Source organism: Aquimarina latercula DSM 2041 (assembly GCF_000430645.1).
Lineage (GTDB): Bacteria > Bacteroidota > Bacteroidia > Flavobacteriales > Flavobacteriaceae > Aquimarina > Aquimarina latercula.
The window spans coordinates 403700-634385 of sequence record NZ_AUMK01000003.1; the positions used below are offsets into that span (position 1 = coordinate 403700).

At 30.7% G+C, this 230686-nt stretch carries 205 protein-coding genes and 1 pseudogene (1 of these 206 only partly in view); 92 read left to right on the top strand and 114 right to left on the bottom strand.

What is annotated here, in order from left to right; translation table 11 throughout:
* Positions 1-58: 58 nt before the first annotated feature.
* Both H526_RS0101970 and H526_RS28080 read right to left on the bottom strand, forming a co-directional pair.
* A complete protein-coding gene (locus H526_RS0101970) occupies positions 59-754 on the bottom strand; it encodes a LytR/AlgR family response regulator transcription factor (RefSeq protein ID WP_027391435.1) in 696 nt (231 codons plus the stop codon).
* Position 755: 1 nt separating this feature from the next.
* Positions 756-1751: a sensor histidine kinase gene (locus tag H526_RS28080; protein ID WP_035084110.1), complete on the bottom strand. Its 996-nt coding sequence runs from the start codon at positions 1749-1751 to the stop codon at positions 756-758.
* 176 nt (positions 1752-1927) lie between these two features.
* On the opposite strand from H526_RS28080, the gene H526_RS0101980 reads away from it, so the two are divergent.
* The 4 genes from H526_RS0101980 (at position 1928) to H526_RS0101995 (ending at position 8345) form a co-directional block, all read left to right on the top strand.
* Positions 1928-3169, top strand: a complete 1242-nt coding sequence (locus tag H526_RS0101980; RefSeq protein WP_027391436.1) for a serine hydrolase domain-containing protein — start codon at positions 1928-1930, stop codon at positions 3167-3169.
* A 63-nt stretch (positions 3170-3232) separates the two neighbouring features.
* Complete coding sequence (locus H526_RS0101985) at positions 3233-5218, top strand: serine hydrolase (protein ID WP_027391437.1); 1986 nt, start codon at positions 3233-3235, stop codon at positions 5216-5218.
* Positions 5219-5325: 107 nt separating this feature from the next.
* Positions 5326-7629: a S41 family peptidase gene (locus H526_RS0101990; protein ID WP_027391438.1), complete on the top strand. Its 2304-nt coding sequence runs from the start codon at positions 5326-5328 to the stop codon at positions 7627-7629.
* A gap of 116 nt (positions 7630-7745) precedes the next feature.
* Positions 7746-8345, top strand: coding sequence for a DUF6642 family protein (locus tag H526_RS0101995; protein WP_027391439.1), 600 nt, complete (start codon positions 7746-7748; stop codon positions 8343-8345).
* A gap of 70 nt (positions 8346-8415) precedes the next feature.
* On the opposite strand, the gene H526_RS0102000 is transcribed toward H526_RS0101995, so the two are convergent.
* Both H526_RS0102000 and H526_RS0102005 read right to left on the bottom strand, forming a co-directional pair.
* Entirely contained in the window at positions 8416-9327 is a 912-nt protein-coding gene (locus H526_RS0102000) for an NAD(P)/FAD-dependent oxidoreductase (protein ID WP_027391440.1), read from the bottom strand.
* A 210-nt stretch (positions 9328-9537) separates the two neighbouring features.
* Positions 9538-10095 (bottom strand): TetR/AcrR family transcriptional regulator, encoded by a 558-nt coding sequence (locus tag H526_RS0102005; protein ID WP_027391441.1) that lies wholly within the window; start codon positions 10093-10095, stop codon positions 9538-9540.
* A gap of 328 nt (positions 10096-10423) precedes the next feature.
* On the opposite strand from H526_RS0102005, the gene H526_RS32270 reads away from it, so the two are divergent.
* The 22 genes and pseudogenes from H526_RS32270 (at position 10424) to H526_RS0102115 (ending at position 30630) form a co-directional block, all read left to right on the top strand.
* Positions 10424-11356, top strand: coding sequence for a nuclear transport factor 2 family protein (locus H526_RS32270; protein WP_027391442.1), 933 nt, complete (start codon positions 10424-10426; stop codon positions 11354-11356).
* 491 nt (positions 11357-11847) lie between these two features.
* The gene (locus tag H526_RS28085) at positions 11848-12105 is read left to right on the top strand and encodes a type II toxin-antitoxin system ParD family antitoxin (RefSeq protein WP_035084112.1); all 258 of its coding nucleotides are present in this window, start codon (positions 11848-11850) and stop codon (positions 12103-12105) included.
* Positions 12092-12382: a type II toxin-antitoxin system RelE/ParE family toxin gene (locus tag H526_RS0102020; protein ID WP_027391443.1), complete on the top strand. Its 291-nt coding sequence runs from the start codon at positions 12092-12094 to the stop codon at positions 12380-12382. The genes H526_RS28085 and H526_RS0102020 overlap by 14 nt, the downstream gene beginning before the upstream one ends.
* Before the next feature lie 346 nt (positions 12383-12728).
* Positions 12729-13637 carry a helix-turn-helix domain-containing protein gene (locus H526_RS0102025; RefSeq protein ID WP_027391444.1) on the top strand — a complete coding sequence of 303 codons (909 nt, stop codon included), beginning with the start codon at positions 12729-12731 and terminating at the stop codon, positions 13635-13637.
* Positions 13638-13935: 298 nt separating this feature from the next.
* A complete protein-coding gene (locus H526_RS0102030; protein WP_027391445.1) occupies positions 13936-14862 on the top strand; it encodes a helix-turn-helix domain-containing protein in 927 nt (308 codons plus the stop codon).
* Between the two features lie 151 nt (positions 14863-15013).
* Positions 15014-15973: an SDR family NAD(P)-dependent oxidoreductase gene (locus tag H526_RS0102035; RefSeq protein ID WP_211237818.1), complete on the top strand. Its 960-nt coding sequence runs from the start codon at positions 15014-15016 to the stop codon at positions 15971-15973.
* A 24-nt stretch (positions 15974-15997) separates the two neighbouring features.
* The gene (locus H526_RS0102040; protein WP_027391447.1) at positions 15998-16822 is read left to right on the top strand and encodes an SDR family oxidoreductase; all 825 of its coding nucleotides are present in this window, start codon (positions 15998-16000) and stop codon (positions 16820-16822) included.
* Positions 16823-16834: 12 nt separating this feature from the next.
* Positions 16835-17743, top strand: coding sequence for an oxidoreductase (locus H526_RS0102045; protein ID WP_081415526.1), 909 nt, complete (start codon positions 16835-16837; stop codon positions 17741-17743).
* 110 nt (positions 17744-17853) lie between these two features.
* Positions 17854-18747, top strand: a complete 894-nt coding sequence (locus H526_RS0102050; protein ID WP_155839599.1) for a DUF6268 family outer membrane beta-barrel protein — start codon at positions 17854-17856, stop codon at positions 18745-18747.
* A 37-nt stretch (positions 18748-18784) separates the two neighbouring features.
* The gene (locus H526_RS0102055) at positions 18785-19933 is read left to right on the top strand and encodes an MBL fold metallo-hydrolase (protein ID WP_027391450.1); all 1149 of its coding nucleotides are present in this window, start codon (positions 18785-18787) and stop codon (positions 19931-19933) included.
* Between the two features lie 279 nt (positions 19934-20212).
* Complete coding sequence (locus tag H526_RS0102060) at positions 20213-21808, top strand: aldehyde dehydrogenase family protein (RefSeq protein WP_027391451.1); 1596 nt, start codon at positions 20213-20215, stop codon at positions 21806-21808.
* Between the two features lie 10 nt (positions 21809-21818).
* A complete protein-coding gene (locus tag H526_RS0102065; RefSeq protein WP_081415527.1) occupies positions 21819-22781 on the top strand; it encodes an SDR family NAD(P)-dependent oxidoreductase in 963 nt (320 codons plus the stop codon).
* A 9-nt stretch (positions 22782-22790) separates the two neighbouring features.
* Entirely contained in the window at positions 22791-23198 is a 408-nt protein-coding gene (locus tag H526_RS0102070; RefSeq protein ID WP_027391453.1) for a DUF4345 family protein, read from the top strand.
* Between the two features lie 11 nt (positions 23199-23209).
* On the top strand, positions 23210-23347 hold the full coding sequence (locus H526_RS31400) for an SDR family NAD(P)-dependent oxidoreductase (protein WP_211237819.1): 138 nt from the start codon (positions 23210-23212) through the stop codon (positions 23345-23347).
* Positions 23348-23558: 211 nt separating this feature from the next.
* Entirely contained in the window at positions 23559-23906 is a 348-nt protein-coding gene (locus H526_RS0102080) for a hypothetical protein (protein WP_027391454.1), read from the top strand.
* 12 nt (positions 23907-23918) lie between these two features.
* Positions 23919-24953: a bestrophin family protein gene (locus H526_RS0102085; protein ID WP_027391455.1), complete on the top strand. Its 1035-nt coding sequence runs from the start codon at positions 23919-23921 to the stop codon at positions 24951-24953.
* 1423 nt (positions 24954-26376) lie between these two features.
* Positions 26377-26808 (top strand): RrF2 family transcriptional regulator, encoded by a 432-nt coding sequence (locus H526_RS0102090; RefSeq protein ID WP_027391456.1) that lies wholly within the window; start codon positions 26377-26379, stop codon positions 26806-26808.
* Positions 26809-26850: 42 nt separating this feature from the next.
* On the top strand, positions 26851-27294 hold the full coding sequence (locus H526_RS0102095; protein WP_027391457.1) for a hypothetical protein: 444 nt from the start codon (positions 26851-26853) through the stop codon (positions 27292-27294).
* 3 nt (positions 27295-27297) lie between these two features.
* Entirely contained in the window at positions 27298-27618 is a 321-nt protein-coding gene (locus H526_RS0102100; RefSeq protein WP_027391458.1) for a hypothetical protein, read from the top strand.
* 4 nt (positions 27619-27622) lie between these two features.
* Positions 27623-27958 carry a cupin domain-containing protein gene (locus H526_RS0102105; RefSeq protein WP_027391459.1) on the top strand — a complete coding sequence of 112 codons (336 nt, stop codon included), beginning with the start codon at positions 27623-27625 and terminating at the stop codon, positions 27956-27958.
* A gap of 20 nt (positions 27959-27978) precedes the next feature.
* Positions 27979-30181 (top strand): annotated as a pseudogene (locus tag H526_RS28090) (nitric-oxide reductase large subunit).
* A 53-nt stretch (positions 30182-30234) separates the two neighbouring features.
* Complete coding sequence (locus tag H526_RS0102115) at positions 30235-30630, top strand: group III truncated hemoglobin (protein ID WP_027391460.1); 396 nt, start codon at positions 30235-30237, stop codon at positions 30628-30630.
* A 398-nt stretch (positions 30631-31028) separates the two neighbouring features.
* Here the strand turns inward: H526_RS0102115 and H526_RS0102125 are convergent, their stop codons facing one another.
* From H526_RS0102125 to H526_RS0102140, 4 genes are all read right to left on the bottom strand, one after another.
* Positions 31029-31262, bottom strand: coding sequence for a hexameric tyrosine-coordinated heme protein (locus tag H526_RS0102125; protein ID WP_035084115.1), 234 nt, complete (start codon positions 31260-31262; stop codon positions 31029-31031).
* 11 nt (positions 31263-31273) lie between these two features.
* Complete coding sequence (locus H526_RS0102130) at positions 31274-32272, bottom strand: catalase (protein WP_051335929.1); 999 nt, start codon at positions 32270-32272, stop codon at positions 31274-31276.
* An 81-nt stretch (positions 32273-32353) separates the two neighbouring features.
* Positions 32354-33202: a helix-turn-helix domain-containing protein gene (locus H526_RS0102135; protein ID WP_027391464.1), complete on the bottom strand. Its 849-nt coding sequence runs from the start codon at positions 33200-33202 to the stop codon at positions 32354-32356.
* Positions 33203-33769: 567 nt separating this feature from the next.
* Positions 33770-34066, bottom strand: coding sequence for a hypothetical protein (locus H526_RS0102140; protein WP_027391465.1), 297 nt, complete (start codon positions 34064-34066; stop codon positions 33770-33772).
* Positions 34067-34252: 186 nt separating this feature from the next.
* On the opposite strand from H526_RS0102140, the gene H526_RS0102145 reads away from it, so the two are divergent.
* The 6 genes from H526_RS0102145 (at position 34253) to H526_RS0102175 (ending at position 41716) form a co-directional block, all read left to right on the top strand.
* Entirely contained in the window at positions 34253-34468 is a 216-nt protein-coding gene (locus tag H526_RS0102145) for a helix-turn-helix domain-containing protein (RefSeq protein WP_027391466.1), read from the top strand.
* 289 nt (positions 34469-34757) lie between these two features.
* Positions 34758-36233: a coiled-coil domain-containing protein gene (locus H526_RS0102150; protein ID WP_027391467.1), complete on the top strand. Its 1476-nt coding sequence runs from the start codon at positions 34758-34760 to the stop codon at positions 36231-36233.
* A 179-nt stretch (positions 36234-36412) separates the two neighbouring features.
* Positions 36413-37642, top strand: a complete 1230-nt coding sequence (locus tag H526_RS0102160) for an ApeA N-terminal domain 1-containing protein (RefSeq protein WP_027391469.1) — start codon at positions 36413-36415, stop codon at positions 37640-37642.
* The gene (locus tag H526_RS32435; protein ID WP_281171928.1) at positions 37635-37760 is read left to right on the top strand and encodes a hypothetical protein; all 126 of its coding nucleotides are present in this window, start codon (positions 37635-37637) and stop codon (positions 37758-37760) included. The genes H526_RS0102160 and H526_RS32435 overlap by 8 nt, the downstream gene beginning before the upstream one ends.
* On the top strand, positions 37757-38356 hold the full coding sequence (locus tag H526_RS0102170; RefSeq protein ID WP_027391470.1) for a hypothetical protein: 600 nt from the start codon (positions 37757-37759) through the stop codon (positions 38354-38356). The genes H526_RS32435 and H526_RS0102170 overlap by 4 nt, the downstream gene beginning before the upstream one ends.
* A 1083-nt stretch (positions 38357-39439) precedes the next feature.
* Positions 39440-41716: a lytic polysaccharide monooxygenase gene (locus tag H526_RS0102175; RefSeq protein WP_051335930.1), complete on the top strand. Its 2277-nt coding sequence runs from the start codon at positions 39440-39442 to the stop codon at positions 41714-41716.
* Between the two features lie 144 nt (positions 41717-41860).
* Here the strand turns inward: H526_RS0102175 and H526_RS0102180 are convergent, their stop codons facing one another.
* The 3 genes from H526_RS0102180 to H526_RS0102190 all read right to left on the bottom strand — a co-directional run bounded on the left by H526_RS0102180 (position 41861) and on the right by H526_RS0102190 (position 45760).
* The gene (locus tag H526_RS0102180) at positions 41861-42430 is read right to left on the bottom strand and encodes a DUF427 domain-containing protein (protein WP_081415528.1); all 570 of its coding nucleotides are present in this window, start codon (positions 42428-42430) and stop codon (positions 41861-41863) included.
* Positions 42431-42530: 100 nt separating this feature from the next.
* Positions 42531-45023 carry an ABC transporter permease gene (locus H526_RS0102185; RefSeq protein ID WP_027391473.1) on the bottom strand — a complete coding sequence of 831 codons (2493 nt, stop codon included), beginning with the start codon at positions 45021-45023 and terminating at the stop codon, positions 42531-42533.
* A gap of 47 nt (positions 45024-45070) precedes the next feature.
* Entirely contained in the window at positions 45071-45760 is a 690-nt protein-coding gene (locus H526_RS0102190; protein WP_027391474.1) for an ABC transporter ATP-binding protein, read from the bottom strand.
* A 28-nt stretch (positions 45761-45788) separates the two neighbouring features.
* Here H526_RS0102190 and H526_RS0102195 point away from each other — a divergent pair, with 28 nt between their 5' ends.
* On the top strand, positions 45789-46532 hold the full coding sequence (locus H526_RS0102195; RefSeq protein ID WP_027391475.1) for an arylesterase: 744 nt from the start codon (positions 45789-45791) through the stop codon (positions 46530-46532).
* An 11-nt stretch (positions 46533-46543) separates the two neighbouring features.
* On the opposite strand, the gene H526_RS0102200 is transcribed toward H526_RS0102195, so the two are convergent.
* A complete protein-coding gene (locus H526_RS0102200; RefSeq protein ID WP_027391476.1) occupies positions 46544-47653 on the bottom strand; it encodes a serine hydrolase domain-containing protein in 1110 nt (369 codons plus the stop codon).
* Positions 47654-47748: 95 nt separating this feature from the next.
* Positions 47749-49614: a S41 family peptidase gene (locus H526_RS0102205; protein ID WP_035084121.1), complete on the bottom strand. Its 1866-nt coding sequence runs from the start codon at positions 49612-49614 to the stop codon at positions 47749-47751.
* 164 nt (positions 49615-49778) lie between these two features.
* Here H526_RS0102205 and H526_RS0102210 point away from each other — a divergent pair, with 164 nt between their 5' ends.
* Both H526_RS0102210 and H526_RS0102215 read left to right on the top strand, forming a co-directional pair.
* Positions 49779-50786 carry a sensor histidine kinase gene (locus tag H526_RS0102210; RefSeq protein WP_027391478.1) on the top strand — a complete coding sequence of 336 codons (1008 nt, stop codon included), beginning with the start codon at positions 49779-49781 and terminating at the stop codon, positions 50784-50786.
* Complete coding sequence (locus tag H526_RS0102215) at positions 50786-51493, top strand: LytR/AlgR family response regulator transcription factor (RefSeq protein WP_035084124.1); 708 nt, start codon at positions 50786-50788, stop codon at positions 51491-51493. The genes H526_RS0102210 and H526_RS0102215 overlap by 1 nt, the downstream gene beginning before the upstream one ends.
* A gap of 71 nt (positions 51494-51564) precedes the next feature.
* Here the strand turns inward: H526_RS0102215 and H526_RS0102220 are convergent, their stop codons facing one another.
* Positions 51565-52419, bottom strand: coding sequence for a LamG domain-containing protein (locus H526_RS0102220; RefSeq protein ID WP_027391480.1), 855 nt, complete (start codon positions 52417-52419; stop codon positions 51565-51567).
* Between the two features lie 56 nt (positions 52420-52475).
* Positions 52476-53192 carry an aspartate/glutamate racemase family protein gene (locus H526_RS0102225; protein ID WP_027391481.1) on the bottom strand — a complete coding sequence of 239 codons (717 nt, stop codon included), beginning with the start codon at positions 53190-53192 and terminating at the stop codon, positions 52476-52478.
* A 145-nt stretch (positions 53193-53337) separates the two neighbouring features.
* Between H526_RS0102225 and H526_RS0102230 the strand changes: the two genes are divergently transcribed.
* A complete protein-coding gene (locus tag H526_RS0102230) occupies positions 53338-54228 on the top strand; it encodes a LysR family transcriptional regulator (RefSeq protein ID WP_027391482.1) in 891 nt (296 codons plus the stop codon).
* Between the two features lie 57 nt (positions 54229-54285).
* Here H526_RS0102230 and dsrP read toward each other — a convergent pair whose 3' ends face one another.
* From dsrP to H526_RS0102275, 9 genes are all read right to left on the bottom strand, one after another.
* Positions 54286-55503, bottom strand: coding sequence for a sulfate reduction electron transfer complex DsrMKJOP subunit DsrP (dsrP, locus tag H526_RS0102235; protein ID WP_027391483.1), 1218 nt, complete (start codon positions 55501-55503; stop codon positions 54286-54288).
* Positions 55504-55581: 78 nt separating this feature from the next.
* Positions 55582-56700 (bottom strand): 4Fe-4S dicluster domain-containing protein, encoded by a 1119-nt coding sequence (locus H526_RS0102240; protein WP_027391484.1) that lies wholly within the window; start codon positions 56698-56700, stop codon positions 55582-55584.
* Positions 56701-56743: 43 nt separating this feature from the next.
* Positions 56744-57364: a cytochrome c3 family protein gene (locus H526_RS0102245; protein WP_027391485.1), complete on the bottom strand. Its 621-nt coding sequence runs from the start codon at positions 57362-57364 to the stop codon at positions 56744-56746.
* Entirely contained in the window at positions 57357-58058 is a 702-nt protein-coding gene (locus H526_RS0102250) for a multiheme c-type cytochrome (RefSeq protein WP_035084127.1), read from the bottom strand. Before H526_RS0102250 ends, H526_RS0102245 begins: the two co-directional genes overlap by 8 nt.
* Before the next feature lie 3 nt (positions 58059-58061).
* A complete protein-coding gene (locus tag H526_RS0102255; protein ID WP_027391487.1) occupies positions 58062-60392 on the bottom strand; it encodes a molybdopterin-dependent oxidoreductase in 2331 nt (776 codons plus the stop codon).
* A gap of 5 nt (positions 60393-60397) precedes the next feature.
* Positions 60398-60631, bottom strand: coding sequence for a hypothetical protein (locus H526_RS0102260; protein WP_027391488.1), 234 nt, complete (start codon positions 60629-60631; stop codon positions 60398-60400).
* Between the two features lie 392 nt (positions 60632-61023).
* Positions 61024-61785, bottom strand: a complete 762-nt coding sequence (locus H526_RS0102265; protein WP_027391489.1) for a LytR/AlgR family response regulator transcription factor — start codon at positions 61783-61785, stop codon at positions 61024-61026.
* Positions 61782-62897 (bottom strand): sensor histidine kinase, encoded by a 1116-nt coding sequence (locus H526_RS0102270; RefSeq protein ID WP_027391490.1) that lies wholly within the window; start codon positions 62895-62897, stop codon positions 61782-61784. Before H526_RS0102270 ends, H526_RS0102265 begins: the two co-directional genes overlap by 4 nt.
* A gap of 6 nt (positions 62898-62903) precedes the next feature.
* Positions 62904-63179: a hypothetical protein gene (locus tag H526_RS0102275; RefSeq protein WP_027391491.1), complete on the bottom strand. Its 276-nt coding sequence runs from the start codon at positions 63177-63179 to the stop codon at positions 62904-62906.
* Positions 63180-63367: 188 nt separating this feature from the next.
* On the opposite strand from H526_RS0102275, the gene H526_RS0102280 reads away from it, so the two are divergent.
* A complete protein-coding gene (locus H526_RS0102280) occupies positions 63368-64363 on the top strand; it encodes a DUF6588 family protein (RefSeq protein WP_027391492.1) in 996 nt (331 codons plus the stop codon).
* Positions 64364-64423: 60 nt separating this feature from the next.
* Here H526_RS0102280 and H526_RS0102285 read toward each other — a convergent pair whose 3' ends face one another.
* The 13 genes from H526_RS0102285 to H526_RS0102345 form a co-directional block, all read right to left on the bottom strand.
* A complete protein-coding gene (locus H526_RS0102285; protein ID WP_027391493.1) occupies positions 64424-65077 on the bottom strand; it encodes a hypothetical protein in 654 nt (217 codons plus the stop codon).
* A gap of 159 nt (positions 65078-65236) precedes the next feature.
* The gene (locus tag H526_RS0102290) at positions 65237-65425 is read right to left on the bottom strand and encodes a hypothetical protein (protein WP_027391494.1); all 189 of its coding nucleotides are present in this window, start codon (positions 65423-65425) and stop codon (positions 65237-65239) included.
* Between the two features lie 269 nt (positions 65426-65694).
* Complete coding sequence (locus tag H526_RS0102295) at positions 65695-66435, bottom strand: hypothetical protein (RefSeq protein ID WP_027391495.1); 741 nt, start codon at positions 66433-66435, stop codon at positions 65695-65697.
* Positions 66436-66449: 14 nt separating this feature from the next.
* On the bottom strand, positions 66450-67097 hold the full coding sequence (locus H526_RS0102300) for a DUF6515 family protein (RefSeq protein ID WP_027391496.1): 648 nt from the start codon (positions 67095-67097) through the stop codon (positions 66450-66452).
* Positions 67098-67248: 151 nt separating this feature from the next.
* Positions 67249-68310, bottom strand: coding sequence for a S1C family serine protease (locus H526_RS0102305; RefSeq protein ID WP_051335931.1), 1062 nt, complete (start codon positions 68308-68310; stop codon positions 67249-67251).
* 96 nt (positions 68311-68406) lie between these two features.
* Positions 68407-69084 (bottom strand): ion channel, encoded by a 678-nt coding sequence (locus H526_RS0102310; protein ID WP_027391498.1) that lies wholly within the window; start codon positions 69082-69084, stop codon positions 68407-68409.
* A gap of 2 nt (positions 69085-69086) precedes the next feature.
* The gene (locus H526_RS0102315) at positions 69087-70316 is read right to left on the bottom strand and encodes a phospholipase effector Tle1 domain-containing protein (protein ID WP_027391499.1); all 1230 of its coding nucleotides are present in this window, start codon (positions 70314-70316) and stop codon (positions 69087-69089) included.
* Positions 70316-70963 (bottom strand): hypothetical protein, encoded by a 648-nt coding sequence (locus H526_RS0102320; RefSeq protein WP_027391500.1) that lies wholly within the window; start codon positions 70961-70963, stop codon positions 70316-70318. The genes H526_RS0102315 and H526_RS0102320 overlap by 1 nt, the downstream gene beginning before the upstream one ends.
* Before the next feature lie 21 nt (positions 70964-70984).
* Positions 70985-74095 carry an efflux RND transporter permease subunit gene (locus tag H526_RS0102325; RefSeq protein ID WP_027391501.1) on the bottom strand — a complete coding sequence of 1037 codons (3111 nt, stop codon included), beginning with the start codon at positions 74093-74095 and terminating at the stop codon, positions 70985-70987.
* Between the two features lie 21 nt (positions 74096-74116).
* Entirely contained in the window at positions 74117-75208 is a 1092-nt protein-coding gene (locus H526_RS0102330) for an efflux RND transporter periplasmic adaptor subunit (protein WP_245591174.1), read from the bottom strand.
* A 9-nt stretch (positions 75209-75217) separates the two neighbouring features.
* Positions 75218-77560, bottom strand: coding sequence for a TolC family protein (locus tag H526_RS0102335; protein ID WP_027391503.1), 2343 nt, complete (start codon positions 77558-77560; stop codon positions 75218-75220).
* Positions 77561-77590: 30 nt separating this feature from the next.
* Positions 77591-78004, bottom strand: coding sequence for a hypothetical protein (locus H526_RS0102340; protein WP_155839600.1), 414 nt, complete (start codon positions 78002-78004; stop codon positions 77591-77593).
* A 4-nt stretch (positions 78005-78008) separates the two neighbouring features.
* Positions 78009-78425: a hypothetical protein gene (locus H526_RS0102345; RefSeq protein ID WP_027391505.1), complete on the bottom strand. Its 417-nt coding sequence runs from the start codon at positions 78423-78425 to the stop codon at positions 78009-78011.
* Positions 78426-78592: 167 nt separating this feature from the next.
* On the opposite strand from H526_RS0102345, the gene H526_RS0102350 reads away from it, so the two are divergent.
* From H526_RS0102350 to H526_RS0102360, 3 genes are all read left to right on the top strand, one after another.
* Entirely contained in the window at positions 78593-79246 is a 654-nt protein-coding gene (locus H526_RS0102350) for a DUF4386 family protein (protein WP_027391506.1), read from the top strand.
* Positions 79247-79372: 126 nt separating this feature from the next.
* Positions 79373-79885, top strand: coding sequence for a hypothetical protein (locus H526_RS0102355; protein WP_027391507.1), 513 nt, complete (start codon positions 79373-79375; stop codon positions 79883-79885).
* 91 nt (positions 79886-79976) lie between these two features.
* Entirely contained in the window at positions 79977-80870 is an 894-nt protein-coding gene (locus H526_RS0102360; RefSeq protein WP_027391508.1) for an alpha/beta hydrolase fold domain-containing protein, read from the top strand.
* Between the two features lie 142 nt (positions 80871-81012).
* On the opposite strand, the gene H526_RS30555 is transcribed toward H526_RS0102360, so the two are convergent.
* Genes H526_RS30555 through H526_RS0102385 form a run of 4 tightly spaced genes read right to left on the bottom strand, consistent with a single transcriptional unit; the run spans position 81013 to position 89301 of the window.
* Positions 81013-83754, bottom strand: coding sequence for a ThuA domain-containing protein (locus tag H526_RS30555; RefSeq protein WP_051335932.1), 2742 nt, complete (start codon positions 83752-83754; stop codon positions 81013-81015).
* An 18-nt stretch (positions 83755-83772) separates the two neighbouring features.
* Positions 83773-86298 carry a T9SS type A sorting domain-containing protein gene (locus tag H526_RS0102375; protein WP_035084141.1) on the bottom strand — a complete coding sequence of 842 codons (2526 nt, stop codon included), beginning with the start codon at positions 86296-86298 and terminating at the stop codon, positions 83773-83775.
* A gap of 29 nt (positions 86299-86327) precedes the next feature.
* Positions 86328-88835 (bottom strand): RICIN domain-containing protein, encoded by a 2508-nt coding sequence (locus H526_RS0102380; protein WP_027391510.1) that lies wholly within the window; start codon positions 88833-88835, stop codon positions 86328-86330.
* Between the two features lie 58 nt (positions 88836-88893).
* Positions 88894-89301: a hypothetical protein gene (locus tag H526_RS0102385; protein WP_027391511.1), complete on the bottom strand. Its 408-nt coding sequence runs from the start codon at positions 89299-89301 to the stop codon at positions 88894-88896.
* Positions 89302-89791: 490 nt separating this feature from the next.
* Here H526_RS0102385 and H526_RS0102390 point away from each other — a divergent pair, with 490 nt between their 5' ends.
* The 5 genes from H526_RS0102390 (at position 89792) to H526_RS0102410 (ending at position 96585) form a co-directional block, all read left to right on the top strand.
* Positions 89792-90928, top strand: coding sequence for a cytochrome-c peroxidase (locus H526_RS0102390; protein ID WP_027391512.1), 1137 nt, complete (start codon positions 89792-89794; stop codon positions 90926-90928).
* 94 nt (positions 90929-91022) lie between these two features.
* Positions 91023-91544: an RNA polymerase sigma factor gene (locus H526_RS0102395; protein ID WP_035084339.1), complete on the top strand. Its 522-nt coding sequence runs from the start codon at positions 91023-91025 to the stop codon at positions 91542-91544.
* A 63-nt stretch (positions 91545-91607) separates the two neighbouring features.
* Positions 91608-92531 carry a FecR family protein gene (locus tag H526_RS28105; protein ID WP_051335933.1) on the top strand — a complete coding sequence of 308 codons (924 nt, stop codon included), beginning with the start codon at positions 91608-91610 and terminating at the stop codon, positions 92529-92531.
* 120 nt (positions 92532-92651) lie between these two features.
* Positions 92652-94997 carry a TonB-dependent receptor plug domain-containing protein gene (locus tag H526_RS0102405; RefSeq protein WP_027391514.1) on the top strand — a complete coding sequence of 782 codons (2346 nt, stop codon included), beginning with the start codon at positions 92652-92654 and terminating at the stop codon, positions 94995-94997.
* Between the two features lie 190 nt (positions 94998-95187).
* Entirely contained in the window at positions 95188-96585 is a 1398-nt protein-coding gene (locus H526_RS0102410) for a vanadium-dependent haloperoxidase (RefSeq protein WP_027391515.1), read from the top strand.
* Positions 96586-96661: 76 nt separating this feature from the next.
* Here the strand turns inward: H526_RS0102410 and H526_RS0102415 are convergent, their stop codons facing one another.
* Positions 96662-97351, bottom strand: coding sequence for a LytR/AlgR family response regulator transcription factor (locus H526_RS0102415; RefSeq protein WP_027391516.1), 690 nt, complete (start codon positions 97349-97351; stop codon positions 96662-96664).
* Positions 97348-98364: a sensor histidine kinase gene (locus H526_RS0102420; protein WP_245591175.1), complete on the bottom strand. Its 1017-nt coding sequence runs from the start codon at positions 98362-98364 to the stop codon at positions 97348-97350. The genes H526_RS0102415 and H526_RS0102420 overlap by 4 nt, the downstream gene beginning before the upstream one ends.
* 217 nt (positions 98365-98581) lie before the next feature.
* On the opposite strand from H526_RS0102420, the gene H526_RS0102425 reads away from it, so the two are divergent.
* The 3 genes from H526_RS0102425 (at position 98582) to H526_RS0102435 (ending at position 102890) form a co-directional block, all read left to right on the top strand.
* A complete protein-coding gene (locus H526_RS0102425) occupies positions 98582-100945 on the top strand; it encodes a TonB-dependent receptor (protein ID WP_027391518.1) in 2364 nt (787 codons plus the stop codon).
* Positions 100946-101128: 183 nt separating this feature from the next.
* Entirely contained in the window at positions 101129-101632 is a 504-nt protein-coding gene (locus H526_RS0102430; protein WP_027391519.1) for a hypothetical protein, read from the top strand.
* A gap of 142 nt (positions 101633-101774) precedes the next feature.
* Complete coding sequence (locus H526_RS0102435; protein WP_035084149.1) at positions 101775-102890, top strand: acyltransferase family protein; 1116 nt, start codon at positions 101775-101777, stop codon at positions 102888-102890.
* 109 nt (positions 102891-102999) lie between these two features.
* Here H526_RS0102435 and H526_RS0102440 read toward each other — a convergent pair whose 3' ends face one another.
* From H526_RS0102440 to H526_RS0102490, 10 genes are all read right to left on the bottom strand, one after another.
* Entirely contained in the window at positions 103000-104343 is a 1344-nt protein-coding gene (locus H526_RS0102440) for an amidohydrolase family protein (RefSeq protein ID WP_027391521.1), read from the bottom strand.
* Positions 104343-105452, bottom strand: coding sequence for a serine hydrolase domain-containing protein (locus tag H526_RS0102445; RefSeq protein ID WP_035084152.1), 1110 nt, complete (start codon positions 105450-105452; stop codon positions 104343-104345). The genes H526_RS0102440 and H526_RS0102445 overlap by 1 nt, the downstream gene beginning before the upstream one ends.
* Before the next feature lie 14 nt (positions 105453-105466).
* A complete protein-coding gene (locus tag H526_RS0102450) occupies positions 105467-106990 on the bottom strand; it encodes an amidohydrolase family protein (protein WP_027391523.1) in 1524 nt (507 codons plus the stop codon).
* A gap of 99 nt (positions 106991-107089) precedes the next feature.
* Complete coding sequence (locus H526_RS0102455; RefSeq protein WP_035084155.1) at positions 107090-108217, bottom strand: helix-turn-helix domain-containing protein; 1128 nt, start codon at positions 108215-108217, stop codon at positions 107090-107092.
* Between the two features lie 89 nt (positions 108218-108306).
* On the bottom strand, positions 108307-109350 hold the full coding sequence (locus H526_RS0102460; RefSeq protein WP_035084158.1) for a helix-turn-helix domain-containing protein: 1044 nt from the start codon (positions 109348-109350) through the stop codon (positions 108307-108309).
* Positions 109351-109438: 88 nt separating this feature from the next.
* Positions 109439-110545: a type 1 glutamine amidotransferase domain-containing protein gene (locus H526_RS0102465; protein WP_035084161.1), complete on the bottom strand. Its 1107-nt coding sequence runs from the start codon at positions 110543-110545 to the stop codon at positions 109439-109441.
* A gap of 281 nt (positions 110546-110826) precedes the next feature.
* Positions 110827-111753, bottom strand: a complete 927-nt coding sequence (locus H526_RS28110) for a YHYH protein (RefSeq protein WP_081415530.1) — start codon at positions 111751-111753, stop codon at positions 110827-110829.
* Positions 111754-111798: 45 nt separating this feature from the next.
* Positions 111799-112590, bottom strand: coding sequence for a hypothetical protein (locus H526_RS0102475; protein ID WP_035084163.1), 792 nt, complete (start codon positions 112588-112590; stop codon positions 111799-111801).
* Positions 112591-112737: 147 nt separating this feature from the next.
* A complete protein-coding gene (locus tag H526_RS31635) occupies positions 112738-112923 on the bottom strand; it encodes a hypothetical protein (RefSeq protein WP_027391528.1) in 186 nt (61 codons plus the stop codon).
* 240 nt (positions 112924-113163) lie between these two features.
* Entirely contained in the window at positions 113164-114366 is a 1203-nt protein-coding gene (locus H526_RS0102490) for a sensor histidine kinase (RefSeq protein WP_027391529.1), read from the bottom strand.
* Positions 114367-114560: 194 nt separating this feature from the next.
* Between H526_RS0102490 and H526_RS0102495 the strand changes: the two genes are divergently transcribed.
* Positions 114561-115721 (top strand): iron-containing alcohol dehydrogenase, encoded by a 1161-nt coding sequence (locus H526_RS0102495; protein ID WP_027391530.1) that lies wholly within the window; start codon positions 114561-114563, stop codon positions 115719-115721.
* A 76-nt stretch (positions 115722-115797) separates the two neighbouring features.
* Here H526_RS0102495 and H526_RS0102500 read toward each other — a convergent pair whose 3' ends face one another.
* From H526_RS0102500 to H526_RS0102515, 4 genes are read right to left on the bottom strand one after another with little or no spacing between them, the layout of a single operon-like run.
* On the bottom strand, positions 115798-116130 hold the full coding sequence (locus H526_RS0102500) for a hypothetical protein (protein WP_027391531.1): 333 nt from the start codon (positions 116128-116130) through the stop codon (positions 115798-115800).
* Complete coding sequence (locus H526_RS0102505) at positions 116127-116699, bottom strand: RNA polymerase sigma factor (protein WP_027391532.1); 573 nt, start codon at positions 116697-116699, stop codon at positions 116127-116129. The genes H526_RS0102500 and H526_RS0102505 overlap by 4 nt, the downstream gene beginning before the upstream one ends.
* Positions 116689-117018 carry a DUF6249 domain-containing protein gene (locus H526_RS0102510; RefSeq protein WP_027391533.1) on the bottom strand — a complete coding sequence of 110 codons (330 nt, stop codon included), beginning with the start codon at positions 117016-117018 and terminating at the stop codon, positions 116689-116691. Before H526_RS0102510 ends, H526_RS0102505 begins: the two co-directional genes overlap by 11 nt.
* Positions 117019-117028: 10 nt before the next feature.
* Positions 117029-118141, bottom strand: coding sequence for a serine hydrolase domain-containing protein (locus H526_RS0102515; protein ID WP_051335934.1), 1113 nt, complete (start codon positions 118139-118141; stop codon positions 117029-117031).
* A 314-nt stretch (positions 118142-118455) separates the two neighbouring features.
* Between H526_RS0102515 and H526_RS0102520 the strand changes: the two genes are divergently transcribed.
* The gene (locus tag H526_RS0102520; RefSeq protein ID WP_081415531.1) at positions 118456-121464 is read left to right on the top strand and encodes a GEVED domain-containing protein; all 3009 of its coding nucleotides are present in this window, start codon (positions 118456-118458) and stop codon (positions 121462-121464) included.
* An 82-nt stretch (positions 121465-121546) separates the two neighbouring features.
* On the opposite strand, the gene H526_RS28115 is transcribed toward H526_RS0102520, so the two are convergent.
* The gene (locus H526_RS28115) at positions 121547-122455 is read right to left on the bottom strand and encodes a phospholipase A (protein ID WP_162144473.1); all 909 of its coding nucleotides are present in this window, start codon (positions 122453-122455) and stop codon (positions 121547-121549) included.
* An 85-nt stretch (positions 122456-122540) separates the two neighbouring features.
* The gene (locus H526_RS0102530; protein WP_027391536.1) at positions 122541-124727 is read right to left on the bottom strand and encodes a S9 family peptidase; all 2187 of its coding nucleotides are present in this window, start codon (positions 124725-124727) and stop codon (positions 122541-122543) included.
* A gap of 378 nt (positions 124728-125105) precedes the next feature.
* Here H526_RS0102530 and H526_RS0102535 point away from each other — a divergent pair, with 378 nt between their 5' ends.
* Positions 125106-128108 carry a carbohydrate-binding protein gene (locus H526_RS0102535; RefSeq protein ID WP_027391537.1) on the top strand — a complete coding sequence of 1001 codons (3003 nt, stop codon included), beginning with the start codon at positions 125106-125108 and terminating at the stop codon, positions 128106-128108.
* Positions 128109-128219: 111 nt separating this feature from the next.
* Here H526_RS0102535 and H526_RS0102540 read toward each other — a convergent pair whose 3' ends face one another.
* Positions 128220-131492 carry an ABC transporter permease/M1 family aminopeptidase gene (locus H526_RS0102540; RefSeq protein WP_035084165.1) on the bottom strand — a complete coding sequence of 1091 codons (3273 nt, stop codon included), beginning with the start codon at positions 131490-131492 and terminating at the stop codon, positions 128220-128222.
* A 10-nt stretch (positions 131493-131502) separates the two neighbouring features.
* Positions 131503-132369 (bottom strand): ABC transporter ATP-binding protein, encoded by an 867-nt coding sequence (locus tag H526_RS0102545; protein ID WP_027391539.1) that lies wholly within the window; start codon positions 132367-132369, stop codon positions 131503-131505.
* Positions 132370-132584: 215 nt separating this feature from the next.
* On the opposite strand from H526_RS0102545, the gene H526_RS0102550 reads away from it, so the two are divergent.
* On the top strand, positions 132585-133355 hold the full coding sequence (locus H526_RS0102550; protein WP_035084167.1) for a sensor histidine kinase: 771 nt from the start codon (positions 132585-132587) through the stop codon (positions 133353-133355).
* Positions 133352-134050, top strand: a complete 699-nt coding sequence (locus H526_RS0102555) for a LytR/AlgR family response regulator transcription factor (protein WP_027391541.1) — start codon at positions 133352-133354, stop codon at positions 134048-134050. Before H526_RS0102550 ends, H526_RS0102555 begins: the two co-directional genes overlap by 4 nt.
* Positions 134051-134078: 28 nt before the next feature.
* Here H526_RS0102555 and H526_RS0102560 read toward each other — a convergent pair whose 3' ends face one another.
* Both H526_RS0102560 and H526_RS0102565 read right to left on the bottom strand, forming a co-directional pair.
* Complete coding sequence (locus H526_RS0102560) at positions 134079-134786, bottom strand: LytR/AlgR family response regulator transcription factor (RefSeq protein ID WP_027391542.1); 708 nt, start codon at positions 134784-134786, stop codon at positions 134079-134081.
* Positions 134787-135761 (bottom strand): sensor histidine kinase, encoded by a 975-nt coding sequence (locus tag H526_RS0102565; RefSeq protein ID WP_027391543.1) that lies wholly within the window; start codon positions 135759-135761, stop codon positions 134787-134789.
* A 320-nt stretch (positions 135762-136081) separates the two neighbouring features.
* Here H526_RS0102565 and H526_RS0102570 point away from each other — a divergent pair, with 320 nt between their 5' ends.
* The 4 genes from H526_RS0102570 (at position 136082) to H526_RS0102585 (ending at position 141904) form a co-directional block, all read left to right on the top strand.
* Positions 136082-136945 (top strand): ABC transporter ATP-binding protein, encoded by an 864-nt coding sequence (locus H526_RS0102570; protein WP_027391544.1) that lies wholly within the window; start codon positions 136082-136084, stop codon positions 136943-136945.
* A 136-nt stretch (positions 136946-137081) separates the two neighbouring features.
* Positions 137082-138629 carry an ABC transporter permease gene (locus H526_RS0102575; RefSeq protein ID WP_027391545.1) on the top strand — a complete coding sequence of 516 codons (1548 nt, stop codon included), beginning with the start codon at positions 137082-137084 and terminating at the stop codon, positions 138627-138629.
* Positions 138630-138748: 119 nt separating this feature from the next.
* Positions 138749-139675 (top strand): LamG-like jellyroll fold domain-containing protein, encoded by a 927-nt coding sequence (locus H526_RS28120; protein WP_051335936.1) that lies wholly within the window; start codon positions 138749-138751, stop codon positions 139673-139675.
* Positions 139676-139711: 36 nt separating this feature from the next.
* Positions 139712-141904 carry an acylase gene (locus H526_RS0102585; RefSeq protein ID WP_035084169.1) on the top strand — a complete coding sequence of 731 codons (2193 nt, stop codon included), beginning with the start codon at positions 139712-139714 and terminating at the stop codon, positions 141902-141904.
* 70 nt (positions 141905-141974) lie between these two features.
* Here the strand turns inward: H526_RS0102585 and H526_RS0102590 are convergent, their stop codons facing one another.
* From H526_RS0102590 to H526_RS0102600, 3 genes are read right to left on the bottom strand one after another with little or no spacing between them, the layout of a single operon-like run.
* The gene (locus H526_RS0102590) at positions 141975-142220 is read right to left on the bottom strand and encodes a hypothetical protein (protein WP_027391547.1); all 246 of its coding nucleotides are present in this window, start codon (positions 142218-142220) and stop codon (positions 141975-141977) included.
* A 21-nt stretch (positions 142221-142241) separates the two neighbouring features.
* Complete coding sequence (locus H526_RS0102595; RefSeq protein ID WP_027391548.1) at positions 142242-143804, bottom strand: protein adenylyltransferase SelO; 1563 nt, start codon at positions 143802-143804, stop codon at positions 142242-142244.
* Positions 143805-143860: 56 nt separating this feature from the next.
* Complete coding sequence (locus H526_RS0102600) at positions 143861-144910, bottom strand: DUF3667 domain-containing protein (protein WP_027391549.1); 1050 nt, start codon at positions 144908-144910, stop codon at positions 143861-143863.
* A gap of 201 nt (positions 144911-145111) precedes the next feature.
* Here H526_RS0102600 and H526_RS0102605 point away from each other — a divergent pair, with 201 nt between their 5' ends.
* Positions 145112-146674 carry a M28 family metallopeptidase gene (locus H526_RS0102605; protein WP_027391550.1) on the top strand — a complete coding sequence of 521 codons (1563 nt, stop codon included), beginning with the start codon at positions 145112-145114 and terminating at the stop codon, positions 146672-146674.
* A gap of 75 nt (positions 146675-146749) precedes the next feature.
* Here H526_RS0102605 and H526_RS0102610 read toward each other — a convergent pair whose 3' ends face one another.
* From H526_RS0102610 to H526_RS0102620, 3 genes are read right to left on the bottom strand one after another with little or no spacing between them, the layout of a single operon-like run.
* Positions 146750-147664, bottom strand: a complete 915-nt coding sequence (locus H526_RS0102610) for a DUF5777 family beta-barrel protein (RefSeq protein ID WP_027391551.1) — start codon at positions 147662-147664, stop codon at positions 146750-146752.
* A complete protein-coding gene (locus tag H526_RS0102615) occupies positions 147654-148202 on the bottom strand; it encodes a YceI family protein (RefSeq protein WP_027391552.1) in 549 nt (182 codons plus the stop codon). The genes H526_RS0102610 and H526_RS0102615 overlap by 11 nt, the downstream gene beginning before the upstream one ends.
* A gap of 4 nt (positions 148203-148206) precedes the next feature.
* Positions 148207-148632: an OB-fold protein gene (locus H526_RS0102620; protein WP_027391553.1), complete on the bottom strand. Its 426-nt coding sequence runs from the start codon at positions 148630-148632 to the stop codon at positions 148207-148209.
* 252 nt (positions 148633-148884) lie between these two features.
* On the opposite strand from H526_RS0102620, the gene H526_RS0102625 reads away from it, so the two are divergent.
* The 7 genes from H526_RS0102625 (at position 148885) to H526_RS0102655 (ending at position 153998) form a co-directional block, all read left to right on the top strand.
* A complete protein-coding gene (locus H526_RS0102625; RefSeq protein WP_027391554.1) occupies positions 148885-150015 on the top strand; it encodes a LytTR family DNA-binding domain-containing protein in 1131 nt (376 codons plus the stop codon).
* Between the two features lie 346 nt (positions 150016-150361).
* Complete coding sequence (locus H526_RS0102630; protein ID WP_027391555.1) at positions 150362-151210, top strand: hypothetical protein; 849 nt, start codon at positions 150362-150364, stop codon at positions 151208-151210.
* 105 nt (positions 151211-151315) lie between these two features.
* Positions 151316-151663 (top strand): cytochrome c, encoded by a 348-nt coding sequence (locus H526_RS0102635; protein WP_027391556.1) that lies wholly within the window; start codon positions 151316-151318, stop codon positions 151661-151663.
* 10 nt (positions 151664-151673) lie between these two features.
* Complete coding sequence (locus H526_RS0102640; RefSeq protein ID WP_027391557.1) at positions 151674-152102, top strand: OB-fold protein; 429 nt, start codon at positions 151674-151676, stop codon at positions 152100-152102.
* 19 nt (positions 152103-152121) lie between these two features.
* The gene (locus tag H526_RS0102645; RefSeq protein ID WP_027391558.1) at positions 152122-152667 is read left to right on the top strand and encodes a YceI family protein; all 546 of its coding nucleotides are present in this window, start codon (positions 152122-152124) and stop codon (positions 152665-152667) included.
* Position 152668: 1 nt separating this feature from the next.
* A complete protein-coding gene (locus tag H526_RS28125; RefSeq protein ID WP_035084173.1) occupies positions 152669-153583 on the top strand; it encodes a DUF5777 family beta-barrel protein in 915 nt (304 codons plus the stop codon).
* A 16-nt stretch (positions 153584-153599) separates the two neighbouring features.
* Positions 153600-153998: an acyl-CoA thioesterase family protein gene (locus H526_RS0102655; protein WP_027391559.1), complete on the top strand. Its 399-nt coding sequence runs from the start codon at positions 153600-153602 to the stop codon at positions 153996-153998.
* 281 nt (positions 153999-154279) lie between these two features.
* On the opposite strand, the gene H526_RS0102660 is transcribed toward H526_RS0102655, so the two are convergent.
* Genes H526_RS0102660 through H526_RS0102675 form a run of 4 tightly spaced genes read right to left on the bottom strand, consistent with a single transcriptional unit; the run spans position 154280 to position 156634 of the window.
* Entirely contained in the window at positions 154280-154945 is a 666-nt protein-coding gene (locus H526_RS0102660) for an SCO family protein (protein ID WP_027391560.1), read from the bottom strand.
* Complete coding sequence (locus H526_RS0102665; protein WP_051335938.1) at positions 154917-155480, bottom strand: toxin-antitoxin system YwqK family antitoxin; 564 nt, start codon at positions 155478-155480, stop codon at positions 154917-154919. Before H526_RS0102665 ends, H526_RS0102660 begins: the two co-directional genes overlap by 29 nt.
* Positions 155481-155517: 37 nt before the next feature.
* Complete coding sequence (locus H526_RS0102670) at positions 155518-156294, bottom strand: YHYH protein (RefSeq protein ID WP_081415532.1); 777 nt, start codon at positions 156292-156294, stop codon at positions 155518-155520.
* A 37-nt stretch (positions 156295-156331) separates the two neighbouring features.
* The gene (locus tag H526_RS0102675) at positions 156332-156634 is read right to left on the bottom strand and encodes an EF-hand domain-containing protein (protein WP_027391563.1); all 303 of its coding nucleotides are present in this window, start codon (positions 156632-156634) and stop codon (positions 156332-156334) included.
* A gap of 190 nt (positions 156635-156824) precedes the next feature.
* On the opposite strand from H526_RS0102675, the gene H526_RS0102680 reads away from it, so the two are divergent.
* The 4 genes from H526_RS0102680 to H526_RS0102695 all read left to right on the top strand — a co-directional run bounded on the left by H526_RS0102680 (position 156825) and on the right by H526_RS0102695 (position 160861).
* Complete coding sequence (locus H526_RS0102680; protein ID WP_027391564.1) at positions 156825-157877, top strand: sensor histidine kinase; 1053 nt, start codon at positions 156825-156827, stop codon at positions 157875-157877.
* Complete coding sequence (locus tag H526_RS0102685; RefSeq protein WP_051335939.1) at positions 157870-158538, top strand: LytR/AlgR family response regulator transcription factor; 669 nt, start codon at positions 157870-157872, stop codon at positions 158536-158538. Before H526_RS0102680 ends, H526_RS0102685 begins: the two co-directional genes overlap by 8 nt.
* Positions 158539-158654: 116 nt before the next feature.
* A complete protein-coding gene (locus tag H526_RS0102690; RefSeq protein ID WP_027391566.1) occupies positions 158655-159764 on the top strand; it encodes a hypothetical protein in 1110 nt (369 codons plus the stop codon).
* Positions 159765-159802: 38 nt separating this feature from the next.
* Positions 159803-160861, top strand: a complete 1059-nt coding sequence (locus tag H526_RS0102695; RefSeq protein ID WP_027391567.1) for an Ig-like domain-containing domain — start codon at positions 159803-159805, stop codon at positions 160859-160861.
* A gap of 83 nt (positions 160862-160944) precedes the next feature.
* Here the strand turns inward: H526_RS0102695 and H526_RS0102700 are convergent, their stop codons facing one another.
* On the bottom strand, positions 160945-161292 hold the full coding sequence (locus H526_RS0102700) for a hypothetical protein (protein ID WP_035084176.1): 348 nt from the start codon (positions 161290-161292) through the stop codon (positions 160945-160947).
* Between the two features lie 124 nt (positions 161293-161416).
* On the opposite strand from H526_RS0102700, the gene H526_RS0102705 reads away from it, so the two are divergent.
* Complete coding sequence (locus tag H526_RS0102705) at positions 161417-161608, top strand: hypothetical protein (protein ID WP_147404321.1); 192 nt, start codon at positions 161417-161419, stop codon at positions 161606-161608.
* 193 nt (positions 161609-161801) lie between these two features.
* Positions 161802-162224: a DUF2147 domain-containing protein gene (locus H526_RS28130; RefSeq protein WP_051335940.1), complete on the top strand. Its 423-nt coding sequence runs from the start codon at positions 161802-161804 to the stop codon at positions 162222-162224.
* A 421-nt stretch (positions 162225-162645) separates the two neighbouring features.
* On the opposite strand, the gene H526_RS0102715 is transcribed toward H526_RS28130, so the two are convergent.
* Positions 162646-163260: a matrixin family metalloprotease gene (locus H526_RS0102715; protein WP_027391570.1), complete on the bottom strand. Its 615-nt coding sequence runs from the start codon at positions 163258-163260 to the stop codon at positions 162646-162648.
* A gap of 696 nt (positions 163261-163956) precedes the next feature.
* Here H526_RS0102715 and rlmF point away from each other — a divergent pair.
* On the top strand, positions 163957-164835 hold the full coding sequence (gene rlmF, locus H526_RS0102720; protein ID WP_027391571.1) for a 23S rRNA (adenine(1618)-N(6))-methyltransferase RlmF: 879 nt from the start codon (positions 163957-163959) through the stop codon (positions 164833-164835).
* A 10-nt stretch (positions 164836-164845) separates the two neighbouring features.
* Here rlmF and H526_RS0102725 read toward each other — a convergent pair whose 3' ends face one another.
* Both H526_RS0102725 and H526_RS0102730 read right to left on the bottom strand, forming a co-directional pair.
* On the bottom strand, positions 164846-166396 hold the full coding sequence (locus H526_RS0102725; RefSeq protein ID WP_027391572.1) for a DEAD/DEAH box helicase: 1551 nt from the start codon (positions 166394-166396) through the stop codon (positions 164846-164848).
* Between the two features lie 128 nt (positions 166397-166524).
* Positions 166525-167517: a YceI family protein gene (locus H526_RS0102730; protein WP_027391573.1), complete on the bottom strand. Its 993-nt coding sequence runs from the start codon at positions 167515-167517 to the stop codon at positions 166525-166527.
* A 126-nt stretch (positions 167518-167643) separates the two neighbouring features.
* Here H526_RS0102730 and H526_RS0102735 point away from each other — a divergent pair, with 126 nt between their 5' ends.
* From H526_RS0102735 to H526_RS0102745, 3 genes are all read left to right on the top strand, one after another.
* On the top strand, positions 167644-168528 hold the full coding sequence (locus H526_RS0102735) for a winged helix-turn-helix domain-containing protein (RefSeq protein WP_027391574.1): 885 nt from the start codon (positions 167644-167646) through the stop codon (positions 168526-168528).
* Positions 168529-168545: 17 nt separating this feature from the next.
* Complete coding sequence (locus H526_RS0102740; protein WP_155839602.1) at positions 168546-169682, top strand: helix-turn-helix domain-containing protein; 1137 nt, start codon at positions 168546-168548, stop codon at positions 169680-169682.
* A gap of 63 nt (positions 169683-169745) precedes the next feature.
* Complete coding sequence (locus H526_RS0102745; protein WP_027391576.1) at positions 169746-170591, top strand: CPBP family intramembrane glutamic endopeptidase; 846 nt, start codon at positions 169746-169748, stop codon at positions 170589-170591.
* Between the two features lie 57 nt (positions 170592-170648).
* Here the strand turns inward: H526_RS0102745 and H526_RS0102750 are convergent, their stop codons facing one another.
* The gene (locus H526_RS0102750; protein WP_027391577.1) at positions 170649-172826 is read right to left on the bottom strand and encodes a TonB-dependent receptor; all 2178 of its coding nucleotides are present in this window, start codon (positions 172824-172826) and stop codon (positions 170649-170651) included.
* A 72-nt stretch (positions 172827-172898) separates the two neighbouring features.
* Positions 172899-173216: a DUF6660 family protein gene (locus H526_RS0102755; RefSeq protein ID WP_027391578.1), complete on the bottom strand. Its 318-nt coding sequence runs from the start codon at positions 173214-173216 to the stop codon at positions 172899-172901.
* 195 nt (positions 173217-173411) lie between these two features.
* Between H526_RS0102755 and H526_RS30560 the strand changes: the two genes are divergently transcribed.
* Complete coding sequence (locus H526_RS30560) at positions 173412-174785, top strand: glycoside hydrolase family 113 (protein WP_051335942.1); 1374 nt, start codon at positions 173412-173414, stop codon at positions 174783-174785.
* On the opposite strand, the gene H526_RS0102765 is transcribed toward H526_RS30560, so the two are convergent.
* From H526_RS0102765 to H526_RS0102780, 4 genes are read right to left on the bottom strand one after another with little or no spacing between them, the layout of a single operon-like run.
* Entirely contained in the window at positions 174782-176527 is a 1746-nt protein-coding gene (locus tag H526_RS0102765; RefSeq protein WP_027391579.1) for an amidohydrolase family protein, read from the bottom strand. The two genes, H526_RS30560 and H526_RS0102765, sit on opposite strands and share 4 nt — an antisense overlap.
* A gap of 40 nt (positions 176528-176567) precedes the next feature.
* Positions 176568-177701, bottom strand: coding sequence for a ComEC/Rec2 family competence protein (locus tag H526_RS0102770; RefSeq protein ID WP_147404341.1), 1134 nt, complete (start codon positions 177699-177701; stop codon positions 176568-176570).
* Positions 177652-179142: a hypothetical protein gene (locus H526_RS0102775; RefSeq protein ID WP_027391581.1), complete on the bottom strand. Its 1491-nt coding sequence runs from the start codon at positions 179140-179142 to the stop codon at positions 177652-177654. The genes H526_RS0102770 and H526_RS0102775 overlap by 50 nt, the downstream gene beginning before the upstream one ends.
* Entirely contained in the window at positions 179135-180286 is a 1152-nt protein-coding gene (locus tag H526_RS0102780) for a caspase family protein (protein ID WP_027391582.1), read from the bottom strand. The genes H526_RS0102775 and H526_RS0102780 overlap by 8 nt, the downstream gene beginning before the upstream one ends.
* 426 nt (positions 180287-180712) lie before the next feature.
* Here H526_RS0102780 and H526_RS0102785 point away from each other — a divergent pair, with 426 nt between their 5' ends.
* Both H526_RS0102785 and H526_RS0102790 read left to right on the top strand, forming a co-directional pair.
* Positions 180713-181141 (top strand): SRPBCC family protein, encoded by a 429-nt coding sequence (locus H526_RS0102785; protein WP_027391583.1) that lies wholly within the window; start codon positions 180713-180715, stop codon positions 181139-181141.
* Positions 181131-181454 (top strand): ArsR/SmtB family transcription factor, encoded by a 324-nt coding sequence (locus H526_RS0102790; RefSeq protein WP_027391584.1) that lies wholly within the window; start codon positions 181131-181133, stop codon positions 181452-181454. The genes H526_RS0102785 and H526_RS0102790 overlap by 11 nt, the downstream gene beginning before the upstream one ends.
* A gap of 22 nt (positions 181455-181476) precedes the next feature.
* Here H526_RS0102790 and H526_RS0102795 read toward each other — a convergent pair whose 3' ends face one another.
* Positions 181477-181899: a Dabb family protein gene (locus H526_RS0102795; RefSeq protein WP_245591176.1), complete on the bottom strand. Its 423-nt coding sequence runs from the start codon at positions 181897-181899 to the stop codon at positions 181477-181479.
* 166 nt (positions 181900-182065) lie between these two features.
* Between H526_RS0102795 and H526_RS0102800 the strand changes: the two genes are divergently transcribed.
* Entirely contained in the window at positions 182066-182494 is a 429-nt protein-coding gene (locus H526_RS0102800; RefSeq protein WP_027391586.1) for a hypothetical protein, read from the top strand.
* Between the two features lie 79 nt (positions 182495-182573).
* Here H526_RS0102800 and H526_RS0102805 read toward each other — a convergent pair whose 3' ends face one another.
* The 3 genes from H526_RS0102805 to H526_RS0102815 form a co-directional block, all read right to left on the bottom strand.
* Positions 182574-183185, bottom strand: a complete 612-nt coding sequence (locus H526_RS0102805; RefSeq protein WP_027391587.1) for a hypothetical protein — start codon at positions 183183-183185, stop codon at positions 182574-182576.
* A 3-nt stretch (positions 183186-183188) separates the two neighbouring features.
* Complete coding sequence (locus H526_RS0102810) at positions 183189-183680, bottom strand: RNA polymerase sigma factor (protein WP_027391588.1); 492 nt, start codon at positions 183678-183680, stop codon at positions 183189-183191.
* 219 nt (positions 183681-183899) lie between these two features.
* The gene (locus tag H526_RS0102815) at positions 183900-184550 is read right to left on the bottom strand and encodes a hypothetical protein (protein WP_027391589.1); all 651 of its coding nucleotides are present in this window, start codon (positions 184548-184550) and stop codon (positions 183900-183902) included.
* A 196-nt stretch (positions 184551-184746) separates the two neighbouring features.
* Here H526_RS0102815 and H526_RS28140 point away from each other — a divergent pair, with 196 nt between their 5' ends.
* On the top strand, positions 184747-185976 hold the full coding sequence (locus H526_RS28140; protein ID WP_051335943.1) for a response regulator: 1230 nt from the start codon (positions 184747-184749) through the stop codon (positions 185974-185976).
* A 3-nt stretch (positions 185977-185979) separates the two neighbouring features.
* Here H526_RS28140 and H526_RS31640 read toward each other — a convergent pair whose 3' ends face one another.
* On the bottom strand, positions 185980-186906 hold the full coding sequence (locus tag H526_RS31640; protein WP_158594427.1) for a peptidoglycan DD-metalloendopeptidase family protein: 927 nt from the start codon (positions 186904-186906) through the stop codon (positions 185980-185982).
* 385 nt (positions 186907-187291) lie between these two features.
* On the opposite strand from H526_RS31640, the gene H526_RS0102830 reads away from it, so the two are divergent.
* Positions 187292-188125 (top strand): OmpA/MotB family protein, encoded by an 834-nt coding sequence (locus H526_RS0102830; RefSeq protein ID WP_027391590.1) that lies wholly within the window; start codon positions 187292-187294, stop codon positions 188123-188125.
* A gap of 143 nt (positions 188126-188268) precedes the next feature.
* Here H526_RS0102830 and H526_RS0102835 read toward each other — a convergent pair whose 3' ends face one another.
* On the bottom strand, positions 188269-188457 hold the full coding sequence (locus tag H526_RS0102835) for a hypothetical protein (protein ID WP_027391591.1): 189 nt from the start codon (positions 188455-188457) through the stop codon (positions 188269-188271).
* 240 nt (positions 188458-188697) lie between these two features.
* On the opposite strand from H526_RS0102835, the gene H526_RS0102840 reads away from it, so the two are divergent.
* The 3 genes from H526_RS0102840 to H526_RS28150 all read left to right on the top strand — a co-directional run bounded on the left by H526_RS0102840 (position 188698) and on the right by H526_RS28150 (position 190781).
* Entirely contained in the window at positions 188698-189147 is a 450-nt protein-coding gene (locus H526_RS0102840) for a hypothetical protein (protein ID WP_027391592.1), read from the top strand.
* Between the two features lie 260 nt (positions 189148-189407).
* Positions 189408-190244 (top strand): M57 family metalloprotease, encoded by an 837-nt coding sequence (locus H526_RS0102845; RefSeq protein ID WP_027391593.1) that lies wholly within the window; start codon positions 189408-189410, stop codon positions 190242-190244.
* 129 nt (positions 190245-190373) lie between these two features.
* Complete coding sequence (locus tag H526_RS28150) at positions 190374-190781, top strand: DUF2541 family protein (protein WP_051335944.1); 408 nt, start codon at positions 190374-190376, stop codon at positions 190779-190781.
* A gap of 92 nt (positions 190782-190873) precedes the next feature.
* Here H526_RS28150 and H526_RS0102855 read toward each other — a convergent pair whose 3' ends face one another.
* On the bottom strand, positions 190874-192091 hold the full coding sequence (locus H526_RS0102855; protein WP_342667678.1) for a class I SAM-dependent rRNA methyltransferase: 1218 nt from the start codon (positions 192089-192091) through the stop codon (positions 190874-190876).
* Positions 192092-192797: 706 nt separating this feature from the next.
* Positions 192798-195248 (bottom strand): endopeptidase La, encoded by a 2451-nt coding sequence (gene lon / locus H526_RS0102860; RefSeq protein ID WP_027391595.1) that lies wholly within the window; start codon positions 195246-195248, stop codon positions 192798-192800.
* Positions 195249-195467: 219 nt separating this feature from the next.
* Here lon and H526_RS0102865 point away from each other — a divergent pair, with 219 nt between their 5' ends.
* From H526_RS0102865 to H526_RS28155, 5 genes are all read left to right on the top strand, one after another.
* Entirely contained in the window at positions 195468-196019 is a 552-nt protein-coding gene (locus tag H526_RS0102865; protein WP_027391596.1) for an RNA polymerase sigma factor, read from the top strand.
* Entirely contained in the window at positions 196016-196579 is a 564-nt protein-coding gene (locus H526_RS0102870) for a hypothetical protein (RefSeq protein ID WP_027391597.1), read from the top strand. The genes H526_RS0102865 and H526_RS0102870 overlap by 4 nt, the downstream gene beginning before the upstream one ends.
* A complete protein-coding gene (locus tag H526_RS0102875; RefSeq protein WP_035084370.1) occupies positions 196560-197660 on the top strand; it encodes a DUF4097 family beta strand repeat-containing protein in 1101 nt (366 codons plus the stop codon). The genes H526_RS0102870 and H526_RS0102875 overlap by 20 nt, the downstream gene beginning before the upstream one ends.
* A 19-nt stretch (positions 197661-197679) precedes the next feature.
* Positions 197680-198414 (top strand): head GIN domain-containing protein, encoded by a 735-nt coding sequence (locus tag H526_RS0102880; protein ID WP_027391599.1) that lies wholly within the window; start codon positions 197680-197682, stop codon positions 198412-198414.
* 175 nt (positions 198415-198589) lie between these two features.
* Positions 198590-199324, top strand: coding sequence for a tyrosine-protein phosphatase (locus H526_RS28155; protein ID WP_035084180.1), 735 nt, complete (start codon positions 198590-198592; stop codon positions 199322-199324).
* Here H526_RS28155 and H526_RS0102890 read toward each other — a convergent pair.
* The 4 genes from H526_RS0102890 to H526_RS0102905 form a co-directional block, all read right to left on the bottom strand.
* Positions 199321-201684, bottom strand: coding sequence for a GumC family protein (locus H526_RS0102890; protein WP_081415533.1), 2364 nt, complete (start codon positions 201682-201684; stop codon positions 199321-199323). The genes H526_RS28155 and H526_RS0102890 overlap by 4 nt on opposite strands.
* 7 nt (positions 201685-201691) lie before the next feature.
* A complete protein-coding gene (locus H526_RS0102895; protein ID WP_027391601.1) occupies positions 201692-202483 on the bottom strand; it encodes a polysaccharide biosynthesis/export family protein in 792 nt (263 codons plus the stop codon).
* A gap of 83 nt (positions 202484-202566) precedes the next feature.
* Positions 202567-204495, bottom strand: coding sequence for a polysaccharide biosynthesis protein (locus tag H526_RS0102900; protein ID WP_027391602.1), 1929 nt, complete (start codon positions 204493-204495; stop codon positions 202567-202569).
* The gene (locus tag H526_RS0102905; RefSeq protein WP_027391603.1) at positions 204492-205628 is read right to left on the bottom strand and encodes a DegT/DnrJ/EryC1/StrS family aminotransferase; all 1137 of its coding nucleotides are present in this window, start codon (positions 205626-205628) and stop codon (positions 204492-204494) included. Before H526_RS0102905 ends, H526_RS0102900 begins: the two co-directional genes overlap by 4 nt.
* Positions 205629-206416: 788 nt before the next feature.
* On the opposite strand from H526_RS0102905, the gene H526_RS0102910 reads away from it, so the two are divergent.
* Together H526_RS0102910 and H526_RS0102915 are read left to right on the top strand one after the other, a co-directional pair.
* On the top strand, positions 206417-207763 hold the full coding sequence (locus H526_RS0102910; RefSeq protein WP_342667679.1) for an MBOAT family O-acyltransferase: 1347 nt from the start codon (positions 206417-206419) through the stop codon (positions 207761-207763).
* Between the two features lie 23 nt (positions 207764-207786).
* A complete protein-coding gene (locus H526_RS0102915) occupies positions 207787-208749 on the top strand; it encodes a hypothetical protein (RefSeq protein WP_027391605.1) in 963 nt (320 codons plus the stop codon).
* Positions 208750-208754: 5 nt separating this feature from the next.
* Here H526_RS0102915 and H526_RS0102920 read toward each other — a convergent pair whose 3' ends face one another.
* From H526_RS0102920 to H526_RS0102970, 11 genes are all read right to left on the bottom strand, one after another.
* Complete coding sequence (locus H526_RS0102920) at positions 208755-209906, bottom strand: GNAT family N-acetyltransferase (RefSeq protein WP_027391606.1); 1152 nt, start codon at positions 209904-209906, stop codon at positions 208755-208757.
* Positions 209903-210994: a GNAT family N-acetyltransferase gene (locus H526_RS0102925; RefSeq protein WP_027391607.1), complete on the bottom strand. Its 1092-nt coding sequence runs from the start codon at positions 210992-210994 to the stop codon at positions 209903-209905. Before H526_RS0102925 ends, H526_RS0102920 begins: the two co-directional genes overlap by 4 nt.
* A gap of 46 nt (positions 210995-211040) precedes the next feature.
* Positions 211041-212615, bottom strand: a complete 1575-nt coding sequence (locus tag H526_RS0102930; protein ID WP_027391608.1) for an FAD/NAD(P)-binding protein — start codon at positions 212613-212615, stop codon at positions 211041-211043.
* 3 nt (positions 212616-212618) lie between these two features.
* Entirely contained in the window at positions 212619-213263 is a 645-nt protein-coding gene (locus H526_RS0102935; protein WP_027391609.1) for a NeuD/PglB/VioB family sugar acetyltransferase, read from the bottom strand.
* A gap of 41 nt (positions 213264-213304) precedes the next feature.
* A complete protein-coding gene (locus H526_RS0102940) occupies positions 213305-213910 on the bottom strand; it encodes a sugar transferase (protein WP_027391610.1) in 606 nt (201 codons plus the stop codon).
* Between the two features lie 6 nt (positions 213911-213916).
* Complete coding sequence (locus H526_RS0102945) at positions 213917-214162, bottom strand: acyl carrier protein (RefSeq protein WP_027391611.1); 246 nt, start codon at positions 214160-214162, stop codon at positions 213917-213919.
* A 20-nt stretch (positions 214163-214182) separates the two neighbouring features.
* Complete coding sequence (locus H526_RS0102950) at positions 214183-215667, bottom strand: AMP-binding protein (RefSeq protein ID WP_027391612.1); 1485 nt, start codon at positions 215665-215667, stop codon at positions 214183-214185.
* Between the two features lie 24 nt (positions 215668-215691).
* Positions 215692-216789: a hypothetical protein gene (locus H526_RS0102955; protein ID WP_027391613.1), complete on the bottom strand. Its 1098-nt coding sequence runs from the start codon at positions 216787-216789 to the stop codon at positions 215692-215694.
* Between the two features lie 21 nt (positions 216790-216810).
* Positions 216811-217416, bottom strand: a complete 606-nt coding sequence (locus H526_RS0102960; protein WP_027391614.1) for a sugar transferase — start codon at positions 217414-217416, stop codon at positions 216811-216813.
* A 255-nt stretch (positions 217417-217671) separates the two neighbouring features.
* A complete protein-coding gene (locus H526_RS0102965) occupies positions 217672-218979 on the bottom strand; it encodes a phenylacetate--CoA ligase family protein (RefSeq protein WP_027391615.1) in 1308 nt (435 codons plus the stop codon).
* 201 nt (positions 218980-219180) lie between these two features.
* On the bottom strand, positions 219181-220335 hold the full coding sequence (locus H526_RS0102970) for a glycosyltransferase family 4 protein (RefSeq protein ID WP_035084183.1): 1155 nt from the start codon (positions 220333-220335) through the stop codon (positions 219181-219183).
* Positions 220336-220765: 430 nt separating this feature from the next.
* Here H526_RS0102970 and H526_RS0102975 point away from each other — a divergent pair, with 430 nt between their 5' ends.
* Complete coding sequence (locus H526_RS0102975) at positions 220766-222748, top strand: right-handed parallel beta-helix repeat-containing protein (protein ID WP_027391617.1); 1983 nt, start codon at positions 220766-220768, stop codon at positions 222746-222748.
* 60 nt (positions 222749-222808) lie between these two features.
* On the opposite strand, the gene H526_RS0102980 is transcribed toward H526_RS0102975, so the two are convergent.
* From H526_RS0102980 to H526_RS0103015, 8 genes are all read right to left on the bottom strand, one after another.
* Positions 222809-223744, bottom strand: coding sequence for an SGNH/GDSL hydrolase family protein (locus H526_RS0102980; protein ID WP_027391618.1), 936 nt, complete (start codon positions 223742-223744; stop codon positions 222809-222811).
* 10 nt (positions 223745-223754) lie between these two features.
* Positions 223755-225170, bottom strand: a complete 1416-nt coding sequence (locus H526_RS0102985; RefSeq protein ID WP_027391619.1) for an MBOAT family O-acyltransferase — start codon at positions 225168-225170, stop codon at positions 223755-223757.
* A 17-nt stretch (positions 225171-225187) separates the two neighbouring features.
* Positions 225188-226591, bottom strand: coding sequence for a phenylacetate--CoA ligase family protein (locus tag H526_RS0102990; RefSeq protein WP_027391620.1), 1404 nt, complete (start codon positions 226589-226591; stop codon positions 225188-225190).
* Positions 226592-226593: 2 nt separating this feature from the next.
* Positions 226594-227736 (bottom strand): glycosyltransferase family 1 protein, encoded by a 1143-nt coding sequence (locus H526_RS0102995; protein ID WP_027391621.1) that lies wholly within the window; start codon positions 227734-227736, stop codon positions 226594-226596.
* Positions 227736-228626, bottom strand: a complete 891-nt coding sequence (locus H526_RS0103000) for a glycosyltransferase family 2 protein (RefSeq protein ID WP_027391622.1) — start codon at positions 228624-228626, stop codon at positions 227736-227738. The genes H526_RS0102995 and H526_RS0103000 overlap by 1 nt, the downstream gene beginning before the upstream one ends.
* Before the next feature lie 21 nt (positions 228627-228647).
* Complete coding sequence (locus tag H526_RS0103005; protein ID WP_027391623.1) at positions 228648-229742, bottom strand: EpsG family protein; 1095 nt, start codon at positions 229740-229742, stop codon at positions 228648-228650.
* An 88-nt stretch (positions 229743-229830) separates the two neighbouring features.
* On the bottom strand, positions 229831-230403 hold the full coding sequence (locus H526_RS32440; protein ID WP_027391624.1) for a serine O-acetyltransferase: 573 nt from the start codon (positions 230401-230403) through the stop codon (positions 229831-229833).
* On the bottom strand, positions 230400-230686 hold the end of the coding sequence (locus H526_RS0103015) for a glycosyltransferase family 4 protein (protein ID WP_027391625.1). Its footprint extends 835 nt past the window's final position; the window shows 287 of its 1122 coding nt (coding positions 836-1122); its start codon lies off the right edge, out of view; it ends in the stop codon at positions 230400-230402. Before H526_RS0103015 ends, H526_RS32440 begins: the two co-directional genes overlap by 4 nt.

Here is a 230686-nt window from a genome sequence, read left to right on the forward strand (position 1 = left end):
AGCCGATTAGAAATGTAGGAGGGAAGCATTCTATGATGTGAAAAGGGAATTAGCTATTTCATGATTTCGCTAAAACTTCTAATTTTTCAAATACAATAACCTTATACATAGCGCTTACAGGCACTTTTTTATCTTCAATTAATAAATTGGTTTTAGTAGCTTTTGAAACTCTGTTTAAATTAGCAATGTATGATTTATGGGTGCGTTGAAAATCTGTAGATAATAAAGTAGTGATATTAATGAGTGTCTCTGAAATAAGATACATTCTAGAATCAGTAAAGATTTTCAAATAATTTCCAAAACTCTGAATGTATAAAATTGATGTAAATGAAATATTAACCGGTACACCATCATGTTTTATTTGAAGTTCTTTATTTGGACTATTCTTTTTAGGGGCTGTTATTTTCGATGCCGAAACTTTATTTATAGCTTTTAAAAAGCGTTCAAGCTTTATGGGTTTCAGTAAATAATCTACAACGCCATAATTATAACTTTCTAACGCATACTCCGAATAAGCTGTGGTAAGAATCACTTTAGGTGGTTTTAATAGAGAACGCAAAATTTCCATCCCAGTAAGTTCAGGCATTTTTATATCAAGAAAAATAAGATCAACGTGATTTTGTTGAATGAAATTAATAAATTCAAGAGGATTTCCAGTATTAACTACAATATCAAAATTCTCAATTTTAGAGCAGTACTCTTCTAGTACATTACGTGCTAATAATTCATCATCAACAATACCTATTTTTATCATATTACACCGTTAGATTAATAGTTAAATTTACATGATAATCATTTGCGTTATCAATAATATCCAATGTGTGAGCATTAGCGTACAATAAACCCAAACGTCTTCTTACATTTTCAAGCCCTAGGCCATTTCTATTTGATATTGGAATCATAGTAGGCTTTGAATTAACCACATTAAAATGTAGCGTAGTGTTTTTTATAGTAACAGAAATATCAATTTTACTCCGTTCATTGGTGCTTTGTGCACCGTGTTTAATAGCATTTTCAACAAAAGGGATCAATAACATTGGTGAAATTTTTAATCCAGAAAGATCACCTTCAATCAAAAACTCAATAGTACATCGTTTACTCAGCCTTTTTTCTTCAAGCAATAGATAATTTTCTATAAACTCAATTTCTTCTTTTAATAAAACCGCTTCTTTTTTAGAACTTTCTAATTGGTAACGCATTAATTCAGAAAGCTGCATGACAAGATCAGGAGTTTCTAGAGATTGTTGTCTAGAAAGTGAATAAATACTATTTAATGAGTTAAATAAGAAATGAGGATTCACCTGCTCTTTTAAATAAATGAGTTCCATTTCTTTTTGCAATTTTTCTTTCTCAGCATTTTCTCTTTGGATGATCATATTTCTTCTTAAAAAAAAAGCAGCCATACCAGTACCTGTCGTATAAAAATGGAATAAAAAAGTTTTAGTAACACCAGGCCAGCTATTGTTAGCAAAAGCTTCTACATAGGCAATAAAAAATATACTCCCAATAACTAAGAGTACGTATATAATATATCTTTTCTTATCAAAAAAGTAAGGAATAAGAATAAAATGATTTATCCAAATAGCTGCCATAATATTAATGGCATATTTAAGTGCCCATAAAAAAAAAGAAAAAGTCGAATCATATCGATCTATGATCATCCATCCACTTAGTAATTCAAGGATGAGCACCAATACAAAAGCTCCTATGTTAAGGAGTATTGTACGCTGTAAGGACTTTTTTTTAATCATAAACTCATTTAAAAGCTAATAAAGATAGTATCTATAAATGTTAATCATCTTAATTTCTTTATAAAACGGGTATATCAATGACGAAATGGTTTTGTCATTTAATTGTTGTGCTGATCCTTTTAAGCGATTAAAGCAGAGATTTTGATATAGATTTATTGAACATTTATAAATAATTTATGAAAAACAGTATTCTAATTCTCTTAACTATAGTTTTTTTTATCGCTTGTAAAGACGAGGAAAAAAAACATGCTAATACTATAAATACAACAATTCCAAAATATGAAACGTATAATTATGTTGGATTTACAAAAGAAGAAATTTATGGATTCCATAAACGTATTTATGAAGGAGGCAATTGGACAGAATATGGCGATCTGGAACGATATTATTATTTAAACTTCTCCGAAATAAAAGAACACTCGCGGATACTTAGGTCAGATGTACCAAAAATACTAGAAGAAACACCAAGAGATGATGTAAAAAATTTTATTACACCAACAGATTTGAAAAAAGGCAGTGGGCTATCATTAAATGACTATGTACAGCAAGTAGAAGTGAATGGGTTAATTATAATTCATAAGGGCAACATCGTCTTTGAAGGTTATCCGAGAATGTTCCCAACTGATCTACATATTAATATGATAATAACTCAAGTTTTTGTGAGTACTTCAATAGCCATTTTAGAGGATAACCATTTAATCGATACTAACCAACCTATTGATTACTACTTTGATGCCTTTAAAGGTTCTGGTTGGGAAGGAGTTCCAGTAATAGATATTCTTTCTATGAGCTCCGGAATTGATCGTGTACCATTAGAGAACTATGAGGTAAGTTTTGATCCAATTAAAGATTTAGCTACTGCAAAAGCATCAAAACCTTCTGGAACAGAGTATCAATTTAGCAATGCCGATGCTATGGTATTAACATTACTGGTTGAAAAAATTAGTGGTCTTACCTTTCGCGATTTTGTAGAACAGGAAATATGGAAAAAGATAGGAGCAGAATCTAGTGCCCTTTTAGGAATCAATAAAAATGGAACCTCTATTTCATATGCGGATGGTATGTCTACAACACTTAGAGATCTTGCTAGGTTTGGTCTTGCTTTTACTCCTAGTGGTAGAAAGAGCACAAACCCAATGATTTCTGATGCGCACTTATTTAAAATCCGAGATGTTAATAAAAACCTCAATAAGTCAAAGGATCCAGAAGAAAAGAAATATAGTAGTTATCAATGGGGTGCAGTGTATGAGGATGGTGATTTTTATAAAGGTGCCCATGGAGGTCAAGGTCTTTATGTATCTCCTTCTAAAGATTTGGTTATTGCATTTTACGGAACATCAAATACTGATCGCCAAAGGAATCAACTGGATGTCATTTCGCGACAGCTTTCCAAATCCGGACTGTTTGATCTTGAATAAAACAACATATAAGAGATAGTGTGTCAGTTATTTAAGCTTTAGTTAATTATTAGAAGAATAAACATGAATACAGCGAAGTTATTAATATTATTATGTATCATTTCGATACAAGTCATTGTTGCGCAAGAAAATAATGCAAATGGAAATTCAGAAATAGTGAAAGGATCACCCTTAGTATCACCACAAATACAAGTAATACCAATAAAAGACTCTAAAAATAACAGACAATATGAGCTTTATATAGAATTGCCTGAAGATTATTCTGAGAACACTAATAAGACCTATCCTGTCCTTTATTATACAGATGCTGTGTGGCATCGCGAAATACTATCTGCTTGCCAAGAATATATTCTTGAAGATGTAATTCTAGTTGGGATTTCTTGGCAATTAGACATAAACTCAGCCCTAAAAAAAGAGAGAGGAGCGCATGTGAGTAGGTTTCGTGATTACTCGATAAGCAAACACAGCAATCCAGAAATTCAAGCAAAATACCAAATGGGTCAAGCCAAAACACATTTAGGCTTTATTCGCGATAATGTCATTAAATATGTCGAAAATACCTATCGTTCTGACCCCAATAGTCGTACGTATTTTGGGTATTCACTGAGTGGTGAATTTGGTGCATATATACTAATGACTCAACCTGATACCTTTAACAATTACATTATTGGTAGTCCAACGATTAAAGATGAAGTTGATTATTTATCTGAACTTAATACTGAATTTGGACCTTTTGAGACGTCAAATAGAAACTCGAGTCTGAATGCTAATGTTTTTATTTCATATGGTTCCTTAGAAAAAGAGATAGAACCCATCGACACATTTGTTAAATTATTAAAGGATAGAAGAGATGGCGGTTTGGCCGTATTAAAAGAAGTGATTGATGGTACTCATGGAACTGCATTCCCTACAACAGCAATTCGCAGCGCCACTTGGTTGTCATCAATAATAAATCCTATTTCAAGTGATAATTATGACGTCTCATTCTGGGATATGGCGCATCTCAATAATGCATTTGTTACTACAACTCCAGAAGATAGAAAAGACGGGATATTAGTGGACACATTAGCTGTGAATACTAAGGATCGAAACGCAATTCTTACACTTTCTCAGGAGATTTTTGAAAGCATACATGGAAGCTATGACGCAGTCTTGGTTTCTCACAAAAACAAATTAGTTTTTGAATCTTATTATAAAAAAGGACGTATTAACGTGCCTCATGGACAAGCATCAGCAGTAAAAGCGTATACTAGTTTAGTTCTAGGAAGAGCGATTCAAATGGGATACCTATCCATGGAAGATTTAAACAAACCTTTGATTAGTTTTCTAAAAGATATTAATCCTAAAAAAATCACTAAAGGAGCCGAAAAAATTACACTTCATAAAGCATTGACTATGCATGGAGGATTAGCTATAGATAACGATACTTGGAAAGATATTGAGAAGGATTCCATACGATTAAAAGGTCAAGGATTGGTTCAGACGCTTCTGGAGCAAACCAAACCAATAACGTCAGAATCTCAGACATATTTGTATGGTAATTTTAACCCAATGCTAGTCATGACTGTTATTGATGCAGTCGTCCCTGGAACCGCTGAGAATTTTATTAAAACTGAACTACTTGATAAACTTGGTATTACAAATTATAAATGGTCTAATTATATTAGTGGATTGCCAGAAGCAGGTTGGCGCGTAAGTATGATGTCGCGGGATATGATTAAATTGGGTAATTTGGTTCTTAATAAAGGGAAATTACATGGTGAACAGCTTATTTCTGCAGAATACCTTGCTACAGCCACTAGTGGTATTGTGAAACCTACAGAAGATTGGATGCCTAAAGACTATCGTTATGGATATTTTTGGTATCAAACACTCATAAAGGTAGGTGATAAAAGTTATGATGCCTCATTTGCTTGGGGTGGTGGAGGACAACGTGTAATAGTAATAGCAGCACTCGATCTAACCATCGTTATATCTGGCCATGATAGAGAAGACAAGATAATGACACCGATTACTGAAATTATTATCCCTGCATTTGATTCGAAATAAATATAATTACCATAATATTAATTATTTATGTTGATGAATATTAATATAAACTAAAAACATAGTTCAAACTATGTTTTTAGTTTATATTTGCATAAAACTCATCAATCATGAAAAAACGTCTATTTCTTTTCTTCTTAGTTTTAGTAGCACAGGTAGCAGCTCAATCTGATACGATTAAATATTTTAACCATTTAATTTTTCGAGAAACACCATATTCAAAAACAGAAGGTAGGATACCTATAACCCAAGACGAAAGTAAAAACACCAATCATTTTAAGTTAACTTATGATGCTTCAAACCGACTTATTCTTATTGAATATCTATATAAGAATAAGCTTATCGAACTAAATAGGAGTGGTATACTTGATGGCAAAAGAGCTTTAGCTCCCAAAACCAAAATTGAATACATCGGTAATGAAGAAATAAGAACATTTTTTAATTCAGATGGTGAATCCACAACCAACGGAATGGGAGTGTTTAAAGAAGTTTATGCCTATAACAAAGAAGGGAAGCGAGTAAGCTTAAAATTTTATGATAAAAATGATGCTCCTATTAATAATACTTGGAAAATATTTGAATACAAATGGAAACACATTAAAACGAATACCATATTAGAGACCAGAAAAGATATCAGTGGAGCTAATGTACCAATGCGTCCTTATTATAAGTTTTATAATGTAATATATAAATTCAATACTAATGGAATATTGTTAGCCATGAATAATGTAGATAAAAACCTAAATTTAATAAATGACGAAACAGGAATAGCTATAGATAAAGCTACATATGACGAGTATAATAATTTGGTTAGTTTCCAATTTTTTAATGCAGAAAATAAACCCGTTATCGGTTCGTTTTTAGGAACTGCAGGTGGATTTGCTACTTATGATAAAAAAGGAAATTGCTTAAAATATGCTTCTATTGATCTAGATGGGAATTATATGTTGGATAAAAGAAGTAATGATGCCTATTCAAGATATAAATTTGATACTACTGGTAATTTAATTGAGCGTAGTAGTTTTGACATAGATAGTAAAATACAAAAAAAACGAGGTGTAACCCGTGTAAAATATGTTTATAATCAAAATGATTCGGCAGCATTATTAAAAACAGAATATCATCATACTATACCTACTGCAAAGATTAAAGATTCGGTCTTTATAAATCTTGCTAGTACCATTGAAAGAGAAAAATTAGTAGCAGATTATAATCAACTATTAACAACCTTAAAACAGCATCCCACTCAATTTGAGTTTATAGATAAAGTGTCTTATACTAATTTAATAGATGTACAACGGGAAAAACTAAAAGACTCAATGACGATAAATGAATTCTATCAAGTAGTAGCTCCCATAGTTGCAAGTTTAGGATGTTTACATACGCGCATAGTTGATAATCGATTTTTTAGTGTACCATATAAATATTGGTTACCGTTGATCGTATGGTTTGAAGATGGTAAAATGTATGCTATAAATAATTGTATCGAAAATATAGCAATGAATGTTGGTTCCGAAATAGTAGAAATTAACGGAGTTGCTGCAAAAGATATATATAAGAGTTTAAAAACAACGATTTCTGCAGACGCTTTTAATGAGCACTTTTATAGAGGAGATTTAAACATCAATTTTTTATATTATTATCACAGTTACTTCGGTTTTAGTAGAACTTATAAGATAAAATTTAAACCTTACAATACCGAAAAAGAAATTACTACTACATTTTTTATTGATGAACCTGCGCCAGGTTATAAATCTAAAATAATAAATACACCTAGGTTAAGTTTAGATGTAAAAAAAGAACATAAGACTGCTATTATAAGAATTAAGAATTTTAGTTATTTTCCAAGAGGAAAACAAAATATTGATTTTTTCAAAGAGAAGATTGACGTTTATATGAAAAAAATCATAGAGGAAAATATAGAGAAAGTAGTTTTAGATTTAAGAGGAAATAGAGGAGGAAACCCTGCTTGCACGAATCACTTATTGTCATATATCACTAGTAAGGAAATAAACTTTTATGAAGATAATGAGTTAAATAAAAGAAGAAATAGACCTGCAATTGTAAAACCAAAAACAGATAATACCATAAGTAATAAAAATATTTTTGTCATAACCAATGGTCGTTCTGCATCTGCTACTGCTCAAATGTTAGCGGTTATAAAGCACAATAAGTTAGCGACTATACTAGGAGAAGAGACCGGAGGAACGTACAGTACACATCCCGGAAGAAGAGTAAAACCTTTAGAAAACACAAAACTAGTTTTACAAATCGGGACAGAAAGAGAATCAGTGAATGTGCCAAAACTACCACTTAATAAAGGAATAATTCCGGATAAAAAAATAGAAATGAAAATGGAAAATATTTTAAAGGATAATGATTTAGTATTAGATTATATTTTTAATCTTAAGTAATACAATAGATATATAAAACACTTATAGTTTATAGGTGTTTTATATAAATTAACTAAAAAAGATTAAAGAGATCTACTATTTTTGTGATTCGTATACATTTCGTAAATCCTAAAGATTTGTTAGAAAAAAGAGAGCAATTACCCCAAGAACCATTAATCGATGCCGATTATTTTATTTACTGTTTAGAAGCAGTTAATGATATAGAAACGAACGAGATTACTGAGGCACAAAAAAAATTAGAACAGTTGACCTCTCAATATGGCGTAGCCAGTATTTATAAAACCTGCGACACTATTGAAGGTTTAGAAGCTAGTTTAAATACATTAGTGTTGGATGATCATAATTTTAAAAATTATGAAATCATCTATTTGGTGATAACGGGCGAAGCAAATAGTATTTGTTTAAATGATTACTATTATAGTTTACAGGAAATTGCAGAAATTTTTGAGGGAAAATTAAATGGAAAGATTTTACATTTTTCTAATGCAAAAGTGCTGGATTTAGACGAAGAAGAAGCACAATATTTTCTGGATATCACAGGTGCAAAAGGTGTTTCTGGATACGGAAATCCATATAATGGAGTCACTAGCTCAAATCTTGATATAACATTTTTTAACTTGTTTAAAGAAGATGATAACATGTTAGATGTTGTAGAAGAGCTGCATCAAAGACATTACAAAATCTGTAAATTCCTTGATTTTAGACTGTATTATTAAATTACAATCTTATATCCTTAAAACTAACGTATTGTGAACTCCTTTATGGTAATTATAATCAAATAATTACCTATAACCACTCTTCATCAATAAGTTCTTTGTTTAGCATTGCTGCGGTTTTGGCACCCATTCCAACAGCATTAGCTACAGAACGAATTAAGGAAACGTTATCACCACAAGCATAAATACCTGGAACAGTTGTTTTTTGAAAATTATCTACTGTTATATACCCCATTTTATCGATTTCACAGCCCAGTATTTTTGGAATATCTGAGTTTTGAACAAACGGTACTCTTGCATATAACGCGTCAATTTTTATTGTAGTTCCATCTTTAAAAATAATATAATTGAGGTGCCCATTATTTTGATTAAAACTTATAATCTCTTTTTCAATGATAGGAATTTGATGAAGCGATAATTGTTCAGTTTGTTCCTGTGTAAGCTCGGATTTCCCATTGGTATATAACGTTAAATCTTTTGTCCAGTTACTTATAAGCTTAGAAAAATCAAAACCGTAGTCACTATTTCCTAAAATTCCAGTTGCTTTATTTCTTACTTCATAACCATGGCAATATGGGCAATGAATTATAGAAATACCCCAACTTTCTTTAAATCCTTCTATATCAGACATTATATCTTTGATACCGGTAGCAACTATTAATTTTTTAGAATTAAAAATCTCACCGCTTTTTGTGGTTATTTTAAATCCTTTTTTAGTTTTATTACCATGGGATGCGAATCCATTATAGAAAAAAACCGTTTCGTAAATTTCGAGGTCTTTTTTTGCTAATCTATTTATTTCTGAGGGTATCATACCGTCTTGAGTAAGAAAATTATGCGAATGGGGAGTTTGCCTATTACATGGTTTACCATTATCAATCACAAGTACGTTACGTAAAGCTCTTCCTAATCCAAGCGCAGCGGATAATCCAGCATAACTTCCGCCTATTATAATTACATCAAAAAGTTTGTCTTTGTTCATATTTTGAAGTTTTTAAATATTAATAATAGAGGAGGAGATGCAATAATTTTAATTGATGCAAAGACTCTATTACATAAATTCTAATAGATTATCTTTTATTTAAATTAAATTATGATGTAATTCATGTATTGCTTCTTCTATTACTGCCATATTGTATTCTATTATCATTTACACATGTCTCAATTATGAGACATAGGTTATTAAATTTTTTTAAGGACTAATTCCTTTTATAAAAGATTTCCAAGCAAATTCTTTGATGTGTAATTTTTCGGTTTCGGTAGTCGTACTAGCATTAACCGTACTGTTTATTATACCAGCATGTAGATTTTGAATCCAATCTATGGTCATTTGCCTGCTAATTATGTTTTTCTTTTGCAAGTCTCTAATTATTTGTGCGAAGCTTTGATAAATATAATCATAGTCTGCGCAGTCTTTATCGCTTTGAGAATGTTTGTGACCAGTTCTTTGATGAAGTTTATAAAAAAAAGAATATTTAGCTCCGCATTCGATGCCTGCGTGTAAAATATTTTTTAACTGGATCAATGGATCATCAGAACTATTAATTGCTGCTATCATTGCCTTTTTACAACTCATTTCCATTTGACGTTCACAGGTAACAATTAGTTCATCTCTATCCTTAAAGTAACGATGCAATGTTCTTCTTGTAATATCTGCATTATCTGCAACCTTCTGTAATGGTGCAGAAAAATCTTTATTAAAAACTTTAATAGCAGCTTCAATTATTCTTGATCTAGTTTCAATATTCATCCAAACACAAAAGTAATCTTTTTTTACAAAATGTCTCAAATATGTGACATAAATTATTTTAATTATAATTTTTTTTTGAGACAACAGAGATTATCTTCTTTCAATACACTGGTATAATATCACAATCACAATTCTTCAGAGAAAATATAATATTACTTATACGTTTCATGCTTTTGCAAAAGTGCCACATATCCCTTCATAATTTTATTCAATGCATACTTCAAAATAGGTTTTTTCATTCATTTTGTATGCCAACATCGTGATGTAAGTAGGAAACAGTGTCTAAACCTTAGACATTTGCCACGTATTAATATTAAAAACAGTCAATATGAAAAATTACATCCTAGTAGTAGCGATGCTGCTTACAATTCAATATACAAATGCCCAATCTAAAATTGATAAAGATGTGAATACATCAGTTATTAGTTTAGTTATTCTTAATGATAACGGAGATGTTTTAATAAAAAAAGCAACAATTGGTTGGATAACAATGGGTGCATTTTATAAGAAAAGACAAACTATAAATGAAGTTATCGATAGTATCTCAAATAAATATGGAGTATCCATTACAAAACCAAACCTTAAAGGTGTTTTTACTTATAAATTTGACTTTAATAATTCGTTAAGTGTACGACAGGTTTATGTCGCAAAATCTACTACTAATGATTTGCCAACAAATAAAAATGTAGAATTCCGTTGGGCTCCAAAAGATGAGGCCATAGAAAAGTTTAAAGCTACCATTCCATCTTTAGGCGAAATGATAGCGCAAGTTATAGAGTATCCTCAAGTAGTTTGGGGAGGGGCTTTTTTAATTAAAAAAGAAAACAATAAAAAGACTTCTACTGTAATAGAGGATTTTTATCCTATAAGTGACGCTGCTACATACAGAACATCATCATATAATCCTTCAGTTGTAAAAACACTTCAGAAATATATGGAAGGGAGTTCTTATAATAAGAAAGAAATGTTATTAAGTGCCTTTGCAGACAATGCTACACTATATCTAACAAACAGAGATGGAGATTTCAAAAAATACTCCCCAAGTGAGTACGCTGATTTTTTTAAAAACGCTGAAAAAGGGAAGTTTAATGGGAGAGAGGCCAAAATTTTAGATATTAAGATTACAAAAGATATAGCAACAGCAAAAGTTGAAATCGCTGGTCCCAATCGAGCGTGGGTATATATTGATTTATTCTTACTTAAAAAGTTTAAAAATGATTGGAGAATTATTAGTAAAACAGCAACAAGGGTTGATAAATAAGATAGAGAAGAATGCTTTATAAAAGATAATGGAACGTCTTTCTCGAAACGACGTTGCCTCTGAGCTGCTACACTGAGCCTTTCGAAGTTTTGTCGAAGGGTCACTTTAGTTAGGCACGGCGGAATGAAGAAGGTCTAGTAAACCTTTTGAAGTAGAAGCGCGAGGCGGTGCGTTGGCGTTTATTACTTCTACAGTTTATGTTAAAAGTTTTCTAACAAAATCGAAGGATGAGATTGGGCGGTAGCCAAATGTCATGCAAGATTCACGAACTCCTCTAAAAAAATAAAAATCTTGTGAGCTAAAAGTTTCTTTAAAAAATGGTAATGCAACACTTACTATGAAAAACGATCCCGATAACTATCGGGAGAGATAAAGGCAATGTTTTTGGAATGGGATTGCTTACAAGTGCATTAATTAGGAGTTACAAATTTTGGAATGCTTAATGAATATTGTATATTACACCAATAGTATGATTATTTAAACATTTAATTATGTCAACAATTAGAAAAACGATCACGTTTACAGAGAAACAAGATAAGTGGATAAAATCTCAAATTAAGGCAGGAGAGTTCACAAATGACAGTGAGTATCTTCGTGATTTAGTAAGACGTGACCAAGCTAAAAAAGCAAAATTTTCAGCACTTAAAGCGGCTATAACTGAAGGTATGGATAGTGGTATTAGTGATAAATCTGTGCCAGATATTATGCAAGAAGTCGAAGAACGTATGAGAGCGGATGGGCGTTTATAAAGTATCAAGAAAAGCAGAGATGGATCTTGCCAAAATGTATGAATATGGTATTGAAACATTTGGGTTAAAACAAGCCAAGGGATACTTATTAGGGATGCATACGCTGTTTCAAGTATTAGCGGACAATACTAATCTTGGACGTGATGCCTCTGAATTTATTCTATCTTTAAAAAGATTTTCGTATAAATCTCACACTATTTTTTATTTAGTCACGGATATAGATATTCTAATTGTTCGTGTATTGAACCAAAGTATGGATCATGAAAAGAATTTATAACTATATGTTTTTCTTTATATTATTACAATAATGCTCACGTTTTTATAATGTTATAAAGACATTTTATATAACGTCTGATTATAATTCTTTTTTTGAATAATAATGTTCTGCATTATGTAACTTGAGCTTTGGCTAAAAGCGAAAATTGTTACTAAAGTTTCTTGAAAAAATTTATTCTAAAAAGCTTCTTCTATAATGTTAATGGAACACTTTTTATGCGACGACGTAAGAGGGAAGCATAATGTGTGTGCAATGGTTTAATAACTAAATATGTGTTCTTAATTCTGCAATTTGTGTAAATTTTAAACACTAACGGTTTATATATTTGTATACAATATCTAAGATTATGAAAAATCATATAGTAAATGTAAATTCTATAAGTGAGCTTCACGAAGCCTTCGGGTTTGAAAAGCCTAAACATCCTTTAATTACGTTAATTAATACAGAGAAATTAGATGTACCAACTTCGCAAATTGGAACTAAAGTAGTTACTGATTTATATATGATTGCCTTAAAAGATAGGGATTGTGGAGTTGAGTACGGTAGAAATCACTTCGACTTTGCTGAAGGTGTTATGGTCTTTTCTGCACCGAAGCAAGTCTCTACAGTAGAAAAAGAGATGAAACCAGGAGATATTAAGGGCTGGATGCTCTATTTTCATCCGGATTTAATACGAGGAACACATTTAGGAGAAATTATTTCTGATTATTCGTTTTTTAATTATGGGGTTTTTGAAGCATTACATTTATCTGAAGATGAAGAAATTACTTTAAAGGAAACGGTTAAAAATATCGAAAATGAATTCACTCAACGTATTGATAATCACAGTCAAAGAGTAATAGTCTCAAATCTCGAATTGGTATTGAATTATTGTTTACGTTTTTATGAAAGACAGTTTAATACAAGAGCCGCTCAAAACAAAGATGTTTTTACACTATTTGAAAAAGAATTGAAGATGTATTTTAAGAATAATGAGCAATTAGAAAATAGCTTACCTTCTATAGATTTCTTTGCCCAAAAAGCGAACCTTTCTTCACATTATTTTAGTGATGTTTTAAAAAAGGAAACGGGACGTTCTGCTAAAGATCATATTAACGAATATGTAATAGAATTGGCTAAGAATAAGCTTTTAGCAACAAACCAATCTATTAGTGAAATAGCTTTTGAATTGGGGTTTAATTATCCACATTATTTTACAAGATTATTTAAATCTAAAACAGGAAACACACCTCTAGAATACCGAAAATTAAATTAAAATGAAAGCTATTATAAATGAAGCTACTGGAATGATTGGTAGTTTAGTTTATAAAAAAAGCTATGCTTGACTATAAATCCCCAACAACGTTGAGTACCCTTTTATTGAAGATAATTCAAAAAAGTTAAAAAAGAGCTACGAGTAACCCATCGCCCTATTGAAATTTCAATCACAAAAATATTTCAACAATAAATTGTCTAAAAGATTTTATAAAAGGACTATGTGTTCAATATTCTGTAAATAGTGTTTAGTATTTAGCATCGGGGCTTATAAATTTGTTCTAACAAATTAGAGTATTATGCCAAAAGAAAATATCATACGCATTAAAACCCTTACTCAGCTTTTTGATACATTAGGTTGGGAGAAGCCAACACATCCATTAATAGGTATTATAGATGTTACTAGGCTTGAAGAATTGCCAGAAGAAAAAAAGAAAGCATTTGAAGGTGTCAAAATGACTTCAGACTTATATAGTATTATCCTAAAGGATGGTGATTGTGGTATGCAATATGGTAGAAACAAATATGATTTTGAAGAAGGAGTTCTTCGCTTTATTGCACCTAATCAAATTGTATCTTCTTCAACGCACACACCAAGTTCTTATGGATTTATGATAGTGTTTCACCCAGATTTATTAAGAAATTTTGATCTAGGAACAAATATTGGTAAGTACAATTTTTTTGACTATGCAGTACATGAAGCCTTACACTTATCAAAAAAAGAGGAAGATACTCTAATTGAAATCACAAAAAATATAGAGGAAGAATTAAAATCTAATATAGATAAACATACTCTGGAAGTTGTGGTGACTAATCTTCAACTGTTATTAAATTATTCTAAGCGGTTTTATGATAGACAATTTATAACTAGAGTTAATAGTAATTCTGACGTTATTAGTAAAGTAGAAAAACTTATTAAAGAGTATTATAATCAAAGTATTCAGTTAGTTAATGGCATACCTAAACCAGAATATTTTGCCGAAAAGGTAAATTTTTCGACTAATTATTTAAGCGATTTATTAAAGAAAGAAACAGGAAAAAGTACCAAAGACCATGTTGATGAATATATTATTGATTTGGCTAAAACCAAGCTTCTCAATTCAGAATACACTGTTAATGAAATAGCATACGATTTAGGGTTTAATTATCCACATTATTTTAGTAGAATATTCAAGAAAAAAGTAGGTGAGTCACCAGTGCAATTCAGAGCAAAGACTTTTAATTAAAAAAGGTTTTTATTGGCTCATAATCAAGCTCTTTCAGTAAAATGAAAGAGCTTTTTAATTATCTGAATATTGTGTTATAGATTCCGAAAATTGTGTTCTTTCTCGAATTAAAATCGGCGTTACTTTGTAATGTAAAATAGATTAAAGAATTATGAGTCATAAACATATGATATGGTGCGACAAAGAAACCTTATCAAAAAGCTTAACAGGAAAAATATATATAGTTACAGGAGCTAACTCTGGAGTTGGTTTAGAAACTACTAGACAATTAATAAAACAAGGTGCTCACGTAGTAATGGCATGTAGAAGGCCAGAATCAGCTAATGAAGTTGCTGAGTCTTTTAAAGAATTAAAAGGAAGTCATGAGGTTATTAAATTTGATTTGGCAGATTTACAATCTGTTCGAAATTTCACCCAAGCCTTTTTAAAGAAGCATCACCGATTAGATGGATTAATGTGTAATGCTGGTATGGTAGTTATGGGTAGTAAAAAACTATATACCAAAGATAATTTTGAATGGACTTTTGGAGTTAATTTCTTAGGGCATTTTCTACTTACCGAATTATTACTAGATATACTTAACGAAACAGATGCATCAAGAATGGCTATCCTGTCTTCTGTAGTACATGCAGGAAGCCCTAAAAATCGTTATAAAGTACATCTTGACGATTTGAATTTTGAAAACAGAAAGTATAACAATTTTGCAGCCTATGGCGAAGCTAAAACCGCTTCAATACAATATGCTATGGAATTAAATGAGCGTTTAAAAAAATCTGATGTTGCTACAGCTTCAATACATCCAGGTTGGGCACGTTCTAATTTTGGAAGTGGTGGAAACTTTTTAATGAAAGCACTTATGGCAATTGCAAAACCATTTACTAAGTCAATTTCTAACAGTAATTGGGAATCTGCTCAAACATCACTTCATGTATTATTATCAGATGAAGCACCAAACCATTCGGGAGCGTACTTTAGTCAACACAGTGTGTTATATAGAGATAAAGAATGTAAACAAGGCGGTTGGCCAATGAAATCGCCAAATCCTCATGCAAACGATATGGAGGCGGCCAAAAAGTTAGTGGCAAAAAGTAACCAATTGGTTGGTTTATAATAAATAATAAAAATAAATACTATTATGAGTAAAACAATATTAATCACGGGAAGTAGTACAGGTATTGGTCGCGCAACAGCTTCAAAATTTCAATCAGAAGGATGGAATGTAATAGCTACTATGCGTACACCAGAAAAAGAGGAAGACTTAACAAAACTAAATAATGTACTAGTTACAAAACTAGATGTACAAGATCTTTCAAGTATAAATAATGCAATTACAGAAGGTATTGCAAAATTTGGACATATAGATGTTGTATTAAACAATGCAGGTTATGGTTTAATGGGGACTTTTGAATCGGCTAGTAGAGAAAGTGTTGCCAGACAGTTTGATGTTAATGTTTTTGGACTATTTGATGTAACTCGTGCTGTATTACCACATTTTAGAGCCAATAAAAGTGGAATGCTCATCAATATTTCATCTATAGGAGGAAGAATGACCTTTCCGTTAATGCCACTATATCACGCTACCAAATTTGCAGTTGAGGGTTTTAGTGAATCACTTCATTATGAATTAAAACCATTAGGAGTAAATGTAAAAGTTATTGAACCGGGAGGTGTAGCAACAGATTTTGGAAATCGTTCTTTAGAGTTTCAACATAACGAAGAGTTTAAAGAGTATAACCAATTTGTGGGAAGTACCATGGAAGCTTTTGGTAAAGCTTTTGATGCCGATACTATAAGCACACCAGATGTTATTGCTAATGTAATTTTTACTGCAGCAACAGACAATACAGAAACATTAAGATACAGAGCTGGAGAAGATGCTAAACAATTATTAAGTGCTAGAGATAGTATGAATGATAGTGATTTTATAGGAATGATGAAAAATAATTTAGGTTTAAAATAAAAATAATAAAGTATGAATAGTTTAATTAAAAATGTAGGAGTTGCCATACTAGTTGTTATATTAAGTATATTCCAAGTAAACGCGCAGCAAAAATGGGATAAAAATTCTAAAAAAATAATCTTAATTACTGGTACAGCATCAGGAATGGGTAAAGCCACAGCTGAAAAATTAATTGCAGAAGGCCATACAGTATATGGTGGTGATGTACAATATGAAAAAAATAAATTTTTGGATGGTATTGGAGGTCATTCATTAGATATGGATGTTACAAACGATGAAGAAGTAAAAGCAGGAGTAGCAAAAATTATTGCTGAACAAGGACGCATTGATATACTAATAAACAATGCTGGCTATGGCTTATTTGCACCAATAGAAGAAGTAAGTATTGAAGATGCAATGCAACAGATGAATGTAAATATGTTTGGTTATGCTAGAACTGTAAAAGCAGTATTACCACACATGAGAAAACAAAAAATGGGACGTATTATAAATTTAACTTCTATGGGAGGAAAAATTTATACACCACTTGGTGGCTGGTACCATGCTTCAAAACATGCTATTGAAGGTTGGAGTGATTGTCTACGTTTAGAAGTAAAAGAATTCAATATAGATGTAGTGGTAGTAGAGCCAGGTATTATTAAAACTAATTTTTATAATGCTGCTATGGAAGTTTCAGGAAAATACTATAAAGACTCAAACTATCAACATATGATTCCAGATATGTCTTCTGAAGATTCACAAAACCTTATGGCAAATGCAACAGAACCAGGCGTGATAGCAGATTTAATGAATAAAATTGTTAGAAAAAGAAAACCCAAAACACGTTATGTAAAAGGACGAATGGCAAAAACAGCTATTTGGTATAGAGATGTATTTGGTGATAAAGCTTACGATAAATTAATTACGAGGTCTTTACGATAATAAATGATAGTTTTTTGATTGATGATGATTGGTTGATAGCAGGAAGTCGTATTTGTCTACCCTTAAAGGCAGTGCGACTTTCATTTTTTATTATATAAATTTTTTATTAAATGATGAAAACAAATAAATGTGCTTTAATACTTCTAATTTCTTTAGTATTTGCTTTTAATAGTAATGCACAACAAAATAATGAGTTTGGTTTTAGTTATAATAGTTATCCTTCAACTGATTTTTCTGAAAACACAGAAGGAAATATAAGCTTTACAAATTTCAATATTTATGGTTCTATAGTACAAAAACTAAAAAATCCTAAAGTGTTTTTAAACCATAGAATAGATTATTCTTTTTTAGGAAGTTCTTCAGAAATAAATACAATGGGAGTTTCAAATGCTAATGATTTAAACTTACATAGATTAGGATACACATTTATGTATAATAAATCCTTAAAAAAGAATTGGTTATTGACTGCTGCATTGAGTCCTGCTATAGCATCAGACTTTAAAGAAGACTTATCTTCAGATGATTTTAATATTACAGCAAGTATTAATTTTATAAAAATGAATAGCCCAACATTTCAATATGGTTTTGGATTAGCATATTCCAATCAATTTGGAAGGGATTTAATTGTGCCATATCCATTTATAAGTTATCAAAAAAACAGATTAAAGCTTCAAATGATTTTACCTAGAATTTCAATACTATATAGTAATACAAAAAAAACTATGGAGTATGGTCTAGAAGGCGTGTATACAGGTGGAGTTTATAATGTTGAAGATTCAGCGAACGGAAATTATATAAGACAACAAACATTTAATTTTGGACCAAAGTTAAACTTGAAATTAAACAAATCTTTACTACTTTCAGCAGCAACAGGTTATTCTATGGGAAGAGTTTGGGAGTATGTTGATGAAAATTATGATGCAACAAGAGACTTGTCAACTGAGTCAAATTTCTTTTTTAATCTCGGTTTAAAATTTACACCAAAGTTAAAACCTAAAAAATAATATATATTTTATCAAGATAAATTAAAAGTCTACTATAATGAAAATCATTAAGAAAATTTTAAAAATACTGATTATATCCATTGTACTAATTGGTGTTGTTGGTTTTGCGACTTACAAAATTGTAACCAACGGAACAGAATTTGGAGGTGAAATGGATGAAGTAAGTCTTAAAAAAGCCGAAAAATCACGACAGTATAATATAGAAAATGAACACTTTAAGAATTCACCTAATGTAGTTTCAGGAAGTATGAAAGCAAACTGGAAAGATATGAGAGGTGGGCAAGAGCGCGTGCCACCAGGATCTTTTCCAACGGAAAAACCAGTTATTTCTAAAGTTTTAGATAGCAGTGGTATCAAAGCAACATGGTTTGGTCATGCTACCGTTTATATAGAAATGGACGGAAAACGAATTTTAACAGACCCAATGTTATCAAACAAAGCTTTTCCTGTTAGCATGGTTGCACCTGAACGGTTTAACCCACCACCTCTTGAGGTTAATGAATTACCAAAAATTGATATCGTTACTATTTCTCATGATCATTTTGATCATTTAGATATGAAAACGGTTCAGGTATTATCAAAAAAAGGAACGCAATTTTTTGTAGGTATTGGAGTAAAAGCTCATTTGATTGAATGGGGTATTCTAGAAAGTCAAATACACGAGATGGACTGGTGGGAAACTATTGCACTTGATGATTTTAAAATTCACTGTACGCCCGCCAGACACTACTCTGGTAGAAAAGGAATGGATAATTCTACCTTATGGACATCTTGGATAATAGAAAGTACTAATCACAAAATATTCCATAGTGGAGATTCGGGCTATCAATCACATTTTAAAGAAATAGGAGATCGGTTCGGAACTATCGATATTGGCTTTATTAAAATAGGTGATTATGGCTTAGATTTAGGCTGGCAAGATATACACATGCACACTGAAAAATCTATACAAGCTGCAAAAGATGTAAATGCACAGTTATTATTTCCAATTCATTGGGGAACTTTTAATCTATCTAATCACGATTGGTATGAACCTATAAATTTAGCTGTTGAATTTTCTAATAGAGAAAGTGTTGAATTAGTAACACCAAAAATAGGTCAGACAATCAAATTTGGTGATGAAATTTTAAATGAGTTCTGGTGGAAAATGTTAGAGGATCTAAGTGTTCAATTTAAAACTAAATAGATAATTATTCTTACCAAGAATCTAATTTGAATAATTTAACCTGAAAGATTTATTTTACGGAAATAATTCCACTTCAAATCCGTAGGCAAGCTGCTTATCATTCCAAAATATATTATATAGAACAATAGGTCTATTAAACTAGCCAATCCAAAAAGTTTTATAATACGTTTATTATCTGCAAAAAGTGTTTTTCTTTCCCAAATAAGTGTTAATAATCTATATAAGAGTATGATAAATTTGTGTTGTACTTGAATATTAATAATTAAAATTCAAAATATTATGACAGCACAAGAAGCATTTAAACATTTAAATCCTCAAAAATGGGCAAAAGTATCAGCTATTGAACGATTGGCATTGTTAGAGCAAGTTCAAAATAATTTAAAGCAATATGCCGAAGAGCTTGGTAAAGTTGATGCCGAAATGAAAAACAACTTAATAGGTGAAAGCATAACCTCTGTTGCAGAAGGAATGGGAACTACGGTGATGCCAATGGCAGGAACATTAATGGGAATTCAGCATTTATACGAATCGCTTATAAAAGGAGAGATGCCTAAACCTTTACATACAGAAAAAGTAAATGGTAATTTATATGAAATCCAAGTATTCCCAATACATTCTAAAGATAAGCTAGCCTCTGGAAAACAACGCGGATTTATTCACGTTGAAGGCGAGCCTAAACAAATAAACCCAATGGATAAACCATCTGGTGTTATTGCTGTTTCTGGTGCTGGTAATTATAGTTCATCTATCGAAATGGCTATGGCCTTGTTTTTAGAGAATAAAGTAACACTTCATAAACCACATCAACTTAATGAAGCAACAGATGTAATTTGGGAAAAGATTTTTCAACCATTAATAGATATTAATGCTGTAGCTTTTTGTAGGGCAGACCAAGGACGTGAAATGTCTACATTAAAAGGTTTGCATTCTATATATTTTACAGGTTCAACAGGAGTAGCACACGCTATTCAAAATCAAGCAAATGCACCATTGGTATCAGAATGTGGAGGAAACAATCCGTGTATCATCGTTCCTGGGAAATGGACAGAAAAAGACCTTAAACGTCAAGCAATTCAATTAGCTTCTGTTGGTAAACTAAATGGAGGAGCAGTATGTGGAAGACCACAAACAATAATCACTTCTAAAAACTGGGAGCAACGTGAGCTGTTTTTAAATGAATTACGAAAAGCTATTGCTGAAGAAACTTTTGCTTGTAGCTCACATTATCCAGGAGTTGATAAAACCAAAGAAGAATTTTTAAAAAATCAACCAACTGCAGAAGTTTTAAAACCTGAAAACGGAAAGCACAATAAAAGTGATTTTGTGTTGATTCCTAATATTTCAGAAGAAGATTTTGCTGTTACCAACGAAGCTTTTTGCCAAGTTTATAGTGAAATTCCGTTGGATGTTTCAACCAATACAAACGAGTTTTTAGCCAAAGCAACAGACTTCTGTAATAACAAACTATTAGGTTCTTTAGGTTGTATGATTTTAATCGATAATGACACCACGGAAGCTAACGAACCAAGGTTAAATCAGGCTATTAGAGAATTAAATTATGGAGGAATTGCAGTAAACGATGTGCCTCCAAATATTTGGTTAAACCCTTATTTAACTTGGGGAGGCTGTGGAGAAACTACAGAAAACTTTGTGTCTGGTGTTGGTAATTTTGGAAACGCTTTAAACTTTGAAAACATCAAAAAATCGGTCATTAAAAATGATTTTAAATCAACAAGTTTTGAGCTAACCAACAGAAAACGTGTAGAGCATTTATTAGAAAACGTATCATACTATTCTATAGACCAAAGTTGGGGGCATTTTGCTAAGCTTGCAGGACAAATGACAATAGACAGTTTTAAAGGAAAAGATTTTTAAAAAAATAATTATGGCAAACAAAAATGTAATCTGGTGTGATGAAAAGACACTATCAAAAGACTTAAGAGGAAAAACTTATATCGTAACGGGTGCCAATTCCGGAGTTGGATTTGAAACAGCAAAACAATTGGTGAAACAAGGAGCTCATGTAGTTATGGCTTGCAGAAGAACTAATGCAGGAGAAGTAGCGCGTGAAAATTTTAAAGACTTAAAAGGCACTAGCGAGGTCATGAAGTGTGATTTAGGAGATTTACAATCTGTACGTTCCTTTGTAACGGAATTTTTGAATAAACATGACAAATTAGATGGTTTAGATTGTAATGCAGGATTGGTGGTAATGGGTAATCAAGCTAAATACACAAAAGACGATTTAGAGGAAACGATTGGGGTGAGTTATTTTGCTCATTTTTTACTCACAGAACTACTTTTAGACGTACTGGAAAGTACAGAAGGTTCAAGAATGGTTATTCTTTCTTCAGTGGTTCATGCGAATAGTCCTAAAAAAAGGTATAAAATAAATTTTGAAGATATAAACTGGAAAGATAGAAAATACAGTGCTTTTGATGCTTATGGTGAAGCTAAAGTTGCCAGTGTTTTATATGCAATGGAATTGGCTGAAAGATTAAAAGACACTAGTGTTACTACATATTCTGTGCATCCAGGTTGGGCGCGTTCTAATTTTGGAAAAGAAGGACCTTGGCTAATGACCACGTTAATAAAAATCACACAACCTTTTTTAAAGTCTATGACCAACAGTAATTGGGAGTCGGCACAAACGTCACTACACTGTTTAATATCAGATGATGCACCAAGGCATTCAGGTAAATATTTTAGCCAACATAGTACGTTATACAACGATAAAGAATGCAAAAAAGGAGGTTGGCCAATGGAAACACCAAATCCTAATGCCAAAGACATGAACCAAGCTAAAAAATTAGTAGAAATGAGTAGAGCGCTAGTTAATTTAAACTAAACTATAAGCATGTTAGCATTTAGAATTATAGTAGCACTACTTGGACTTATTGCTATTTTTACAGGAGTTAATGACCTTTGGAATGGAGCAAATGTTCCAGGTGATTTTGGAAAACATTTAGGAGAAAGTGTAAAAGACCCAACACTAAATTTTACCATACGATTTTTAGGGGCTATTTGGATGGGTTTTGGAGCACTACTAATTTTATTTATTACCGATATTAAAAGATATGACTATGCAATCATTTTGGCGTTTACTATTATCATAATTGGGGGCATTGGAAGATTTATATCTACAAAGCAATTCGGTATAGAAAAAGGAAGTGAAATAATGTCTTACGCCATTATGAGTGTTGAATTGTTATTAACCCCCGTATTATTAATCTGGTATTGGGTATCAATTAGAAATATAATTTAAAAGAAAATAAAATGAACAAAACAATTTTAATTACAGGATGCAGTACAGGTATTGGCCGTATGACTGCAAAATATTTTCAAGAAAAAGGATGGAATGTTGTTGCTACGGTTCGTAGTAAACCAGAAGAGGATACAGAACTTAATGCGTGAGACAATGTATTGGTAATCAATTTAGATGTGACCGAGGATGCAGAACAAATTATTACCGCAAGTAAGCAATTAAATGATGATGACTATATGGCACTAATAAAACAAAATATGGGATTGTAATAAACTTATAAATAGTAATAAAAGCAAAACGTAGAATTCTAAGTTTTGCTTTTATTATTTCAACACTATAAAATTTCAATATCTTTAACAAATGGATTTCGTACAACACTTACAATTTTGGGAAATAGATTATGGTGGATTTATATTAGTGAATCGTCCAGCACATTTAAAACAGAGTATTGAACGCTATCAAAATTCACCAGAGAAAGCAAAAGTTGAAGAAATAGAAAAGCACACAAACGATAATAAAGCAGGTAATACCTTAGTTAAAATTTATCCTATTTTAATGTTGGTATCCATTTTCGCACTTATTTTTATTCCATCAACGTATTATAAAGGAATGGCTATAGGTTTTACGTTCTTATTTATTTCAATTTACATAATCGATAATGGTTTTATTTCTCGTTCTGAAGCCGTTTTAAAGTTTCTTAAATCATAAATTGGCAAACAAATGATAGTTACTAAGGGAATACGTTTAAGCAGTATTATAAAATGGACAATTGGTCATATTATTTGGTTATCCATATTAATGGGAGGAATAGCAGCGCTTTATTATTTTAAACTAATTGACATAATTATTCCTTGGTTACCTGTATCGGTAATAGGTACTGCTGTAGCTTTTTATGTAGGTTTCAAAAACAATCAAGCTTACGATCGTATGTGGGAAGCTCGAAAAATTTGGGGAGGAATTGTAAACGATAGTCGAACTTGGGGAATGATGGTAGACGGGTTTGTTACCAATCTATTTTCAAGTGAAAAAGCATCTGGAAAAGAAATTCATGACATAAAACAGCGCTTAATTTACCGCCATATTGCTTGGTTATATGCACATCGTAGTCAATTGTTAGTGCCAACACCTTGGGAACATATTAGCCAAGGAGGACATACGGCGAAAACAGCAAGAATGTATCAAAAAAAATTCGGAGTTGGTTTGGTAGATGACGAAGTGACACGAATTGAACTAAAACAATTTTTACCTAAAGAAGAACACGATAGGTTAGTGGCAAATGTAAATACAGCAACACAAATTATTAATGAACAATCAAGGGACTTAAAAGCATTACGTAAGCAAGGTACAATTGAAGATTTTAGGCATATGGAACTTGTAAATGTGCTTAAAACTTTTTATACTTTACAAGGAAAAAATGAACGCATTAAGAAGTTTCCTTTACCACGTCAATATGCTAATTTGAGTCGTTATTTTGTAGGTATTTTTATTTTTCTATTGCCGTTTAGTATGATTCCAGAATTATTACAATTAGGAGATTGGGGTATTTGGTTAGCGGTTCCAATTACGGTATTAATAGGTTGGGTTTATGTAATGATGGAAGTTGTAGGGGATTATACGGAAAACCCTTTTCAAGGAATGGCCAATGATATTCCCATGTTATCGCTTTGCCGTATTATTGAGATTGACTTGCGAGAAATGTTGGGTGAAACTGATTTGCCACCAAATATTGAAGCAAAAAATGGTATTTTGATGTGATTATATTATGTAAAATAGAATCTTAATTTTAAACTTGGCCTCATAAAATTTTGGCTAAAACACGTGACAAAAGCAATGATCCAGTGGATGATTGTTTTTGGCGGCGGGACGGTGCGTCTGGATAATGATAGTACTATTGATTAAACAAAATGGTATAATCGCCAACACGCCAGCTCGCTCACAAAATCAAAAGTCTACTAGATATTCAATTTTATGCCGTCTAAAATATAGCGAATGAGCAGTTAATTGTTTCCAAAATTATATACAGCCTTGAATTTTTGTTTAGCTCACGAGTTAATATTTTATTGGAGTTCGTGAATCTCCTAAGTCGATTTCTTTTGTATCAAGACAAAAGATTACGCAGAATGATAGAATGCTAATTGGAACTAGAATTTAAGCAAGTGTATAGAAATTATCTCGTAGAGTAATTTTATACTCTTGCGGAAACCTAACGAGAATCGTCTATTTTTTTTATTACGGATATTTTATCGAATACGAGAATTATAATTAAGAGCAAAAGGTTTAGCTTTTTTTGGTGTGGCCAAGCGATGGCAAATTGTGTGTAGAGAAAAATAATGCATTAAGCATTTTTATTTACAAAGCAATAAAGCGGTTGGCAGCCCAGCAGCATCAGCTCGCTAATAATTATAAAGATTCTCAATCTTTGTAATTATTCCGTACATAACGGCAAATTATAGTTACAAATGTCAAACGTGAGGTTTAATCATAAACGCCTTAAAATAGTTTTAATGACCCAAGTAGCTACGATTACTATGAAATAGAATTATCCTGGGATATTTTACACGAGTTTTTATAATTGATCATAAAATCAATTTTAAATATCTGCGGGATGATACAGCTGGGGACATTATAGCTACGAATGAGCTAAACATTTCGCAAATTGGCTTTTACATAATTACTCACAGGTTTATATTGTTTTTAGAGGATTTCGTGAATCTCCTAAAATCGATTTGTCTAACGATATAAAACACTGGCGTGTTGTTATATCTGCAATCATGTAAAATGCAAGCATCCGTCAATTTGCTACAATACACATTTGTATCATAATGTACTTGCATGGCGCCTGTCCTGAGCTTGTCGAAGGGTCACTTTGCTTTGGCTAAAGCAAAGTTTTCTTGTACTACAGACTCTTTAAAAGTTTTCTAACTAAAAGTTTCTTTAAAAAAAGGTAATGGAACACTTATTATACGAACCGACGTGGTCCCTGAGCTTTTCGAATGGGTAGGAAGGAAGTATAATGTGTGTGGAATGGGACTATTTCTTAATTTATTATCGTATACTAAATATTTAAACAGTAATACTTATCTGGGTTATAAACATAACTTCAAGATTCAATATAAATATAGAGGATGTTTTTATCCTTTATAAAAAAGAAGTATATTTGTACTCTAAATTAGAGTATATGTTTTCAAAATCTTGTGAATATGGTCTTAGAGCAGTTATTTTTATTGCTCAACAAAGTTCCCTTAATAATAAAGTGGGTATGACTACCATTTCAGAACAGATAAATTCCCCACAAGCATTTACAGCCAAGATCTTACAACAACTTACACGTAATAATATTGTAAAATCTGTAAAAGGCCCCTATGGAGGCTTTACTATAGAAGAGCATATGATGGATACTAAATTAAGTCAAATAGTAAGTGTTCTTGATGGTGAATCGATATACAAAGGCTGTGGATTAGGGTTAAAGCAATGTGATGCTAATTCTCCTTGTCCATTACATTTCAAGTTTATAGAAATTAGAGATAATTTAAAAAATATGTTGGAAAGCACCTCTTTAAAATCTGTAATTAATGATATGAGTTTTGATACTTTGATTTTAAAAAGATAAAAATTTAATATATAAAAGGATAAAAAGATCCTTTAATCTTTTATGAAAATAAATAAATATATAATAGTATTAACTTTTGTTTGGATAGGCTTTGTTTGTGCTATAAGTTTTATGGAAGCATGGGTGAAATTTCAAGCACCTGGTATAACGACATCGTTGGGATTAAGCGTAGGGCAGGTAGTATTTAGAGCACTCAATAGAGTGGAAGTTTTTTTTTCTTTTCAAATAATAGTGCTAAACATTTTATACAAAAAAAATAGGTTGCGATTTATTAAAGATTTCATTTTTATTCCTGTAATAATTCTTGTAATCCAAACACTATGGTTATTACCAGCATTACATATAAGAGCGAACATAATCATAACAGGTAACAATCTACCTGAGAGTAATCTCCATTTTTGGTATGTAATACTAGAGCTCATTAAAGTAGTTTTTCTATTTGCTTATGGGATAAAAAGTTTGGTGAAAATTGATGTAAAGAAATAGTGTATGAATAATAAACTAAAAGTGACCATAATAGATATAGTTAACAAAATTCATGAAATCAATTTTAAACGCTTTGAATACCCAAATCTAATGGAGTTAATTATAGATAATTATTACGAAGAGATTGGTGATTGTGGAGGTAGAGCAATGTGTAGAACATGTTATGTAAAACTTATAGGGAATTACAATTTAGATATAGGTGATACACTAGGTATCAAATTTATTAACCCTCCAAAAACTCTGGAATTCTTATTTGCTTGTCAAATAATAGTAGATGAAAATATTAATAATATGACTTTTAAAATATTAAATGATAATGAATAAAAATATGAAAACAGCTTCACTAACAGAAAGTTTGATTTATAACGAAGACAAACCTGCAATAACAGTTTTACTAAAAACAGCAAATACAAAAGAAATTAGAATTGTGATGAAAAAAGGACAAGTAATGAAAGAACATAGAGCCCCTTTTCCGATAGTTGTTGAAATCTTTGAAGGCGTTTTAAATTTTGGTGTAAAAGGAGAAGCACAATTATTAAAAAAAGGAAACTTAATAGCATTGGAAGCTAATATTCCTCATGATTTAACCAGTATTGAAGATTGCATTATACGGCTTTCAGTTTCGACAGCAGATAGCGTACAAAGGGTTCAAAATTTAGCTTAATTAAAAAAAGTAACAATAAAATGAAAAAAGTTTGGATAACATTTTCTAGCGTGGTGATACTCTCCTTTATTGCATTAATATGGGTAGGAACAGAAGTATATCAAACACAACCTCCAATACCTGAAACAGTAATTATTAAAGAAACAGGTGAAATTATTTTAACCAAGGAGGATATTCAAATTGGGCAAAATGTTTGGGAATCAATAGGGGGGATGGAAGTAGGTTCTATATGGGGCCATGGAAGTTACGTAGCTCCAGATTGGTCTGCCGATTGGATACATAAAGAAGCCGTTTTTATGCTCAATTCTTGGGCAAAAAGAGATTATAATACAACCTACGAAAATTTAGATGTAGAAAATAAGGCAGCCATAAAAGCTCGTTTAATAAAAGATATAAAAACGAATACTTATAATTCTTTAACAGGAGCGATAACAATATCTAAAGATCGATATAAGGCCATTCTCGATAATTCAAAACACTATGCTCATATATTTTCAAAAGGGCATGAACAATATGCCATTCCTGAAGGGGCACTGGTTGATAAAGTTAAATGCTTTTTTATTCTGGACTTCTTGGGCAGCAAGTACTAATAGGCCTAATAAAGAATATACCTATACGTCTAATTGGCCACATGAACCTTTAATTAATAATACTATTACTCCGGATTCTCAGATATGGTCTGGATTCTCAGTAGTATTATTACTATTATTCATTGGGATCTTAACTTATTATTATATCCGTAATCACGAAAAAGGAGAAGCAGTTGTTCACCCTGAAAATGATCCTTTAGATAAGTTAGTACTTACAGGATCACAAAAATCGGTATTGAAATACTTCATAGTTATTTCTGGGCTAATAGCCTTGCAAGTTGTTTTAGGAGCTTTAACAGTACATTATACCGTTGAAGGTCAGGCATTTTTTGGTTTTGATTTATCAAGCATTTTACCATATTCTATTACAAGAACTTGGCACACACAATTAGCTGTATTTTGGATTGCAGCTACATGGTTGGCAACAGGATTGTTTTTAGCACCAATGATTAGTGGTAAAGAAATGAAATACCAAGTATTTGGAATCAACTTTCTGTTTGTAGCGCTACTAGTTATTGTATTGGGTTCTATGCTTGGAGAATGGCTGGGAGTACATCAATTTTTAGATTTAACTACTAATTTCTTCTTCGGTCATCAAGGATATGAATACATGGATCTAGGAAGGTTCTGGCAACTATTTTTAGCTGTTGGATTGGTCTTATGGGTTGTAATGGTTGGTAGACATGTATTATTTGCCATTAAAAAAAATGATAATTCGAAACATTTATTAATCATTCTTTTAATATCTGTAATTGCTATTGGTATGTTCTTTTTTTCTGGATTAATGTATGGTGAAAATAGTAGTTTACCTGTGATTAATTATTGGAGATGGTGGTTGGTACACCTTTGGGTAGAAGGTTTCTTTGAGGTTTTTGCTACCGTAATTATTGCATTTATATTCTTAAGGATGAAAATTCTTTCTCCAAAAACAGCTGGTAGAGCCTCTATAGCATCGGCTACCATATTTTTAGCAGGAGGTATTATAGGAACATTACACCATTTATATTATTCAGGAACACCTGTACAAGCTATTGCATTAGGAGCAACATTTAGTGCATTAGAGGTAGTGCCACTAACGCTTATGGGATTTGAAATAAGAGAAAATTGGAACCTGTTAAAATCTAATCAATGGATTCAAAAATATAAGTGGCCTATATTCTTTTTTATCGCTGTAGCTTTTTGGAATATGGTAGGAGCAGGAGTATTTGGATTCTTAATTAATCCACCAATTGCACTCTATTATATACAAGGGTTAAATACAACGGCTGTACATGCACATACTGCCTTATTTGGAGTGTATGGTTTATTAGGCATGGGATTCATTATTATTTGTTTACGATTTTATTCAGATAGAGTTTGGGATACTATAAAACTGAAAAGAGCCTTTTGGTTATTAAATATTGGATTGGTAGCAATGGTAGTATTCAGTATGCTTCCTGTTGGAGTTATACAAGCTTATACATCAATTACTAAAGGATATTCTTTTGCGCGAGATGCTGAGTTATTGTATTCCCCAACTGTACAGACTTTAAAATGGTTACGTATGATTGGTGATGTCATTTTTTCTGGTGGGATTTTTTACTTCTGCTGGTTTACGATACAAGAAACTATCTATTGCATTAAAAAGAAATAGTAACCCTAATCAGCACAAGTATTTTAATACTTGTGCTGATAAAAAAACATGTAATGAAACAAATAGAAACAAGAGAAGATGTTTTTAAACTGGTATCTAATTTTTACCAACTCATTAGGAAGGATGATTTATTAGGTCCCATTTTTAACACGCATTTGTCAATTGATCAATGGCCTAAACATATAGAAAAACTCACTGATTTTTGGGTAACAACTTTATTTGGACAGGCTTGTTTTAAAGGAAACCCGAGTAAGGCACATATTACAGTAGATGCTGGTATGAAACATACCATGGAGCAGGTTCATTTTGGAACTTGGTTACAGCTTTGGTTTACTACTATCGATTCTTTATATGAAGGAGATTTGGCACAACGAGCTAAAGATGCTTCTCGAAAAATGTCAACAGGTTTATTGATAAACGTATTTAAAAATAGACCAAAAATTAAATAAATTTAAAAATTAAGACTATGAAAATTCACCAAAATTATTTGAATGAATATTCACAAGGTTTAATGGGTTATGCAGCTATAGCGATTATTGGTCAAAGCTGTTTAGGCTCAATAGCCGTTATGTATACATTAATGAACGGAAATGCATTTCCACAAATGTTTCAATTGTTTATAATAACTAGTATGTGTATGTTGTATAATGGAGCTATACTTTCACAACAAAAAGCAAAATGGAGTTTTAATCTGCTCCTTATAAGTATAATCAGTAGTATAATGTTTATAATTATAAATGTAGTATAACAATTCCTAATCTAAAATAGAATATTTAAAAAAAGAATAAAGCTACTTAGTATAAGTAGCTTTATTCTTTTTTTAAATATTAATGCTATTATTTCATTTCTATATCCAATAGTTATTTGCTGCAGAAATAGTTTGAAAATTTACTGCAATTACATGAGAAGCCATAGTTAATCCCGACGCATCGTTTGCATATTCTTTTCTTAATTTCTTTAATACTTCCATATCTGGTTGTGTTGATTTTACACCCATTCTAGAAAGCTTAATCGCAAGCTCATATCCTTCTTGAGGATTTTCAGTTTTTAAACTTGGGAGCCATAATTCATTATTTTTCATAGTTTTAATTTTTATTTATTTCTATTTTCTTGCATTCTTCGAATAAAAGAAGTGGCATATGTAGGTGATCTAAATTTAAGTACTGGGTCATCAGATGGTAGTATTCCTTTTTGTAATTGTAATGGATCAAAATTGGTATTATCGCATGCTCCTTGTATTGCTATTGCATTTATAGTTAAAGTTGCAGCCACAATTGTTTTGTGTTTTCCTGTCCACATAATCGCGGAGTCATTGATGGAATCATTTGTATTAGCGATAGTAATGACCATTTCCCAGACCAAAGGACCATTTTTGGTGAGTGTTTTTTCTAAGTCTTTATAAAAATTCACTTCTTTAGTTGTATCAATATTTACAATTTCATTCTTAGGAACAAAAGACCAACGTATGGCTGTTTTAATACCTTTATCATTTTCTAAATAGAAAGTGTTTACACTATTAAATTGATGATTAGCATAATTTTTTAAAACCTTAGGTTTTGATTTGTAGTGTGTTTTAAAATTTTTAAATTCTGGATGATCCTTTTTTAACTTATCAAAATCTTCGGCTTTGCCACTTACTTTAGCTTCCATTAATTGCAAAAAACCTTCAGGGCTACTTACAGGAAAGAAATCTAACGTATTCATACTAAATTTATGAATATTGCCATTCTCTAATAGTACTTCAAATGCCATACCATATTCCCCAGGTCCACTTTCATCCTTTTTTACTCCTCCTTTATGTGAAAATCTCCCATTAACTTTTAATGCCTTCTCACTAAAAATTCCATTTGTAGTTAGCTTTTTTATTGCTGGATCCTTTAAGGTTAAATCACCAGAAAAACAAAAACCACTAATATGATTTCGTCTTTTTCCTTCATGTATTCCAAATTTCTTTTCAAAAACATCAACAGTTTTAGTAGTTAATGAACTATCCACAATGGGTACAGAAGTATTTTCTTTTTTTATATCATTTTTACAAGAAACTATGATTAAAATAAAAAGGATCAGTTTTACTATATTTAAATGTTTCATAACTATATATTATAAGTTTGAAACAAAGGTATATGCTTATGAAACATGAATAAAAGGAGTATCAATCCAAAATATGGATAATTAAACCAATCTATTGTCTTTCAGTTGTTTTCTAAATTCTTTAGGTGATACGCCACTATACTTTTTAAATACTCTAGTAAAATAAAGAGGGTCATTAAAACCAACTTCGTAGGCAATATCTTTAATGGAATTATTGGTTAAGAATAGTTTGTTTTTCGCAGTAGCAATTCTTTTCAAGTTTATTATTGTTACTAAACTATTTTGAAAGTATTTTTTACAAAGCCTATTAAAAGTTGTTAGAGAAACATCTAATTTTTTTATATAAAATTCTGGGGAAGATTCTGTTACAAAATAGTTGTCTACGAGACTTTCTATTTGATGATATAAATTATCTTTTGAAAATGGTAAGTTTTGTTGCAGTCTCTTTTTTTTAATCCTAACGGCATGTATTAAAAACATTTTTAATTGGCTAGAGACCATATCTAACTGGCCAATTTCTTTAACAGAAAGTTCATTATTTAATGCTATAAAAAACTCATAAAGTTTGTTGAATTCAAGTTCAGAACACCTTAGGAGTGTGTCATTATAAAAATTATTGAACAAAAGACCTTGACAACCTATATCTTTAGCATGTATGTCAACACAAAAAAAGTCGGGGTGAAATTGAATAAAAAAACCTTTAAAATGACCATCCAAATATAATTTTTGATACGGATAATAAAATAAAATGTAATTGTCTTTAATATCCTTGTACTGACCATCCAAAACTATTTGACCATTAGATTTTGTAAAGAAAAAAATGCCATAAAAATTGGGTCTTTCATAAAAAAGTGTATCAATTACTTTTTGTGAAAGCTCCATAGTTACTAATACTTTTTCGTTTTTTTTATTAAAAAGTATGTTATTCATTATTTACCTTTTTAAGACACTTTTATTTTTCTTGTTAAAAATTCTTTGTAAATATAAATGTAAGTAGGATATTAATTAAATTATATGAAATGTTTCTAGATTCATGCACTACGGGTTCTATAATCACCAGCAATTTTACACCTAGATGATGCGTAGGCAAAACGGCCTTAGAAAACTTTGACACAAAAGTTTTATGCAGCATTGATTTTTTGTTTAGCTCACGCGTTTATGTTTTATAGGAGTTCGTGAATCTCCTAAAGCCGATTTGTCTATCGATATAAAACACCCAACGGTGTTATGATATCTGCAACTATGTAAAATGCAAGCATCCGTCAATTTGCTTACAATATATATTTGTACTATAATGTACTTGCGTTATGTCACTTTGCTTTGGTAAAAGCAAAGTTTTAATCTCTACATATTCTTTAAAAGTTTTCTAATGAAATGTTTCTTTAAAAAAAGGTAATGGAACACTTATTATACGAGCCGACGGCAGGAGGGGAGTGTAATGTGTGTGTAATGGGTAATTATCTAAAATATTTAAATCAAAAGCACAAAGTTAAACACTTATAAATCAATAAGATATTTTAATCGGCTATAGCATTCTTTTGCTAAAGGTTTTAAAGATTGCCCATCTGGTGTAATATCACAATCAATAGATCTATTCATAAAAGAAGAATATGTTTCTGCCAAATAGTCATTTATTTTCTCTTTCGGTACATTCATTAGTTGATAGATTACTTCCAAAATAGCAAGATGATAAGTGCTCAATCCATCTAACCCTATACTTTCTAAACCATACAATAATTGACTATGTTTAAGATCTTGCTGTATTAAATCAATGATTAATTGTTCATTTTTCATAGAATTATTGGGTTTTTAAGGTATATAATTTGTCTGTTTATAAAAATAAAATACATTTTTTATAATAAATTATTCCGAATATAAGAACAAATATACTCAAAAACGGACAAAATAGTTTACTCCAATTTAGAAAATCGGATAAGAATAACCTAATACCTAAATTTATGTTCTTAAAAACAGACAATAATGACAGACTTAGGGTTATATCTTTCTAGAAAATCTGTAAACAGATCAGATGTTTCTCGTAAAACGGGAATAAGCAAAACTCGCCTGAGTGAATTGTCTAATAATCGTAGAACAAAATTGCGTGTTAACGAGCTATATTTAATAGCATTAGCAATCGATGTTGATCCTTGTGAAGTTCTTAAAGAAGTTTGTAAAGATTTAGAATTGAAGAACTAAATAAATCATTTCTGTTTTTTAATATGCCAATTTGTTATATTATATGAATCTTCCTCATAAAAATTTCTTAAAAAAATATAATGAATACGCTTTGCCCGAAGCTACGATAGGAGTGTATATTGAATAATTAAACACTAGGACAACTTAATTTTAACCTTTGTTAATAGATCTGTTGATAATTCCTACATACTAGTGATTATAGCAAGACAATCAAACCTTAAATTTATATATTCAATTAACTATAATTTCCCCATAATTGTTAATGTATATTAATAGAAATAAATAATTTATGAGTTTTTTTAAAAGATCGAATACCGAACAAATAGAATTCTTAGAAAAAGAAAGATTAAAGCTATGGGAGCGTATAGAAGATCTGGAAAAATTAACTAAACAATTAAATAAACGTACTCCAGAAATTGTAAAAGAAGTTACACAAAATTCTAGAAAAGTATCTGAGTTTAGAAACAAAACTGAAGCCAAATTAAATGAAACGAATACACTTGTTGAACAATTATCGAATGAATTGGAATCTGCTAGAAAAATAAAGAATGAAATTAATGATTTTAATAATGAAGCTAATCAGCAAAAACTTGCCGTCTATAAAACTAAAATTAGATTAGATGAAGCAGAATCAGAGTTTGAAGAAAAGCTTGAAACAATTAACTCTCGAATAGGTAATATAGATATTATTCTTGAGAAATATCCAGATCTAGAATCGCAGCTTTCTGAAATTGATGATTTTATATTAAAAATAGAAAATAATGTAGAAAAATCAAGTGTGAGTCTTAATGCTTTAAATAAACGTAAAAAAGATATTGATGATCTACATAGAGAAGTCTTTGGATATACTCAAACAGATGAAGAAACAGGAGAAGAGAATAAAATAGAAGGGTTAAAAGATGAATTAGATTCTTCTTATGAAGTTCTAAAAGAAAAAATAGATGAGTCTTTTGAGAATGTCGAAGGTTTAAATACAAACTATCAGGGTAAATATGAATCTTTTGAAAAAAAATACAAAAGTGAATATGATTCTTTTCAAGAAGAATATAAAAAGAAGTATCAGAAGATTAATGATGATATATCAAAATTACTTCCATCTGCTATGACCGCTGGTTTAAGTTCTGCTTTTTCAGGTAAAAAAGAAGATGAAGTAAAATCATTTAAAAAAATGCAACGCAATTTTAATATTGGTATTTTTCTAATGGTTCTTGTGAGTGTTATTCCAGTTTTTGTTAGTCTAAAATTTTTAAGTGCTGGACTTTCTTTTGAAGACGTCATATATAAACTTCCAAGAGTAGTATTATCAATAATCCCTATGTATATTCCTATACTTTGGTTTACCATATCTGCGAGTAAAAAAATGAATCTTTCTAAACGTTTAATTGAAGAATATTCTCATAAAGAAGTTCTAAGTCGAACTTATGAAGGGTTATCTACTCAGATTGAAAATTTGGAAGATTCTGAACAGTCAGAAGAGCTCAGATTTAGACTTTTAACAAACTTTTTACAGGCGTCATCAGAAAATCCAGGTAAACTAATATCCAATTACGAAACATCAGACCATCCAGTAATGGAAGCCTTAGAGCAAAGTTATAAATTTCAGATGACAGTAGATAAACTTCAGGGGATTCCAGGAATGGGAAAAATGGCAGCAATTATTGAACGTAAAGCCAAGAAAAAGATAGCAGAAAAAAAAGGTGTAATTGATAACGCACTATCTGATGTTGAAGATGAGTTGGAATTAGATGTTGAAAATGACGAGTAAGTATTTAAATATTTTAGAGAATCAGCATTTTAAATTGAGTGTTGAAGAAGGTGAGTTAAAAGAAATGCAAATAACGCAACAAGTACAAAATAGATTAGATCAAATTTTATTAAAAAAGAAAACTCTTGAATCAGAGATTAGGAAGATTATTTTAAAATTAAAAAATTCCTGAAATTATATTGAAAAAAGATAAAAAATATTATGGTGATATTTGGTTTGTAGGTAAAGAAGACCAAAAACAATTTTGTGTTCTCTTTTTTAAAGATGATGATATATTTCTTGAAACAAATCTTTGTTCTGAAAAAATAGTTTATAAAGAATTACAAATTATAGGCACATTCACAGGTGTTGGTTATGTAACATTTATTGATTGTAGAATTCAAAGTTCCTCTTCTGGTATCTCTGAATTAAGGGTATATAGACCTAAATATACATTCACAAGTCCACATCATTTTGTTAATGCAATTGATTTAAAAATTAAAGAATTTCTTATTGTAAATGATGCTATTGTTAAATGGGTTAATTTTATGAATTGGTTCGATACTCAAACAAATACCTTATCAACGAAAGAGTTTAAAGATAAATTCAAAATTGAAAAAGAAGGACTAATAATTGAAATTCAACATTACATCAATTATCATTCAAAAAATCGTTCGGAACTTCATATAACAAACAAAGGAGCCATAAAATTCACTTTAGATAAACCAGTTGCGATTCTAAAGGCTATTGAGATTTATAATCAGTTCCAAAAAGTATTACAGTTATTAAGAGGTGGCTCGGAAAAATTTAGTGAGTTTAATTTTAAGTGTCTTAGTTGCAATGAATGGCAAGATATTTATTATAATGATAAAAATCTATCTAAAAAAACATCTTCTTTTGTTAATACAAATTATGATGAGATAACAGATGATTTGAATAAAGTTTTGAAAGTATCTTATAATGATAATGACTTTAGATTTTGCCTAGATAGATTGATGGAGAACTTTATTACAAACCATTCTAGTCATAGTAAAAGATTTACAAATAGCATATCAGCATTTGAGGCATTTTGTAAAATATACTCTGGTATTAACCCTCCAAACCTAAAGAAATATATAAAACACTATGAACCTGTTTTTAAATTAATAGGAAAACTAACCGAAAATGATTGGGAAACGTTTCCTAGTAAACTAATAAGATCTAGGAATTATCACGTTCATAGCAATTTAAATAATAAAAATATTTTTACTGATTTCGAGCTATTATATATTAGTTTTTTAATTGATTATGTTATTGGATATCTACTTTTAAAAAACATAGATGTTTCTAATTTATTACTGGATAAATTTATAATGCACGGTAATTCTGTTTATATAGATATGAAACGTACTAATCAAATATTAGGTACAAATCCATTAGAAAATGAATAGTGAATATTTAAAATACGAGCTAAAAGAATTTAATTTAGAATTATCTTCAAAACCAAATGGGAGGGAAGGAGTTGATTTTTTAATAGGAGATTACCAATTAGGAGATTACCAATTATGAATATAAAAGATGAAATCTTAGTCATACACAAGGTTTTTGAGTCCATAAGTAATAAAGTTGTGTCTGAAACTGATGATAGGATCATTAAAACATTTAAAATAAGTGACTTACCTAACCATAAAGACTTTACTATAGATGTAAATACACACGCAAATTCGAGAAACATATTTACCGAGTTGGATAAAATAAAATGTGATTGTTTATATTGGTTTGATTTAAAAACAGTTGAACAAGCGAAGGAATTAAATAGCCTTTTAAATAAATATAGAGAGACTAACATAAAAGGGACTGAAAGTTATAGAAGTGTGCCTGCAACAAACAAAAATGATAATAGTAATGTTTTATATGTAGGTATTCGTCGTGGTGGCTATACTAAAAAATGGAATTTAACAAATATCACAGGAAGAATTAATCAACACCTTGGTTATTATCATAATGGAAACACACAAGGTTTGCAATTAATACACTTTGCAAAAGATTGTGATTTTGATATAACAATTAACGTTATTAAAATTGAAAGTTCCAATAGTATTTATCTAAATATAATTGAGAAAATAGTTGCACAAAAATTAAAACCTCTTTGTGGCAGACATTAAACATTATGTAAAATAGAACCTAAAAGTTTAAAACCGGCCTCAGAAAACTTTGGCACAAACAATAGGTAAAGGAGCGTCAATAAGAATGTCTAATCCGAGTTCTTTGGTTAGCATGTGTATAGAAATTATCTCGTTAGAGTAATTTTATACTTATGCGGTAACGTCACGAGAATGGCATAAAAACTTTTTTCACGCATGATTAATCAAATACGCGATTTATAATGCACCTAAAAGTGTTTGCTTTTTTTGGCGTTGGCTATGTGGCTGAATATTGTGTGTAGAATAAAATGCCAGAAGCATTTTGTTATACAAAACAATCGAGCGCATAGGCAGCGGCAATTTTACATAACGGCAAATTATAGCTACAAATGTGAGCAGGATGTTTCAACAATAGTTTTTTTGGAATTATGATGACCCCAGTAGCTACGATTATAATGAAATAGAATTATCCTGGGATATTTTACACGAGTTTTTATAATTGATCATAAAATCAATTTTAAATATCTGCGGGATGATGCGGCTGGGGACATTATAGCTACTAATAATAAACTGGCTTGCGTAAAACGGCTGTTACATAAATGCTTACGATATAGACCTAAAGGCGCTATATCTGCATCTATGTAAAATAGAACAGAAAAAGTTCTATTCGCCGTTTTACTCATATATTATATTTGTACTATAATTTATATTATGTAAAATAGAATATTTTAAACCATACTCTATATCAATTTCCTCATCATTATGTATTGTTTATATATAAATTCATCAATTAGTATCAATATTCGTAATTCTCATAAATCGATTATTCCGTACAATCGTACAGAAATTTTCAAATACGCGATTCTCAGCGATTAGGATTTTATACATCTTTATACCTATATAATTCTTCTTGTAGGCATTTCTATATACATAAAATGAAAACTGTTAAACACAATCCTCAACTAATTCTGATTTATGTTAAATATGAATTTAAAAAATGTTAATTAGTTGACAACAACAATCCTAAATAGTAATTTCATAATTGTTATTGAACCACCCTGTTTTTTTGATACGTAAATTCAATACTAACAATTCAATAACAACATGAAAAAAACAAACTCTAAAACCAAAACTTTAGGTTGGATGATTTCCTACCTAAGAAAATGGTCAACGTCTTTATTGCTGTGCGTTGCCTTTATTTTCCCAAGCCTTCAGACTATTTTTCCGCACGGTACTGTAACAAGTCCTCCTAGTAGAGTCTGGATTTGTTTTCAAGAAAATCCCGAGAGTCCCGATTCGCCCGCCTGTATTGATGCTGTAGCTATGTATGGTACGCAAGCATTATATGACTGGAACGAAGTTGCACGTATGGATGCTAATGGTATGCATCAAGCCATTATTGCGGATGGTAATCTTGCTAGTGCAGGACGTCCTGATAAGTATGGTGGTCTTGATCAAGTACGTGATGATTGGGTTACCACGCCGGTAACTCCTGGCCCATTTACGGTAACATGGACAAATTCTGCTCCCCATCAAACATTGTATTATAGAGTGTATATTACGAAAGCGAGCTGGACTCCGGATCAACCTTTAACCTGGGATAACCTTGAACTTCTTGTAGAAACAGAACCGAGAGAAGCATCTGCTACTGACAATATAGATGTTGTACTTCCTGCTAGAACTGGTAAACACGTTATTTATAGTATTTGGCAACGATCGCTTACAGAAGAAGCTTTTTATTCTACTAGTGATGTTGATTTTGGTCTAACAACAGAACCACAACCTCCTGTAGCATTGTTTACTAGTGATAATGGTCGATGTGGCGGCCCAGATGTGGAGTTTGATGCCAGTGATTCCTTTGATCCTAACGGAGATGCGTTGACTTATTCTTGGGACTTTGGAGATGGTACAACTGCAGAAGGTGTTACCGTTTCTCATAGCTATACCAATCTAGATAGCGCTGCAGTAACCTTAACAGTTAGCGATGGTGTTTTTAGTAGCGGTGTGGTACAAACAATTGACTTAGTGATAGATACCGATTGTGAAGAAATAATTTGTCCTTTTGATACACCAAGAGCCTCTCCTCTACCTTCTGTAAACAGTTCGTATTCAAATATTTATGTATTGGGAGATAATGGTCCTAATTTAGATAATATAGCCAATTGTTCTATCAATTGGGATTTAGGGAACAATGGTTTATATCAATTTTCATTTAGTACCAATAACGGTATTCCGAACTGGTATAATGATTTAATTGAAATATCTACACAAAGCTTTAATGCCGCTGAGGCACAACTTACTATTGCGGGTTCTAGTTTTGTAGGATTAGATGGAAGTTATTATGTAACCTTAGACGGAGATAATCTGGTGTTAGTTTCTACTACAGGAGATTTTACTATTTATTGCAGTAATTCTGATATAGCTCCGCAATGTGGTGATATTATCGATCCAGTAAATACTGCTCCTATAGCTATGCTAACTGCTACACCAACAACTGGAGTTACTCCTTTGGATGTAGTATTAGATGCTTCTGGATCAACTGATGCAGATAATGATATCCTAACTTATAGTATTGATTACGGTGATGGAACTTTTGGATCAGATGCTACTTCTACACATACATACACAACAGGTGATTATACTGCCACTGTTACGGTTAGTGACGGAAATGGTGGTACTGATACTGCTTCTGTTATGATTACAGTTACAGATGATATTATAGATCCACCTACTGGTGATTGTTCTTTTGGTGCGCCAATCGAAACTTCTTTGGTAAGTATAAATACATCTTACGATAATGTATACGTTTTGGGTACTGGTGGTCCAGATTTAAGCAATATTAATTTGTTTACACTAAACTGGAATTTAACTAATAATGGTTTATATCAATTTTCTTTTAATTTAGATATAGCTCCTTGGTATATTGATTTCTCAGACGCTGTACAAAACTTTAATCAACCGAATCCTCAAATTTCTTTGGTAGGTACTGGTATTCCCGGCTTGGATGGAGATTACTTTGTAACTATAGATGAAAGAAACTTTGTATTAGTAGCTAAAGATTACACTATTTATTTTAGTGATTCTACTACAGCACCAGTGTGCGAAACTGCTATAAATAGAGAGAATGAAATAGAAAACAAGCTCTTCGAAATGTTTCCGAATCCTGCAACTGGTAGTGTTTCAATAAAAAACACGACGGATTTAAAGAATAGCATCATTATGATTTCTGACCTGAGCGGAAAGAAATTAAAATCAGTAAGAGTACCAACAAGTACTACCGAAATGATAATTGATATTTCTGGAATTAAATCTGGATTATATTTGGTTAATATTTTGGATAATTCTGGTGGTAAACGTAGTTTAAAACTAGTTATCAACTAAGGGCTTGTTCTCTTAGAATAGCATAAATTTTATGAACAACCTTCTAAATTTTAGAAGGTTGTTTTTTGTTATTCTATTAAATGGTTCTATAATTATAACATTTACTTTTTATACTACTTCACTCCTACTATTAATAGATCATATTTACCAATGTCCTGTTCCAGGTTCTCCCTTAAAAGGTCCAACCAAATCAGAAGTAATCCATCCTGCATAAAATTGACTAGATTGTGCTCTTACTTGTTCTCCATCAACATAACAATCAAGATGTTGCGGATAAAAAGCGATATGATCTTTTAATGCTTCAAACTCTAAAAATGGATTAGGATATGACCACGCCACAGGAATATTACTCATTTCCTTTAATGTCCAATACACTGCATTTCCTTTCCATTCGCACATTGAACTCTTATTAGGCATCGTAACAAGCGTATTCATATCAATATCATTTTTAGGGATATAATATGTTGGTGGGCTTGCAGTCTCTAATACTGCAAGTGCATTACGAGAATCTACAATCCTAATATCCTTATGATTCACAATTACTGGCTTACTAACTTTTTCAATGATCGGGGGACGAGGAAAATCCCAAACTGATCGCTGATTCTCTTTAGGTTCAATTGCAAATGGAGGTCTTTCTACACCCTTATAATTCCAGTGTTCTCGAGTTTTTTGTAACCAGTCTATCTTTGTCTTAGCTTTCTTATTAGATCCCATAATTGTAGTTTATACAGTATATTTAATTATCACAGCTAAAATAGCAGAAGATCAAATTCATTACGTAAACCCATCCTGATATATAAAATTAATCCTACGACTACCCCACTTTCCTCAAAATATTTAAAGGCGGACTTTGTAATACACTTTTAATATTACTTAATCCAATGAGCAATACTAAAATTACTATACTAGGCAGAAACAATAAGAAAGGAATACCGGAAGGCACAAAAGGTTCTTCGAATAATAGTGTTGCTAATAATTGACTACTGATTAAAGATAATAGGATTCCAGCCAAGCTGCCAAGTATTCCTAAAAATAAATACTCTAGCGCCGTAATACTAAGAATTTGTTTGCTTTTTGCACCCAATGTACGTAATAACACACTCTCTTTGATACGTTGGTATTTACTATTTCGAACCGAACCTATTAATACAATAACACCTGTAAGAATACTAAAGAATGCCATAAAATTAATCACCCAGGAGATTTTTCCTAGAATGTCTTCAATAACAGTATAAATCTGCCTAAGATCAAAGACAGTAACATTTGGAAATTTACTTACTAGTTCACGTTGCAGTGCAGCAGATTGATTATTATCAGGTACATATGTAGTGAGTACATGAAATTGTGGTGCTTGTTCTAATACACCTTTTGGAAATACTACCATAAAATTTAACTGTAAACGTGTCCAATCTACTTTTCTGATGCTTCCAACAATGGTTTCCATTAATACACCTTGTATATTAAAAATAACAGGATCCCCTACTCCTAACTTTGCATTTTCGGCAAGACTTTCTGATATTGAGATGGAAACTTTTTCTCCAGATTTAACTTCTTTTACCCAGCTACCATCAATTATAGATTCTGAAGCAATAAGCGAATCCCTAAAAGTCGTCCTAAATTCATGATTAAGTACCCAATCATTCACTGCAGTAGTTGTATCTTTTCTAATCTCATTACTTAATTTCCCATTAATACTATGCATCCGCATAGTAACAATGGATAGATTATCGATAACTTCTAATCCAGACGGGGTCATGCTCGCAATTACAGCATCACGCTGCTCTGGTTGGATATCTACTAATATAATATTCGCATTGTCTGAACCGTTATCCAATGCTGTTTTTGTTAATAGTATGTCTTTAGTGAAATATAACGTACTAATTAAAAAAGTACCAAGACCTATAGCAAATATAAGTACCGTAGTCTGGTTATTAGGTCTAAAGAGATTCAACAAACTCGTTCTAGCTGTAAATCCCCAAGCGGTTGGAAAATATTTTTTAATTACCTTAATAAATAAGGTAGAGATCCCTGCCAAAATAGCAAAGGTGGCAAAAATACCTGCTACAAAAGCAAAAGCAAATAGTATATCTCTAAAGATCCATAGGGAGAATAAAAGAATAAAAAGCAAAATTGCGCCAAAGGTAAATACACGAATCTTTTTAGATCCTCTAGCTTGTTTTTCTGACACCCGTAACACTTCTAATGGTGATACATACCAAGTAGAAAGTAAAGGTTGTAATGCAAATAATACCGACATCAAAACACCTAATAGTAATCCCATAAAAATTGGCTGTAGACTTATAGAAACTTCTACATCAAATGGTAAAAATCCATCCAAAAGAAATGGAAGTAATTGTTGAAGGCCAATACCCGCTACTGTTCCTAAAATTCCACCAATAAGTCCCATCACAGCAATTTGTATTAGGTAAATCAAAAAAGCCTGTTTTCTACTCGCTCCTAAACATTTTAAAACCGCAACATCTGTTAATTTCTCTTTGATATAGATATGTACTGAACTAGCTATGCCAATGCAGCCTAGTAGTAAGGCTATAAACGCCGCCAAGTTCAGAAATTTACCTAGATTTCCATAACCACGTCCTATTCGTTGACTAGTACTGGTATGCGTATCGAGGTCAGCATTTTCTGCATCCAAGATAGGATCTAACTTTTTATCTAATTTAATCAGATCCACTTCTGGTGATTCAAAAAAATATTGATATCTCTTTCTGCTGCCCAATTGCAACAATTCGGTCTGTTCTATAAATCGATATGGGATTAGTACTGTGGGAGCTACTGTTGATGAGATTCCAGAACTACCCGGCATTGAATTAATAGCTCCTAGAATAGGAAAGGTAACCAATCCTAACTTGATAGAGTCACCTGGTTTTATATCATATTGCAACATGAGCGTTGCATCTACTAAGGCTCCTCCCCTTTTTTGATACTCCGTAGCTGCAGTAATAGGTTCCGTTTCCAAAGTTCCATAAAAAGGAAAATTGCCTTCCATACCTCGTACTTGTACTAATTTAGCAGCTCCATTTCTTGGAAACGCCGCCATGGATGGGAAATTAACTTCGTAGGCGTCTGCTCCTAATGAATCGATGATAGCCTGAACTTTTTCATTAGGGAGTTGTCTACTATCAATAATAAAATCAGCACCCATCAATACTTTGGATTGATCTTGTATATTTTGTTTTACATTTTCACTGAATAATTGTATCGAAACTACGGCGGCAATACCAAGAATGATAGATGCCATAAATAATAGTAATCTGGAAATGCTAGATCGTCCATCACGCCACGCCATCTTTAGTAACCAAGCAATATCTATTTTTGAATATGAATCCATTTTCATTATTGTACTAACGTTTTCTCATTGCTTATAATTTTCCCTCCTTTTAATCTAAGTATCTGTTGAGTTCGATTTGCCAAATCAAGATCGTGAGAGATAATAACCAAAGTCGTTCCAGCCTCTTTATTTAATTCAAAGAGGAGCTGTATGACCTTTTCTCCGGTCTCTTCATCTAAATTCCCTGTTGGTTCATCGGCAAATAAAATTGTTGGCTTGTTTGAAAAGGCACGGGCTAATGCAACACGTTGTTGCTCTCCTCCTGATAATTGTGAGGGATAGTGATGAAAACGATGTGATAATCCAACCTTTTCTAGTAACTCCTTGCCTTTTGTAACGGCATTTTTAACTCCTTGTAATTCCAAAGGTACAATCACATTCTCTAATGCTGTTAAAGTGGGAAGCAATTGAAAATTCTGAAATATAAATCCTACTTCTTTATTTCTTAATTGTGCACGTTCATCTTCATTCAATTCCTGAATATTTTGGCCACATAACTCTACAATACCTGAGTCCTGGTTGTCTAATCCAGCACATAGTCCAAGCAAAGTAGTTTTACCACTTCCGGAAGGTCCTACAATAGAAAAGGTAGCTCCTTTTTCGACTTCAAACGAGATATTGTCTAAGACCTTAAGTTTTTTTGAACCACTGTTATAAGTCTTCTCCAGTTCATGAATCTTTAATATCTTTGGCATATTGATTTTCAATTAATTCAATTAGATAATGCAAAAGAGGAAAAATAAGCAAATGGTTTCGTATTTATATACTCGTTATAAGTGGATTTCCTTAAAGTTTTGTTATTTTTTATTCTTCAGTTTACTATTATCTTGTGGAGAAAACACTACTAAAAAAGAAGAAACTAATATAGACAGTTCTATTGAGAATAGCAGTGACTCAGCTAAAGACACTCTTACTAAAACCATTCTTTGTTTTGGAGATAGCTTAACTGCTGGCTATGGATTAGATGATATTAATGATGCGTATCCCGCTATACTCCAGAACAGACTGGATTCTTTAGGTTTAGCGTATACGGTTATCAATTCGGGATTAAGTGGAGAGACTACAGCTGGCGGAAAAAGCCGTATCTCATGGGTACTTAACCAGAAAGTTGATGTCTTTATTCTAGAACTAGGTGCTAATGATGGATTGCGGGGAGTTCCTTTAACAGAAACCAGAAATAATCTTCAATCCATTATCGATGCAGTACGAAAAAAGAACTCAGAAACTACAATCATATTAGCTGGTATGCAGTTACCACCAAATATGGGGCCCGAGTATATTACAGCGTTTAGAAATATTTTTCCTGATCTTGCGCAGAAAAATGAGCTAGCACTGATCCCTTTTCTTCTAAAAGATGTTGGAGGTATTCCAGAACTAAATCAAGCGGATGGTATACACCCGACTATAGAAGGACAAAAAATCCTAGCGAATAATGTTTGGGAGGTGCTAAAAACAGTTTTAAAGTAGCGTTATAATCCTTATTTAGCAAAACTTAGCAGTTGACTAATAAATTTATACGAGTTAAAGTTTGGCGTCGCTTGACTAATACTATATGAAAGAGTTGATTTTGTTTTAGGACAATATCCTATGAAAGTTCCATAAAATCCAAAATGGCCATAATACACATCTTCATTTATAATAAATTCATATATACCTAAACCATATCTACTTTCATTTTTTTTAGTGAACGCTACATCAATCATTGCATCCAATGATTTTTTATTGATAAGATTATAACTGAATAATGCTTTTATGAATAGTGCTAAATCAGTATTCGTAGATACAAGTCCTCCTCCAGCCCAATCGAATGATGTGTTTATGTCAGAAAAATTTATGTCGCCTATATACTGACTTATTTGACTAGTTTTTTTATTGAACTCTTCATAATATTCAAAATATGTATCCTTCATTCCTAATGGTCCTAATATTCGGTTTCTAATGGATTGAGATAGCTCAGTTTGATCTAGCCGTTCTATCAGTAACCCAAGTAATACGTAATTGATATCCGAATAATACCATCCTTCATTAGGAATAAAGTGAGGCTCATTGTTAAGGTTTTGTTGATAATATAATTCTATAATTGATTTTGGATTATATTGTTTGCTAGGGTTCTGAGCTACCATTCCAAAAAATGTATCTTCTCTATCCTTAAAAATATCAGCAAATCCTGATCGATGTGATAATAGTTGTTTGATAGTGATACGTTCCGAATATTTTATAGTATCCAAAATATGTAAATTTTCAAAATCGAGGTATTCTATATCTTTCAAATACCTGAATACCTTATTATTTATATCTAGTTTACCTTCTTCTTCAAGCTGAAGTATAATCGTTGATATAAAAGTTTTAGTGCTGCTTGCAATTTTAAATGAACTATTTTTTGTTACTGGATTTCCATTTTCTGTAGTTAATCCAAACCCCTCATTATAGTAAAATTTTTGACTTTCATTTTCTAAATACACTAAGATACTATGTACAGGGTTTTCTGAACTATGATTAATTTGATTATTAATTCTAGTACTAATTGAGTCTATTTGTGCAAGTACAAAGTTTGACAAAAAGAATAAAACATATAATTGTGGTTTCATGTTTTTTTAGTCTTTAGTTTCCTCTATTTTACTCCAATTATATATTCAGATTGATTTTGATAAAATATAATCAATATTCATGAATTTTCTAAATATTAATTCTCATCATTAATAATGGTAACTAATTTTTCTAATTGCGTATCCTTTCCTTTAAATATTTGTTCTTTATCTACTGATATATTGATATCAGGAACTGTTCCATTGCCATCTAAGGTTTTTCCATTACGTTGAAACGATAACATTGTTGATACCTTTACTCTAATATTAGAATTGGTTAAATACATTTCTTTTGAGTTTCCACTAGATCCATCAGTAGTTACCCCTACTATTTTTACATTAGGTAAACCCTTATAAGCAGCTGTAAAAACAGTAGCTGCACTAAAACTACTTTCATTTACTAATATATAAACTGGCTGTTTGTAAAAGGTTTTTTTATGCTTCAATACCATATAAAAAGGGGCACTAAACTTAGAATGATCAAATTCTTGCTTAATTTTGTATGTTTTATTGAATTCATCGATTGCGAACCTATCTGAATTTGAGAATTCATCGGAATTATAAGAATACAAATAACGACTGCTCATTGAATGTTCATCAGTATCTATTATTTTATTTGTTCGTAAATATCCAACATTGGATACCCACGGTGACTGCGCTTGTGGTATCATATAATTTGCAAAAGTTTGTAATATGTCTCTGGTTCCTCCTGGGTTATTTCTGATATCTATTATTAAGGCTTTGGTGTTAGAAAGTTCTTTCATCGTGGTTTCTATGAAATGTTCTAGGCTATCAACCTTTTTATAATTAAACATCATCGGAATTTTTATATAACCGATATTATTAGTTAATAACCTTTTTAGGCTATCAAACTGTCCAGTATGAATTGTGTTTTTTATAGCATTGTAATTGGCAATATGTAGTGTAGAAACATAACCTTTGTTATCTATTGTTAGTTTATGTATATCTTTTTTTTCATTCTTTCCATCTGTAAACACTACTTCTACCCTTTTTAAATTTCTTTTGTTGTTATTAAATAAGAGTGATCCATATTGCTCAATAGCGTTAGCTCCTCTTGTAAGTTTTGCTTCTTTTGGTGCTTTTTTATCTCTATAATTATAATTGGTAATTAATGTGTCTATTTGTATTCCGTTAATACTTTTAATATACGGATAGTTCTTATAATAGTATTGGTACGAATTATTTCCGAATCTTCTTTTGACTGCTATAACTTGTTTATCTAGAACAGTAATCCCAAAAGGTAGTTTTTGCTCATATGATTCATGATTTTTTTTATCAAATGATTCATTTTTTATTGATGCATGTCTATCACCAATCTCTGCCATAATTTTACTCATTTCATATACAAGTTCATCTATCTGAATACTATCTTCTCTTTTTAATATTAAAGCTATAATTTCATCAATCACTGTATGATAATCAAAATTAGTGAGTTGTGAATAGGATGATCTAGTATCTAGAATTTCTTTAAATTGTTTTATATCTTCAATAGCTTCTGTTTTACCAATACTCTTCTTAGTTTTTTCTTTACTAATAGTGTTCTTTTTACTAGGTTTGGATACGTTATTGTAGTGTAGGCAACGTTGTCTATTTTCAAAAGTAAATGTACCAGTATATGTCTTAGCAACTCCATTTCTAGACAAAACCAAATAAACATCTTTATTTGGTATATAATTTAAACTTCTAAGCACTTCTACAAGGTCTTCTGAAAAACGTTTTTTCCATTTTGTATTATATTCTTTTTTACAAAAACGTATTAGTTCATCTTTATCAAAATAATCTAGCTTTTCGAAATGATACCATTCATTATTGAATTCGACTACTGGCTGATCATTATCCCATGTCACCGCTGTGAAAGGAGATGCTTTTTCTAGCTCAAGTTTTTGTCCAAAACCAATAGTTGTCAATAAACTAATTATTAAAGTGATGATAGTAGTTTTCATTTTTATATGTTTTAAAAGTGAATTCTTTTCAAACATATTTTTATTTATCTACTCATAAAAAAGAAATAGAGTAACCTAGTTTACTAATCGACAAACGTGGTATTATTATCGATTTATCCGAATTATGTTTTAATATATTTACAACAGTCTATCACAATACACATATGTTTCAATTATCAGATAAACAAATACAAGTACTAAACACCCTATTTAATGTGGTTTTTATAACGATTATAGTACTTCAAGTCATAAGAAAGGCTATATATACGCTTCCTGATAAATGGCTTTTCTTTTTAACTAGTGATGCTGTAGAGTATTTTATCTTTTCTGTGATTGCCTATTTATTATATTATTTTGTATTAAAGCGTAATCAATTATGGTATAAGATTGGTTTTATATTTCTCTTTATTGTGCTTATCGTATTAGTAGCTTTACTAAAGTCATATAGAATACATAATGAAGTATTATTAGATAGATCATTTGATTTTTCCACAGAATTTATTGGAAAAACTTTCCTGTTTTATTTTCTTATTCACTTTATAAATAGATTAGATTTTTTTAATAGATATAAAAATTTAGAACATGAATTAAACCAAGCAAAAGGACAGTTATTAAGAAATCAGTTACACCCACATTTCTTATTTAATGCTTTTAATTCACTTTATAGTATGTCTCTAAAAAACAGCCCGGATACACCAAACACTATATTGAAACTCTCTGGGATGATGCGTTATTTAACGGATGATTCTACTAACAAACAGGTAAAACTAACACAAGAATTAAAATTTATTGAAGAGTATATTGCTATAGAAAAAATAAGATTTGGAGATCAAGCAAATATTAAGTTAAGTATTAACGGAATTGCTGAAGGTAAAAATATTGAACCCTTGTTATTAATTACTTTGGTAGAGAATGCCTTTAAACATGGGTTTTACACCAATGATCAAAATGCATTTGTTAGCATTAATATAATATGTAAGAATCATATTATTTTGTTTAAGGTAGAAAACAGTATACTAGACAAGCAGCATTTTAATGTAACTAATCGAAAAGGAAAAGGTATAGAGAGTCTAAAAAAGAGATTAGCACTTTCTTATCCTAAAAAACATAATTTAGTTCTACAGCATAACAACGATATATATTCTGCTAATTTAGAAATCAATCTAGGGTGATGAAAAAACAAACTACCATAATTATTGATGATGAACCATTAGCAATCGATGTTCTGGTTAACTATATAAATAGATTTCCAGAATTTGAAATTTTAAAAACTTTTACAAGTTCTATAGCTGCTTTTAAGTATCTTAATGATAACCCAGTAGATCTGGTTTTTACAGATATTGCTATGCCACAAATTTCTGGTACAGAATTGGTAAAGCTAGCTAAAACTAAGACACAATTTGTAATGGTGACCTCCTATACAGATTATGCAATAGAAAGTTTTGAATTAAATGTCATCGATTACCTTCTAAAACCAGTATCCTTTGAGCGTTTTATAACAACCATAGAGCGTTTTAAACAAAATATTCTAATTCCTCGGTCTAAGAAAGATTTGACCATAAATCCATCTTTTTATATTAAAGAAGGAGATGAATTTATAAAAGTTTTGGTAGATGACATTGACTATATTGAAGGTATGAGAGATTATGCTAAAATTGTATGTGGTAAAAATTATTATCTAGCACTTAAAACATTGAAATCTATAGAAGAGAAATTAAACAGCTTTAATTTTGTCAGAATACACAAGTCATATATAATTCCGTTAAAAAAAGTTTCTCAATATAATAATAGCTGTGTGTTAATTAATTCCTTTGAGATTCCTGTAGGTAGTAGTTATAGAAACAATTTAAAAAAATATCTGGAAGACAATAAACTATAAACAATCCATTCGCACTACTACTCTGTGTTTTCTGAAATAACATTATTAAAATAGATGCTTTTATAAAACCACTATTTTAATAATGTTTTTATACCTTCTTTTAGCTCAAAAATAGATTTTACTTCATTAACTTCTAATGTTTTATTAAAAATAACAAGTTCATCCATCAACCCAATATATCCTAATCCTAACATAATTTTTCCGTCTTTAGGTTCCCAAGTAAAAGGATCATTTATACCTTTTATAACTCCTTGAAATGTTCCATTTACATACAGCTTAAATGTAGAGTTTGCTGTATTTACTTTGGAAAAAGTCATAACTACATGGGTCCACTTTCCTTTCTTAAAAGGAGGTCTGTTAATAGTTACCGTTCGTTTTTCCCACTTTGTCATATCATTTTTATTATTTGGATTCCAAATATTTAGATCACCCATAGCTCCTAATCTAAATTTTCTTGGGTTATGATCAGTAAAATCAACCCATAAGGCAGCATCATTGTATCTCGTATCTGTAATGCATATGGGATCACAATACCCTGGCGCTAAGTCTTTATTGGGATCTAATTGTAACCAAAACGATACCGAACCACTCCATGATTTGTTATTATAATCAACATTTTTATAAGCTTTATAAAAAATAGCAGTAGTGTTTTTCTCAGTGAAATGAAGTGCATCACCAATCATCCCTTTATTTTTAGCTAAGACAACATTAGGGTTATGTAATCCAGGTTTTGCATTATTTAATTTTTTATAGCTTTCTGCAGTATATATCATTCCGTCTCCCTTGGATATATCAGCAGATAATTTTCTGTCGAAAGAACTATAAAAAAGTATATGATTTTTTAATTCATTCTTTTGCGAAAACAGAGTACTCATAATAAGAAAAATGAATACTTTAAGTAGATGTAAAGGTTTTATTTTTTCCATTGTATATTGTTAAAGTTTTAATTTATGTAATTGTATCTATTTTACATTATATCATATTAATAAGGTGTAAAATTTTTATTATTTTTTACACTCCACTCTATTGCCGCATGTGAGTGGATTTTTCCTGTGTCAAATATTGGAATTTCTATATCTGATTCTGAGATTAGTATAGGTAATTCGGTGCAGCCCAAAATAACACCTTGCGCTCCTTGACTTTCTAGTTCTTCTATAATCTCAATAATTATTTGTTTTGAAATGTTGGTGAACTGTCCTTTTACTAATTCATTATAGATAATATCATGAACAATTTGTCCATTACTTTTCTTCGGTATTAAAATTTCTAACCCAAAATCATTTGTTAATGTCTTGGTATAAAAATCTTTTTCCATTGTAAATTTTGTACCTAGTAAGGCTATTTTTTCTAGACCTAATTTTTTAATAGATTCTCCTGTGGTTGTAGCTATATGAAGGAAAGGAATAGTTATATGTTCAGAAATATAATCACTAACTAAGTGTATGGTATTGGTGCATAGTAATATTATATCCGCACCTGCCATTTCTAATTGTTGTGCTGCTTGTTTCATAAGTTCTCCTATAGCATTCCAATCATCGTTAAAAGTTAATCGTTCAATCTCAGCAAAATCTACTGAAATCAAGATACATTTTGCAGAATGAGAGCCACCCAAAAAATCTTTCGTCTTGATATTTAAAAATTCATAATATAATTTTGATGATTCCCAACTCATTCCTCCTATCAATCCAATGGTTTTCATATAAAAGTTCTAATTAATTGATGTTATTTATCCCAAAACTACAAGGAAGATTAAAGTTTATATAATTTTGAAATTGAGATAAATAAAACTATAACTGAAATAATTTCAGCTATGACATATAGGTAAGCAACTTATCTTTGTGTTTATGGAACTCAAATATTTCAGATTAATTAAAACTATAGCAGAAGAAGGTAGTATTGCTAATTCTACAGAACGACTATTTTTAACGCAATCGGCCTTAAGTCATCAATTACGTGAATTAGAAGAACGATTAGGATTTAAAGTCTTTTATAGAACTAGAAATAAATGGGAGTTAACCCAAGAAGGTTCTGAACTATATAAGTTGGCCAACAAGCTATTTAGCTCTATTGATGAAGGTTTTACTGCCATAAGACACATAAAGGAAGGAGCTAAAGGTACTATTAAACTAAGTGCAGAATGTCAATCATTTTTTCATTCTATCCCGGCATTTATTCAAAAAATGGGGATCTTATATCCAGAAATAGATATTGATATAAGTCTTGGAGCAACACATCAAACCATATCACAAGTATTATCCGATGATATAGACATTGCCATTGTGACTACAAGACCAAATTCTGATGAACTTTCTAGTATTCCTGTATTTAGAGATGAGATTTTTGCTATTATGCATCAAGAACATCCATTGAATAATTTAGCGTATCTAGATGCTAGTCATTTCGCAAATGTACATTTGTTAATCAACTCTTTTCCCATCGAAGGTGTAGCTGTTTATGAACATTTTTTAAGGCCTAATAAAATAAATCCAATTAAAATCTCTGCAATTCCGTTTACAGAAATTACGTTATCGATGATACAAGCTAATATGGGAATTATGTGTGCCCCAAAATGGCAATTAAACTCTTTTAAATTGTCAAAAGATCTAGTATTTAAGCGTATTGGGAAAAATGGTTTAAAAAGAAAACATTACTTAGTGGTAAAAAAGAAACATCGTAATAGAAAATATATACACGATTTTATCTCTAATTTTGAAGAAGATTTTTTAGAGGCGTAATTCATTCATAACACTTGTTATCATTTCATTTTTTTATTACTGATATAATGAATTGTATTAGTTTTTAAATCTTAATTTTCCTGTTTCTATACCTATAGCAGTTTTAGCAAGAATTGTAAAAACAAAAGCTCCCAACGCCCATATACCCAGCGTTACTCCTATTTCAATACCGGAAGGTGTATACTCGGCTATTTTACCATAAGGACCAGGAATAAAGCCTGGTACAATTAAACCAAAACCTTTTTCAATCCAAATGGCAAGAAATAAAATAAAACAACAGAAATAAAGTACTTTAAAGTTATTACGTAATTTTTCAAAAGTTAAGAGTACTGTTGCAAGAACATTTAGAGGAATAGCTGTCCAGATCCAAGGTAATAAAGCTGTTTTACCTTCTAAACCAAAGAATAGATAAACTGCGCTTTCACTATGATGTGTAGGAGAATAAAATTCTTTAAATAATTCAGAAATCAACATAATTAAGTTAATCTGAGCTGCAACGGTAACAATTTTTGCTATTTTTTTTATTGTTTTATCTTCAATCTTAAATTCTGTGAAATTTCTAATCATTGCAAGTACCAAAATGATTAAAGCTGGACCTGCTGCAAAAGCCGAAGCCAAAAATCGAGGCCCTAATAGTGCGTTATTCCAAAAAGGACGTGCTTGCAATCCTTGATATAAAAAAGCTGTTATTAAATGGATTCCTACTGCCCAAAATACTGATAAAATAGCACCAGGTACATATACTTTAGGATTCGCATCTTTTCCTTGATAATGTTTAAATAAAATATAAAAAGGAATAGTGATATTGATAAACAAATATCCATTAAGAACAATCACATCCCAAGTAAGCATGGAAGCTGGGAAATTAAAAACTCCAATACCAGGAATCATATGCCATAAAACCGAAGGACCACCCATATCTGCCACTACAAAAGCTAAACACATAATCAACGCTGCCACAGCTAGCCCCTCTCCTATTAAAACTGCTTGTTTAAAATCGATATCATGTAATACATAAGTAGGCATAACGAGCATCACAGCGGCGGCAGCCACACCAACCAAAAAAGTGAAATTAGATATATATAACCCCCAACTTACTCGATCATTCATTCCAGTAACGACAAGTCCTTCTTCTAATTGAATAGAATAACAATACATCCCTGCTAACATAACGAATGTTAGAAATCCCATCCAAATAAGGTATTTAATAGAGCCTCTGGTAATAATATCCAAGCTATCCTTAATTAAACTTCCTAAAACTTTTAGTGTACCCATATCAATATTACTGAGGATTTTAATCCATTCATTTTATAATATTTTATATCCTAAATTTGTCAAACTTTATTACTAATATTAATCCATAAAATACCAAAACTTAGGTTCTGTCCCTAAATCTTCTTTAAGCCTGAACACTTTTTTATTTTCTAAAACCCACCGTATTGTACTATTAGGGTCTAGCAAATTCCCAAAAATCCTAGCACCAGTGGGACAAGCTTCTACACAAGCTGGGTCTTTTCCTGATCTGGAACGTTGTACACAAAAAGTGCATTTTTCCATAACTCCTTTTTTCCTCATTCTATTCCCTAAGTAATGTTGGTTTTTATTAATTTCTTCCTCGGGAACTTCAGGTGAACTCCAATTAAATCGACGGCCATCATATGGACAAGCTGCCATACAATATCTACAACCTACACACCAATCATAATCAATTACAACCAAACCATCATCTTCTCTCCAAGTAGCTTGTACGGGGCAGACATCTACACAAGGTGGATTATCACAATGAAAACATTGCGTTCCCATATAAAAATGTCCCTCAGCGGGTACTTCATGATAATAATTATCATCAGCTTCATTAAACTTAAATCCTTCTCCGTCTTTCATTTCATGGATTCGGATATATTGCATTTCAGAATTGCGATCCTGATTGTTTTCTTTCACACAGGCATTTACACAATCCATATATCCCTGACATTTAGATATATTGAATGCATACCCAAAAAGTACATCCTTAGAAGCATTCGTAGAGGTCATATTTATATTTTCCCCTTTTCGTAGTTGATACGAACGCACTAAACGATCCACAGTACCTTTCTTCTCATCATCCGTCATTAGTTTATAGTTTCCTTTAAACTGTTCTTCCCAATCGATTTGCGCTTTTTCTTTACTATCATCCCCAGTAGTTACACTACAAGAGGTACTAGCAGCTCCCGCTCCTATCAATAAACTCGCGGTTAATTTCCTGAATGCAGTACGACGATCCATTTTAACTTCAAAAACTTGATCGAAACCATCTTTTCTTCTTTCGTCACCAATAGCTGCATCCACTGCTTTATCAAAATCTTCATCACTCATTTGATTACTATTATGAGACCCACAACTTCCTGATGAACTACCGCAACCACAGGACCCAGAAGTTTGTTTAGTAGTACTATTCATATTTAGTTTGAAATATTTCTCAATTCCACTCATAACTTTATATTTTTTTGAAAAATCATACTAAAATGTTATTATATCAATCTCGTTCTTTAACTTTTTGTGTATTAAACCTAGAAGGCCATCTGGATAATATTTTAGGCTTGTGAGGATTGTGACAATTCACACATGTCATTGCTGCTCTGGGCTTAGCCCATCCTCCAATATTTTTACCATGGGCTCCACCTTTCCAATCTTCAAATTGACTACTATGACACTGAGCACATAATTGATAACTTCTATTAAAATCAATAGTTTTACCAGTAAGGCTTTGTAAATTATCCATATCATTACCATTATGGCAAGTACTACAATTCATTATTTCTTGATTAGCATGTTCCAAAACAACATCCCAATGTGCTTTTTTTAGCGCTACTCCTTTTAATTCTTCTACTGGTTTAGAATGACATTCGGTACAGGCATATGATGTAATCTGACTTTTACGATCAGGTATCAAAAACGTATGATTATCTTCGGTTATTTCAATAGTTTTAATATCACCAATATAACGCTCAGAAGAAATAGATACACCTTCAAACTGCTTACTTTCTGCCTCTATTTTATCAGTCAAACTATGATATTCATTTTCATTATGCTTACAAGCAAAAAGCATTATTAGGGTAATACAACTAAAAAAATAACTATTGTTTTTTCTATTCATCTCTGTTGTCTTTAGTTCTTGTAAAAACCTCCACTTCAACGATATCACGAGTGTCTGACACATGGCACTGACGACAATTTATTCTATCGGGATGTGTAACCCTAATTTCTTTAGGAGCTGCAGGACCTGCATGACAAGACAAACAATTTTCTCGCATCTCAATTTGGTGAGGAATCATTGGTGGACTTCCTGGCAGTGCATTATTATTACCAACTGTTGCGGCAATTCTTTTATAGAATGTTGTTTCTTTAAAACTTGATGATGTATTCTCTGCCACATGACATTGTCTACAATTAATCATTTCTGGGTGAGGCGTTACAGGAGCATATGCATTAAACTTATCAGTAAAGCCTCCATTTTGATGACATTGTAAACATGCTTTTCCTCCCATTCCCCTTTCTCCTTTAATCAATGGATGCGGAATACTCGGTGGAGCTCCAGGATATGCTCTATTATTATAATATGAGTCTAATGTTCTTTGATGAGCTTCATCTATTGGCATATTGAGATAATCTAAAGCAAATTCGGAGCGTTCAAAAACTTTTTTTTCTGAATAAATAATTGGTAGTGCTTGTTCTTTAGCAATAGGAATATAGGCTTCTTCCAGTCCCTTTTTATAACTATATCCCCAATTGATAATAAAACCAATGAATAAAAGAGTAAATAATAATATGATACTAAGTCGTCTTTTCATTATTTATACTTTTTCTACTTTTACCGCACATTTTTTATAATCTGGTTCTTTTGAAATTGGACAAAAAGAATCCAAGGTGATGTCATTAATCAACATATTTTCATCAAAAAAAGGAACAAATACCTGCATAGGAGCTGGTACTCCTCTTTCATCCACAGAAGCTGGTAAAACAATTTCTCCACGTCGTGTTGTTAATTTAACCTTATCTCCTGTTCTAATTTGTAAACGTTTAGCATCATCTGGATGTAGTTCCACATATCCATGCGGCATTGCCTTATGTAATACAGGGATTCTCCTAGTCATAGATCCTGTATGCCAATGTTCTACTACACGACCTGTACCTAACCAATATGGATATTCTTTATCTGGCTCTTCTGCTGCAGGTTCATAAGGACGTTGCCAGATTATTGCCTTACCGTCTGGTTTTCCATAGAAATGGAAATCTTTTCCGTTAGAACAAGCTGGATCGTATTTTGCATTAAATCTCCATTGTGTAGATTTTCCATCGACATATGGCCACATAGCACCTGACTGAGATTTTAACACCTCTAGCGGAGCCATATTGTGCTTTTTCCCTTCATGATGTCTTCGGTATTCCGTATAAATTTCTTCTATATGAGTTTCTTCATTGTAATAGAATTGTTTTTCAAACCCCATTCGTTTGGCAACTTCAATTAATTGCAAAGTATCACTCATAGCCTCTCCAGGCGGCTCTAACATTTGTTCAAAGTATTGGGTACGCCTTTCAGAATTACCATACATACCTTCTCGCTCTATCCACATTGCAGAAGGTAAAATGATATCCGCAATATCAGTAGTAGGAGTTGGATAAATATCAGAAACAACAATAAATCGCCCTTCTTTTTTAGCTCCATCCCTATAGCGTTTTAACTTTGGCATTGTGACCATTGGATTCGTTACCTGAATCCACATAAATTTGATATCTCCTCTATCGAGTGCTCGAAACATCTCTACAGTATGATATGTAGGTTTTGGATCTATATTTTCGACTGGAACATCCCATATTTTAGCTGCAAACTCACGATGTTTTTTATTGGTAACAACTCCATGTGGAAGTTTATGAGTTAAGGTCCCTACTTCTCTTACCGTTCCACAAGCACTGGGTTGACCAGTTAATGAAAATGGACTATTTCCTGGTTCAGATATCTTACCTGTTAATAAATGTATATTATATACTAAATTATTCATCCAGGTTCCTCGAGAATGTTGATTCATTCCCATACACCAAAACGACATCACCTTTTTATTTGGATCTCCAAATTGTGCGGCTAAATACTTAATATCTTTGACCGATACGCCTGAAATTTCTGAAGCTTTTTCTGGTGTATAATCATCTAGAAATGTTTTGTAATCTTCAAAGCTAATTTTCTCAGGTTTGTCTACGAACTTATAGCCGTCTTCCAAACCATATCCCATATTAGTCAATCCTTTGCTAAAATTGCAATGTTCTTCTACAAAGGACTGATTCATCCAGCCATTATGAATTATTTCATAACATATCGCATTTGCTACTGCTAAGTCAGTTTGAGGCTTAAATAATATAGACTTATCTGCTGCCATACTTGTGCGAGTGGTTCTGGTAGCAAAATCAATAATTTTCACTCCTTTTTTAAGTCGTTGATCTAACAGTCTGGAAAATAAAACAGGATGCATTTCAGCCATATTATTACCCCATAACACAAATGTATCTGCATAATCAATATCCTCATAACATCCCATAGGTTCATCCAAACCGAATGATGTTAAAAAGCCTGTTACAGCAGTAGCCATGCATAATCTAGCATTGGCCTCTACATTATTGGTTCCTATACATCCTTTAAATAGTTTTGATGCTACATATCCATCGGGAATAGTCCACTGACCAGAACCATAAATCGAAACTGCATCTTTCCCGTGTTCTTTAATTGTTTTTTTCATTTTAGAAGCAATAAGGTCTAATGCTTCCTTCATAGATGTTTCTACATATTCTCCATTTTTCTTTATCAAAGGTTTAGTTAAACGATCTTTTCCGTACAAGGCCATGATGGAATGATATCCCTTTACGCAGCATAGTCCTTTGTTAACAGGAGATTTTGGATCTCCTTTAACGGCAATAGCTTTCCCTTTTTCTGTACCTATCAAAACACCACAACCCACACCACAAAAACGACAAGGCGCTTTTTTCCAATCCAAATTTGATCCAGAAGGTATCCCTTTCTCCTGTTCATCCGCAAACATAATACCTGGAAACATTGATGTCGCCGCAGTCATAGCAGATAATATTGCCATTTTTTTAATAAAACTCCTTCTATTGGTAAGTGTTGATGTATACATATATATTAATTTGGAGTATTAAAACCTGAAACCATTGCTAATAGTTTTAAGCTAGAAATTGTTTCTAATTTTTCTCTTAAAATATCCTCTTGGACAGAATTATTTGTGTCTGTAACTACTATAAGAAGTTCTTGATTTTTTGCAGGAATAACTTCGCAATTTTCTAGTGAAGATAATGCACTTATAAGTTGATCTTTTTTTCCTTGATAGGGATGTGCTAAATAACTTTTTATTGGCATAGCTAAAAGGTCTATTATTAATTATAAAGATGTACCAATCATTTAGGACAAAAAATGATATATATCATAGTTCATAAACTAATCAATACTATTTAAAAACTTTTAATATATGCTAATACAGTACGTGATATTTATAATATCTATATCCTAAACAATCTTTAGTGCTCTTTTCAAAATGAAAAGATTTATACTCTGTTTGTAATGTTGATTTTTATCTGGGTTTACTCTAAAAAAATAAGTATGAAGATATTATATAAGCCCATATGCAAACCATTTTTAAATTAGATCAAATGTGTGAATATTTAACCTACTTCAATTTAATGTTTTTTTATAAAACTACATCCTTCAGATTAATTAAATTGTTAAAAATCAGAATGATTCTAAATAAATACCTATTCTGACAACCAATTTTTAAAGCTTGTAGCTTTAGCTTTACTTACGACGATTCTTTCTTTTGAAACAGGATTAATATTTATAATTAATTTTCCATTGAAATAGTATTTTATATTGACTATGGCTTTCTTTTGAATAATAAATTGTCGATTCGCTCTAAAGAATTTTTCAGGATCTAACTCTTCTTCAATATCTTCTAATTTTTTATCAATTATATACCCTTTATTTTCAGTGGTTATAGCTTTAACCATTCCCATATCTATAAAAAAATAAGAAATATCATCTGTTGGTAGCGGCAATAATTCATCTTTATGATGTACTAGATACATGTTTTTATATGATTTTGAAGAATTTTGTAAAAACTGAACTACATCATTTATTTGATTAGATACTGTATTCGAGGTTTGTTTTTGGTTTTTAAACTTTGTAATCGCCGTAGCTAATTCTTCTTGATCGATTGGTTTTAATAAATAATCAACACTATTGACCTTAAAGGCTTTTATAGCATATTGATCATAGGCTGTAGTAAAAATTATTGGGACATCGATTGATACTTTATCAAAAATTTCAAAAGAAATGCCATCTGCAAGATGAATATCCATAAATATTAGTGCGGCATCAACGGTTTCCGAAAAGTACGTTATTGAACTTTTTACAGAATCTAAAACTTTTACTACTTCTATAGACGCATCTATTCTATTAAGAAGGTATGTTAAGTTATCACTAGCTGTAATTTCATCTTCTATAATTATAACTCTCATGTGTCTGTTTTTAAAGGAAGTATTACCTTAAATAAACCATTACTATTATCAATAACTATATGCTCTTTTTTTAATAAGTAATAACGTTTATCAAGATTAATCAAACCATTTCCTGTGCCTTGTACTAAAGAAGTTCTGGCTTTTATAACATTTTCTACAAATATGCCTTTGTCAGAACTATATACTTTTACTTTCAAGGGGTTTTCCTGAGATATTTCGTTGTGTTTTACGGCATTTTCAACTAGTAATTGAAGTCCCAATGGTGGAATTTCTTCTGACAATAGGATTTGATCTATTTTTATATCTATTTCAAAGCGATTCTGATATCTTGTTTTTATCAACTCGATGTAACTCTGTAAAAATTTAAGTTCTTCTTTTACCGTTACCAAATCCCGTTCACCACTCTGTAAAATATATCGGTATAAAAAGGATAAATTATTAACAAACTTAGTTGCTTTGGTATTGTCTCTAATCAAAGAGTTTAATGAGTTGAGAGAGTTAAACAAAAAATGGGGGTTTATTTGATTTTTTAATGCGGTTAACTCTTTTTGTAAATTTTGTTGTTTTAAATTTTCGTTCTCTAATAATTGTTTTTGTTGACTAATTTGATACCTAAGAATACTAGCAACAAAAATGCAAATCAATAGAATTACAAAATAAACAAAGTATTGAAGACCTACCTCAGACTCAGATAATGGTTTCCCTATAAAAAACGCATAACCTTTTATAAATAAATACACAAACCCTAAATATAATATAGTGTTTAAAACTACAGTAATTATAGTCTTACTATAAAAGCTAAGAAATGCATATTTTTCTTTCCAATTTGTATTAATATAAAGAGCTAACAGAGAAAAAATAAAAAAAGAAATAACTCTTAATGAAATATCTCCTAAGGATACTTCACTAAAAGAATCTACTAGCTTGTCAGTGATATGAAAAAGAGAAAGTGCTCTAGGTAGATTAATTAATATAGTGATAAGCAATGCAATCTTAAAAACAATAATATGTTTGACCTTTTTGCTACCTATCATTATAAATTTTCGTTTGATATACCCTATAAATGTAATTAAATTTATCTTGATATAATTCTGAGATTTCTGAATATCCATATTGAATTAATAGATTATATCTTCTCCTTCTGATACATCAAAAATATCTTTTGGACTTATCTGATATTCATTATAGGTTCCGAAAACAGATTCGAATGACAAATCATTATATAATTGTTCTGAAGCCAAATTGTTCAATTCTAATTCTGGATTCCATTTACAAGGTTCTGGGATATTATGACCCATATTGTTATTACTTTCTATTTTATACAACCCCGCTGTGGTAAACAATAAGATGCTACCTAAAATTGAAGTGGTAAAAATTACATTTGAAATTTTCATTGTTATATTTTTTATGATTTTATTTTACAAATGTATGTTCAAGAATAAACTTGGATTTCGCTTTTATGAATGAAACAACCTAAATCGTATATGAATTATCTCTGATGTAAAATGAGACATATTTCATAGTATTGATTTACAATGATTTGATTTAATTATGGTACATTTAACTATCATATATATTGATAATGAAAAAATTGATCCTTGTATTTTTTTTTAACTTATTTTATTCAGGGTTTTCACAAGAAAACCTAAGAAGTTTTTTATTGGTAGGGATTGAATTTACTGAACGAGTAGCTACCAGATATACAGAACCAATGACTGAAGGTGTTATGTATGGACTAACAGGAGGTTGGTATAATTCTGCCAAAACAATGGATGTATGGGAAGTGAAATTTTCTATTGTTTCTAATGGTTCTTTTATCCCTAGTGAGAAAGAAACTTTTCAAATAGATGTTAGAGATATACCAAACTTGTCCATAGATCAGAATGATAGTGGAATGGCACAAATTCCTACTATTTTGGGAGGTGATTCTGATTTACAGTTTATTGCTACGGTTGATGGAGAACAATTCGAATTTACCGCTCCAGAAGGAATAGGACTGATAGATATAAATTTACTCCCAAATGCTTTTTTGCAATTTAAAATAGGGTTGCCCAAATATACCGAACTTGGAATACGTTATTTTCCTAAACTAAATATTGAAGACATTAGTCTAGAGATTTGGGGAATAGGAATTCAACATCAGTTTTCTAAATGGATAAGACCTATAAATGAGTCAAAAATTGCACTTTCTGGTCTAATTGCATATACTACTTTGATAGGTGATTTTGAGTTTGCTTCTGATGGTTTCGTAACGGGAAATAATCAAGAAATAGATGCCACGTTGAATTCTTGGTTATTTGAACTTATTGGATCTACTCAAAACCCAGTATTTAATGTATATGGAGGATTAGGTTATGTTTTCGGTAATTCATCTACCAAACTAAAAGGTAGCTATATAATCGAAACGGAAACCGAAACATTATCATTTATAAATCCGCTAGATATTAAAAACAACGTACGTGGATTAAGAGCGAATATAGGAGCTAGCGTTAATGTTAATTGGTTTAGAATCAACTTGGATTATACTTTACAAGGATTTAATAATCTATCATTAGGATTAAATTTCAAAATAAAATAAAATCCGCCGGAGATACTTCAAAACCTCCGACGGAACAACCAACTAATCAATCACAAAAATTTATGTTTTCAATTTTTTTACTATTTGTTTTGCATAATCCTTTGATGTACTTCCTAAACTATCGGGGTTTTCTATACTGGATGTAATAACACATATCAATTGTTTTTCTTCGGGTTTAGTTAAGTCGTACACTAATGTTTCCAAAATATACCTTGTGTTATGAGCAGTTACCTGTGTTATTTGATCTGAACTAATATAAGAGCTATCATAATATCGATAAAATCCTCTATAGTATCCTCTTCCGTAGTAAGGGAAAACATCTACGTAATAGGAAGTTCCTGTGGTAACTGTTTCGGTATACTCCTGAGTATCTCTTAAATTTGTAACAACAATTACCTCTATTCCATTATCCTGAATTTCACTTTTAATCTGATTCAACTCTTTTTTATCAACATCACAATTGGTATTAGAGTCTGGAAATAATATAAAGCTTTCAATAGATTCATATCCTTTTTGGTTTAAATTACTAGCCAAATCCCTTTCAAATCTTGTACGGATTATTACATCATTTGTTCTACTTACCACCATGATATTTTTGTTTTTAATATTCGTAGTATTTATATCTTTCCACGAATCAGTTACTTTTACCGAAGAGCAACTAATCAAGCTCATTATTATTGTTATTGTTATTATTATTTTTATGTTAGTTTTCATAATTGTTTAATTTTAATTTCTTTAAATAAATAAAAAAGTATTTTCATCCTGATCATAGCTTCTTGAGCTATTATAAAAATGGTTATGCTCCTTTTTATTTTTAGTTCTATTCACAGTATTTCGAATTATTCTTATTAGCGTTTTCATATCTCTTTCTTTTTAATTACTAATTGCATATCCAGCTCCTCTTCCTAAACTTTTTAATTTTTCATAAAGGTTATCGAACCATTTTTTGATAAGTACAAATTCATTTTCTTGATTATTACCTCTTTCGGTGTTTAAACTAATTTCTTCTGCTGTAAACATTGTTTTGCTATTATAAACTATTTTAAAACTTCCTGTTTTCATCTTATTTGATTTTATTGTTTAAATATTATTTCTTGTACAAATGTATCCTAAGAAAACAGGTAATATTCTGGTTTTCAAATCCAAACAGCTAAAATTGATGCTAAAACGTCTAAAACATAAAGTGAAATGTTTTAAGTAAATTCTATTCATAAGACGTTACATATACACCTAAAAAAAACCTTAGGTAATCCTAAGGCTTTTTAAAACAATTTGATTAAATTCTACTCTCAATCTTTTATTAATCCCATAATTATTACGGCATCATTTATTTACAATCTTCTACGTCGTTTTCTTGTTTCATATTCATTTTTCTCATTACGATCATCCTGTCGTTCTCTTCTATCTTCTATTCTTTCTCTATTATCTTCTGCGAGTTCTCTTTTAGTAGCCACAATATCTTGCTCTAATGTTTGGACAAATTCTGAAGCTAATTTCTTTTTAGCTATCATTTTTTCTATTTCAGCCTGGTTAAATGAGAAATTGAAATCTTTAAGTTCTTTAAGGATTATTGTCTGACGTTCTGCTCGTTTAATTTGCATCTCAAAATCTTTAATATCATCTCGTCTATCTCTTTGATCATCTCGTTTATTAATTCTATCTCTCGCCATGTCTCTTTGATCATCTTTTCTATCATACCCACCTCGATCAGAGTCTTCACGATTATTTCGTATTTCCCTTCTTTCAGATCTTATTTCCGAAGAACTTTGAGCTATCTCAATTCTAGCCTGTTTTGCTTTTAGATTACTTTGTTCGACTTCTCGAATCATATCTGTTATAATATCTTTTTTTAACAGATTTACTCTTGTAACATCCTTTAAGTCAAAAGATTCTTCAAATAGTTTAATTTTGACTTTTAATGCTTTTAATTCTTTACTATCTCTTTCGAGGTTTTTCTTCCCTTCTATAATTTGCTTCGTATTTTGAATAGCTTCTTTTACATTTTGACCATTTACTGTTAATCCTATTATTAAGAAAAGAATTACCAAGAGTTTACTATTTGAAATTTTCATAATATGTATTTTAATTAGTTGTTTTCTGATATATATACTACTTCATAAGCTGTATTTCCATCAAAAGTTGATATCTTCTTGTATAACATGTTGTTATACTCATAAAACACTTTTCCATCTAGAATCACTTCTTCTGCATCTTTGTGTATATCTTTAACTTGAGTTCCTACAGGTGGTTGTGTGATTTCATATTTTTCCTCTATTTCCTCACTTGTTTCTATTTCTTTATAATACGTTCCTGAGTGGTAATAAACAACAGAGGGTCCAGTTATAATTCTTACATAACCTACTGGCAATACAGTCACTCTAAATCCAACAGGTGGCAATACGATTACATATCCATCACCGTAAACTGTATAAAATGTTCCCGAATAGTAGTAGTATGGTAATCCTCTGTAAATTACTCTAACATGGCGCCTGGGCAAAGTAGTAATCACCCGGTGATGTCTAGGATATCTATATCGTGGATTACGATATATAGGTTGCGTACGGTAACCATCGCCTCTAAAACTTCTGGAACTTTGATTGTTGTTTTTTGGATACGTTCTTTCTGAAGTTGCTCTATTTCGACTAGTATTATTTCTTTGTGCAATTGTAGATTCTGTAGCGCTAAATATTAGTAATACTAGACATATTTTTAATATATTAATAACTGTTTTCATCTGATTTTATATTATACTTTTAAACAATTGATTTTCTTAATCTTTAGTCAAAAGTATATTTAGACCTGTTGAAAACAGAGGCTATATTAACTGAAACGTATAAATATGGAACTGAAACAAACTAATAATCCAATGAAACAATTTGGACTATTTATTGCTTCGGGAATTTTAGAGTTCCTATTTTACCTTCTCTCAAAATAGTTATGGAAATAGAATCACCTTTTTTTAATGTTTTTATCTTTTCTTTTATTTGATATCCGCTATTATCATTTTCAAATTTTATATCCATAATATCCAAAATAACATCTCCTCCTAAAACTATTTGTTCACCATCTATAATAGCAGGGATCTGTCCTCCTCTTAAGCCCAGTTTCCCGGCTGTACCTTGGGTAGATGTATTAAGAATTAGCAAACCTGATCTTTGAGGGATATTAAGCACTTTAGCAAGATCCCCAGAAATTATTCTGGCATCCATTCCTGTCCAAGTATCTGGATCTTCCATTAATATTTTTTTTGCTACATTAGAAGACACTGCAAATCCAATACCGTCGAATCCCCCAGAAATGGTATATATTCTGCTAGCAATACCAATCACTTCTCCTTTCATGTTAAAAACCGGGCCACCAGAATTACCAGGGTTGATAGCAGCATCAGTTTGTAAAAATTCTACTTTAATAAAGTTGTTACTTAAATTTTCTGGAATGTGCCTACCGCTTAAGATTCCTTTTGATAACGATTGTTTGAAACCATGAGGAGCACCTAAAACGAAGACATCCTCCCCTATTTGGACACTGTCAGAGTTTCCAATTTTAGCTACTGTTTTATTATTTACCAAAAACTCATCTTTAATTTTTAATAAAGCTACATCTGCGCTTGGATTAGAAGATATAACTTCTGCCTCATACCTATCACCATCTACAAATTCTACAGTAATTACTTCTGCTGCTTTGATTACGTGTTCTGCTGTCCAAATCAATCCTTCTTTAGAAATTAAAAAACCTGAACCTTGTGATGATTGTGTTGCCAATTTTCTATTAACACCTTCTCCTTGTGATCCAATACTAACGACATCAATAACTACAACCGATGAGTTAATTTTATTGTAGAGGTCAGCTAAATTTTGACTATACATACTTCCTGTTATAAAAAAGAAAATTGCTGAAACATTAAAAAGTAGTTGATTACCGTACATTGAGAAATTAGTTGTTTTCATCTGTTTATCTAGTTTATAAAGAATACTATATTTTACTATTAATGGTATTTATCTAATCTTAGAAATTAATAATCATATACTAATAATTCTTATATTTTATTCTATATTATTTTTAGGAATCTGCCCTATATATTTCCCCACTACAATAGCAGTTAAAATTACTAAATAAAATTGCCCTATCATCCCTATCAAAATAGCTGCTTTCTGCGCTAAAGAGGTTACAGGAACAATTTCACCATACCCTATTGTCATTAAGGTTATATAACTATAATACATCAAACGTTCTGTAAATAATTGAGATTGCTCTACAGTTGCGTTAAGTCCTTCAAAAGAACCAGGATGTACTATTTCTATACTCAAACAAATAAAAAAACTAATTAATCCCAATGATATATAACCACTAATGAGCCCAAAAATCACATTCTTATTAACGATTTTAGCTTCCCATATTTGTTGTATAATTTCAAAAGTTACAATGGTGTAAAATAAAAAGGAAACCCCCATATTGAGTAACTTTAAAACTTGGCTGCCTTTATCTTCTAAAAAATCTGCACCAAAAACAATTCCGGATATAATTAGTAATACTATAAAAAACCACATTACCTTTCTCTTCTTCGAAATCAATATAATTCCTGCTATTAAATTGATAAGGAATAGTAAAGGCGATATAAATTTTTCAAAAAAATATTCTGGTAAAATCAGTGAGCCAAAGAGAATACTTATCTGACTAAATAAGAAAAGTTCAAAACGATATTGATATATTTTTTTTATCATATTTATTTTTCAATTATAAAGCATTCTGTATCCTCTATATAATCATAACCTCCTAAATCATTTTTCTCAAAACACTCACTAAATAGTTTAATTAAGTTAATTTCATAGGTCTGCAAAGAAATTTTTAATCGATCTAAAACAGATTGATGTATTTTTAATTTTTCTTTTTTATATCCATTTTTTGATACTAAAAGTGACAATTTACGACTTCTTCTCGGGTAAAATAGGCGAACAAATCCTTTTGCCGGGTTGTTAGTTTTATCAAAACGATCTTGGTATACATTGACATTCTCAGGTAATAATTTATATTCGGTAAGCTGATCAATCATCCAGTTTAAGGAAACTCCACTAATATTAGTGTTTTTAGCACCTCCACCTACATCAGAATGAGCGCCAAAAAACCAAACTTCATTCACTACGTCTTCAGGTTTAACTTCTTTACAAGTAGCAAATAATCGTTCTTGAGTAAGCAAAACTGGAGTAAATATAGAACTTCGATTATCATTTAATGATAATGCATGCACCGCTTTTTTAACATTACATAATTGATCAAAATAGTTATTTTTCGGTGCATAATATTCTTCATCGTATTTAGGTATTCCCAGGGCAGCAACAGTATCCCATAGGCCCATAAATTCTATTTTATAATTATTTGGATCTAGGGTATTCTGCTTGGTTATTTTTTTAACATCCTCTCTCCTTTCCCGAAGGTTCTTTTTACTTTTATGAGCATCATAAATTTTTCTAACAAATTGTAATCTTTTTTCCTTTGGAATATGTTGTAAATCTGGAATCCCAGCAACATAAATAAGGCCAGCGAGAATTCTAGATGCATATGCTCCACGACTAAAACCAAAAATATAAATTTGATCTCCACGTAGATGATTATAATTTTCTGCAAGATATAGATACCCTTTACATACTTCTCTTTTAATACCAGATCCGGTAATCAATCCCAATAAATCAGCTCCATTCCCTACACCTCTTAAATAAACAGCTCTTATATCAGGATTGTTTTGTAGTGTAGTTAAATTATAAAGTTTAGATACATTTGTATAGCTACTTTCATTATTGTGCGTTCCATCTAAAAATATTGCTATTTTCTTAGAAGCATTATTTAATTGAAAAGGTTGGTGTACAATAGGTTCTTTTATTCCGCATCCATAAATTATAAACAACAACAAAAGAATTAATGATTTATTATAATACCACATTTTATGAGGAATGATCATTATTGTTTAAACTGATTAGAAACAATTTTAGAAAAATTGTCCAGTACCTTAGATGCAGACTTTGGATCAGTAATATCTATTACAGAAACACTTACTAATTGTCTGTCTTTCTCTAAGGTAAGATCGTAGGTTACTGCCTCTAAAATATACGTTTTGGATGTAGGCAAAGTACCACCATTTTCTGGTGCAGAAAGTTTAGGTAAGGTGTTGCTGATATCATCTTCATTATTAAAAACTAGAAAACTTTTACCTTCATACTCTTCGGGTATATTAGCGCGCTGAGGAGTATCTGATTTTTTTGTCTCGATTGTGTTTTTTAAAGATGTAACCAGAACACCTCCGATTCCTTTATCTACAAATAGTTTTATTATTTGATCTGTTTCTTTTGGTGCTGTTCTCTCTTTTTCTTCGAAATCAGGAAATATTTTATGCATCATCACTACATCAATATTATGATCTTTTAATTGATCGGCTATTGCTGTTTCATATGATTTTCTAATTTCTAGATTAGGGCTTTTTGCAGCGATTAATATTTTCTTAGCTTTTAAAAATTGAAAATCCTTGGATTTCCATGAGTCTATCAACTTAATAGAAGAACAGCCTAAAAAAAATGGTAATATTAGAACAAGTAATAATCTTTTTTTCATTGTATCTGATACTATGCAAGATTAATCTAATAATTCATCATTAAAAGTATATTCTTTATAATCTACTTTATACAATACACTATAGAATGATGGAATATATAACAGTGTAATTACAGTACCAAATAACAAACCAATCATAATAGTTACTGCCATAGGTTCCCACATTTCTCCACCTCCTAGATATAAGGGAATTAAACCCAATACTGTAGTAAATGTTGCCAATAAAATAGGTCTAAAACGCTGAATACAAGCCGCAATAATAGCATCTTGGGGTTTTCTTTTTAATTCATTTTCTTCGATTTCAATGCGATCAATTAATACAATTGCATTATTGATCACTATTCCTGCTAATGAAATTACACCTAGAAATGCCATAAATCCAAAAGGGACACCAAATAATAGTAATCCGATAACCATACCGATAACTCCTAACGGAATTGTAGTTACAATCATCGTCATTTTTCTAAAAGAGTTAAATTGTATGATTAATAGCATTACAATAATAAATGCCGAAAGTGGTAGATAATTAGCTACAGCACCCATATTTTCAGCACTATTCTCTGCATCTCCTCCTAATTTGTATGTATATTCTTTTCCCCATTTTGATTCTTGTTCTTTTAGCCAAGGTGTTATTACTGCAGTTATTTCAGAGGCATTTCCATCTTCCGTTAATTCGCTAGAAACATTAATGGTTCGTGTAAGGTCTAATCTTTTAATTTTAGAATATTGCCATTTCGGAATAATATTAGCTATCTGTAACAAGGGAACACTTTTTCCAGAGTTTTGACCATAAACATTAAGGGTTTCTAAAGAAGCTAGAGATTGTTGTTTTCCTTGATTACTAGTCATTATAATTGGAATAGATTTATCATCTTCTCTAAATTCCCCGGCCTGAAAACCATCTAATACAGTTAGTAATGATATTGCTACATCTTGATTAGTAATACCAGCTGTTTGCGCTTTGTTTTGATCAATGTCTATAACAAATTTCTTTCCTTTTGGTCCCCAATCATCCTTTATGTTTTTAGTTCCAGAAATACTAAAAAGTTTGGATTTTATTTCTTCGGCTATACTTGATAATTTATCAGGATCATCTCCAGATACTTTAATTTCTATAGGAGTTCCACTACCACCTGACCCTAATAATCCAACTTTAATATCCGCATCTGGAAATGTATCGAAACAAAAAGCATCTAGCTTTTTTACCATATCATTATTTACTAAAAAAGATGAAGTGTTTACCAGAATATGGGCATAATTTGAATTTGCTTCATCCGCACTATATCCCAAATCATAAGATGAAGGTCCTTTTCCTATATATGAAGACCAATCAACAATACCATCGGACCTCTTTTCTGTAACTTTTAAATTATTCGTTATAAATTTTTCAATACTTAATATAGTAGCTGTAGTACTTTCAATTTTGGTTCCTTCGGGTAAGTTAATATCAATTGTGATCATATTACGATCACTATCTGGGAAAAACACAAACGCTAGTTTTGTAAATCCATACAGTGATAAAAAGAATAGAACAACAATACTAATCAACACTGTTTTTTTCCAAGTTAATACTATTAAAATAAGGTCTTTATACTTAGATTTCAAGAGGTTAATCATACGATCCAAAAAGCCAATTTTGCCATCTTCTCTTTTTTTAATTTTTAGAAAAAACACACAAAATAAAGTAATAATACTCAACGAAATTATCCACGATGATAGCAACGCAATGGTAATCACAACAAAAATAGGCCCCATAATATCTCCCATTACTGATTCTGCCATAAAGAATGCAAGAAACGCAGCAGAAGTTGTTAAAGTAGAAATCAATAAAGGCATAAATAATTCAGCACAAGAGTCAATCGCAGCTTTTTTAACATCAATTCCATTTTCCATTTTTACCATTATGGATTCTGCAACAACAATAGCATTATCAACCATCATTCCTAAAGCCATTATCAATGCAGCGAGTGTAATCTGATTAAGCCCTACATCAATAAGTCCCATAACCATAATCGTTGTAATAGTAACGATAGGTATCAAACTGGCTATTACCATTCCAGTTCTGAAGCCTAAGAAAATAAGCATTACAGCCAGCACAATAGCAATGGACTGCATTAGATTACCCAGAAAATCATTAATCTTAAGATCTATATATTGGTCTATTGAAGCTAATCGAGATACTTCTAGCCCTATAGGGAGTTTCGCTTGCCATTGGGCTAATAAAATATCAATTTCTTCCCCTAATTTTATAATATTCCTTCCTTCTTTTAGTGAAATATGTAATGAAATAGCATCTTTACCGTTGATTCTTACTTTCTGATTAGGAGGGTCAATATATCCTTTTTCTATTTTAGTAATATCACCTAAACTAACAACTTGTCCGCTTTGCCCAATAGGTATTAACATATTTTCTATATCTGTAATAGAATTAAAATTACCTGTTGGTTCAAGAATAATTCGTTCTTCTTCGATATTTACTTCTCCACCAGAATTTAGAATATTAGTACTTGATATAATTCCTTGTAAGGTGCTAGAAGTTAACCCATAAGCTTTTAATTTAGTATTATCAAACTTAACAAAAACACGTTCATCTTGTGATCCATTAATTTCTACTTTGGCTGCATCCTCTAATTTGATTAAATCATCCCTAAGATCATCTGCCTTTTCTTTCATAGTAGCATAAGAAAACCCGTCGCTAGTAATTCCGACAGCAATTCCAAAAACTTCTCCAATGCCATCGTCATTTAATTGTGGTTGTACATTATTAGGTAAATCATCAATTGTATTTAATTTACGACGAAGTCGATCCCATACAGATTGTAACTGCTCTGGAGTAACTTCCATTTTTAATTCCACCTGAACAACTGATAATCCAGTTCTGGAAGTACTTGTTACTTTTTTGAGTTCAGGAAGTTCTTGAGCTATTTTTTCAATTTTATCCGTCACCAACTCCTCTACTCTTTCTGGACTTGCTCCAGGAAATGAAGAAACCACTGAAGCTACACGAACTGTATATGGAGGCATACTATCACGAGAAAGTGACGCATAATATACCATACCCATTATCATAATTACTGCTAGGATACTTAAAGAAACACGATTTTTTTCAATGGAAAATTTAGCAAAATTCATAGTTGATTCTTTTGATACTAATTATTGTAATTTTACTTTTTGACCATCTAATAAGGTTTGTAAACCAGCGGTGGCAATTTTTTGTCCTTCAGAAAGCCCCTTTTTAATTTTAAACCCATTGGTTGTAAGTTCTCCAATTTCTATACGATGTTTTTTTACTACTGCACTAGATCCATCTTCTGCCGTAATTAAAAACACAAAATTACCTTCTCCATCTTCTCCAACCGCCTTAACTGGTATTATCAATGTAGTATCGGATTGATCCTGATCACTACTAAAATTGAACGTTACACTAGCCGTCATACCAGGTTTTATTTCTTTGGCAGGATCTGTTATATCGATCTTTATTGGATATGTTGCAGAACCTTCTCCAACAATAGGAGCTATTTCAATCACAGTACCATTAAATTTTTTGTCTTCTAAGGAGGATAAAGAAATATCTGGAATCATCCCTAATTTCACTTTATTAATTACATTTTCAGGTAACCCTACTTCTACATTGGTATGGTCTCCAGCATTTAATATTGCGATTACTTGTCCTGCACTAACATTTTCATTCAATTCACTATTTTTAGCGGCTATGATACCCGTTTTTGGTGCTTTGATATATCCATAACTAATCTGCGATTGCTGAATACCTTTGTTACGTTTAGCCGACTCATATTGATCCAATGCACTTTGGTAGCTGTTTTTTGCAGATTCATAATCACTTAAAGAATTACTTCCTTTTTCATATAAAGATTTTATTCTATCTAAACTTGATTTTGCTGTATTCATAGCAGATTTTGCACTATTTAGCGCAGAAACTGATTGCTCATATGCAAGATTGGCTTGTACATTATCTAACTTAGCAATTAAATCACCTTTGTTTATTTTTTGACCTACTTTAATATCTAATGTGGTTATAATTCCAGTACTTCTAAAACTCAGTTCGATTTCGTCACCAGCTTTGGCTACACCACTAAAAGTCCTAATATTTTGAGCATCTGATGTTCCTACAACCTGGTATTGTACTGGTCTCAGTACTTCTTCTTTTATAATCTCTTTATCTTTACAGGCACTAAATATTAAAAAAGTTAATACCATCAGGAGTATATGTTTTACGAATTTCATAGTTGATACTTAGTTATTATTTAGAATATATTGTCTTGCTCTTTGGATAAATTCTTGATTACTAGCTTCTGTATTCATTAGAAAAAAATATCCAATTGCTCTTTCTAATTGCATAGAAGTTAATAAATAATCATAATTTGCTGTTGCTCTTGCGAGTTGTGCTTGTAAATAATTAGTTTGTGCATCGATTAATTGAATAAGGGGAACTGCACCTTGTGAATAAGCATTTTGTGTAAGATCTAAGCTTTCTCTGGCTGCCTCTTCAGATATTTTAGAAATTTCTATATTGGCAATTTGATTAATTAAATCTAGTAAAATATCATTTACATTTCTTTCTATGTTTAATTCTACATTTTCTTTTTGCACAGATAATTGATCCTCTTGAATCCTAGCGGTCTGTCTATTTATGTTTCGTTGATTTTGCTGAAAAATAGGTACCGACAAGTTCAACGCAACATTATATGTGCCATCTGGGCTAGCTGCAAACCCGGAAGGAATAGTTGATCCTTTACCAGATTCCGAGAATGCTAAATCATATTGTCCTTGTAAAGCTACAGTAGGAACAAATCTACCAAGATTATTCAATCGATACGTACGTTGCGTAGCCTTTAAATTAAAACCAATGTTTTTTAATTCTGGTGCATTTCTTTTTGCTTCTTCTACTAAAAATTTTATCAGCGATGGGCGTAATTTTGGATCATCCAGAATTTCTAAAAAATCTTGATATTTATAATTAATAAATATTCCTTCAGATATTCTGGCATCACTTATATCAATTTCAGTATTTATAGGATTATTTAATAATTGATTAATTGCATTGAAAGCCTGTTGTTTCTGATTTTCTGCATTAATCAAGCTCTGCGTGTTTTGAGCTAATTGGCTTCTAAAACGTAGTACATCTGATTTACCAGATTCTCCAGCAATAAAATTTTGATCTGCTATATCTAAGTTCTTCTTTGTCACTTGAAGATTCTGATTTTGTATTTCTACATTTGTTTTAAGTATTAATGCATTAAAATAAGCCACTGATGCATCCAAAAGTGCATCTAACTCTGCAGCATTGTAAATTTCTTCTTGTGCTTTTTGCAAATTTTCATTAATAGTAATACTAGCACCAACACTTTCGGAATAAATCACTTGTTCTAACGTAACACTTCCTGAGGTAGAAAATTCTGGATTAGCTCCGTTAGAGATCTCCGCAACTTTTGGGTCGATATATAGGCCAGTCGCACTAGCAGAAAGATCTGGTAAGTAACTACTTTTTGCGGTCTTAACATCTTGATTACTTAATTCAATATTTATTCTTTCGTTTTCAAGAGAAAGGTTTTTATCAACTACTCCGTTCATGATATCAATAATAGAATATGATGTTCCGGTATTGACATCATTGCTCCCACTTATAAAATCCACATTGGCTAACATACTATAGCGTAGCGGAAAACCAATTTGTTTTGCTGTACTAGAATTAATCGAAAGTTCATTTTTATAATCAAGGTATATCGGAAGTTCTGATAAGTTTACACCACTAATAATAGATTCTACATTAAGCGCAATCCTTCTAAAGAACTGATTTATATTAGTTTCAGGTTGATTACAAGCTAAAATCCCCTTTTCTACATCTTCTTTACTAAATGCAGAGAATGAAGGAAGTTTTTTTAAATTGATATCAGTTACCAATGATTTAAATTGATTATCATTTAAATAAAACCCTCCAGCAAGATAAATTGCATCTACACCATTTAAATCTAAACTAATGTTTCCATTTTTAGGTAGAGGTATAAGCTTATAAGAACCATCGTTTTTGGCAAAATAATCATCAAATAATTTATTTATAGGGAGAATTTCCGGGATAAAATCATCTACAATGATTCCTATATTTTTATAATTAAATAAAGTTTTAAAAACAGTTAGATCATCAGTGTAAGAAAAAGGTGTTATCAAATAAGTAATATTCTTTATTTCGGACGTTTTTTGACCTTCTGGAAAATCATAAAAATCACTATTTGCGCTACCAAAAAGAATAACAGGTTTAGGGTATTCTTCTTCTTTATCAATAATAATAGTATTAATAACCCCAAAAGCCAAAATGATATCAACATCAGAATTTACTAGTGTTTTGTAATTTGATTTTGCTTTTTCTGCATCGAACTCATTTTCTAATGCCTCTCTAAAAACAATGGTTGCATCTTGGCCAACAACCCCTTTTATTTCGGCTTTTAGTTTAGTAAGCAAAGGAATTGTCTCCTCAAAAGACTTATCCGCAAGAATACCAATTGTGACAGTTTTTGATGACTGTGAATATCCTATTAAATGTAATATCGAAATTAAAAAAAAGAGTTTTATATTCTTCATATAAAAATGATATGTGTGTGAGATATTAATTTATAATTGATTTAATCGCTTATTTACTGACCATGAGAGTTTATCAAAAAAGTCATAGAAACTTTCATATTGTTCTGCTGGTAAAATTTGTTTTAACTCTTTATTTTGTTCATTTACCAGATTCTTAAAGCCTTGAGTAATTTCGATCTTTGTTAGTTTATGGTCCTCTCCTAGCTGTCTCATTTTTAAGCCGTAATAAGAAGTGATTACATTAAAACGATTTATAGTCTCCTCATTTAAATTAGAATCATCTACTATAGTTCTAAACCATTTTTTTATATAATCCGATTCTTCCTGATTAAAAATACGTACCTCAGGTTCTTCTTGTTGCACATCAGTTTCTTGCCCTATAACCAAATGAGAATAACATAAAAAACCTAAAACTATATAGAGTTGATAGAATCCTTTAATCATAATTTCATTTCTTATCCCAACCATTACGGTTATAAACACTCGTAACTATTTTATCAAAACTTTCTTTATGAATATTAAACTGATCTTCTGTTAATATCTCGGCGACATCTCCATCAAGATTAGTCAGCATTTTTTTAAATTTTATTTTTACTTCATTTTCTGTGAGTTGAGCATCTTTATCGTCCAAGCGAGCCATTTTATTTGTATGATATCCTAAAATCATATAATAATCGTCTCTTAAGTTTTCGGAAAGCTTCATTCTCTCCACTTGTGCTTCCACAAACGCCTGCAGATTATCCTTTTCTTGCGAAGAAAATATTTCTACTTTGTTTTTTTGACGTTCTTCTAATTTTTCTTGCTTGGTTTGACCAAAAGAAGAGATATTGGTAATTAGCAATAATGTAGTGATAATAAGTTTCATGATTTTGTGTGTTGATGTACGATTAAGCCTTGTTAAATTTAACACTTTTTTTACACATTTTTTTAAAAAATATAATAGGAATACATCAATATATGCCTATTTCACTTATTTCGAATATCGTTAGTAACAATATTAAAAGTATAACGTCTTAATTAAAAAAGGATAAAATGACACCAAAATACTTACAGAAGATAGGCGGATTATGTTCAATTTTTGAAGGGTTAATTTATATCACCGCTTTCATTATATACGGTGGTCTTTTAGAGTATCCTGACAAGAATGCAACTGCTAGGGAAGAATTAGCTTTTTTATCTGAAAATTATATAACCTTGTCCCTTCTAAATTTTACAAGTTATATTCTTTTTGGTGTATTATTATCAATAGTAGTGTTAGCTATTCATAAACGCATACAAAAGGACTTACCTCATTTGTCTAAATTAGCTTTTATTTTTGGTGCAATTTGGGTTGGATTAGTAATCGCCAGTGGAATGATAACTAATATAGGGCTTAATTCGATACTTGAAATCGGAAATACATCCCCAGAAAAAGCAATGGAAACATGGTCAAGTGTAAGTATCGTTTCTGAAGGACTTGGTGGTGGAAATGAAATTGTAGGTGGGATTTGGGTATTACTCATTAGCCTCGTTGCTTTCAACAAAAAAACATTTCCTAAACCTTTAACTATCTTAGGAATACTTGTTGGAACTGCAGGCATATTAACAATATATCCATTAGACCTATTCACAGAAATCTTTGGTATAAGTCAAATAATTTGGTTTATATGGATAGGAATAACTATGATTCGTAAACCAATCTTGTAAAACAAGTAAAAAATGGTTTCATATAATATTCGATAGTAAAACGTTGAATATTGATAAAATAGATTATATATTCATATCATATTTAGAAAATAAAACCTAGAGAAAAGACAACATAAAAATAGATGCGTGAGGTATATATCATTAGTACTAGTATTACTTATTCTATCTAGTAGTTGTGCCGATGAGCACAAAAAAGCGGATATAACTATAAAAATAGAAAGTGAGTTTATTGAAGAAAATGTTAAATGGTTCAATAATGAAGGGAGTTCTAGTATTAAAGGCATAGCAAAATTTAAGTCAAAAAATGGAGATGTAGGTTTTGGAAAAGATTTTAGAATAGAACTAAATCCATATTCTGCCTATACTAAAGAACGATTAAATCATATTTATGAAAATGATGATTCTTCTTATGTATATATAGAAGATGGAATTCCAAAGTTTGTTCCTGATCCCGAAGGTTATCATAATACTAGAAAGGCAATGTGTAATGAAAAAGGAGAATTCGAATTTACAGGATTGCCAGCAGGAGAATATTATGTCATTGCTTTTATGTTATGGGATGAAACAGGTGGAGGTATCATGAAGCACATAAAACTTTCGGATAATGAAACAAGAGTTATTAAGATGATTAATTTTTAAAATAAATGTGTCTCATAAAATATGGAATCCGTTTTTAAAGCGAGCAATACCTAGCAAATAGGTACCTTATATCAATTACTAAAATCAATAAATGAAACAAAGTTTTACATACTATCTAACGCTATTAGTTATTAAATTAAAGGGGTTAAAAAAGAATTTTAGCGAGGATCCTGTTGATTTTAGAAAGCTAAGAAAAGAGGATATTTACGAACCAAAAGGTGGTTTTTTCAAAAAACATGTAACTAGAAATTTTAAAATTTCTGATTCTTCAATAACAGAAATACAACAAAATAAAGAACAGAATAAATTATTGATATTTATTCATGGAGGCGCTTTTATTTCTGGTCCTGCTAAACATCATTGGGATACAATCAAAGCTATTTCTAAACAAACTGATTTTACAATTTGGTTGTGTAATTATCCGAAGGCACCGGAACATAAAATAACTGAAATATCTGACAATATAGATTCAATGTATCGTCTTGCCTTAGAAACTTATACATCGGATCAAATTTGTTTAATGGGTGATTCTGCGGGAGGAACATTAATTACCACACTAACGCAAAGAATAATATCTAATAATCTACAAATACCGAAAAAAATAATTCTTATTTCGCCAGTAATGGATGCATCTATGTCCAATACTGATATAAATGACGTTGATTTGGTTGATCCAATGCTATCAAAATTAGGTATTTTAAGTGCAAAAAAAATGTGTGTGGGAAACTTAGATCTAAAAAACCCAATGATTTCACCTTTATATGGAAGTTTTGAACAGTTTCCAGAAACTATTTTATATATAGCTGAACGTGATATCGCATATCCAGATCAAAAATTAGCAGTGGAGAAATTTAAGGCTGCAAATGTTAATCTCAAATTAGTTGAAGGTGCGAACATGCCTCACATCTGGCCATTATTGCCTGTTATGAAAGAAGCTAAAATATCATTACAGGAAATTATATCACAATTAAATAAGGATAAATAAACTAGTTAACAAACAAAACACTTCTTTCCTACTCCTATTTACAAAATTTCGATAGATTTATTATGAATTAGGAACTGGATAAAACTTTTGGAAATAAAATCACTAGGTCTTTTATTCCCAAAAGTTTTAAGACTACTATTATTTATTGTTTTACAATTTTAATTGTAGATACACTTCTCGATCCATTTATTTTAGCATAATACATACCAGATGAAAGTTTACCTAGGTCTATAGTTTCATCATTGCTTGAAATATTTTTTGTTACTACTACTTTTCCGTTCATATTATATACTCGAATAATAGAATTTTCTGCACCTTGAATAGTTACATTATTTATTATTGGATTAGGATATAAAACTACAGAGCCGTCATTAGAAACTTCGGGTGCTTTGGTATCTTCGATAGGTGTAATAACCCATTGCAAATTCTCACTAGTATTCGAAGAATCATACAGGTTTACATTTTGGCCATTACCACCATTGTTACCACCATTAATTGCAAAACCTGGCGCATTACGTTTAATTAATTTAAATGCTCCATTTCCAACGGCCACTTTTTGCCAATGTTGATTCTGATTATTATCCATACAGGTCCATAAATATACATTTTGGCCATTAGCACCATCTTTATCTCCATCAATACAAAAATTAGTTCCTTGTTTCTGATAAGAGTAATATCCATTTCCACGATCAATCTCAATCCATTGTTGATTTACGTTAGCTTCATTTTCTGACCATAAGTAAACATTTTGAGCATTAGCTCCGTCATGATCTCCATCGATAGCAAAACCTGGCGCATTTAGTTTAGTAATATGTACTAGAGTATTTTCTGATACATTATTTATTATCTCATAATCAAAAGTTTCCCAAGTTCCATCTGCATTTCCCAACGGAAAAAGAGTACTATTATCAACATTCCAATTAGCCTGAATCCACCCATTATTAAATAAGCTTTTTAAAGCAACTTGATTTGATCCTTTTTGTTCCCAGCCAAAATTTTCCCAAGTACCTGGAGCATTCCCGGTTGCACGGATCGCTGCATTCCTATTTGTTCCAACTACCTGAATATATTTATCAGTACTCACAGATTTAAGAGCAATACAGCCATTAGTATGTTCCTCTACATAAAATAATGCTCTATCAGCTTCTTCTCCGTTAGCAATCAAATTAGAATTACCTTCTGCAATAGTAATCCATTTTTGATCTCCACCAGATTTTCTTAATGCAATCATTTCTCCTATAGGAGCATTAGCAGTACAAATTGGTGTAGTAGGATCATCACCCCACCCAAGTGTTGCAACATCTTCTGATGGGAATTCAGTTTCTGATTTTATTCTAATATTACGGTAATATAATTCTGCTCCTTCGGATTGTATTTGTATTTGACCACTAGTCACAGAATTTCCGTTCCAAGTAGCATCTTGCAAAGCATTAACCATAACACCATTTACATAATGAATAGCTCTATCGCCAATTACAATAATCTCTAATAGGTTCCATTCGCCATTTGGTAATTCTGGATTTGACCCTGCTCTAATTAATGTTCCTGTGTTCAGTGGCGCCATTGGCGTAAACGTTAATCCCCCATTATTTTCTGAGGGAACCAAACCTTGTGTACCAGCTAAACCAATATAATCACCCAAATCTCCTTCTTGTACTTGAAATTCAAGAGAAGACTTCCAAACGTCCCAGAAAGTTCCATGATCACCGTTAGCATGATATAGAATACCACTATCTCTAAGTCTATCTAATCTAGGTTCCCATTTTAGTTCACCCCATTTAAATTCCATACTAAGATGGTAATTATCATATTCATTTAATGTAGTAAGACCTCCATATACTTCTCCAGTAATGTATAATTGCTTTTCTCCATTTTCTTCAATTATAGAAAAAACATTGGTAGGATCATTATTTAAACCTAAAGGAGTTCCTGAACCGTTAGTAACATTACTACTACTACCTGGCAAACCTGTTGTACTATGTGGTACTCCCATCCAAACTTCCCAACAATCTAAATCATTTTCTAAGAGATCAGTCCATTGACTTGTTAGGTTATTTCCACAATCATTTACAGGCTCATCTATATCAAGTCTATCAGATACCCATAGTACTGCTTTTTCAACCATTTCTCTAAAAGGTATATTATCGTTATAGGTACTTCCATTATGCCCTAACGCGGTATAAAATGATCTTCCGCCATCAAACTCTTTTAACCAGGTTATAGGTCGTGTCGCATCATAACTTTGGTTACCAGTAGATTGTACTTCTAAGAGGTTTTCATTGGTATCACTTAGCTGTCCGCCATTAAGTTCCCAGTAATACCATTCTTCTTCGTGTTCCCATGTATCACCAACGTTTCCAATATGATTAACAACTGGGTGATTAGCGAGGACATTCATGACACCTGGTAAGTTATTTGATGTATGATTTGGACTCGTCTGTACAATAGCACCTACCAATTCATTATACCAAGGCCAAGAAGATGCAGCATTCGTATTTCTATAAGTATCTGTTGCAGAATGAAAACCAAGGAATCCACCTCCGTTTTGTATAAAAGCTTCCATCGCAGCTTGCTGATTATCATCTAAAAGGCCACCTCCTGTAGTATTTGAAAATATAACGACCTCATAATTCGCCAGATTCTCAGTAGTAAAAACAGAAGCATCCCTAGTATTATCAACAGACCAGGTATCGTGGTCAGTATTGGATCCTAATTCTTCTAACATAGAAATGCTAGCATTTATGGCCCCTGTGTGTCTGAATCCATTGGTTTCGTGAAAGACTAAAATATTAAAGTCTTGACCATATGTAAATTGAACTAATAAAGAAAAAAAACAAGTTATCCATATGAGGACTTTGTTTTTACTTGACGATTGGGTTTTCATGAGTATTTATTTTAAATGTTATTTCTTACTGATCTTAATAGTAGATACATTAGTATCCCCATTTACTTTTATATAGTACAATCCTTGTGCTAGTGAACTTACATCCATGGTTTCTATATCATTAGAAATATGTTTTACAGATAATACTTTCCCATTGATATCATATATACGGATTATAGAATTTGCTGCTCCTTTAATAGTTACAGTATTTATTACTGGATTTGGATATAAGATTACCTTGCTATCATTAGAAACATCTGGAGCCTTAATATCATCAATAGGTGTAATTATCCATTGTAGATTTTGGCTAGTGTTTGATGCATCATAAAGCTGTATATTTTGTGCATTGGCACCGTTAGAACCTCCATCAAGAGCGTATCCGGGTGCATTTCGTTTAATGAGTTTATACGCTCCGCCTCCAACTGATACTTTTTTCCAATGTTGATTTTGGTTATCTTGAGCACAACTCCATAGGTATACGTTCTGTCTGTTAGCACCTTGATTATTACCATCGATACAATAATCCGTCCCTATTTTTTGATAAGAATAATAACCATTACCACGATCAATCTCAATCCATTGTTGGTTTACGTTGTTTTGATTGGCAGACCATAAATAAACATTTTGACCATCAGCTCCATCGCCCATACCATCTACAGCAAAGCCTGTCGCATTTCGTTTTGTAATATGCACTATAGTACTAGAACCGTTATTATTAGGAGTTATCTCGGTTATAGAAAATGATTCCCAAGTTCCATCTAAACTAGAACTCATAAAACGAACTAAGCCGCTATTGTCGATTTGTAAACGTTGCCGTCCTGAAGGACCATCAGGAAGCGTTATAAAATGTGTATTTGCACTAGTTCCTTGAGTAAAATTATAATAAGTATATGTTCCTGAATTAGTAGTTGCTTGCATATCTGCAAATTCTGAATTATCTGTTCGCAAACGTGGTTTAGTACCTCCACCTGCTCTTTGTATATGCCAAGATCCATTTCCTTTAGCAACAAATTTCCAGGCTACATCATCTCCTGTAGTTTGTGTAGATGTAGTATATGCATCCTCACTAGATCCATTAGAAGCTAGTCGGAGCTCATGATATGGGTTATCTATATAATATGTTTTATTTGGATCAGGTGTAAAGGAAGAACTTGGTGGTTGAATGGTACCACAATCACTTAGCTGCGAGATATTATTATTAGAACCATTATTAATTACAAGTCCACAACTACTAACAGTATTGCCGGTAGCCCCAGATTCAAGAATAATAGTATATTCCGTTTCATTTACTATTGTTGAATTATCACCATACACTACTATTGCACGTTCTTCGTCTAAATCTAAAGGTCCTGGTATTCTATGAAAGATTATATTGTGGTCATTCCCTAAAATATCTGCTATATTATGTGGTCCAATAGCATTAGGAGAAGGCATAATTGTCATTTCAATATTTTGACGAGAACGACTTAAACGAAAATCACTTAGGGGAGCATAAGTAAAATTACCACTTGACCCAATTATTGTTCCTCCTGCAGGCATATTATAATTAGTTCCTCCAGAACCACAATCAATTGCTTGACTATTAGTTACTGTTGCACTAGAAGCTAAGTAGAGACGAATACCTCCTCTCATTTGTTTTACTGTACAATTCTCGACGGTTACACTTCCTGTATTATTATAAGAACGAATTCCATCTTCAGAAAGAGGATATACATGATTCAAAGGAATATCATACGATTCTTCAAAAGGCAATCTCCAAGAACCATCACCTGTTGGAAACTTATAATCTGTTATATAAGGTAAATCATAGGTTTCCGTATCATTATATATATCGTTACTTAAACGCATTCTCCCTTCTATATAACAATTTTTAATTGTTGTTTCTGAAGCTCCACTTTGCATAAAAATACCATGTCCAAAAGCATAATGATACATTGTGATTCCATCCAGGGTATTTCCAATTCCACCACCATCACTTCCTGTAATTAAAATTCCACAACGCTTGCTCAAACCAAAGGTGTTTTGGGAACCAATACCATATTGACTTCCGTAGCCATAAGGAAAAGACCCTTTTACAATCATTTCAAGACCTTCTACTAAATTCTGGTTTCCCGTAATTGACACAATAGGATCACCTCTTAACCCATATGCCAGATTATCTCGATCATTATTATAAGCACTAAAATCAGTAACTTCTTCTAAACCATTTCTATAAAAATCTTCAATCGCTCCATTACGTAACACATTATTATCACCAGAAATAATAAAATATACCTCCCTAATAGACCCCACCAAGGTATTAATACGTGCTCCAGTCATATCTATAGTATTACCGGATCCTGTACAATTAATAACTCTAGAATTGCTGGGTAAATCCTCTAGATAGTAATCACCTGATTCTAAAATTATGTTTTGATTACTATTCTGTACCGCTTCACGAAATTCAACCAATGAACTAACAATAGTTTGGGCATTTACTAAAGCATAATTAAAAAACAATAGTATTACTACCATTAGTTTACTTATCCTATTTTTAATAATCATCTTTTTTATTTTTTATATCATCTACTTGTTTACTTTTTCACAATTTTTATCGTAGAAAAGCTTCGCAAACCGTTCACCTTAGCATAATACAAGCCAGAAGAAAGAAAACTTAGATCTATAGTTTCATTATTATTAGAAACATATTTTGACCATATTTCTTTTCCATTCATATCATATACTCTAATGAGTGAATTATCAGCACCTTCAATAGTTACAGTACTTACTACAGGATTTGGATACATGAATACTGCATTATCTTCGGAAATCTCTGGAGCCTTGATATCATCAATAGGTGTAATTATCCATTGTAGATTTTGGCTAGTGCTTGAAGCATCATAAAGCTGTATATTTTGGGCATTTGCTCCATTAGAACCACCATCAAGAGCATATCCAGATGCATTTCGTTTGATGAGCTTATAAGCACCTCCTCCAACTGATATTTTTTTCCAATGTTGGTTTTGATTATTCAGTGAACATTCCCACAAATACACATTTTGTCGATCAGCTCCACCGCCATTTCCATCTATACAATAGTTAGTTCCCATCTTTTGGTAGGAATAATAGCCATTACCACGATCAATCTCAATCCATTGTTGATTTACATTATTTTGATTGGCAGACCATAAATACACATTCTGTCCGTTGTTTCCATCACCCATACCGTCTATGGCAAAGCCTGTCGCATTACGTTTTATAATATGCACTATAGTGCTAAATTCATTGTTATTGGTACTTACCTCAGTTATAGAAAATGATTCCCAAGTTCCATTTAAGCTAGAACTCATGAAACGAACTAAGCCTTCACTATTAACCTGCAAACGTTTTCTTCCTGAAGGGGCATCTGGTAATGTTAAAAAGTGAGTACCAGAACTAGTCCCTTGTGTAAAGTTGTAATAAGTATATGTTCCAGAATAACTAGTCTCTTGCATATCAGCAAATTCTGAATTGTCTGTTCGTAAACGTGGTTTAGCACCGCCAGCAGCTCTTTGTATATGCCAAAATCCATTGCCTTTGTCTACAAATTTCCAAGCTACATTATCTCCTGTAGTGGTCGTCGAAGTAGTATAAGGATCTTCGCTAGATCCGTTAGACGCTAAACGGAGATTGTGTACTGGAGAATCTATGTAATATGTTTTATTTGGGTCTGGAGTAAATGATGTTTGGGTTTCACAATCATTTGTATTAGTTACACTATTATTGGAACCATTATCTGTTACCAAACCACAAGTTTCTATAGAAGAACCCGTACTACCAGATGCAATTACTATTGGATGCTTAGTATTATTAATAACCTTATTATCCTTGCCATTATGGGTACTTTGATAATCTAAATTTCCATTTTTGAAGCGAACTCCATCAAGTGTTCCACCAATTTGAATTCTATAATCTGAAGGAAGATTCGGATCGCCACCGGTTAAGGTTAAACTTGAATTATCCATTCCAATAAAAGCAATACATTTTTGACCATTATAATAAGGATCTACGGCTGGTATAATTTCAATATCAAGATCCCAGCTATCATTATCATAAGTACTTTTAAAAGCATGACCATGAGAAACATCCGCTTTACAATTGATAGCAGTACCACTCCCTAAACCAAATCCTTGCTCACAACCAATAGCAGTACAATTTTCTGCAAGTACAGTTCCAGAAGCATGTGCTAGCACTACCCCTGTTCTCATATGTTTTATAATACAATTACGAACTGTAGGATTAGAAGTTCCTCTTTCAATTGTTTCTCCATTTATATAAGTTGTACCGGCATTATACGCCCTTATACCACCTTCTCCAGTACTCATCATATATCCTGGAGGAAGTCTATATCCCCAAACAGTCATAAAATCCACATTATCTGCAGGAGAACCTGTACCTTCTTCTTTAAGCATATCATCAGTGGAACGCATCTCCCCTTCTATGTAACAACCTTCAATAATTGGATTGCTGGCAGCTTGCATAAAAATTGCATGCCCATAAGATCTATGGATTAACGTACAATTTTTTACATGATTAGATTCTCCACGCACTAACAATGCCGAATGTTTACGATGACCGATAACTGGACCGCCACCTTTACCAAAAGCATCCCCATAACCATAGGGATACGAACCTCGAACAGTCATATGAAACCCTTCTAATAAATTATCAGATCCATCCATAACTATTGTTTGCGCTCTCTTTCTTGGAGCATTATTCCCTACATTAACTAACTTCAGGTTTCTTAGCGTATTATTATTTCCCAAAATCTGGAGTAAATTCACATCTACATTTCCAAAACTGCTTAATACTTCAGTGTCAATATTTATAGTAACGTTGGTAAAATCATAGGCGCTGTTATTACCTTCAAAAAGTAAAAGCGGATTACTAAAATCTCCAGCAGCAACATCTGCTGCTGTAATAGAATATGTTCCTGGGGCTAATTTTACGTTTGCATTACTATCATTTAAATAAGGTAATAATGCTTGTAACGAATTAACAGTAGTTTGGGAAACTAAATTCCCAATATTAAAAATTAAAAGAATGAATAGTATTTTTTTCATCATGATGGTTTATTAATAGGTTGTTTATAGGTCTAAGATTTTATGTATTAGTATGTAATTAGATATTGATAGTAATTTCCTTTATTCCTGCTTTATCCATCCTAGGAATGTTTATAACATTATATGTCTTGATAGAATTGAATCTAATGCTTGTAGATCTTTTAATAGGATTATGTACATAATTATACCCACTAACATTTAGATATGAAGCGGTTATACTTTTGATTGTTAATTTATCCCCATCAACTAATTGATATGGTACCTTATAATGCCGAAGTGTATTGTCCAAATAATCAGGTCGAGTTGCGTTATAAGTATCATTACCGGTGTTCTTTGTAAAGGTAGAATTGCTAAAAACGGAATATTCCGTTACAAACAGTGATTCCTTATAAATTACGTGTACAGAGGTTATCTGAAATAGTAATACAGTTAACACCAAAAGAATTGGTCGTAGCTGGAGTTGCATAAGAGTTACGTTAGTTTTTCAATCATATTATGCAACTTCTTCACCAATCTCCTATAATGCCCTATTACTAGTTGTATCTAGAAAACAAGATTAGAATGATCACATATCTATTACTTATATCATTGTTTTTCAATAAAATATAAACTGGTCAACCAATTTCTAGGGTACTCAAATTTACGCTATCATTAGTAGTTACATTCTCTAAATAATTTTTCGCCCTAATTAAATGAGAATTCGTAAGTAGATCTCTATAATTCGCTTCAGATAATACTATAGGTTTGGTTCTTCACAAACTATATTCATAACGAAGCGCATTGCTTAATATATCTAAAAATTCATTAGTACATAACTCCTAAAAAAAGGATATACTTATTTTTTTGAAATGTAAGGTTGGGTAAGTCTATTTCAAATACGTATTAAAAACAAAGTACTAATACTAATAGCTTTAGTTCTTATTAATTAACCTGTTTGATAATAAAAGTAGTTTTATATGAAAAAATATATTCCATCCCTTTGTTTAGTATTAATAATTTCAATTTCATGTAGTACGGATGATTATACAGATATTCCAAGTACTTCTACAGAGTTTATAACACTAAATTTACCAACATCACCTTTTAATTATGCTGATATTCCATTGCCTGATTTTTTCTTAAATAATGAATTACAAGTTGAGGATAATACTCCAAATAATAATGAGATTACTGATCATGGTGCAACCCTAGGTAGGGTTCTTTTTTATGACAATAAACTATCTTTAAATAATACTATTTCCTGTGCATCGTGTCATATTCAAGAGAATGGATTTTCTGATTCAAGACAGTTTAGTGTTGGTTTTGACGGTGGATTGACCGCTAGAAATTCCATGGGATTGTCTAACGCAAAATTTTATAATAATGGAAGGTTTTTTTGGGACGAAAGAGCTCCAACACTTGAAATACAGACATTAATGCCAATTCAGGATCTAGTAGAAATGGGTATGACCTTACCAGAATTAGAAACAAAATTAGCCAATGAAGAATATTATACTGTTTTATTTAGAAATGCTTTTGGTGATGAAACCATTACCAGTGAGAGAATAGCATTAGCGTTATCTCAATTTATACGTTCTATAGTTTCATACCAATCAAAATTTGACGATGGATTAGCGCAAAGTCAAAATATTAATAATGATTTTCCTAATTTTACAGACTCCGAAAATAGAGGAAAAACTCTTTTCATGAGTAATCAAACAAGATGTTTTGATTGCCATGCTACTAATGTTTTTGTAGGAGATAATGCGAGAAATAATGGATTGGATGCTACAATTACGGATCTTGGTGTTAGTGGGATAACAGGAAACAATAATGACCTAGGAGAATTTAAAGTTCCATCTCTAAGAAACATTGCATTAACAGCACCTTACATGCACGATGGTCGATTTGGAACACTTGAACAGGTTATTGAACATTACAATAGCGGTATACAGAACAATCCGAATTTAGATAATAGATTAACCCAAGGAAACAATGTTCGTCGTTTAAATTTATCAGAAGCCGATAAACAAGCTTTAGTAGATTTTTTAAATACTTTAACTGATGAACAATTTATAAGGGATGAAAAATATGCTAATCCCTTTATTGACTAAAAATGAAATGTAAAATGATAGTATTTGATTGTTTTTATAAAATTAAATTCCTTTAACAATTTATTATATATTTACCTATAATTAATTGAAAGCAATGGACAAATCTTTCTCAGTTTGCGAGGAACAGGTATATAATACATTGTATAAAACTCATGCTGAAAGCCTTAGAAATCATCTCTATTTTAAATTTGGAGATTTAGATCAGGCTGAGGATATTGTACAAGAATCATTTATTAAATTATGGGCTAAGTGTAAAACAATTATTTTTGAAAAAGCAGTTGGTTTTCTATATACTGTTTCTAAAAATTTATACATCGATTCTTTAAGATCTAAAAAAGTTGTTTTAAAATTTGAAAAAAATAGTGCCCCAGTAATGGACAATGAAGACCCTTATTTTCATTTAAGAACTAAAGAATTTAGACAAAAGATAGAAGCTACCATTTCTGCTTTACCAGAAAAACAACGAGAAGCTTTTTTATTAAATAGAATCGAAAAACTTACTTTTAAAGAAATAGCGCTAAAATTAGAAATTAGTCAAACAGCAGTAGAAAAACGAATTTCTAAAGCGTTGGTTAAACTTAAAGAGATAACAGAGTTACAAAAACATAATATATAATCAGGTTGGGTAATTTAGAAATCGAAACGTATATAAAATGATTGTAATCAAAAATATTTAAGCGTGGAAAACAAATTTACTAAAGACAATTTAATCGCTAGATGGTTAGATAATCGTTTAAATAAAGACGAAAAAGAAGAGCTTGATACGTCTGGAGAATTAGATGAATTAAAAGTAGTTTTAGATGATATTGATACTTGGAAAGTAAAAAAATTTGATACCGAAGCAGGCCTTGAAGACCTTAAAAAGCGTAAAAAACTTGTCATCTCTCCTACTTCTGTGAAAGAGAATAAAACAAGTAAATGGCTTAGTATTGCCGCTAGTATAGCAATATTGATTACTGGAGGATATTTTTCTTGGAATTATCTATTTAATCAAACCACAACCATAAATACATTAGTTGCAAAATCAAAGACAATAGATCTCCCTGGTGGTTCACAAATTACCTTGGATGCATTATCAACAGTATCCTATAATGAAAAAAAATGGACTGAGGATAGAACTGTATATTTAACAGGACAAGCTTTTTTTGATGTTGTAAAAGGAAGCTCTTTTACGGTGATGACCAAAGTTGGAAGTATTAAAGTACTTGGAACCCAATTTAATGTAAATGCCACTAACAAAATATTTGAAGTTAAATGCTATGAAGGAAAAGTAAATGTTACCTATAAACAAGAACAAAAAATACTAATAAAAGGAGAATCTATATCCGCAAAAGAAAATAAATTATCTAGTAACTTTCATACTACAAAAAAACCTGAGTGGATCGATGGCTATAGCAAATATAATCAAGTCGTTTTATCGGAAATTGTCATTGATCTAGAAAAGTACTACCAAACAAAAATAGAATTACCTGAAAAATATGAGAACTTACAATTTACAGGTACAATAACTCACAAAGATTTAAAAACTGCTTTAGAAACTTTATTTAGTTCAATGGAGATTGAATATAGTATAGATGATAATAATATCGTGCTAATAAAATAATATATGAATTTGAGGCGGTTCTCATATTATCTTTTTTTATTTACTTTATGGTTTTGTCTAGTTACTAATTCTACTGCGCAAACAAATAATCTCATTAAGTTTTCGGATAAACTAGAACAGTTGGAACAAAAATTTGGAATAAGCTTTTCCTATAACCATACTTTTTTTGATGCGGTTTTTTTAGATCAAAATACTGATTGCAAAAATATTACAGATTGTATCTTAGTAATAGAAAAAATGGTCCCTGTAAAATTCACAAACAAAAACACTTCTAACTATGTAGTATTACCAATAAGAAAGAACATTACATTCGAAGTATTTGATAATGAAAATAATGAGCATATATCTACCTTAGAATATCAGATCAACGAAGAACCAATAGAATATCTTCTGGCTAAGGATAATATGTTTATCTTAAATAATATATTCCCTTTAGATTCTATCCATATTCTTAATTATTCGTATGAGAGTATACGCATAAAAGCCAGTGATTTAATAAGAATAAAAAAAGTAAATCTATTTAAAAAGCAATATCAACTTAATGAAATTATTTTAAGTGGTTACCTAACAAAAGGTATTGATGCTAACGTTAGTGATCATAGCTTACAAATTAACACAGAATCCTTAGGTTTATTAGCAGGAGAAACTGATGGTGATATTTTTAATGTTATAAATAATATTTCCGGAATACATTCTCCAAGTGGGAAATCTGGAAATCTTAATTTTAGAGGGAATACGTATGATCAAAATCTTGTTCAGATAGATGATATCCCTATATATCATTCAGGACATTTTTTAGGAGCAATTTCTCCTTATAATACAGCTGTTATCACTAATGTTGAAGTTCAAAGAAATATGTTGCCCGTAAAATTTGGTGGTCGTGTTGGAGGACTTATTGATATGACAACAAGTAATAAAATTCCGAATACCACTAAATATGAAATTGCTATAAATACGTTATTTGCAGGAGCAACAGTTAAAACTAAGCTTATAGAAAATAAACTATCTTTTTCTGCTGCTTTTAGGACAAGTTATCCAAGTTTTCAATCTCCAAAATTAGAGGCTATTTCTAACTTAATTTTTCAAGGTAGTAGATTAGAGTCTATTGCAGATGAAGTTAATACTTCTTCTGACTTTAAAATTGATTTTTTAGACATGAATGCTAAGCTAAATTATAAGGTCAATGATAAGCATACAACTTCTTTAAGTTTTATAAATATTCAAAATAATTTATCTGCGGAAATAAAAAATACAGGGAATAATGATCAAGTTGATTTTAGAGATTTAGAACTAGACAATTGGGGTGTTACAGGAAAATGGAAAGCTCATTTTTCTGAAAAGCTTACAACTGAATTAAGAGTTAGTAAATCTAATATGAATCTTATTAGCCTTAGTGAAGGATTTGTATTAGAAGAAAGATCCAATAGAGAAAAATTCGATAATGTAATTTCTGATACTCGATTAATTACTGAAATTATTTATAATTACAATCAAAATACATCTTTAGAAGCAGGATATACCTTAACCGAGCATAAATTGATTAGTAACGAAATTGAAGAAGAAAATGGTGTCGATTCCGAAAGAAGACAAGATGCCATAGTTCACTCCACCTATGTGTCTCTCCAAAAAAATTGGAATGAAAAATTGAATGTTAACTTTGGATTTCATAATAATTACTATGCTCCTTTAAATAAGTTATACATAAATCCAAGGTTATTGGCGAGTTACTCTATAAATAAAAATTTATATCTAAAATCTTCTTTAGGGACATCAAATCAATTCATTCAAAAAAAATTAAATAATGATTTTGATGATTTTAATATAACCAATCAATTATGGTTTTTGCCTAATGATGATATAATCACGCAAAAAGGAATACAAACAATGTTAGGTGGTGTTCTTGATAAGTCTAAATGGTTAATAGATTTAGAGCTATATTATAAAAAAACTAAGGGTATCACTAATAAGTCTAATGATAATCTAGGAAATATTTCCAGTATTGGAGCAAATATATTTATAAAAAAAAAATGGCGTAGACTAGAAAGCTGGATAAGTTATGCATTGAGTAAAACTGAGACCGATTTTAATAATATGAAAACAGATGCTTTCTTTGATCAAAGACATATTATAAATCTAACTGGTATACTAAACCTCAAAAAATGGAAATTTGCAATTTCTTGGGGATATTTTTCTGGAATGCCAGTCATTTTTTCTGAAGAATCAGATTCTGGAAATAATCAAAACCCTATTTCTTCTGATCGATTTGATGCATTACATCAATTAGATTTTTCTTCTTCATATACATTCTATAATCCATCTAGAAACTTTAGAACTGTTATTGGTTTATCTATCCTCAATGTATATGATCAGGATAATACAGTAAATGTTTTTCAAAACACGACAGAAAACACATTCAGAAAGGCAAGTAACTTCTCTCCTAACCTTCAAATTAATTTATTTTTTTAATCCCAAAACAGCAAACAATCACCTAACAAACAGCTGTTTAAATTCAAAAAAAACTTACAAAGAAAATAAAATAATATTTTTTTCAAAAAAAGGGTTGGGTAAGAATATGACTCATACGTATTACACATAAACAAGCACATTATAGTTATTGATAGTGCTTTTATTGTGAAATTTATTAATACCAAAAATTATGAAAATAAAGAATTTAAAATTTTCAACACTTTTAATAGCAGGGATATTCATTTTTCAATCTTGTAGTAAAGATGATGATTTTATAAATGATATAGATTCTCCTGACATCGATGTTGAATTAACGGATGAAACAACAGAACTTATAGCAGAATGGAGTAATCTGTGGGTATCAATAGATCAATTTACAGAAAGTATGAGACCAAATACAGTAACCCGATCTTTGGCATATATTCATTTAACCGGTTACGAAACAGCAGTTCCTTTTATGGACAACTACTCATCCAATACAGACAGATTTAATAATTTCAATATTAACACAAATACTCTTGAAGATGATGTAGATCTAAAACTTGCTTTAAATACTGCTTATGCATTAGCCATAGATCATTTTATGATTAATTTAGAAACTGGTGTAAGACAAAGAATTTCTGATTTTCAAGAAGAAAAAGAAGCAGAATTAACCGAAGGACTTTCTGATACTGAAATAGAAAATTCAGAAACTTGGGGAAGACACGTTGCACAGAGAGTTATCGCTTATAGCGAAACTGATCAAGATGGTGAAGAACAAATACAAAATCCAACCCCTCAAGATTATATAGCTCCAGTTGGCGTAGGTTTATGGGCTGCTAATGAAAATGAAGATGCATGGTTTCCATATTGGAGAGAAGTTAGAACGTTTGCGATAACACCAGAAGAATCAAGTAGTGTAGCATTTTCTTCTGTATTACAACATAGTACGAATCCATCAAGTGATTATTACCAACAAATGAATGAGGTATATGAAACTACCACTACTGCTGCCACTGCTAATAATGAAGATTTATGGATCGCAGAATTTTGGGCAGATGATGTTGAAGGACTTATGATAAGTCCTCCGGGAAGACAATTTTCTATTGCAAATCAATTAATAGAGCAAAATGATTTGGCTTATGATAGAGCATTAGAACTTTTATTAAGACTTGGTTTTGCAATAAATGATGCAGCGGTTTCTGCCTGGGATGACAAATATACCTATAACATCGAGCGTCCAAGTAATTATATTTGGGAGTATATTGATGAAGATTTTACTTCTAACTTGTCTAAGTTTATCGAAGAAACGAATCCAGCTTTCCCAAGTTACCCATCTGGTCATGCTACTTTTGCTGGTGCTGGCGCAGGAGTATTTATAGCATTCTTTGGATCGGATAGTGTTAATTTTACGGATAGGACATATAATAACTTTACCGATATAGAATTTAACGGAACGCCAAGAAGTTTTACTTCATTCACTGAAATGGCTACTGAAAATGCTTATTCACGTGTCCCACTAGGTGTTCATATAGAACAAGATGCAATTGAAGGTTTGCGATTAGGTTATGAAATTTCTGATGCAGTAAATAGCATAAACCTGCAATAAGCAGTTAATTTTAATTGATTACCCCAAAGCAGATTGATGTTTTTTTTAGAGTTGATTTGGTCCTGTAGATGTATTTCTACAGGATTTTTTTTGTAAAATTACTTTTATAGGCCCTACCTAAAGGAATTGTCTTTTGATTACTTAAATATATCTGATTACCAGAAAACTTTTCGATTTTTGAAGTATTAATAATGTAAGATTTGTGTACTCTCATAAAGTTTTTAGAAGGTAAAAGCTCTTCCCAATAACGTAAAGTCTCGGAGGACACGAGTTTTTTATCCTGTAAATGAATTTCTGTATAATCTGTGTCGGATATAATATATGTAATGTCGTCAATAAGAATCCGTACATGATCGAAACCAATTTTTGCGTACACTTCTTTAATTTCTGTAGTATTAGCGTCTAAAGATAACTGTTGTTTTTTGTTTTCTACTTTAGAAACAGCCTTGATAAATCGCTGAAAAGAAAAGGGTTTTAATAAATAATCCACCACATCAAACTCATAACTCTCTAAGGCATAATCCGGAAATGCCGTCGTAAGAATAACTTGAGGCGGATTCGAGAGTGTTTTTAAAAAATCAATTCCCGAAATCTTAGGTAAATGTATGTCTAAAAAAATAACATCTACTTTGGTAGACTTCATTAGTTGCATAGCTTCAATAGCATCTGTGAAAGTTCCTATGAGTTTTAGGGACCCCATATCTTCTATATACTTTTTTAGAATACGTTGCGCCGGTAATTGATCTTCTACAATGATACAATTCATGGTTCCTTAGACTTTTTTAGATCGATCATTAATTGAACTTCATACATATCTTTATCATTATTAATATGTAATTTATGTGCCTTTGGGTATAATATGTCTAATCGTTTTTTTACGTTTTCTAAACCAATTCCACTATCTAAATTATTAGTATTAGTCTGGTTTTTATATGTATTAGAACACTTAAAATAAAGCATCCCTTCATTTGTAACCTTAATATCCATAGCTATAAGGATACCATCGGTCTGACTAGAACTACCGTGTTTTAAAGCATTCTCCACAAAAACGATCAGTATTAATGGAGCTATCCAAAAATTTGCTCGTTCAATATTTTTAGATAACGTAACTGTGCCTCGCCCTTCTATTTGTAATCGCCCAAGATTAATAAAGTTCTCTAATTGTTCTACTTCTTTAGAAAGAGAAACATATTTTGCCTTACACTCATATAACATATACCGAAGTACCCCCGATAATTCTAGAATAAGTTCTGGTGTTCGCGGTGACTTTTCAATAGCATACGAATATAAATTATTCATATTATTAAAAAGAAAGTGGGGATTAATCTGTGATTTTAAAAATTGAAGTTCACTCTCCTTTACAGAATCCTTTAATTCTTTAACCTCTCTTTGTTTGATAAGTGCATCCCAACCAAATTTAAACCCTGCCAATACAGACAATGTAGGCAGTGTACTCATTAAGTTATAAACTACTCCTAAAAACTTCCTTCCTCTAGTATCTGGAAAATAAATCTTTTCTAAAATAGATTCTTCAACAAAAATTACTCCAGTCACAACCAAACTAAAAAACAAAATAAACTTTAAATATGCTCCAGGATATAAAAATCTTGGAAGAAGTACATAATTGATGATAAGACCAGCAATTACAAAATTCAAAAAAAACACAAATTGATAGAATTGTATTTCCGGATTGCGGCGGTCAAAAGAATAGAAAATAAATACTACAATATGTAATATCACTTGGAACCAAACCTCTTTATGTAATAATGTGTTTTTCACAATATCTAAAAAATTGTATAACAAATATAGTTTATCGCTTTTCTAACTATATAACATTACATCTAATCCACTAAACCAATACCCTAAACGACAAATCTATTACTGTCAATAACAATCATGTCGTTTATAGGATTATAACAGTTGTTTACCCAAGTAGATTTTTAAAAAACTGTTCTTCTTCCTTCCTTTGAAAAATCAAAATAAAATAAAACATACAATGAACAATCGGGTTTTTATAATCTTACTTTTTTTAACAGCTACAATTTGGGCTCAAAATAAAGAAATACTAATTTCTGGTACATTAGTAGAAGCAGAAACGGGTCAGCCTATACCCTATGCTACGATTGTTCTAAATGACACAAATTCTAAAGCAACTATTTCTGGTGCAATTACTAATGACAATGGAACTTTCGAGATAAACACTACAGCAGATAATTTCTATATCGAAATTAGTTTTATAGGATTTAAAACACTAAAATTACAAAAGTTTGAAACGATAGAAAATAGAGTAAGTCTTGGAAAAGTTAAACTATATCAGGATAGCGAAACATTGGACGAAGTTGTTGTTCGAGGCGAAGTATCTAAAACAGAATTTAAACTTGATAAACGTGTATTTAATGTTGGAAAAGATTTAAGTACAGCAGGTGCAAGTGCATTAGAAGTATTAAATAATGTCCCCTCTGTGAATGTTAACATCGAAGGAGAGATAAGCCTTCGAGGAACTGGAGGTGTTCAGATCTTAATAAATGGAAAACCATCAGTCCTAGCAGATGAATCTAGTAATGCCCTGGGAACCATTACTGCTGATATGATTCAAAGTATTGAAGTAATAACAAATCCTTCTGCTAAATATGAAGCCTCTGGTACTTCAGGAATTTTAAATATCATACTGAAAAAAGAAGAAAAAAAGGGATGGAATGGCTCCATTTCACTTAATACAGGAATTCCCGACAATCATAATGTAGGAATTAGCCTTAATCGTAGAACAGAAAAATTTAATCTATTTACCCAGATCGGTGCAGGTTATCGATCATTACCAAGAGATAATGAAGCAATCAACCGTAATTTAGAAAATAATGAAGTTGTTTTTAGTGAAGGTGAAAATTTTAGAAATGAAACTTTCTTCAATATAACTTTAGGAACAGACTACCATCTTAATGAATATAATGTGTTTACACTTTCTGGAAATTTTGCTTATGAAATAGAAGATCAACCTTCTGAAACGAATTTCCGCTTTTTTGATGGTGATAATACATTAGTATCACAATGGGTACGTAACGAAACCACTGATGCAACGAATCCCAAATGGCAGTATGAGTTTAATTGGAAAAAACAGTTTAAAAACAATAAAGATCACACTTTTCAATTAAGCGCTTTAGGAAGTTTCTTTGGAAAAGACCAATCTTCTTTATTTGGGGATATCACAATAGAAGGAGAAAATGTTGACAGTAACCAACGTACTGCTACCAATTATCAGCAAGCAGATTTTACTTTTAAAGCTGATTACACAAATCCATTAACTAAGGAATATAGTATCGAAACAGGAGCTCAGTATGTTATAAACGATGTTGGAAATGATTTTGAAGTTGAAGATTTAGTTGATGGACAATATGTAATTAACGAAAGTCTAACCAATGATTTTGAATGGATACAAAAGGTATTAGGTGTTTATGCTACTTTAGCATATGAAAATGATATCTGGGGTGTAAAAGGAGGTTTGCGAATAGAGAATACTGATTTAGAAACTTTATTAGCAAATACAAATGAAGGCAGCTCACGAAATTTCACTAATTTTTTTCCGAGTTTTCATACATCTTATAAGATAAGCGACAAAATCTCACTTCAGGCTGGTTACTCAAAAAGAATTTTTAGACCTCGATTAAGAGATTTGAATCCTTTCTTTAATATCCGAAATAATTTTAATATCAGAACAGGGAACCCAGAACTACAACCAGAATTTACTAATTCTTATGAACTAACTAGCATATATAAAATAGGAAAAGCTAGTATGAGTTCTAGTCTATATCATCGTTATACAACAGACGTTGTAGAAAGAGTATCAACGTTTATTGATAATGTAAATTTTAGTACTCCAGAAAATATAGGAACTAATTCATCCATAGGTTTTGAAACAAATGGGAAATATAGCCCTACGAAATGGTTAACTTTTACAGGAGATTTTAATTTCAACTATTTTGATCGTAAAGGAACTTTTGAAGATCAAGTATTTGATTTTAATGGAAATCAATGGTCCACTAGATTAGGTACAAAATTAGGTTTACCTGCAGATATCGATTTAGAAATTAATGGAAATTACCGTTCAGATTTCGAAACTGTACAAGGAAAACAAAGTGGATTTGCTTTTCTAGACCTTGGAATGCGTAAAAAAATATTAAAAGGAAAAATAGTCGCTAATCTCGGTATTCGTGATGTTTTTGCTTCTAGAATTCAGGAAAACTTTGTAAACCAACCTACTTTCGAAACCTATAATTTTGGACAACGTGGACGCTTTTTTACATTTGGATTAAGCTACGCTTTTGGTAAAGGTGAAGCAGTAACTTATTCTGGACGCAGAAGATAAGATTGACCTGTTTATCGTTAACGGACAAAGTGTGACGAGTCTACCCGCCGAATCATCTCTTATTTAATCTAAAATTATAATAAAAAAGAACCTGATCACTTAAACATTTCTTAGTATTTTGCTCTATAATTTATATATCCTGATTTATATCAATACTACAAATAATATTATAGGCAATACAGTATGAAATACATCATAACGGAAGAAGATTTAAAAAAAAGAAGTCATGGGATGTCTTTTGATTTTGTGAATGCCGACTTTTTACATTTCATTGAAAAAGAAAAAGAACTTAATAATCCTTTTTTAAGTGTTGCTAATATTAAACAACTGGAAAATGATACGTTAAAGAATATCAAATCGAATATTTATACTTTTGGTATTCTCGGAGTACTATCTTTTAGTTATGGGGTATATGTATTTTTTACATTCGCGCCCAGAGTAGCTATTAATTTATACACACAGTTTCCTTTTATAGAAAATGGTTCTATTCCTATTGTTCTTGGTCTATCATTAATAATAGGCTGTATATATAGTTATTCTAAAAGGAAAGATATTTTGATCACAAAAGTGAAATCAAAGATTATTGAACATCTAAAAAAGGTACAAAGGGAGAAATCCATTGTGACCGAAAAAAAGAAAAGAAATACGAATCTACAACCTAAGAAAAAGCGCAAAAAGAAAAGGTGAAAATTATTATAATAATATTAAAGTAATTCATCTACATTCCATTTGATAAAACATACCCGTCATTTTCACGTCATTTGTGTAATGTCGTGTTTTCAAGTAATAGATAACTATAGTTTTGTCCTTATTGATTTAAAGAATAGTTATGAATACAACTGAAAGAAGACATGACCTTGATTGGTGGCGTGTAATCTCCATCTTTTTAGTTTTTTTACATCATATAGGAATGCCATTTAACGGTGATGACTTTCACATTATGAATACCGAATCTAGTAAACTGTTAGATGATATTACGGTATTTTTCGAACAATTTAGATTACCATTATTATTCATTATTTCGGGAACAGGAACAGTGTTTGCATTTTCTAAACGTAACTGGATTCAGTTTACTAAGGAACGTACAATCCGACTTCTAATTCCATTAATTTTTGGAGTATTAGTAATTGTACCTCCACAAACTTATATAGAAAATATTGGATCTTATTCTTCGTATTTAGATTTTTATAAAAATATCTTAGAACATTTAGAAGTAAATCATCTATGGTTTATAGAAAATCTATTTTACTTATCTATTGGCTGTATTCCGATTATTATTTGGGCAAAATCTTCTTATGCTAAACCATTCAAAACGTTGTTAGATACATTTTGTGCTAAACCTTTAGGAATGTTTCTTTTAGTGTTACCGCTAATCATTATTAAAATAGTAGCTAAACATTATTTTCCTGAAGATGATAAATCTATAACAAACCTCTCCTCTACATTATATTACGGATATTTTTTTCTTGCTGGTATTATCATAGCAAGTAAACCAACATTATGGGATTCATTAAAAAAATACCGCAAATGCAATGCATTTATAGCATTTATGGCTACACTATTATTTTATATATATTATTTTCTTCCCAATAATATAGCTGCAACTTATTTGGATATTTCCATGCGTTGGGATATTTGGTATGGTTTAACTGTACTTGTAGGTTGGACGATAATAATTACTATGTTAGGATATGGTCAAATTTGGCTACACAAACCAAGTATTTTAGTAAAGATTCTCAATCAGGGCATCTACCCTTTTTACATACTACATCAAACAGTTATTATCGTTATTGGATATTATATATTACAGGAATCATGGAGTATATCTATCAAACTATTAATTCTAGCAATCACATCCTTTATCATCATTATATCTGTATATAAGTTTCTTGTATATCCTTTTAGGATTCCTAGATTTCTTTTCGGAATGAAAAAAAACAAATAATATCTAAAATAGGTTGTGAACTATAAGTAAGATATCCTTAGTTTGTCTTATAATGATATTAGACAAACTAAGGATTATTGATAAAATTATATTGTTAGTATCCGAAATATTAATTATCCCAACGTACCATTTCTTTTAAATCAATTGAATTAAACCAATGGCCTCTTAGCATCACTCCTTCTGGTTCTTTCAAGATATCGAGATCATCAAGAGGATTTGATGGAAGTAATATCATATGAGCAGTATAACCGTCTTTTATTTTGCCTACATAATAATTGTTATCGATAAAATTATTGATATATACCCCAGCATTAGCCGTTCCGGCTTTTAAAGCTTCGTAATTTGTTAATCCAGCTTTAACCAAATTTTTCATCTCATCAATTGCAGATTCTCCTGGTGCAGCAGCTGGAAATGCAGTATCTGTGCCTACAAGAATATTAACTCCAGCATTATGAAAATGTTTTACAATTGGAAAGTAAAATTTATAAACTTTCTCTATATAAGGCCTACTCTTTACATCTCTGGACCCATACCAATCAGCTTTATAAATCCTTTGAATTTTAGGATGTAAACTTTTAGTTTCGGGCAATCGTAAAATCGAATCCATTACTTGTGGTTTCCCCCAAGTAAGTTCTATTTTTTCATAAGCAATAATATTTGCAATTAACCATATGTTCTCTTCTGCAGCTTTTGTGGCAAAATCTTTTACTTCTTGCTCATCAAATTCTGTAAACTGAGTATAAATAAATTCCTCGGTATGAGCTATAGATTTTTGACCAATTCGTAATGCATCATCAGCGGTTAAGTTTCTTGGAATATGTCCCATTGCATGAATACCTTCTCTTTTAGCAATTTTCATCATATGTTCAAATTGTGGTATGGTCATTTTCCCGTATATCTTTATAAAATCATATCCTTTTGCCTTGTCTTCGATAATTCGTTCTTCTATTCTATCTAATGTTACTTCTTTATATTGTGGTCTATTCAACTCTTTTACAACTCCACCTCTACCTGCAGTATAAATATCTGGTCCCGTAATTTGCTTCTCCTTAATTTGCGCTCTTAGTTTTAAAACCCTCTTTGAGCCTCCCAAATTTAAAACGGTAGTAACACCATTTACAACATATGAACGCATCCATTCTTCTGATTTTTTGCGATGTAAATGAACATGGGTGTCAGTTAAACCTGGGATGAGATATTTTTTATGTTCACCATCAATTATTTTTGCGTTATCTGGTATGTTAATATCGTTACTATTACCTAATGCAATAATTTTATCATTTTCTACAATAACTGTTTGTGACATTTTGGTAATAGAATCTTGCATTGTTAATACGTTTACGTTAACAAATGCTTTAATCTGTTCTTGTTCTTTTACTTTATATGTTTGTGCATCTATTGTGAACACACATATAAAAATCATTATCAAAATAATATATCTTGTATTCTTCATTAATTGGAATTATAGCTGTTGTTGTAATTATTAGAGGTTATAGTTTCATGAGCTTTCATCAAGTTTAGTAAACCTGAATCCATATTTTTATTGATCAACCAAAACCCTGAACTTAACAAGGAATTTCCGGTGAAGTTTTGTTCTACTAAAGTCAAATTTTTATTTCTATTAATGATCATAAATCGTTCTCCATAACCATCTGTCCAGATTGTATTTGTATCTGAAGCTGTCCACCACTGATAACCAAACCCATCATATCTTCCATAATTAATATGGTTAGTAGTAAGATCACTATAGGAGGATGTACTTTTTGTAATCCAATCTTCTGATATAATTTGTTTACCATTCCATTTTCCATTATTCGCTACCATAGCACCGATTCTTGCAAAATCACGAGTACTGATATAGATATAATATTGTTTATGCATTGTTTTTTTCTTTGGCATAAACCAAGGGCTTCCCATAATTACATTATCCGAATCAAAATCCTGAAGACCAAGTGGCTTGGCTAAATTATCTTCCATAAATTTTCCAATACTAATACCTGTTTCTTTCATAAAAATGGTGCCTAAAACATTTGCATCAAAATTGTTATTAAAAAAATAAGTTCCTGGTTTATGACTTTCTCTTTTTGGTCGTTGAGTTATTTGATTATCATGCTCACCAGAAGCAGGTAAATAAACACCTGATTTACCCATTAATAAATCCCTTATCGTTGCACTTTTTTCTTGGGTAGTTAAAGGAATAAATTCATCTACTTCAAGTTGAGCAAGTGTTTTATCAAGATTTATTAGTTCTTGATCAACTGCTATTCCATATAACAAACTCAGCATAGCCTTTCTAGTAGAATGTCCATTCATTATTTTGTCAGTAGGCCCATACTCATAAATAACTTTTTCATTCTGCATAACCATTATAGCCCTAGTACGTTTAGGTTTTATGGTAGGAGTTAATATGTTATTTATTTTTTCTGAAACAGGAATGCCATAAGTGAGTGCAGTTTCATAATTTGGTGTGGGATTACTAACTTGTGGAATCAAAAGATATATCACAAGTATTAAAATTATAGTACATACACCTAGTATAATTCGTTTTATTTTTATATTCATTATTTTTTCTTTACTTAATTGATATATTGATTTATACTCATTTTTCTACTTCTGTTATTAGCTTCTTTTACAGATTCTAACATATTATCTAGTGTAGTTCGGTTTAGAAGTTTTCCATTAATAATTACTGACTGAATTGTTTTAGTATTAGTGATATCATCTAAAGGATTCTTTTTTAGTATCACTAAATCTGCATTATAACCAACTTCAATTTTCCCAATATTATATTGCATCCATTCGCCAGCATGTACCGTTGTAGACTGTAATACACGAGAATTCGTTAAACCAACTTTATTAAGAGAATGTAATTCTTGATGCAATGAAAAACCAGGAGTAGCGCATGCTACATTAGCATCGGTCCCCGCTACAACTATCACATTATGCTTAATTAATGCTTTGGTCATGATATGATGAGCTTTTACATAGGTTTCCCAATATCCTTTTACCCTTTTTTGAAGTTCAGGGTCGTTTTTTGCATTCAAATTCTCGTAGTAATTATTTCCTGGTGTCCACCCTCTAGTAATACTCGATCCTTCAACAATACCTGGATTAGCATATTCTAACGGAATTGTTTTGATAAAACTATCTAATTCTAATTTTTGTTTAGGAAAACTTTCCACTAACCATATTGTAGAAGATACTACGATATTTTTTTCTTTAATTTTAATCGCTATAGTATCAGCTCTTTCCTTCAAAAACTGAAGATATTCTTCTGTTTTATTATAATAAACTAAACCAAATTCATTCATGGTGTTTTTAACAATCTCTTCTACATGAGCAAGTTGAGACTGTCCAGAATTGTACAAGCCATCTAATCCTACTTCTGGACCTAAATGACCTATCGCCGGTATATTTTGTTTTACAGCTTCATCTACAATAGCCTCATATATTTCTGGATTTAAATTAGTAAGTTTAATTGCATCATAACCTTGTTCTTTAAATTTACGAACTGCTTTGCGCGCTTTTCTTTGACTTGTATAGGATTTTGGTGCTCCAAACCAACTTTTAATCTTTGATATCATACCTTTTTCACTACCAAGTTTTCTAGTTGCTACATAAAGGTTTGGACTCAATGTTCCACTTTTTGCCTCTTCCCTCCATTCTAAATGTGACTTGTCACCGAACATCTCTCCTACGGAAGTAACTCCGTTAGCTAGAAATAATAAAAGATCATTCTTACTTTTCTTTAAGTGTACATGTGTGTCAATAAGACCAGGTATTAAATATTGACCGGTCCCATCGATATTTGTATACTCATTAGTAACATTAGTTCGTTTATCTATTGAAACTATTTTACCTTCTTTGATTAATACTGTTAGACTATCCAACATTTTAGTACAATCTTTAGATAACACACTAATATTGGTAATTGCTAATGGAGAATTAATAGAATTAAAAATTGAGGTATTAACAAGCTCTGTTTTTGCTCCTTGGTGTTGATTGATTTTCGAATTAACTCGGATACAAGAACCAATACTAATTACTAATATAGCTAGTACTGTTCCCAAAACCCATTTTTTGATTAATGTTTTTTTCATTTGTTTTGATGAATTTTAAATTGACTATTAAAACAACAAAACAACTGTAAAATGAGTAATGATGGGTCTCTCTGCTTCTAAAGAGACAAGAAAATGAGATTAATTTTGATTTATTTTAAACTCTGATGGAGATTGGCCTGTTTCTTTCTTAAATAACCTATAAAAGCTCGCTTTAGATTTAAATCCACATTCATAAGCAATTCCTTCTATTGTATAATCTTTATATAATGGTAATGCTATTAATTGTTTAAACTCTTTAATCCTATAGCTATTCACAAAATTATAGAAGGAAATTTCTAAATACTGATTTAACAAAGCTGATAATTTCTTGTCTGTAATATGAATTCCGGATGCTAACTTACTAAGTGTTAAATCTTCATCTAAATAAGGTTTTTCTTTTTCCATAAATTCTACAAGCAATTTTTCGAAAGAAGAAAACTCAGATTCTAATTTTTCATTGATCATTTTCTTTCTATCCTTGCTACCTATAGAACTATCTAATAAAAAATATGGCACCAATACTTTAGATTGCTTAACGCCATAATACAATCCATAACAAACAGAAATAGAGGTTAATAACATAATCAAATTTTGAGTCCTCCATCCCAAATAGCCAAATAGCATTTGATATCCAACAAAAAACAGATCAATAAAAATAATAATAAATGGAGCTATTAAAAGATATCGTACCCAAATAAAATTATTATGCTCGATATGAGAATAATTACATTTTAATGCTTTTTTAAACTTATCAAAAGTTCTAAAACTGATATAGATATATATTAAATAAATAATATCTAATAACGGTCGCTTGATAAAAAGATATTGTTGAATAACATCGATATAGTCTACAAAATATTCTCCCGAAACCATTGCTATCTTGTATGGAGCAGAAATTAGAATAACAAAAACAATAAAAGGAGTTAAATGAATAATTCCATTTTTTAACACCTTTTTATCATCTAAAAATAGGGATTGAATATATAAAAGTAACAAAGGTCCAAGTGCCAATTTTACTCCATACACAATTAAAAAACTGATGTCTAGTAATATCTCGATATTATGTATCGAAGCATACGATTCTAACAAAACGAAAACCAATAATGCAAAAAATACAATCAAAATTGATTTATGAAGTCCTTTATCCTTTGATTTATAAAAAATATAGATATAAATGCACGAAAAAAGCATTCCAATGATAAAAAGAAAATCGTAAACTAATTTCACTTATAAAGTTTAGACCAAATATAAGTAGTAAATATTTTTAAACCCATATAATTTTATCATTAGGTTTATTCGAAATATTGTATTATTAATTAAGAATTTTTCTTTCTATAAGACGACGGTGTTACACCTTCAAATTTTTTAAATGCACTATTAAAAGAAGAAAGACTGCTAAAACCGGTATCAAAAGCTATGGAAGAAATTGTGTACTTATCTCCAACATTTAACAGCTTATTTTTAGCTTCCTGAATCCTGTAATGGTTGATATAATCATTAAAGTTTTTATTAGAATATTGATTAATCGCAGATGATGTTTGCTGTACACTTTTTCCGAGCAACTTACTCAATTTTATCAATGAAAGATCTGGTTCTAAATATAATTTTGTGTTCATTAGTTTTGATATTTCATCAAATAATGAATAATCATCATTTACATTAAAAGCATTACCGTTTAAATCTGTAGCCTTTAGTTGAAATGCCTTGTAACTCAAGAAATATATAATTATAGAATATACTACAGGTCCAATAATATAGGGAACTGATTCATCCAATATATTTAATACATATGTTATCCAAATAATTATAAAACCAAATGCCAAAAGGTGCAACCAATCAAATATAGCTTTATGAGATTTAGTTATTTTAACCGATTGATATCGATTCTTTGTTTTTTTTATAACAATCCATCCTAAGAGGATATAAAGTGCAAAATGCAGATAAATAAATACCAAACCACTACCAAATATTAAAATAACAAAATCACTTGTTTCATACCATTCTTTAGTAACTAAGAGACTAGCAAAAAACACTAAAAGAAATGGAATAATTTCTATAAAATAATACTTAGGAAGTTTAAAGCCTGGAACAGTCATTCCCAAAATATACCATCTAAAAAAAGGTCCTATTAATAATAAAAAAGCCAATCCTATAAATATAAAAATAGGCTCCAAGTTATTACCAAAATTAAGCATTACAGATTTACCAATCCGGAAAGCCATAAATACTAAAATCAGTCCAAGTAATAAATTAGTAAGCGTTTTTTTCTTTTTAAAACCTATCAAATAAAAAGCGAACAATATTCCGTGCAAGAGTCCTGCGCTGCTAAGTATAATAAGTAAGATATCGGAAAAATTCAATGGACTTTTTTTTCAAATGTAGGGATATTTCATATTCCAATGAAGTATATCCTATATAGAATAAGTTTCTATATAGGATATATAATAACTAGCTGTTTTCTTTTGATTTCTTTTTTGCATACGAAGTAAGGCTTGTTAAACTAATAAAACGACCTATTTTTCCTTGCATAGCTGCAATAATCCCATGTTTTGCAATTAATACTCTAGACATAGGTTGCTTATCCTTAGTATACATTTGATCAATAAGTCCTCTAGCCTTTTCTGAACCTTGTTCATGATACGTTTTTAAAACTTTTACGGCATTTTCTTCTCCTGTAACTTTTCTAAATTTAGGCTTATAGCCCAATTCAGTAATCATTGACTCTGCTAGAACCCAAGTAGACCAAGGATTTTGACCGGTAATCAAATTTTTATCTTTACTTATGTTTTCTAGATACATCGTCCCTTCATTAAAAACACCTCCTTGATCAACTAATTTATCTTGTAAAAGAAATGGGAATATTGTTTTTGCATCCGATATCAATAACAATTCTTCTGCATTAGTGAATCCACTAACTTTTTTATTCTCTAGTAAATGCTTCCCGGTATTAAGCGTAACATTTACTAAAGCTGCTGGACCATGACATACGGCTCCGACTACTTTGTTATTTTCATATAAGTTTCTGACTATAGCTTGTATTGACTCGTTGTCTGGAAAATCAAACATAGCTCCTTTACCTCCTGCAAAAAATACCGCCTCATATAGATCAGGGTCAATCTTATCTACAGGAATTGTATGCTTAACTTTAAGTTGAGCAACACTATCATTAAGAAACGCGTAATCAAATTCTCCCATATCTTCAGCATCTATGACTACAGGAGGTTCTCCTCCTAATGGACTTGCTATATCAACATCAAAACCATTTGCCTGAAAAACATAATACGCTCTAGATAATTCGGTCAATTCATAACCGGTACTTTTTTCAGTATTCCCCATTACATTCGTACTAGTAACGATTGCTAGAATCTTTCCACGCTTATCAATTTTGTTTTTTGATAAATAAGGTAAATCAGACATCTGAGTTGATGTAATGTCTTTCATATTTTCTGATGACGGTATTAACCCCATAAACCACCATCCAAAAATGAATAGAGAAACAATAATACTCCCAAAGGAGATAAGAATCCATTTAAAAATTTTATACTTTTTGAACATGCTATTTGTTTTAAAATTATAGCACGAAATAATAGTAAATACTAGACAAAATATGTCGAAATTATAATTCCGTCAGAGTATATTATACTTTTAAATGGTATTCAACTTAATCAATAAGCTCCGTAATTACTTACGAAGCTTATCTTACAAAACTAATTAATTACATAAAACTCATAAGAGCATATTTAACACAAATTAATTAGACGTAACATTAAAATTGCAAACACCTTTTTTGAGATTTACTATTGTAGAAAACATCTTTATATAATAACTACGTTTATTCATCCTTTTCTTGGTCCTTTGTCTGGAGGAAAAGGTCTTCTCGATCTTTTCTGTTCTTTAAATTCACCCATTAAACATCTGCTGATATAAGGAAAGTTTTCTGTAACTAAATAAATATAATTTCCATTATGTATAATTCCATTACATTCATCTAAATCTCCATAACCCGCTACATATTCGAAATCTGATCCATAGGTACCATCGTGATGACCACCAATAGAAATATCCATACGAGTCATAGGATTTTCATAGCTACAATCTTCTCCTTCTCTTGTTCCTTTTAAAAGTTTATAACTAGGTTTATATATTCCACTTTTAGAATAATATATTGGGTATCCATCGTGAGCAAATCCAATGTGTACCAAATCTTTTCCTGTATCAAAATCAGTAATAATAGAAATTGGAGTACCGTGATAATGATACGCTCCAGTAGGTTGTACATGCGCGTGATTAAAATCCAAACCTAAATCAATTACATCTTGTAATGCTTCTACTCTGTAATTTTCTCCACTCTCACATTCTACTACTTCTGCAGTTCCCGGTTCGAATTTAATACCATTTAGAGCCACACCTGGTTCTCTTACCCAAACAGCCTTACCGGTATATATTGGATTTAAGGGAAAACTATATGTTTTTTCTTGCGCTTTAATCTTATTTGGATTTCCAGAGTTTGGAAAATCACCGGTTTTATGGTTCGGAAGCGCATTAGTAACCATAATTCTTTTATTCTTAGATACAGTCACTTTGGTTTTTGTTCCATATTTTTCATTAATCAATGAATATGAATCAAAATAATCTACTGCATCTTGATGAGTATGATTGAAGCCATCATGAGAATGACTTGTTTTTTTGAATTGTATATCACTACAACTAATTATAACAATGTTCATGGTAATTAACAAGGAAGGAATTTTAAACTTTTTCATATTTTGTTTATTCTTCTTTTTAATGATTATCTAAAGCTCTTATGATTATTTGGATGTTGTTTTAAACCAAAAATCTATAGCAGGTACGGATTCTGTTTTTCTGCCTTTTGACCTACCTTGATCTCCTCCTCCTGGACCATTCCCAGATCTTCCTTGGGGAGCGCCACCATTAGATCTTCCTCCACCTCTTCTGCCACCTCCTCGAACAGAAGCTTGTTGCGTAGGTCTAGTTCTTTCCGAATTATCTCGAGACATCTCAACTGTTTTTACACCTATAGAAAGCTTATTAAAATTAATACCAGATTTTACGTTGATTTTATTATTAGGAATTTTTAAATAATAAATAAAACTGTTTCTTTCTTCATTAACTGCTAAATTGATCGTAATACCTTCATTGTTAAGAAGTGTATTAAACTCTTTAGTTTTATCATAATATTGATACAATGCTTTTTGTGGTGTATTGTTTTTTAGCCTATATCCTATTTGACGTATTATACTATCATTATCAGGAAATTCTCTAGTTTCATTAGGCCTATCCTTATTTCTTCTTGGAGGTCGTTGATTATTGGCTATTGGATAGGTAATAAATACATTCTTTTTCTTTTTACCTTTCGTGTCAAAATATACATTTATTCCTTGACGTAGTATAGATGTTGCAACTTTAGAATCAATCGTTTCAATAGTAAGGTATACGTATGCTTCGTCGGTATATATTTGATAAGTTTCGGTATTATTAATTACTGTAGTTGTGTCTATCACAACATTCGCGTATAAAGAAATTGCGAATAATGATTTCATTATAAAGATACAAATGAGTACCAAAATTTTATTTTTCATAGTTAATTATTTTGAAGGTGCTAGTGGTTCTATTTTTGGGTATATAGAAATTCTTATTAGTATGGTAAGCAGTGTTATACTTAGAATAATCAATAACCATATGTTTTTTATTGATCGTTTATCTTTTATAAATGATTGTGTGTCCATTTAAAAAGAATCAACAAAAGTGTTTATTATATTTTTAATCAATTCAAAATTGGTTGATTCACTCTTAAAAGAAGAAAGATTTATAACTAACTCATATGGATTAACTGGATTAGAAAGCGTATGTATACAGATACTCCCTATAAAAGTAATAATACAGATTGTTGTTATTAATATGATTTGTTTCATAATCTGTTGATTTGAAATTACACATTAATGACTAAAAAAAACAAGAGAAGTTTAATCGCAAAATTGCATTTTCTATGAAATGCTATTCATTTTCTGCGAAATGAAAATTATATTAAGTAATTACTTAGTTAGATAAGTTACCTATCTAATCTAATGGTTGACACAATTTTTTATAGAATCAACTTTCATTTTTTAAAGATTCATAATCTTTTTTTATTGAATAATACAATTGGGAATTTTCTAAGTTTTTGATATAGAAAAAGTAAATGTACTACCAGTTCCCTTAGAAGAAATAACCGAAATATCACCACCTAAATTCCTAACTATTTTCTTTACAGTAGCCAAGCCAATACCAGTACCAACATTGCCATCTCTATCTTCTACTCCTACTACCGTAAAAAGATCAAATATTTTATCTAAAAAATCTTTTGGGATTCCATCACCATTATCCTTTACAGAGAAAATGTATAAATTTTCTTCTTCCTTAAGTGTTATATCTATTACGATCTCAGATTTTGAATTATACTTAATTGCATTTGTAAGTAAATTAATCAGTACCTGCATCAAAGCTGTTTTATTAGCAAAAATTTGATTTACATCAGAATAAAGATTAAAATCAACTTTATGTTCAGAATCGGTTATTTTCTTTAATTCTTCTAATAAAAGATCAATGTCAATCTCTTCTTCATTATTTTTTACAATATCATCACTTTTATAAAACTTAAGAATACCATCTATATAATCTCTAAGCGAATAGGAAGAAGTCCTTAGATATTCCAAATATTGTAGTGATTCAGCATTAAGGTTATCTTTATTATCATCTTCTAAAAGTTCCGTAAGAGAAATGATATTAGCCAAGGGAGACTTCAGGTCATGGGAAACTACACTTGCGAACTTTTTAAGATCTTCATTTCTTTTCTCCAATTTATCACGGAGTTGGGTTAGTTTTAGATTCTGATATCGTTGTTCAAATAAACTGACTACTTGCTTAGACATTGCAAGCAATGCATTTTTTTGTTCAAGTGTTAATTCTCGTGGCTTAACATCATAAACACACAAAGTGCCTAATTTAAAACCTTCTGAATCAATTAACGGTGCACCAGCATAAAAAACAGCCTGATGCTCAGTTACAAGAGGATTTCCATCAAAACGTTCGTCTTCTCTAGAATCTTTAATTATTGTAATAGGATCATCCGAATTGATAGCATGTCCACAAAATGAAATTTCTCGAGGTGATTCACTAAAAGGAATTCCATGATGAGACTTTAAAAAATTACGTTCTTTATCTAAAAGTGTTATTAACGAAATGGGTACATCGCAGATATACGACATTATTGAAGTAATATTGTCATAGCTCTCTTCTGGTAAAGTATCTAATAAATCATACTTTTCTACAGCAGCTTGTCGAAATTTTTCATTTTTAGGTAATATAGGTGCTATCATTGGGGTAAATCTAAAAAATAATCTGATTCTAATTATTTGTAAAACCAAATAAACTATCTGGTTTAATAGTACAAAAGTCGTAATATTTTTGTTTTTCTTACCATAGATCAACTATTAACCGCATATTTATTTTGAAATTTGTAAAAATAATTTCGAAAAACAAAGTTTAATTAACATATATAACTATAAAAATCATGAGGAATTTTGAATTATACGTACCTACTAAAGTGATTTTTGGTAAAGGAGAGATTAACAAGTTAAGTAATGAAATACCAAAAGACAAGAAGATTTTATTATTATACGGTGGAGGAAGTATTAAAAAAAACGGTGTCTATGATCAGGTAACTGCTGCTCTTAAAGAACATACAGTAATAGAGTTTTCTGGGATTGAAGCTAATCCAGAATATACAACCTTATTAAAAGCTCTAGAAGTAATTAAAACTAAAGACATCGGGTATATGCTTGCAGTTGGTGGTGGCTCAGTCATAGATGGAACTAAATTTTTATCTTCTGCAGCTCTTTATGAAGGTGATAATCCCTGGGATATATTAGCCAAAAGAATAAGAACTCTAAAAGGATTGCCATTTGGAACTGTATTAACACTACCTGCAACCGGAAGTGAAATGAATAGCGGTGCCGTTGTTAGTAGATCAGAAACTAATGAAAAAATGGTTATGGGAGGACCTGGATTATTTCCTGAATTTTCTATTTGTGACCCAACGGTAGTCCACAGTATACCTAAAAGACAATTGGCTAATGGTATAGCTGACGCATATACACATGTTTTAGAACAATATATGACGTATCCAGCAGACGCACCTCTACAAGATCGTTTCTCGGAAGGAATTTTACAAACATTAATTGAAATAGCACCTTCCGTAATAAAAGATCCTAGTGACTACACCGCTGCATCTAATTTTATGTGGTGTTGTACAATGGCATTGAACGGTTATATTCAAAAAGGGGTTCCTACCGATTGGAGTGTTCATATGATAGCACACGAGCTTACAGCTTTTTACGGTATTGATCACGCAAGAACATTAGCTGTCATATTACCTAGTGCATACACCAAAAAATTCGAGCATAAAAAAGAAAAGTTAGCTCAATATGCTGAACGTATTTTTAACGTTACAGAAGGTAGTACGGAAGAAAGAGCTAGAGAAGCTATAAAAAGAACTGAAGGCTTTTATCAATCATTAGGAATAGATACCAGATTAAGAGATTATACTGATGATTACGAAGGTTTTTCTAAAAAAGTGGCAAAAAACCTTACAGATCATGGTATGACTGCTTTGGGAGAACATCAAGATATTACGCCAGAAGTTGCAGCCGAAATAGTGGAAATGGCATATTAAATACATGTACATAGATAAACACAGTTAATTATTTTAAAAGATGTTAACTGTGTTTATTTAAAGTGTTACTTTAAGATTAATTTTGTTTTTCATTGAAATAATTTAATCTTATAATACTGTTCATAAAGCACAATATTGTTATAATAATCATTAAAAAAAACGGAGTCTTCGGAATATTATTGAAAAATGAACCAAACATACTGAAATTATGTTCTGGAAAATTGTGAAGAGATCCTATTGCAATAAATAGTAAAATTGAACAAGCAACAATAACAATTTTAAAAGACCAAAAAGAGGACTTTTTAGTATTTTGCTGAACATCAACTTTCTTCATTAATTTATTGATAAAATCATCCGAAGTTTCTACTGTACTTTTTTCTAATATTTTTTTTACATTTTCTTCTTTCATAATAAGTTATTTAAATCATCTCCTAATAACCTTTTTAGCTGGAAATGCATATTTTCTCTCCCTCTATATAAATCTACCTTAATTTTAGAGGTTTTAAATCCTGTAACCTTTTCAATTTCCTTTATTTTATATTCACATAAATAAAAGAGACGGAGTACTAATGCCTCATCCGGGCGCAATTGCTGTAATGCTAAATTTATAAATCTTTTTTGATCAGCTTCATCCATTGCATTTTTTTCTACCAATGAAATTATAAAACCACTCTCTAATTCATCAATATTTATACTATTCTTTCTCTTCTTTAATTCATTATAACTGGTATTAATCACTATACGATATAGCCAAGTAGAAAACGACGATTTGAACCGAAATGTGTGCAACTTATTATATACTTTTAAAAACACTTCTTGTAAAACATCTTCTGCAATAACTTGATTTTTAAGTATTGAAATAGCAAGTGATAGTGATACATCTTTATAGACATACACGAGTTGTCTAAAAGCTGATGCATCACCATCATTTATTCTACGAATTAGATCGTATTCTTGCTTGTATTGACTATTTCTCAAGTCTTTTTCTTATAAAATGAGCAACAATCAATCCAGTAGCTCCAAAAATTAAAATGGTACCCCAAATCAATAAATCCGCGGCATCTTCAGATAAATTAAATGTTGTAAATAACGAGGATACAAATAATCCAATACCTAAACCAAAAATGATACAGCCAATATCTAAATATTTCAATTTATTATTCTTTTGATCTATATATATTCCTTTTTCTATTAATGTCTTCTTTATTAAATACGTATATCTAGCAATTATGAATACAATCAATACAATAGCTATTATCATTGTTATGAATACAAATACTTCGTTTAAATCTTTCATTTATCTTATATTAAAAATGTTCTCCTAAAAATTTCTCTATTGTTTCCAGTAAAGGAAATAAATTATCTGAATTTGCAAAAATCACAAAACCATATTTTTGGTCAGGAACAAACATCGCATATGCCTGAAAATCATGATTGTTACCTGTATGCAAATGCATCAGTCCATTGGGAGTAGGTTTTTGAGCAAAACCAAGACCCCAACCAGTTTGACCGGTTTCTTTTAACAACTTATTATCAGGTTTAAAATGATTATGTTCCCGTAGCATTTGATCACGTGTAGTCACCTTAATATTTTTCGGGTTCATCATTTCGATTAAAAACAATGCATAATCTTCTGCATCTGAGTGCAAACTAAAACCAGGACCAACTTTTTTGTATTTATTAATTTCTGGATTTGTTTTCCCTCTTATATGGCCATTTGCAACATCTTCATTATAGATGTTGTTCCAAGTATATATACTTCTATCCATACCGATGGGATGCGCAGCTTCTTTTAAAAATAAAGAATCCAATTTGCTCCCCCATCCTATCCCTAACTTAGTACCAAAAGCTGCGCCCAAATGTTGATAAGCTTCTCCAGAATATGAAAAATCTGTACCCAGTTTGAATTTAATTTCAATTGGCTTTCCTTTTACCCAATTAGGAATACCAGAACCGTGGGATAAAATAATTCTTGGAGTTAAAATCTTATAATCCTCAAATGAGTCTTTATGAATAACTCCTTCAGGAAATATAGGTTCTAGATACGAATATATTGGTTCATCCAAATCCAACACTCCTTTTTCTACCATTTTCATTAAAAAATATGCGAAAAGAGGTTTTGAAAGAGATGCTCCTTCAAAAATGGTTCTTTTTGTAACCGGTTTCTTAGTTTTAAGATTTGCAAAACCAAATGTATTATGATAAACAATAGTGTTATCATTTATTATGGCTATAGAAAGACCAGGTAAATCAATAGAATCCATAGCTTTTTTAATATGCTCATTTAATATAGCAATATTAATCACTCTCCCATCCGGTACTCGTATTGTTTTGCTCCTTTTTTGCCCAAAAGACATTGGTAAGGATATTAAATAAAAAATCAATATCCATAGTTTTACTGTTCGTTTTGATAAAATCATTTTGATTAATTTAAAATGTGATTATTTTTTTGATTGTGAATTCACATATATTGGACAAAATGATTTTAAAAAAGGTTACAAATTTATTTTTAAACTAAAAATAACATAGAAAAAGGCAATAGAATTAATTACATTATTTGACCATTATTTTTATAGAATATTTGTATAAATTCTCATCCAACTAACTTAATAAATGGTTATTACTTAGCCTTAATATGGTCTTCCCTTTCATTTAAAAAAAACACGAAATAATTTTAAATTACTGTTGAAATTTAAGTTAAATTTAAGTCAATTAACCATTTAAATTAACACAAATGAATTTAAAACTCAAGTTATTAACAGCCTTTCTTGTGGTCTCTTTTATGACTCAAGCTCAACAAACCGGAACGAAAGCATTTTACCATGGAAAAGTATCCTCGGTAGAATACGTATCGTCAATCGCATCAAGGCCTAACGATCTTATTGCACCTGATAATTCTGTCAGGGAAGCTAAGGATAAAAGATCATTAGGAAATCAAATTACCTCGGGTAAAGACCCACAAACTGAAAATGATTATTTCTTCAGAAACAAAAACAAAATGGAGCAAAGTGTTCAACGAGCTCCTGCTAGTCTTGTTTTTGATACGTATTCATCGAATTCTCAACCAACTGACCCTTCTATTGCTGTAGGTCCAAACCATGTTTTTGTCGTTTACAACACTGGTTTTATGATTTATGATAAATCTGGTAATCAGTTAGTAGGACAAACATCTCCTAATCCTGCAATTTTTCCGTCAGGTGGTTGTTGTGACCTTACTGCTTCTTACGACAATGCAGCTGACAGATGGGTTCTTTCGTTTTTGGGATCAGGTGCTCAAGTAGCAGTTTCTGATGGTCCAAATCCTGTAACATCTGGATGGTTTGTATATAACATATCAGGAATACAAGACTATCAAAAGTTATCTGTTTGGAGTGATGGGTATTATATCACTGAAAATACAGGTGGAACTAATAAATTATGGGCACTAGAAAGAGATGCTATGTTAGCAGGAGATCCTAATGCGCAAATTCTAGGTTTTAATCTTCCTGGCATAGTGACTAGTGGTTTTTTTAGTCCACAAGCTTTGAATGTTACCAATGGCAATTTACCGGCGCCCGGAGGTGCCACAATTCTATATTTACAGGATAATGCTTGGAATGGCGTATCGGTAGATCATATAAAGGTATGGACTGCTGATGTAGATTGGAATAATCCTAATAATTCTACAGTTTCTAACCCACAAGAAATTGTTACAACTCCTTTTATTAGTGTTTTTGATGGAGGAAGCTTTGTTAATTTGTCGCAACCAGGAGGAGGTACTTCTATCGATGCTTTACAGGCAACAATAATGAATCAAGCACAATTTAGAAAATTTGCAACACATAACTCTGCAGTATTCAATTTTGTGGTAGATGCAGATGCTAGTTCTGGAGAATTAGCAGCAATTCGTTGGTATGAATTTAGACAAAGTGGTGATAATCAACCTTGGTCATTATATCAAGAAGGTACTTATACAGCGCCAGATGGAAGACATGCTTGGCATGCTAGTTTAGCAATGGATGGTCAAGGAAATATTGGTATGGGATATACTTCTATGTCTGGTCCTACTACTCCATCGACGGTAAGAGTTAGTTCTTATTTCACAGGTAGATTAAGTTCAGATCCTTTAGGAACTATGACTACAGCAGAAGAACTTATTGCTAATGGATCAGGTAATATTCCTGGAACACGTTATGGTGATTATAGTAAAATTGATGTAGATCCATCAGACGATTCTTCATTTTGGTTTATTAATGAATATGTAAATGGTAGTAGAACTGGTGTAGTAGGAAAATTTCAGATTGAAGCTGGAGTTCCGGATACGCAAGCTCCTACCGACCCTACAAATGTAGTTGCTAGCAATATTACAGCTGGTAGTGCTATTCTTAACTGGACTGCTTCTACTGATAATGTAGGTGTAGCTAGATATACTATTTCGATTGATGGGACTGTAGTAGGAACTTCTACAACTACAGACTTTAATGTTACAGGTCTTTCTCCTCTAACTTCATACGCCGTTTCTGTATCTGCAGAAGATGCTGCTGGTAATGTTTCTGGAAATGGAACTACTACGTTTACCACTATCGATGGTAGTACAACTGTTTATTGTGATTCTGCTAGTACTAACGTAAATGATGAATTTATCAGTAATGTGCAATTGAATACAATTAATAATACTTCTGGAGCTCAGTTTTATTCAGATTTTAGTGGTATTTCTACTGATTTAAATGAAGGTCAAACCTATACGGTTTCTGTAACTCCTACTTGGACTGGAACTGTATATGCAGAGGGATATTCAGTTTGGATAGATTATAATAACAACGGAGATTTTGATGATACAGGAGAACTTGTTTGGTCTAAATCTCCATCTACAGACAGTAGTAATAGTGGGGCTTTTACTGTACCTAGTGGAACTTCTGAAACTTCTGTAAGAATGAGGGTTTCTATGAAATACAATGCGATTCCAACTTCTTGTGAGACTTTTACTTATGGAGAAGTAGAAGATTATACAATTAACCTTAGCGCCGATGGAAGCGGTGGTGGTAATATACCACCAACTGGCTATTGTGATTCTAATGGACAAATAACTAGTGATGAATACATTTCTAACGTACAAATAGGAAGTATCAATAATACAACTACAGCTGAGGCCGGTGGATATGGAGATTATACAGCTATAACAACAAATTTAAGTAATACCAACACTATTACTATTACACCAACTTGGACCGGAACAATTTACAACGAGGGATATGCTGTTTGGATAGATTATAACCGAGATGGTGATTTTGATGATTCGAATGAATTAGTTTGGTCAAAAAGCCCTTCTACAGATGCTGTTAATACTGGTAGTTTTACTGTACCATCTGGAGCATCTGCTGGAGCTACCCGTATGCGAGTATCAATGAAATATAATGGGATACCTTCAACATGTGAATCATTTAGATATGGAGAGGTTGAAGATTATGTAGTAGTTATAGGAGCTTCTAGCCGTGATGAATTAGTTTCTTTTACAAGAATAGCAGATAAGAGTATCCAGCTTTATCCTATTCCTGCTACTTCGACATTGAACATTGAGATTAATGAAGGAAAGTATGATGAGATCATTATGATTTCTTCTAATGGTTCTATTGTAAAGAAAATAAATCCAGAAAAATCTTCTTTCGGAATTGATATTTCTCAATTCGCTGATGGACTATATTTTGTGAGATTTACTAATTCTAATGGATTAGCTATTACAAAAAGATTCCTTGTTAAAAAGTAATAAATAATATTTATTAGCCAATAAGTATTAGAAAAGGCCGTCGTCACTATGATCGATGGCCTTTTTGTTATTTAAATAAAATTTATCTCCATTGAAGAAGAGATAAACCTATTCCAAAAGTTGTTTGATTATGATTATAATCTATTAAGCTTTCACCATATCCATGAAAAAATTGCGCATGAACTTGTAGTTGATCTAGAACTTTAATAGCGTAATCAAACCGGATACTCCCTCTGTTTTTATTCCCACCGCGTAAAGAATGTTTTGCTAAAAAACTAATATCGTGTCTACCTCTTGAGAAAACTGTTAGAAATTCAGTTCTACCAACATAATCCTCTATTCCAGGGTTATTATCTTCTATCCTATCTTCTGGTAATCTCCACCAAGGCCTTAGAACGAAACTCCATGAAGGTGTTTCCCAACCGAACTGCAATACAATTCTATTCCAGCTTCTAGATAAAGGATTCGATCTTCCATTACTTTGATGATTAATTCCTATTCCAGCAAATACACCATTCAAACCAAGAATTTTATACGCTGTAGGAAATACTAACATTACTTCAGGCTCATAATTTGTTTCTCTAAACGGTCTAGAAATATTTGCGCTATATAATTGCCATCTAGAAGATTGTGTATATCCCACCCAAACATCACCTCCTATTCTTTTACCAAAAAGATTTCTTACAGCTCTGGTTTTAAAACTTAATTGAAACTTTAACTCTGTATCCGAAAAATCAGATGACTCTTCTGCTAAATTAAGTGGGTTATCACTGGTCGGAAAATTATTAATATCAGTTGTATAATTAGCTACTAAAAAATAAACCGGTTTATAAGGTTCAATTTTAAAACGTTTAATGCTGTCTCCTTTAATTTGCCATCTTTTAGATAAGCTTCCTTCAGAATCTTTCTTAACTACTTGACCATAATTAAAAGAAAACATAAGAACCGATATTATTGTAGTAGTTATTACTTTACTAAAGTCCTTATCCATTAATTCTACCACTTTTTTCAAATTTATAAAAAAGCCAGTAAGCATTGAGATCTTACTGGCTTTAAATCAATCTTTTTATAAAAATCTATTTCTCTATTCCTTCTAGATCAAGCATAAAAGCATACTCTAACGCCACACTTTTATATCTTTCGAAACGCCCAGAAGCACCTCCGTGTCCAGTTTCCATATCACAATCCATAATCAAAAGATTATCATCTGTTTTAAGTTCTCTAAGCTTAGCTATCCATTTCGCTGGTTCCCAATACTGTACTTGACTATCCCAGTATCCAGTTGTTATTAATATATTAGGATAATCTTTTGCTTCTACATTATCATAAGGCGAATATGATTTCATATAATCATAATATTCTTTGTTCTTAGGATTTCCCCATTCATCAAATTCAAATGTTGTTAAAGGGATTGTTTCATCCATCATAGTAGATACTACATCTACAAATGGTACCGCTGCAACGACACCATTCCAAAGCTCAGGTTTCATATTTAAAACAGTACCCATAAGTAGACCTCCTGCACTACCTCCTAAGGCATACATATGATCAGAACTGGTATACCCTTCTTTTACTAAATAATCTCCAACATCTATAAAATCAGTAAATGTATTTTTCTTTTTAAGAAGTTTTCCATCTTCATACCAATATCTGCCCATTTCCTGACCTCCTCTAATATGAGCCATGGCAAAAACAAAACCTCGGTCTAACAAACTTAATCTAGTAGAACTAAATCTTGGTTCTGTACTACTTCCATAAGAACCATAAGAATATAATAAAAGTGGTGTACTAGCATTTTTTTGTATTCCTTTTTTATAAACAAGAGATATAGGAACTTTTACACCATCGCTAGCTGTTGCATATAAACGTTCTGATACATAATTGTCCTTAGAAAAATTAGAATCTAATACTTCTTGTTCTTTTAAAACAGTTTGCTCCTTGGTATCCATATTATAATCAATAACGCTATTAGGAGTTGTTAACGATGTATAACTATAACGTACAATATTTGTGTCAAAATCCATATTAACACTAGTTCTGGAAAAATATGCTGGATCATTAAAAGAAATATAATGATCATCATTACCATCCCATTTTCTTACTCTGATAGTACTAAGACCATTTTTTCGTTCACTCAGCACTAGATGATTTTTAAAAGCAGTAAAACCCTGTAACAAAACATCATCTCTATGTGGTATCACATCCACCCAATTCTCTTTTGTTGTAGCATTTACTGGTGTTTTTACTAATTTAAAATTTTTCGCATTCAGGTTAGTATTTATATAAAAATGATCTCCAAAATGAGCCACATCGTACTCGAGGTCTCTTTCTCTTGGTTGGATTACCTTCCAAGTACCATTAGGGGTATCTGCATCTAAATATCTGTATTCTGTAGACAACGTTTGATAGCTCCCACTAATAATATATTTATCCGATCTAGATTTATAAACAAATGTACTGAAGGTGTCATCTTCTTCATTAAATATTAATACATCTTGAGACTGATCGGTACCCAACACATGTTTGTAAATTTTGTTTGCTCTTAGAGTGACTGAATCTTTAGAAGTATAAAAGACTGTTTTATTATCATTAGCCCAAGCTACACTTCCCGTGGTATTTACTAATTTATCAGAAAGCGTTTCGTTAGTCACTAAGTCTTTAAAATAAATCGTATATCTCCTTCTAGAAACGGTGTCAACACCATAAGAAAGCATTTTATTATTAGAACTAATAGACATTCCTCCTAATGCAAAATATGCCAATCCTTCTGCCATTTTCGGAGCATTCAACATAATCTCCTCTGTAGCATTATCCTCCAATTTTTTACGACAGTACAATGCATAATCCATTCCTTTTTCGAATCTAGTGTAATAGGAATATCCATTATCATTATAAGGTACAGAAGAATCATCTTTTTTAATACGTCCAACGATTTCATCGAATAATGTTTTCTGTAGACTATCCGTATGCTTCATAGCAGCATCCTTATAATCATTTTCTGCATTTAAATAATCCAAAACATCTTGTGTTTGGGCATCTGGAGTGTCTGCATTCTTCTGATCATCACTTAAACGCATCCAGAAATAATTATCTACGCGGGTATCACCATGCGCTATTAATTCTTCAGCTACTTTTTTAGCCACAGGAGCATCTAATGATTGATGTGGTTTTTGTTTTTCTACCGTTTTTTCTTCTTCCGTTTTTTTACAGCCTACAAAAAGCACTGAAACGATAAGAAATAGATTGATGATGTTTGTTTTCATTATAAAAGTTTGATTAAAATGTAAAATGAGTGTTTTTAATTATATAAAAAAAATTTAGTATTTGGATTTAAAAATACTAGTATTCTACTACAATTGGTAATTAATTCAATTTTAAATTAAATAAGCCCTATTTCTATTCCACTATTTTTCCATAAATAATAAACGAATTCTATATAATTCTCTACGTATTCTAAAGGCTAAATGATCCTTTAAGATCATATGCTAATTTTATGTTTAAATTGGTCAACCAATTATTATTTAAAACACACTTATTCTTTTTCATAAAACCAATCAATACCATATTACTTCCATTAAAATTATAATACCTGTAGATTATGAAAAAGAAACTGACTAATAATGAAACAATAACTATATACCATGAAAATTTCAAACTGTAGCTTCTTAATAACCCTTGGGATATTCCTACTACTCACAAATACTTCTAAGGCTCAAATTCTTTTGTCTCATGATTTTGACAACGGCAATCTTGGTCCATTTAATGTCTGTACAACTCAAAACCCTAATTACTCCAAAGTTGTTAATGGACGTCTAAAAACTTGGTGGACATCAGAAGGATATAATGGAACAAGAATGGACAAAGGAGCCGAAGCATGTGGAGACCAATGGACAACATACAAAGAAGGATGGTATGGCATGAATTTAGAGTTAGGTTCTGACTATCCTAAAAACAAAAAAGCAGGTATTGCTCAGATTTTTGGATTTATTCCTGGTTTTTGGTCTTGGGAGTCAATGTTACAAGTTGAAAATGGGGACTTAACAATTATTCATAGATCTAATGGTGGCAGTAGTAGTAATGTTGAAGAAGTAGTATATTCTAATTTTCCTTATGAAACAGAGGTTCCGATTGTGATTCATTTTATTTTATCTAATCAAAACAAAGGTGAATTTGAGATTTGGGTCAATGGAGTTAGTGAATACCGAAAAACGAATATAAATTTTGGATTCGGAAATTTTGATAGTAACGATGTGAAGATAGGAAATGTAGATCAAGATTTTGGGTCCGAAGAAGCTGGTTCATTAACAGTTTTAAAAATGGGACAGTATAATTTTCAAGATTCGGAATATGAGACCAATGAAACAAGAACCGTTTATTATGATAATGTTTCTTGGTATAATGGTCCTAACGGATATGATATTGTTAATCCTAGCGAAGATACAGTGGAGCTTTGTGAAAGTCATGATGCATTTTCGCAGATAGAAGCAGAAGATTTTTGTGAACAATCTGGTATACAAACTGGAACTACTAATTCTTTTGTAGGATGGGTAAATAATGGTGACTGGGTACAATATAAAAATATTGATTTTGGTTCTGGTGCAAATTCAATAGAAATGTCTGTATCAAGTGGGACTTCTGGAGGGACAATTGAAATAAGACAAGGAAGTATTTCCGGAACTTTATTGGGAACAGTAGAAGTTACTAATACTGGATCTTTTACATCATGGGAAACCCTAACAGCAAATATATCAGAAATAAGTGAAAAGCAAGATATTTATTTGGTCTTTAAGGGAGGAAGTGGATATTTATTAGATGTTGATTGGTTTCAGTTTTCGGAAGATACGACAACTAACCTTTGTAATTCACCGTTAACAGATGTAACACCTCCTTCTAACCTTGCTTCTGGTATTAGTTATGTATATTATGAAGGTAATTGGAATTCGCTTCCTAATTTTAATTCACTATCACCAATATCTACTGGAATAGCATCTGCAATTGATCTTAGTAATACGCAAAGTCAAGATAATTTCGGATTAACATTTGATGGCTATATAAATGTACCAAGTAATGGTAGTTATACATTTTACACAACATCCGACGATGGTTCTACTCTTTGGATTGATGGAATTAAAGTAGTAGATAATGATGGATTACACGGTGCACGTGAAGAATCCGGAACAGTTTGTTTAGAAGCTGGATATCATGAGATAGAAGTTCAATTTTTTGAAAGAACTGGTGGAAATGTATTGTCTGTGGCATATGAAGGTCCAGGTATTTCTAAGCAAAATGTACCTACTTATTATGGAGCTACTAATAATACAATTATCATTCAAGAAGATGAAACTGGATTCTGCTCTGCTGAAGGAACTATTGATAACAATCATACAGGACATACAGGAACAGGTTTTATCAATACTGCAAATGCAAATGGCAATGGGATAGATTGGAAATTAAATGGATCAGCCGGATCTTATACCATTACTTGGAGATATGCTAGCACAAGTAACCGATCTGCAAATTTAATAGTAGATGGATCTACAGTAGCTAGTAATATTTCTTTTAACACTACGGGAAGCTGGACTACTTGGGAAACAGAATCAATAACAGTGAATCTTTCTGATGGAATAAAGGATGTACGTTTGGAAGCAACTAATAACTCAGGACTTGGTAATATTGATTATGTACAAGTTACAGGACCAAATGTCTCAGTATTGTCTTGCACAACCATTGGGGAAGATTGTTCAGATTTCTTTGGAGGACTTTCAATTACACAAACTAATCCTGGTTGTAGCAACAATAATGGTCAAATTATTGTCAATTTCGAAGATTCAGATGTGTATACACAAATTCAATTAAGTATTGATGGAGGAAACTCCTACCCTATTACTGTTAATGACAATACTGGCTCTTATAGTTTTACAGGTTTGAGTAATGCAGAATATCAAGTAGCTGCTAGATATGCAGGTGGAGATTGCGAATACAATGTGGCGCATCTAATTCTAATTCAGGATTGTGGAGATATTCCTTTAAATCCTGGAGGAGTTTCTTGGCACGACAGTTATGAAGCTAACGGGTTTTGTTGGTGTAGCACTAATTTTGATCACAATTTAGGAAGTAAAAAAGTAATTGTTAATGGAACACAGTACAGTGTAGTTGATATTTGTGATGAATTAGAAAAGCACCCATTATTTAGGTCTAGAAATAATGGAGACAATATCTATAACGATGTTCAATGTGGAAACGGACCTATCAATGATTCGAATGACGAACCATTATGTCCCGGTAGAGTTGATATGGGTGTTGAAGGATGTTTAGTAAGAGGTGTACATTGGGATATGGAATGGCTAGCAAGTAGAGATCGTTTTAAAACAGATAATAAATTTCCTGAAAATGTAGCAAAAGAATCGCCTACAGTATACCCTAACCCTTTAAAAGAAAATAGTTTACTAAACATAACTGTTTCTGGTTTAGGTTTAGCTCGAGTAGAAGTTTATAATTTAGCTGGTTTACGAATACATTCAGAAAATATTAATGGAAAATCAGCAGCTTTAGATTTACAACATTTGAATACTGGCGTTTATATCATAAAAATACTTGATAATAAACAATCATACTTCGATAAAATAAGTGTTTTTAAAACTTAAGATGAATTAAATAAAGATTATATTCTTATATAAAAATCTCTTAAATAAGTAAGCCTTTCATTTTTGAAAGGCTTACTTATTTAATCATTAAACATTACCTTAACAAACAAGTTATTCTACTTTTTCAAATAAATCAGTAATAATATACTGCAAATCTTCTGGTGTAACCTGTCTAAAATATGAGAGTAAATCTTTTGTTGTTGCATATCTACCAGACGCGGTTTTAAGCATCCCATTCTGACTGTGCCAATCTTTTATAAAATCCTCTAATGCTTTGTTAACAGCATTTTCACCTATTTCTTGTTGCAATGTATACATAGCTACGGCTCCTTTGTTATAATAGACATAATCTTGATTCTCTACTAATGCCAGTGAAGGTTCTCGCGCATTGGATTTTTTTCGTTTTTTGTTATATATCTCTTTTTGAAATTCTAAAAACTGTTGCACCTTTTCTTCTGAATAATTATTTTTTAAAACCATCAGAGCTGCATATTGAGACAACGTTTCTAAAATCATATGACGCCCTTGTACGTTTGCAGCTTCTACTTGCATACCAAACCATTGATGCGCAACCTCATGCGCTGTAACATAAAACGCCATATCCACATCTTGCTCATCATCAATATCTAATACAAATCCTATAGCTTCAGAAAAAGGAATAGTATTAGGAAAAGACTGAGCAAATACTTCGTATCTAGGAAATTCCATAATACGTAATTGTTCATATTGATAAGGACTGAAATTAGTACTATAATAGTTTAAAGAAGCTTTCATCGAAGCCATCATTCTATCTAAATTATATATATGATTATTGTGATAATATATTTCTAAGGATACAGGTTTAGTAAAATCAGTGATAGACGACTCCCAAACATCTTTTCTTGTTTCATATTCTGCAGAAACAATCGAATAGAAGTTTATCATCGGAGAATTCGTTTTATAATGAAAATAATTTCGGTTATTCTCTTCCCATTGTTTCATTAAAGTACCAGAAGTAATTGCAGTTTGCTTATTATTTGTACCAATAATAGCTTCAAAATTAATTCCATCAGAATCGCCTCCAGAAACTCCATTAACCAATTCACGTTCATCCTCTCTCCTAGCCTTATTTTGTCTAGTACCAAGTTTATATTCCTCCCGCTTATCCTCATCACGAACTTCATATTTTTTATTATAACCTATTGTTGGGAACTCCTGATTATTCAAAAAAGTACCATTATTTACTATTTGTGTACTGGAATTATCATCTTCGAATCCTATGGGGTTATAAGATTGTATAAATTTCATTTTAATAGAATCTCCCGGCAGTAATGTTTCGGATAAAGAATAAATCGAATAATCAAATTGACTATATTTAGTGTCTATAGATACATTATTTCCGACGAAAATAACAGAATCCAATTGTACGTGTGATGCTATTTTTTTTTGAATATGAATATCACGTATTGGTTGATCCAATGTATTCTTTAAAATAAAATATCCATGAACTTCATAAGACCTATTTTCAGGAAACAATTCAATATTTAAATTCACTTTGGTAATCTTAGGTTGCGGTATATACTCATATTGTTTTAGCGCCTTTTCATAATTAGCACGAAATGTTATTTCTTCTGAATTTGTCCAATAATCATTTAGTATATTAATATTATAAAATATATAAACTCCTATACCTATGAATACAAGACTGGCAGAAATAACAAACCACTTTATTGGTTTAGAAAAACGATATCTAATAGTTTTAAAGCGTTTAACTAGTCCTGTTTCTGTTCCTCTGACAGAGAAAACAGCACTAATGACTAATAACAAACTACCAAACACCAACCAATAGCTTTTAATCCAGAGATATGGTTTTAGAAAATGGCCATAACCATTCATACTCGAATATGTCCCTAAAGTTTTACCTCCAAATTTGTACAAGCTATGTTGAAATCCAAAATATTCTGAACTTATATTGATAATGAAAAACAATAATGTGAGTAAGATTCCAACAAATTTATTATTACTTATAACTTGAAACAAAAGTGCAATGACGGTATAAAGAACTAAGAATGGTAATATTTCTAAAAAGAATCCAAAGAAATAAACCTTCAATTCAAAATTATAATACCCGTTAACAATCTGAAACAGTATTCCTGTTATAATTAAGCTTAACATCAATATGATATAAATACTAACAAGAGCAACAAATTTACTAATCAATGGAATGGTATCAGAAATGGGGGTAGCATCAAATATTAAGTTTAGTTTAGCATTTCTTTCTTTCCAAATAAGCTCTCCAGAATAAAAAAGAAGAAGAATTACAAAAAAATAGAGAGACATTTCCTGCAATTCTTCTACAATAAAATATGCTGCAGGGTAGCTATCCACTCCATAAACAGTTCCTAAACTCACGGAATTGATCAAAATAATAATCATTCCACAGATAACGATTGCCCAAAACGAAGTCTCTTTTAATAAGGAAATAATATAAAATTTAGAAAGCACTATTAATTGAAGACAATATGTTTTGATTGTATATTGTACGCTTATATTAGGTGTAGAATACCCAAGTACTGATAATTCTTCTTCAATATTTGATTTTTTAACCTTATTTTTTTTAGAAGTTTTTGAACTAATAGTAAAGGAAAATTTACGATAACCTATCATTAGAATAATGACACCTAACACCATCCAAAATAACTTATTATGAAGCATCACACCATTAAATAATATTTCTAACGAATTACGTTCTGTAACAGACCAATTCTTAGAAACTTGAGTAAGTGTTGTTAATGAAAAAGGATCCAAAATAGCCTGTATATATTCGTTTTTTACAGCTTTAGTAAGTAAAAAAAATACGAATAAGAAAATCCCTTGTGTATAAACCACGAGTAATTTTTTACTTAACATCCCAGTAACAAAAAACAAGGAAGCTCCAAAAAATAATATAGGAAGTACTATAATTACAAACGATTGTAAATAATTTATTGGCATAAATGGTAATAAATCTTGATGCCAAGGCATGAGTTCACCGACAATCATACCAAACAATACTGCACTAAAAATGAATAATAATACTGTAAATGATCCTAAAAATCGTCCAATGATATAATCACTTTTTTTAATAGGATTAATGAATAATAATGACTCTACATTATATTGAAAATCACGAAGTACAGGAACTCCCATAATCATTGATGCCATAATCATAAAAATGCCTGTAATGGCTCCCATAGTTTTGCCAATTACCAATGGTGCATTTTTTTTCACCAATCCCATCTCCACTCCTTGAAAAACAAAATCTACACCAACGAGAGAAAACAAAAAAAGAAACACAAAAAACACATATGTTTCTGGACGTTTTGCTCTATATTTAAGTTCAAATTTGAATATTTCGTACCACATAATTTTTGAATTAATTATTAATTTGTGAAAAATAAACGTCCTCTAAACTGGCATTTATAGGAGCAAAACCATTTTTGGGATCTTCATCACTCAGCACATGAATAACAGGCTTGCCCAAAAACAGTTTTTTATTGATAACCTTATATTTCTTTTTATGGATATCTAATTCATTTTTAGCTATTGTTTTTTGATATACTTTACCTTCAATTTTTTGAATAAGCTCTAAGGGTTTTCCTTGTAGTACTACTTGACCTTGATTAATGATTGCCATATTAGTACATAACTCCTTTATATCATCCACTATATGCGTTGATAAAATGACAATTGTATTTTCGCCTATTTCACTTAATAGATTATAAAATCTGTTACGCTCCGCAGGATCTAATCCTGCAGTTGGTTCATCTACTATAAGTAGCTTTGGGTTATTCAATAAAGCCTGAGCAATACCAAAACGTTGTTTCATTCCACCAGAATATCCTCCTAAGTTTTGATTTCTTACATCATACAGGTTTGTTTTATGCAATAAACTATTTACAACTTCTTTTCGTTCTTTTTTATTAGTTATACCTTTTAAAACTGCTAAATGATTGAGCAATATGTTTGCAGATATTTTAGGATAAACACCAAATTGTTGTGGTAAATAACCAAGAGTTTTTCTAAGTTCTTTTTTCTCTTTCAAAACATTGATGTTTTCGAATTGAATTGAACCTATATCAGCTTCTTGCAGTGTCGAGATAGTCCTCATTAAAGTGGATTTCCCTGCACCATTGGGCCCTAATAACCCAAACATCCCTTTAGGAATATGCAGTGTAACATTCTGTAATGCTTTTACACCATTTGCATAGGTTTTTGATAAGTTATCTATGATTAGTTCCATACTGTTCGTTTTTTAAATGATTCTATATTTCCAACAAACCTATGATCAAGTAACAAAAGAGGTAAATAATAGTTACTAACGAATTCAAAATAGGGATACAAACACGAACTAGAAATAGCAAATAAATTCATCCCTAGTTTGATCAGGTTTATATCGAGTTAAATAGTGTTCATCAACTTCTTTGGTGGAGATACATTATTTAATTAATATTGAATATGAGACCTAGAATTCTAAAAATCATTTTCTGGCTATTTGCTATATGTACTCCTTTTGTTTTAATCGTTTTAGTGGCCACGGAAGAAGAATTAATTGCCACTCTTTTATCATTCTTTTACTTCAGTATTCTATTTGTTGTAGGGATTCGTTGGGTGTCCAGACAATTAAAGACAATTATTAAACTAAAAAACGAAAAGTCTAAAACTGAATTATTACATCTAAAAAGTCAAGTGAATCCTCATTTCTTTTTTAATACCCTTAATAACCTATATGGTTTAGTAGAAGAAGATTCCAAAAAAGCTCAAGAATTAATACTAAAACTATCTGATATGATGCGGTATAGTATTTATGAAGGACAACGAGATTTTGTTACGGTTAAAGAAGAAATAGAATATCTTAAAAATTATATTGAGCTTCATAAAATGCGTTATCATAAAAAGACAGAAGTCAATTTTAACCTACATATTCAAAATGAAGAATCTAAGGTTATGCCATTACTGTTTATCATACTCTTAGAAAATGCATTTAAACATGGAGTAGAGAATTTAAGGGATGGAGCTTATATTCATATAAATATGACATCTGGCATCGATGAAATACATTTTGCAATAGAAAATAACTTTGATGCATCCGAGGTTACCAAAGAACCTGGCATTGGTCTCAACAACTTGAAAAGAAGACTAGAATTAGTGTATCCAAAAAAACATTCTTTATCTTTTGCAATAACAGAAGATGTGTATAAAGTACAACTAACTCTTAAGCAATTATGATTAAGTATTTAATTATAGACGATGAACATGTAGCACACGGTATTATAAAGCGTTACTGTGATTTATTACCAAACATGAAATTGCTTCAACATTGTTATGATGCTTTAGAAGCTTTTGAATATATGAACACTAATGAGGTAGATTTGATTTTCCTAGATCTTAATATGCCAAAATTAAAAGGATTCGATTTTTTGAAAACACTTTCTAATCCTCCTAAAGTTATTGTTACCACAGCTTATAGCGAATTTGCTTTAGAAGGATATGAATTGAATATTCTGGATTACTTGTTAAAACCTTTTAGTTTCGAACGTTTTCTAAAAGCAGTAAATAAGGCTACAGCATCAGAATCAAAATCTATTTCCCCTAATCATCTCCGTACAGAAGCTCCTGAAAAAAGTATTTTTCTAAAAAGTAATAAAAAGTACATACAAGTTTTAATTGAGGATATTAAATACTTGGAATCTGCTGGGAATTATGCTAAGGTTGTTACAACTCAAGAAACCATAACTGTAAGAGAAAAAATAACTGATCTATTAGCTACAATAGCCAGTGATGATTTTTTACAAGTTCATAAATCATTTGCAGTAGCCAAAAAACATATAAAAAGTATCGAAGGAAATAGAATTTTAATTGCGGATCAAGTAATACCTATTGGCACTATGTATAAAATGAACATCACCCAATTATTTAAATAAAACTTAGGTATATATCTAATTGATATCGCTAAATACCATCTATTCTATTTAGAATTAACTTTCTATAAGATTTACTTATAGGTAATTTACTATCATTTTGTAATACTATTTGATTTCCATCAATTAACTTAAGTTTATTAAAATTGACAACATATGACTTATGAATTCTAACGAAGTTATCAGATAATTTTTCTAAAAAATCGGATAATGTTACAGGTGTTAGAATCATTTGATTTGTATATATTTTGATATAGTTACCATAAGCTTCTATATAGTTAATAGTTTCTAAGTCTAATTTAATAATCTTCTTATCACTCTTAACATATACAGATTTTGTACTTTTTTCTTTTTCTACAACAACAGTATCCTGAATAGGACTTGTTTGCTGTTGCACTTTTAAAACAGCTTGTAAAAATCGTTCCAAACTAAAAGGTTTTAGTAAATAATCTGTTACCGATAATTCAAAACCTTCTACTGCATATTCAGGATATGCTGTAGTAATAATCACATGAGGTTTGTGACGAATTGTTTTTAATAAACTAATACCAGATAATTTTGGCATATTGATATCTAGAAACAATAAGTCGACCGTATTATCCTGTAAAAACTCCATTACTTCAAACGCATTTTTACAGGTATTTACTACCTCTAAATATGGGATTTCTTTAATGTAACTCTCTATAATTTGTCGAGCTATTGGTTCATCATCTGCTATTAAACACTGTAGTACTTTCATTTAAAAATTAAGATTTAATGCCACTTGATAAAAATCTTTTTCTTGTTTTACTTGTAACTTGTATTTGTCTGTATACATCAAATCTAAACGTTTTTTCGCATTTTGTAAACCAATGCCACTTTTTCCTTTTTCAATATTTGTTGTACGAATGGAATCTATAGTATTCAAGCAATTAAAGTTAAGAGAATCCTTTTCTATCTCAATATTTACTGATACTTTGCTTTTTACTCCTTCTAAAACTCCCAAATGCTTAAAAGCATTTTCTACAAAAACAATAAATAGCATCGGGGCTATAATTTTATCAGAAGGATCATAACCTTTAATGTTTAATTGGATATCTGCTTTATCTTCTAATCTTATTTTCTCTAATGAAATATAGTTTTCAAGGTATTTGATTTCTTTCTCTAAAGGAACAAATGTTTCCTTCGTTTCATACAAGCTATATCTTAACAAATCAGAAAGTTTGAGCATCAAGTCTGGTAATTTTTCGGATTTAATCACAGATAAACCATATAGGTTATTCAAGGTATTAAACAAAAAATGAGGATTTAATTGTGCTTTCAAGAGCTTTAACTCAGCCTCTTTTTCTTCCTGACGTCTGTAAAAACTATCTCTAGCCAACTTCAAAGCGGTTCCAAATAGTATTACCAATAGAACAGCTCCAAATATATTTAATAACATTCTCCATTGAAAGCTTTCAAAAAAACTACTTAACAAAGCAACTCCCAAAAAAGTAAAAAATGTAATATTTAAAGAAAATAAAACAACTCCTAGTACCCTTTTATTTGTAAAAAACAGCGGTAATATTTTCAGATTACTGATATAAACAGGAGGTATTATAAAAGCAATAATAGCAGAAGATGCCAGCAATCTATTTTCGGCTTGGATAACCATCAAAAATATAATCATCAAAAACAACCAAACGAGTATGTTTTGTACAAGTTTATTATCAACCCAAGTATCTAATCTTGACATATTAATTTTTTAAATTTTACATTCAAAAATAAGTTTTGGTTTATGAAATACCTCTTTTTCATGATGTAAGTACTACTTTTTTATTCAAGTTGATCAATTTAAAGGTTAAACGGACATTTGTTACTATATCACGATACACCCACCACTCATCATTCTTTTTTCTTTCTATTGGTATAATATATCACTTTTGATCTCAATCAATTAAATATCACATATATGAAATCGCTAATAGAATTTATCATTGAATTAACCATCCTTATAATAGAAAGTATCGGAATGTATTAAAATCTAGTTATTAATAATTTAATAAATAACAAAACATGAAACTGGAAATCAAAAACGTATCAAAAAAATACAATAGAAATAAATATGGGTTGAAAGATTTTTCAATTACTATCGAAAAAGGAATATTAGGTTTACTAGGCCCTAATGGAGCAGGAAAATCAACACTTCTTAAAATGATAGCTACCATTAGTAAACCAACAGACGGCACAATAATTCTGAACAGAAATAACATTCTGAAAGATGCAAATTACATCAGAAAGCAATTAGGTTTTCTTCCACAAGATTTTGGAGTATACCAAAACCTTAATGCCTTTGAGTTTTTAGAATATATAGCAGCTTTAAAAGGTATTGGAGGCCCAAATCTTAAAACAAAAATACAACAGTTACTAGAAGGGCTTAATTTATTAGAGGCAGCTAAAAAACCAATAGGAAGCTATTCTGGAGGAATGAAACAACGCGTAGGAATAGCACAAACACTTTTAAATGATCCTAAAATTATAATATTTGATGAACCTACTGTGGGGTTAGATCCCGAAGAAAGGGTTCGTTTTAGGAATCTTATTTCGGATTTAGCGCAAGATTGTATCGTTATTTTATCATCACATATCGTATCCGATATTGATACCATAGCTGATCAAGTGGCTGTAATGAAAGACGGTACGCTATTATCGCAAGGAAACCAAGAACAACTCATAAAATTAGTTGATCAAAAAGTTTTTGAAATCATTATCAATAAAGAAGAGTTAAAAGATTTTAAAAATCATCAAATCATTGTTAGTACAGCAAGAAAAGAACAAGGATTAATGATTAGATATATCTCCGAAAATCCAATAATGGGATCTAAATCAAAAAAAGCCAATCTAGAAGATGCTTATTTATACTTAACTAAAACAAATTAATATCATGAAAAAATCACGAAATAAGAAAACTATCGCAGGTATATCAATTATAACTGCACTAATAATAATTGCAATTATAATATTCTTACAAAAGGCACATATTGGGGTTTATTATGCTTACTAAATATCATTCATTATGAAAACATTCTTATCAACTATAAAATTTGATTACCTACAAAGAACCAGAAGTTACAGCTTTCTTATCACCTTATGTATAAGTCTAGCGATAGCATATACATTTGTACCTGAACCTAATGCCAGTTATTCTACTATTAGAATTGCTGATCATGTTGGATATTATAATGCTGCTTGGTTCGGATATGTTACTGCTATAATGACTAGTATATTCTTATCATTAATTGGCTTCTATTTAGTTAACGGCAGTATTAATAAAGATTTAACCACTAAAATCGGGCATATAACTGCTTCCACCCGAATAACTAATTTTAAATACCTTTTATCCAAAGTACTCAGTAATTTTTTGGTATTAGTTACTATAGTGTTCATTGTTTTTTTAATGAGTATTATACTATTTTATTTATATAATGATGGTTATTCATTAGAAATATTAAACTTTTTAATTCCGTATCTATTAGTTCCAATTCCAGCAATGTTTTTTATAGCTGTTTTGGCAATAATTTTTGAAGTAGTATTTAGAAAATATTCAGTACTACAAAATATCGGGTTCTTCTTTTTATTTTCAGCATTAGTATTTTCAGCTAATAATGATAAATCACAATTTGCTCTAGACCCATTTGGTACTAAAATAGTAATGCATCACATGGAAGAAACGGTTAGAAGCATTATAAAAGTAGAAGAAAAAACAGATTTATCCATCGGATATGCTATTGGAAATATAAAAGAGACTAAAAAGTTTGAATTTAATGGAATATCATTTCCCACAGTATTTATTGTAAGTCGTTTCATATGGGTATTACTTGGTATGATGATGATAATGGTCGTTACACCATTATTCCACAGGTTTAGTATTAAAGAGAAACTAAGAAGTATTAGTTTAATTCCTAAAATTCTGAAGACACAAAATAATCAAGAGATCATAGTATCTGAATTAAAGAAATCCACCACTAATTATGGGATTATTTCTTTGGTCAAAACAGAACTAATGCTACTCTTTAGAAAAGGAAAAAGATGGTTATGGATTATTAACATAATTGGGGTTATATCCTTGGCAATTGTACCTATTAATATAGCATATCCATTGATTCTTCCGGTCCTATGGTTTTTACAAGTTCATAGACTATCAGAAATATCTTCCAAAGAAATATATAATAATGTACATCATATTACATTTACATCATATAAACCATTAAGTAGATTATTAAGTTCACAACTAATTGCCGGAACAATACTAATGTTATCACTAGCTTCACCATTAATTATAAGACTGTTTATAACATTTGATTTATTATCAAACGCTCATATAATAATTGGGTCAATTTTTATTGTTTTGTTGGCATCCACTTTAGGAATACTGACTAAAGGAAAGAAGTTATTCGAAATAGTATTCTTTATGATAACGTATGCAAACATGAACAAAATACCATTTATGGATTACTTCGGAGGACTAAACCATAATAACAATTATATAGTATCCTTAACAATAATAACTTTGTTTTTGAGTATGATCGCATTCTTAACAAGAAGATATCAATTAAAAAATTGAAAACTAATATTATAATATCATAAAGTTTATTTAAAACTCTTGTTTCAACTACCCACCCTAGTATTTGGTGGGTATATTTTTATATATTTATAACCATATAAACACACATCTATCATCTCATGAAATTTGCAAAACCCTCCCTTCAGTGTAGTCTTATTTTTACCTTAGCTTTGTCTTTTATGGTAATATCCTGTGGAAAAGACAATACCAAAAAAGATAATACTCCAAAAGATGTAGTTAAAAAGGATACTACTAAAACAGCATTAAAAAAAGCATTAACATTTTACACTTCTTTTGACAATGGAACTGATGCTGATTTTTCTTTAGGAGATCCTAAATTATATACTGTTCCATCAAGAAAAGCCAGAGATTCTGCCAAAATGGGTTTACACAAAGAAGGAGTTAGTTTATCAGAAAACCAAGGTTTAAAAGGTGGAGCTCTTCTTTATGAGAAGGATAGTAAAGGTTATATTTATTATACTAGTAAAGATAATATTACTTACAATCAAAAAGAATGGAATGGAGCTGTTTCTTTTTGGCTCAATCTTGATCCTGCTACAGATTTAGAGCCAGGATATTGTGATCCAATCCAAATTACGGATGTAAGTTATAATGATGCATCTATTTGGGTAGATTTTACCAAAGAAAACCCTAGAGATTTCAGACTGGGAGTTATTGGAGATAAAATTTCTTGGAAAAAAGATACTACCATATCTGACAATGATGACCCAGTTTTTAAAAATCAATTAATTCCAGTCTCTCAGCCTCCTTTTGCAAAAGGAACTTGGACGCATATTTTTATAAATTTTAAAAATTTAAATTCTGGAAAAGGTGAAACTTCTTTATACATCAACGGTGTATTAAAGGGACAACGAGATGATATTACAGATCCTTTTTCATGGGAATTAGAAAAATCTAATATTTATTTAGGATTAGGATATATAGGATTGATGGATGAACTGTCTATTTTTAACAGAAATCTTACTCAAAAAGAAATATCTACATTATTTGCTCTAGAAAATGGAGTTCACACACTTTTAAAATAAAAACTCGTACACCTTATTTATTATATAACTAACTCTATGATACGATCAAAAGTCATATTTTTTTGCATTACCTCTTTCCTACTCTTCTCTTGTAAAACTGAAACCAAAATAGAACTTAGTGATGAAGAAAAACGTTGGCAAGAACATTCTTTAAATACCACGATTATAAGAGATGATTTTGGTGTACCACACATTTATGGAAAAACAGATGCTGATGCTGTTTTTGGATTATTATATGCGCAATGTGAAGATGATTTTAATCGTGTAGAACAAAATTATATTTGGGCTACAGGTCGATTAGCAGAAGTAGAGGGAGAAAAAGCTCTTTATAGTGATCTTAGAGCTAAATTATTTATGACCAAGGAAGAAGCAATAGCTAATTATGAACAGAGTCCACAATGGCTTAAAGAATTGTGCATTGCTTTTGCTGATGGGATCAATTACTATCTAAAAACTCATCCTGAGGTAACTCCTAGATTACTAACACATTTTGAACCATGGATGCCAATGTATTTTAGCGAAGGTTCTATTGGTGGTGATATAGAACGTGTTTCTACTCGCAAAATTAAAGCGATGTACGAAGGCGGTATGGAACTGCCAATATCAGAAGTGGTGGCTTTAAAAAAGGAAAAGGAAATGCTAGAACCGCAAGGTTCTAATGGAATTGCTATTTCTGGATCATTAACAAAATCAGGAAATGCGATGTTATTAATTAATCCACATACTTCATTTTATTTTAGAGGAGAAGTGCATGTGGTAAGCGAAGAAGGATTAAATGCATATGGAGCTGTTACTTGGGGACAGTTCTTCGTATATCAAGGTTTTAATGAAAAAACTGGATGGATGCATACTTCTACGTATACTGATGTTATTGATGAATTTGTTGAAACAACTATTGAGAAAGATGGTAAACCTATGTATAAATATGGAGATGAACTAAGACCAATAAAAGAGTACAAAGTCGTTTTAAAATATAAAGAAGATGATACTTTAAAAGAAAAAACATTTCCGGCTTATAGAACCCATCATGGTCCCATAACCCATCTTAAAGATGGTAAATGGGTCGCAACGGCATTAATGTGGGAACCAGTAAAAGCATTAGAACAATCCTACATACGTACTAAACAAACTGGTTATAAAGGATTTAGAAATATGATGAATATAAAAACGAATTCATCAAACAATACCGTTTATGCAGATGCCGAAGGAAACATTGCATATTTCCATGGTAATTTTATCCCAGTTAGGGATCAATCTTTTGATTATACCAAACCTGTTGATGGAAGTAATCCTAAAACCGATTGGAACGGATTACACCCTGTTAATGAAGCTATAATGCTTTTGAATCCTAAAAATGGCTGGTTACAAAATTGTAATTCTACACCATATACCGCAGCATTAGAGTTTAGCCCAAAAAAAGAAGAATATCCTGCATATATGTCTATTGACAGAGAAAACTTTAGAGGCGTTCACGCTATTGAATTATTGAAGGACAAGAAGAATTATACGATAGATAGTCTTATATCGTTAGCCTATGATCCATATTTACCCGCATTCGAAAAATTAATTCCCGGACTCGTAGAAGCTTATGATAAAAATGATAAAATAAAAGAATTAAGCAGTACTATCGAAATTTTACGTAATTGGGATTACAAAACTTCCGTAGATTCCAAAGCAATGACGCTAGCACATTTCTATGGGACCAATTATGCAAAAAAAGGGAAAAGACCAGAAGAAAGAATTAGTGATATGGCACTACTCACCTATTTTGGTGAAAAATCTCCGTTAGAAGAAAGACTGTCTATTTTTAAAGAAACTCTAGCTCAAATAGAAGAAGACTTTGGAAGTATCCTTCCATGGGGAGAGGTAAATCGTTTTCAACGTATTAATGGAGATATAAAACAACCATTCGATGATAATAAACCTAGCACTCCGGTTGGATTTGCATCTGGACGCTGGGGAGCACTTGCAGCATATGGAGTTCGGTATACTAATAATACTAAGAAAATTTATGGTACTAGAGGAAATAGTTTTGTTGCAATTGTGGAATTTGGTGATAAAGTAAAAGCAAAAACTAGTTTAGCTGGTGGACAAAGTGGTAATCCCGATTCTACACATTTCGACGATCAAATAGAACCGTATGTAAATGTTCAATTTAAAGAAGCTGCATTCTACAAGGAAGATGTAGAAAAACGTGCTAAAAAAACATACCACCCAGGAGAAAAATAACTTAAACTAAAACAATAAGTTTAACACTATAAATTATTTAGAATCAATTGTTTAAATTTTAAAAAAATCATTAGACTAAAGATACATTATTCAAAAAATTAATAACCTTTTGTTTTGGCATTTCGCAAGGTTTTAATAATTCGGAAGTAGAAGTGATGTAATAATTTAAACTTATGAAATCATTTCCTTGTAGTTCTTTTGCATATATTTTAAAAGACTTTCCGTTATTAAAAACTTCTTTGGTTATGCTATACTTAACATTGTTATAAATCCCTTCGGAATATCCTTCTTTAATATTATTTATTACATCTAACATAAATTTCACTAATATTTATTATTAGGAACTACAAGATAGCATAGAACAACCTACCTTATCTCTTGCCCAATCGGGACGTTTAGCAAACCATTTATCGTATTCAGGTTGTTCACTATAGGGTTTTTTAAGCATTTTATACAATTCATCGATTAACATATAATCACCTTTATCAGCGTCGTCTATAGCTAACTGAGCCATATAATTACGTAATACATACTTAGGATTAATAGTATCCATTTCTTCTTTGCGTTGCTCATCACTTAAAACCTCTACATTCAATCTATTATCATACATTAAAAACCAATCATTCCAACGTTGTAGAACATCCTCCTTTACATCACTAAGTGTATAAAATGCTTCCGAAACTATTTGCATCCATTGATTATAACTTCCTTTTTTATAAGTACTTAAATTTCTAAAAAAAATAGTCATATCAGTTTCTACAACCTGAAGTAATTCTTCTAATTGTTCTATAATATGCTGATCTTCGGATTGCTTAGTAAACAATCCTATTTTAGATGTCATCATATCGATATATTCATTCTTATAAGAATTTTGATAAGCGTACAAAATATTTTCTAATGGATCTGCTTCTTCAATTAACGGGAACAACGCATTCGCTAATTGATAAAGATTCCATAGAACAATTTCTGGTTGTGTACCATATCTATAACGTTTAAACTGACTATCTGTAGTATTAGGAGTCCATCCATGATCATATACTTCTAACCATCCATAAGGTCCATAATCTATTGTTGCACCAAGAATAGACATATTATCAGTATTCATAACTCCATGAACAAAACCTACTCGCTGCCAATCTATAACCATCTTCAAACTTTTTTCACTAACTAATTTAAAGAATGAAATATAGGCCTCCTTACCTGTGTTTGTTATCTCGGGATAAAAGTATTTGATGGTATAATCTGTTAATAATTTCAACGTTGTATGATCTCCATGAGCGGCTAATACTTCAAAATTACCAAACCGAATGAAAGAAGGTGCAACTCTCGATACAACGGCTCCTTTTTCATATGCTGCATTACCATTATATAATATATCCCTTAATACTTGATCACCGGTAATAGCCAAAGACAAAGCTCTAGTTGTAGGAACTCCTAAATGATACATGGCCTCACTACATAAATATTCGCGTATCGAAGAACGAAGAACTGCTAAACCATCAGCATTACGAGAATAAGGCGTCTCTCCTGCTCCTTTTAATTGAACTGCCCAACGCTTAGAATTATGTACAACTTCCAATAAGTTAATAGCACGTCCATCTCCCAATTGTCCAGCCCAGTTTCCGAATTGATGACCTCCATAATGCATTGCATAAGGTTTTGTGTTTTTCATCACCTTATTACCGGTCATTATCTGTAAAAACTCTTCGGATTCAACATCATCTTGACTTAAGCCTAAATCTTGTATTACTTCATCAGAAACATGCAAAATTGTTGGATTACTTGTTTTTCTTGGAGCAACATAAGAGAAGCAAGCATTTCTAACCTGTCTACGAGAGTTTTCAAGTATCGGGTCCGAAGGCAATTCTTCAGAAAATGTATTATTTATATTCAACTTCATCATAACTTCTTTAAAAATGAACTTCTTTGTTAATAAGACATTTTAATTTATAATCTTCAATATAAAAATATAGACACCAAAATAATACCCGTAAAAGCTAGCGGTACAATAATCATCATATACACATAACTTACTACAAAACCTTTAAAAAAGGCTCCTATCCAACTACCTTTATAAAAATTCTTAAACGCTAGAATCAAATAAATAATGAAAGATAAAAAGAATAAAACTTGTACCCATATAGGGATATCTACAAGTAAATTAACAAAAATCAGAAAACAAAATGAGGTAAAAACAAATGTGAAAAAATAAAAACTAAATACCATATGATGTGCAAAGGTTCCTTTTGTCCAAAAGAATATTTTTAACAAAAAAGCGAATAGTGGTAGCATTAAGAACATTGTAATAGGAATCGTATCATAAAAAGTTTTTAATATTCCTCCACCCTGTTGCTCATAAAACTTCAATATTTGAGTGAAAAATTTTTTAGTAATTGCTCCATCATTTTCATCAACCCCCATAATCTTGAGTTTCTCACTTTGGGGAGCACCAATAGTTATCAATGAATCTAACTGTTGGCGTTTAAAATTAAACGAGAGCTTTGGATTTTTTTGTTCCGCAGAAATCACAGAATCTATAATTTTAATATCCTCACTTGCTATATTAGCAAGTGCAGCGTTTTCAGTTATTGCTTTTTTAGCAATTTCGATACCAATTGAATCTTTTTTAAAATCTAAAGAATCTAACTTGATATCTTTACTAAATTCTTTCTTGAACTTTTTATTAAGGGTATTATCGGCTTTCCTTACAGTAAATGAAAAAATGAAAAAGAATACAACTGATATAAATAAATAAAATTGAGCGGGATGTAGGTATGAAAGACGTTTCCCATCTACAAAACGTCTTGCCAGTATACCAGGCTTAGTCATTAATGGGACGAAACTTTTAAAGAAACGAGCATCTACCGCAAAATAATTCCCAATAGTATTACTAAATAAAACTCCAAAAGTCAATTTATCAGCTGCCTCTTGCCCACAATATGGACAATAATCAAACGACTCATCGAAGGATTGTTCACAATTTTTACATTGGTTGGTAGTAGACATTTTTTAATCATTTAATTAAATGTATAAAACGAAATTACAAATATAATTTGATCTATCTATACTAACATCTATCCACTTAATCTAGAATTAAAACGCTATAAACGATTTGATCAATTCTATTTTTTCAGCCACTTAATAAAATCATATATAAATTCTTGTATTTTTGGCTCAATCAAAAAAAATTAATATTCACACATCTTTATGAAAAAAGTATTTTCTGTTTTGGCTATTACAGCTCTTATTGCAGCTTGTGGTACTACCAAAACAACAACAAAATCGGCAGAGACAAAAAAAGTTCTTAATGATCCGGTAACATATGCCAATACAATTACCTCCGAAGATTTAAAAACTGCATTATATACATATGCATCGGATGAGTTTCAAGGAAGAGAAACTGGTAAGCCTGGTCAAAAAATGGCTATTAACTTCCTAAAAGAGCACTATATAAAGTATGGTGTCCCTGCTGCTAAAAGCGATGGTAACTATTTTCAGGAAGTACCTCTTGAAGTTGCAGGTAACCCTGAAATCAAGCTAACTGTTAACGACAAGTCATTTACATACATCGAAGATTTTATATCTTTAAGTGCAGGAAAGACAGATAAAATTTCTATCAATGAAATTGTTTACGTTGGATTTGGAATCGATGATGAAAAGTATTCTAGTTATTCTGATGTTGATGTTAAAGATAAAATTGTTCTGATTAAATCAGGAGAACCTAAAAACGAAGATGGAACTTTTATGGTTACTGGAACATCAGAAGCGTCTAAATGGTCTAATATGAGACAACAGTTTGCCGCTAAACGTACCGCGGCAATAGACCAAGGAGCTAAAGCTATTTTATTTTATTTCCCAGAAGTGTATCAGTTAGCAGTTGCACAATTTGCTAACTCCTCGGGTAGAATGTCACTCGCTGGCAATGAAGAAGATCCTTACTTTTTACTTCTCAATGAAGATTTAGCAAAATCAGTTCTTAGCGATATTGCTACTAATGATACATCTAGTATCATTAAAACAAAAATCTTTATGGATTACAAAAATGTTTCTGAGAAGATAACTTCAGAAAATGTAGCTGCATTTATCAAAGGATCTGAGAAACCTGATGAGGTTATAGTAATATCTGCACATTTAGATCACGAAGGAGTAAAAGACGGAAAAGTATACAATGGTGCTGACGATGATGGATCAGGAACCGTTGCGGTGGTAGAAATTGCAGAAGCTTTTTCCAAAGCTGTAAAAGATGGTAATGGTCCGAAAAGGTCAATCTTATTTCTAAACGTTACTGGAGAAGAAAAAGGTCTTTTGGGATCTCGCTATTACACTGATAAAGATCCAATTTTTCCATTAGAAAACACAGTTGCAGATTTAAACATCGATATGATCGGTCGAATAGATCCAAAACGTAAAAGTGAAAATAGAAATTATGTATATTTAATAGGAAGTGATAAGCTAAGTACGGAACTTCATAATATTTCTGAAGAAGTAAATACAAAATATACAAATGTAGAATTGGATTACACTTATAATGATGAGAACGACCCTAATCGTTTCTATTACAGATCTGATCATTATAATTTTGCAAAAAATAACATCCCAGTAATATTTTATTTTAATGGTACTCATGATGATTATCACCAACCAAGTGACACACCTGATAAAATTGAATATGATTTACTAGAAAACAGAACTAGACTAGTTTTTCATACAGCATGGGAATTGGCGAACCGAGAGAATAGAATTATTGCAGATAAAGCGGAAAAGAAATAACAAAAGGTATTTCCGCAGTAATAAAAAAGAGGCTTAACAAATTGTGTTGAGTCTCTTTTTTTATGTATTATAATGTTAAGGTTGTTTTTGCTTTAGATGCAGTGCAAAAGTCGCCGTAAAACCAAAAGTAAAATTACCATCCTGTAAATTAAAATTATTAGGCGTCTGTGTTATAAATACATCTTCTACAGTACTCCAAGCATTAGTCATGTGAAATTGTAGCATTAAATCACTTAATTCCCAGTTTACTCCTAGCGCAAAGGCTCCATAAGTGTCTACAGATTTTATAGGATTTGCAACATAATAATACTCGGATACAATAGATACATGACCACCTACTTTATATCGCCCTCCAATACCAATAGCGAAATGATTATTAGGATCTTCATCTGATAAAGAAGAACCTCTATGAATAAATGTTGGAGAAATCTGTGCAGAAAATTGAGGAGTAAATTTACGAGCTATTAACACTTGAGTAGTAAAAGCTAAACGATCTCTAAAAGATGTATCCTCGAAACCACCATAAATTGCAGACCTACCCTCACTCTCACTTCTATATGAGGCATTTTGAAAAAGAGTAACACTAACAAATGAGTTTTTAGATTTTTTACGTTGACGTAATAAATTATATTTCAAAAAACCATCATACACATCTTCTAAAGTGGTCCAACCTATTCCTGTACTCAATCTATTAGAAATCCCATATTCTAGAGCAATTCTTGCACTCCATTTATCAGCTATAAAACTCTGCCCTTGATAATTAGGTATATTCCAATACCTATTCATTGCCATAACTTGCAATACACCTTCTTTCCTATTCTCTATAGAATGGCCTATCGCAATTCTTGTCGATTTAAAAGTAGCAATTTCATACTGAGGAATATCTGGATATTCTTTTTCTAAAGTTTCCAATAAATCCTGAGCGTTTATAGAAATACCAAATCCAATTAGCATAACTATGAATAAAAGAAAAAACTTATTATTTCTCATATGGTTGATATTCAAATCTAAATTTAATTGATATAACTTCTGCGATATTAGGTCTAAGAATAGGTGGAATTTTAATTTCAAAATCCTTCACAACTACTTCAAAATCTCCTGTTATGACATGTTTTCCATCGATATTTTCAATACTGGTTTTAATCTCAACTTCTTTAGCTATATCCCGTATCGTAAGTGTTCCTTTTACAAATTTGGTCTGAACACCTTCTAATAGTGGATCGAAATCCAATATTTGTCCTTTAAAAGTAGCTTTAGGGTATAAGTCCGATTCAATATAACTTTCATTAAAATGTTCGTGCATTAATGACTTTTTAAATACAAATGCATTCATAAGCATACTAATCGCGATTTCATTTTTTGAAAGGTCTATAATACTTAAAACTTGATTATTTTTAGCCTCTATATTTTCTACAGAAGTGTATGAGAAAAATGAAACTTGCCCCTGCCGTGTGATAATCTGATCTGATTTAATATCAGAAGATCCAATGTTGGTAACAAGAAAAAGTAAAACAATAACTTTATTCATTGGTTTATTGGTTAATAAGCATACAATTTAATAAAATAACATCTTTTAGAAAGCCTTTACAAACCCCTTTTAATTCTATTTTTTGACCTTTTTTAAGACTTTTTACTATCCCCAATTGATCAGACTGCATATCACATAAAACACTAGAATTTTTATTCTCACCTTCTAAAATAATAGTATTCCTATTATTTAAAAAAGTAACTTCTTTTACAACTCCAACTACTTCTACAATTTTATTCTTATAAATTAAATTAGCGTCATTTTCATTATTTATAAACGATGCCGTTAATTTTTGGGAATCCGTACTTATTTCTGTAGATGCATTATTGATATCAATATGTGATGTATTATAGTACTCAATATAAAAGTATGCCCCTGCTATTAATAGAAGACTAAGAAGAAATATCGTTATTTTATTTTTTCTGTTCATTAATTAAAAGCTGGTTTTCATTTATTTATTATTAGAGTTAATTACGAGTGCAAATAAAGAAGAATTAATATACTCCAGAAAAAAAATAATGATAAAGATGAAAAATATGTATTAAAAAGGAAAAAAAGAGATTGAAATGAATTATTATTGTTCGTTGTTTTTAAATACGATAGTAAGAAAGTATGTTATTTTCGTTTTTAAAAAATTCTAAGCATTTTGTAGCTTTTAATTATCTTAAGTAGATATTAATCAATGAGAAAAGATCGATTATATTTTTTGACTTTTATTTCTATATCAGTTATATTTCTAATTATCGCATCATTTGGTGTAAAATACTTCATTAAAGTAAGTGCTAATCAGCTCATCGAAATCCAGTTAGAATCCAGCAAAAGAGAAGCTAACGAGATTTCTAGATTATCACATTATCAAATATCGGGAGGTATTGATAAACAAATTGTAATCAAAAATATTCAAAATACAATTGCAAATACACATAACGAAGCTTCTTTTATTTCTGTATTTGATTGGTCAGGAAAAGAAGTATGTCATCCGGACAGAACCAAAGTTGGTCAGAAAGTAAACTCTGATCAATCTCTTATTAAATCGCTAAGTGAAGAAGATAGTTCTGATAAACTTTATGATCTATTACTTAATCAAAGAAAAGAAACTGACAGCTTGCCCTCTATCGATAGAATCTCAGAAATTGTATATATAGCGCCAGTAAAAGATTCTGATCTTATTGTTGCAGCACACGTTAATTTAAACAAGGTTAGTGGTCAAATTAGAAAATTGAAAACAAGTTTTTATACAATTTTTGCGTTAATGGGAGGATTAATTATTTTATCTTCTTTTATGGCCGTTCGAATAATCGGAAGTTATTATGAAAAACAATTAGAGCAGAAAAACACAGACCTAGAAAGTGAATTACTGAATCTGTCGAAGTTAAACACCGATCTTATTGCTTATCAACAAAAAGTAGTCGAAAATACAGAGGAAGAATCTTTAGACTCGAACATAGAGTCCAATACAGAGATTACAAAAGAATCAAGTAAAAAGAGAATTCTTACTTACATCAGAAATGAGCTGATCCCTGTTCCGATAAATAACATATCTTACATTTATACAGAAAACACAATAACATATATTGTGTGTTTTAACGGTAAAAAATCTACAAGTAATGATAGTTTAGATGATATGCTAATGAATCTGGATACCTCATTGTTCTTTAGAGCAAATCGTCAATTTATTATAAGTATTACCGCAATTGCAAAAATTATAAAATACGGAAACAGTCAGCTTAAAATTTTGATAAAAGATGCAGATGTGGAAATAATTATTAGCAAGAATAAGGCTGCTGAATTTAGACAATGGTTAAATATCTAAGCGATATTTCTTAAAAACTAAATAAACAATTTCTTCTTTTTCCAATACTACCTATCGCCTAACTTTAACTTGTTTTTTACCGATTAAGGTCTATTGTGTTTCAGTGTAATTTAGGTAGACAACAGGTAAACATAGTATGATTATAAGATCATTTTTTTCATTGTTTAGGATCTAGCTACCACTACTAATGATATAAGTTTAAATAAACATATAGAAAAAAAAGGCTTGAATATTTCAAGTCTTTTTTTTCCTTTTTAACGCTACTTTTTCCTTCTCACATATATTTGTTTGATTCTACCTCCTTCATTGCCGGTTATTTGCATCATAAATCATAAATAATCTAAAAATGAAAAATTCAATTTTCTTATTATTCGCTTTCATATCATTATTAACAAGTTGTAGTAGTGATGACAATGATACAATTATCGAACCAGATCCCACTCCTGATGCAAACGCTGTAAGATTGGTTGCAGATCCTGAATTCGGAAATATCCTTACGGATGCAAACGGAATGTCTCTTTATTTCTTTTCTAGAGATACTAAAACGCAATCAGAATGCAATAACGACTGTAAAACAGCTTGGCCAATATTTTATCAAGCAGATTTAACATTAGATGATGGCTTGGATGCTGCTGATTTTGGAGTAATCACAAGAACGGATGGTGATAAACAAAACACTTATAAAGGATGGCCTTTATATTATTTCTTTAATGATAACGCAGCCGGTGATACTAACGGAGATAAAGTGGGTAACAATTGGTATATCGCAAAACCTGATTACTCTTTAATGTATGCAGAAGCTCAATTGATTGGTAGAGATAGTGACGGAAATGATCAAAATTTCACAAGTGAATATGTTGCTGGAGACGAGCTTACATTTTACATGACTAGTAGCACTGGTAGAACAATCTATGCTTTTGTTAATGACACTAAAGACGATAACAATTATACAGCACAGGATTTTTCTAATGATCCAATTTGGCCAATTTTTCATATAGATATCGACAAACTTCCAAGTATTTTAGATGCTAATGACTTTGGTACTATCGATGTATTTGGCAGATCACAACTAACCTATAAAGGAAGACCACTTTACTATTTCGGACAAGACATTGAAAGAGGAGATAACTACGGGATTAGCGTTCCATCTCCAGGTATATGGCCAGTAGTTAGTACAGATACCACAGCATTATAAAAATTTAATCTTAATGTCGTCATATAAATATTTAAGTAGTTAGTTGGTTATAAGAGGAAGATAAGACTTCTTGCTTTCTTCCTCTTATTTTAAATTTTTAAAAAAATGAATGATCTGTTAAAAATCAAAAAAATACTAATAATTACATTAAGTATCACCTTTCTTTCTTGCGAAAGAAATGTAGAAGAAGAATCTGGTATTATCTCAGAAGAATTATGCGATCCGGCTATATCTTTTTCAACTGATATTAAATCAATTATTGAAAATAACTGCGTTAGGTGTCATGGAGGAAACCAAGCTCCCGATTTAAGAACTTATGAAAACATAAGTAACAACTCAGAACGAGTTAGAACACAAGTAGTAAATAGGACAATGCCATTAGGAGGTTCTTTAAGCAATGATCAGATAGAATTGATCCGTTGTTGGATAGAAAATGGAGCTCTAAATAATTAAACCTAATATTATGAATAGTAAAACAAAAAGCATACTTAGCATATCCATGTTACTACTGATTCTAACAGGGATATTTATTTATAATAAAATATATAATAAACCTTTCGTCAATATATCAGAATCTGTACCAAATATATCGATAGAATCTAATGAATTAATAGATAGCTTTTCTAACAATGAAAATGAAGCAAATGCTAAATACTTAGAACAAATTATTCAAGTTCAAGGTTCTATTACAGAAATAACTTCTGGAAAAAACGGAAATAGCATCATTACATTAGGTAATGAGAATACTATAGGCAATGTAACCTGTTACATCACTTCCGAAGAAAGCTTAAAAACAAACAATCTAAACATAGGTCAGCATATCAATATTAAAGGCATCTGCACAGGATACTTAATGGATGTAGTATTGGTTAAATGCGTGATTATTGAATAAACCATAAACTTAAAAAGAAATGAAATCTCTATATATATCATTATTCACAATATTACTTTCCACTGTCTCCTTTGGACAGGGGAAATTTTTAACAAAACAAGGATATACTTCTTTCTTTTCTGCCACACCAATAGAAGATATAAAAGCAGAAAACAATCAGGTATTAAGTATTATAGACACATCAACAGGTACAATAGCAATATCTATTTTGATGAAATCATTTATGTTCGAAAAATCGTTGATGCAAGAACATTTTAATGAAAACTATGTAGAGTCTGACAAATATCCTAAGGCAATATTTAAAGGCCAAATTTTGGATTTTAATACACTAAATAAAAATGAACAAACTGTATCAATTGTTGGTGATATTACTATCCATGGAGTAACAAAAAAAATTGAAACTAAAGGTATAATTAGCAAAAACAAAGAAAATATATTCTTAAAAGGAAACTTCCCAATAAAGGTGGCTGATTTCGAAATCGAAATACCATCCGTAGTAACTAATAATATAGCAGAAAGTATAAAAATAACATTTGAATTAGATCACAAACCTTATAAAAAATAATATGAAGAATTTTTTAATTGTTTTTGCACTTTGGGCTATGAGTTCTAGTTCATATGCACAAGATCTACTGGATATTTTAGAAGATGAGACTCCACAAACAAAAAACTATACTACTTCTACCTTTAAAGGAACTAGGGTTCTAAATGGGCACTCCGTAGAGAATAGAAATAAAGGAACATTAGAATTTGTAATATCACACCGTTTTGGACGAGTTAATCTTGGAATTGATGAATTATATGGATTGGATCAATCTAATATCCGTTTTGCTTTTGAATATGGATTGTCTGATAATATAATGTTAGGAGTAGGTCGAAGTAGTTTTGACAAAACATATGATGGCTTTATTAAATACAAATTCTTAAAGCAAAGTACTGGTAAAGGATCATTCCCATTTACAGCATCACTTTTCTCAAGCATTGCTTATAGAACATTAAAGGATTTTGATCCAGAAAATGAGCCTACTTTTAGTCAAAAATTATCCTATGTTTCACAAATACTAATTGCCAGAAAATTTAGTCCTGCATTTTCATTACAAATTACCCCAACCTATATTCATAGAAATTCTGTGAAAATTAATGATGATCCACACGATATTTTTGCTGTTGGTATAGCTAGTAGATTAAAGCTAACTAAAAGAATATCTATAAACGGAGAATACTTTTATACTGCTAATCCGTTAGAGTCTATAGACGCAACAAACTCTTTAGCGTTTGGGGTAGATATAGAAACAGGAGGACACGTATTTCAAATAATTCTATCCAACTCTATTACTATGATAGAAAAAAGCTTCATCACAGAATCTACAGATAATTTCTTTGAAGGAGATATACATCTTGGTTTCAATATATCTAGAGCTTTTCAGATAGGAAACAAGAAAAAACGAAAACTTAACAAAATGAAGAATTCTGGAATATAATATCAAATAAAACAAAATGTTTAGAAGAAATTTTAAAGTTAAAGGAGAGGATGTTGATGATTATATGGTAATGCAAAACTCTGCATACATAGAATATACATCATCTGTATTACTTGCTTTATTATTTGACAAAGGGTATACCGACAAAAAAAGAAACAAAACAAAACTTAATGTACAGGAATCTATAGAATCCCTAAGCCAAAGAAAACATTTAATGTTTATGCAAGATTTTTTTATAAATCTGGAACTTATTTGTATTGATAATGACAGTCAAAAATTAACCATTAGAAATCGTTTTTTTAATGCTAATAATGAACTGTGTGCGACTATTAATAGCTATTTATATTGGTTTGATAGTGTAAACCAAGAAATTATCATACCACCAAAAAAAATGATAAACCGATTATTTAATTAAACTATTGGGTTAACCGAAGCAAGGGGGAAAAAATTGCTATGAGCGATAGTTAATATTAGATAATTGGTGATTAGAAAGGCTGAGTTGTTTTAAAACTCAGCCTTTTTTATAATGCTAGTTCAGATTTATATTATTGATTTCATCAAAAATAATATTTTAAAAAAACAACCCCTGCAATCATAGAGACTACAGGGATTCAGATTCAAACACAAAATCTATCTATAAATACAAAAGCAACTAACTCTTTTGTTTCTATATCATTGGTCTTGGGGTAAAAAAGTTTAAAATTTTTTTTCTGATTTTAAAGTATTTATGTCAATAATAAGCTGACCAATCGATGCCCTATTTAAACCATTATAAATACCTCGTATATGCTTCTTCTTATCCACCAAAACAAAATTTTCGGTATGAAGAAAATCCTCTTTCGTTTTTGTTTCTCCCAAATCCTCCTCAACGAAATAAAAATTACGTCCTAGATCATAAATTATATCACGATCTCCAGTCACTAAATGCCATTTAGAATTCAGAACACCCTTTAGTTCTGCATATTCTTGTAATATCGGTATCGAATCTCGTTCTGGAGTTACAGAATGTGATAATAATAAAACATCCTCATCATCTTTAAACTCTTCTTGTAGCAACAACATATTGGAAGTCATTTTTGGACAGATTCCAGGACATGTGGTAAAGAAAAAATCAGTTACATATATTTTATCATCAAAGGTTTCACTAGTTACAATCTCTCCTTGTTGATTCACCAAAGAGAAATCAGGAATTTTATGAAAACTATTAAGCTCTTTAGCATAAGGAGTTAACCAATGCGGTGTAAAACTTGCATCCTGATAATATGGTAACACTTCTACTCTACTAGTATTTTCTTTTTGTTTACAACTAAAAAACAAACAACATAAAATAACACTATAACTTTTTAAACTGTACAATTTCATTTTCCAATTCATAACATAAATTAGCTCTTTTTAAGCCAAAAACACGTCCGTTTTTAGCTTCGTAGTTAACATATAGCTTTCCATTCTCTAACCAAGCTTGTTGCATCCCATTTTCTTTTCCATTAATCAAATTAGTTTGTTTAGCCAATTGACCATTTGTAAACCATTTTTTCTGAACTCCGTTCCGAGTTCCTTTTATATAATTAGCTTCTGAAGCTATATTGCCATTTGACCACCAAATTTTCACAACTCCATCAAGGTGATTGGCTATATAAAATGATTCTTTTTGTAACAAACCATCAGAAAACCATTTTTGAGCTAAACCTTCTTTTTTACCTTTATAATAACCCACTTTTTCTTCAAGCATTTTATTAGAATGAAACTTTACAGCATAACCGGAAAAAGGTTTTTGCTCATAGTACCATTTTCCTTCAATTGCATTTAAAATCAACAAGTCCTTTGGCACCAAAATATTATTAATTATTTTTTTATCCGTATCAACAATATGATTTTTCCTATCTGTTTTACAAGCCATAAAACAGATAGAAAAAAAACTACTTATAAAAAAACATTTAATTAACCGCATTGGGAGTTCCATTAAATGGTCCAGCAAAAACTATATAACTACCTGTATTAGAATATAATTCATTAATAACATGATAATGATATTCAGCTTCTTCCGAATGCTGTGTAATATGAGTATGACCTCCAGAAGCATCTAAATCTGTAGGATACGTACCTGTAGAATTACACTTTCTACCATAGATAAAAAATCCATCCGATATAATCCCGATCAAATTTTCATCATCATTAGACCATGCTCTAGGTTCTAAATGATAATGATATACTCCAGGTCCTATATGTCCGCCCGTATAATCCAAAGATCCTGCTGCCTGATCTAGGGCACCATTTCCTTCTTGATCATTAAAAAGCGCTGCCCCACTCACAGCTATTCCAATTGTTCCCAACGATGTTGCTGTTGTGTTATTCGCTAATTGTGGATTAGCAGAAACTACTAAAGTGGCAGAAGCATCAAAATTAGGTATTATACTTGGTGTTGACGCAACATCAGGCTCCTCAATATATAATGCATTACCCTCACCCCAATAAGAGGTTGTATGATTAGGTCTTCCTGTAGTTTCAATAACTACATTAGATCCATCTAAATAAATATCTGTCTCATCAGTATCGAATTCTGCAAAAGCAGCGTGTAATTCGGCAACAGTACCATCATCATCCGTTGTAGATGTTCCATTATCATCACCACTACAAGCTATAAAAACAATGCAGACAACACAAATTAATAATGCTACAGGCATAATCTTTTTAGATATAAGTTTTATATTCATCATTACTTAGATTTAGTTAATTCTTTTTAGTCATAAATTATAGCTCTCTTTTCGGCGGTCCTTTTCTTTCAGGTTTAGGAGCTTTTTTTAATTCTTCTTTCGTAATAAACCCATCTTCATCTAAATCAATTTTCGCAAAATCTCTTTCTAAAGGTCCTTTAACTTCATCCTTTGCTAGTTTTCCATCTTCATTCTTATCCATCATTTCAAAAATCTCTTCAACAGTAGGTCTTTCTTTTCCTCTCTTCTTTTCATCTTTTGATTGTGCATTTGTTTTACATGAAAACAGTAATAAAGAAAGTGTCATTACTAATCCTAAATTCAACAAGTTACTTTTCATTTTTTTTATGTTTATGTTTCTTGTATAGACTATAAATTTCGTCAAAAGTATAATGCAATAGAGGAGTTTTCTGTCGACTATATGTGCTTTTAGGTGAATAGCTGCTTCTATTCTGCGAACGAACTAAAAGATATAACTCTTAATCATCCATTTTGAAACTCAACTATTATATTTTCATTTAATTTGTACTATGAATAATTACAAAAGGTTTCTTTTTCAAGTAGTTTTATGGGGAATTATTTGGTTTTTCTTATCATTTGGACAAAAAAATAATGAAAAATTTCTTATCGAAAACTCCATTCTTTTCGCTTTCCAAATTGGACTTATTGGTTTATTAATTTTTTATGTTGCGAAGCATTTTTTATTTAAAAAGAAATACTTATTCTTCTTTTTAATTTCTCTCAGTATAATTTGTGTGTCAGCATTGTCATCATCTACGATATCTTCTAATTTATCCGCTAGACTGCTTTCTCCTCGTAATAACCCCAGAATAGCTAATCCGCCGTTTAAAAGACCTCCAAGAAGAATAAAACCTCCATCTATTTTAATGGTTCATTTTTCTAATTTGATGATTGCATATTTGATCGCTACGTTTATAGAAACTTTTTTGTTCGCACAAAAAAAGGAAGAAGAAATAATTAGAAGTAAAAACGAAAACCTTCAAACAGAACTAAAATTATTAAAATCACAAATTAACCCACATTTTTTATTCAATTCTCTAAACAATATTTATGCACTTTCAGTAATAGATTCTGATAAAACACAACAAAGTATCAGTTACTTATCCGAAATGCTTAGATACGTACTTTATGAATGTGATCGCCCTTATGTTTCTATCCAAAAAGAAATAACTTATATTAAAAATTATATCAAATTATTTTCTTTAAAAAATAGTAAACCTTATGAAATTACAACAAAGTTTAATATAGATGATAATACTGTTTCTATTGCTCCTATGCTCTTTATACCATTTATAGAAAACGCATTTAAACATAGTAATATTGAAAAACCACTATCCTTTATAGAGATTGATATAACATCAAACACATCTAATATCAATTTTGAAATAATTAATAGTATTCCTAAAGAAAAAATAATGAAAGATAAAATTGGAGGAATTGGATTAGAAAATGTTAAAAAACGATTAGATATATTGTATCACGAAAAGCACAATTTATTAATTACCAATGACAATAATATTTTTAAAGTAAAACTAAATATAAAATTAGACGATAATGCTTAGGTGTTTAATAATTGATGACGAAGAGCTAGCCAGAACACTCTTAAAAACCTATATAGATCGATTGGATTATATAGAAATAATTGCTACACTTGAAAACCCACTCGAAGCAATAAATATTCTAAAAAATGAGCCTATTGATGTCATATTTTTAGACATACAAATGCCTGAATTAAAGGGAACTGATTTAGCAAAAATAATCCCTACTACAACTCAAATAATTTTCACTACTGCTTATTCTGAATATGCGTTGGAAGGGTTCGAATTAAATGCACTAGATTATTTATTAAAACCAATCACCTTTGATCGATTTTTAGCTGCTATACAAAAGATAAAAAAGGATCCTAAAACCAGCAATGTCGAAGGAAAAATTACGGTAAAATCTGGGTATGATCTACATAAAATTAAATACAGTGATGTACAGTACATCGAGAGTGATAGTGAATATGTTGTTTTTCATACTACTAATAAAAAAATAATGAGTCATCAAACGCTAAAATCTCTAGAAGAGACATTACCAGAAATATTTATGCGAGTTCATCGATCATTTATTATTAATAAGAACTATGTTACTGCACTAAAAGGAAAAGATCTTTTTCTTACTGATATTAGGATACCTGTAAGTTCTAGTTATTATGAACTTGTTAAAAATCAGTTATTTTAATTTTAAAATAATTCTTTTGTTTTATCCTAGACAATCAGTATTGGCATTTATTTAACTCTAAACATGTTTCATTTTTATTATTTTGTGATCAAGGATTTATTCATATATCACTCATCATGAAAACACTTATCACTCTAACTGTTACACTTATCTTATCATTTTTCTTTGGTCAAGCTCAGGCTAATTCTAAATTAAAAAAGGATTTTACAACCGGAAATCCAGGTATTGTTTCAATACATAAGATGACTTTTGGACCAGAAGGTATTTTATTTATTGGGGATAGTAATGCTGCACAAGTTGTAGCTATAGATTTTAGTGAACACCCTAAATTGGATAACTCGAAAGTTAAATTAGACAATCTAGATAAATTGGTTGCTGATATGATGGGAACCACTATTGATCAAGTTCAAATTACGGATATGGTAGTTAACCCAAATAACAATAATATTTATCTTTCTATTAATCATAGCTCTGGAATACCCATATTATTAAGAGTTGAGGACAATGTCCTAAAGCAAGTACCTCTTGACAATGTGTCTTACACTAAAACTACATTATTAGATCCTATATCTAAAGAAGCAGAAGACCGAAGAGGAAGAAAATTAAGAAAATGGGCCGTTGCGGATATTAAATATACAAATGGAAAATTATTATTATCTGGACTAAGTAACAAAGAATTTGCCTCTACATTTAGAGCTATTGATTTTCCGTTTTCAGAGACACAAAATTATAGTTCTTTAGAAATTTACCACGCTGCGCATGGTAAGTATGAAACACATGCACCTATTAAAACATTTATTCCAACAAAAATCAATGGAGAATTACAAGTTTTGGCTGGTTATACTTGTACTCCATTAGTTATTTTTCCAATGAATAAAATGAAATCAGGAGAACATCAAAAAGGAAGAACAGTGGCTGAACTTGGAAGTGGCAATTCTCCTATTGATATGATAGAAATTGAAAATGAAGGAAATCGGTATTTATTAATTTCTAATAGTAATAGAGCATTAATGAAAATTGATTTTAAAGATTTAGAAGCATATCAAGGTGAGTTAACTAAACCTGTAGTAGAAAAAGGAGCTGCCGAAGGTGTTGATTATGTAAATCTTCCATATGTTAATGTACAACAGTTAGATAAAATCGGTAGTAATGGTTTTGTAATTATCCAAAGAGAATCTAACGGAAATCTAGCTCTTAAAACAGGTAATAGCTGGTGGGTAAAGTAATCTGTCCCATTATAAACCTGAACTATTGACTTTTTATTGTGAAACGATATTATTTTGGAATTTTAGCATTAGTTGTTACTAACTTATCGTTAGGTCAAACATCTGAAAATTACATTTTTAATAAAAATGAAGTTATTATACCCAAGAACATATCCGTAGCTCAGGATGTATTTGTTTTTAAAGGAGAAATTCCTGAAGATAGAATAGCTGTTTCTACCAGGATTCTAGGAAAAATTCAGGAAAATCAGAATACATTAAGCTTTACACCCGCAGTCCCATTTGGGTGGAATCAAAAGTATACCGTAGTATACAATCATACCATCAACTATTTTTCCTTGCCAGTTCCTGAAGGTTACGAATCATTAAAAATATTAAAAGTGTATCCTAGTACTTCAAGTGTACCAACCAATATTTTAAAATGGTATGTTAAGTTTTCTAGACCAATTAATGAAAATAATATTTATAAATATATTCAATTTGTAGATGACTCTAATAAACCTATAGATCGAACAATATTACCTCTGCAAAACGCTTTAATCTCCAAGGATGGAACTTTATTGACCATTTGGATAGAACCAGGAAGACAAAAACGAAATCTAATTCCAAATAAACAGTTAGGGTCTGTGTTCATCCCTCAAAAAAAATATAGATTGGTGATTTCGGAAGAAATTAAAGATCATAACGGCGTAAATATGGTAAAAAACTTCTCTAAAGAGTTTACTACTACCGTTGCAGATAGAAAGAAACCAAACATAAATAATTGGGAAATTAAAATCCCTAACATTCATTCTGTATCTAATCTACTAATAAATTGTGAAGAACCAATAGACTATGGTAGTAGTATTGGTAATATAAAAATACTAGATAGTGCAGGACAACTTATAGATGGTATCTGGGAGCTAAAGAAGGATGAAACAGTAGTTTCATTTATACCAAAAAGAAACTGGAAAAAAGGGAACTATACTATAATTTTTGGACCTAGTATAGAAGATTTAGCTGGTAATAATCTAAATCGCGTATTTGATAATGAAATACAAAAAACTTCAAAAAATAACCATCCATATAAAACGTATACACTAGAATTTGAATTAAAATAAAAAAAGACAGTAAAATACTGTCTTTTTTATAACTAAGTAGGATTTATGTTCTCAATAGTAGTTTTGAGACGAATTTAGGATTTTTAATTGCCTGCAAGTAAGACAAACGAATTACCTGACACTGGCGATACATTATAACTTTTTACATTTTTAAGTGTCTTCATATATTTTTCTGCTTCTACAAAAGCACTTTCTAAAGGACTAACTGTAGATCTTTCATTCAAAGTAATTGTTTTAGAAATTTGTTCACCATTGGTGTATTCTATTGTGATTTTCCATCTTTTTACAGAATGAAAATTTTTAGAGATTAAAGAATTATTCTCTTTAGCACTCTTCTTCTCTTTTTTAGTTTTTTCCTTTTCGTTTACTGGTTCGGTTGTCGCATAACCTATAGATACACAAAGTAAAGCAGTAATAAGTAAGAGTTTCATAGTTGATGATTTTTGGTTTTGACGAATATACATACATAATTTGATTAATCAAATTAATTTTTAATAAAATTTTATTTGAATATTAAAAAAATACATGTATGTTTGAATTATGGTAAATAAGAATTTGAAAAAGCTTCTGAAAAAAAGTAAAGGAGCCAAAACGGTATACGGTATTTCTAAAACTTTGGGAGTAAGTCCGCAAGCAGGAGATTATGTAGTAAAGCGTAAAAACTTAGCTAAAGATTTCGAAAGACTCCAAAAAATTGCAGATTATATGGAAGTAGATATAAAAGATATTATAGACAGAAAATATTAAACAACTCTTCTACATATATTATATCCTATTTGTTTATATATAAGGGTTTTATAATGCTTGTGTATTCATTATTAGCCTACAAATCTTTTCAAAAAATTATCCTTTAGTATGTAGTTAATTGGATAAATAGAAATTAAACTCAAACTTTATACCTATATTTCCAAAACAAACAACTTATACAACATACTTTTTAATGAGATTAACCTTCATTATTTTAATTTCTTTTTTATTACATAATTCTTCTATTTCCCCTGAAACATATATAGGCAAATGGCAAATAGAAGGAGGTTCAATTATTGAAATTTACCAAAATAAAGATCTTTTTTTTGGCAAAATAAATAGACGTGCCGAGAATCCCATTTCTAATTTTAATGGTCTAGACAATAAAAATCCTGACCAAAAATTAAGACAACGCCCTTTATTAGGAATGGACATACTTAATAACTTAAGTTTTAAAGACGGAGAGTTAGATGGTGGAACAATTTATAATGCTGATAGCGGAAAAACATATACAGTAAAAGTGTGGATTGATTCAGATAACCAAGATAAATGCTATATAAGAGCCTATAAAGGTATTTTATTCAAAACTTTTGAAGCTGTGCGTGTGAAAAATTAATTATTCTTCTTTATACCTGCTATCATAGAATTGATACAAAAAGACTAAGTACTAAAATATCGCCAAAAGTAACTATCCCTCATGTTAAATAACCCTATCATCTTCGTATAAAGTTATATTATTTCTCAATGCATCAAGTACGAATTAAATAAAAAGAGTAGCAACAAGCATAACAATAAAAAACATCCATTTTATGGATGTTTTTTAGAATTAAATTAATGCAGAATAATAACTGCTCTAAGGGTAAAACACAGATTTTTCTTATAAAAAATCAAACAGATTAAATTAAAATAATACAATCTGTTTGACTAAACATTGTACAAACACTCTTTAAAAATAGTACCTAAAGAGCGATAATGCACACATACTAAAAGGGGATGTTCGAATAAATTGGGGCTATTGATTGGGGCCTGAAATTGTTTTATTTTTCTTCTTCTATTTTCTCTAATGTCTTTTTAAGCCTATCTATTTGTACACTTGTAAAATCAGTTCTAAGGTAAGGTCGTATCTGACTCATAATATTCCCTTCTTCTGGGTAATGATGAAGACCTAAAGCATGTCCTATTTCGTGAGGAGCCGTGGATGTGAACAAAAATTCATCAGTAATTAAAGCTCTTTTATCTTTACCTATCCCAGCAATAGCAATTGTATTTGATCTTTTCATTACAAAAATGTTTATTCTGTCCTCGCGGTAATAATCCTGAGTTTCTTGTAAAAAAACACTAGATTCTCGTCCTCTATTATCTTTTAAATCATATAACTCATCACTATTTAATGTTTTTACATCGCCTTTTTCTAATCCGATTCCATATCTATGAAAGAAACTACCATTTAAATTTGTTATAAAATCATTCTCATTTAAATTGTAAGAAGATTTTCCAGACACACCTGATGGCTGAACATATATAATATCGACCTTTATAGTTTTCTCTAAGTTATCCGAAAATATTTGTTCAATCGCGTACGAATCAGAATCATCTTCTGCGGCACAGGAAACAAAAATCGATAACACAAATAGTAGTTTTAATAATTTCATGGCTTGTTGTCTTTTTTTTGATTGTTGATGCTATATCTTAACTATATTAGTAAGTCTATTCTTACTGTTATTTAATAAATTAAAATGAGTCTAATCTTTTTAATTAAATAAGCCTTTAATTAAGTTATTACGAGCGTAAGTAATTATTGCTTGTAATCGTTATTATTACTTGTGTGAGAATGAGTGTGATAATCGATCAATTCAAAGATAGAGAATAATATCACTTAAATAAGGGGGTATTTTCCCCCATGTATACATATTAACTATTTACAGTATAATACATTAACTTACATTTTAACAAAATTAAATTGTTAACACTAAAACTACTCTAGTTAACTATAATCCTTTCGAATAAGCCATACAACAAGGAGTTATGGATTTTAACATTTGAAATGTTAAATTTTACAAATTATGGTTAAACCGTAAGTATAATACTGCAAAAATAACGCATAACTAAAACACGATTAATTAGTACTTTAACAGTAAAAAACGAAAAGTTTAACAAAATTAACAATGCATTTTAACGACATTATATGTTATTTCAACGAAAGCAATACGTGTTTCACCTAAGTTTTATCAAAACAAAACACTAAAACACAATATTTTATCCAAAATCAATAAAAGATTACAAACTATAAATCAAAAAAATATGATTTGAATATTACTATATTTGACTTGATTAAATACCTGTATCAATTGCATCCAAAAAACAAACATTATTCTTCGTATAATTTTGAAGAACTTAAAAACAACCATAAGCAACTATCTGATTATTTAATAATCAATCCGCATAATAACAACATTACCATTGATTTTTCTAATAGTGAAGCTGTTTTGGAACTAAATAAAGCAATTCTAAACTATTATTATCAAATAGAGAATTGGGATATCCCCCAAGGATCATTATGCCCTCCCATTCCAGGAAGAGCTGATTACATACATCACATAACTGATTTACTAGCCGATGATATAAATAAATCAAGTCTTGTTAAAGGGTTGGATATTGGAGTTGGTGCCAACTGTGTATATCCGATTCTAGGAGCAAAGATTAATGGTTGGACAATGGTTGGATCTGATATTAATTTAGACTCAGTTTCTTATGCAAGAAAAAACGTAGCATCTAATTCTAATTTAAAAGATCATATAGAAATAAGGCATCAAGAGAACAATGCTAACATTTTTAAGGGTATAATTAAATCAGAAGATTATTTTCATTTTACTATGTGTAACCCTCCTTTTCATTCTTCTCCTGAAGAAGCAAAAAAAGGAACACAACGAAAATTGAACAATTTGTCTAAATCAGATAAAATGATTAAGCTAGAATTAAATTTTGGTGGACAAGCAAATGAATTATGGTGCAATGGTGGCGAAGCTTTGTTTATCAAAAGAATGATTAAGCAAAGTCCTGATTTCAAAAATCAAGTCGGTTGGTTTACATCATTAGTCTCCAAAAAAGAAAATTTACCAAAGATTTATAAGCAACTTAATAAATTAAAGACCATCCATAAAACTATTGAAATGTCACAAGGAAACAAAAAGAGCCGTTTTGTAGCATGGAAATTCCCTAAAGAATAGTACTTATAACTTATTCTGGTGATCTTCCATGAATTTCTTCAAACTTCTCGTCAAAATTCTCTCTTAAATAAGAATTAAGTTTTTTCCTATAGTCATCCTTCAACCAAGATAAAAAATTGTGAGTACTTCTACTGATACATTTTGCATAGCTCTGAATTCTGTGATCAATATCATCTCCTAACATTTTCGCCAATGCAATAGCATCATATACATCTTCACTATTTTCTATACAAATTTTAGCATGCTGAGCTATTGATCTTTCTAGTACTACTTTAGAAGACTCTCCTTTTCGCACAGAATCTAGATACGTTTCTTTAATATCAAAATAAACTTCCTCGGAATTTGCAAACTCTGCTCTTAATTCTGCAGGCATTTCATGCTTAAATTTACTTTCTATATCCTCATCATTAAGGAGCTTATCCATGTAATAATCAGGAGAATTGAATATTTTTTGCCAATCCAGATCAGCTCCCCAAGGACCAAATCTATGATAGTTATTTCCTAAATCAATAACATTAAATGAAGATTTATTCTTTAAAATTCGAGAGCCCCGACCAATCATTTGATAATATAAAGTCAATGACTTTGTAGCACGATTCAAAATAATTGTATCTACCGTAGGTTCATCAAATCCTGTTGTTAAAATACTCACTGATGTCAAAATAGCATCAGGAGTTTCTTTAAACCACTGAAGTATCTGTTTTCTTTGCTTTTTTGTAGCTGTGTTATCTAAATGCGCGATTGGATATCCAGCGGATCTAAAAGTATCATACACATGCAACGAAGTGTTGATACCATTATTAAAAATTAATGTTTTTTTGCCTTTAGAATGCTTTTCATATGCTTGCAATAATTGACTTAGCATATTACTATTAGTATATAAATCTTCGGATGATTTTACAGTATAATCACCATTAGACCCAACTTCTAAAGAAGTTAACCCCATGTTATAAGCAAATACTTCTGCGCGTGCTAGAAATTCATTTTCTATTAATGACTCTATAGTTTCACCTACAATTAGTTCATCATAATTGTCCTTCATTGGTAACTTTATATTAGAACTTAATGGTGTTGCTGTAACTCCTAAAATAAAGGACCTCTCAAAAAACTTAAATAATTTAGTAAAAGAATTATAATGCGCTTCATCAATAATCACCAAACCAATATCGGAAATATCCAATTTATCTTCATTCAACCTATTGTTCAAGGTTTCTACCATAGCTACGAAACAACTATAGTTTTCTTGATCATCTAAGTTTGCTTTACTGTCTACTACTTTATTATCTACACCAAAACCTGTAAGCATATTTGATGTTTGCTTGCATAGTTCTATACGATGTGTCATCACTAATACTTTTCTATTGTGATGTTTTAAGTATTGCCTAACAATTTCAGAAAAAATAACCGTCTTACCTCCTCCAGTTGGTAATTGATATAAAAGATGGTAATCCTCTCTAGCATCCTCAAAGCTTTTAAAAATCCTATTTATAGCCCCTTTTTGATAGCTATATAAGTCTTTTCCTGTTTTCTTTTCTTGTAATTCTGTAGTTGACTCCGACATATTTTCTCATTTCTAGGGCTGCAAAACTAATTCCTTTTATGCATTTTTGCAGAATTTTTATCATAAAATATGTCATTATTTTTTTACAATTGGTTGTTAAACAAATAAAATTGGATATCTCAATTGCATTATTCTGTTAATAATTTGACTTCAAAATGTATTTCATCTGATAATAAATTATTTTTTACATTCCCAAAAATACTACCCGATGCATATGTTATATTCCATCTCGTCCTATCAATTATAAATTTAGAGATAAAAATCAGCTTACTGTTATTATATTTTATGTTCGCTTCAAACTCTATAGGTTGTTTAACATCTTTAATCGTTAAATCTGCTGTTATTAAAGCATTTGAATCATCATTGTAAGTTACATTTACTATAGAAAGTTTAGCTACAGGAAAATTCTCTGTATCAAAGAAATCTGAATTTTTTAAATGATCTACTAACATCTCACTATACCCTCCATCTATATTGGCTATGGTATTCATGTTAATGATAAACTCTCCTCCAGTAACCTTTTCTTTTTCTTTAAAAAATTCACCACTAATAAAATCTACAGTTCCATAATGTCCGCTAGTATGGAGTTTATTAAAGCCTTCCCATCTAATTTCACTGTTTTCCTTATCTATTTTTAGGCTATTGCTGTTTGTAGTTTTTGGAATTGGTTTCTTTTCGAGAATATCAATTAATTCTATATCGTAAAGCAATGTAGAATCAGGGTGAGGAAATGTAACCTTTCCCATTCTTTTACTTAAGGAAGGTGGGACAATTAATTTTCGTACCTCTCCTTTTTTCATTCCTAACAACCCTTCATCAACTCCTTTTATCACTTGATTTCCTCCTACTAAAATCTTTAAAGGTTCTTCTCTATTTCTCGAAGTATATACTATAGAATCATTTGTGTACTTAGTTGTTTCGTGAATAAGGACTTCTTGTCCTTTCTCTACAATGGGTCCTGAACCATCTTTGACTACTTTATATTGAAGTCCAGAATCAGTCACAATAAAATCTGTTTCACCAGAACATCCGTAAAACATTATAAACGCGAACATGCTCATATAGATTTTAACAATATTTACACTCAAATTATTAAGTTGAATTCTTACATTAGTTTTCATTAATTTTTGTTTTTAATTTTACTCAAACGAAAGTAATTCTGGAAATACGCTACTTTGCTAAATCAATTGTAAAAAAGTGTATATAAATTGTAAATTTTCCGTTATTTGTAAATAACTGGTCATTTTATGAAAAATAAAGTCAAAATATTAGCCACTACTCTTGTTATATTAATAGCGCTATTCTCAATACATAGTTTTTCTTCAAAAGAAGTTTCCTTTTATCCTGAGAAAATAAAAATTGCGTTAAGAAGTGTTGGTAATAAACTTTTATTAAAAAACAATGATGCTACATCTCTTGTCCTACCAGTAAAAGAAATATCTGATCAAACTTTCGAAGTATCTTTTCAAAAAGAAATATTTATCAACCCTGAAATATTAGCAGAGACTATAGACGCTGAATTTAAAAAAACAGGAGTTCCTTATGATTATATTACTGAATTAATTAATTGTAAAACAAATGAAGTATCCTATAGTTATGAAATATTGGGGCCTTTTAAGGATAATGAAATTTCATGTTTAGGTAGGAATTTACCCAAAAACTGTTATACTATTAAGGTAATCATACTCAACGCAAATACTTCGGCTTTATATAGTGAGATGGGTAGCACTAATACTCTTTATTTTATTATTATCGTTCTGACACTAATAACCGGATTCACTTTATTTAAAAAGAAGTCTGAAGAAAACATTTCAGATATTTCTTCTAATGAAATCATTTTAGGTAAACATATTTTTTATCCTGATCAACAAAAATTAAATATTGATAAGAATGAAATCTCTTTAACCGCTAAAGAAAGTGAACTTCTCGCTATTTTTGCAAAATATCCAAACAAAATTGTAAAAAGAGAGCAATTGATTAAACAAGTTTGGGAAGACAATGGAGTTATTGTTGGAAGGAGCTTAGATATGTTTATTTCTAAATTACGCAAAAAACTAGGTAAAGATTCTGAGGTAAAGATAACTAATGTTCATGGTGTAGGTTACAAATTAGAAATAATCTCATCTAATTGAACCAATACTGACTTTTTTTGAAGGATTTCTCTACATTCTTAACATACTCTGGAATTAGTACCATTTTTTTTCTAATGCTACTGCTTACCCACACTTGGAAAAAACGTGAAGCAAACAAACTTCTTCTAAGTATTCTTTTGAGCTTTTTATTTCTTTTTCTAACCTATGCTTCTTCATATCTAAATTGGAATTTTCTTAGCACCATAGTATCGCCTATCGGTTTTATTGCTCCTTTTGTATTGGGCCCATTAATCTTTCAATACATCAAAACAATTTATACATCCAATATAAATAGAAAAAGTTTTATATATAGTTTACTACCGTTTGGGATCGCTTTTATTTTTTATAGTATTCCCCAATATATTTTTGGATTACCTATAGATGAGAAAATAACCTTGTTAAGAATTGTTTCTATCGTTATTCCTTTTCTAGGTATACTACACCTCTCCTATTATCTATTTTTAAGTAATAAGTTATTAAAACGTTTTAAAAAACTAGTAAAAAATAATTATGCCAATTTAAATAAATTAGATCTAAAATGGTTATCAATATGGATTCGAGGATTCATTGTCTTTTTAATTATTGACCTTGTTAGTGGGGTACTAATTGTTTCTTATCCTATTATGCCTGTTTTCATATACACCAATCTCTTTTATTTAGTATTACTAATTTGGTATATTGGGTATTTTGGGATCCATCAAACTCAAGTTTTTTTAGTTAATGAAATATCACAAAACTCAATTAAAAATTCAACAAATAAAGTCAAATCATTTTTTAATTGTGAATCAGAAGAATTTTTAAACCTTAAATCTCAATTACAAATCAAGTTTAGTGAAGAGAAGCTTTTTAAAGAACAAGATCTTTCTTTGAAAAAAACTGCCGATATTCTGAATGTTTCCGATAAAAAGTTATCACACTTATTGAATATCTGTATGGATTCTAATTTTTATGAATATGTAAATACCTATCGAGTCTCCTATTTTAAAGAACAGCTAGAACTTGGAGTTGCCGAGAAATTAACTCTATTATCTATTGCTTTTGATTCTGGTTTTAACTCTAAAGCTACTTTTAATAGAGTTTTCAAACAACAAGTTGGAATGACACCAATAAAGTTCAAAAAACAATTAGAAAAAAAGTCTCAAAGCTTCCATTGAGTCGATTGAAACATTGTTTATCTATTTATTTGCCAATCAAATTAATCTGATAAATAATATCTTATGAATTCAATCTATAATACTAATGATTCTATAACATCAGTTACAAATCAACATCAAAAATCAAAAAAATATATCTTATTAGTACTTGGTATTTCTTGGATTTTTGGATTTTCTACTACTACACTTTTAGATTTTTCAGATCCTATTGCATACACTATTATAACTTTTATTTACGCATTTATTCCAGCTATTATTGCAATTATTTTTAACAAAAACGAAAGAGGATCCTGGAAGGATTTAAAATTTTTTAAACCAGATCTCAAAAGTTCATTATATTCATTTATAATTCCTATTATTTATTTTGCCGTCGTTATTAGCATTCAGGTGCTCTTAGATATAAGAATTGCAAAAAAATTAGATCAGATTAATCAAACTCCATTAACCCTTTCTCTTTTATTGATATTGGGATATCCCATTACAGTATTTCTAATACTCGGAGAAGAAATTGGATGGAGAGGATATCTTCAAGAAAAATTAATGAACAGTTTTGGAGCTTTTGCAGGAATTTTTGTTCTTGGATTAGTTTGGGGTATTTGGCATATGCCCATTGCGCTTCAAGGCTATAATTTTCCAAACCACCCTTATATAGAAGCTTTTATAACCTACCCACTAGTAGGTATGGCACTTTCCCTAATTATTGCTTACCTAGGTTTTAATCGTTATTCTATTTTTACAGGAGCATTAGTACATGCTAGCAACAATCATTTCGGAGGTACATTTCTCACCTTAACAGAAACTAATAATGAGTTTGCTCATGCTATGATTTTTAATGGTTTTTATGTAATAATCATATTAATTTTTGGATACTTATGGAGAAGAAAAACATTTAAGAACATAAAATCTTAAAGACTTAAAACAGGATATCTTCTCGACACTGAGAAGATATCCTATTAAATAAAGTTACTAATGATGCTCTTTTTGTCCAAAAGGTTTAAGTATGATTCCTGCACTTAGTATAAATCCATCTGTAGGAGCATAGATTTCTGCAAACGTAGGGTCATTAGCAGGAGGCAAAACTAAAGGAGAAAATCTACTCTGCCTTCTGTCCGTAAAATTTTCGAAGTTGACAAAGATTGTCCCCCAATTAAAATTGCGCATTCCTAGCAATCCCATTAAAACATAATCTGTAGTTTCTGAACCATTAGAAAGTAATTGTTTGCCTGTATAATAGGTTTCAAAACCTATTCGCCATTTTTCATTTTCATACATAAAAACACTTCCTGCGTTATGTCTTGCCGTTAATGGTTTTTGTGGGTTTCCATCCAAATAATTTAGTTGAGTATCTATAAAAGCATAATTAAGAAACCATCTAAAGTCTTTATAACTAAACTTAATATTTGTTTCGGCTCCTTTACTTACAATATTATCATTCGCATTTTCATATTCAAAAAAACCAGTACCAGTATCACTAAGTAATAATCCATCTTGGATAGCAGTTACATAGAATAACTGATTAATAGAAAAATCTATCTCATCCGTAAGGTAGGTCTCATAATTAAAATCAAGGTTTACTCCGTAAGACCTTTCTGCTTCTATACGAGTATCATCAATAGCTAAAACATTATTGAAATTAATTAGTTCTGCTTCTTCAGTAAAGATATCTGGGATCTTATACCCTAATCCACCTCCAATCCTACTGGAAAAGGAATTATCTGATTTAAATAACAATGATACTTTGGGTAACGGAAAAAACCCCCAACCATCAGCATAATCTGCTCTAAAGCCCGTTTCTAATATCCAATTTTCAGAAAAATCATAAATGTTATTAATAAATAATCCAGCAGTTACATCATTCTGATCTCTTTCTAAAGAACTAGAATCTTCATCAAAATCTATGGTATATAAATTAGCTCCAAAAATCCAATCAGTTCTCTGTCCATCTTTCTTATATGCTATTTCTGTAAAAGAATTAATTTGAGTTCCACTAAAATTAATATCTGGAACTATTAAATCACGATTAAAATAAGCAAAACTATTTTTTATGTTTATGGATCTTAAACTATCAATTTCTGTAGTATAGACAGCTTGTGTACTTACTCGTTTAGAAACGTTTTCTTCTGTGTATAAATTATTATCATCGTTTTCAATACCATTAACATCTCCTCCTATTCTATCATCATACGTCCCATTTACACCAAACCAAAACGTAGTTTTATCTGATGGATAGTAGAATAACTTAGGGTTTATAGAAATAGACTTAGTGCGTGGTAAATTACTAAAACCATCATCCTCAGGATCATATTCTTTTTGATAATGACCAGATCCATAGAGGGTAATCCCAAACTTATTATTACGCTTACTAAAGAAAGTATTAAGTGTAGTTCCTAAAGCGTGTGTTTGCGTAAGCATAATATCTAAATCTGGTTCTTCTTCTGGTGTTTTGGAAATTAAATTCACTAATCCTGCAATAGCTCCACCACCATAAAGTGTAGAAGAACTTCCTTTTATGATTTCAAATTGTTTTAAATCTAAAGGAGGAATATGCAAAATACTAAGACCACTCGAAAACCCTGAATATAAAGGAAATCCATCCCTTAATAACTGAGTATATCTACCATCTAATCCTTGAATTCTTATATTAGAATTCCCGCTACTTAATGATGTTTGCTGCATCTGTATTCCTGTACTTTCTCTTAACACCATAGAGATATTGGTAGCATTCATAGCATTTTTTTCACTTAATTCTTCGCCACCAATAACTTCTATCCTAGTTGGAATTCTTTTTATAGTTCGGGTACTTCTATTAGACTCCAAAAACACTTCCTCTAAAGATTCTCCATTTTCCTTAAGATACACAATCAATTCTTCCGCATATGGAATTTCTACATTGCGTTCAAAAGAAGTGAATCCTAAAAATGAAATTTTAATACTATAATTTCCTTTAGGAATATCATTAATAATTGCCAAACCATCAAGTCCGGTTATACTACCTTTGTCTATATCTTGGATATAAACGGAAGCACCAACTAAAGGTTCTTGATTTGTCTCATTAAGTACTTTTATATTTAAAACACTATTTTGCGCATGAGTATATGCACATAGTGATATGAAGAGCATTACGCTCCATATTATGTTTTTCATTCTAAAATGATATTATTTATTAGATAAATGTATTCTTCCACTTTAATTCTGTGAAAGCCAATGTTATATTCATCAAATAAATTGAGGCGGTTGCCAAATATTAGGAAGATAAAAGAAATTGTACTCTGGTTGATCTGTGAAATCATCTTTTGATATGATTGTACTTTTAACCTCTATGTCAAATGGTTTTATTAATTCATAGGTAATGGAGAGTCCACAACAAGTACAGACACATAGGGAAGCACAAGAATCATCTGTATCATCGGAGTGATTATGATTCTTATCAGTTATTGACAATTCATCTTGATGCTCTGCATTAAAAGAATCAGAACACGGTGCTATTGTCATAGCTAGCAAGAAAAAAGATAATATTATGGTTAAAAACCTCATGTGTTCTACAAAGATATATGAAATAGATTGCAATGCATACTTCTCTTTAACTAAAATCCAAATTTGTTTATTACATATTCATTTTAAGAAAAGTTTGTGCTTTATTTATAAGAAAAAAAGGATATTGAGCTAAAATTCTATGTAACACAATCATTAATTATTCTTCTTATACAATAGATAGATTATAAACTAATAATGAAAAAAGAACTATTTACTATACTTAGAGTGTATATATGTAATTGGATATTAAGTCTAATTCTTTTTGTCATAGGTGCTATCGTAATTGCTGATGTTACTTTTATAGATTCTTTTAAGTATTTTTTTGAAGCATTAGAAAGAACTAATTTTCTTAAAGCCATTCATGTTTTATTTATTATAATTTATTGTTGTTTTTTAATCTTCAGGTACTTCATTAGAGTACAGAGAAAAAAAGGTTTCAAATTAATGGCGAAACAACTGTCACTAAGACTCTTTACTCCTGCTATCGTATTATTTGGTATTTATAAATTTATTGTTATTAAAAACAGCTATGAAAACTTCCAATATAACTGGATTCCTACGGTAGAAAACAATAGTGGCATATCTAAAGATTTATATAAAATAGATGGAAAACATCGTGGAATGAATGTTTTTGGTTGGAATTATGATAATGATCATACTAAAGCAATCGATGATTTAGTTAAATCTAACATAGAATGGGTTGCTATTGTTCCATTCTTAGATCAAGAGAATGAACAAACATTAACAATGCGAGTTCCTAAAGAAATTGGTCAATGGTCGCGAAGAGATAGTTTGCATATTAAAACAATTAAAGAGCTAAAGAAAAAAAACATCCATATCATGCTTAAACCACACCTGTGGTTATCTAATGGATGGAGATCAAATATTACACATACGAATGAATCCGATTGGGATACTTGGTTTGACTCTTATCGTGCCAATATGATACATTATGCGGAAATGGCAGCATTAATGAATGTTGAACTTTTTTGTATTGGAACTGAATTAAAAAGCTCGTTAAAAGCTCAACCAAAAAAATGGAATTTATTGGTTAAAGAAATTAAAGCTATTTATAAAGGAAAATTGACATATGCTGCAAATTGGGATGGAGAATATGAGTTTATTGATTTTTGGAATGATATGGATTATATAGGCATTCAGGCATATTTTCCTTTAACTCAAAAACCAAACCCAGAAATGAATATTGTTAGGAATGGTTGGAAAACACATATTGATATGCTAGAATCATTATCCATAAAGCATAATAAACCCATCTTATTTACAGAAGTAGGATATAAAAGTGAAGCTTCAGGAACCATCAGACCTTGGGAATGGGGTTCTGCACTGAGTATATTATCTAAACAGAAATCTGATAAAACTCAGCAAATAGCTTTTGAAGTGTTATATCAAGAATTATGGAATAAAAAATGGTTTGCTGGCACGTACATTTGGCAATGGAACACCCAATCAAAAAAAGAAAATGCCGCCACTGATCTTGATTTCTCTCCAAGATATAAACCTGCAGAAAATACAATAGCTAAATGGTACTCCACTAATAATTGTGATTAAAACTTAGATAAAAAGACCGCTGGATTATCACGTGCAATACTATCAAATTCTTCTACAGTAAGGTTACCAGTTGTAGTAGCCACCAAATTCTTTTCTGCAGAATGATTTCTAACCACATAGAAATCGGTCCCAAATAAAACTTTATCACCTAATTTAGGATTATTAATAGTTTGCCTTAACAATGGAAAAATTTGATCATCATGCAGTATATAACTAATATCAGCATATACATTATCATGTTGCAACATCATACTACAAATGATAGAATACCAGTCAACATATTTCCAGCAATCTTGAAGTTTTCTCCAACTAAATTTTTGATTAGCGGTGTATAAAAAATCTATTCCAAAATCTGGTTCTTTTATTAATTCATTACTGTATCCATATCGATCTAGTTCTAAATACTTATTCCACTGATCTTCTCCACCAAAATGAGCAAAACAAATTTTAAGATGAGATAAATTATATTTCAATTCTGTATTTAAGTCAGTAAACCCAAATAAATCTCTTATATCCTGTCTACATTGGCTTACCAAAATTCTTAATAATTCTTCTTTAAGTAACACTAAGTAATTCATAGGATGTGTAAAATTTAAAGAGAAATCCTTGTTTTTGCGTTGTGGCAATAGTAAAGGTTCATAAATTTCATTTTTAAGGTTTACAATCTCTTTAAAGATTGGATGCGACTCCCATTCCTTTTTCTTTGCTCCTCTGTAAAAGATTGTTCCCTTAATGCAATGTGTCATAATTGGAAGTTGATTATCTGCTGCATATTTCCAAAGTGGTAATAACTCCTCATCAAAAGGATAATAGCCCAATGCTGGGTATATTTTAAACCCATCAAATTTTTTATCCTCTATATATTCTTTGATAAAACAATTCTCTAATGTAACTGTGCCGTTATTAAAAGCGTATTTAAAATGATCTTTTTCGTCTTTTATTCTTCTGGGTTCGACAAATACAAATGGAAGAAAAGCATCTTTATTAGTGCTATTTTCCTTTATATCCGCTAATTCTTGCATCTGATTTCGATAAGAGTTTTCTGGTTTTAGTTTACCAGCACCCATATATTCCATATCCATTGGTAGAACAATAAATTTTGTTCCAGGCGGATATTGTTCTTTCATGGATGAAAAAATTTTACTTTGATTTTTATACAAAGTAAATCTCCCTAATAACAAATATCTTTCTAATAAATCTTTGGTCATCTTTCCTGGTAGAATAGCAAAAAATTTGATAGTCTTACTTAGAACAAACCAAATGAAATTACGGCCACTCTTGAAATAACTAAATAGTATGAAAGAAAGAAGAGCTTGCAGATATACATTTTTTATTGGAACCAACAGGTAATGCTCTGTTAACCAAGTCTGGAGTTTAACAATATACCCAATTATTTCATTTTGTTCAGGATTAAAAACAAGTGATAGCCATTTAAATATTATAAAAAACACATGAATAGTCAGTATCATTCCGATCAATGATAATACTCCTGAAAGTAATTTGTTTCTTCTTAATTTAATAGCTTTTAGTATCCTGTTACGTCTTTTTTCTATATAAGGATCCTGATATTTTTTATTATTACTAGATATACTATTTTTAAACAGCTTAAGGATTAATGATGTATTTAATAAATAACTAAATGGCCAAGGAACAAAAGTTTTAGCTAAATACGGAGGAACATGTTCTCCTCTAAAAATATGGGTGTGACAATTTATTACAGGTTTCTTAGTACAATCACTCATAATCAATTGATTTAAAAAGTGTTATTTATTGTGGTTTATATTAAAGATCAATCGCTACAATATCATCTTCTGGGGTAGGAAATATTGTAGTGTAATTATATTTACTTTTTAAGTAATTCTCATCCCAAATCTCGTTTATTTTAGATTTATAATTAAATATTAGTCGAGTATTTTCTCCAGAAGATTTTAATATTCTGGCAATAGTTACCTTTTTTGGATGTTTATAAATTCTACCATTGGTAGAAATCACAAAATTCTTACAATTTACTTTATCTAATAATTCTGGACTTGTGTTATGAGAACTGGCATGATGTGATATTTTAAATAATTCTAAATCAATTTTCTCTTCCGGAGCAATTTTATTTAGTGCCTCTAGTAACTGACTCGGAAATGCGTCTCCGCAAAACAATACTTTCTTTCCCTCATATTCGGCTAAAAAGGCAATACTACTTCCGTTCCCAGCTGAAGTATCTTCTTCAAAGTCTTCTTTTACCAATTCATCAACATCCGGAAACCCATCTCCAAAACTTTCAATAGCATCTTCTGTGACATCCTCATCGTTAACTTCTAACCCAAATCCTGGATCTAAATTGGCTGCTCTTACTTCCTCTTCCCATTTACCTTTTAATTCTGATAAATGCTTCTGCGCAGGTGATAGAATAGTTAATTTCATACCTCCTGGAAGTGTTATTTTTGGCAACTCTCCTTGATCAACTTTAATAGTATTTCCATTAAAATCGCCATTCCAAGACAAATTATGCTTTAATATCATCGAAGAAAGGCGTTCCCCTTGGACAGCCCCAAAATGTTCTATTACATCTTGAGTATTAGTATTTATATGGCTCCATCCATTAAACCAAAAATCTCTTATCCGAAAAGGTAATTGATCCTCTTCTAATAATCTAAGAATACCTTCTATATGATCTCGATCAATATGTGTAACCACCAATAATTCCAGTTTTTTTTGATCTTCTGGAAGTTCATTGACTAGTTTTTTAATACTATGTCTTGTGCCGCCAGTACCGCCATCAATGAGAATTCGACTAGGATTATCTTCAGAACCATAGGTTATCCAGATACAATCTCCGAATCTCGCCGGCAAAAATTTTATATTAAACATCGTTTTAAAGTTTTCTTTTTCGTTTTCCCATCCTATACATTCTGATCTCATCATCAAAATCCTTTTTAGGGAATTTAATATGTATACTATCCATTTTTTTTCGTACTTCAGAATTATTTCCTTTTAAACCAAGTTCCTTTGCTGCCTTATAAACGGAGTTAAATTTTATTCCATCATTGGATACGATCTGACCATCAGACTCTATTGATAACTTCTGAGAAATTGTATCATCAGTGAATATTTCAAGATTATCATTTACTGGATCAAAATCAGTATCCTGTAACAACTCATTTAATGGAACATCATATATATAGGCAATATGAGAGGTATCTTTTGGAGTTCCCTTTTTTGTTTTTTTTAATGGATTTTTAGGATCTAATCCGTTAAAAGTAGTTGTAGTTGTTGTCCAGTCTGCAGCTTCTGCATACATCTCTACCAATTCTAACGCCTTTTCTATTTCAAGATCCAAATTTTCTTTATTGGATAACATTTTTAAACCTTTCCACAATAATTTCAGCCCTTCTGTGTATAATGGTATCCCTCTTTTTGTCGCTTCTAAAAATCGGAATCTAATTTCATCGATATTTATTTCTCCACTTTTTCTACCTTCTTTAATAAGTTGCCATGCCCAAATAATAGAGCCATCAGACATCCACGGCATCCAATTAGCTAAATTTTCTGCCCAATTATGCAATCGATCTAATTCTTCTGTTTTCAATAAATAATACCCGCCTATTGCAGCAGCAGCTGGATCTGTCATTTTTCCGTAAAGCAAATCTTGAGCAGAAGATGATTTAAGACCAGAACTCTCATACAAATCTTGTGCTTTAGACCTTGAATCTTGATTAAGTAAGGTCAAAATAGTCTCTGCATGCCAGTTATCAGTAGTAACTGTAACTTCTAACGGGTGTACAATACCTTTAGGACCTTCATTTGGTCTAATAAGACACATTAAATGACTATTTGGTGGCAATGCAATTAATCGCCACGGAATTTTAGGACCTCCAACTTGCAAAAATTGTTGACTTTGTTCTACATCCAATTCGTAACTTACTCCTTCTTCATTCCAAGAGCTAGATTCTTGTATAGGAATCTCAACTACATTCCAATTTTCATTATCTTTTTTCCATAATCGAATCCAAGCCCCTAAATAAACATTATCCACTAAATCTTTTTCTTCATCACTATGTGTAGATAAATTTTTAGATAAATAAGCCCATTCTTGTGTTTCACTGGGGCTTAAACCAGATAAATCAAATTTTACGATTCCGGTTGAACCAGCTTTTACCATTACAGCTTTTTCGATTTTTTTACCAGAAGCAAGTGTTAATATTACTCCATAAACACCTGGAACTACCTCAAGAGTTGTAGAATTATCATAACTCATCCAAAAAGAATGAAGTTCTTCCAATTTTGCATTCAAAACATTGATTTTCTTTGGAATACGAGAAGAATCATTACCGTGTGTTATTATATGTATAGATAGATTACTCATTTCGGGAACAGTTAATTTTTTCGTTTGCTATTGCTCTAACTAAGGCATATGTTTCTCCATTACTAAATTCATCACTTTGTGATTCCGTCTGTAGTTTGTAAATTCCTGCGGTCATATTCAATTTCCAAGAGTCAGATTTAGGCTCTTCGGTAAATTCAGTTCCTCCTTCTAAAGCAGTACAAATTAGTTTTGACACATTAGTAGCTTCCACTGGATCACAGGCCACAGACAAATGTGCGGGTGGTGCTTTACTAAAAGTAATCAAACTAGCAGGATCACTAGCCGCATAAATACATCGTTGTTTATATCCTTCTGTAGATTTAACTGTACGAAGAATATTATGAATTTGCGTAGCAATATCTCCAGTATTCACAACCCATTCGGCACCTCTTTTATCAGCTGCATATCCTTGCAAAGCCTTTATTATTGATTGAGTAAAAAAAGAAGGTTTCTTCTTTGGTCCATAAGCTGCTTCATTGTGTGCGGCCGCTTTCATTGTTAAATCATGTTTACAATCTGGTGTTGTCAACAATGGAATATCTAAAGGTATGTCTGGTAAATCTTGTTGAAGCATTTGTGCATTGATTTTCCTACAAGAATCTATAAAAAAGCACTGAGTAGATGCTTTACAGGAATGAAAGGCGTTTCTTGTTTTATTAAAACTGAAACTACCCATCAACCAAGGGTTATTAGAATTAGCCCCAAAATCTTCAGCTAATAAATAATGATCTTTTTTTTCTACACCATGACCACTAAAAAAGAATATAGCAACATTATTCTCATTAATATCACAGCGTTGTTTCCAATCATTATATGCTCTAGAGATATTTACAAAATTTGCCGCTTCGAATTGTTCATCATTGCTACCAGGATTAGGGTCATCTGGTGATGGTGAGATCAATAACTCAATACTTCCTAAAGGTTTAACTAAATCCTTCTGAACATCATTTTCTATTTCTAACAAATGATCTCGAAAAGCTAATGCAGACTTTGGAGGTGATGATAGCTGCCGTAAAAGACCAATTTTTTCGTAGTTCTGTTCCTTTTCTTCAACTCCTCCAGATAAATAACGATATCCTCCAACCCCTATAATTAATACATGAGTTTTTGGTTCTCCATTTATTTGATCATAAATCAATGCCATACGATAGTCTATGTTAATGTATAATATAATTTAAAACACATGTTATAGGAATTATTTAGCTGTTTTATAATTCAATATAAAATCAACACTACTAATTTCTATAATATCAAGTATATACAACATACCCAATATCGGGTATATTGAAAAAAACATACTTATTTAGAATATCTCCAGAGATATGAATCAATGGATCATTTCTTATACTTTAATACTAAAAAATTGGGGAATATATACTTAGTTATGAGGAGTTTCAATTTAGTAATAAATGTTAATCTAAAAAAATAATATACTACCTTTTTAGTTTATCAAACTTGTTTTCAAACATATAAAGGTAAAAATAATACAACTAAAAGGTTGCTTTTTTGTTTTATTTTATTAAATTAGCAACCTTTTAGTTGCATTATTAAAATCTTAAAACTTTACAAAATGAAAGACGTAATTAGCAAAGAACAAATTTTCACACACTCCATTGATAAATTATGGAACGCCATATCCATACAAGAGGAAATATCAACTTGGTTTCTTCCAGCAGATTTCAAAGCAGAAGTTGGTTATCAATATACGTTTCACTCTCCTGACAAAGAGAACTGTAAACCTATAGTTGGGACTGTTAAAGAAGCAAAGCCCTATACCTTAATATATACATGGACAATACAAGGCACAGATGTTGAAACAACTGTAGTGTGGCGTTTAGAAGAAATAGCTAGTGGTACTAAACTTTCTTTAGAACATTCCGGCATTTCAAATTATGATGGAGAAACTGCTGTAGAAATGTTTACTAGTTTCGATGGTGGATGGGATAACTGTATTAAAGATTTACTTAACTACATAACACAAGAAGTACATGCAGAATAAGATTACCAAAATACTTAAAGCAATTGCTGATCCCACAAGACGAGAAATATTTCATGCGTTGGTCATAGCGACTACTGCCCTACCAATTACTGAAATATCAAGTCAATTCGAAATGAGTCGTCAAGGTGTTACAAAACATCTAAAAACTCTTGAAAATGCAGGTTTAGTAACAATTAACTCAAAAGGAAGAGAACGTTATTGTAAAGCAGACACACAACCACTAATAGAGATTAATAAATGGTTAAAATTCTACGAACAATTCTGGGATAATGCTCTCGGGAAACTGGAAAATTATCTTGACCAAAAACCATAATAAATATGATCATTAAAAAATATTAATCTAAAACAATAGTATCATATATCTGCACCTTATTCCATAAAGAAGAAGCTTCTTTAATAAATAATAAATGAGCTTCTTCTTTTTGATAAAGGTCTTGCTCCTCTTTTGATGAAAAAGTAACTATTATAGAATACGTATATGTGTTATCCACTACTTCTCGATCTGTACCTGCTGGAGTACCAACAAAATTAGTTTTGGCATACTTTGAGGTATTGAGGAATTTAATAAGAGATTTTTCAAAAAGTTGTCTTTCTTCAGGGTTATCAGGATTATTAAGCCATATGTAAACAGAGTGAACAAAATTTTTATCAAATACTGGCTCTTTCTTACCACAAGATAACACCATAAAAATCAGAACAATAAACATTAAAAAAAAGAAATTTTTACCTATGTTATTATATCTTTTTTGAAGATTCATAATATGAATAATTAGTTAGATTTCTTAAAAATACAAAACAACTAGCAATCTTTATAATTCTAATATATTGAACAATAATTTACAATTGAACAACCTAGTGAGATTTGCGTTTGACTAGGTTTCTGCATACATTGTTAGCTCAAAACAACTTAATAATCAATTAATTATGAGTACTACTAACAAATTACCCGTATGGTTTTGGGTCATCAGTATTATCGCACTTTTATGGAATATTATGGGAGTAATGGCTTACTTAGGTCAAGCATATATGACAGAAGAAATACTAAATGCGATGCCAGAAGCAGATCAACACTTTTACAATAATATCCCGGCTTGGGTAACTTCTGTATTTGCGATAGCAGTTTTTTCTGGACTTTTTGGTTGCATTGCTCTTTTGATAAGAAAAAAAATTGCCATTATACTTTTTATAGTATCATTATTAGGAATATTAGCTCAACAAACCTATAATTTTTTTATACAAGATTTTGTAGAGCTATCAGGTCAAAGAGTATATATGCCAGTTATGATCTTAGTATTCGCTATATTTTTAATATGGTTTTCTAAATTCTCCAACTCGAAAGGGTGGATTTCATAAACCGAAATAAATAAATTTTAGCAAAAAACAACAAATGGTATCTAATTTTAGATACCATTTACACTATACAAAAATCAATTTATTCATTTGATTGTAAGTCTTTTAATATTTCTTCTGCATCATTAATATTCTTTCCATAGCATTTTTTAACCCATTTAGCAAAGAACACGAAAAAGGTAATTCCCATAGGTATAAAAATTAATAATGGCCAGAGGTTTTTAACACCAGTAAACATATCTTTTCCTCCAAGAATTTTAGAAGTAACTGGTAAAATGAAAAAGATTAGTAAAAAACTGAGGTAATAGGATATTTTTTGAAGTGATTGGAATTGTTTTTTATTTTTAGTGTACTTTACTAAAGTATCTCTATAACTATTTTCATAGAAATTAATCCCACTCATTTTATTAATAGACCTTAACGATAGTATTGGTAATATAATTAGTATGATGGCAGATGAAATACCAAAAAACATATTATACCAAGTTTCTAACGTATTAATATTCAATAAAATTAACAATGCCATACCGAAACAAATAATTGTTCCAAATATTTCTGGGTAAGCAATTCTATTCCATTTTTTTCTATACTGTTCTTGTGTCATCATCATAATCATTTTATCTGTTAGTTTTTTTTGTTTTTCTAATTGCCCGCTTATCTCAGACCATACGTGTTGCATTTCTTCTAATTCCATTTACTACCCTTTTTTAACTATTTGAGTTTTTAATTTTTGTTTTATCCTAGATATTCTAGTTCCCACATTGGTTGGAGTCAATCCAGTAATCAATGCAATTTCTTCATATTTCTTACCTTCTAGTAGTAATAGAATTAGCCCTTTTTCTATATCACTAAGCATTTTAATATGCGCATATAGTATTTTTAATTTTTCTTCGAACTCTGTATTATAGTTTTCCGTTTGTTTAAGTACTATTTGATCAATCCCTACTCTATTTCCTTTTCTCTTTTCTTTTTTTAATCTTGTAATCGCTGTATTTAATGCCACTCGATACATCCAAGTACTTACCTTAGCATCTCCTCTAAAAGAATCATAAGCCTTCCATAATTGATATACTATTTCTTGATATAAATCTTGTTGGTCTTCGGATTGATCTGTATAAACTGTGGTTATTTTAAAAATAACTCCTTCATTTTCTTTAATAATCCGAGTAAACTCTACTTCTTTACTCATATTGAGTTTCTTTTTATCATTAGTGTGTAGTATTTCAAAAAAATCACAAAAAATTAAAAAATATTAATAAAGCTATGAATTAAATATGCACAAAGTTTGTAAAAACAAAGTGAAATGTTACGTAGAAAAAATATTCGAGTAAATAAATAATGAAAACCTAAGAAAGGAATTCATAAAGAGAAAAAAAAGAAGATTGAGTTATAAATAGTAGTTGAAAAATCACTCCTTAACAACTATTATAGTTGCTTTTACTCCAGTAGTCAAATTCCATTCGTTAGCTGTAATGAGATTACCTTGATCATCGTGTAGCTGAAACTCTGCCGTATTGGGACCAGAAGTACCTTGATTAAGAGCTTCTATATCAATCTTATTAAAACCTTTAATAAGATCTATCTTAAACCCTTCGAATACACTATTTAAATAAACATTTGATCGGATTACATCATCATTTAAAAAGATACGGACTAAATCACCATCTACTGACTGATGATCTCGATAAATAAGATAAACAAATTCTGATTTACTTTTAAAATCTCCTAGATACTGATCTGACTTATACTCTTCCTTTATTTCTTTATCCTTCTGGAACCATTTAGGAACTACCTTAAAATTTGGTTGTAATAGACCATTATCCCCCGTCATATCAAAAGGTTTTTGAGTTCTATTAAACCTTATAGAATCTTTCGGGCTTTTGTATAAACTAAAATTATTTTTGGGTTTAGTCAAACCTGGAGTAAGTTTATATGTACTTGTTCCTAAAGTGCTACTATTATCATCTATTTTTATAGATGATAAAGGCTTTTCAATTTGTGAACTCATTAAATTCACAAATAATAATAATAATAACACCGATATAACTGTAGATTTCATCTTCCTCACTCCTTTATCAGATATTGTCGTTAAAGATACTCATTCCCTTACTTTTTTTTATTATTAGTTATCAAAAACTCGACCAAACAATCAATATATTCAGTAAACCAATAAAAAAATCACTTTTATGAAAAAAACTCCTTTTTAAATTTGTAAGATAAATCCGATATCTTTTATTTTGTCATAAAAACAACCAATGATCTCTTATGCCATCTGGACTTTATTATCCATCTTAGTTCTTTTTTTAAGTTACAAATGCTATTTATTAGCTTCTAACCTTAAAAAAAAGGACCAAGAACTAAGCTCTTTACAGACTTCTACAGAAAAGAAAGTACAAAAAAATCAAGAGTTTATATCTTCACTTAGCCAAGAATTAAGAACTCCTCTTTATGGAATTATGGGCTTGACTAATATTTTGTATAATGAACATCCAGAATTGGAACATAATAAGAATCTTAAGTCTTTAAAATTTTCTGGTGATTATTTATTGACTCTTATTAATAATGTTTTACAGGTAAATATTCTGGAGTCTGATACAATTATTACCGATAAAAGACCAATTAATCTACGTGAACTTACTCAGAATATTATACACTCTTTTGGTTATGCTACAGAAAACAGTGGTAATACTTTGGATTTAGATTTTGATAATGACATTCCAGAAAAATTACATGGAAATCCAGCTATCTTATCGCAGATATTAATGAATCTAATTAGTAACGCTTTGCGATTTACTAAAAATGGAAACATAGTGTTTTCGGTTCATTTGATCAATAAAAAAGGTAGACTTAATAATATATCCTTTAAGATTAAACATGATGGAAACGAAGTATCTGAAGAAGATGAAAAATCTATCTATCAAGAATTCATAGATATAGAAAAGGTAAAAAAGTCCTATCTAGGAACAGGAATAAATTCGACAATAGTAAAGAGACTTGCTAAATCAATAGGCGGAGAAATCATTTTGCAAAATAATTCTCAAGCCGGTTCCGAGTATGCTTTTGTATTAAATTTGGAAGCAATTAACCAAAATAACAAGGGAGCTAATCCAGACGCAAATAACAATAAGCAAAAAGCATTAATAGTTGATGATAATAAACTTAATCTATTAGTTGCAGATAAAATACTCTCCAAAGAAAATTTTGAGTGTACGACTATTGACAATGGTTTTGATGCTATAGAACTTGCTAAAGATCATACTTATGATATCATTTTGATGGATATAAATATGCCAAAACTAAATGGAATCGGTACTACCAAAAGAATTAGAGAATTTGATAACGAAACGCCTATAATTGCGTTAACTGCGGTTGATGTTACTCAACTAAATAGACAAATTATGCAAGCAGGTTTAAACGATTATATCCTAAAACCTTACGACAAAAGCATCCTATTAGAGATGATAAACAAGTACGTAGAAAATTAATATCTAATAGATTACTATTTCTTGTCCTACATTAAGAACAGAATTATATCTTATTTCATTTATTTTACATATTTCGGAAACATTAGTATCATGTTTTCTGGCTATACCGTGTAGTGTGTCACCCTTTTTTACTATGTAAATACTTTTCGTCGGATTTTTAATTTCATCTAACGTTTCTTCAATGTTAGTTTGAACTACAATCTTACTTTGTCTTGTAGAACGGTGAGATCTTGGAGTTATCCACTTTTTAGTAACCACTATATCATTTGATCTTATTTTTGTATCCGGAGAAAAATCAAATAAATATTCTGGGTGAATACTTTTTCCATGATATCTTACTTCTAAATGTAAATGACTACCTCTAGCATTTCCTGATACTCCACCTTTACCAATCACCTGGCCTTTTTCTACAATATCATTTTCCTTAACCAAATATTTCGAAAGATGCGCATATACTGTCTCTAAACCATTATCATGTCTAATAACTACTGTTTTACCATGACCTCCGTGTCTTCTAGCATATCTAACTTTTCCCCTCAATAATGTTTTTACATTATCACCAGTCCTAAGGTCAATATCTATTCCTTGATGTGGCCTTCCCCTTCTCCATCCATATCTAGAAGTGACAACCATTTTATGATCCACTGGAGAAGAAAAGGTTGAGTCTGCAAAATGTAATAAAAAAGGATGTTTGTTTTGTTTATTCCTCCAGTACGTATTGAACACTGTGGTACTCCAATCTTCTTTATAAATCTTGCTAATATCCTTTTTACTAATCGTATCCACCGTATTGACAATGGGTATAACTTTTTTTCTATTCACCTTATATATAGGTAAATATGTTATACCTCCATCTAATACTATCCTTTTATAATTCTGTAGTACTACGTTATCTTCTATACCCGATTTCTGTGCGACAACCGTTTGCATTGTAACACATAATATTATTAATAAAGTTAGTTTTCCCCTATTCAAAAACATGAAATTCCAAAAATTTAAATTCTAAAGTAAAGTTCATTCTGGGCGTTTCGTTTGTTATAAGACGATTTATTTATGGTCTCGTTACAACTAAAATTATTTATTAACCAAACATTAGATTTATTAGCCAAACAGACTGAAAAACTAAAGCGTTGTAATTCAATTTATTACAAATAATTCGGTGATAAATTTACCGTAAAAATAATACGGTATACTAATTTTAGCAATTTTTTTTAACAATTTTTAAGAATTCAATGTGAAAAGTTTAGTAGGTAAAATTATAATAAAACTAAGAACAAGTAGTTTTAGGTAAGTATAAAAGATTAATTAAATAACCATGAAAAAAGTATTCACATTAATTGCAATATCGGGGGCTTTAATGACCACATCTTGCGTTTCGAAAAAGAAGTATTTAGCTCTGGAAGAAGATCTAAATAATACTCGTAGTACATTACAGAAAACAACAGTTGAAAAAGAAGAATTAGAATCTAAATTTGCTAAAATAGAAGCAAGAGTAGCTGATTATAATGCAAAAATAAATTCATTAAGAGATTCTAATGATGAGAAAATGGTAATGGTAGATAACCTTGCGGTAATTTCTAACAATACTAAAGAAAAAATGAAACAAACATTATCTCAAGTAGATCCAGAAAAACTTCAAGGAGCAAGAACTCTAGAAGATTCAATGAATTTAGCTGTTTCTCATAACCTAAAAAGTTCTTTAGACGATAGTTTAAAAGAGGATGAGGATATTTCTATCGACATTGATAACACTGTTGTGATGATTTCTATTTCTGACAAAATGCTATTTAATAGCGGAAGCTATCGTGTTAGTAACAAAGCAAATGATATTTTAGAAAAGTTAGCTCAAGTTATTAACTCTGAACCAAGTCTTGATGTTATGATCGAAGGGCACACTGATCCAAGAACGATTAGCACACCTGCATTAGAAGATAACTGGGACTTAAGTGTAAAAAGAGCAACTTCTATCACAAGATTATTACAAAAGAAGTATAATGTTGACCCATCTAAGTTAATCGCCTCAGGAAGAAGCAGCTATCAACCTTTAGTAGAAAATGACACAGAAGAGAATATGGCTATTAATAGACGTACTAGAATTGTATTATTACCAAATCTAGACAAGTTCTTTGCAATGCTATCATCAAACTAAGAAGAGAAAATAAATTTTAAAAAAGGGATATGTATATGATACATATCCCTTTTTTCATTTGCATTCGTACAATTACAACCTAAAACATCAATTATCTTCTCAACACACATTGATAAAACAATACTGTTTTATGATAATCTATTTTAATCAATATATGTATTAACACTTGTAGTCAATTTACAAGAGCTATGTAACATCTTTTTAAACTTTAGAGCCAAATGTTCATCATTAAACTTCATTGCTTCACTAATACTATTAGACAAGACCAACTCCCCTATTAGATATTCTACAAAATAGGTTTGCTCATCAGTTAACAAAACATATTCAGTCATATAAAATTCTTATTTTGGAACTCTATCATATTTTACATTAAGAATAAAACAATACAGATACACCATTTTTCTACTTCAAATTTAAGTTTTAAGAACCTTACTTTTATCGGCCTCTCATGTTTGTTATCAAATTCTTATTCACAATCTCTCCTAAAGAAATTATAAAGCCTTTTTAAAACAAAACAAAATCATATTTTTTTTTGTAACTTATTGATGTTCAATTCATAAAATCACTCCATCATGAAATCCTTCTTATTAATCATTTTCAGCTTTTTCTCCATAAATTCAATTTACAATACGTCTAACACCTCTGATGTCAATAATTTTAACCTAGAAGGTGTTTGGGATCTAAAGCATCAATTTCTATATGATGATCACAATGAAATCTCTGATACCATATTAAATCCAAATGGATACCGACAGGTAAAAATGTATAGTAAAGGAAAAGTGATGTGGACTAGATATGACCCAGCAGATAGTAATGAATGGTTTGGATATGGAACATATTCAATTAAAGGTAATATCCTTGAAGAAAGATTAGAATATGCATCTGGACCAATGATGAAAATAGTAGACACCACTCAAGTTTTTAGATTTGAACTAGTAATGGATAAAAAATCCTATCAACAAATAACAATTGATGAAAGTGGTCATTATTCGCAATCCGAAAATTATACTAAAGTAGAATAATTAGTATTTTTACTTTCCACTTCATTCCTTAACATAATATAAAGGGTATTCACCCAACAATTTGGGTTGTATACCCCTTTTTAATTGTATTACTAAAATTTAGTTTTGAAAAATAAATATTTGCACGATATAAAACCACACAAATATTATACAACTATCCCAACAATATTTTTTATAGAGCACTTGATGTTTAAAGGAACACTTTTGCAAGAACTTATCGTAAAATTCAAACTAATCAACTGAAATTAAAATACACTACGATGAAAAAAATCACATTGTTAATGCTTTGTCTTATGGTTCTTATAACCAACTTCTCCTGTCAGAAAAAAGAAATTAATGAAGAAATCCAAGAAACACATAAGAAACCAACTAAAGAACAGCTCACCAAGTTATTTAATATGGGTGTAAATATCGATGATGTTACTATCCAAAAAATCACCACCTTAGATGGCAAAACCCGCACTTATTTAATATCCGGAGATATTACGATTCCTATAGATAAGCTTACATCTTATTCAGATTTAAAATCTTTAAATGGTGACAATAAACAATATAGAGATACTAATTTGGTCTCTCCTAATTATAGGGATATTGATATATTGGGATATACTGGAGGGAATTTTGCATTGACTTCTAAAATGCAAACTGCACTGCGTTGGGCCGTTAACAATTATAATGCATTATCAAATAGTTTAAATTTCAATCTTACTTTTGGTACTGATTTCAACAACGCCGATATGGTAGTTTATAAAATTAATGTAGCTAGTGGTGGCGGAAATGCTGGTTTTCCGAACACACTTGGAGAACCTTATAAATGGGTTAGAATCAACTCTGGAACAGATGCGTTTACAACCAATGTAAATGAACATGTAATAGGCCATGAAATTGGCCATTGTATTGGTCTTAGACATCAAGATTGGTATAATCGTCAAAGCTGCGGTTACTCTGGTCCTCTACCAGCAGAACCACCTGCTATTTGGATTCCTGGAACACCTACATCCGCTTATGCTGATTCTATCATGCAAGCATGTTTTGGAACTACTGAAGATGGAGAATTTACCGATACGGATAAAACAGCACTAAACATTTTGTATTAGTACATAATATTGTAAAAGATACACCTAGTAGGTTACATATTTGAAGTATGTAACCTATTTTTTTTAAAATTATAATTAAACCTTTATTGATTAGCATGGTCTTACTACTAAACACTAAAACATTAAATTATGAAAAATAAAAAAAGACAAAAACTAATCGTACCATTTTTAATGGTATTATTTTTAGTAGGAAGCAGCTTTACTACCGTTAAAATAAAATGGGAACATTTAGGATCTAGAACAGTAAATTATAAAATTGATAGAGATGTTATTAAAGTAACAGCAAAAGATGGTGCATTTAAAAAACTAAAAGTAAAAGTAACCAATGGTTCTATAAATATGCATCGAATAGTTGTACAATATGGAAATGGAGAAAAGCAAGTAATTCAAGTAAAAAAGAATTTCAAAAAAGGAGGTGCGACTAGAATTATTGATTTAAAAGGTAACAAACGAATTATAAGGGATATCACTTTTTTCTATGACACCAAAAATTTATCTAAAAATCGAGCAAAAGTACATGTTTTTGGAAAGCACTGATAAGAAAACAATAACTGAACCTAAATTTGGTTGAAGCATTTCATACGTAACATTAATATGCTTCAACCTGGTTCAGAAATTGATCATTTACATTAACTCATTTTATAATACACACACTTTAAATACGCTCCTTCTTCAAATGTTATTGGGTGATCTATATCGTGATATGTTTTTTCCAACACACTAAAATTTCTTCCACTTTGAGATATGTTTTCATCACATATATTAAAAAAGTCCTCTGATCTTACCCTAGAAGAACAAGAGGCTAAAACTAAAATTCCCTTTTCACCAACCAACTGAGCTCCTAGCCTAGCTAATCTAGCATAACTATTCTTTGCCTTAGAAATTTCACTTTCTCTCTTAGCAAAAGATGGAGGATCAATAACAACGATATCAAATTTTCTGTTATCGCTTATAAGATTTTGCAACCCTTCGAAAGCATCTATAACCATTATATTATGGTCTCCCGAATGCTTGTTTAAAGAAGCATTATCTTTTGCCATTTCTAGAGCCTGTCTACTTATATCAAGACTCACAACTTCTGTAGCATTCCCAGCCAATGCATGAACAGAAAATCCTCCTGCATAAGAAAACACATCCAATACTGTTTTTCCATTAGCAAGATCACCGACTCTCTTTCTATTATGTCTATGATCTAAAAAATATCCAGTTTTATGACCTTTAATTACATTCGCCGAAAACAAAACTCCATGTTCTTCGAACACTACTACCTCATTCTCCAAATCTCCAAAAATTACATCCCCGTCCTTTAAATTATATGTATCACCTCTAGTTTGTAATGATCTGCTTAGTCTCATTACAACAGTTTTACATTCTGTATTTTCTATTAAACAAGGTAGCACCCAATTAATATATGGAAACCAAATATGAGAATACAATTTTATAACTAAAACGGTATCATACACATCTGCAATAAAACCTGGCATTTGATCATTCTCACCAAATATTAATCGATAACTATTTGTCTTTGTTTCTAATAACTCTTTTCTAGTACTATAAGCTTGTAAAATTCTATGACCAAACCATTCTTCATTTATTTGAGCTGCTTTCTTAAACTGAATTATTTTAATTCTAATTGGAGAATATGGATCATACAATCCAATTGCAATAATAGTATTCTTTTTGCTGTCATATATAATAGCTAAATCTCCAGCATTTCCTTTATTACTTTGTTTAATAATACTATTTTCAAAAACCCAAGGGTGTCCTCTTTTCACCATTTTTTCTGCAGAGGGTTTAAGTTTTATTGCTAATCTTTGAGTGTTGATTTGCGGGACAATATTCATCATATGCAAGAATAGTAATATTTTTTAGTATACAGGAACTATAATATATAAAAACGGGATTGTATCTGGAAACAATCCCGTTTTAACCAAAACTTTTCTAGCTAATGAACCTATTGAGGAATCGCCATTTTAGACTATTATAGGTGTGACATTCTAACTTCGGGTTTTAAGAGATTTCCATGTGTAATATATATGTTGGTTGACAAAAACATGAATTAAAAAAATAAAGTCTGGTTTACATATTAAAAGTAAAACATTTATACAACTTACGGTTGCGTGTAAACCTCAAAAAAAGTAAACTAAAATAGTCTTATTTACTTTACAAAATTAGAAAAGCGCTTATCCCAAGGAGTATCAGGATAAACGCTCAAAAAAATATTGTTCGAACTTGTAATTATTTAGTAAAGTAAATCTCGCTTTTTGATTGTAAGTTAAATTTAAATACTTTTTCTAAAAAGCATCAATCCCAAGATGTATCAGGATTAATCCCCTTTAAGTATACATTCAACTTTTTTATCTAATAATAGATCTTGTTGACTTCTCTACTGTTTACATCTATATGACGAGCATGACTAAATTTTGTTACACTTTTTTTTTATTATTTTTGTTTTAAACATCTGAAAATTAAAATAATCCAGTAAAATCAATACCTAAAGTCCATATTTTTTTTTACGAAAAAATATGTCTCATTATTAATAAATATTAAAAATTACAATTTTTTAGCATTCTTAACCTTACTCTTGGTTAATGCTAATTCCAAAACTTCACTCATTTCTTTAACGTAATGGAATTTTAATCCTTTGAGATACTCTGCTTTAATTTCATCAATATCTCTTTTATTATCCTCACACAACAATATTTCTTTGATATGAGCTCTTTTTGCTGCCAAGATTTTTTCCTTAATTCCACCAACAGGTAATACCTTACCTCTTAGTGTTATCTCACCTGTCATAGCAATACTCTTTTTGACCTTTCTTTGGGTAAATAATGACACTAATGACGTAAGCATCGTAATTCCAGCACTAGGACCATCTTTAGGAGTAGCTCCTTCCGGAACATGAATATGAACATTGTAGTTGCTAAAAATATCTTGATTAATTCCTAAAACATCCGCATTAGCTTTTATATACTCCATAGCAATAGTTGCAGATTCCTTCATTACTTTTCCTAAATTACCAGTAATTGTTAAGCTTCCTTTTCCTTTGGAAAGAATCGATTCTATAAATAAAATATCACCACCTACACTAGTCCAAGCCAATCCTGTAACAACACCTGCTACTTCATTATTTTCATATTTATCACGCTCTAATCTAGGAACTCCTAAAACCTCTACAACATCATCATTACTTACCTTTATATTATAAGTCTCTTCCATTGCTATATTTTTAGCAGCGAACCGCACCATTTTAGCAATTTGCTTTTCCAATCCACGAACACCAGATTCTCTTGTATATCCTTCTACGATCTTCTCTAATTGTACCTTTCCTATTTTTAAATGAGATTTATCCAATCCGTGTTCAACCAATTGTTTTGGTAATAAATGTTGTTTTGCAATTTCAACTTTTTCTTCTATCGTATATCCTGTAACATTAATGATCTCCATACGATCTCTTAGAGCTGGCTGAATTGTATTAAGGCTATTGGAAGTAGCAATAAACATCACTTTGGAAAGATCAAATCCCATTTCTAAGAAATTATCATGAAATTCAGAGTTTTGCTCAGGATCAAGCACTTCTAATAAAGCAGAAGAAGGATCTCCTTGGTTTCCTACAGAAAGTTTATCTATCTCATCTAAAACAAAAACTGGATTACTTGTTCCTGCTTTTTTAAGGCTTTGAATAATACGACCAGGCATCGCACCTATATATGTCTTTCTATGTCCTCTAATTTCTGCTTCATCTCGCAATCCACCTAGTGATATACGTACATATTCTCTACCTAATGCTTCGGCAATAGACTTCCCTAATGATGTCTTACCGACTCCCGGAGGACCGTACAAACATAGTATCGGTGATTTCATATCATTACGCAGCTTTAGTACTGCTAAATATTCTATGATACGCTTTTTTACTTCGTCTAAACCGTAATGATCACGATCAAGGATTTTCTTGGCGCGTTTTAGATCAAATTTATCTTTACTAAATTCATTCCATGGTAAATCTAAAAATAGATCTAAATAATTACGTTGAATAGAATATTCGGCTACTTGCGGATTCATACGACGCATCTTAGACAATTCTTTGTCAAAATGTTTCTTTACATTTTCATCCCATTTCTTATCCTTACTTCTAACCTGCATTTCCTCTAACTCATCTTCATGAGACACACCACCTAGTTCCTCCTGAATCGTTTTCATCTGTTGATGAAGAAAATACTCTCGTTGTTGCTGGCTCATATCATGCTGAACCTTATTTTGTATATCATTTCTTAGTTCCAATTTCTGAAACTCTAAATTCATATACTTCAACGTTGCTAGAGCTCTATCCTTAATACTATCAATTTCTAATATTTTTTGCTTTTCATCAACTGGTAAATTTAGATTTGAAGAAACAAAATTTATCAAAAATGAATTACTTTCAATATTTTTAATCGCAAAAGATGCTTCCGAAGGAATATTAGGACTTTCCTTTATAATTTCTAAAGCCAATTCCTTTATAGAGTCAATAATCGTATTAAATTCCTGATTTTCTTTAGCAGGTCTAGTTTCTGGAACTTCTAATACTCTTGCTTTAATATATGGTTCTTCTTCTAAGATCTCATCTATCTTAAACCTTTTCTTACCCTGTAAAATAACAGTTGTATTTCCATCAGGCATCTTAAGAACTCTTAAGATTCTAGCTACTACTCCAACCTTATTTATATCCTTAGAAGTAGGGTTTTCTACGTCTTCTTCTTTTTGAGAAACTACTCCAATCGTTTTATTTCCATTATTTGCTTCATTAAGAAGCTTAATTGATTTATCACGACCAGCAGTAATAGGAATCACTACTCCTGGAAATAAAACAGTATTTCTCAATGGTAATATAGGAAGCGTTTCCGGAAGTTCTTCTTTATCGATTTCCTCTTCATCTTCAGGTGTCATTAAAGGTATTAATTCTGCATCTTCATTTATTCCTTGAAATGACAAACTGTCAAGAGTTGTTAATTTGGATTTCGTCATAAGTATATATACAAAGTCATTTTGTCATCTAATCAAAATGACATTCTTTAAAAGTTTATTAAATCTAATTTTAGAATCGATAACAGTTGCAAAATAAGGCATTTGTACCTGATTCTACTTAGATAAGTCAATTGTTATGCCATAAACTTCAAAAAAATATTTTTAAAACTGTAACAAAAAGGATCTATCCATATCTTTATATAAAGTAAACTGAAATTTTTGACACTAACCAAACTAAATACTGAGCAACTGATAGAAAGGTGCCGTAAGCAAGATCAGAGTGCGCAGATGGAAATTTATAACAGATACTATAAAGCTATGTATAACACAGCTTATAGAATTATAAAAAATTCTGCAGAAGCTGAAGATGTGATGCAAGAAGCTTTCTTAACAGCATTTACTAAATTGTCAATGTTAGAAGACAATAAGGTATTTGGAGCTTGGTTAAAAAAAATAGTTGTTAATTCTAGTCTTACAATATCTCGTAAGCGAAATATTTATGGTGAGGTCCCTTTAGAAACCATTGAATATGCACTTACAGATGAAACAGAAGGGGTTGTAAGAGAAGATTTAACTAGTGTTAAAGCTAATACAGTTTTAAATACTTTAAAAGAATTAAAAGAGAGCTATAGTACTGCATTATCATTACACTTGATAGAAGGTTATGATTATGAAGAGATTTGTGGGATATTAAATATATCATATTCTAATTGCCGTACACTGATTTCTCGCGCGAAAGAAAGTTTACGTAAAAAATTAATAGTTACATGAAAAAGGAAGATGAAATAGATAAGTTATTTGAACGCTTGGAAAATCAACTTGATGTATTTGAACCATCAACTGATCATAAAATACATTTTTTAGAGAAATTACAGGAGCAAAACAAAGTTATTCCTCTTACATCTAAAAAGATAAATTGGATAAAACCTTTAGCTATTGCAGCTTCTATAGCAATATTAATAGGTACCATATCAATAGCTCCTATATTTAATACTAATGAAAAAGCTGATTTAGCCAGTGTTTCTCCACAAATGGAGGATACTCAAAATTTCTTTACAGTTGCGATCAAAAACCAACTGGAAGAAATTGATAAAAACTCATCGGAAGAAACTACGGAACTAGTTGAGGATGCTATGAAGCAGTTAGAAAAATTAGAATCTAGTTATGAACATCTAAAAAAAGATCTAGTAGAAAGTGGTAATGATAAAAGAGTAATCAGCGCGATGATTAAAAACTTTCAGAAAAGAGCAACTTTACTAGAAAAAGTATTAGAAAAAATTGACAACATCAACAAAATAAAATTAAATGAAAATGAAACCAATATACTATAAATTAATATACTTACTACTTCTAATACCGGCCATTTCTCTAGCAAATGGAGATATTAGAAAGAAAGGAAAATATACAAAAGAGAAATCTATGAAGAAAGAATTTTCTGTAAGCAGTAATGCTTTATTAAAAATAAGCAACGATTATGGAAATCTAGATATAACTTCTTGGGATCAGGATAAAATCGTAATGGAAATTAATATAAAAGTTAATGGAAATGATGAAGAAAAAGTAATAGAAAAACTTGAAAGTATTGGCGTAGATTTTGAAGCATCTTCACAAATGGTAAGTGCAAGAACTACATTTAACAAAGATAGTAAATCATGGTGGTCTAAATTCTCAGATAGTTGGGGTGGAAATAACCTAAAGCTAGAAATTAATTATACGGTAAAAGTACCAATTACAAACAGTGTAGATCTAAATAACGATTATGGAAGTATAACTCTTGATAAGACAAAAGGGAATGCTAAAATAAGCTGTGATTATGGTCAGATCATTGTGGGCGAATTACTTGGAAATGAAAACTATATAAGTATAGATTACACTCACAACAGTACAATAAAATATATGAAAAGTGGAAAAATTAATGCTGATTACTCAGATTTTATTTTAGATATGGGAGATGAGGTTCTACTTAATGCAGACTATACCAAATCAAAAATAAAAGCGGTCAAAGAGCTTAATTATAACTGTGATTATGGTAGTTTAAAAGTAGAAAAAGCAGGAATTTTTAAAGGAAATGGTGATTACCTAGATACTAATATTGGAAACATAAGTAACAGTGTAAATATCAACTCTGACTACGGATCTATTGATATTAAAAACTTAGAATCAACAACAAACAATGTCAATATTAGAACCGATTATACTGGTGTAAGTATTGGGTATGACTCTACTCTAAGTTTTGATTTTGTTATAAAAACTTCCTACGGAGGAATTAATCTTGATGACAGCATTAACACAATGAAAAAGAGTAAAGATAATTCTAGTAAAGATTACAGAGGATATCACGGAGAAAAAAACAGTGGAAATTCCATTGATATTTCTACTAGTTATGGTGGAGTTAAACTAAGAAAAAATTAATTCAAATATTCAATCAATTATGAGAACAGTAACAATCATTTTAGGCTTAGCATTATGCAGTATAACATCAATAAATGCACAATGGTGGGGAAAAGGAAAAAAAATAGAAGGAAATGGCAATGTAGTAACTAAAAACAGAAATTTATCAAGCTACGATCAAGTAAAACTAAAAGGTAGTTTAGATGTCGCTTTAGTTGCTGGAACCGAAGGTAATATTAAAATTGAAGCGGAAAGTAATCTAATTCCTCACGTAATCACTGAGGTAGAAGGTGATGTTCTAAAAATCTATGTAGAAAAAGAATATTATTTAAAACCAAGTAGAAATAAAATAATACTTATTACGGTACCATTTAAAGATATATCGAAAGTAAGTTTGTCTGGATCAGGAGATATTTATTCCAAAGATACTATAAAGGCCGAATCTTTTGAAACTAGAGTTTCTGGATCAGGAGATGTAGGCTTAGAAGTACAAGCTAAGGAAATAGAAGGATCTGTCTCTGGTAGTGGTGATTTAACGCTAAAAGGTTCTGCAGAAAACCTAGAATTAAATGTAACTGGTTCTGGGGATGTGCGAGCATATGATCTTAAAGCTAAAAATGTAGATGCATCTGTGACAGGTTCTGGAGATATTAAATTAACATCTACTCATTATTTAAAAGCACGTGTAACAGGGTCAGGAGATATTGATTATCAAGGGAATCCTGAAAAAGAAGATAAAAAAGTTTCAGGATCTGGTGATATTACAAGACACTAAAAAGAAGCATATTTCAATAATCCGAAAACTGTTTAAGAAGTTTTACTTCTTAGGCAGTTTTTTTTACGTCTAATAATCTTTACTTTTGTAAGTAACTTGATGTAAGCTATTAAGGGATACTTGCATCACATTAAAGTATAATGCTTTAATTAACCCCAAAACAAGAACGAACACGTTGCATTTTTTATCAAAGAAAGAAATTAATCTTAAAGAAATCATTCCGCAAGGTTATGTAGACATGCACTCCCATTTATTACCTAATATAGATGATGGAGTCAAGACTGTATACCAATCTGCTTATATTATTGAACAATTTAGAAATTTAGGAGTAAAAAAAATTATTACTACACCTCATGTAATGCAAGAGGTATGGCCAAATACTTCTGAGATAATTAAAAGTAAACATCAAGAAATGAAACGAGTATTATCTACATTAGATCTTGATATTATACTAGAAGCTAGTGCAGAATATATGTTAGATGATTTATTTTACCAAAGAATTAAAGCAAATGATATTATACCACTACATGAAAAATATATACTGGTTGAAATGTCAACTTTTAGCGCACCAATTAATTTAAACGAACTTCTTTTCGAAATTAAACTAGCAGGATTCTCTCCTATTTTAGCACATCCAGAACGTTATTCGTTTTATCAAGACCATATGGATAAATACATTGAATTAAAGGAATCTGGATTTTTATTTCAACTCAATTTACTTTCTATTTCAGGATTTTACGGAGAAAAGGTTAAGAATAAATCGCTAAAACTACTAGCTGAAGGTTTTTATGATTTTGCTGGTTCTGATGTTCATAATTATCATCAATTCGAGATTCTTGAAAAAGGTTTTTTACCAAAAAATGCCGAAAAAATTTCGGCATTAATGAAAAAGAATCGATCTTTTAATTAATCTTTTGCTCCATATCCATAACCGTACCCGTATCCTACTTTATCACCTGCTGCATTTAGTAATACGGCCATATTAGGAAGACGTTTTTCTCTATAGAAATTTTCTGGAACTTGAAGTATTCTCTTATCTGAATAATTTTCTCTTACAATATAGATACTTAAATCAGAAAAATGACCAATCAATAAAGTATCTGTTACCAAACTTACTGGTGCTGTATCTACAACTATATAATCATAATTATCTCCTAAATAATCGAACATTTCCTTCACTCTATCATTCATCAATAATTCCGCTGGATTAGGAGGTATAACACCAGAAGGCACTACAAAAAGAGGATCATTTTCTCCTTGTTCATAAACAACATCTTCTGGTTTAATGTCCAAATTCATAATAAAATTGGTAAATCCAGGAGTATCTTTCCCTTTTTGTAATTCAAAGAAATTATGAAACTTTGGATCACGAAAGTCAGTTCCTAAATATGCCACTTTTTTTCCTGATATTGCCAATGTTTTTGCAAGATTAGAAGAAACTAAGGTCTTCCCTTCTCCAGAAATTGTAGAAGTAACAAAAATAATTTTACCCGTTTCCTTATGCGTACCTGCCATTAAGAAACCTAAATTTGTCCTAAGAATTCTGAAGGCCTCTGCAATAGATGATCGGCTATTTCTAGAAACCACAATCTTACTTTTCTTACTTTTAGTTTTTGGTATAGCTCCTAAAATTGGCATAGATAACGATCTTTCTAAGTCTTCTCTAGAATTTACCTTAGTATTGAATAGATCTAATAAATAGATAGTCAAAAAAGGCAACGCAAAACCAAAAAATATCGCTCCAAAATAAATCATCTTCTTATTTGGTGATACTGGGTAAGAACCTAAAGTAGATGCTTTATCAATTACACGTGCATTCGATAATGTGATATGACTTGTAATCTCGGCTTCTTCTCGTTTTTGTAATAAATATAAATATAATTGTTCTTTTATACCTTGTTCTCTTCCGATAGCAGTCAACTCCTTTTGTCTTAGTGGCGCATTATACAATTGACCACTAAAATACTTGTCTTGAGTTCTTAAACTATTCAAACTTATATTAATAGAGTTTTTTGCACCGTTTAAACTAGCAATTAACCCTTGTCTAAGTGAACCAATTTGCTCATCAATATTAACTACAACGGGATTTTGTACACTAGAAGATTTTAATAATCTTTTTCGTTGACTTATTAATCCATTATAACGAGCTACGGTTGATGTAATCGAAGGATCATCAAAACCAAGTGTTGAAGGTAAAATATCATATTTACCATCTTGACTAAGTACAAAACGTCTGGTTGATTCAATTTTTCTTAATTGAGTTTCAAATCTATTGATTTCTTGTAAATTTCTAGAATCAATATCGGCAACTCTCTGCGTTTGTGCAGACACATCATTAGTCAATCCAAATTTAGATTTATAACCTGCAGCTTCATCATCCACTTCAGACAAGTCACCAGAAATTAGATCTAATCTCTCATTAATAAAACCAGCTGTTCTAGCAGATGTCAATTTCTTATTTTCAATAGTAGATTTGTTATACTCCTCTACCAAATTGTTGATGATATCTTTTGCCTTTTCCTTTACTGGATCATTTAAAGACAATTTTACGATTGAAGATCCTTTGCCTATCGTAATAACAGATAATTTATTTCTATAACTCTGAGCTACAATATTTACCGGAGTTATTTTAATATGTATAACTTTTCCTTTGTTTGATTCGATCCCATCAATGTTTGGAGTTATTACGATATCTCCAATACTAGTATTAATGGTCTTTCCAAAAGAGTGATCACTCAATTTCTGTCCTTCTTTATCTACGAACGAAAAAGAAGTCTGCGAATTAATTAAAACTCTAAAATTCTTTGATTTTGTATGAACTATAGAATCTGCAGATAAAAAATTAATCTCAATTAAAGATTTAGGATAATTTTCCGATTCAAGAACCCTACCTTTGGTAAAATATTGAACATTTAATTTCAAATTATTTACCACGTTGGTAAGCAATGTTCTGGATTTTATAATCTGAATCTCATTTTCTATTTTATTCTTAGAATCATCTAGTAAACCAAGATCTTTAAAAGCTGACAGTTCTGATTCACTAACACTCTCCTCCTGAGAAATTAAAATTGTACCAGACACATTATATTGAGGTATGGTATAGCGTATATGTAAATATGCCAAAGTTCCAAAAACAACAACACTTAGTAAAAACCAATACCATTTTTTTACATACTTTAAAATCTCATCTCTAAAATTGAAACTTGACTTAGGAGCATCAATAAAGGTGCTGTTATCAGTAGTATTATCGGAATTATTATTAGAAATCATATATTGCCTATCTTAAAATAAGTGCTAATGCAGCTAAACCTACACTTATTACACGCAAAACAATTCCAACTGTTTTATCTTGTCCTTTAGAACTCTTTATTCTGGCGTCATTAGGTTCGACATATAACACATCATTTTGAGCCAAATAATAAACTGGAGAATCAAAAATAGATTTAGAAGTAAGATCTACTTTATGATAGGTATTAACTCCGTCATTTTCTCGAATCACCATAATATTACCTCTTTTTCCCATAATAGTTAGGTCTCCTGCTAAACCGATAGCTTCGATAATAGTAATTCTTTCGTTAGGAATTGTAAAAGAACCAGGTCGTCCAACCTCACCTATAACAGTGATTTTAAAGTTTTTAAGTCTAACATTTACTATAGGATCTTTTATATAGATTTTTAGTTTCTCCTTTATCATATCCTTAATTTCAACTCGAGTTAAGCCAGAAATTTTTAATTTTCCTAATACCGGAAAATCAATATTTCCATCTTCATCGATCAAATATGTAGGTTCTACGCCTCCACTTGCAGCAGATGATCCTGCACTATCACCAGAAGGAGAAGGTAAACTAGCTCCTTGCATTAAATTAAAAGGTCTTGCAGCATCCATATCGGTTGCAGAAACTAAAATACTTACTACGTCATCCACCTTAAAAACTGGTGTAAATGAATTCGTAGATTTAATTTTTTCTAAATCCTTCGATTCTTGAAAATAGACAACATCAGTAGGTGTTTTGCAAGAAAAAACAAATGATGATACTACTAATAAAAGTAAAAACTTGATTGAATGCATATTTTAAATTCTTTAGGGCATTTTGATCTATAAACAAAAGTATAATAATATTCTTGTTTATAGCTACTATTTTAAAAAGAAGACTAAACTAATACCTTTTGTACTTTGTTATTAGTTTCGTTGTTTTCGATATCGATACTTTCGAAAGTAGAATTCTTAGAAATGAACTCAGGAACAATTTCTTTAAGTTTTCCTACGATTTTATGATCTTGATTAAATAAATTCATAATACACAAATCATCAATCTTATCCATTATTAAAGGACAATCCTCATCATCGTGCTTACTTATCATTATTTTTTTATGATATGTAGGTAACGTATTTTCTGTATCTGCTAAAAGTTCTTCGTATAACTTTTCACCTGGTCTTAATCCAGTAATTTCAATGTCAATATCATTTGGATAATTAAGTCCTGATAATCTGATCATTTTTTTAGCTAAATCAAATATTTTAACAGACTCCCCCATGTCAAAGATGAAAATCTCACCTCCATTACCCATAGTACCCGCTTCAATTACCAACTGAGATGCTTCTGGAATTGTCATAAAGAAACGTGTAACATCTTTATGAGTTACTGTAAGTGGTCCTCCTTTATCAATTTGTTTTTTAAACAAAGGAATCACTGAACCGTTAGAACCTAAAACATTTCCAAATCTCGTAGTAATAAATTTAGTTTTACTTGTTCTATGTAAACACTTGATATACATTTCGGCCACTCTTTTGGTAGCACCCATTACATTTGTAGGATTGACAGCTTTATCTGTAGAAACAAAAACAAACTTATCTACTCCATATTCTGAAGAAAGATCAGCTAACTTTCTAGTTCCTAAAACATTAATTTTAATTGCCTCACAAGGATTGTTTTCCATTAAAGGCACATGTTTATATGCAGCTGCATGGAATACCATATTCGGTTTAAACCTGTCAAATATTGTTTCTATACGTTGGTGATCTCTTATGTCAGCTACAATTGGCGTAAAATTAGTAACACCTTTGCTTAATAATTCCTGTTGAAGATCATACAATGGTGATTCTGCTTGATCAACTAATACCAAATGTTTATATGTATAAAATGAAGCCTGTCTAACGATTTCACTACCAATAGATCCTGCCGCCCCTGTTATTAAAACAATCTTATTATCAAGTTCTCTTTTAATATTTTGATTTTCTAATGCGATCGGAGCTCTATCCAATAAATCCTCAATTTGTATTTGTTTTATTTGAGAAACATTTAGTTTACCATCAATCCAATCATTTATTGCAGGTATAATCTTAACTTTTACAGATAACTTCAGCAAATTATCTGATATTTTAGATAAACGATGCTTATCTATATGAGGAATTGAAACAACTATTTCTGTAATATTATGTTTTGTAATATAACTTTGAGTAATTGCTTCAGAACGATATACTTTTATTCCATTAATTGTTTTTCCAACCTTTTGTGGGTTATCATCAATAAATCCAACTACAGTTACAGATTTATGAGAATCATTTGTAATTGCAGCCAATGTTATCAAACCAGAATCACCCGCTCCATAAATCATTACTCTTGAAGAATCTCCTAATTTTGATTTTACATATAAGTAACAATATTTAAATATCAAACGACTCGTTGTAAGCGTAATAATATTTAACAAATAATGCACACATATAATTGATACCGGAATATTTAAAAGCTCTGGCATCAATGATAATCTACTAGAAACCATTAAAGCACCGCTTAACGAAATTAATACGGTAACAGCTAAGAACAGATTATAAGCATCTCTCATCCCAGTATGTCTTACCACACCTTTATACGATCCAATTAATAAGAAACTAATCCCAGCTAACACAGTCATAACCGGAACTTGGTATATGAAATTAGTTAGATCAAAATCAAATGTAATACCAAATCTAACTACGTATGCCAAAAAGAAATTAAAAATAGTTATTGCAATATCAATAGATAATACAAGCCATTTAGATGCATGCTTATGCGAGTTATTAATTATGTAATCCTTAATCATCTCAATACTTTTTTAATTACCGATACAATTCTAAATAAATCTTCTTCTTCAAGATTAGACCCGCTGGGTAGGCAAAGTCCTCGATCAAATAGGTCATCAGAAATTCCATTGAGGTAGACATCACAATCTGCAAAAACAGGTTGTAGATGCATGGGTTTCCATAGTGGTCGGGATTCTATATTTTCTTTTGCTAAAGCTAACCTTAACTTTTCTCTCATTTCATAAGAAACAGTTGTTATACAGGATAGCCATCTGTTAGAATAAAAACCTGATGGTTCTTCTAGAAATTTAATTTCTTCGAAATCAATTAGGTTTTCTTTATAAAAATTAAAATTACTCCGTCTATTAGTAACGTGTTTGTCCAATACTTCCATCTGTCCCCTTCCAATTCCTGCAATGATATTACTCATTCTATAATTGTGACCGATTTCAGTATGTTCATAATGTGGAGCATTATCTCTTGCTTGTGTAGCAAGAAAAATTGCTTTGTTTTTAAGTTCAGGTTTTTTTGCTATTAATGCACCTCCACCAGAAGTGGTAATTATTTTATTCCCGTTAAATGAAAGAATCGCAATATCTCCAAAGGTTCCACATTTAACATTGTGATAAGAACTTCCTAAAGATTCTGCGCTATCTTCCAAAACAGGAATACTATATTTCGAAGCTATTTTATGTATCGCTTCTACTTTATATGGCATACCATATAGATGTACTGCAATAATAGCTTTTGGCTTTTTACCTTTTTTTGCTATTCTGTCTTTTATAGCTAATTCTAGTTGCTCAGGACAAATATTCCAAGTTTGTTCTTCGCTATCTATAAAAACAGGATTTGCACCAAGATATACTATCGGATTTGCTGAAGCGGCAAATGTCATACTCTGACATAATACTTCATCTCCTAAAGTAACTCCCAAAAGTTTAAGTCCTAAATGTAGAGCTGCTGTCCCCGAACTAAGCGCTGCTACATTACTACTTTCTCCGAGATAATTCTCAATGTCATTTTCAAAACCATCAACATTTGGACCTAAAGGGGCTACCCAATTAGTATCAAACGCTTGTTTTACATAGCTTTGCTCCGTTCCCCCCATATGTGGTGAAGAAAGCCATATCTTCTTGGACTCTACTGCATTCATAATTTTCCCCATTAATTAATGAACAATAATTTATCCTCAACAATTACAACATATATGCCGTAATCATCAATTTCTTTATTAATACTCTAAAAATTTTAGGAAGAAGGGGGTAGTACTTCCAACTTGTATTTTTCTCTTACTTGCTTTAACCAATGCTAAAATAGTTTAGTTACATTAAATATCATTAGAAAAACTCATATTTTAGATGGAATACTTAAAAAATGCGTTTAACAGCATAGCTAGTTTGTAATTACATCTAAAACAAGGGGTTTACCGTAAGAAAATTACTATATATTCCTACGTATAATATCCGTAAAAACTTACAAAAAATAATTCAGTATTCTCTAAACTACCTAACAACAGCACTTTTAACATTTTTTAAACAAATTTTATAAAATAATTTACCAGTAATTTCTTACTTATTCTGTTTTGGATATTCTATGCAATTATACTGGTAAATTTTGACAAACTAATGAGGAAATTGCCTGTTTCTTAACAGGGTTTTTCCCCTACCCTAGTTATTAAATACGAAAGAAATAATCCCATTAAAAATGGAATTATAAAAAAAAGTAGATAATTCTTGATTTATTAAATTAATTAAATAAAATTTACACGCTTCAAAAAAAGAAATCACCAAATTGTAATAAAACAAATCCCCCCGAATTTTATATTAATGATTATTCATGTTATTTAATTCTTTAGATTTTTTCATCTTTTTGCCAGTAGTGTTTATAATTTACTGGTCATTATTTAGTAAAAACTTAAAACTTCAGAATTGTTTTATTCTGATGGCTAGTTATGTTTTCTATGGAATGTGGGACTGGCGTTTCCTGTTTCTAATTTTAGCTAGTACAATTATTGATTATATCGTTGGTCAATTTATCCATAAAAACGACTCTAATCACCTTAGAAAAAGGTGGTTATGGGTTAGTGTTATTTTTAATATTTGCCTTTTAGGTTTTTTTAAATATTATAATTTCTTTATCGATTCTTGGATTGATTTTGTTACTATTTTTGGATACGAAATACAAAGTTCTTGGACTTTAAAAATTATACTTCCGGTAGGAATATCATTCTACACATTCCAGACAATGTCTTATTCATTAGACATTTATTATAAAAGATTAAGTCCAACTAAAGATTTTATTTCTTTTGCAACGTTTGTTAGTTTTTTCCCTCAACTTGTGGCTGGTCCAATCGAAAGAGCATCCAATTTACTGTCTCAGATTACGGTAAAAAGAACGTTTAATTACGTACAATGTAAAGAAGGATTAAAATTAATTCTCTGGGGACTCTTTAAAAAAGTAGTTATTGCTGATTCTATCGCTCCGATAGTGGATGATATTTTTGCTAATTATCATGATTATCCAGCCTCAACACTTATACTTGGAGTTACCTTATTTAGTTTCCAGGTATATGGTGATTTTAGTGGATACTCTGATATTGCAATAGGTACTTCAAAATTATTCGGAATTGAATTAATGTCAAATTTCAAGTTTCCAAACTTTTCTAGAAACATGGCCGAATATTGGCAAAGATGGCATGTATCTCTATCCACTTGGTTCAGACATTATGTATATATCCCGCTTGGTGGTAGTAGAGTTAGTAAGTTAAAATCTATAAGAAATATTTGTATAATTTTCTTAGTTAGTGGTTTTTGGCACGGAGCGAATTGGACCTTTATAGTTTGGGGAACCATTCATGCTGTTTTATACATCCCTGTTTTTCTTATGGGACGCAATAGAATATACATGAACAACGTAGTTGCAGAAAACAGATGGTTTCCTTCAATAAAAGAAATATGCCAAATGCTTCTAACCTTCTCTCTTGTAACCTTCTCTAGAGTATTCTTTAGATCGGAATCAATTACGGACGCTTTTGGTTTTCTAAAACAGTTATATACTAATTTTTATTTTGAAATATATGAACACCCTTTAGGCTATCGTATGATAGATTATTTTATACTTTTAGTAATCTTTATTATATACGAATTTAGAATTAGGAGAGATGAAAGATCTCCATTTAAGTTTAAATCAAAAATTATTCGATTTGTAATCTATACAATAGTAATTCTTGGAATGCTACTTTTCTTTGATGATAACATAGATCGATCCTTTATTTATTTTCAATTCTAAAGTCATTAAATAATCTAAGTAAAATGAAAAAACTTGTTCTTAAAAGCGCTTTTTATTTTTTTCTGATATTAATATCATTGGAGTTGTTAGTTCGTTGTTTTCATCTAGCGAAGGATACCCCAACTCGATTTTTGGATGAATACAAAGTAGAAAAATGGGTTCCCAATCAAAGCGGGTTTTCAGTTACAGGAAACAGAAAACAAAATTTCTCCGAATACCATATAAATAAATCAGGATACAACTCTTATAGAGAATTTAACCCAACCAAAGATAAAATTGAAATTGCCCTAGTCGGAGATTCTTTTATTGAAGGGTTTCATCAAAATTATTACAATTCGATTGGAAAAAAAATTGAAAATTCTATACCTAATATTGAAGTTTATGAATACGGCTATGCTGGATATGATTTTGCCGATCAGTTACATCTTATCAATGCCTATAAAGAGCAATTCGATAAAATAGATAAGGTTATTTTGGGAATCAAATTTTCTAATGATCTAACGAGAGGTAAATATGCAGTAGTAACAGGGCGTTTAGCCTTAGAATCACCTATGAATAAACTTCTTAAAAAAAGTAAATTATTGGTTTATTGCAAAAGTATAGGTATCCTGGATCCACCGCAAAGATTGGTATACCGATTAATGAACGTTCTAAAAACCAGCCAAAAAAAACCACCTCTAGATAAAAATGAGTTATTACGAATCAAAAAGAAGAAAGAAGATAAGTATCTAGCAAATTTTAATAGTTTAATTAGTGAATATGGTTACGATAAAGATCGTTTTATATTGCTTTTGGACTCGAGTATAACAAGCCCTATTTTTCTTTCCTATTTAAAAGAAAACAACTTTAAATACGTTGATTTTTCAACATATTTTGAGAAAAGTATGACTTCTACAACTTTAATATATGATAGACATTGGAATAACCAAGGTAGAAGTCTAATTGCTAAGGCTATCAGTGATTATATCAACAAATTGGATGAATAAAAAAACTAACAACTAACCTTTTGCATCTTTGACTGTCCAACTATTAGAAAACTATTTTCTTTTTCAGAAAGTCGTAAAACTTTCACATTTTTAACGTTATCGATACTTGTATACAAAAAATCAAAAACCATTCTTCTTAACCAACTATATTCTTGAGTATTATAGTCGACAACAATTAATTCTTTATTATAATTAACATCTTCTATAGGGGCAATTTGATACTCTCTTGCAAGAACAGCAGGGTTTTTCTTTTTCCTTGCCTTGTATTCTTTATATTTTACATACGCTACTTTGAAAACAAATTCCTTAATTTTTACTTTAGTGTATTCTATGTTTCCTTTAATAAATCCCACAATAGATCTTTTAGGGTATATGATTTGATGCTCAAAATTGTATATGTGATTACACCATTCTCTCTTATAACTCAAGTCTCCCATCCCCATTTCATAGGATTTATGATCATTTTCTATCAACCAATCTAATTTTTTATAAATTTCTACACTTCCTAAACTAAACTTAGAATAATCAATATCATATGATGATATAGCACTAAATAATCTGTTCTGAAAATGATGATTTAAAGAAACTATGATAGGTTGGTTGTTATCAAACGCCACAAATAGAGAAGCTTTTTTTTCATTTATCAATGAAAAATACATTTTCTTGTAATAATCCCACCTTAACAAGGTCTGACTAACATCATTACGTTGTTCAAATCTCCTAATCAACATCTTTTCTAAGCAATCCATAAAAAGATCATAGTCTTCCTTTTCTATCGCTCCATAGTATGTTTTATATTCAATATCAAAACACGTTTCTAATCTCTTTATTCTTCTTCGTATTCCCTTAGCATTACTCCGAAAACGATGCTTAATATATGCATCTGCACTTGCAAAATCATCTAAAAAAATAGCGTATCCTTTAAAAAATTGACTTACTTTTTTAACTATCAAATTCTTAGTATCTAAATCTGGTCTTAGATAATCTGGAACAAAAAAAATAGAATGTATACTATTCGGTTTTTCTATAAGAGTAATATCAAAATCTGGGTTAGCCAAAGACTCCACACCTTTTCCCGAACGTATTCCTGAAAATATCTTTGGTATTGAACATTTTTCGAAAAGCTGGAAAAAATAATCTATACTTTCTTTTTTCATCTATTATTCAATCTATAAAATGGAAAAAAATATTTTTTTAGATCTTCCTTATTAATATTTTTATATTCTTCATCTGATGACATACATAATTGATCGTATATCTCTTGATTTACAACTTTTCTTCCCGTACAGAATACCACATCTTCATCTTTAGGGAATAAAGATTTCTTATTTTTATATAAACCATCACCATCCTTCATCCCACCCCCTAGAACATAATGTTTTTTTCCATTTTTAACGGCCCATTCTATAACTTTTACTCTTAAAAAATCATTAGGTCTATAACTAAAATATTCTGCATTAGTACCTCCTAAAAAAGCAAAAATTATATCCTTATAGTTTATTATCAATTCTACTGAAATTGGTATTCCTTCGTAATACACTACTACAATAGAGAAATTGTCTAAGTTAGATAATATTAAATCCTCAAAATAAGCACTGGAAAAAAAGTAAATACTATCCGCATTATTTCGCATCATTGTAGCTACATAAATATCATTGAATATCGCTATTGTTTCTTTAGTAATTTGATCCTTATGAAACACCTTGAAGTCTAGATTATAATTTACCGCTTTTCGATAATTATTTCTCACTTTAGGTAAAAATGCATTCCATTGATCCTCAAAATCATCTAGTAATAGTCCTTTTACATTAGATAATGTCTCTATTAATGACCCTGAATAATTCTTATGATTTTCGTTTAAACTAAATCTTATAAACTCTGTTACAACCATATTATCACGATACCAGCCGTCTACTTGCTTCCAAAATTCGGCAAGATCTTCTGTAGTAACCTGATCACTATAAAGTGGACCACTATAGCCATAAGGACTAATTACATCCTTGTATGGATATTCCTTTCCTTCAATTTTTATCTTTCTTAAGACAAATGGCATCAATATAATAGGAACATCATTTTTTTCAAACAAAAAACATCTTAACTCATCAGAATCTTTCTCTGAATGACGTAAATGTTCTATAGAATAGTACACATTATTATCCCATTCATTTTTAAGAAGTGATTTATACTTCGAAACTTCTGCGCCATCATCAAGATCTTTTATTAATATTTTGTAATTTTTATCCAATGCTAAAGTTGTTTATTAGTAATTCGTTTATTGATTGATTCTTGTGCTAACTGCTCACTACATTTTGATTAAAATAATTATACAATTTTCCAGCTAACAGGTTTGATAACCATATGATTCTGCCACAATGTTCGACATGCCATACGGCTTTTCCATCAAAAATATTACCTGCTAATAATGGACCTACAATATGTAAATTATCTGAAGCTTCTAAAGCGTCATTAACGTCAAAACCAATCTTAGATTCATTTGGAACACATAATTTATTGGCAATAACTTTGCTTAGTAACGTGGGTATGTCCGAAGCCGTTAAATTTGTACCACCAATACAATTAAAAACAATATGTACCGGATCGCTATCGATTTTATTTGTTTTTGATTTTGTATCTAAATATTCTAAAGAATATTGGTTATTATCACCTTTATTTATATTTATAAATCGTCCAGCAATATGTTCAAAACGATTTTCTTTCTTAAGAATATCAATAGTTTTAGAATAATGATATCCCGCACAACGTTGTCTTCTGCCAATATCATTACCATATAAACAAGCAAACTTTTTAAGCTCTTCTGTACTCAATTTTTGTAATAATGAACCGAAGGCACTTGAGATAATATCCACAGTAGATGCTGCTCCCAGATGAATATCGTCTGCTATATCTAAATCCTTATATGTTGCTTCTGCTATTTCTTTAGCGCTTAAATTCTGTTGATCAGCAAGAGAAAGTAAATTTTTAGGCGAATATCTTTTTTTACCCTCTTCATCAACTACAGAATCTGGTGACAATCCCTGAGTTGAAAGCAATGTAAACTTGTTGATTTTAGATTTTAGATTTTCTAAATCATTCAATTTATACAACATTTCTAATCCACTGGCATTTGCACCAACGATTAAAGCATTTATTTTTTCTGTTTCTTGATTTTCTAAAAAATTATCAAGCTTAGTAAGTACATCCTTTAAACAAGGCTTATAAGGGTTATTGATAAAGATTAAATTATCATCTGTTATTAAGTCCTCATTTTTCCATAATTGCAGCGTAGGTAGTGAACCTACTGAAAGAATTACTTTTTCTGAAACGATTTCTTTATTATCCTGGAGGATTATAGTGTATTCATCTCCATTTTTATCTAAGTCTATTACTTCAGAATTAATATAATCTACAGATATACTATTATTTTCTTGCGCTTCCTTTATGTTACTTTTAATTTTTTGATCAATATAGCTCCCAAAAAAACGTCGAGGAATAAATAAATCTTCCCATTGATTATTTTTAAGCCTGTCTTTATGAGTAGAAAGCCATTCTGCCGATAACGCTCCTCCATCCAATCTAAACTCTTCTAACAACCATTCTTTATTATTATTAAGCCAAGCAATAAACTTAGTTCTTTCTGGTTTCGGCAAAAAATTCTTTAGAGAAGTAATTAATAAGACCGAAAATCCAGATCTTATACCATATGGTATTCCTGTATAAAATTCAGGATATTTATCTATAATTGTTAACGATATTCTCTTATCAATCGGGTTTGTTTTTAATTGATCAAGAAAATGCAAAATAGTAAATGACGATGAGATACCAGATCCTATAAAAGTGATATCCGTGTGGTTAGTTTCAAAATCCATAAACTATGGTTTTTTTGTTTTTATTACGCGAGCTGGATTACCAACTACTGTCGTATATTCTGGAACATCTTTAATTATTACTGTTCCTGCCCCTATTAATGTTTCTTTCCCTATTTCCTTAACACCAGTCATAGCAGTAACTCCCATACCTACATAAGCATTTTTTCTTACATTGATTAAAGCACCTATATTAACCCCAGAAGACATAAAAACTCCATCTTCTAATGTTACATGATGGGCAATAGTACTATCCATATTAATCATTATATAGTTACCAATAGTTGTATGTGGCATCACAATATTACCTGCTAGCATATATACAGCTTCTCCTATAGTAACATCTGGCGCTATAGATACAGTATGATGTAAAAAACCAGGTATTCCATACCCTTCTTTTTTTAAGGTAGATAAATATTCTACTCTTACCGCATTTACACCAATAGGGCAATATACATCTTGAATTTTATTTTTAAATTCATCTAAAAATAAATCCTTATATCTACCAATAACAGGTATATTAATAACATCTTTACCTACAAGATCAGGATTATCATCGATAAAACCGACAATATTAACTCCTGCTTCTTTAAGGTACGAAGCGTATACCTGACCTTGCGTACCTGCTCCTATTATTACAGCATTTTTCAATTTTTAAAATATAGTTTTTAGTGGTTTTTTAATCCTTTTGGTTAATTGTTACCTGTAAAAGTAGGCATATTTACATTTTCTCCGCTGTTTATATCTTCCTTGAACAGAACTTTCTTTGCTGTCATAAAAATAATCCTTAAATCAAGTTTAAAGCTTCTATTCTCAGTATACCAAACATCTAGCTTAAATTTCTCATCCCATGAAATCGCGTTTCGTCCATTTACTTGTGCCCATCCAGTTATACCTGGTCGTACGTCATGTCTTTTTTTCTGAAAATCGTTATATAGCGGTAAATATTTTACTAAAAGTGGTCTAGGTCCTATTAAACTCATATCACCTTTGATCACATTAAATAATTGAGGTATTTCATCTAAAGAATATTTTCTTATAAACTTACCTGTTTTTGTAATCCTATCTTGAAAAGGCAATAATTCTCCATGTTCATCCTTTTTATCATTCATACTTTTAAACTTAATAATCTTGAAAATTTTTTCATTTTTACCAGGTCTCGATTGAAAAAAGAATGGCTTACCATTATTAGCTATCATTAACAATATAATTAAAACTAATATCAATGGTGATAGTATCAAAACACCTATAAAACAAAGTGTAAAGTCTATAAAACGTTTTATAAATGAATTATACATATTAATTTACGCTTGTAATTCGGACTCGATACTATTAAGTAAATCTCCAACATTATTCATATTCATTAAGTCCATTAACTTAAATTTTATATCAAATGTTTTTTCTACTTCGGTTATGATCATCATATGTGTAATAGATTCCCATCCATCTACATCATTTGCTGTGGTTTCATTAGAAAGTTGGAAATTTTCATGTTCTAATACAGAAACAAATGCTGTTTTTACCTTAGATAAAATCTCTTCTCTACTCATCAATTGTTTGCTTTAATTGTTTAATTTATATTAAAATGTTTTTTTAATTCTTTTCTATCAATCTTTCCATTAATACTATGAGGAAATTCTTTTATAAACCTCACGTGCATAGGTATCATGTAGGATGGCATTTTTGATTTCATATAATCAAAAATGTATTCAGTATCGAACTCTTCGGACTCAATAGCGATTCCAAGCTCAGCATTACCAAGAGAATTGGTTATATCTAGCGCTACCATATTCACTTTTTTCTCTGATTTATACTTCGCATGAAACTCAATTTCTGCAAGTTCTACTCTATAACCTCTTATTTTTACCTGAAAATCTGCTCTTCCCACATATAAAAAGTCTCCATCCTCATCTTTTAAGCACAAGTCTCCGGTTTTATAATATCTTATATTATTTCTTGTGAAAAAACTTTGTGCATTTCGTTCTTCATTTTTCCAATATCCAGGTGTAATCTGTGGTCCACCCAAACATAGTTCTCCAGTCTCACCTATCGCAACTTCTTCGTTTTTTTCATTCACTACAAGATACAACGTATCTTTTTGTGGAGTACCAATGGCTATTATTCCATTATGAGACTTCGTGTCTTTTTCTTTATGATACGGATAAAATCCACTATACACGGTAAACTCAGTTGGACCATAATAGTTAAATATTTTGCAATTCGGAAGACAATTGCTCCATTCTTTTGCTATATCACTATGTAAAGCTCCTCCTCCAAAACTACAATACCTAACATCAGGAGCATTTATCTCTCCAAAATATGGTCGCAAATAATTAATTATAGACGGAACCATTGTAAGCACCGTAAGTTTTTGTTCATTAATTAACTTAAAAATATAGAAATATTTAATCGCACCTTTAGGAATCGTATACATGCAAGATCCAGCAAGTAGCGGAAACAGATATGTTACAACTGAAAAATCAAAAGTAAGTTCGAACATCTGTAAACATCTATCCGATGGAACTAAATTAAATGTTGGTTCTGCATCAATTGCTCCGACCAAAGCCTGAACATTATTAAACGTTATTGGAACACCTTTAGGTAAACCTGTAGTTCCGGAAGTGAATAAAATATATGCTAATTGATCACCAGAAAACTCCTTAGGCTTTAAATCAATTTCAGCATCATTTAATTGATTAGAAGAAATAACCTGATAATCATTATACACCGAACTTTCGGATGAATCTAAAACAAACTTAGTCTCTGTAAGTTCAAAAACTTTTGAATTTCTTTCAAAAGGAACTTCTGGATTTACAGGCACATAAGCTTTACCTTCTAACCACAGCGCTATTATACTTGCATATGTTTGAAGATCATCATTAGTAACTAAACCTATAAGCTTTTCTGAATCCTCAATCTCACTTGCAACAGCTAATCTTATTTTAGATATTTCTAAAGCAAAATCTCTATACGTATAGAAAACACCATTGATACATAAAACATTGTGATCTGAGTGTTTTTCTATTGATTCTTGTAATTGTTTTACGAATTCCATCTGTAGTCGGTTATGCTAATTGGTTTAATAAAAATGTCCATCTCGGTTTAACATCGAAAAATTCTCTGAGTCTATTTTTGTATCATTATGCGCTAATCCCTTTTTAGTCACTTTATGCGTAAAAATTGTATTATATCTTTTTGTAATCGTATCAGATAATTTGGTATCATCCGTGAATATGAATGTTCTTTTTTGTTTTACAAAGTTTTCCATCAATGCGTCTACGCAAGCATCATAATTATCTTCATTCTTAACAAGAAAGTACTTTATATTAAACTCATTATAATTAATTACATATGATAAAAAACCAATAATTTCTTCTCCTCTAACAATTTTTAAATTATGAAGATAAATATTATTACTAATACCTGTTTGTAACGATTTATGAGGATGTCTTTCGGGTACTGGAGACTGTAAGTATTGATTTGCATCAATCTGCCAGTTCACATATTCTTTACTTTTATAGATCAAATCATTATCCAGAAGAGGTTGTATAAAGCTCCAAGTTTCATCATCTATTTGATTTACATATTCATAAGAAAGATTCTGTACATTATTTTTGAATTTTGATGTATTTAATAACCGAATCATCCATCCAGTGAAACTATCAAATCTATTTAGTATAAATTTAAACGATTTTAAAAACTTAAATCTTCCGATTAACATAGAAGCATCTAAACTAAAAAATATAGTATGCCTTAATCTCGAAGCAATTACTTTAAAAGGTTGCTTCTCATAAAATGTAGTAACATTCTCCGCATATGATTTAATCAAAACCTGTTTACCCGTTAGGTTCACGGCTTCATTATAGATATAAGTTCCTAATACGGTATTCTTATATGACTTATGAACCCACCAGGAAATCATCCAATATACTTTTTTAGGATCTCCATTCTTTACATTCAATAAATCAGGAAACATAAATATAAAAGAAATCATCTTATCTCCTTCATACCCTATTACACCACAATAATCATCCTCCTCAATTCTATTGTTAGCAACTAACCATAATGCCTTACTTTTGGGTAATGGCGCGAGATCATTTTTCCAATAAGTATTATTATCAATAGCTTCGCTTAACATTTTTTTTGTTAAACCTATTACTTGTAAATCCTTACTCATTTTTTTATTAGTATAATATAACTAGTTAGTTCCATCAAACCATTCTGACGTTAATTCTTTTGACAAATTAACATCTTCTTTTTTCAATACTTTTTTTAAAGTTAGACCTAATATCTTTAGATCAAACAAAAAACTACAATTCTCTACATACCAAACATCATATTCGAACTTCTTTTTCCAAGTAATGGAATTTCTACCGTTAACCTGTGCCCAACCTGTTATACCAGGTCTTACATTATGTCTTTTTTTCTGTGTTTCATTATAAACTGGTAAATACTCAATAATCAAAGGTCTAGGACCAATTAATGACATGTCACCTTTTAACACATTAATCAGCTGTGGAATTTCATCCAGTGATGTTTTCCTTACAAAAGTACCTACAGTCGTCATTCTTTCATTATCTGGCAATAAATTACCTTCATTATCCTTTAGATCATTCATTGTTTTAAACTTAATGATACTAAATATTTTTTCAGATTTACCGGGACGTTTTTGTACAAAAAATGGTTTTCCATTATTTGCTATTGCAAGAAATATTATCAACACTAAAAATATAGGCCCTATACATATCAATAGCATCAAAGAAATACTAAAATCAAAAACTCTTTTAAAAAAATACCTATACACCTTTTTCTAGTTAAAAATGACTACAATAAAAATCATGGAAAAAATTCCATGTCATACTTTTATACTTAAAAAACGGGGGAAATAAAATAGATAAACGATAAATGTCTGTCAGGGGGAATGCAGTGATCATCATATCTATAATTCTATCGTTAGAATCGCTGGCAAATATACAATGTATATTTTACTTTTTTAACTTAAATTAACTACTTTTTGATAAAAAACAATTCGTGCTTATATTTAAATTTTGCAGGCTCTTTAAGCACTGAATTCATTAACAATAGCTCTTTGTTTACCCGAATTTAATAAAGGGATTTCTGAAACATATTCTAATTTTATCAATGCATCTTCTCCTAGATATTCTTTAAACTCCTTTATAAACTCATTTTCTTTTTCAAAAACATTATTTTCAGTTTTTAATTTTATAAGATATTGATCTGCTGTCTTCTGGATAATTTGTCTTTGCTTAACTTCTTTGTACTTATTAATAACCAAAAGAATACTTGTGGATAATATCTCTCCAGATGTACTACGTATCATATCCATCTTTCTCCCTTCTACTTTAGTCAAGACCGATCTTGTAACCTTCTGATCTTCTATATAATTCATAATACCAATATCTCCGGTATCATATCGAATCATAGGGGTATCATAATTAAATAAGTCTGTAATTACAATTCTTCCTAATGTACCAGGCGTTACTCTAGTATCATTATTGAAATCTAAAATTTCTACATAATAACTTGCCCAGTTAATGATAAAATATTCTTTCTGGGAAGGTTGTTGCGCAATCATTCCATTTTCTGCATTAGAATATCTAGATACCATATCAACATCAAAATATTTTTTCATTGACTTTTTAGTTAATGGATCTAAACGTTCAGACATTCCTATTACAGATCTTAATTTACAATGAATCGGAGTAGAATTTATAGTATCTAAATACTTACATATTTTATCAAATGATGACGCATACCCTAACATTCCTTTATTTGATTTATCGTTCTTTAAAACATTAACCAAATCCTTAATAGAGTCCGATGATAAATCAAATACATCAATTGGAGTAATATTTTGAAAAAAAGATGCTAGTTTATTTTTCTTTTTAAACATATTCCAAAAACGCAAATAGAACAGTTTATATCCAATATTAAACCCACACAACTCAGAAAAATAAATGATATCAGCGGTATTTCTAGCTTTTTTATTAATATCCTGATATACCGTAAAAGAGGCTCCAGTAGACCCACTAGTAGACACCCCTATTTTCTTACTATTCTTATGTTTTTGGGATTGAATTTTCTGATAAGAAGATCTTACAATTTCTTTATTAACCACAGGAAAATTCTCAAGGTTTTCTGGAATGATATCCTTATAAAACACAGTAGATGTTACAGCATGATTTAATACATCTTGCAAAAACTTTGATTGTTTATCAATTATGGGCTTTTTTGAAGGATTCTCTATACTATCTTTGATATCAAGATAATGTCTTCTAATTTTTCCACCAGAAACAAAATCAACTATCCAAAAAGAAATATTCCTAATCTTTTCGTTAACTCTCATATTCTATACGTACTCTTTATGAATAAAGCCCCGAAATAATCAAAGTCACATATTGATATTGTGTGTACAAAAAATGAAATTAAGATAAAACATATTGTGGGTAATACTATATTTTATCAATCTAAATTATGACGATGTTATTTACTTTTCTTGTTTTGGGTAAAATAAGAAATTGTTTCTAAAAACTAAAGAAAAAACAAACTACAATTGTCGATATTCTTCTAAAATTGCGTTCCAAACATGTTTTCGTTCATATCGTTGGCATATCATGTCCCTTGCTTTCAAGGACAACTCATCAGCATATTTTTTGTCAGATGCAAACTTCTTCATGGAGCCATAAAGCGCTTCAGAACTTTTAACTGGTATAATAGTACCATTTACACCTTCTGAAACAATTTCGTTACAACCGTTGATATTGGTAACAATACTCGGTAACCCCATAGATCCCGCTTGCATGACAACATTAGGAAAACCCTCTCTATAACTAGGAAATGCTAAAGCATCAGATATCGAAAAAAACGGTCTAACATCATTTTGCCAACCAACAGAAATAATATTAGGATTATTATATATCTCATTTTCTGTTTCTGGTAATAGTGGATCAAGATCTCTCTCATACGTTCCTACAAGCAATAATTTTGTTTGCTTATTTTCGGTATTTAACTTCATAAAAGAAGTAATCAACTCATTAATCCCTTTATCTTTTACAAATCTTCCAACAAATACAAAAACAAAATCCTTATCATCAATACCAAGCTCTTTACGTAATTTTGCGTTATCTTGATCTGTATATTTCGAAGGATCAAAATGAGCTGTATCTATACCATTAGAGCTTCCCTCTCCAATTACCTTTAATTTTTTTGCTCCGGTATATTTATTTTCTAAAATGATATCATTAAGACCAAAAGAATTAGGATATATCATTGTTGCACAGGCGTAGGTCATTTTTTCTACCGTATCCAATAACAATCTTTTAGAACCTGTTGCTTCTAACAATGGTAATCCAGCAATAGTATGTAATCTATGTTTAACTCCAGCCAATCTTGCTGCCAACATAGATAGCGTACCAGCTTTAGGAGTATGACTATGAACAATATCAGGCTTTTCCTTTCTAAAAACTTTGTACAACTTATAAACCGCTTTTAGATCCTGAATAGGAGTGATTTTACGAGTCATTTCAATAGGAATTACCTCTATTCCTTCTTGTTTCGCTACTCTATCTAAAATATTTTCATCCTTGCTAGAAACACCTATCACTTCATAATATTGTGACATAAACTTTAGTTGTCCCTGAAGTAATCCTCCTAGAGACCTAGGAACAGTGGTTACACGAATAATTTTACCCTTATTTTTCACTTGTATATTAAAAATGTATGTTTTCGGTGCAAATATATAGATATAACAGGCTATTAAAGTTTTTATTTATATTCTTTTTTAACATACATATTATATATATATTGGAAAACAATTTAGATTCAAAGATTTAATTCACAACAAAAAAGAAAGAAAAAACTTACAATCACACTCCTTTTATTGGGGAATAAACCCATTAAATTTATGACTCACACACCCTCCATTAGTAACTACATAACTTTTTCTAATTTCAAATCAGATTTTGATCTTGATATCGAAATAAATTACGGTAAACCCACAACACTTTAATTGTTTAATTATCAATTATTTAAGATTTGTAAATTTTAACATTTTTTTTCGACATAATGCACAATAGTATCGATGAAACTCCGTTAAAAATGAAATTAAAAACCAGAAACACCCCCCAACCAAAATGAAAAAGTTACCCTATTTTCTATTAATTGTATTCACTATAAGCTTCTTTGCTTGTAGTACGGAAAACATCGAAGATGTAATTTCTGAAGACGAAGAAGTTATTGAGGACGAAGACGATGATCAAGAAGAAGAGGAAGATGACGAGATTATCTCGGACACTCTTTGTGATTTTGATCTATCTGGCTTAGCTGCCAACTCTACAGTAACAATTGACTGCTTGTTAGATTTAGAAGGACAAACTATTAATTTACCGCCTAATGTAACGTTTGACTTTGATGGTGGTGATATTTTTAATGGTACTCTAATTTTCTCTGGAGGAACTATTGATGGTAGACTTTTAAATTCTAAATTAGGAACTGAAGGTAATGTAAACCTTAAAGATCCAGTATTTAAGTTTACAGCAACTAGATGGGAAAATATTGTGCAAGGACAGACTACATCTGACATTGCATTAAAAAACACTGCCGAGTTCGAAAATTTAATGATCCGTATCAAGGAAATGGGTGGAACAACTTTTGAAACCAACGTTTTTGATGCATTTTTTGAAACTACTAAAGTAACTAGTACTACAGCAGATCAGAATTTTTATGCTTCTGTAGAAGCTATTAATGTACCATCTGACTTTCATTTAAAAATGTCTAACAATACAAATTTACGTCAGTTCCCTGCTGCGGGAGGTATAGAAAATGGAACTGTAATAGCTGTCAGAGATTCTGACAACGTTACAATCTCTGGAGGAAATATCATTGGTGATAGAAATGATCGTATTTATTCTCCTCAAGATGTAGGATTAGAAGGAACCCACCTTCTACATGTTCATTCAGGAAGAAATGTAACCATAGATGGTGTTAATTTTATAGAGGGTTCTAAAGGAGCTATTGCAATTTATTCTTTAGGTTTTAGATTTAATCCTGATTATGTTCCAACATATGGTATCAAGGTTATCAATTGTTCTTTTACAAATATCAGAAGAATGGGTATTGCTCTTACTGATGGTAGTGATATTCTTATTGAAGGAAACACCTTTACAAATGTAGGTCAGCCAATGTCTGGATCTGATGGTGGCGAAGTTGGGTACGCTATTAATATAGAAGCTTTTAGAACTAGAGATGATAATGGTGTTCTTATGGAAAATGAAAGAGCTTTTGATATTCTTATTACAAGAAATACAGAAATCAATAGTAGAGTTGGTTTTACTGCTGCAACTATTGGCCAAGATATCACAATTGATGATAATGATATAGAAACTAGATGTATTATCTCATTAGCCTCTGGTACTAAAATTACAAATAACAGATTTAATGCCTCTGCTGCTGCTGCAGAAAGGTTTGCAATTTTTGCCGCTGGTAGTCATAGCGAAACAGTTTTTGATAACGAAATAGCTAATAATAGCATTGTAGGGTATGCGATAGGAATTGCAACAGATACCAATGACATTAATGTTCATGACAACACAATAACCAATGGTGAAATTGGAATTCAATTAAAAGATACTTCGGATTCTATGTTTAACAATAATATTATCAATGTTAATGGAACTGGGATTAGTGCTACAAATACTTTTGTAAATAATACAAGTATTAATGAAAATGAAGTTACTGCTGGTGGATTTCACTTGTTCCTTACAGGATTTAATAATACTACGGAATCTAATGGATATACAATTTCTTTTGAAAGAAATAAATTCTTAAATTCTAAAAAGATTACTATCAATAATGCCACTGGTATTACATTTAAGAATAATGAAGTAACAGGTGGTATTGAATTAGGAACTTCTGCCAATATTGATATCTCTTCAAATACTAAAATAGATCCTAACGATAGTGATGGAATAAGATTATATGGATCCCATTCTGACGTTTCTATTACTAATAATAATATTTTAGAACCTTCAGGAGCTGAAAGATTCGACTGTATTAATAACAACTCGGATACTCCTAACGCTATTGTGTTAAGTGGTAATACATGTGCTACTAGATAAGAATTAACCTTTTGTATATAAATAAGTAAAAAGGGATGTCATATTTGACATCCCTTTTTTTTAATTATCCATGCTATTTTGTTGATTTATACGTTCAGAAACAAGTTTTGTAAAGTACCTTGCTCCTTTATCATTAAGATGAGATGGATCATGAAACCAATCTAATTTATTATTAAAATTTTTATCCTCAGAGAAGTCTAATATAGGGACCTCCTCTTCTTTAGAAATTTTATTAATTAATGCTAAAGACTTATTATTAGAACGTATCTTTCTTAATGCTGGAGAAATTACAAAAACTAAATCCACCTTATTAGATTTTGAATTATCGATAAACTCTTTTAAAGCAAAAACAAAGTTCTCATCAATTTCTTTACTCTGATCATCAATGTTATTTAAATCGTTTTTAATCTGATTATTACGCGTTATACCATGAAGAGGTCTATACCCTTTATAATCTAATTGAGGAGATACATAGTATCGAAGTATATGAATGATTGTAGAGTTTAATAAATATGATTTAAAAAACATCTCTACATCAATAAATTTAGAATTTAATCTAAATATTGGTCTTAGTTCGTCCTTAAACTCGCTGTAATAAGGATGTAAGTCATTAAGTCGATCATAAGCAATATCAGAAGAATACAAAAAATCTTCATCTATATTAAGAATAAATAAATCAGGAGTACTACGTTTTAGAAGCATTTCTTGCATTGCTAAATGATATAACAATTGTTGTCCTTCTGCACCAGCGTTATAAGCTGTAGTATGTAATTGTTTCTCCAAAACTTCAGGCACATAATGCCTATGCGCATGCGAACTTCCAAAAATCAATACTTCTGCTTCTGTTTCATAGATTGTGTGATTAGCTCTGGCATATTTACCAGTTTCTTGCAAAAAGAATATTTGATTACTAACAATTCCTAGAAGCACATCTACAATCAAAATAATTATGACAAACTTTATGATTTTTAAAAATATAGAACTGTATTCTTTCATAAATGAATGCTTAAAATTGAAAATAAATAAATTGACTATGTCCGAAAACACCTAAATAAAGAATTAAATATATTAAGGTTGCATATATAAACATCCTACCAAATTCACTTTTTGTAATAACCGCTACGAATGTATTATTGTTCCAATATTCTCTTTTAAGTTCAATTATAACTAATAAAAAGATAGCTAATACAGCATATATAGAGGCTGCTATATCATCACCACTACCAATATATAACTTACCTGGTTTAGTGAAAATTTTATTAATAATATAAAAAGCATCACTAACACTATTAGCTCTAAAAAAAATCCAAGCAAAACTTATAAAACAAAAAGTACTTATTACATTAAAAACTCCTTTTCTCCTTTTACCATTGCAAAGTATTTCTATGATCAAGTAAATTCCATTAATTGCTCCCCAAATAACAAATGTCCACTTAGCTCCATGCCATAGACCACTTATTAAAAATGTAATGAACAAATTAAAAAACCAACGGTATCTACCAACACGATTCCCCCCTAAGGGTATATATAAATAATCACGAAACCAAGTAGATAAAGAAATGTGCCACCTATTCCAAAATTCGTGTATAGATGCAGAAAAATAAGGTCTTTTAAAATTTGTCATTAAATCAAATCCAAAAAGTTTTGCAGTTCCTATTGCTATTAAAGAATACCCTGCAAAATCTCCATAAATTTGAAACGCAAATAAAATAGTTGCAAAAACCAAACTTAAACCATCATGATACTCTACATTATTATAAACAGAGTTTACATAAATAGCGGTTCTATCGGCAACTACTAGTTTTAAGAAAAAACCCCATATAATTAATTTTATTCCATAAGAAATTGACTCTCTTGTATATTTTCTTTTCTCTAAAAACTGCGGTAACAAATGTGTAGCTCTTTCAATTGGTCCAGCCACTAACTGTGGAAAAAACGAAACAAAAGCCGCAAAGGATATAAAATCTCTTGTAGGTCCTAGTTTATCTCTATAAATATCAATGGTGTAGGACATTGTTTGAAAAGTATAAAAAGAAATACCAACCGGAAGAATAATACTTAAGGTTGTAACGTCTTGTATATCATACCCTATAGAACTACATAAGTCAACCCAAGAATCAATAAAAAAGTGACAATATTTAAAAAATGATAATACACCTAAATTAAAAATAACACTTACTAAAAGCCACCTTTTTCTTAATTTTTGAGTATCACAGAGACTAATTCTGATACCAACCAAATAATCTACTAAAGTACTTAAAGCAATTAATGCTAAAAATCTATAATCCCACCAACCATAAAAAACATAACTTGAAACAAGTAATATTATATTTTGAAATTGAAGTTTGCCTTTTTGGAAGAGCCAATAAGCAACAAAAACAATTGGAAGAAATATCAAAAAATCAAAAGAATTGAAATACATGATTTAAACAAGTTCTTTTAAATCTCTATTGTAAAATTTCTTTTTACCGCATCAAATTTTCCATTTGGTCCTAGTGGAATATCATTTACAACATGTATTTGATAGTTTATAGTTTCACCTAACCTATCCTTCATATTGTATATAAGTTTTTGCTTCATTTGTTCATCAAATTTTTCATCAGCAATCAAATTAACTATAATCTCATTAGGACTTTCCTGTACAATTTGACTTTTCACTATTCCTTCTAAGCCTTTATACGCTGTATCCATTCTACCAACATATCCTTTTTCTTTTGTCCACAATATATCATCTTCTCTACCAGTCAATTTTTCTATCATAGGCATTAGACATCCACAGTTACACGTCTTCCCTTCTTCAGAAAGTAGCACTGTATCTTCTATATTATATCGAATCAAAGGTGTTTTAAGATTTGTAAAACTCGTAACTACTAATTGAGCAACTTCTCCAGCCTTCGCTTTTTCTCCTTTATTATTTATAAACTCAAAAATTCCCGAATCTGTATTTAAATGCAAATTACCTTGCGTACATTCTGTAATAAAAGGACTACCTTCGCTAGAAGCGTATTGATTATATACGTGACAATTAAATGCCTTCTCGATTTCCAATCGTTGATAATCATATAATGTTTCTGCTGTAACTGCAATTGCTTTTGGAGTAAAGTTTAATGTCAAATTATTCTTATTAATGAACCTACTAATAATATAAATAGCAGATGGATATCCATCTAATAAAATAGGTTTAAAACGATTTAGTTTTTTTACATAATGACCTAAATTATCATCTGTTAAATGATATGTAGACATTAGTAGTTGATTCTCGAAATAATTATATACCCAAAATGGTGGTTTTTTAGAATCTGGTTTTACAATTAACCTTCCAGAAAATCTAACTTGTTTCACTCTCTTTGTTTCTAGACCAATCGCTTTATGAAACCTTCTCCATAAGGCAAATGATCTATTGATTGATTCCTTATCTAAATAGTTAATCGTAGGAGCACCTGATGTTCCACTGGTATAACCAACCCCATCAGTATTTCGACTTTTATTAACCAGAACATCTGGATTCTTTTTACGTTCTGCTTTGGTAAGAATCGGCATTTGCTCAAGAACATTGTAAGGATTCTCCTCTATATCCTCAAGCTCTATTCCTAATTCCTTCATTTTTTCGCTATACCAATCAGAGTATTGAAAAGCTTCGGATAATAATAGAACCAATCTACTCTTTTGATATGCATCTATTGTTTTACTATCCGCCTTCCATAAGTCGACATACTCTTTTAAGAATGTATCAAACTCTGTTGTGTATCGCTGTTTAGAATTTTGAAAAGCCTTAATATTGAGTAATATAAACTTAAAAGGATAAGGCAAACTGTTATAAATTTTCTCTTGCAACTTTCCCATAACTACCGTCTTACTTGTTCTTTATAAAATTCATGAATTTTTTTAGTATTCGAAACAATGTCGTAATCTCCTTTTACTATTTTCTCTGTATTATTATTCTTTTTGGAAGCATCCGTTTCGATTATTTTTCCTGCCCAATATTCTGCAGGTTTATCAATAGACAAAAATTCTATATCATCAGTAAGGCTTACTTCTGTAGTAATACTATCCGAAGCAAAAACTTTGATTCCTGCAGCTTGTGCCTCAATCAATGTAACCGGCAATCCTTCATAAAAAGACGGAAAAACGAACACATCAAACATTTGAAATAATTCCGGAACATCTGCTCGCACTCCTAAAAAATGTACATTATTCTTAATCCCTAAATTCTCTGCTTCTTTTTCCATTACTTTTCTTAGAGGACCATCCCCTATCATAACCAAATCACAATCTGGTTTTTCATCCAATAGGGCTGAGAAAATCTTTAACAAAAAAGCATGGTTTTTTTGACTTGCAAAACGCCCTACATGACCAATTACCAAACGATTCTTTAAATTAAAATCTTCCTTATATTTATTCGCTACAGTAAAATTATGGGCAAACTTTTCTGTATTAATAGCATTATTCATGGTAATAAATGAAGTACTATCTCCAAATAACCATTTCCCAGCTTTGTCGCCACAAGAAAATAGATGAGTAGCATCTTTCTTTACCTTCTTTTTTAGCTGAAGTTTGATTAATTTCTTAAAAGTTTCTTTTTTACTTTCCTTATTGGAAAATAATGACATAAAACTAACATCATCAATTGCAATATGTGCATGGGCAATTCTGCAAGGGATATCGAATTCTTTAGCTATTTTAAGAGGAAAACAACTGAAAGTATTTAAGTGAGAATGGACAATATCATACTCTTTATGTTCTTTAAAAAACAATCTAAGCTTTTGGTAATAGTCTCCTGGGAAAAGAGGATTTATAGGATCAAATCTATAAATTTTACCTCCTAGACTCTCAATTTCTTCATCAAAAGCAGCTTTTTCTTTTCTATGTACTAAAAAATCAAACTGTATTTTATTCTTATCAATCTTTCTATAATAATTCATGATCATGGATTCTGCTCCTCCTCTATTCATGATCGTAAAAACTTGCAAAACACGTATTGCCCCCATTAGAATTCTCCTTTTGTTTTATATCGTATATATAGGTTTAATAGTATTCCAAATGGTATTGCTAAAACGGTAGTCAATTTTTTTGGAGATTCACTAATAAAAGATCTATTTTTTGTAAAAATTGCACTCGATACATAATGAATTGCATTCTTAAATTGATCTTTAAAGTTTTCTGCTAGTTTCATTCTACTCTTTCTAGAAAAAGCAAAACCTTTAGGATGTCTTCTATATTGTTTTAAGATATTCATACTAGATCCATCTTGCATATATTCTACCTCGCATAATACCTCATTAATAGGTAGTAATTTATAATCTTGATCTATTAATTGATATAAGTACCCTAGAGGAACAAAACGTTCTCCTTCGAAAATAGGATACGGCGGATATTTCTTTACAACCTCGGTTCGATACACTAACTTCTTATCTCCAAGTACTTTGTGTACATTATATAAATCATATAGTGTAGTTTCTTTTATATGCTCAGGAATTTTAGTTCCAATTAATTTTCCTGTGTGATCAGCATCTAATCCTACCAATCCAGCAAATTCTGGTTTATCTTTTATCTTTTCCCAAGCAACAAGAATCTTTTCTATAGCTTCCTCACCTATACAATCATCACTATCAACGCATACATTTAATGTAGTTTCAGTTAATCTATATGCCGCATTATGACCACCATGCATTCCTTGATTCTCTTGATAATGATATTGTATATCAATTTTTCTTTCCTTGATCCAAGAAGCTACCAAAGTTTCTGTATCGTCAGTTGAACCATCATCAATAATTAACCAAACAAAATCCTGGTTAGATTGCTTGATTAAACTCTCATAGCACTTATGTAAACAGTAAGCTCTGTTATAGGTTGGTGTAAAAACAGTTATAGTTTTCATTAGTTGATTTGTTGTTAGTGATTATCCCCAATATAAATAGTACATCATATATGTAAATGAAAAATAAGCCAGCATTACTTTCCCTATCATAAAATGCTGATCTTTAAAAAATTGTTTCTTCAAAAATGGATATATGATTATTATTGCCATCATAAACCAAGATAGATAAGCAAATCTATTAGAATAGTTTGCTTTTATAACTAAAATCCAAAAGCCATTACAAATCAAATATGTATTAAGCAACTGGAAGTAAAACTTATCTTGAAAATTCTTTTTATATATAAAGTACCATCCTGCAAATACTGCAAAAGCACTATGAAATAAGAAATCCCATCTAAATCCAGTACTAGCAAATGCATTTGCATCCACTTCTGATGTTAAATATCCAGTAAGTCGATCATCTCCAAAACCTAAACTAGCGAAGAGCGTAACCCATAAACTTCCCATTACTAATGACAATGGAATACAAGCTAACCATCCTTTAAAAAACACTTTAGGGTTGTTATAAAAATTAGTGATTATATAAGCGAAAATTGGCAAGAACAATGTTTTATGAAAAAAGGTAGCAGCGAGAAAGAATAACCCCATAACAACCTTATTTCGGTGGTAGCATAATCCCCATAAAAAAAGTGATGTAGCGGCTCCGTTACGCATACCATTTACTCCATATGTCCAAAATGAAAACGAAACAATAAACATCACAAAAGAATAGTACCAATACTGACCAAATAATGTTTTTGATATTTTATATAATGGAAAAATGTATATAAATGCACAAATCGTAAAAAAAGTATGCGCCGATACAATCTGTGCCAATGTTTTCATAAACACATGCCAACCGTAATCATTTACCTCAGGAATATCCCCTCCTAATCTGTATCTATCAAATGTGACTATATAATTGACGGTATCCCCAAAAATCCCACTAATTGGTCGTTGACCAATATATAAAATTAAAAAGATCAATAGAAAATAACCCGAAAAGTTTACAAACACGATATTTTTGTGCTCATTAATCTGTAACAGTCGGGTATGTAGTAATGTAAAAACAACCAAAAAGAAGCATAAATTAATATACAACGGGTAGTAAAACTCTAAAGGCACAAAAGTGTTCATTCTACTAATTAATTTTAACCGTTATGTTATTACTATTTTGCTTCACTTCTTAAGGTCTTCTCTTTTGTTTTTTTATAAAAATATAAAATTATACTTTTTTACCATCTTGCTTTATGATTCTTGCTGGATTTCCAACTACAACGCAATTGTCCGGAATATCCTTAACAACCACAGAACCGGCACCTATAGAACAATTATTACCAATCTTAATATCTCCGATAATGATAGCTCCTGTATAAATAGATACATTATTACCAATTGTAGGTCTTTTTCCATTTACTTCTCCTACAGTTACCAAATGATTTACATATAGATTTTCTCCAATTGAATCTGCATTTAAGATTGTACTATAAGGGTGTCCAGTTAACACACCGCCTCCTAATTTTGTACTAATATCAATTCTAAAATACTTTTCCTTCTTACAGTAAATGTTGAGTAAAATCGATAAAATACCTCTATTTCTGAAATAGAATAATGTTCTAAAATCTGGAGAGTTTGCTAAAAAATTTAAAAGTAAAGATATCTTACTTCCTTTTGTTCCTTTAGCAGTTGCCCACCTATCTATATCCATATCGATAACACCTCTATTTTTACTCGTCTTGTAAACGAATACATGAGGCAACAAAAAAATTTTATATATATTTAAAATTAATGATCTCATTTCTTTGGTGTTAAATCATTAAACATTTTTTGCCAAAGAGCCATGACAGCATCTAACTGGTAGTTCTTTGCATTTTCTCTAGCGTTCTTACCCATTTCCTGTATACGATCTCGATCACTCATTAATGTATTCAGTTGATCTACAAATGCATTATTATCATACGGAGGAATCAGGATACCTGTATTTTTATCAATAATATTTCTTGGTCCATATGGACAATCAAAAGATACAATTGGTAATCCACAAGCTTGCGCTTCTAATAAAACTAGAGGAAAACATTCGT

Coding starts and splice junctions, on each gene's coding strand:
- H526_RS0101970 (WP_027391435.1), bottom strand. CDS start 754: ATGATAAAAATAGGTATTGTTGATGATGAATTATTAGCACGTAATGTA.
- H526_RS28080 (WP_035084110.1), bottom strand. CDS start 1,751: ATGATTAAAAAAAAGTCCTTACAGCGTACAATACTCCTTAACATAGGA.
- H526_RS0101980 (WP_027391436.1), top strand. CDS start 1,928: ATGAAAAACAGTATTCTAATTCTCTTAACTATAGTTTTTTTTATCGCT.
- H526_RS0101985 (WP_027391437.1), top strand. CDS start 3,233: ATGAATACAGCGAAGTTATTAATATTATTATGTATCATTTCGATACAA.
- H526_RS0101990 (WP_027391438.1), top strand. CDS start 5,326: ATGAAAAAACGTCTATTTCTTTTCTTCTTAGTTTTAGTAGCACAGGTA.
- H526_RS0102000 (WP_027391440.1), bottom strand. CDS start 9,327: ATGAACAAAGACAAACTTTTTGATGTAATTATAATAGGCGGAAGTTAT.
- H526_RS0102005 (WP_027391441.1), bottom strand. CDS start 10,095: ATGAATATTGAAACTAGATCAAGAATAATTGAAGCTGCTATTAAAGTT.
- H526_RS32270 (WP_027391442.1), top strand. CDS start 10,424: ATGAAAAATTACATCCTAGTAGTAGCGATGCTGCTTACAATTCAATAT.
- H526_RS28085 (WP_035084112.1), top strand. CDS start 11,848: ATGTCAACAATTAGAAAAACGATCACGTTTACAGAGAAACAAGATAAG.
- H526_RS0102020 (WP_027391443.1), top strand. CDS start 12,092: ATGGGCGTTTATAAAGTATCAAGAAAAGCAGAGATGGATCTTGCCAAA.
- H526_RS0102025 (WP_027391444.1), top strand. CDS start 12,729: ATGAAAAATCATATAGTAAATGTAAATTCTATAAGTGAGCTTCACGAA.
- H526_RS0102030 (WP_027391445.1), top strand. CDS start 13,936: ATGCCAAAAGAAAATATCATACGCATTAAAACCCTTACTCAGCTTTTT.
- H526_RS0102035 (WP_211237818.1), top strand. CDS start 15,014: ATGAGTCATAAACATATGATATGGTGCGACAAAGAAACCTTATCAAAA.
- H526_RS0102040 (WP_027391447.1), top strand. CDS start 15,998: ATGAGTAAAACAATATTAATCACGGGAAGTAGTACAGGTATTGGTCGC.
- H526_RS0102045 (WP_081415526.1), top strand. CDS start 16,835: ATGAATAGTTTAATTAAAAATGTAGGAGTTGCCATACTAGTTGTTATA.
- H526_RS0102050 (WP_155839599.1), top strand. CDS start 17,854: ATGATGAAAACAAATAAATGTGCTTTAATACTTCTAATTTCTTTAGTA.
- H526_RS0102055 (WP_027391450.1), top strand. CDS start 18,785: ATGAAAATCATTAAGAAAATTTTAAAAATACTGATTATATCCATTGTA.
- H526_RS0102060 (WP_027391451.1), top strand. CDS start 20,213: ATGACAGCACAAGAAGCATTTAAACATTTAAATCCTCAAAAATGGGCA.
- H526_RS0102065 (WP_081415527.1), top strand. CDS start 21,819: ATGGCAAACAAAAATGTAATCTGGTGTGATGAAAAGACACTATCAAAA.
- H526_RS0102070 (WP_027391453.1), top strand. CDS start 22,791: ATGTTAGCATTTAGAATTATAGTAGCACTACTTGGACTTATTGCTATT.
- H526_RS31400 (WP_211237819.1), top strand. CDS start 23,210: ATGAACAAAACAATTTTAATTACAGGATGCAGTACAGGTATTGGCCGT.
- H526_RS0102080 (WP_027391454.1), top strand. CDS start 23,559: ATGGATTTCGTACAACACTTACAATTTTGGGAAATAGATTATGGTGGA.
- H526_RS0102085 (WP_027391455.1), top strand. CDS start 23,919: ATGATAGTTACTAAGGGAATACGTTTAAGCAGTATTATAAAATGGACA.
- H526_RS0102090 (WP_027391456.1), top strand. CDS start 26,377: ATGTTTTCAAAATCTTGTGAATATGGTCTTAGAGCAGTTATTTTTATT.
- H526_RS0102095 (WP_027391457.1), top strand. CDS start 26,851: ATGAAAATAAATAAATATATAATAGTATTAACTTTTGTTTGGATAGGC.
- H526_RS0102100 (WP_027391458.1), top strand. CDS start 27,298: ATGAATAATAAACTAAAAGTGACCATAATAGATATAGTTAACAAAATT.
- H526_RS0102105 (WP_027391459.1), top strand. CDS start 27,623: ATGAAAACAGCTTCACTAACAGAAAGTTTGATTTATAACGAAGACAAA.
- H526_RS0102115 (WP_027391460.1), top strand. CDS start 30,235: ATGAAACAAATAGAAACAAGAGAAGATGTTTTTAAACTGGTATCTAAT.
- H526_RS0102125 (WP_035084115.1), bottom strand. CDS start 31,262: ATGAAAAATAATGAATTATGGCTCCCAAGTTTAAAAACTGAAAATCCT.
- H526_RS0102130 (WP_051335929.1), bottom strand. CDS start 32,272: ATGAAACATTTAAATATAGTAAAACTGATCCTTTTTATTTTAATCATA.
- H526_RS0102135 (WP_027391464.1), bottom strand. CDS start 33,202: ATGAATAACATACTTTTTAATAAAAAAAACGAAAAAGTATTAGTAACT.
- H526_RS0102140 (WP_027391465.1), bottom strand. CDS start 34,066: ATGAAAAATGAACAATTAATCATTGATTTAATACAGCAAGATCTTAAA.
- H526_RS0102145 (WP_027391466.1), top strand. CDS start 34,253: ATGACAGACTTAGGGTTATATCTTTCTAGAAAATCTGTAAACAGATCA.
- H526_RS0102150 (WP_027391467.1), top strand. CDS start 34,758: ATGAGTTTTTTTAAAAGATCGAATACCGAACAAATAGAATTCTTAGAA.
- H526_RS32435 (WP_281171928.1), top strand. CDS start 37,635: ATGAATAGTGAATATTTAAAATACGAGCTAAAAGAATTTAATTTAGAA.
- H526_RS0102170 (WP_027391470.1), top strand. CDS start 37,757: ATGAATATAAAAGATGAAATCTTAGTCATACACAAGGTTTTTGAGTCC.
- H526_RS0102175 (WP_051335930.1), top strand. CDS start 39,440: ATGAAAAAAACAAACTCTAAAACCAAAACTTTAGGTTGGATGATTTCC.
- H526_RS0102180 (WP_081415528.1), bottom strand. CDS start 42,430: ATGGGATCTAATAAGAAAGCTAAGACAAAGATAGACTGGTTACAAAAA.
- H526_RS0102185 (WP_027391473.1), bottom strand. CDS start 45,023: ATGGCGTGGCGTGATGGACGATCTAGCATTTCCAGATTACTATTATTT.
- H526_RS0102190 (WP_027391474.1), bottom strand. CDS start 45,760: ATGCCAAAGATATTAAAGATTCATGAACTGGAGAAGACTTATAACAGT.
- H526_RS0102195 (WP_027391475.1), top strand. CDS start 45,789: ATGCAAAAGAGGAAAAATAAGCAAATGGTTTCGTATTTATATACTCGT.
- H526_RS0102200 (WP_027391476.1), bottom strand. CDS start 47,653: ATGAAACCACAATTATATGTTTTATTCTTTTTGTCAAACTTTGTACTT.
- H526_RS0102205 (WP_035084121.1), bottom strand. CDS start 49,614: ATGAAAACTACTATCATCACTTTAATAATTAGTTTATTGACAACTATT.
- H526_RS0102210 (WP_027391478.1), top strand. CDS start 49,779: ATGTTTCAATTATCAGATAAACAAATACAAGTACTAAACACCCTATTT.
- H526_RS0102215 (WP_035084124.1), top strand. CDS start 50,786: ATGAAAAAACAAACTACCATAATTATTGATGATGAACCATTAGCAATC.
- H526_RS0102220 (WP_027391480.1), bottom strand. CDS start 52,419: ATGGAAAAAATAAAACCTTTACATCTACTTAAAGTATTCATTTTTCTT.
- H526_RS0102225 (WP_027391481.1), bottom strand. CDS start 53,192: ATGAAAACCATTGGATTGATAGGAGGAATGAGTTGGGAATCATCAAAA.
- H526_RS0102230 (WP_027391482.1), top strand. CDS start 53,338: ATGGAACTCAAATATTTCAGATTAATTAAAACTATAGCAGAAGAAGGT.
- dsrP (WP_027391483.1), bottom strand. CDS start 55,503: ATGGGTACACTAAAAGTTTTAGGAAGTTTAATTAAGGATAGCTTGGAT.
- H526_RS0102240 (WP_027391484.1), bottom strand. CDS start 56,700: ATGAGTGGAATTGAGAAATATTTCAAACTAAATATGAATAGTACTACT.
- H526_RS0102245 (WP_027391485.1), bottom strand. CDS start 57,364: ATGAATAGAAAAAACAATAGTTATTTTTTTAGTTGTATTACCCTAATA.
- H526_RS0102250 (WP_035084127.1), bottom strand. CDS start 58,058: ATGAAAAGACGACTTAGTATCATATTATTATTTACTCTTTTATTCATT.
- H526_RS0102255 (WP_027391487.1), bottom strand. CDS start 60,392: ATGTATACATCAACACTTACCAATAGAAGGAGTTTTATTAAAAAAATG.
- H526_RS0102260 (WP_027391488.1), bottom strand. CDS start 60,631: ATGCCAATAAAAAGTTATTTAGCACATCCCTATCAAGGAAAAAAAGAT.
- H526_RS0102265 (WP_027391489.1), bottom strand. CDS start 61,785: ATGAGAGTTATAATTATAGAAGATGAAATTACAGCTAGTGATAACTTA.
- H526_RS0102270 (WP_027391490.1), bottom strand. CDS start 62,897: ATGGATATTCAGAAATCTCAGAATTATATCAAGATAAATTTAATTACA.
- H526_RS0102275 (WP_027391491.1), bottom strand. CDS start 63,179: ATGAAAATTTCAAATGTAATTTTTACCACTTCAATTTTAGGTAGCATC.
- H526_RS0102280 (WP_027391492.1), top strand. CDS start 63,368: ATGAAAAAATTGATCCTTGTATTTTTTTTTAACTTATTTTATTCAGGG.
- H526_RS0102285 (WP_027391493.1), bottom strand. CDS start 65,077: ATGAAAACTAACATAAAAATAATAATAACAATAACAATAATAATGAGC.
- H526_RS0102290 (WP_027391494.1), bottom strand. CDS start 65,425: ATGAAAACAGGAAGTTTTAAAATAGTTTATAATAGCAAAACAATGTTT.
- H526_RS0102295 (WP_027391495.1), bottom strand. CDS start 66,435: ATGAAAATTTCAAATAGTAAACTCTTGGTAATTCTTTTCTTAATAATA.
- H526_RS0102300 (WP_027391496.1), bottom strand. CDS start 67,097: ATGAAAACAGTTATTAATATATTAAAAATATGTCTAGTATTACTAATA.
- H526_RS0102305 (WP_051335931.1), bottom strand. CDS start 68,310: ATGAAAACAACTAATTTCTCAATGTACGGTAATCAACTACTTTTTAAT.
- H526_RS0102310 (WP_027391498.1), bottom strand. CDS start 69,084: ATGATAAAAAAAATATATCAATATCGTTTTGAACTTTTCTTATTTAGT.
- H526_RS0102315 (WP_027391499.1), bottom strand. CDS start 70,316: ATGATCATTCCTCATAAAATGTGGTATTATAATAAATCATTAATTCTT.
- H526_RS0102320 (WP_027391500.1), bottom strand. CDS start 70,963: ATGAAAAAAAGATTATTACTTGTTCTAATATTACCATTTTTTTTAGGC.
- H526_RS0102325 (WP_027391501.1), bottom strand. CDS start 74,095: ATGAATTTTGCTAAATTTTCCATTGAAAAAAATCGTGTTTCTTTAAGT.
- H526_RS0102330 (WP_245591174.1), bottom strand. CDS start 75,208: ATGAAATTCGTAAAACATATACTCCTGATGGTATTAACTTTTTTAATA.
- H526_RS0102335 (WP_027391503.1), bottom strand. CDS start 77,560: ATGAAGAATATAAAACTCTTTTTTTTAATTTCGATATTACATTTAATA.
- H526_RS0102340 (WP_155839600.1), bottom strand. CDS start 78,004: ATGATTAAAGGATTCTATCAACTCTATATAGTTTTAGGTTTTTTATGT.
- H526_RS0102345 (WP_027391505.1), bottom strand. CDS start 78,425: ATGAAACTTATTATCACTACATTATTGCTAATTACCAATATCTCTTCT.
- H526_RS0102350 (WP_027391506.1), top strand. CDS start 78,593: ATGACACCAAAATACTTACAGAAGATAGGCGGATTATGTTCAATTTTT.
- H526_RS0102360 (WP_027391508.1), top strand. CDS start 79,977: ATGAAACAAAGTTTTACATACTATCTAACGCTATTAGTTATTAAATTA.
- H526_RS30555 (WP_051335932.1), bottom strand. CDS start 83,754: ATGAAAACCCAATCGTCAAGTAAAAACAAAGTCCTCATATGGATAACT.
- H526_RS0102375 (WP_035084141.1), bottom strand. CDS start 86,298: ATGATTATTAAAAATAGGATAAGTAAACTAATGGTAGTAATACTATTG.
- H526_RS0102380 (WP_027391510.1), bottom strand. CDS start 88,835: ATGAAAAAAATACTATTCATTCTTTTAATTTTTAATATTGGGAATTTA.
- H526_RS0102385 (WP_027391511.1), bottom strand. CDS start 89,301: ATGCAACTCCAGCTACGACCAATTCTTTTGGTGTTAACTGTATTACTA.
- H526_RS0102390 (WP_027391512.1), top strand. CDS start 89,792: ATGAAAAAATATATTCCATCCCTTTGTTTAGTATTAATAATTTCAATT.
- H526_RS0102395 (WP_035084339.1), top strand. CDS start 91,023: ATGGACAAATCTTTCTCAGTTTGCGAGGAACAGGTATATAATACATTG.
- H526_RS0102410 (WP_027391515.1), top strand. CDS start 95,188: ATGAAAATAAAGAATTTAAAATTTTCAACACTTTTAATAGCAGGGATA.
- H526_RS0102415 (WP_027391516.1), bottom strand. CDS start 97,351: ATGAATTGTATCATTGTAGAAGATCAATTACCGGCGCAACGTATTCTA.
- H526_RS0102425 (WP_027391518.1), top strand. CDS start 98,582: ATGAACAATCGGGTTTTTATAATCTTACTTTTTTTAACAGCTACAATT.
- H526_RS0102430 (WP_027391519.1), top strand. CDS start 101,129: ATGAAATACATCATAACGGAAGAAGATTTAAAAAAAAGAAGTCATGGG.
- H526_RS0102435 (WP_035084149.1), top strand. CDS start 101,775: ATGAATACAACTGAAAGAAGACATGACCTTGATTGGTGGCGTGTAATC.
- H526_RS0102440 (WP_027391521.1), bottom strand. CDS start 104,343: ATGAAGAATACAAGATATATTATTTTGATAATGATTTTTATATGTGTG.
- H526_RS0102445 (WP_035084152.1), bottom strand. CDS start 105,452: ATGAATATAAAAATAAAACGAATTATACTAGGTGTATGTACTATAATT.
- H526_RS0102450 (WP_027391523.1), bottom strand. CDS start 106,990: ATGAAAAAAACATTAATCAAAAAATGGGTTTTGGGAACAGTACTAGCT.
- H526_RS0102465 (WP_035084161.1), bottom strand. CDS start 110,545: ATGTTCAAAAAGTATAAAATTTTTAAATGGATTCTTATCTCCTTTGGG.
- H526_RS28110 (WP_081415530.1), bottom strand. CDS start 111,753: ATGAAAAAGTTTAAAATTCCTTCCTTGTTAATTACCATGAACATTGTT.
- H526_RS0102475 (WP_035084163.1), bottom strand. CDS start 112,590: ATGAAAAATAAAATTTTGGTACTCATTTGTATCTTTATAATGAAATCA.
- H526_RS31635 (WP_027391528.1), bottom strand. CDS start 112,923: ATGAAACAAATCATATTAATAACAACAATCTGTATTATTACTTTTATA.
- H526_RS0102490 (WP_027391529.1), bottom strand. CDS start 114,366: ATGATAGCACCTATATTACCTAAAAATGAAAAATTTCGACAAGCTGCT.
- H526_RS0102495 (WP_027391530.1), top strand. CDS start 114,561: ATGAGGAATTTTGAATTATACGTACCTACTAAAGTGATTTTTGGTAAA.
- H526_RS0102500 (WP_027391531.1), bottom strand. CDS start 116,130: ATGAAAGAAGAAAATGTAAAAAAAATATTAGAAAAAAGTACAGTAGAA.
- H526_RS0102510 (WP_027391533.1), bottom strand. CDS start 117,018: ATGAAAGATTTAAACGAAGTATTTGTATTCATAACAATGATAATAGCT.
- H526_RS0102515 (WP_051335934.1), bottom strand. CDS start 118,141: ATGATTTTATCAAAACGAACAGTAAAACTATGGATATTGATTTTTTAT.
- H526_RS0102520 (WP_081415531.1), top strand. CDS start 118,456: ATGAATTTAAAACTCAAGTTATTAACAGCCTTTCTTGTGGTCTCTTTT.
- H526_RS28115 (WP_162144473.1), bottom strand. CDS start 122,455: ATGGATAAGGACTTTAGTAAAGTAATAACTACTACAATAATATCGGTT.
- H526_RS0102530 (WP_027391536.1), bottom strand. CDS start 124,727: ATGAAAACAAACATCATCAATCTATTTCTTATCGTTTCAGTGCTTTTT.
- H526_RS0102535 (WP_027391537.1), top strand. CDS start 125,106: ATGAAAATTTCAAACTGTAGCTTCTTAATAACCCTTGGGATATTCCTA.
- H526_RS0102540 (WP_035084165.1), bottom strand. CDS start 131,492: ATGTGGTACGAAATATTCAAATTTGAACTTAAATATAGAGCAAAACGT.
- H526_RS0102545 (WP_027391539.1), bottom strand. CDS start 132,369: ATGGAACTAATCATAGATAACTTATCAAAAACCTATGCAAATGGTGTA.
- H526_RS0102550 (WP_035084167.1), top strand. CDS start 132,585: ATGAGACCTAGAATTCTAAAAATCATTTTCTGGCTATTTGCTATATGT.
- H526_RS0102555 (WP_027391541.1), top strand. CDS start 133,352: ATGATTAAGTATTTAATTATAGACGATGAACATGTAGCACACGGTATT.
- H526_RS0102560 (WP_027391542.1), bottom strand. CDS start 134,786: ATGAAAGTACTACAGTGTTTAATAGCAGATGATGAACCAATAGCTCGA.
- H526_RS0102565 (WP_027391543.1), bottom strand. CDS start 135,761: ATGTCAAGATTAGATACTTGGGTTGATAATAAACTTGTACAAAACATA.
- H526_RS0102570 (WP_027391544.1), top strand. CDS start 136,082: ATGAAACTGGAAATCAAAAACGTATCAAAAAAATACAATAGAAATAAA.
- H526_RS0102575 (WP_027391545.1), top strand. CDS start 137,082: ATGAAAACATTCTTATCAACTATAAAATTTGATTACCTACAAAGAACC.
- H526_RS28120 (WP_051335936.1), top strand. CDS start 138,749: ATGAAATTTGCAAAACCCTCCCTTCAGTGTAGTCTTATTTTTACCTTA.
- H526_RS0102585 (WP_035084169.1), top strand. CDS start 139,712: ATGATACGATCAAAAGTCATATTTTTTTGCATTACCTCTTTCCTACTC.
- H526_RS0102590 (WP_027391547.1), bottom strand. CDS start 142,220: ATGTTAGATGTAATAAATAATATTAAAGAAGGATATTCCGAAGGGATT.
- H526_RS0102595 (WP_027391548.1), bottom strand. CDS start 143,804: ATGAAGTTGAATATAAATAATACATTTTCTGAAGAATTGCCTTCGGAC.
- H526_RS0102600 (WP_027391549.1), bottom strand. CDS start 144,910: ATGTCTACTACCAACCAATGTAAAAATTGTGAACAATCCTTCGATGAG.
- H526_RS0102605 (WP_027391550.1), top strand. CDS start 145,112: ATGAAAAAAGTATTTTCTGTTTTGGCTATTACAGCTCTTATTGCAGCT.
- H526_RS0102610 (WP_027391551.1), bottom strand. CDS start 147,664: ATGAGAAATAATAAGTTTTTTCTTTTATTCATAGTTATGCTAATTGGA.
- H526_RS0102615 (WP_027391552.1), bottom strand. CDS start 148,202: ATGAATAAAGTTATTGTTTTACTTTTTCTTGTTACCAACATTGGATCT.
- H526_RS0102620 (WP_027391553.1), bottom strand. CDS start 148,632: ATGAACAGAAAAAATAAAATAACGATATTTCTTCTTAGTCTTCTATTA.
- H526_RS0102625 (WP_027391554.1), top strand. CDS start 148,885: ATGAGAAAAGATCGATTATATTTTTTGACTTTTATTTCTATATCAGTT.
- H526_RS0102630 (WP_027391555.1), top strand. CDS start 150,362: ATGAAAAATTCAATTTTCTTATTATTCGCTTTCATATCATTATTAACA.
- H526_RS0102635 (WP_027391556.1), top strand. CDS start 151,316: ATGAATGATCTGTTAAAAATCAAAAAAATACTAATAATTACATTAAGT.
- H526_RS0102640 (WP_027391557.1), top strand. CDS start 151,674: ATGAATAGTAAAACAAAAAGCATACTTAGCATATCCATGTTACTACTG.
- H526_RS0102645 (WP_027391558.1), top strand. CDS start 152,122: ATGAAATCTCTATATATATCATTATTCACAATATTACTTTCCACTGTC.
- H526_RS28125 (WP_035084173.1), top strand. CDS start 152,669: ATGAAGAATTTTTTAATTGTTTTTGCACTTTGGGCTATGAGTTCTAGT.
- H526_RS0102655 (WP_027391559.1), top strand. CDS start 153,600: ATGTTTAGAAGAAATTTTAAAGTTAAAGGAGAGGATGTTGATGATTAT.
- H526_RS0102660 (WP_027391560.1), bottom strand. CDS start 154,945: ATGAAATTGTACAGTTTAAAAAGTTATAGTGTTATTTTATGTTGTTTG.
- H526_RS0102665 (WP_051335938.1), bottom strand. CDS start 155,480: ATGGCTTGTAAAACAGATAGGAAAAATCATATTGTTGATACGGATAAA.
- H526_RS0102670 (WP_081415532.1), bottom strand. CDS start 156,294: ATGAATATAAAACTTATATCTAAAAAGATTATGCCTGTAGCATTATTA.
- H526_RS0102675 (WP_027391563.1), bottom strand. CDS start 156,634: ATGAAAAGTAACTTGTTGAATTTAGGATTAGTAATGACACTTTCTTTA.
- H526_RS0102680 (WP_027391564.1), top strand. CDS start 156,825: ATGAATAATTACAAAAGGTTTCTTTTTCAAGTAGTTTTATGGGGAATT.
- H526_RS0102685 (WP_051335939.1), top strand. CDS start 157,870: ATGCTTAGGTGTTTAATAATTGATGACGAAGAGCTAGCCAGAACACTC.
- H526_RS0102690 (WP_027391566.1), top strand. CDS start 158,655: ATGAAAACACTTATCACTCTAACTGTTACACTTATCTTATCATTTTTC.
- H526_RS0102700 (WP_035084176.1), bottom strand. CDS start 161,292: ATGAAACTCTTACTTATTACTGCTTTACTTTGTGTATCTATAGGTTAT.
- H526_RS28130 (WP_051335940.1), top strand. CDS start 161,802: ATGAGATTAACCTTCATTATTTTAATTTCTTTTTTATTACATAATTCT.
- H526_RS0102715 (WP_027391570.1), bottom strand. CDS start 163,260: ATGAAATTATTAAAACTACTATTTGTGTTATCGATTTTTGTTTCCTGT.
- H526_RS0102725 (WP_027391572.1), bottom strand. CDS start 166,396: ATGTCGGAGTCAACTACAGAATTACAAGAAAAGAAAACAGGAAAAGAC.
- H526_RS0102730 (WP_027391573.1), bottom strand. CDS start 167,517: ATGAAAACTAATGTAAGAATTCAACTTAATAATTTGAGTGTAAATATT.
- H526_RS0102735 (WP_027391574.1), top strand. CDS start 167,644: ATGAAAAATAAAGTCAAAATATTAGCCACTACTCTTGTTATATTAATA.
- H526_RS0102745 (WP_027391576.1), top strand. CDS start 169,746: ATGAATTCAATCTATAATACTAATGATTCTATAACATCAGTTACAAAT.
- H526_RS0102750 (WP_027391577.1), bottom strand. CDS start 172,826: ATGAAAAACATAATATGGAGCGTAATGCTCTTCATATCACTATGTGCA.
- H526_RS0102755 (WP_027391578.1), bottom strand. CDS start 173,216: ATGAGGTTTTTAACCATAATATTATCTTTTTTCTTGCTAGCTATGACA.
- H526_RS30560 (WP_051335942.1), top strand. CDS start 173,412: ATGAAAAAAGAACTATTTACTATACTTAGAGTGTATATATGTAATTGG.
- H526_RS0102765 (WP_027391579.1), bottom strand. CDS start 176,527: ATGAGTGATTGTACTAAGAAACCTGTAATAAATTGTCACACCCATATT.
- H526_RS0102770 (WP_147404341.1), bottom strand. CDS start 177,701: ATGATGAGATCAGAATGTATAGGATGGGAAAACGAAAAAGAAAACTTT.
- H526_RS0102775 (WP_027391581.1), bottom strand. CDS start 179,142: ATGAGTAATCTATCTATACATATAATAACACACGGTAATGATTCTTCT.
- H526_RS0102780 (WP_027391582.1), bottom strand. CDS start 180,286: ATGGCATTGATTTATGATCAAATAAATGGAGAACCAAAAACTCATGTA.
- H526_RS0102785 (WP_027391583.1), top strand. CDS start 180,713: ATGAAAGACGTAATTAGCAAAGAACAAATTTTCACACACTCCATTGAT.
- H526_RS0102790 (WP_027391584.1), top strand. CDS start 181,131: ATGCAGAATAAGATTACCAAAATACTTAAAGCAATTGCTGATCCCACA.
- H526_RS0102795 (WP_245591176.1), bottom strand. CDS start 181,899: ATGAATCTTCAAAAAAGATATAATAACATAGGTAAAAATTTCTTTTTT.
- H526_RS0102800 (WP_027391586.1), top strand. CDS start 182,066: ATGAGTACTACTAACAAATTACCCGTATGGTTTTGGGTCATCAGTATT.
- H526_RS0102805 (WP_027391587.1), bottom strand. CDS start 183,185: ATGGAATTAGAAGAAATGCAACACGTATGGTCTGAGATAAGCGGGCAA.
- H526_RS0102810 (WP_027391588.1), bottom strand. CDS start 183,680: ATGAGTAAAGAAGTAGAGTTTACTCGGATTATTAAAGAAAATGAAGGA.
- H526_RS0102815 (WP_027391589.1), bottom strand. CDS start 184,550: ATGAAATCTACAGTTATATCGGTGTTATTATTATTATTATTTGTGAAT.
- H526_RS28140 (WP_051335943.1), top strand. CDS start 184,747: ATGATCTCTTATGCCATCTGGACTTTATTATCCATCTTAGTTCTTTTT.
- H526_RS31640 (WP_158594427.1), bottom strand. CDS start 186,906: ATGCAAACGGTTGTCGCACAGAAATCGGGTATAGAAGATAACGTAGTA.
- H526_RS0102830 (WP_027391590.1), top strand. CDS start 187,292: ATGAAAAAAGTATTCACATTAATTGCAATATCGGGGGCTTTAATGACC.
- H526_RS0102835 (WP_027391591.1), bottom strand. CDS start 188,457: ATGACTGAATATGTTTTGTTAACTGATGAGCAAACCTATTTTGTAGAA.
- H526_RS0102840 (WP_027391592.1), top strand. CDS start 188,698: ATGAAATCCTTCTTATTAATCATTTTCAGCTTTTTCTCCATAAATTCA.
- H526_RS0102845 (WP_027391593.1), top strand. CDS start 189,408: ATGAAAAAAATCACATTGTTAATGCTTTGTCTTATGGTTCTTATAACC.
- H526_RS28150 (WP_051335944.1), top strand. CDS start 190,374: ATGAAAAATAAAAAAAGACAAAAACTAATCGTACCATTTTTAATGGTA.
- H526_RS0102855 (WP_342667678.1), bottom strand. CDS start 192,091: ATGATGAATATTGTCCCGCAAATCAACACTCAAAGATTAGCAATAAAA.
- lon (WP_027391595.1), bottom strand. CDS start 195,248: ATGACGAAATCCAAATTAACAACTCTTGACAGTTTGTCATTTCAAGGA.
- H526_RS0102870 (WP_027391597.1), top strand. CDS start 196,016: ATGAAAAAGGAAGATGAAATAGATAAGTTATTTGAACGCTTGGAAAAT.
- H526_RS0102875 (WP_035084370.1), top strand. CDS start 196,560: ATGAAACCAATATACTATAAATTAATATACTTACTACTTCTAATACCG.
- H526_RS0102880 (WP_027391599.1), top strand. CDS start 197,680: ATGAGAACAGTAACAATCATTTTAGGCTTAGCATTATGCAGTATAACA.
- H526_RS0102890 (WP_081415533.1), bottom strand. CDS start 201,684: ATGATTTCTAATAATAATTCCGATAATACTACTGATAACAGCACCTTT.
- H526_RS0102895 (WP_027391601.1), bottom strand. CDS start 202,483: ATGCATTCAATCAAGTTTTTACTTTTATTAGTAGTATCATCATTTGTT.
- H526_RS0102900 (WP_027391602.1), bottom strand. CDS start 204,495: ATGATTAAGGATTACATAATTAATAACTCGCATAAGCATGCATCTAAA.
- H526_RS0102905 (WP_027391603.1), bottom strand. CDS start 205,628: ATGAATGCAGTAGAGTCCAAGAAGATATGGCTTTCTTCACCACATATG.
- H526_RS0102910 (WP_342667679.1), top strand. CDS start 206,417: ATGGCTAGTTATGTTTTCTATGGAATGTGGGACTGGCGTTTCCTGTTT.
- H526_RS0102915 (WP_027391605.1), top strand. CDS start 207,787: ATGAAAAAACTTGTTCTTAAAAGCGCTTTTTATTTTTTTCTGATATTA.
- H526_RS0102920 (WP_027391606.1), bottom strand. CDS start 209,906: ATGAAAAAAGAAAGTATAGATTATTTTTTCCAGCTTTTCGAAAAATGT.
- H526_RS0102930 (WP_027391608.1), bottom strand. CDS start 212,615: ATGGATTTTGAAACTAACCACACGGATATCACTTTTATAGGATCTGGT.
- H526_RS0102940 (WP_027391610.1), bottom strand. CDS start 213,910: ATGTATAATTCATTTATAAAACGTTTTATAGACTTTACACTTTGTTTT.
- H526_RS0102945 (WP_027391611.1), bottom strand. CDS start 214,162: ATGAGTAGAGAAGAGATTTTATCTAAGGTAAAAACAGCATTTGTTTCT.
- H526_RS0102950 (WP_027391612.1), bottom strand. CDS start 215,667: ATGGAATTCGTAAAACAATTACAAGAATCAATAGAAAAACACTCAGAT.
- H526_RS0102955 (WP_027391613.1), bottom strand. CDS start 216,789: ATGAGTAAGGATTTACAAGTAATAGGTTTAACAAAAAAAATGTTAAGC.
- H526_RS0102965 (WP_027391615.1), bottom strand. CDS start 218,979: ATGAGAGTTAACGAAAAGATTAGGAATATTTCTTTTTGGATAGTTGAT.
- H526_RS0102975 (WP_027391617.1), top strand. CDS start 220,766: ATGAAAAAGTTACCCTATTTTCTATTAATTGTATTCACTATAAGCTTC.
- H526_RS0102980 (WP_027391618.1), bottom strand. CDS start 223,744: ATGAAAGAATACAGTTCTATATTTTTAAAAATCATAAAGTTTGTCATA.
- H526_RS0102985 (WP_027391619.1), bottom strand. CDS start 225,170: ATGTATTTCAATTCTTTTGATTTTTTGATATTTCTTCCAATTGTTTTT.
- H526_RS0102990 (WP_027391620.1), bottom strand. CDS start 226,591: ATGGGAAAGTTGCAAGAGAAAATTTATAACAGTTTGCCTTATCCTTTT.
- H526_RS0102995 (WP_027391621.1), bottom strand. CDS start 227,736: ATGGGGGCAATACGTGTTTTGCAAGTTTTTACGATCATGAATAGAGGA.
- H526_RS0103000 (WP_027391622.1), bottom strand. CDS start 228,626: ATGAAAACTATAACTGTTTTTACACCAACCTATAACAGAGCTTACTGT.
- H526_RS0103005 (WP_027391623.1), bottom strand. CDS start 229,742: ATGAACACTTTTGTGCCTTTAGAGTTTTACTACCCGTTGTATATTAAT.
- H526_RS32440 (WP_027391624.1), bottom strand. CDS start 230,403: ATGAGATCATTAATTTTAAATATATATAAAATTTTTTTGTTGCCTCAT.